At 49.9% G+C, this 172343-nt stretch carries 158 protein-coding genes, 3 tRNA genes and 1 pseudogene (1 of these 162 only partly in view); 89 read left to right on the forward strand and 73 right to left on the reverse strand.

The window, feature by feature from the left end:
- From FHS77_RS01910 to FHS77_RS01920, 3 genes are all read left to right on the forward strand, one after another.
- On the forward strand, positions 1 to 2 hold a 2-nt sliver of the coding sequence (locus tag FHS77_RS01910; RefSeq protein WP_246431201.1) for a DUF1134 domain-containing protein. The gene continues 529 nt to the left of window position 1, outside the view; just 2 of its 531 coding nucleotides fall inside the window; its start codon lies off the left edge, out of view; only part of the stop codon is in view: it crosses the left edge, with 2 bases visible at positions 1 to 2.
- A 137-nt stretch (positions 3 to 139) separates the two neighbouring features.
- Positions 140 to 1078 (forward strand): coiled-coil domain-containing protein, encoded by a 939-nt coding sequence (locus FHS77_RS01915; RefSeq protein WP_184219167.1) that lies wholly within the window; start codon positions 140 to 142, stop codon positions 1076 to 1078.
- 94 nt (positions 1079 to 1172) lie between these two features.
- The gene (locus FHS77_RS01920) at positions 1173 to 2255 is read left to right on the forward strand and encodes an AbrB family transcriptional regulator (protein WP_184219170.1); all 1083 of its coding nucleotides are present in this window, start codon (positions 1173 to 1175) and stop codon (positions 2253 to 2255) included.
- A gap of 49 nt (positions 2256 to 2304) precedes the next feature.
- Here the strand turns inward: FHS77_RS01920 and FHS77_RS01925 are convergent, their stop codons facing one another.
- A complete protein-coding gene (locus tag FHS77_RS01925) occupies positions 2305 to 3423 on the reverse strand; it encodes a DegT/DnrJ/EryC1/StrS family aminotransferase (protein WP_184219173.1) in 1119 nt (372 codons plus the stop codon).
- A gap of 221 nt (positions 3424 to 3644) precedes the next feature.
- Positions 3645 to 4601 (reverse strand): Gfo/Idh/MocA family protein, encoded by a 957-nt coding sequence (locus FHS77_RS01930; RefSeq protein ID WP_184219176.1) that lies wholly within the window; start codon positions 4599 to 4601, stop codon positions 3645 to 3647.
- Between the two features lie 191 nt (positions 4602 to 4792).
- Between FHS77_RS01930 and FHS77_RS01935 the strand changes: the two genes are divergently transcribed.
- Positions 4793 to 4869: transfer RNA gene (locus FHS77_RS01935), tRNA-Met, on the forward strand.
- Positions 4870 to 4917: 48 nt separating this feature from the next.
- A pseudogene (locus tag FHS77_RS01940) lies at positions 4918 to 5124 on the forward strand (ArsC/Spx/MgsR family protein); the annotation flags it as partial.
- Between the two features lie 136 nt (positions 5125 to 5260).
- On the opposite strand, the gene FHS77_RS01945 reads toward FHS77_RS01940, so the two are convergent.
- The 3 genes from FHS77_RS01945 to dnaG form a co-directional block, all read right to left on the reverse strand.
- On the reverse strand, positions 5261 to 5551 hold the full coding sequence (locus FHS77_RS01945) for an HlyU family transcriptional regulator (protein ID WP_184219178.1): 291 nt from the start codon (positions 5549 to 5551) through the stop codon (positions 5261 to 5263).
- 87 nt (positions 5552 to 5638) lie between these two features.
- Positions 5639 to 7654 (reverse strand): RNA polymerase sigma factor RpoD, encoded by a 2016-nt coding sequence (rpoD, locus tag FHS77_RS01950; RefSeq protein ID WP_184219180.1) that lies wholly within the window; start codon positions 7652 to 7654, stop codon positions 5639 to 5641.
- Positions 7655 to 8043: 389 nt separating this feature from the next.
- Entirely contained in the window at positions 8044 to 10065 is a 2022-nt protein-coding gene (gene dnaG, locus FHS77_RS01955) for a DNA primase (protein ID WP_374786186.1), read from the reverse strand.
- Positions 10066 to 10391: 326 nt separating this feature from the next.
- On the opposite strand from dnaG, the gene FHS77_RS01960 reads away from it, so the two are divergent.
- The gene (locus FHS77_RS01960) at positions 10392 to 12086 is read left to right on the forward strand and encodes a Na/Pi cotransporter family protein (protein WP_184219186.1); all 1695 of its coding nucleotides are present in this window, start codon (positions 10392 to 10394) and stop codon (positions 12084 to 12086) included.
- A gap of 64 nt (positions 12087 to 12150) precedes the next feature.
- Here FHS77_RS01960 and FHS77_RS01965 read toward each other — a convergent pair whose 3' ends face one another.
- Entirely contained in the window at positions 12151 to 12603 is a 453-nt protein-coding gene (locus FHS77_RS01965) for a GatB/YqeY domain-containing protein (protein ID WP_184219189.1), read from the reverse strand.
- Between the two features lie 300 nt (positions 12604 to 12903).
- On the opposite strand from FHS77_RS01965, the gene carA reads away from it, so the two are divergent.
- Entirely contained in the window at positions 12904 to 14124 is a 1221-nt protein-coding gene (carA, locus tag FHS77_RS01970) for a glutamine-hydrolyzing carbamoyl-phosphate synthase small subunit (RefSeq protein ID WP_184219191.1), read from the forward strand.
- Between the two features lie 99 nt (positions 14125 to 14223).
- Here carA and ypfJ read toward each other — a convergent pair whose 3' ends face one another.
- Positions 14224 to 15177, reverse strand: coding sequence for a KPN_02809 family neutral zinc metallopeptidase (ypfJ, locus tag FHS77_RS01975; protein WP_184219194.1), 954 nt, complete (start codon positions 15175 to 15177; stop codon positions 14224 to 14226).
- Positions 15178 to 15632: 455 nt separating this feature from the next.
- On the opposite strand from ypfJ, the gene carB reads away from it, so the two are divergent.
- From carB to FHS77_RS01990, 3 genes are all read left to right on the forward strand, one after another.
- The gene (gene carB, locus FHS77_RS01980; protein WP_184219197.1) at positions 15633 to 19121 is read left to right on the forward strand and encodes a carbamoyl-phosphate synthase large subunit; all 3489 of its coding nucleotides are present in this window, start codon (positions 15633 to 15635) and stop codon (positions 19119 to 19121) included.
- Between the two features lie 377 nt (positions 19122 to 19498).
- Positions 19499 to 19708, forward strand: coding sequence for a cold-shock protein (locus FHS77_RS01985; protein WP_004684049.1), 210 nt, complete (start codon positions 19499 to 19501; stop codon positions 19706 to 19708).
- A 336-nt stretch (positions 19709 to 20044) separates the two neighbouring features.
- Entirely contained in the window at positions 20045 to 21247 is a 1203-nt protein-coding gene (locus FHS77_RS01990) for a pyridoxal phosphate-dependent aminotransferase (RefSeq protein ID WP_184219199.1), read from the forward strand.
- Positions 21248 to 21655: 408 nt separating this feature from the next.
- Here the strand turns inward: FHS77_RS01990 and FHS77_RS01995 are convergent, their stop codons facing one another.
- Together FHS77_RS01995 and trxB are read right to left on the reverse strand one after the other, a co-directional pair.
- The gene (locus tag FHS77_RS01995) at positions 21656 to 22561 is read right to left on the reverse strand and encodes a LysR substrate-binding domain-containing protein (protein ID WP_184219202.1); all 906 of its coding nucleotides are present in this window, start codon (positions 22559 to 22561) and stop codon (positions 21656 to 21658) included.
- A gap of 19 nt (positions 22562 to 22580) precedes the next feature.
- Positions 22581 to 23555: a thioredoxin-disulfide reductase gene (gene trxB / locus FHS77_RS02000; protein WP_184219205.1), complete on the reverse strand. Its 975-nt coding sequence runs from the start codon at positions 23553 to 23555 to the stop codon at positions 22581 to 22583.
- Between the two features lie 334 nt (positions 23556 to 23889).
- Between trxB and FHS77_RS02005 the strand changes: the two genes are divergently transcribed.
- On the forward strand, positions 23890 to 25290 hold the full coding sequence (locus FHS77_RS02005) for a TrkH family potassium uptake protein (RefSeq protein ID WP_184219208.1): 1401 nt from the start codon (positions 23890 to 23892) through the stop codon (positions 25288 to 25290).
- Positions 25291 to 25467: 177 nt separating this feature from the next.
- Positions 25468 to 25938 carry an Lrp/AsnC family transcriptional regulator gene (locus FHS77_RS02010; RefSeq protein WP_184219211.1) on the forward strand — a complete coding sequence of 157 codons (471 nt, stop codon included), beginning with the start codon at positions 25468 to 25470 and terminating at the stop codon, positions 25936 to 25938.
- Between the two features lie 281 nt (positions 25939 to 26219).
- Here FHS77_RS02010 and FHS77_RS02015 read toward each other — a convergent pair whose 3' ends face one another.
- Both FHS77_RS02015 and FHS77_RS02020 read right to left on the reverse strand, forming a co-directional pair.
- A complete protein-coding gene (locus FHS77_RS02015) occupies positions 26220 to 26435 on the reverse strand; it encodes a cold-shock protein (protein ID WP_184219214.1) in 216 nt (71 codons plus the stop codon).
- 445 nt (positions 26436 to 26880) lie between these two features.
- Positions 26881 to 27786 (reverse strand): lytic transglycosylase domain-containing protein, encoded by a 906-nt coding sequence (locus FHS77_RS02020; protein ID WP_184219217.1) that lies wholly within the window; start codon positions 27784 to 27786, stop codon positions 26881 to 26883.
- Positions 27787 to 28109: 323 nt separating this feature from the next.
- Here FHS77_RS02020 and FHS77_RS02025 point away from each other — a divergent pair, with 323 nt between their 5' ends.
- Positions 28110 to 28571: a Kazal-type serine protease inhibitor domain-containing protein gene (locus FHS77_RS02025; RefSeq protein WP_184219220.1), complete on the forward strand. Its 462-nt coding sequence runs from the start codon at positions 28110 to 28112 to the stop codon at positions 28569 to 28571.
- A 197-nt stretch (positions 28572 to 28768) separates the two neighbouring features.
- Positions 28769 to 30319 carry a sulfatase-like hydrolase/transferase gene (locus FHS77_RS02030; RefSeq protein ID WP_184219223.1) on the forward strand — a complete coding sequence of 517 codons (1551 nt, stop codon included), beginning with the start codon at positions 28769 to 28771 and terminating at the stop codon, positions 30317 to 30319.
- 49 nt (positions 30320 to 30368) lie between these two features.
- On the opposite strand, the gene uvrB is transcribed toward FHS77_RS02030, so the two are convergent.
- Together uvrB and FHS77_RS02040 are read right to left on the reverse strand one after the other, a co-directional pair.
- Positions 30369 to 33230 (reverse strand): excinuclease ABC subunit UvrB, encoded by a 2862-nt coding sequence (gene uvrB, locus FHS77_RS02035; RefSeq protein ID WP_184219226.1) that lies wholly within the window; start codon positions 33228 to 33230, stop codon positions 30369 to 30371.
- A gap of 113 nt (positions 33231 to 33343) precedes the next feature.
- Positions 33344 to 33904, reverse strand: coding sequence for an SH3 domain-containing protein (locus FHS77_RS02040; RefSeq protein WP_184219229.1), 561 nt, complete (start codon positions 33902 to 33904; stop codon positions 33344 to 33346).
- Between the two features lie 162 nt (positions 33905 to 34066).
- Between FHS77_RS02040 and FHS77_RS02045 the strand changes: the two genes are divergently transcribed.
- Complete coding sequence (locus FHS77_RS02045) at positions 34067 to 34465, forward strand: acyl-CoA thioesterase (RefSeq protein ID WP_184219232.1); 399 nt, start codon at positions 34067 to 34069, stop codon at positions 34463 to 34465.
- Between the two features lie 25 nt (positions 34466 to 34490).
- Here FHS77_RS02045 and FHS77_RS02050 read toward each other — a convergent pair whose 3' ends face one another.
- Positions 34491 to 34736 carry a hypothetical protein gene (locus FHS77_RS02050; RefSeq protein WP_184219235.1) on the reverse strand — a complete coding sequence of 82 codons (246 nt, stop codon included), beginning with the start codon at positions 34734 to 34736 and terminating at the stop codon, positions 34491 to 34493.
- 28 nt (positions 34737 to 34764) lie between these two features.
- Here FHS77_RS02050 and FHS77_RS02055 point away from each other — a divergent pair, with 28 nt between their 5' ends.
- Positions 34765 to 35115 carry a DMT family protein gene (locus FHS77_RS02055; protein WP_184219238.1) on the forward strand — a complete coding sequence of 117 codons (351 nt, stop codon included), beginning with the start codon at positions 34765 to 34767 and terminating at the stop codon, positions 35113 to 35115.
- Here FHS77_RS02055 and FHS77_RS02060 read toward each other — a convergent pair.
- The 4 genes from FHS77_RS02060 to FHS77_RS02075 form a co-directional block, all read right to left on the reverse strand.
- On the reverse strand, positions 35105 to 36001 hold the full coding sequence (locus tag FHS77_RS02060; protein WP_184219241.1) for a DMT family transporter: 897 nt from the start codon (positions 35999 to 36001) through the stop codon (positions 35105 to 35107). The genes FHS77_RS02055 and FHS77_RS02060 overlap by 11 nt on opposite strands.
- Before the next feature lie 268 nt (positions 36002 to 36269).
- Positions 36270 to 36767 (reverse strand): RidA family protein, encoded by a 498-nt coding sequence (locus FHS77_RS02065; protein ID WP_184219243.1) that lies wholly within the window; start codon positions 36765 to 36767, stop codon positions 36270 to 36272.
- Between the two features lie 110 nt (positions 36768 to 36877).
- Positions 36878 to 37297: a c-type cytochrome gene (locus FHS77_RS02070; RefSeq protein WP_184219246.1), complete on the reverse strand. Its 420-nt coding sequence runs from the start codon at positions 37295 to 37297 to the stop codon at positions 36878 to 36880.
- A gap of 46 nt (positions 37298 to 37343) precedes the next feature.
- Positions 37344 to 38945: a flavin monoamine oxidase family protein gene (locus FHS77_RS02075; protein ID WP_184219249.1), complete on the reverse strand. Its 1602-nt coding sequence runs from the start codon at positions 38943 to 38945 to the stop codon at positions 37344 to 37346.
- Positions 38946 to 39781: 836 nt separating this feature from the next.
- Here FHS77_RS02075 and greA point away from each other — a divergent pair.
- The 3 genes from greA to FHS77_RS02090 all read left to right on the forward strand — a co-directional run bounded on the left by greA (position 39782) and on the right by FHS77_RS02090 (position 42053).
- A complete protein-coding gene (gene greA, locus FHS77_RS02080; protein WP_184219252.1) occupies positions 39782 to 40255 on the forward strand; it encodes a transcription elongation factor GreA in 474 nt (157 codons plus the stop codon).
- 40 nt (positions 40256 to 40295) lie between these two features.
- Positions 40296 to 41345, forward strand: coding sequence for a glycosyltransferase family 4 protein (locus tag FHS77_RS02085; RefSeq protein ID WP_374786188.1), 1050 nt, complete (start codon positions 40296 to 40298; stop codon positions 41343 to 41345).
- 210 nt (positions 41346 to 41555) lie between these two features.
- Complete coding sequence (locus FHS77_RS02090) at positions 41556 to 42053, forward strand: BA14K family protein (protein ID WP_184219258.1); 498 nt, start codon at positions 41556 to 41558, stop codon at positions 42051 to 42053.
- Between the two features lie 52 nt (positions 42054 to 42105).
- On the opposite strand, the gene FHS77_RS02095 is transcribed toward FHS77_RS02090, so the two are convergent.
- Together FHS77_RS02095 and FHS77_RS02100 are read right to left on the reverse strand one after the other, a co-directional pair.
- The gene (locus FHS77_RS02095; protein WP_184219261.1) at positions 42106 to 42747 is read right to left on the reverse strand and encodes an MBL fold metallo-hydrolase; all 642 of its coding nucleotides are present in this window, start codon (positions 42745 to 42747) and stop codon (positions 42106 to 42108) included.
- A gap of 291 nt (positions 42748 to 43038) precedes the next feature.
- Positions 43039 to 43320 (reverse strand): hypothetical protein, encoded by a 282-nt coding sequence (locus FHS77_RS02100; RefSeq protein WP_184219264.1) that lies wholly within the window; start codon positions 43318 to 43320, stop codon positions 43039 to 43041.
- 323 nt (positions 43321 to 43643) lie between these two features.
- Here FHS77_RS02100 and FHS77_RS02105 point away from each other — a divergent pair, with 323 nt between their 5' ends.
- The 3 genes from FHS77_RS02105 to FHS77_RS02115 all read left to right on the forward strand — a co-directional run bounded on the left by FHS77_RS02105 (position 43644) and on the right by FHS77_RS02115 (position 46349).
- On the forward strand, positions 43644 to 44198 hold the full coding sequence (locus tag FHS77_RS02105; protein WP_184219267.1) for a MarR family transcriptional regulator: 555 nt from the start codon (positions 43644 to 43646) through the stop codon (positions 44196 to 44198).
- A 36-nt stretch (positions 44199 to 44234) separates the two neighbouring features.
- Positions 44235 to 44939 (forward strand): response regulator, encoded by a 705-nt coding sequence (locus FHS77_RS02110; RefSeq protein WP_184219270.1) that lies wholly within the window; start codon positions 44235 to 44237, stop codon positions 44937 to 44939.
- Between the two features lie 69 nt (positions 44940 to 45008).
- On the forward strand, positions 45009 to 46349 hold the full coding sequence (locus FHS77_RS02115; RefSeq protein WP_184219272.1) for an ATP-binding protein: 1341 nt from the start codon (positions 45009 to 45011) through the stop codon (positions 46347 to 46349).
- 70 nt (positions 46350 to 46419) lie between these two features.
- On the opposite strand, the gene FHS77_RS02120 is transcribed toward FHS77_RS02115, so the two are convergent.
- The 3 genes from FHS77_RS02120 to FHS77_RS02130 all read right to left on the reverse strand — a co-directional run bounded on the left by FHS77_RS02120 (position 46420) and on the right by FHS77_RS02130 (position 48110).
- Positions 46420 to 46779, reverse strand: coding sequence for a tRNA-binding protein (locus tag FHS77_RS02120; RefSeq protein ID WP_184219275.1), 360 nt, complete (start codon positions 46777 to 46779; stop codon positions 46420 to 46422).
- Between the two features lie 49 nt (positions 46780 to 46828).
- A complete protein-coding gene (locus tag FHS77_RS02125; RefSeq protein WP_184219647.1) occupies positions 46829 to 47329 on the reverse strand; it encodes a type III secretion system chaperone family protein in 501 nt (166 codons plus the stop codon).
- A 514-nt stretch (positions 47330 to 47843) separates the two neighbouring features.
- Positions 47844 to 48110 carry an accessory factor UbiK family protein gene (locus FHS77_RS02130; protein ID WP_184219278.1) on the reverse strand — a complete coding sequence of 89 codons (267 nt, stop codon included), beginning with the start codon at positions 48108 to 48110 and terminating at the stop codon, positions 47844 to 47846.
- Positions 48111 to 48344: 234 nt separating this feature from the next.
- Between FHS77_RS02130 and lgt the strand changes: the two genes are divergently transcribed.
- From lgt to FHS77_RS02160, 6 genes are all read left to right on the forward strand, one after another.
- A complete protein-coding gene (gene lgt / locus FHS77_RS02135; RefSeq protein ID WP_184219281.1) occupies positions 48345 to 49196 on the forward strand; it encodes a prolipoprotein diacylglyceryl transferase in 852 nt (283 codons plus the stop codon).
- A 16-nt stretch (positions 49197 to 49212) separates the two neighbouring features.
- The gene (locus FHS77_RS02140) at positions 49213 to 50319 is read left to right on the forward strand and encodes a class I SAM-dependent methyltransferase (RefSeq protein WP_184219284.1); all 1107 of its coding nucleotides are present in this window, start codon (positions 49213 to 49215) and stop codon (positions 50317 to 50319) included.
- An 82-nt stretch (positions 50320 to 50401) separates the two neighbouring features.
- Positions 50402 to 51205 carry a peptidoglycan editing factor PgeF gene (gene pgeF / locus FHS77_RS02145; protein ID WP_184219287.1) on the forward strand — a complete coding sequence of 268 codons (804 nt, stop codon included), beginning with the start codon at positions 50402 to 50404 and terminating at the stop codon, positions 51203 to 51205.
- A 3-nt stretch (positions 51206 to 51208) separates the two neighbouring features.
- The gene (locus FHS77_RS02150) at positions 51209 to 52360 is read left to right on the forward strand and encodes a M24 family metallopeptidase (protein WP_184219289.1); all 1152 of its coding nucleotides are present in this window, start codon (positions 51209 to 51211) and stop codon (positions 52358 to 52360) included.
- Between the two features lie 84 nt (positions 52361 to 52444).
- The gene (locus FHS77_RS02155) at positions 52445 to 53071 is read left to right on the forward strand and encodes a hypothetical protein (RefSeq protein WP_184219292.1); all 627 of its coding nucleotides are present in this window, start codon (positions 52445 to 52447) and stop codon (positions 53069 to 53071) included.
- Between the two features lie 338 nt (positions 53072 to 53409).
- Positions 53410 to 54342 (forward strand): ribose-phosphate pyrophosphokinase, encoded by a 933-nt coding sequence (locus FHS77_RS02160; protein WP_184219295.1) that lies wholly within the window; start codon positions 53410 to 53412, stop codon positions 54340 to 54342.
- Positions 54343 to 54460: 118 nt separating this feature from the next.
- Here the strand turns inward: FHS77_RS02160 and FHS77_RS02165 are convergent, their stop codons facing one another.
- Positions 54461 to 56005: an ATP-binding protein gene (locus FHS77_RS02165; protein WP_184219298.1), complete on the reverse strand. Its 1545-nt coding sequence runs from the start codon at positions 56003 to 56005 to the stop codon at positions 54461 to 54463.
- Between the two features lie 397 nt (positions 56006 to 56402).
- Here FHS77_RS02165 and FHS77_RS02170 point away from each other — a divergent pair, with 397 nt between their 5' ends.
- The 5 genes from FHS77_RS02170 to FHS77_RS02190 all read left to right on the forward strand — a co-directional run bounded on the left by FHS77_RS02170 (position 56403) and on the right by FHS77_RS02190 (position 60016).
- Positions 56403 to 57011, forward strand: coding sequence for a 50S ribosomal protein L25/general stress protein Ctc (locus FHS77_RS02170; RefSeq protein ID WP_184219300.1), 609 nt, complete (start codon positions 56403 to 56405; stop codon positions 57009 to 57011).
- Positions 57012 to 57046: 35 nt separating this feature from the next.
- Positions 57047 to 57799 (forward strand): aminoacyl-tRNA hydrolase, encoded by a 753-nt coding sequence (gene pth, locus FHS77_RS02175; RefSeq protein WP_184219303.1) that lies wholly within the window; start codon positions 57047 to 57049, stop codon positions 57797 to 57799.
- Positions 57800 to 57900: 101 nt separating this feature from the next.
- Positions 57901 to 59004, forward strand: a complete 1104-nt coding sequence (gene ychF / locus FHS77_RS02180; protein WP_184219305.1) for a redox-regulated ATPase YchF — start codon at positions 57901 to 57903, stop codon at positions 59002 to 59004.
- Between the two features lie 62 nt (positions 59005 to 59066).
- Positions 59067 to 59552 carry a MaoC family dehydratase gene (locus tag FHS77_RS02185; protein ID WP_184219308.1) on the forward strand — a complete coding sequence of 162 codons (486 nt, stop codon included), beginning with the start codon at positions 59067 to 59069 and terminating at the stop codon, positions 59550 to 59552.
- Complete coding sequence (locus FHS77_RS02190) at positions 59549 to 60016, forward strand: MaoC family dehydratase (protein WP_184219310.1); 468 nt, start codon at positions 59549 to 59551, stop codon at positions 60014 to 60016. The genes FHS77_RS02185 and FHS77_RS02190 overlap by 4 nt, the downstream gene beginning before the upstream one ends.
- A gap of 77 nt (positions 60017 to 60093) precedes the next feature.
- Here FHS77_RS02190 and FHS77_RS02195 read toward each other — a convergent pair whose 3' ends face one another.
- The 6 genes from FHS77_RS02195 to FHS77_RS02220 form a co-directional block, all read right to left on the reverse strand.
- Positions 60094 to 60639, reverse strand: coding sequence for an adenine phosphoribosyltransferase (locus FHS77_RS02195; protein ID WP_184219313.1), 546 nt, complete (start codon positions 60637 to 60639; stop codon positions 60094 to 60096).
- Between the two features lie 241 nt (positions 60640 to 60880).
- Positions 60881 to 61753 carry a cytochrome c1 gene (locus FHS77_RS02200; RefSeq protein ID WP_184219316.1) on the reverse strand — a complete coding sequence of 291 codons (873 nt, stop codon included), beginning with the start codon at positions 61751 to 61753 and terminating at the stop codon, positions 60881 to 60883.
- Between the two features lie 31 nt (positions 61754 to 61784).
- Complete coding sequence (locus tag FHS77_RS02205) at positions 61785 to 63074, reverse strand: cytochrome b (RefSeq protein WP_184219319.1); 1290 nt, start codon at positions 63072 to 63074, stop codon at positions 61785 to 61787.
- Between the two features lie 20 nt (positions 63075 to 63094).
- Complete coding sequence (petA, locus tag FHS77_RS02210) at positions 63095 to 63658, reverse strand: ubiquinol-cytochrome c reductase iron-sulfur subunit (RefSeq protein ID WP_184219322.1); 564 nt, start codon at positions 63656 to 63658, stop codon at positions 63095 to 63097.
- A 236-nt stretch (positions 63659 to 63894) separates the two neighbouring features.
- Positions 63895 to 65763, reverse strand: coding sequence for an ABC transporter ATP-binding protein (locus FHS77_RS02215; RefSeq protein WP_184219325.1), 1869 nt, complete (start codon positions 65761 to 65763; stop codon positions 63895 to 63897).
- Positions 65764 to 65896: 133 nt separating this feature from the next.
- Positions 65897 to 67738 carry an ABC transporter ATP-binding protein gene (locus FHS77_RS02220; protein WP_184219328.1) on the reverse strand — a complete coding sequence of 614 codons (1842 nt, stop codon included), beginning with the start codon at positions 67736 to 67738 and terminating at the stop codon, positions 65897 to 65899.
- Positions 67739 to 67878: 140 nt separating this feature from the next.
- On the opposite strand from FHS77_RS02220, the gene FHS77_RS02225 reads away from it, so the two are divergent.
- Together FHS77_RS02225 and FHS77_RS02230 are read left to right on the forward strand one after the other, a co-directional pair.
- Complete coding sequence (locus tag FHS77_RS02225) at positions 67879 to 68334, forward strand: tRNA (cytidine(34)-2'-O)-methyltransferase (protein ID WP_184219330.1); 456 nt, start codon at positions 67879 to 67881, stop codon at positions 68332 to 68334.
- A 35-nt stretch (positions 68335 to 68369) separates the two neighbouring features.
- Positions 68370 to 69398, forward strand: a complete 1029-nt coding sequence (locus tag FHS77_RS02230) for a purine-nucleoside phosphorylase (RefSeq protein WP_184219333.1) — start codon at positions 68370 to 68372, stop codon at positions 69396 to 69398.
- A gap of 70 nt (positions 69399 to 69468) precedes the next feature.
- Here FHS77_RS02230 and FHS77_RS02235 read toward each other — a convergent pair whose 3' ends face one another.
- Complete coding sequence (locus FHS77_RS02235; RefSeq protein ID WP_184219336.1) at positions 69469 to 69729, reverse strand: hypothetical protein; 261 nt, start codon at positions 69727 to 69729, stop codon at positions 69469 to 69471.
- A 327-nt stretch (positions 69730 to 70056) separates the two neighbouring features.
- On the opposite strand from FHS77_RS02235, the gene hemF reads away from it, so the two are divergent.
- Positions 70057 to 70971, forward strand: coding sequence for an oxygen-dependent coproporphyrinogen oxidase (gene hemF, locus FHS77_RS02240; protein WP_184219339.1), 915 nt, complete (start codon positions 70057 to 70059; stop codon positions 70969 to 70971).
- A 56-nt stretch (positions 70972 to 71027) separates the two neighbouring features.
- On the opposite strand, the gene FHS77_RS02245 is transcribed toward hemF, so the two are convergent.
- Genes FHS77_RS02245 through FHS77_RS02255 form a run of 3 tightly spaced genes read right to left on the reverse strand, consistent with a single transcriptional unit; the run spans position 71028 to position 73545 of the window.
- Complete coding sequence (locus FHS77_RS02245; RefSeq protein ID WP_343060940.1) at positions 71028 to 72272, reverse strand: CCA tRNA nucleotidyltransferase; 1245 nt, start codon at positions 72270 to 72272, stop codon at positions 71028 to 71030.
- Positions 72273 to 72286: 14 nt separating this feature from the next.
- Complete coding sequence (locus FHS77_RS02250) at positions 72287 to 72934, reverse strand: CoA pyrophosphatase (RefSeq protein WP_184219653.1); 648 nt, start codon at positions 72932 to 72934, stop codon at positions 72287 to 72289.
- A gap of 35 nt (positions 72935 to 72969) precedes the next feature.
- A complete protein-coding gene (locus tag FHS77_RS02255) occupies positions 72970 to 73545 on the reverse strand; it encodes a DUF1285 domain-containing protein (protein ID WP_246431203.1) in 576 nt (191 codons plus the stop codon).
- 256 nt (positions 73546 to 73801) lie between these two features.
- On the opposite strand from FHS77_RS02255, the gene FHS77_RS02260 reads away from it, so the two are divergent.
- Genes FHS77_RS02260 through FHS77_RS02275 form a run of 4 tightly spaced genes read left to right on the forward strand, consistent with a single transcriptional unit; the run spans position 73802 to position 80674 of the window.
- Positions 73802 to 74809 carry an AAA family ATPase gene (locus tag FHS77_RS02260; RefSeq protein WP_184219344.1) on the forward strand — a complete coding sequence of 336 codons (1008 nt, stop codon included), beginning with the start codon at positions 73802 to 73804 and terminating at the stop codon, positions 74807 to 74809.
- The gene (locus FHS77_RS02265) at positions 74809 to 75726 is read left to right on the forward strand and encodes a DUF58 domain-containing protein (protein WP_184219347.1); all 918 of its coding nucleotides are present in this window, start codon (positions 74809 to 74811) and stop codon (positions 75724 to 75726) included. Before FHS77_RS02260 ends, FHS77_RS02265 begins: the two co-directional genes overlap by 1 nt.
- Positions 75726 to 78578: a DUF4159 domain-containing protein gene (locus FHS77_RS02270; protein ID WP_184219349.1), complete on the forward strand. Its 2853-nt coding sequence runs from the start codon at positions 75726 to 75728 to the stop codon at positions 78576 to 78578. The genes FHS77_RS02265 and FHS77_RS02270 overlap by 1 nt, the downstream gene beginning before the upstream one ends.
- Before the next feature lie 11 nt (positions 78579 to 78589).
- Entirely contained in the window at positions 78590 to 80674 is a 2085-nt protein-coding gene (locus FHS77_RS02275) for a hypothetical protein (RefSeq protein ID WP_184219352.1), read from the forward strand.
- Positions 80675 to 80741: 67 nt separating this feature from the next.
- On the opposite strand, the gene FHS77_RS02280 is transcribed toward FHS77_RS02275, so the two are convergent.
- Complete coding sequence (locus FHS77_RS02280; protein ID WP_184219355.1) at positions 80742 to 81278, reverse strand: GNAT family N-acetyltransferase; 537 nt, start codon at positions 81276 to 81278, stop codon at positions 80742 to 80744.
- A gap of 308 nt (positions 81279 to 81586) precedes the next feature.
- Here FHS77_RS02280 and FHS77_RS02285 point away from each other — a divergent pair, with 308 nt between their 5' ends.
- Both FHS77_RS02285 and FHS77_RS02290 read left to right on the forward strand, forming a co-directional pair.
- Positions 81587 to 82576 (forward strand): glutathione S-transferase family protein, encoded by a 990-nt coding sequence (locus FHS77_RS02285; protein WP_184219358.1) that lies wholly within the window; start codon positions 81587 to 81589, stop codon positions 82574 to 82576.
- A gap of 27 nt (positions 82577 to 82603) precedes the next feature.
- A complete protein-coding gene (locus tag FHS77_RS02290) occupies positions 82604 to 83020 on the forward strand; it encodes a group III truncated hemoglobin (RefSeq protein ID WP_184219360.1) in 417 nt (138 codons plus the stop codon).
- 79 nt (positions 83021 to 83099) lie between these two features.
- Here FHS77_RS02290 and FHS77_RS02295 read toward each other — a convergent pair whose 3' ends face one another.
- Both FHS77_RS02295 and rocF read right to left on the reverse strand, forming a co-directional pair.
- On the reverse strand, positions 83100 to 84143 hold the full coding sequence (locus FHS77_RS02295; RefSeq protein WP_184219363.1) for an ornithine cyclodeaminase: 1044 nt from the start codon (positions 84141 to 84143) through the stop codon (positions 83100 to 83102).
- A 7-nt stretch (positions 84144 to 84150) separates the two neighbouring features.
- On the reverse strand, positions 84151 to 85080 hold the full coding sequence (gene rocF, locus FHS77_RS02300) for an arginase (protein ID WP_184219366.1): 930 nt from the start codon (positions 85078 to 85080) through the stop codon (positions 84151 to 84153).
- A 125-nt stretch (positions 85081 to 85205) separates the two neighbouring features.
- Here rocF and FHS77_RS02305 point away from each other — a divergent pair, with 125 nt between their 5' ends.
- Both FHS77_RS02305 and FHS77_RS02310 read left to right on the forward strand, forming a co-directional pair.
- Positions 85206 to 85643 carry an Lrp/AsnC family transcriptional regulator gene (locus FHS77_RS02305; RefSeq protein ID WP_184219369.1) on the forward strand — a complete coding sequence of 146 codons (438 nt, stop codon included), beginning with the start codon at positions 85206 to 85208 and terminating at the stop codon, positions 85641 to 85643.
- A 119-nt stretch (positions 85644 to 85762) separates the two neighbouring features.
- Positions 85763 to 88084 carry a Tex family protein gene (locus FHS77_RS02310; protein ID WP_184219372.1) on the forward strand — a complete coding sequence of 774 codons (2322 nt, stop codon included), beginning with the start codon at positions 85763 to 85765 and terminating at the stop codon, positions 88082 to 88084.
- Between the two features lie 40 nt (positions 88085 to 88124).
- Here the strand turns inward: FHS77_RS02310 and FHS77_RS02315 are convergent, their stop codons facing one another.
- Complete coding sequence (locus tag FHS77_RS02315) at positions 88125 to 89024, reverse strand: LysR family transcriptional regulator (protein WP_184219374.1); 900 nt, start codon at positions 89022 to 89024, stop codon at positions 88125 to 88127.
- Positions 89025 to 89131: 107 nt separating this feature from the next.
- On the opposite strand from FHS77_RS02315, the gene amaB reads away from it, so the two are divergent.
- Positions 89132 to 90658, forward strand: coding sequence for an L-piperidine-6-carboxylate dehydrogenase (gene amaB, locus FHS77_RS02320; protein ID WP_184219377.1), 1527 nt, complete (start codon positions 89132 to 89134; stop codon positions 90656 to 90658).
- A 49-nt stretch (positions 90659 to 90707) separates the two neighbouring features.
- Here amaB and purU read toward each other — a convergent pair whose 3' ends face one another.
- From purU to FHS77_RS02340, 4 genes are all read right to left on the reverse strand, one after another.
- Positions 90708 to 91592: a formyltetrahydrofolate deformylase gene (gene purU, locus FHS77_RS02325; RefSeq protein WP_184219380.1), complete on the reverse strand. Its 885-nt coding sequence runs from the start codon at positions 91590 to 91592 to the stop codon at positions 90708 to 90710.
- A gap of 110 nt (positions 91593 to 91702) precedes the next feature.
- Complete coding sequence (locus tag FHS77_RS02330) at positions 91703 to 92482, reverse strand: GntR family transcriptional regulator (RefSeq protein ID WP_184219383.1); 780 nt, start codon at positions 92480 to 92482, stop codon at positions 91703 to 91705.
- A 60-nt stretch (positions 92483 to 92542) separates the two neighbouring features.
- Complete coding sequence (locus tag FHS77_RS02335) at positions 92543 to 92887, reverse strand: hypothetical protein (RefSeq protein ID WP_246431192.1); 345 nt, start codon at positions 92885 to 92887, stop codon at positions 92543 to 92545.
- The gene (locus FHS77_RS02340; protein WP_184219386.1) at positions 92884 to 95199 is read right to left on the reverse strand and encodes an FdhF/YdeP family oxidoreductase; all 2316 of its coding nucleotides are present in this window, start codon (positions 95197 to 95199) and stop codon (positions 92884 to 92886) included. Before FHS77_RS02340 ends, FHS77_RS02335 begins: the two co-directional genes overlap by 4 nt.
- A gap of 137 nt (positions 95200 to 95336) precedes the next feature.
- Here FHS77_RS02340 and FHS77_RS02345 point away from each other — a divergent pair, with 137 nt between their 5' ends.
- Positions 95337 to 96485: an alpha-hydroxy acid oxidase gene (locus FHS77_RS02345; RefSeq protein ID WP_184219389.1), complete on the forward strand. Its 1149-nt coding sequence runs from the start codon at positions 95337 to 95339 to the stop codon at positions 96483 to 96485.
- 11 nt (positions 96486 to 96496) lie between these two features.
- Here FHS77_RS02345 and FHS77_RS02350 read toward each other — a convergent pair whose 3' ends face one another.
- On the reverse strand, positions 96497 to 96967 hold the full coding sequence (locus FHS77_RS02350) for an Lrp/AsnC family transcriptional regulator (RefSeq protein WP_184219392.1): 471 nt from the start codon (positions 96965 to 96967) through the stop codon (positions 96497 to 96499).
- 148 nt (positions 96968 to 97115) lie between these two features.
- Here FHS77_RS02350 and alr point away from each other — a divergent pair, with 148 nt between their 5' ends.
- A complete protein-coding gene (gene alr, locus FHS77_RS02355) occupies positions 97116 to 98243 on the forward strand; it encodes an alanine racemase (protein WP_184219395.1) in 1128 nt (375 codons plus the stop codon).
- 56 nt (positions 98244 to 98299) lie between these two features.
- Positions 98300 to 99553, forward strand: coding sequence for a D-amino acid dehydrogenase (locus FHS77_RS02360; protein WP_184219398.1), 1254 nt, complete (start codon positions 98300 to 98302; stop codon positions 99551 to 99553).
- A 71-nt stretch (positions 99554 to 99624) separates the two neighbouring features.
- Here FHS77_RS02360 and FHS77_RS02365 read toward each other — a convergent pair whose 3' ends face one another.
- Entirely contained in the window at positions 99625 to 100173 is a 549-nt protein-coding gene (locus FHS77_RS02365; RefSeq protein ID WP_184219401.1) for a cupin domain-containing protein, read from the reverse strand.
- A 153-nt stretch (positions 100174 to 100326) separates the two neighbouring features.
- On the opposite strand from FHS77_RS02365, the gene aptA reads away from it, so the two are divergent.
- Positions 100327 to 101655 carry an omega-aminotransferase AptA gene (aptA, locus tag FHS77_RS02370; protein WP_184219404.1) on the forward strand — a complete coding sequence of 443 codons (1329 nt, stop codon included), beginning with the start codon at positions 100327 to 100329 and terminating at the stop codon, positions 101653 to 101655.
- A 132-nt stretch (positions 101656 to 101787) separates the two neighbouring features.
- On the opposite strand, the gene FHS77_RS02375 is transcribed toward aptA, so the two are convergent.
- Entirely contained in the window at positions 101788 to 103368 is a 1581-nt protein-coding gene (locus FHS77_RS02375) for a D-aminopeptidase (RefSeq protein WP_184219659.1), read from the reverse strand.
- A 203-nt stretch (positions 103369 to 103571) separates the two neighbouring features.
- On the opposite strand from FHS77_RS02375, the gene FHS77_RS02380 reads away from it, so the two are divergent.
- The 4 genes from FHS77_RS02380 (at position 103572) to FHS77_RS02395 (ending at position 108187) form a co-directional block, all read left to right on the forward strand.
- On the forward strand, positions 103572 to 105257 hold the full coding sequence (locus FHS77_RS02380) for a thiamine pyrophosphate-binding protein (protein WP_184219407.1): 1686 nt from the start codon (positions 103572 to 103574) through the stop codon (positions 105255 to 105257).
- A gap of 267 nt (positions 105258 to 105524) precedes the next feature.
- Positions 105525 to 106343, forward strand: coding sequence for a MetQ/NlpA family ABC transporter substrate-binding protein (locus FHS77_RS02385; protein WP_184219409.1), 819 nt, complete (start codon positions 105525 to 105527; stop codon positions 106341 to 106343).
- Positions 106344 to 106488: 145 nt separating this feature from the next.
- A complete protein-coding gene (locus tag FHS77_RS02390; RefSeq protein WP_184219412.1) occupies positions 106489 to 107541 on the forward strand; it encodes an ATP-binding cassette domain-containing protein in 1053 nt (350 codons plus the stop codon).
- Positions 107522 to 108187, forward strand: a complete 666-nt coding sequence (locus tag FHS77_RS02395; RefSeq protein WP_184219415.1) for a methionine ABC transporter permease — start codon at positions 107522 to 107524, stop codon at positions 108185 to 108187. The genes FHS77_RS02390 and FHS77_RS02395 overlap by 20 nt, the downstream gene beginning before the upstream one ends.
- Before the next feature lie 83 nt (positions 108188 to 108270).
- Here FHS77_RS02395 and FHS77_RS02400 read toward each other — a convergent pair whose 3' ends face one another.
- Together FHS77_RS02400 and rpsU are read right to left on the reverse strand one after the other, a co-directional pair.
- Entirely contained in the window at positions 108271 to 109134 is an 864-nt protein-coding gene (locus FHS77_RS02400; protein WP_374786189.1) for a tetratricopeptide repeat protein, read from the reverse strand.
- 410 nt (positions 109135 to 109544) lie between these two features.
- Complete coding sequence (gene rpsU / locus FHS77_RS02405) at positions 109545 to 109775, reverse strand: 30S ribosomal protein S21 (protein WP_022712514.1); 231 nt, start codon at positions 109773 to 109775, stop codon at positions 109545 to 109547.
- Positions 109776 to 110234: 459 nt separating this feature from the next.
- Between rpsU and FHS77_RS02410 the strand changes: the two genes are divergently transcribed.
- Entirely contained in the window at positions 110235 to 111413 is a 1179-nt protein-coding gene (locus tag FHS77_RS02410; RefSeq protein WP_184219417.1) for an alpha/beta hydrolase, read from the forward strand.
- A 12-nt stretch (positions 111414 to 111425) separates the two neighbouring features.
- Here FHS77_RS02410 and FHS77_RS02415 read toward each other — a convergent pair whose 3' ends face one another.
- The gene (locus FHS77_RS02415; RefSeq protein ID WP_184219420.1) at positions 111426 to 111899 is read right to left on the reverse strand and encodes a MaoC family dehydratase; all 474 of its coding nucleotides are present in this window, start codon (positions 111897 to 111899) and stop codon (positions 111426 to 111428) included.
- A 114-nt stretch (positions 111900 to 112013) separates the two neighbouring features.
- Here FHS77_RS02415 and FHS77_RS02420 point away from each other — a divergent pair, with 114 nt between their 5' ends.
- Entirely contained in the window at positions 112014 to 113330 is a 1317-nt protein-coding gene (locus FHS77_RS02420) for an NAD(P)H-dependent oxidoreductase (RefSeq protein WP_184219423.1), read from the forward strand.
- Between the two features lie 78 nt (positions 113331 to 113408).
- Here the strand turns inward: FHS77_RS02420 and FHS77_RS02425 are convergent, their stop codons facing one another.
- The 7 genes from FHS77_RS02425 to FHS77_RS02455 all read right to left on the reverse strand — a co-directional run bounded on the left by FHS77_RS02425 (position 113409) and on the right by FHS77_RS02455 (position 121577).
- The gene (locus tag FHS77_RS02425; protein ID WP_184219426.1) at positions 113409 to 114809 is read right to left on the reverse strand and encodes an NAD(P)(+) transhydrogenase (Re/Si-specific) subunit beta; all 1401 of its coding nucleotides are present in this window, start codon (positions 114807 to 114809) and stop codon (positions 113409 to 113411) included.
- A gap of 11 nt (positions 114810 to 114820) precedes the next feature.
- The gene (locus tag FHS77_RS02430) at positions 114821 to 115240 is read right to left on the reverse strand and encodes an NAD(P) transhydrogenase subunit alpha part 2 (protein ID WP_184219429.1); all 420 of its coding nucleotides are present in this window, start codon (positions 115238 to 115240) and stop codon (positions 114821 to 114823) included.
- Positions 115240 to 116616 (reverse strand): Re/Si-specific NAD(P)(+) transhydrogenase subunit alpha, encoded by a 1377-nt coding sequence (locus tag FHS77_RS02435; RefSeq protein WP_184219434.1) that lies wholly within the window; start codon positions 116614 to 116616, stop codon positions 115240 to 115242. The genes FHS77_RS02430 and FHS77_RS02435 overlap by 1 nt, the downstream gene beginning before the upstream one ends.
- A gap of 267 nt (positions 116617 to 116883) precedes the next feature.
- A complete protein-coding gene (locus tag FHS77_RS02440; protein ID WP_184219437.1) occupies positions 116884 to 117105 on the reverse strand; it encodes an aa3-type cytochrome c oxidase subunit IV in 222 nt (73 codons plus the stop codon).
- Positions 117106 to 117318: 213 nt separating this feature from the next.
- Entirely contained in the window at positions 117319 to 118059 is a 741-nt protein-coding gene (locus FHS77_RS02445) for an N-acyl amino acid synthase FeeM domain-containing protein (RefSeq protein WP_184219440.1), read from the reverse strand.
- 148 nt (positions 118060 to 118207) lie between these two features.
- A complete protein-coding gene (locus FHS77_RS02450; RefSeq protein WP_184219442.1) occupies positions 118208 to 120517 on the reverse strand; it encodes a putative bifunctional diguanylate cyclase/phosphodiesterase in 2310 nt (769 codons plus the stop codon).
- Between the two features lie 316 nt (positions 120518 to 120833).
- Positions 120834 to 121577: an SDR family NAD(P)-dependent oxidoreductase gene (locus FHS77_RS02455; protein ID WP_184219445.1), complete on the reverse strand. Its 744-nt coding sequence runs from the start codon at positions 121575 to 121577 to the stop codon at positions 120834 to 120836.
- Positions 121578 to 121884: 307 nt separating this feature from the next.
- On the opposite strand from FHS77_RS02455, the gene FHS77_RS02460 reads away from it, so the two are divergent.
- Positions 121885 to 122646, forward strand: a complete 762-nt coding sequence (locus tag FHS77_RS02460; protein WP_184219448.1) for a gamma-glutamyl-gamma-aminobutyrate hydrolase family protein — start codon at positions 121885 to 121887, stop codon at positions 122644 to 122646.
- Between the two features lie 60 nt (positions 122647 to 122706).
- On the opposite strand, the gene FHS77_RS02465 is transcribed toward FHS77_RS02460, so the two are convergent.
- Together FHS77_RS02465 and FHS77_RS02470 are read right to left on the reverse strand one after the other, a co-directional pair.
- Complete coding sequence (locus FHS77_RS02465) at positions 122707 to 123678, reverse strand: 2-hydroxyacid dehydrogenase (protein ID WP_184219450.1); 972 nt, start codon at positions 123676 to 123678, stop codon at positions 122707 to 122709.
- 27 nt (positions 123679 to 123705) lie between these two features.
- Positions 123706 to 124725, reverse strand: a complete 1020-nt coding sequence (locus FHS77_RS02470; RefSeq protein WP_184219453.1) for a substrate-binding domain-containing protein — start codon at positions 124723 to 124725, stop codon at positions 123706 to 123708.
- A gap of 215 nt (positions 124726 to 124940) precedes the next feature.
- On the opposite strand from FHS77_RS02470, the gene FHS77_RS02475 reads away from it, so the two are divergent.
- The 3 genes from FHS77_RS02475 to FHS77_RS02485 all read left to right on the forward strand — a co-directional run bounded on the left by FHS77_RS02475 (position 124941) and on the right by FHS77_RS02485 (position 127917).
- Positions 124941 to 125702: a creatininase family protein gene (locus FHS77_RS02475; RefSeq protein WP_343060934.1), complete on the forward strand. Its 762-nt coding sequence runs from the start codon at positions 124941 to 124943 to the stop codon at positions 125700 to 125702.
- Between the two features lie 109 nt (positions 125703 to 125811).
- Positions 125812 to 126939, forward strand: a complete 1128-nt coding sequence (locus FHS77_RS02480) for a CobW family GTP-binding protein (RefSeq protein WP_184219458.1) — start codon at positions 125812 to 125814, stop codon at positions 126937 to 126939.
- Between the two features lie 3 nt (positions 126940 to 126942).
- Positions 126943 to 127917 (forward strand): WD40 repeat domain-containing protein, encoded by a 975-nt coding sequence (locus FHS77_RS02485; RefSeq protein ID WP_184219461.1) that lies wholly within the window; start codon positions 126943 to 126945, stop codon positions 127915 to 127917.
- 48 nt (positions 127918 to 127965) lie between these two features.
- Here the strand turns inward: FHS77_RS02485 and FHS77_RS02490 are convergent, their stop codons facing one another.
- On the reverse strand, positions 127966 to 128862 hold the full coding sequence (locus FHS77_RS02490) for an alpha/beta hydrolase (RefSeq protein ID WP_374786194.1): 897 nt from the start codon (positions 128860 to 128862) through the stop codon (positions 127966 to 127968).
- Positions 128863 to 129125: 263 nt separating this feature from the next.
- On the opposite strand from FHS77_RS02490, the gene FHS77_RS02495 reads away from it, so the two are divergent.
- Positions 129126 to 130178: an Lnb N-terminal periplasmic domain-containing protein gene (locus FHS77_RS02495; protein WP_184219464.1), complete on the forward strand. Its 1053-nt coding sequence runs from the start codon at positions 129126 to 129128 to the stop codon at positions 130176 to 130178.
- Here FHS77_RS02495 and FHS77_RS02500 read toward each other — a convergent pair.
- Positions 130159 to 130506 carry a RidA family protein gene (locus FHS77_RS02500; RefSeq protein WP_184219467.1) on the reverse strand — a complete coding sequence of 116 codons (348 nt, stop codon included), beginning with the start codon at positions 130504 to 130506 and terminating at the stop codon, positions 130159 to 130161. The genes FHS77_RS02495 and FHS77_RS02500 overlap by 20 nt on opposite strands.
- 319 nt (positions 130507 to 130825) lie before the next feature.
- On the opposite strand from FHS77_RS02500, the gene rpmH reads away from it, so the two are divergent.
- The 6 genes from rpmH (at position 130826) to FHS77_RS02530 (ending at position 135954) form a co-directional block, all read left to right on the forward strand.
- Complete coding sequence (gene rpmH, locus FHS77_RS02505) at positions 130826 to 130960, forward strand: 50S ribosomal protein L34 (RefSeq protein ID WP_184219470.1); 135 nt, start codon at positions 130826 to 130828, stop codon at positions 130958 to 130960.
- 39 nt (positions 130961 to 130999) lie between these two features.
- Positions 131000 to 131434, forward strand: coding sequence for a ribonuclease P protein component (gene rnpA / locus FHS77_RS02510; protein ID WP_184219473.1), 435 nt, complete (start codon positions 131000 to 131002; stop codon positions 131432 to 131434).
- The gene (gene yidC / locus FHS77_RS02515; RefSeq protein ID WP_184219476.1) at positions 131424 to 133262 is read left to right on the forward strand and encodes a membrane protein insertase YidC; all 1839 of its coding nucleotides are present in this window, start codon (positions 131424 to 131426) and stop codon (positions 133260 to 133262) included. Before rnpA ends, yidC begins: the two co-directional genes overlap by 11 nt.
- Positions 133263 to 133517: 255 nt before the next feature.
- Complete coding sequence (gene yihA / locus FHS77_RS02520) at positions 133518 to 134195, forward strand: ribosome biogenesis GTP-binding protein YihA/YsxC (RefSeq protein ID WP_184219667.1); 678 nt, start codon at positions 133518 to 133520, stop codon at positions 134193 to 134195.
- 91 nt (positions 134196 to 134286) lie between these two features.
- On the forward strand, positions 134287 to 135183 hold the full coding sequence (gene argB / locus FHS77_RS02525) for an acetylglutamate kinase (protein ID WP_184219478.1): 897 nt from the start codon (positions 134287 to 134289) through the stop codon (positions 135181 to 135183).
- 75 nt (positions 135184 to 135258) lie between these two features.
- Positions 135259 to 135954 carry a pyrimidine 5'-nucleotidase gene (locus tag FHS77_RS02530; RefSeq protein ID WP_184219481.1) on the forward strand — a complete coding sequence of 232 codons (696 nt, stop codon included), beginning with the start codon at positions 135259 to 135261 and terminating at the stop codon, positions 135952 to 135954.
- Between the two features lie 54 nt (positions 135955 to 136008).
- Here the strand turns inward: FHS77_RS02530 and FHS77_RS02535 are convergent, their stop codons facing one another.
- The gene (locus tag FHS77_RS02535) at positions 136009 to 136848 is read right to left on the reverse strand and encodes an LOG family protein (protein ID WP_184219484.1); all 840 of its coding nucleotides are present in this window, start codon (positions 136846 to 136848) and stop codon (positions 136009 to 136011) included.
- A gap of 194 nt (positions 136849 to 137042) precedes the next feature.
- Here FHS77_RS02535 and dapD point away from each other — a divergent pair, with 194 nt between their 5' ends.
- Positions 137043 to 137897 carry a 2,3,4,5-tetrahydropyridine-2,6-dicarboxylate N-succinyltransferase gene (gene dapD / locus FHS77_RS02540; protein ID WP_184219487.1) on the forward strand — a complete coding sequence of 285 codons (855 nt, stop codon included), beginning with the start codon at positions 137043 to 137045 and terminating at the stop codon, positions 137895 to 137897.
- Between the two features lie 216 nt (positions 137898 to 138113).
- A complete protein-coding gene (locus FHS77_RS02545; RefSeq protein ID WP_184219490.1) occupies positions 138114 to 138722 on the forward strand; it encodes a hypothetical protein in 609 nt (202 codons plus the stop codon).
- On the opposite strand, the gene truA is transcribed toward FHS77_RS02545, so the two are convergent.
- Genes truA through def form a run of 3 tightly spaced genes read right to left on the reverse strand, consistent with a single transcriptional unit; the run spans position 138719 to position 140934 of the window.
- Positions 138719 to 139474 (reverse strand): tRNA pseudouridine(38-40) synthase TruA, encoded by a 756-nt coding sequence (gene truA, locus FHS77_RS02550; RefSeq protein ID WP_184219493.1) that lies wholly within the window; start codon positions 139472 to 139474, stop codon positions 138719 to 138721. The genes FHS77_RS02545 and truA overlap by 4 nt on opposite strands.
- A gap of 3 nt (positions 139475 to 139477) precedes the next feature.
- Complete coding sequence (gene fmt / locus FHS77_RS02555; protein WP_184219670.1) at positions 139478 to 140398, reverse strand: methionyl-tRNA formyltransferase; 921 nt, start codon at positions 140396 to 140398, stop codon at positions 139478 to 139480.
- Positions 140399 to 140403: 5 nt separating this feature from the next.
- Complete coding sequence (def, locus tag FHS77_RS02560; protein ID WP_184219496.1) at positions 140404 to 140934, reverse strand: peptide deformylase; 531 nt, start codon at positions 140932 to 140934, stop codon at positions 140404 to 140406.
- Positions 140935 to 141046: 112 nt separating this feature from the next.
- Between def and FHS77_RS02565 the strand changes: the two genes are divergently transcribed.
- Positions 141047 to 142276 (forward strand): DNA recombination protein RmuC, encoded by a 1230-nt coding sequence (locus tag FHS77_RS02565; protein WP_184219499.1) that lies wholly within the window; start codon positions 141047 to 141049, stop codon positions 142274 to 142276.
- 67 nt (positions 142277 to 142343) lie between these two features.
- On the opposite strand, the gene FHS77_RS02570 is transcribed toward FHS77_RS02565, so the two are convergent.
- Positions 142344 to 143150, reverse strand: coding sequence for an undecaprenyl-diphosphate phosphatase (locus FHS77_RS02570; RefSeq protein ID WP_184219502.1), 807 nt, complete (start codon positions 143148 to 143150; stop codon positions 142344 to 142346).
- 259 nt (positions 143151 to 143409) lie between these two features.
- On the opposite strand from FHS77_RS02570, the gene FHS77_RS02575 reads away from it, so the two are divergent.
- From FHS77_RS02575 to ggt, 13 genes are all read left to right on the forward strand, one after another.
- On the forward strand, positions 143410 to 144102 hold the full coding sequence (locus FHS77_RS02575) for a glutathione S-transferase family protein (RefSeq protein WP_184219673.1): 693 nt from the start codon (positions 143410 to 143412) through the stop codon (positions 144100 to 144102).
- Positions 144083 to 145237: a tRNA epoxyqueuosine(34) reductase QueG gene (gene queG / locus FHS77_RS02580; RefSeq protein WP_184219505.1), complete on the forward strand. Its 1155-nt coding sequence runs from the start codon at positions 144083 to 144085 to the stop codon at positions 145235 to 145237. Before FHS77_RS02575 ends, queG begins: the two co-directional genes overlap by 20 nt.
- 2 nt (positions 145238 to 145239) lie before the next feature.
- Positions 145240 to 146121 carry an SDR family oxidoreductase gene (locus FHS77_RS02585; RefSeq protein ID WP_184219509.1) on the forward strand — a complete coding sequence of 294 codons (882 nt, stop codon included), beginning with the start codon at positions 145240 to 145242 and terminating at the stop codon, positions 146119 to 146121.
- Between the two features lie 30 nt (positions 146122 to 146151).
- Positions 146152 to 147084, forward strand: coding sequence for a penicillin-insensitive murein endopeptidase (mepA, locus tag FHS77_RS02590; RefSeq protein ID WP_184219512.1), 933 nt, complete (start codon positions 146152 to 146154; stop codon positions 147082 to 147084).
- 198 nt (positions 147085 to 147282) lie between these two features.
- A complete protein-coding gene (locus FHS77_RS02595; protein ID WP_184219515.1) occupies positions 147283 to 147660 on the forward strand; it encodes a methylglyoxal synthase in 378 nt (125 codons plus the stop codon).
- A 55-nt stretch (positions 147661 to 147715) separates the two neighbouring features.
- Entirely contained in the window at positions 147716 to 148747 is a 1032-nt protein-coding gene (locus FHS77_RS02600; protein ID WP_184219518.1) for a glucokinase, read from the forward strand.
- A gap of 224 nt (positions 148748 to 148971) precedes the next feature.
- The gene (locus tag FHS77_RS02605) at positions 148972 to 150792 is read left to right on the forward strand and encodes an ABC transporter ATP-binding protein (RefSeq protein WP_210306997.1); all 1821 of its coding nucleotides are present in this window, start codon (positions 148972 to 148974) and stop codon (positions 150790 to 150792) included.
- Between the two features lie 2 nt (positions 150793 to 150794).
- Positions 150795 to 151631, forward strand: coding sequence for a 4-hydroxy-tetrahydrodipicolinate reductase (dapB, locus tag FHS77_RS02610; protein ID WP_184219521.1), 837 nt, complete (start codon positions 150795 to 150797; stop codon positions 151629 to 151631).
- A 34-nt stretch (positions 151632 to 151665) separates the two neighbouring features.
- The gene (locus FHS77_RS02615; RefSeq protein WP_184219524.1) at positions 151666 to 152286 is read left to right on the forward strand and encodes a 2,3-bisphosphoglycerate-dependent phosphoglycerate mutase; all 621 of its coding nucleotides are present in this window, start codon (positions 151666 to 151668) and stop codon (positions 152284 to 152286) included.
- Positions 152287 to 152459: 173 nt separating this feature from the next.
- Positions 152460 to 152546 (forward strand) — tRNA-Leu (locus tag FHS77_RS02620).
- Positions 152547 to 153073: 527 nt separating this feature from the next.
- Complete coding sequence (locus FHS77_RS02625; protein WP_184219527.1) at positions 153074 to 154705, forward strand: L-lactate permease; 1632 nt, start codon at positions 153074 to 153076, stop codon at positions 154703 to 154705.
- A gap of 12 nt (positions 154706 to 154717) precedes the next feature.
- The gene (locus FHS77_RS02630) at positions 154718 to 154912 is read left to right on the forward strand and encodes a hypothetical protein (RefSeq protein WP_184219530.1); all 195 of its coding nucleotides are present in this window, start codon (positions 154718 to 154720) and stop codon (positions 154910 to 154912) included.
- A gap of 49 nt (positions 154913 to 154961) precedes the next feature.
- A complete protein-coding gene (gene ggt, locus FHS77_RS02635; protein WP_184219533.1) occupies positions 154962 to 156617 on the forward strand; it encodes a gamma-glutamyltransferase in 1656 nt (551 codons plus the stop codon).
- A gap of 100 nt (positions 156618 to 156717) precedes the next feature.
- Here the strand turns inward: ggt and FHS77_RS02640 are convergent, their stop codons facing one another.
- A complete protein-coding gene (locus FHS77_RS02640; RefSeq protein WP_184219536.1) occupies positions 156718 to 157707 on the reverse strand; it encodes a complex I NDUFA9 subunit family protein in 990 nt (329 codons plus the stop codon).
- 198 nt (positions 157708 to 157905) lie between these two features.
- Between FHS77_RS02640 and lepA the strand changes: the two genes are divergently transcribed.
- The gene (gene lepA, locus FHS77_RS02645; RefSeq protein ID WP_184219539.1) at positions 157906 to 159714 is read left to right on the forward strand and encodes a translation elongation factor 4; all 1809 of its coding nucleotides are present in this window, start codon (positions 157906 to 157908) and stop codon (positions 159712 to 159714) included.
- A gap of 57 nt (positions 159715 to 159771) precedes the next feature.
- Here the strand turns inward: lepA and crcB are convergent, their stop codons facing one another.
- On the reverse strand, positions 159772 to 160161 hold the full coding sequence (gene crcB / locus FHS77_RS02650) for a fluoride efflux transporter CrcB (RefSeq protein ID WP_184219542.1): 390 nt from the start codon (positions 160159 to 160161) through the stop codon (positions 159772 to 159774).
- 128 nt (positions 160162 to 160289) lie between these two features.
- Between crcB and FHS77_RS02655 the strand changes: the two genes are divergently transcribed.
- Positions 160290 to 161141, forward strand: coding sequence for an endonuclease/exonuclease/phosphatase family protein (locus FHS77_RS02655; RefSeq protein WP_184219545.1), 852 nt, complete (start codon positions 160290 to 160292; stop codon positions 161139 to 161141).
- Here the strand turns inward: FHS77_RS02655 and FHS77_RS02660 are convergent.
- A complete protein-coding gene (locus tag FHS77_RS02660; RefSeq protein ID WP_184219679.1) occupies positions 161113 to 162573 on the reverse strand; it encodes a phospholipase D-like domain-containing protein in 1461 nt (486 codons plus the stop codon). The genes FHS77_RS02655 and FHS77_RS02660 overlap by 29 nt on opposite strands.
- Positions 162574 to 162724: 151 nt before the next feature.
- Here FHS77_RS02660 and FHS77_RS02665 point away from each other — a divergent pair, with 151 nt between their 5' ends.
- Entirely contained in the window at positions 162725 to 163279 is a 555-nt protein-coding gene (locus FHS77_RS02665) for an HdeD family acid-resistance protein (RefSeq protein WP_184219548.1), read from the forward strand.
- A gap of 236 nt (positions 163280 to 163515) precedes the next feature.
- On the forward strand, positions 163516 to 165102 hold the full coding sequence (locus FHS77_RS02670; RefSeq protein ID WP_184219551.1) for a peptide chain release factor 3: 1587 nt from the start codon (positions 163516 to 163518) through the stop codon (positions 165100 to 165102).
- Between the two features lie 86 nt (positions 165103 to 165188).
- Here FHS77_RS02670 and coaBC read toward each other — a convergent pair whose 3' ends face one another.
- The 3 genes from coaBC to ubiE are packed head-to-tail and all read right to left on the reverse strand — an operon-like array spanning position 165189 to position 168870.
- Complete coding sequence (gene coaBC, locus FHS77_RS02675) at positions 165189 to 166448, reverse strand: bifunctional phosphopantothenoylcysteine decarboxylase/phosphopantothenate--cysteine ligase CoaBC (RefSeq protein ID WP_184219554.1); 1260 nt, start codon at positions 166446 to 166448, stop codon at positions 165189 to 165191.
- Between the two features lie 35 nt (positions 166449 to 166483).
- Positions 166484 to 168064 (reverse strand): 2-polyprenylphenol 6-hydroxylase, encoded by a 1581-nt coding sequence (gene ubiB / locus FHS77_RS02680; protein WP_184219557.1) that lies wholly within the window; start codon positions 168062 to 168064, stop codon positions 166484 to 166486.
- A gap of 14 nt (positions 168065 to 168078) precedes the next feature.
- Positions 168079 to 168870, reverse strand: coding sequence for a bifunctional demethylmenaquinone methyltransferase/2-methoxy-6-polyprenyl-1,4-benzoquinol methylase UbiE (gene ubiE / locus FHS77_RS02685; RefSeq protein ID WP_184219560.1), 792 nt, complete (start codon positions 168868 to 168870; stop codon positions 168079 to 168081).
- Between the two features lie 248 nt (positions 168871 to 169118).
- On the opposite strand from ubiE, the gene upp reads away from it, so the two are divergent.
- Positions 169119 to 169745, forward strand: a complete 627-nt coding sequence (gene upp / locus FHS77_RS02690) for a uracil phosphoribosyltransferase (RefSeq protein ID WP_184219563.1) — start codon at positions 169119 to 169121, stop codon at positions 169743 to 169745.
- Between the two features lie 86 nt (positions 169746 to 169831).
- Positions 169832 to 170038, forward strand: a complete 207-nt coding sequence (locus FHS77_RS02695; RefSeq protein ID WP_184219566.1) for a SlyX family protein — start codon at positions 169832 to 169834, stop codon at positions 170036 to 170038.
- 30 nt (positions 170039 to 170068) lie between these two features.
- Here the strand turns inward: FHS77_RS02695 and msrA are convergent, their stop codons facing one another.
- Entirely contained in the window at positions 170069 to 170713 is a 645-nt protein-coding gene (msrA, locus tag FHS77_RS02700) for a peptide-methionine (S)-S-oxide reductase MsrA (RefSeq protein WP_184219569.1), read from the reverse strand.
- Positions 170714 to 170792: 79 nt separating this feature from the next.
- Positions 170793 to 171020: a hypothetical protein gene (locus tag FHS77_RS02705; RefSeq protein WP_184219572.1), complete on the reverse strand. Its 228-nt coding sequence runs from the start codon at positions 171018 to 171020 to the stop codon at positions 170793 to 170795.
- A 424-nt stretch (positions 171021 to 171444) separates the two neighbouring features.
- Between FHS77_RS02705 and FHS77_RS02710 the strand changes: the two genes are divergently transcribed.
- A tRNA-Ser gene (locus tag FHS77_RS02710) sits at positions 171445 to 171534 on the forward strand.
- A gap of 242 nt (positions 171535 to 171776) precedes the next feature.
- On the opposite strand, the gene FHS77_RS02715 is transcribed toward FHS77_RS02710, so the two are convergent.
- Complete coding sequence (locus FHS77_RS02715) at positions 171777 to 172001, reverse strand: hypothetical protein (protein WP_184219575.1); 225 nt, start codon at positions 171999 to 172001, stop codon at positions 171777 to 171779.
- Positions 172002 to 172343: the final 342 nt, after the last annotated feature.

Raw genomic sequence — 172343 nt, forward strand, 5'->3', positions numbered from 1 at the left:
AATACATCTCAATCAGGGCTTTTTCTCCCGTTAAAGCCCTGACAAGCCATCTTTATATGGCAATGCCACTTATATGAGTGCTCTGGTAAAATTTACAGCCAAGGCTTTGCACGATAAAATGTGTCATTGGCTTTGCTGATTGGAAAGTTCAGCTGTGATCGAAACTGCGCTGTTTTTCATCTTAGGGTTTTTATGCGCGGTTTTTATCGGCATTTTCATTGCCCCTGCTTTATTTAAGCTTTCCTATCAACGCTCTCGCAAAGATGTCGAAGCCTCTTTGCCGCTCACCCTTGATGAAATCAATGCCAAAACCGATGGTCTGCGCGCCCGTTATGCAGCCGAAATCGCCGGCCTCGAAATGCGCATCAAACGCACCGAAGAAGAGCGCGCCCTCCTTAAAATTACGCTTGGTAAAAACCATCAGGATTTAAAGCGCATTCCGGCGCTCGAACAAGCGCTCGCTTCACGCGAAGAAGAGCTGCAAAAGCATCAAGAAGCGCTTAAAGACAGCCAAAGTGCCGCGCAACAATTGCGTTCACACGCAGAAAAGCTCGCTGATGATTATGGCGAGCTGCAACAACATCATATAGAGCTGAAAGAACTTGGCGATGTTACCAGACTTGAACTGGCAGCGAATGAAACCAGCATCGATCATCTGCATCACCAAATCGCCGAGCTCAGACGGTCACACAAGGATTTTGATATGCGCGAAAACAAACTGAAGGCTGAAATATCGGCCACCCAGACAGCGCTTAACAATGAAAAACAAAAGAACGCCCGTCTTGAAGAACGCCTTGCGCGCCTGATCGGCCTCTTGTCGGATGCCGAAGAAAAATTAAGCCGCTCAGCGCATAGCCACCAAACAGAAGAAGCAATCCGCGAAGAATTGCAGGATATTGCTGCTGAAATGGTGGTGATATCGGCAGAACAAGAAGGCGATCAATCACCTGTTCACGCTATTTTGGCGAAAGAACCTGTGGCTTCCGCACTCACCAGCGCCAATCAAAGTCGCCAATCAAAATCACGCAAAAGAACCGGCCTTTCCAAGCGTATTGACTCGCTTTCGCGCAGCCGATAGTCCTGTTTTAAGAAGCCGTTATTTTTAATAATGGCTCACAAATTCGCATGCATCATTTATGCCTTGCTGTTTCACACAGCAGTCGGAGCAAGCAATGCACCTCTTATCGTTACGTGGAAAACCAATCATCGTGCAATGGCTGCTGATGATAGGCTTTTCTGTGCCGATCATCAGCATTCTGGAATATTTCCATCTCCCCGCAGGCTTTCTGCTTGGCTCCATGATTGCGGCTATCATCATTGCAACGCATGAAGGCTCACCAAAGGTGCCGCAGACACCATTTTACTGGGCGCAAGGGCTGATTGGCTGTTTGATCGCACTCAGCATCAATGAAGCTTTCTTACGCTCCATGCTGCTTAATCTGCCGCTCTTTATCTTCTCCGTGCTGTTTGTACTATTTGCCAGCACCTGCCTTGGCTATCTGCTTGGTAAACTTAATATCTTGAACCCGACAACCGCGATTTGGGGCTCCTCACCGGGCGCGGCTTCCGCGCTTATTCTGCTTTCAGCCAATTATGGTGCCGATCCGCGCATTGTTGCGCTGATGCAATATTTGCGCGTTGCGCTCGTTGCGGGTACCGCTTCGCTCGTCACGCATAGTTTTATGGATATTTCTGCTGAAGCAGTGGTGAGTGTTGATTGGTTTCCGCCTGTTGACTGGAAAAATTTAAGTGCAACGCTGTTATTTGTTTTTGTATCCGTCACGATCGGTAAATTTGTCAGAGCACCCTCTGCACCACTGATGCTGCCATTGTTTGGCGGCATTGCCTTGCAGGAACTGGGCTGGCTCACCATTGTGCTGCCGCCTTGGTTGCTGGTGATCGCTTATGTGCTTGTCGGCTGGCGTATTGGTTTAAGCTTCACCCGCGCCATTCTTAATTATGCGCTGAAGGTCTTCCCTTCCATCCTGCTGGCCATTGTATCACTGATCATCATTTGCGGCCTCTATGGAGCGTTTTTAAGCTATATGACCGGCATTGATATGCTGACCGCTTATCTTGCCACCAGCCCGGGCGGGGCCGATACAATTGCGATTATCGCCGCCTCCAGCAATGTCGACATTGCTTTCATCATGGCCATGCAAACATCGCGCTTCTTTATCGTGCTGCTGATTGGGCCATGGCTGGCTAAAGTCACCTCGCAGCTGATTAATAATCGCGCCGAAAAAACCACATAAAAAAAACCGGGCTTCAAGCCCGGTTTTTTTTCATTCTTATCAGATTGTCTTAGCGACCGTAGAAACCACGGATCGTGTTGATGATCTTGTCCTGATCTTCTTCTGACAAATAAGCGTGCATAGGCAGGCTCAGGATGCGTGAAGGCAGTTCTTCCGAAACTTTGAGGCCTGCTGGCGCAACAGGATTATGCTTGTAAGCATCCTGCAAATGCAAAGGCTTCACATAATAGATCACGGACGGAATGCCTTCTTCGCCAAGCTTGGCACGCAAATCATCACGCTTGTCAGCTTCGATCGAATATTGCGCCCAAGCTGAGCGGAAGCCGTTTGGCGTTACCGGAACCTTGACCACATCCTTCAAGCCTTCATTATAGCGCTTGGCAACGATTTGGCGTTTTTCCATTTCATCTTCGAGGATAGCCAGCTTTTCAAGCAAAACTGCTGCCTGAATTGTATCCAGACGTGAGTTCAGACCCACGCGAACATTGTCATACTGGGTTTCGCCCTTACCATGGAACAGGATCGAACGCAGGGTTTCAGCCAGTTCAGCATCATTGGTGAACATTGCACCGCCGTCACCATAGCAGCCCAAAGGCTTGGCCGGATAGAAGCTTGTTGCGCCCACATGACCGAATGCACCGCACATGACATTATTGGCTTTACCACCAATCGACTGCGCCGCATCCTCGATGATGAAGAGTTCTTCACGCTCAGCAATAGTCATCAAGCGAGAGTAATCAGCTGGCAGACCAAAAAGATCGACCGGAATAACAGCCTTTGGCTGCAAACGGCCTTCTTTGCGGATCATCGCAATGGCTTCTTCAAGGTGATCAAGATTGATATTGTATGAATCAGCATCAACATCGATGAATACCGGAGTTGCACCAACCAGTGCTACAACTTCAGCAGTAGCTGCGAAGGTGAAAGACGGACAGAAAACAGCATCACCAGGGCCGATGCCGCGCGCCATCAAAGGCATCTGCAATGCATCCGTACCGTTGGCGCAAGCAATAACATGTTCAACGCCCAAATATTCGCCAAGCTGCTTTTCAAATTCAGCAACTTCAGGCCCCAGAATATAGCGGCCTTCCTTAACGACTTTTAAGACTGCATTGTTTATCCGGTCTTCGATACGCGCGCGTTGCGCAGCAAGATCAATGAATTGCATAGTGGCTCCATAAAGACCGAGTTTTCAATTATTCGCCGATGATATCTGCGAATCATATTCCATATGTAGGAAGTCTGGCGCTTTGCTACCATGGCTTACCAGTTCAAACTTTCGTGCTTTTATGAAACAACCTTTAAACTTTATTAAATGGATGCAACATTTTGGCACAACACCGCCAGTTGGAAAACCTGACGGTGCTTTATTCATATTCGTTCTGTTGATTAACTGTCGTGCTTTACAGTGCCGGCAGTCAGAATACGCAGAACGCTGATGGCTTCTTCGCCGTCAGTGCGCGGGTTTTCCCGTGTTTCGATACAATGAATGAAATGCTCCAGCTCGCGCGTCAGAGGCATGCCTTCTTCGTATTTAACATGAGTGGCTTCGGCCATCGAGAATTCCCACGCATTATTATTGCGCCAGACCTTATGATTATAAAGGGCCAGTTTGCGTTCAAATGGCTCCATATCGTCAAAGACGGCCATGGCCTTGCTGCCAACCACTGACAAACGGCGCTCACGATAAGGGGTCAGACGCGAGGCAAACAAATGCCCGCGAATACCATTCGGGAATTTAAAGTGCAGATGGGCAAAGTCGCTCAAATGATCAAGCGTTGCGGTGCCTTCGCCATGCACTTCACTTGGCTCACATCCGGTCAGTGCCAGAATCATCGAAAGATCATGCGGTGCGAGATCCCACAATGCATCATTTTCATTGTGGAACTTGCCTAAGCCTACGCGATGCGAATGAATATAGCGTAATTCGCCCAGTTCACCGGATTTCACCAACTCCATCAGCTTTTCAAAAGCCGGATGGAAGCGCAACACATGCCCCACCATGAAGATGCGGCCATTGTCTTTAGCGGCCTTCACTTCTGCTTCGGCATCTTCCACGGTCAGGGCGATCGGTTTTTCAACCAGAACATCTTTACCGTTGGCGATAGCACGCATGGCCATTTGCGCATGCAGCTGCGCCGGAAGCGCCATAACGATACCGTCAATGTCTGAACGCGTGAACAAATCATCTACAGCCACGGCTTCTACGCCATGTTCTTTAGCGATTCGCTCTGCGCGTGCATGATCGGCATCAGAGACGGCCTGAAGCGCGCCCAAGCCCTTAAGTGTACGAATATGATTGCTGCCCCAATAGCCACAACCCAAAACTGCGATACGCGGTGCCATATTTTGCTGCCTTTAATCTGAATAATTACCGTGTATCGGTGCAAATTATGGAAAACAAGCCTTTGATGCAATAAGAGTGCTTGACAGCGAGGCATTCCCCACTTATTACCGCGCATATTCCTTGCAAGAACAACATCTTGGTAGGGTGCCTCACCAGATGGTGACCACTTTAAAGTTCTTGATTTAGGCATGGCGGAGTAGCTCAGTAGGTTAGAGCAGAGGAATCATAATCCTTGTGTCGGCGGTTCGAATCCGTCCTCCGCTACCAAATTCCCCAATAAAATCAATGATTTGTATGGTTGATGAATTTTCCGATCTGGCCAATCCGATATGGTCGGATGATCAGTTGCTGGATTTCATCGTAAAGCATCCGATCCTGATGAACAGACCGGTTGTGGCCACGCCTCGTGGCACAGTTCTTTGCCGCCCGTCAGAGCTTGTCCTTGACCTGCTGGAAAATCCGGTTGCCAGTTTCACCAAAGAAGATGGCGAGCAGATAAAATATGAACGGAAGGAAAGATAATCACGACACTGCCCAACCTTGATCTGCAGGCGTACCCGCTCTGAGCAGATGCACACGTCCCTAAAACAAGACAATAAAAAAGGCGGCATATAAGCCGCCTGATTAGTTATGAAGTGTTTGATGCGCACAGTCTGCATCAAGAAAACAGACGCTCGCCCTGCTCATCAATGATCTGACGGCCTTTATTCAGCGCGATATTCGCGGCATCTTCAATGGTCGGGCATTTATCGGCACGGATAAAACGGTTTTCCTTCATTTCATCGCCGATCTGTTTCGAGATCACGCCGCAGACCTGATATTGCCCGCCTTCTTTAAATGGCGTTGCGATAACCAGAAAACCTTTATGCTCCAAACGTCCGGCTTCCTGCACGCTTTCCGCTTCATCACTCTGCGATTTGCCGCCAAAAAGACGTTTCAAAAAAGACATTCTACCCTCACCCTTAATCATCGCTGCTTTGCACAGCTAAATAAAAAAGCCACCCGTCATAAACGGGTGGCCTGAACTTTAAGACACTTAGCTGTCCAGGAACGAACGCAGTTTCCGCGAACGGCTCGGATGTTTCAGCTTACGCAGTGCTTTCGCTTCAATCTGACGGATACGCTCGCGCGTTACCGAGAACTGCTGACCGACTTCTTCCAGCGTATGGTCTGTGTTCATACCAATACCAAAGCGCATACGAAGCACACGCTCTTCACGTGGTGTCAGCGATGCCAGCACGCGAGTTGTGGTATCACGCAGGTTTGCCTGAATAGCGGAATCAATCGGCAACATCGCGTTCTTATCTTCGATGAAGTCGCCAAGATGTGAATCTTCCTCATCACCAACCGGTGTTTCAAGGGAGATCGGCTCTTTAGCAATTTTAAGAACCTTGCGCACTTTTTCCAAAGGCATTGCAAGCTTCTCTGCCAATTCTTCCGGTGTCGGTTCACGGCCGATTTCATGCAGCATCTGGCGGGATGTACGAACAATCTTATTGATTGTTTCGATCATATGCACCGGAATACGAATGGTGCGTGCCTGATCCGCAATCGAACGGGTGATCGCCTGTCTGATCCACCATGTGGCATAAGTGGAGAACTTATAACCACGGCGATATTCAAACTTATCAACCGCCTTCATCAGACCGATATTGCCTTCCTGAATGAGATCAAGGAACTGCAAGCCGCGGTTGGTGTATTTCTTGGCAATCGAGATAACCAGACGCAGGTTCGCTTCAACCATTTCCTTCTTGGCAATGGCTGCTTCACGTTCACCTTTTTGCACCTGATTAACGATGCGGCGGAATTCACCAATCGAAATCGCGGTTTCGGTCGCCAGAATCTGAATTTCAGTGCGCAGATATTCAATTGTGCGCGCTTCTTTTTCAGCCAGTTCTTTCCAGCCACGGCTGGTCAGGGTTGCGATACGTTCTGTCCAGTTCGGGTCCAGTTCGCTGCCCTGATATTCTTTCAGGAAGTCTTCGCGGCGCACACCGAAAGATTCGGCCAGACGCAGCAACTTGCCTTCGTTTTGTACCAGGCGCTTGTTGATGTCATAAAGCTGCTCAACCAGCGCCTCAATACGGTTCTGGTTCAGCGACAAGGACTTAACAGCGGTAATCAGCTGATCTTTAAGCTCTTTGTAACGCTTTTCCTGACTATTGGACAATTCACCGGTTGCTGCCAGACGGCCTTCAACCTGCTGATCCTGAAGTTTGCGAAGCTTGGAATAAGTTTCCGCGATCAGATCAAGGGTTTCCATGACCTGAGGGCGAAGTTCTGCTTCCATTGCCGCAAGCGACAGGTTCACTTCGTCTTCATCGTCCTCATCATCTTCCTCGACCTGCGCTTCGCCGCCGACATTGGTAATGTCGTCATCGCGCACACGACGCTGAAAACGTTCTTCAGGACGCTTTGCTTCTTCTACACGCTCAATAGCTGGCGCCTGTTTTGCTTCAGGGCCGGCATAAGTTGTTTCAAGATCAATGATTTCACGCAGCAAAATCTGCTGGTCGTTCAAAGCTTCACGCCAGATGATGATCGCCTGGAAAGTCAAAGGACTTTCACAAAGTCCGGCAATCATGGTTTCGCGGCCGGCTTCAATACGCTTGGCAATCGCGATTTCACCTTCACGCGACAAAAGTTCAACCGTGCCCATTTCACGCAAATACATGCGCACCGGATCATCGGTACGGTCGGTTGGTTCTTTTTTGGTCGTCGTGGTGGCAACCGCAGTGCCGGAAGCTTCTACCAGCTCGCCGCCTTCTTCTGCTTCCTCTTCAGGCTCTTCGCGATCTGCGTCCTGCTCGTCGTCTTCCACCACATTGATGCCCATATCGGAAAGCATCGCCATCGTGTCTTCGATCTGCTCGGAGGTAACCTCTTCAGAGGGCAGCACAGCATTCAGCTCGTCCATCGTGACATAGCCACGTTTCTTGGCGAGCTTGATCATCTTCTTGACAGCGTCGTCAGAAAGGTCGAGAAGCGGGCCATCAGTGGCGCCATCGCGCTCGACTTCGGCCTCTTCGTTTTCTTTCACCTTCGTTGCCATATACTTGTCTCCAGGCGACCGGGTCGCTTCTCTAAAGAATTAGATAGGTCGACGAACTTGTAACCTAAGATACAATTCGTCTGTGTAATTCAGCCAGTATAAGATTGCCCTTAATAGGCAATTAACCCTATACCCTATGTACTGATATTAAGGCGATTTATGCTCATTTTAGCGAGTTTACGCTCAAGAAACGGCTTTTAAGCCCGTTTTTGCCACGTATTTCAGCTTTTGAAGCGCGTCTGTTTTCGTCAATTTCACTACATCTTCAGTGCGACTCACATGATTCGCGCACAAAAAGCGAATCATTTGTTGTCGCAACCTAAAAGCTGCACATAAAACAACGGCTTCAAGCACATAGCCGATAGCGTTCAAATTGCATTAAACCCGCATCAAAAACCTCCGGCAGGTCTGCCGGAAGATAAACCAAACCCTTCAATCAGTGCTTCAGTGGCATCAGCTTTGCGAATTTCATTTTGAATTTCGAGCAAACGTCCAAAGACTTCTCCGGTTTCGTCATTCGCCATTGCTGTTTCTAGGGCTGCCTCAACTGCACGCAGTTCTTTATGTAGTGTGCGTGCGCGCTGATGCAAGTGAAGCGCTTGTTTTAATGCTTCGCGGGCATCATCCTCAGCCGCTCTTGTGGTTGCAGGCCAAAGTCTTGCACGGCGCACGATCTGATCCATTTGCGCCAATTCTTCCCCATGTCCGGCCTTTGTCAGCGCCTGATGCATTGCAATGCCGTCCTCAACGCGTGAAAGCGCCAGCACATCGAGCATAGCCAGATGAAGCTGGCGCAATTGCTCATGCTCCAGATCAAGCGCGGCCATAGCTTCAAAATCTTCCTCCACCAGACGCGGATGATTGATAAGTGTCATCAAAATGGCTGTCTCACGCAAAGGCGGCGCAACCGAGCCGCTGCCAGTGCGCCCGCCCTTCACCAGCGTTGAACGCGCCAGACTGTCTGAAATGGTCAGCCGCCCTGTGCCGCCGCCGCGCTGGCCGAATTGGCCGAACTGGTTCCCCTTGCCATTGCCGCTGTTGTTTTTGTTCCAGCCACCTGTTTTGCGCCCACGGCCAAAGAATTGCTGCGCTCGATCACGCATTTCCTGTCCGTAATGGCGGCGAATATCCTCGTCGGCAATTTTCTGGGTAATTTCGCGCAGACGTGCTTCCAGCTCAGCCCGTCTTTCAGGCGTGTCAAAGGTGCCGCCCATTGTCTCACGCATCCAGAGCATATCGGCAAGCGGCCTGGCATCAGCCAACACAGCCCGAAAACCTTGCGCGCCTTGCGCTTTCACCAGATCATCAGGATCTTTGCCCTCTTCCAGCAAGGCAAAATGCAGCGACTGCCCTGGCTTCAACACTGGCAACGCCAGATCAACCACACGATTGGCGGCACGCAAACCAGCCTGATCGCCGTCAAAACATAAAACAGGCTCAGAGCTCATACGCCATAACAGATTGAGCTGATCGTCGGTCAAAGCCGTACCGAGCGGCGCAACCGCCTGCCCGATACCGGCCTGCGCCAAGGCAATCACGTCCATGTAGCCTTCTACGACCACAACCGGTTTGGCAGGTTGGCCGCCCTGCGGCTGCGAGGCCTTACGCGCGCGCAAACCATTATAAAGCACGCGGCCTTTATGGAACAGTTCGGTTTCCGGCGAGTTCAGATATTTGGCAGGCGCATCAGGCGACATAGCACGTCCGCCGAACGCAATAATGCGCCCACGCAAATCCTCAATCGGAAACATGATGCGATCACGGAAACGGTCATAGGAGACCGGAATATCCGGCCCTGCCACCACCATGCCGCAGGCTGCCATCTGCTCTTTCGATACACCTTTGGAGGCCAGATATTCTTTCAGCGCATTACGGCTGTCAGGGGCATAACCGATACGGAATGTCTGCTGTGTGGTGGCGGAAAGTCCGCGATCACGCAAATAGGCGCGCGCTTTGGCACCATTGGCTGCTTGCAGCTGCGCTTCAAAATAAGAAGCGGCCAAATTCATCACATCATAAAGTGTTGAACGCTGCGCTTCGCGCTGCTCCATTTCCGGATCGCGCGCCGGCATCGGCACACCAGCCATATCGGCAATACGCTCAACAGCTTCAGGAAATTTCAAGCCTTCCAGCTCGATCAAAAAGTTGAAGTGATCTCCGCTCACCCCGCAACCAAAACAATGGTAGCGGCCTTTGCGATCTTCACAGTGAAAACTTGGGGTATTTTCACCATGAAAAGGGCAGCAGCCCCAGAAATCACCGCGCGACGGATTGCTCTTTTTACGATCAAAGGGAACGCGCGTTCCAATCAATGTTGAGATCGGAACGCGGTCTCTGATCTCATCAAGGAAAGACGGCGGAAAACGCATATACAAAGACCACTTCTCGTAAATCCGTGCCCTAAGCTGCATGCAGCAAAAAAATGCGCACCGCAGCTTTGATGCCGGAAATTTAAACCTTCATCCGAAAAATCAGAATATCACATATATAGAGCGAAGCTCGCTTAAATCCAAAGCTCTGTCACACGACATTTATCATTTAGTGCTTAACCCTGTGCAAAACTTAACCTGGACGCATCTCCGGCGTTAAAGAGCATATGTATCAACTGTTGGTTTATCGACATTTTAATTCTATATTGCGAGTATTAAAGCGTGATAAAATTTAAGATAATCACTCTTACATCCTTATTTTCCGACCCATTCAAATTGTCGCAAGATCAACGGAGAGGTAAAATTCATTGAGCGGCTCCGTTGTCCTTTTAAACTTGGCTGGTGCAGTGGCGTTACTATTGTGGGCAACCCGCATGGTGCGCACCGGCGTTGAGGAAGCTTTTGGCGAACAATTGCGCCGCGGCTTGCGCAATCGCATGCAAAACCCGTTGCTGGCGGTCGCCTTCGGCACCGGACTTGCCATAGCATTGCAAAGCTCCACCGCTGTCACACTTCTGGTCGGCTCTTTTGTCGGCTCCGGTTTTGTGTCCGGCATTGCAGGACTTATGGCAGTGCGTGGCGGCGAACTTGGCTCGGCACTGGTTGTTAAAATCCTGACCTTTGACCTGGCCTTGATGGTGCCGCTGCTGCTCGTTGCAGGCACTGCCATTTCCATGACCACTGAACGCCATCAATGGCGCCAGATCGGCCGCATCTGCGTCGGCATCGCCTTGTTAATTCTGTCGCTGGAAATGACCTCGCACGCAACCGAACCCTTGCGCGACAGTCAGCTTTTGCCGGTCATCGTCAATTATTTGAAGGGTGACCCCATCACCGCCTATCTGCTGGCAGCATTGATGACATGGCTGTTTCATTCCAGCGTTGCCGCCATTATTTTGCTCGTCAGCTTCTCCTCACGCGGGCTGATCGACGCTAATCTGGCGGTCGTCATGGTGCTCGGCGTCAATCTCGGCTCATCTGTTATTGCTCCGATCCTCACCCGCAATGCTTCGCCGGAAAACCGCATCGTACCGCTCGGCAATCTGCTGATGCGCGGTGCAGGCTCACTGGTGATGTTGATTCTGGTTGAAAGCTTCCACCCTGATTTAAACCTGCTTGGCCAAGATCCGTCCTCACAAGTGATCAATGCCCATATTGTCTTCAACGTCATTATTCTGATTGCCGGCATTCCGCTTTCAGGTCTGGTGCTGCGCACTACCAAAGCACTGGTGCAAATCAATGCGCATAAATACGGCCCGCAGTCACCGGCTGAACTGGAGCAATATAGCGCGCTGGATAAAGGCGCTTTGAAACATCCGGCACAAGCACTGGCAAATGCCACACGTGAGGTTTTAAGTGTTTGTGAAACCGTTGAAGTGATGCTTCAGCGGGCAATAGATGTTTTTGAAACGCCCGACCAAACCAGCATTGATGAACTAGCCGCCCTTGATGACCGTGTTGATAAGCGGCATATGGCGATCAAGCTTTATCTGACACAGCTGGCTACGCAAAAGCTTAGCGAAACTGAAGCCGCTCGTATGCAGGAATTATTGGAAGCCTGCATCAAGCTGGAACAGGTCGGCGATATTATCGTGCGCAACATTCTGGTGCATGTGCAGAAAAAGCTCGATCAAAATCTGAATTTCACCGAAGAAGGCTGGAAGGAAATTGTTGGTTTTCACGATGTGGTTCTTTCCAATGCGCATCTCGCCTTCAACGTTCTGCTTTCACGTGACATCAAAACGGCACGCCAATTGGTGCAGCAAAAAGACCGCCTGCGTGAACTGGAACGGGAAACCACCCGCCAGCATTTTGCCCGCCTTCGTGCCGGCTCCCCGCGCAGTATCGAAACCAGCACTATTCATCTCGATACCATCCGCGACTTGAAACAAATCAATTCGCTACTGGCAGCCCTTGCCTATCCGGTGCTGGAAGAAGAAGGTCAGCTTGGCGGCACACGCTTGCGCAAACTTCCGAAACATCCGGCTTCAGATAAAGTATAATCATGAAAAAAGCCGCGCTTCATTTTTAAAGCGCGGCTTATGATATTCATGCAGGCCTTATGCTCTACGATAAAAGTTCTTTGACAAAGCCGGAGGCCAAAGCAAAATCCATCTGGCCGGTATAGCGCTCTTTCAGCACTGCCATGATCTTGCCCATATCGCGCAAACCCTGCGCATCAATTTCCTTGATCACATCGGCGCAAATTGTCTTCACTTCGTCAGCCGACAATTGCTGCGGCAGAAAATCACGAATGATCTCGATTTCATCCTGCTCGTTTTGCGCCAATTCAGGGCGATTCCCTTCAATATAAATTTTTGAAGAATCTTCACGCTGCTTGATCATTTTCGCCAAAATGGTCAAAAGCTCTTCATCCCCGACCGGATCTTTACCAGCTGAACGATTGGCTATATCGCGGTCCTGAACAGCCGCCATCACCAAACGCAGTGTCGAAACACGGCGTTTTTCCTGCGCTTTCAAAGCGTTGTTCAGTGCCTCAGTAATCTGCTGGCGCAACATCTACGTCTCTCCTGACGGTCATAAAACTCAATGGATATTTGTGCATTATTCATAAAAACCGACGGTCAGTACTATTAAAAGTGCCATCATTGCAAATTATTTTGCAAGAATTGCGTGACAGTCATTGACCGATGCGTCGTGTTTCTCTATTGCCCAAGGCTTAGCAGAGAACTTTGACTATGCACAACGGCGGGAGCATCACATCCCGACGTCTTTACGTGTGTCATATGGCGAGAAACCGGTTTTGTTTCAAGTCACGCTGTGCAACGCTATAACATCAGCCCGATCAGGAGTGCCCACATGACAAATACAACTCACACAACTGCACCCTGGTCAAAGACCAAGCCAACCGCTGTACTCGTTCTTGCCGATGGCACTGTCATCGAAGGTATGGGCGCGGGTGCAACCGGTGCTGTTGAAGCAGAAGTTTGCTTTAATACGGCCTTGACCGGATATCAGGAAATTTTGACTGACCCTTCTTATGCAGGTCAGATCATTACCTTCACATTCCCACACATCGGCAATGTTGGTGCCAATGATGAAGATATTGAAAACTTAACCCCCGCCAATCATACCGGTGCTGTGGGTGTCATTTTGAAGGCGCCGGTAACCGCCTCTTCCAATTACCGCGCCACCCAAGAACTGGCTCCTTGGTTGAAAAGCCGCGGCATCATCGGCATTTATGGCGTTGATACCCGTGCCCTCACCGCTTTGATCCGTGAAAAAGGCGCGCAGAATGCTGTGATTGCCCATGATCCTGAAGGCAATTTTGACCTTGAAGCGCTGAAAGCACGCGCCAAGAACTGGTCAGGCCTTGAAGGTCTTGATCTGGCCAAAGATGTCACCAGCGGTCAGTCCTCCGCATGGACGCAAGCACCTTGGGTCTGGAATGAAGGCTATGGCGAATTAGGCGAGCCAAAATACCATATTGTCGCGATCGATTACGGCGTGAAGCGCAACATCCTGCGCATTCTTGCCGGTCTTGGCGCAAAAATCACCATTGTTCCGGCCACCACTTCAGCTGAAGATATTTTGGCCTATCAGCCAGACGGTATTTTCCTGTCCAACGGCCCGGGTGATCCGGCTGCAACAGGTGAATATGCAGTTCCAACCATCGAAAAACTTATTGCAAGCGATATTCCGCTGTTTGGTATCTGCCTTGGTCACCAGATGCTGGCACGTGCACTGGGCGGCAACACCCAGAAAATGCATCAGGGCCATCACGGTGCCAACCATCCGGTGAAAGATTACACCACAAACAAGGTGGAAATCGTTTCGATGAACCACGGCTTTGCGGTGGATTCCGACAGCTTGCCTGAGAATGTTGAAGAAACGCATGTATCGCTGTTTGATGGCACGAATTGTGGTTTGCAGGTTATCGGCAAGCCGATTTTCTCGGTTCAGCACCATCCGGAAGCAGGCCCCGGCTCGGAAGATTCACATTACCTCTTCCGTCGCTTTATCAACCTGATCCGTGCTAAGCGCGGTGAAGCATTGCTTCCGGAACGCGAAGCGGCCTGAAACTAAAAAACTTGCGCGAAGCGGCATAGGCTGCAAAGTTCAAAACAATAAAAAAGCCGGACATCAAGTCCGGCTTTTTTTATATCAGTAGAAACGATTTTAAATCGCGCCGCTGAATGTATCGCAAGCATCAAGCTTACCGGTTTCAAATCCGCGCTTAAACCATTTTGCACGCTGCTCGGATGTGCCGTGGTTGAAACTATCAGGCACAACATAGCCCTGCGAGCGCTTCTGCAATGTATCATCACCAATCTGGTGAGCAGCATTCAGCGCATCTTCCAGATCACCTGTTTCCAGCAGACCTTTCTGCTCGGTGTAATAACCCCATATACCGGCAAAGCAATCAGCCTGAAGCTCGACGCGAACAGACATTTTATTGGCTTCAACTTCGCTCATATTCTGGCGCATCTGATTGAATTTCGGTAAAATACCGAGCAAGTTCTGCACATGATGGCCGACCTCATGCGCCAGAACATAGGCTTGCGCAAAATTACCCGATGCACGGAAGCGATTGGCCAGTTCATCATAGAAGGTCAGATCAATATAAACCTTCTTGTCGCCAGGACAATAAAACGGCCCCGAAGCAGAAGATGCCGTGCCACAGGCAGAGCTCACACGATCTTTAAACAAAACCAGTGAAGGTGCAGGATATTGCGCACCTTGTGACTGGAAAATACCGCTCCATGTATCTTCGGTTTCAGCCAGAATTGTGCGTACAAACTGAGTCATTTCGTCATTTTGCACCTGCCCGCCCTGAGCAACAGAACGACCGGATTGCTGTGACTGGGTTTGTGCCGGCATAGAGCCGTCATTGAACAGCACGGTCCACGGATCAATGCCTATAAATTTCAGTACGAAGAACATGATCACCAAAATGATGATGCCGCGGATACCGCCCCCACGCACGATGTTGAAAGCAGGGCCGCCCATTCCACGCCCCATGCCGCGACCCAGACCGCCGCCAAACCCGCCGCGACTGCCGCCCATGCCATTATCACCGTTCACACGACGGTCTTCCACATTGTCACTTTGCCTGCGGCCTTGCCAACGCATGTGCGAACTCCCTGTTCAGCTTAACTTTTAAATTCATAGCACAAAAAAGCTCAAACGATCATTTTGATCTGCAAGCCGCCTATTTTACCATCAACGATTGCATAGGCCATAGAGTTCCCGCATCTCAAATATGTGCGAACCAATTTTCTGTTTCCCGTTATTAATCACACAGAGATTCTTTATTCTATTCAGAAACAGATTTTCTATGAGAAAAAACGCCCCTTCTTTGTGCATATTTGCCACATTCACAGCCCGATCAGCACAGATAGGCACCGATATGCAAAAAAGATGGTGCTAACATGCAAAATAATGCCATAAAAATGAAATTAGAGGGTTCCGCTTAAAGCGATCATTGCCTATAAGGCACGCTTAGCCCAAGAATTTAAATTGCCGCCAACCCGCCGGATATCCGTGCGGGCTTTTCTGGCAGGCTAAGCAAACAATAGGATGTCACCATGCCGAAACGTACAGATATAAAATCTATCCTTATTATCGGTGCCGGACCTATTGTTATCGGACAGGCATGTGAGTTTGACTATTCAGGAACTCAGGCTTGTAAGGCACTGAAAGAGGAAGGCTACCGCATCATCCTCGTCAACTCCAATCCGGCCACCATCATGACCGATCCGGATCTGGCAGATGCGACCTATATTGAGCCGATCACCCCAGAAGTTGTGGCAAAAATCATTGCCAAAGAACGCCCTGATGCATTGCTGCCAACCATGGGTGGCCAGACAGCGCTTAACACCGCATTGTCACTGCGTCGCATGGGCGTTTTGGAACGCTACAATGTGGAAATGATCGGTGCGGATGCCCATGCCATTGATAAGGCAGAAGACCGCGCTCTCTTCCGCGAAGCAATGCACAAGATCGGTCTCGATACACCGACATCTTTCCTTGCTAACGCAACAGAAGTTAAAGAAGAAGACCGTAAGGCACACGACGCACGCCGTGCTGAACTGCGTGCAACCCTTTCCGGCGATGCGCTGGATCAGGCGCTCGACAAGCTCGAAACCGAATGGCAGCTCGGCGAAACCGATCGCAAGCAGCGCTATATGGGTCACGCTTTGTCAAAGGCTGCACAGGCGCTCGATATCGTTGGCTTGCCAGCCATTATCCGCCCAAGCTTTACCCTTGGCGGCACCGGCGGCGGTATTGCTTACAACCGTCAGGAATTCTTCGAAATCATCGAAGGGGGCCTTGATGCTTCGCCAACCACTGAAGTGCTGATCGAAGAATCCGTTCTCGGCTGGAAAGAATATGAAATGGAAGTTGTGCGCGATAAAGCGGACAACTGCATCATCATTTGCTCCATCGAAAACGTCGATCCGATGGGCGTTCACACCGGTGACAGTATCACTGTGGCACCTGCCATCACACTGACCGACAAAGAATACCAGATCATGCGTAATGCATCGATTGCGGTTCTTCGTGAAATCGGCGTTGAAACCGGTGGTTCTAACGTACAGTTCGCCATCAATCCGGCTAATGGCCGTATGATCGTTATTGAAATGAACCCGCGCGTGTCGCGTTCATCTGCACTGGCTTCCAAAGCAACCGGCTTCCCAATTGCAAAAGTGGCAGCAAAGCTTGCTGTCGGCTATACGCTGGACGAGCTGGACAACGACATTACCGGCGGTGCAACCCCTGCTTCGTTTGAACCAAGCATTGACTATGTTGTCACCAAAATCCCGCGTTTTGCATTCGAAAAATTCCCGGGCTCCTCGCCAATCCTCACCACTGCAATGAAGTCGGTTGGTGAAGTCATGGCTATTGGCCGTACCTTCCAGGAGAGTTTGCAGAAAGCGCTGCGTGGTCTCGAAACCGGCCTGACCGGCTTTGATGAAATTTCCATTCCGGGCATTGAAGACGGCGACGAAAAGAACGCAATCCGCGCAGCTATCGGCACACCGACACCGGATCGTCTGCGTATGGTTGCCCAGTCCATGCGTTTGGGTCTCACCAATGAGCAGATCCATGATGTCAGCAAGATCGATCCTTGGTTCCTCGATCAGATTTCTGAAATCGTGCAGATGGAACAGCGCGTGCGCGAGCACGGGCTGCCGCAGGATGCAGAAAACCTGCGTATGCTGAAAGCCATGGGCTTCTCTGATGCCCGTCTGGCCAGCATCACCGGTCAGGATGCCAGCGATGTGGCAAAACTTCGCGCTGAACTGAAAGTTCATCCGGTTTTCAAACGCATTGATACCTGCGCTGCCGAATTCGCTTCGCCAACCGCTTACATGTATTCTTCTTATGAAACCCCGTTTGCAGGCAGCACCGCTTCGGAAGCCGGCGTTTCAGATCGCAAGAAGGTTGTTATCCTCGGCGGCGGCCCTAACCGTATCGGTCAGGGTATCGAATTTGACTATTGCTGCTGCCATGCTGCCTTTGCACTCGGTGACGCTGATTTTGAAGCAATCATGGTCAACTGTAACCCTGAAACGGTTTCAACCGACTATGACACATCAGACCGCCTTTATTTCGAACCGCTGACTGCGGAAGATGTGCTTGAAATTCTGCGCGTTGAACAGCAGGCCGGCACATTGCACGGCGTTATCGTTCAGTTTGGTGGCCAGACCCCGCTGAAGCTCGCAGAAGCGCTTGAAAAAGCCGGCATTCCGATCCTTGGCACATCGCCTGATGCAATTGACCTTGCAGAAGACCGTGACCGCTTCCAGAAACTGCTGATCAAAAATGATCTCAACCAGCCTAAAAACGGCATTGCCTATTCGGTTGAACAGGCGCGCCTCATTGCTGGCGATCTCGGCTTCCCGCTGGTTGTGCGTCCTTCTTACGTGCTTGGTGGTCGTGCGATGCAGATCATTCAGGATGAACGTGGCTTGCAGTCTTACCTGCTCGACACCGTGCCTGAACTCGTACCGGAAGATATCAAGGCGAAATATCCAAACGATAAAACCGGCCAGATCAATACCTTGCTTGGCAAAAACCCGCTTCTGTTCGATACCTATCTGGTAGATGCAATCGAAGTAGACGTTGACTGCCTCTGCGATGGAACCAACACTTATGTTTCCGGCATTATGGAGCATATTGAAGAAGCTGGTATTCACTCCGGTGACAGTGCCTGCTCGCTTCCTGTTCACACTTTGACACCGGAAATCGTTGCAGAACTTAAGCGTCAGACCGCTGCTCTTGCCAAAGCGCTCAACGTTGTCGGCCTGATGAACGTGCAGTTTGCGATCCAGAAAGACCAAATCTTCGTTCTGGAAGTAAACCCGCGTGCATCGCGTACCGTTCCGTTCGTTGCGAAAGCAATCGGCACACCGATCGCCAAGGTTGCAGCCCGCATCATGGCTGGTGAAACCCTTGATGCAGCGCTGAACGCCTATGGCGGCGAACCGGATATGTCGAAGCGTCCGCATATTGCAGTGAAAGAAGCTGTGTTCCCGTTTGCCCGCTTCCCGGGCGTCGACACACTGCTCGGCCCTGAAATGCGTTCGACCGGTGAAGTTATGGGTCTGGATTACGACTTCGCTATCGCATTTGCGAAAGCACAGCTCGGTGCAGGCGTTGATCTGCCGCGTGAAGGCACCGTGTTTGTATCGGTGCGCGACGAAGACAAAGAACGCATCCTTCCAGCCGTTAAGAAACTGGCCGATCTCGGTTTCAGCGTTGTTGCCACCGGCGGCACCCAGCAATTCCTCGCCGGGCATGGCGTCAGCGCCACCAAGGTCAACAAGGTCATCGAAGGCCGTCCGCATATTGAAGATGCCATCCGCAACCGTCAGGTTCATCTGGTCTTCAATACCACGGACAGCGCCAGTGCCGTGTCGGACTCCAAGTCGATCCGCCGCGCAACCTTGATGCACAAGCTGCCTTACTACACCACTATCTCCGGTGCAGAATCAGCTACCGAAGCAATTGCAGCGCTGAAAGCCGGCTCACTGAAAGTGCGCCCGCTGCAAGATTACTTCACGGCCTGAGCCTGAAATTAAAAAAGCCGGTGATACCCTCACCGGCTTTTATTATGCACGCAATTTTATTAAAAGCTTCTCCGCAGCAGACCGGTTCATCGCTCTTATTTTAAAAGTTCCGTCGAAAAATGATTGAATTTACAAATAGCCTGCATCCTTATTCTACTGATTTATCTGTGTTTTTCTTCAATTTATTCGCCTTTGTGACCGCTTGTGCCTTCTAAAATAATAGCGTATAAGGCATTTATCGATTTTTCGGTCGAGTGACTTTGCGACCCGTGCGGCCTGTTCGCGCTTCCTGACGATCTCCAATCCATAATTTCGATCCACGGGACGTGTGCATACCATACGGACTTGAATTTATTCGTTACGCAAAGGAATTTCCCATGGCTACGGGAACTGTAAAGTGGTTTAACACGACCAAGGGTTTTGGCTTCATTCAACCTGATCAGGGCGGTACTGACGTTTTCGTTCATATCTCCGCTGTTCAGCGCGCTGGCCTCACCACTCTTGACGAAGGTCAGAAGGTTTCTTACGAAATCGTTCAGGACCGTCGTTCGGGCCGCTCTTCGGCTGATAATCTCGTTGCTGCTTAATAAGCAACATATGAGTTTCATGAAGAAGGCGGGTTTTTAACCCGCCTTTTTCTTTGCCGCCTTTTATACCATCTAGCGTTATCTTTGCACATATCCGGCACTTGCCCCCCCTGTTCAAGCTTCTTGAATAGTCGATGTGATGCTGCTGGCTTGATGGCTGGGCAGCAAATCGGCCAGCTTCACATTCCGCTGCCGTTCGAAATTAAAATGTGACGAAATATCCGTACTTAAACACAAAGCTTTTCTTGCGCTTTGTTACCCGATGCGACATAGCAGAGTGATTAAATCGCAGAACAGTGATTTCATAAGTTTCATCTGCCACTGAGGAGAATGATTATGGCATTTCTTGCCGACGCCCTTTCCCGTGTTAAGCCATCAGCAACGATCGCTGTCAGCCAAAAAGCCCGTGAGCTGAAGGCTAAAGGCAAAGATGTGATCGGTCTTGGTGCCGGTGAACCTGATTTTGATACGCCGGAGCATATCAAACAGGCCGCCATTGACGCGATCAATCGCGGTGAAACCAAATACACCGCTGTGGCAGGCATTATCGAACTGCGCAAAGCGATTGTTGGCAAGTTCAAACGTGAAAACGGTCTGGATTACACACCGGAACAGGTTATCGTCGGTACCGGCGGTAAGCAGATCCTGTTCAATGCTTTCATGGCAACGCTTAATCCGGGCGACGAAGTCATCGTCCCTGCTCCTTATTGGGTCAGCTATCCGGAAATGGCAGCGCTTAACGGCGGCACACCTGTTTTCATCAACACCCGTATGGAAGACAATTTCAAGCTCACCGCTGATGCACTTGAAAAAGCCATTACGCCAAAAACCAAATGGCTGGTTTTCAACTCACCGTCTAACCCGACCGGTGCCGCTTACACCGAAGCCGAGCTGAAAAGCCTGACTGAAGTTCTGGTTCGTCATCCGCATGTCTGGATCCTCACCGACGATATGTATGAGCATCTCGTTTATGGCGATTTCAAATTCACCACCCCTGCGCAGGTTGAGCCGTCACTCTATGACCGCACCCTGACCATGAATGGTGTGTCGAAAGCCTATGCGATGACCGGCTGGCGTATTGGTTATGCTGCAGGCCCGCTTGAGCTGATCAAAGCAATGGATATGGTACAGGGTCAGCAGACCTCTGGTGCCTGCTCTGTGGCACAGTGGGCAGCGGTTGAAGCACTCAATGGCCCGCAGGACTTCATCGCTCAGAACAAGGCCATCTTCCAGGGTCGCCGTGATCTGGTGGTTTCCATGCTCAATCAGGCCAAAGGCATCTCCTGCCCGACACCGGAAGGCGCGTTCTACGTTTACCCTTCCTGCGCTGAACTGATCGGCAAGAAAACCGAATCCGGCAAAGTGATCGAGACTGACGAAGATTTCGTCACCGAACTGCTTGAAGCAGAAGGTGTGGCCGTCGTGCATGGTTCGGCATTTGGTCTTGGACCAAACTTCCGTATTTCCTATGCTACTTCGGAAGATCTGCTTGAAGAAGCCTGCAAACGCATTCAGCGCTTCTGCGCTAGCCTGCGTTAAGCCTTCCAAGCTTAGCACAAAAAAATTAAGGAGCCGCAAGGCTCCTTTTTTTGTGGCTGCACGTCTAAGTAACCACACAAAACACCAGAAATTTGGACAAAAAAAAGCCGGACAAAACGTCCGGCTATAAAATTTTGAAGGAGCGTAAAAGCAATCCTTCAGAGGGGAACACTCATGATGCGCAAATGGGAGGAGAAACGCATCACTGAGATGGCCTTTATATGCACTTATTAGCCCCCAATAACAACAGACCTTATCGCAACCCAGCCATGCATAAATCACATAGCTTTAGTAGAATTATAAAACACAATAATTTCAATACGTTAAAACCATTGCGCCATAAAAAAAGGCTTAATCCGGCACACAGATTAAGCCTTTTGGATAACAAGAATTGCATGACTTATGCAATCAATAAGCCCAGTTACGCGCCTTTGAGAAAAGGAAATCACGGAACACATGCAGTTTGGCCGAGTTTTTAAGTGCTTCCGGATAACAGAAAAACGTATCAAAAGACGGCGTCTCTTCCAGCTCCGGCACCAATTGCACCAGACTTGCATCCTTATCGACCATATAATCCGGCAAAACACCAATACCGATGCCGCGTTCAACCGCACGGCTGATCGATTGCAAATTATTGACCTGAAGTGCCGGCACTCGCTGGCTTCCATCGGCACGCCCGGCACTCTCCAGCCAGTTCAAGCTGGTCAGGTAGCTCGGCGCCATTTCACCAAAGGTAATGATGCGGTGGTCGTCCAGCTGCTCCAGAGAAGTGATCTTGCCATATTTGGCTACATAAGCAGCAGAGGCATAAACATGCATATGCACCGTAAACAAACGGCGCTGGATCAGATCCGGTTGCTGTGGCTGGCGCAGTCGGATCGCACAATCCGCATGACGCATGGTCAGATCCAGCTCTTCATTGTCGAGGATAAGCTGCAATTGCACATCAGGATAAAGTTCGATGAACTCCTGAATACGCTCCATCAGCCAGCCGGTACCAAGTCCGACAGTGGTGGTAACGCGCAAACGCCCGCTTGGCTTTTCTTTACTGTCAGCCAGTTTCGAGCGTACATTTTCCAGCTTCATCAGCACATCATGCGCTGTGCGATACAAAATCTCACCCTGCTCGGTAAGAATAAGCCCGCGTGCATGCCGGTGAAATAACGGCACGCCGACATCTTGCTCCAAGGCACTAACCTGCCTTGAAATTGCTGATTGCGACAAATGCAGCGTCTGAGCAGCATGGGTAAAAGACCCCGCCTCAGCCGCCGCATGGAAAATGCGCAATTTATCCCAGTCGAGCGGAGCGACCACGTGTATCCCCTTTTATATTTTATTCGGCGGCTTGAGCGGCAGGTTCCTGAGCTGCCAGCCAACGTTCTGCTTCCAAAGCTGCCATACAACCAAGGCCTGCGGCTGTTACTGCCTGACGATAGACATCATCTGCCACGTCACCGGCTGCAAACACGCCTTCAACATCGGTTGCGGTTGAATCCGGTGCTGTCCACAAATAGCCGTTTGGCTTCTGTTTCAGCTTGCCGGCAAAAAGCTCCACTGCCGGCGCATGACCGATCGCAACAAACACACCATGCGTTTCAAGTTCGCTCAGTTCTCCCGTCTGAACATTCTTCAAGCGCACGCCTGTGACGGTTGCACCAACCGGAGGCTTTGCTTCATTTCCTGTAATTTCATCAACAACACTGTTCCAGATGACCTTCACATTGTCACGCTTCAACAAGCGGTCATGTAAAATTTTCTCGCCGCGCAAGAAATCACGACGGTGAACAAGGGTCACGGATTTAGCGATATGCGAGAGGTAAAGCGCTTCCTCAACGGCAGTATTACCTCCGCCGACAACCACCACATCACGGCCACGATAGAAGAAACCGTCACAGGTCGCACAGGCAGAGACGCCACCGCCCATAAATGTCTGCTCGCTTTCAAGGCCGAGCCATTTAGCCTGCGCACCCGTCGCAATAATCAGCGCATCACAGGTATAAACCGTACCTGAATCACCAATCAGCTGGAACGGACGCTGATCAATCTTCACTTCCGTGATGAGATCATAAGCAATTTCCGCACCGACATTTTCTGCCTGCTTTGCCATCTGCTCCATCATCCAGGGGCCTTGAACCGGATCGGCATAGCCTGGATAATTTTCCACTTCGGAGGTGATCATCAGCTGGCCGCCCTGCTGCATGCCGGTAATGATCAGCGGTTTCAACATGGCACGCGCTGCATAAATCGCCGCCGTATATCCGGCAGGACCAGAGCCAATAATGATAACTGGCGCATGACGCTGTGACATGAAAAAATTCCTCTCGGGCATAAATTTAAGGGCATTGATCGGCAGTTAAGCTAATCGGTTAGAATCACCTTGCCGTGCTTTAAACGATCACTGCACAGGCATTGTGTCCAACGTAGGTTCGCTCACAACACTTTGCAAGATAAGTGCTGGGAGATGGAATATTTAGCCACAGTTTGTGACATAAAAAACATGCACCTTATCACGATCCGTCGCATTGCAGGAAGGAACGGCAGAGGCTAAGAAAGACTGTTCATGCTTTTGTCTTATGTCCGGCCACGGAGAGAATGCCATTTTTCGTTCAGTCAGTAATATTTGTGCGCGCTTCGGCCTTCTTATGGCTGTAGCTATGCTGCTTCCGGCAGCGATTGACTTGCGCGATAATAATGATGACTGGCTGGTTTTTGTGCGCTCCTCAGCGGCTACCGCTGCTTTTTGCAGCATGGTGCTGATGGCCACCCAAGGACAACATATCCGCTTTACTCCGCGGCTTGGCTTTTTGCTCACCACCAGCATTTGGCTGACGGCCGCTTTTCTAGGCTCGGTTCCGCTTTATTTTTCTCATTTACCGATTTCTTACGCCACCGCATTTTTTGAAGCGATTTCCGGCGTAACATCAACAGGCGCGACAGCCCTCACCCAGCTTGATGACATGCAGCGCGGCATTTTGCTATGGCGCTCGCTGCTCTGCTGGATCGGGGGTATCGGGTTTATCGGTTTGGCACTTTTGATGCTGCCGTCTTTGCGCGTTGGCGGGCTGGCGCTTTTTCATATGGAAAATTCGGACAAGTCTGAAAAAGTATTGCCACGTATGAACCAGATCGCGCTTGGCATTGTGGTGGCTTACGGCACCATGACCACCGCTTGTATCATCGCTTATTTTGCCGTGGGCATGGATATGTTTGATGCCATCAATCATGGCCTCACCACCGTTGCAACGGCAGGTTTTTCCACACACGACAATTCGCTCGGCTTTTATGCCGGCAATCGTCCGCTTTTGGTCATTTCCACCATATTCATGGCATTGTCTGCATTACCGTTTATCTTCTACATCAAGGCCTTCACACCACGCAGCAAAAACACTTTGTTTGATCCGCAGGTAAAATTATTCATCGCTATTGTCATCAGCTTTAGTTTTGCGCTGGCAATTGTGCTGCGCGTCGGCCAGAATATTCCTTTTGGCGATGCACTGATTTCGGCATCATTCCATTTTGTTTCCGTTATCACCACCACCGGCTATGCCACGGAAGATTATTCACTCTGGGGGCCACCGGCTCTCGGCATATTCTTCCTTGCTTCATTCTTAGGCGGCTGTGCGGGCTCCACTTCGGGCGGCATTAAAATGAACCGTCTGATCGTATTGTTCAGCCTAACCCGCGCCAATCTTGCCCGCCTGATTATGCCGCACGCGGTTATTAAGATGCATTATGGCGATTCAGAAATTACCGGCGACATTGCTCAGGCAGTGCTGCTTTATCTGTTCCTGTATATTGCTTCACTCGTCATCGGTGCCGTTCTGCTTGCCAGTGTAGGCCTTGATTTTGTCACCGCCTTTACCGGCGCCCTCACCGCACTCTCCAATGTCGGTCCAGGCCTTGGAGAAACCATCGGACCGGTGGGCAACTATTCAACTGTTCGTGACAGTGCATTATGGATCTTAAGTTTCCTCATGCTGGCCGGACGATTGGAACTGGTGACCGTTTTTATCCTGTTCACAAAGGCCTTTTGGGTGCGATAAGACAGGATTACTGCCATATTTTAGGCCAAAAATGCAGGTTTTTAGCCTCAAAACACTAAGAATGGACGATTTACATCGGCATGATCTTTTTGCTAAGAGCAATAATGCATTACTGCTCTTGGGAATCACACATTATTATTACAATTTACCGCAACTTCATTGCGCACGGAGTTACTAATGCCGATTAAGGCTGACCTAGACGAAATTGACTGGAAGATCCTTAAAGAGCTGCAAGATAACGGGCGCATCACTAATGTGGAGCTGGCCGAACGGGTCGGAATTTCTGCTCCGCCTTGCTTGCGCCGCGTTCGCAAATTGGAAGAAAGTGGCGTCATCAACGGCTATCGCGCAATTTTAAATGGCGCGGCACTAGGTCAGGATCTGGTGGCATTTTGCTCCGTTGGCCTGCACCGCCAGTCCGATGCCGATTTGAGAGCCTTTGCAGAAAAAAGCAAAATATGGCCGCTCGTACGTCGTGCATGGATGGTTTCCGGTGAATCGGATTTCCTGCTACATTGCGTGGCACCTGATCTTAACACATTCCAGACATTTGTGATTGAAGAACTGACTTCAACCCCGAATGTGGATTCTGTGCGCACTGCACTGACCATCCGCTCCGTTAAAAACGAGCCTTTGCTGATCATCTAAAACAGCAGAGTATAAAAAACAAAAAACCCCGGCATTGACCGGGGTATTTTTATGCTCAGCGCCATTCAAAGCTATGCATGACCATGAAGCCATCACCGAACTTTGTATCTGTTAAATCCGCAATTTACGCAACGTCAGTTACATATCTGGCAAGATAACCTCGTCACCAGCGCTGATTTAAACTTTTGCATCGCCGCAGCCACATCAATGAAGCATCAGGCTGCGACAATACTTATAAACAATTGCGCGACCGAAGCCTTACGCAATCACTCATCAACCAATTATTCGGTAACTGTAATATTTACAGCTTTAGGGCCTTTGCCACGACGATCAGGTTCTGTTTCGTATGAAACTTTCTGATTGTCTGTCAGACCTGTCAAGCCGGATGCCTGTACAGCAGAGATATGTACGAAAATATCTGCGCCGCCATCATCAGGTTTGATAAAGCCAAAACCTTTTTCATTATTAAAAAACTTGACCAAGCCGGTCTGTGCCATTGGATCCGTTCCTTTTCCTGGCGCTGCATCCTCATTGGAGAAAGCAGAATTATCGACCGCCAAACGCACCACACGCCCGGCGGAGGGTCATGCAGGCAGTTCTCGAAATAAGGGAAGGAGCTGATCATTGCCGGTTGTCCGACTCGGAACTTAAGCGGTTCCGACACGCAATTCTTCCTGTCTTCCATCGTTCGCAAAATGCCCGAACCATGCAAGACTGCGCGAAGTAAGGCGATTTGGCAAGCAAATTTTTTGATTTTAATATAGAGAGCCCTATCATTTAGTATTACTGCATATAGTAGATGCAATATAATTACAAAACTGATGACTTAATCATGTATATTATTTCACAATATCAATATTGCTGAAAAGCTATTCTCTAAATGCATGCGCTTTCGAAAAACGCCAGATATTACAAGCCATTACTGTTGAAAGCCATATCACCTCAACGGTTGCGCGTAACGATACAAGCGCCACCGGAACTGCGCAACTTGTTGCAAATATTATCAGCTTCTGCACGGCTATTTGCACCTATGCGCACAGCATAAACACCACGTTTGCCCATCGCCGTACGTTGTCTGCTGATATGCGGTTCTTTATTTCCGATGATATTTTTATACTGTTTACGCAGACGTCCCCATTGGGCGACAGCCACATCACGCTTGAAGTTACCAGCCACCTGAATGCCCCATGGCTGCGGCTTTATCTTTGCCTGTGGAATCATACGTGTCGGGATAATCGGTAATCTTTTACAGGCGCTCAAAAAATCCAGCTCTTTATCCAGAGGCTGCATGTCTTTAAGCGGCGCACCAATGAAATCATCGGCATATGTACCGGTTATATCCAAGACATAACTCTCGGTTTCAAGCGGCAAAAAACCACCGCGATTAAGCCAGCCGCGCACCCGTCCTGAACCGGCATTATAGGCAGCAGCCGCCAAGCCCCAATTGCCAAACTCACGCCTCAAATCCGCCAGCAAGGCCGCAGAAGCCGGAATGGCCTGACTATAATCGAAAGGATCCGCCAAACCTCTCTCACGGGCTGTTGCCGGCATGAATTGTGCAATGCCCTGCGCACCGACAGGACTGACCGCCAGATGATCAAAGCGACTTTCTTTCCAGATCAGACGCGTAAAGAAACCTGACGGAACATCATGCTTTGTTGCAGCACTCTCCAGCAACTGGCACACTTGCTCAACACTAGGGGCTATTTTTTCCGGCACTGCCTTTCCCGGTTCAGCCTGTTGCAACGATGCGTCCGTTTCAGCATAGGCCGTAAATGACGAGGACAATAAAGCGGCACTTGTCAGCACTAATAACAACAATTTTTGTCGTCTCAAACCTTGCCGCATTCAGTGGTGACCCGCCCCGCTAAAAAGCATACTGAAAAGAATAGCTTCTGATAAGCATTATAATGCGAAAAAATAAAGAGTAACCCAATATACGAGGCCAGAACATCACTCACCTGCTTGGTTCTTGTTATACATCATGGAAAAATAAACCTCTTACAAGATTACATTTTCTAATATTTCAGTTGCCAAATTTTATAAGACACCACATGCTGTAAACATCAGCATTTTTTATTTCTAATGATGCGGAATACTAACCTTTCAGGCGAACCGGCACCAGCTTCAGTGCCGATACTGCTACAAACATGCACAGAACGGCTTTTCACATGGTTAGCTTTAAAAAACTTGGTCTCATATCTGCATTAGTCATGCTTTCTGGTTGCGTTGTCGAAAGCGGAACGACAACCTACCCATCAGTCAGGCCTCAGCCTTTACCGACAGCCTGCCCTTATAATTACGCACCTGTTTGCGGCCAGCGTAACGGCGTACAAAAAACAATGCCGAATGCTTGCACAGCCAATGCGCAGGGCTATCGAATCGTAGCACGCGGTGAATGCGGAAGCCGCCCTGGTCATGGCTGGGGTAACAATGATGGCAGACCAAACCAGTCACATCGTCCGCGTCCACCACGCCCGCCACATGTTAATCCGGGCAGGCCGTCCAATATCGCATGCACCCGTGAGTTTAATCCGGTATGTGCAATCAGTGGTCGCGACAAACGCAGCTTCCCTAATTCATGTGAAGCCCGGCGCGCAGGCTATCGCCCTGTCAGCGCAGGCCAGTGCTAAGTCCGTTCATTTTCTATAATTTTATCAGGGCGATCTGTTTTACAGGTCGCCTTTTTCTATTCGGCCATTTGATCGGAATTAATAGCTGAATAAGGGCCAAAGTCTATTGTGACGTTTTCATGACTATATTATGACTGCCTGACCATATTTTATATTGCGCCAAATATTTTGGTGTCTGCGTATAAACAGGCAAATGAATGATTGAAAAGAAACGTGTCGCCTCTTTCTTCCTAATACTCTCTCTGCTCTATTCGTTGAGAAAATATTTTGATCTGAATAATACAGAAACAGTGCTGTATTTTGTTGGCGCTATCATTATTTCCCGTTTGATACCGTTCAACAATGAACAGAATATCAATAAAAGATATTATCTGCTGTGGAGTTTAATTCCTCTCCTGCTGATGACTGCCTATATGGGCATTTTTCTGATTTTCGGTGACTTTGATTTTGGCGCCGTGCTTTATCATATGGAAATGGGAGTCGATGGTGGCCGACCGACGATTCAAGGCAACCGCGTGGTTTACCTTGTCCTGTCATTTCTTGGCTTTCTGATTCCGATGCTGTTTTTCAAACGGCACGATCGTCGATTCAAAGTCATTGATCCTTTGATTGCCGTCATCTTACTGGTCTGCAATCCGTTTTTCTGGAATGTTTATGATTTTTATTATGGTAAAAAAGACCTGACACTTTTTGAAAATTATGTCGAGCCACCACACCGATTGCCTATTGGAGCGGCTAAAAAAAATATCATTATCATTTATGCTGAAAGTACCGAGCGCACTTTTGCTGATATTAAAAAAGGCGATCAGATATTTTCCGAGTTTATGCAACTGGCATCAACCGGCTTAGAAGCTCAGGGTTTGCGCCAAGTTACCAATACCGGCTGGACAATGGCTGGCTTCATGACATCTCAATGTGGCGTACCGTTGCAGCCTCGCGGTCTTTACCGCGGCAACAATTTTTCCCGTCATGAAAATTTCTTCACCGGCATTTACTGCCTGCCAGATATTTTAAGCGCTAATGGCTATTACACCGAATTTATGAATGGCGGTGGTCGTAACTTTGCTGGGCTTGGCGCTTATCTCGACGGTCACAATTTCAATCGCACCACCCATTATGAAGATTATAAAGACCTTGTTGGCGATTATACCAGTTATTGGGGTCTCTATGATGACACACTGATGGAGCAGGCTGAAAAACGCATTGAAGAACTGCATCGTCAAAAACAGCCCTTTGCCTTCTTCATGGCCACGATCGGAGGACACGCCTCAACCGGTTTTCCAACCAGGACCTGCAATGCCAATCTGCAACGGGGTGATTTGAGCGGCATGCAGTTTGCTATCAAATGTTCGGGTTATCACATTCAAAAGACTGTCGAGACACTGCGGGAAAAGGGTTTGTTAGAAAACACCATTGTTGTTATCCATAACGACCATTTGATTATGGACAATCCACATTCTGATGAACTCAACTCTTTTTACCGTATGAATTATTTCACCGCTCTTGGCGACGGCATTGAACCTCAGGTCATCAAACGTGAAGCAGCCATGTTCGACCTCTTCCCCACCATTTTAGAACTTATGGGCATGCGCTTGCCAGAAGGTCGCGCAGGCGTTGGCCGCTCTTTAATGAACCATAATAAAAATATGATGGAAGAACTGGGACATGGCGGTCTGGACACCGCAATCACCAAGGATCGTTCATTGCGTGAGAAAATATGGAACGAAAAACGTCCAGAGCTGAAATAGAAAAAGGAGGGCATTTCCCTCCTTCTTTAATGCAATACACCAAACGCTCTTAACGACCCGGACGTCCGGTTTTTCCCGGACGGCGCTTTTTACGAGCCATTTCCCCCGGATCTTCGTATGAACCGATACCAATTCGACCGCGTTTGACAAATTCATCGCCATCAACAGGTATTTCCGTTCTTTTCACTGTCATTTCATCCAGCGTATTTTTACGGAAACGGCTTTCCGGCAATGCACCCTCATGGCGTGGTTTCGCCGTATCGGTTCCAGGCCCCATATCGTCAAGCGAAGGCTTTTGAAACAGGCTGCTCTCCGGCACATCATCAACCGTGCGGTGTAGTTTGCGTCCCGCATTATGGCGACCTTTGGTGCGTCCTGTAACCGGACTTTCCAATTCCACTTCACGCGCCATCGGATCGTCGGAAATCGCCAGCTCGGTTTCGCGCAGACGTTTCAACTCATCGCGCAAACGTGCAGCCGTTTCAAAGTCAAGATCGGATGCCGCCGCGCGCATTTCTTTCTCCAGATGCTCGATATGAGCAGCCAGATTGTTGCCAACCATAGCACCTTCTTCAGCAAAGCCGGAAAGATTGGCACGCACGTGATCCTGCTCATAAACAGAATTCAGAATATCATTGATATTCTTACGTACACTGGCCGGTGTGATACCGTTGGCTTCGTTATAAGCCACCTGCTTGGCACGACGACGGGTCGTCTCTTCCATCGCACGGCTCATCGAACCGGTGATCTTATCCGCATAAAGAATAACCTTACCGTCGACGTTACGCGCGGCACGACCGATTGTCTGAACAAGTGATGTTTCAGAACGCAGGAAACCTTCCTTATCGGCATCCAAGATAGCCACAAAGCCACATTCCGGAATGTCCAGACCTTCACGTAGCAAGTTAATACCGATCAGCACATCAAAAGCACCCAGACGCAAATCACGGATGATTTCAATTCGTTCCAGCGTATCAATATCGGAGTGCATATAGCGCACACGCACGCCCTGCTCATGCAGATATTCGGTCAGGTCTTCCGCCATACGCTTGGTGAGCACTGTCACCAATGTACGATATCCTTGCTGTGCCGTGGCCCGAATTTCACCCAGCACATCATCGACCTGACTTTTTGCCGGACGGACTTCCACCGGCGGATCAATCAGACCGGTCGGACGAATGACCTGCTCAGCAAAGACACCACCTGCCTCTTCCATTTCCCACTTACCGGGCGTTGCCGAAACAGCCACGGTTTGCGGGCGCATTGCGTCCCACTCTTCAAAGCGCAGCGGACGGTTATCAAGACAAGACGGCAAACGGAAACCATATTCGGCCAGTGTTGCTTTACGTCTGAAGTCACCGCGATACATGCCGCCGATCTGCGGAATGGTCACATGGCTTTCATCAAGGAAAACAAGCGCATTGTCAGGAATATATTCAAACAATGTCGGCGGCGGCTCGCCCGGCTTACGTCCTGTGAGATAACGCGAATAGTTTTCAATCCCTGCACAAGAGCCGGTCGCTTCCAACATTTCCACATCAAATGTTGTGCGTTGCTCAAGGCGTTGCGCTTCCAGCAAACGCCCTGCCCTTGTCAGCTCTTCCAAACGATCATGCAATTCTGCTTTAATCGACTTGATCGCCTGATTGAGCGTCGGACGTGGTGTCACATAGTGCGAATTCGCATAAATCTTGACCGATTGCAGATCGCCGGTTTTCTGCCCCGTCAGCGGGTCAAATTCGGTTATGGTTTCGATCTCATCGCCAAACATGGAAATGCGCCACGCGCTATCTTCCAAGTGAGCCGGAAAGAGTTCGATTGTGTCGCCACGCACTCTGAAAGAGCCACGGACAAAATTGATATCCTGCCGCTTATATTGTTGTGCGACCAGATCGGCGAGCAGCTGGCGCTGATCGAGCCTGTCACCAATCTTCATTTCAAAAGTCATCGCGGTATAGGTCTCAACCGAACCAATACCATAAATACAGGAAACCGATGCTACGATAATACAATCATCGCGCTCAAGCAGCGAACGGGTCGCCGCATGACGCATCCGGTCGATCTGCTCGTTGATTGATGATTCTTTCTCAATGAACGTATCAGAACGCGGCACATAGGCTTCCGGCTGATAATAATCATAATAAGAAACAAAATATTCGACCGCATTATTCGGAAAGAAACTTTTAAACTCACCGTAGAGCTGCGCAGCCAATGTTTTATTTGGCGCCAAAATCAGTGCCGGACGCTGAGTTTGCTGGATCACCTGCGCCATGGTGAAGGTTTTACCTGAACCGGTCACACCAAGCAAAACCTGTGTGCGCTCACCATCTTGCAAACCATCAACCAGATCTTTGATCGCAGTCGGCTGATCACCGGAAGGTGTAAACTCCGTTTCCAGTTTAATCGCCCGTCCGCCTTCGGATTTTTCCGGCCTGACAGGACGATGTGGCGTCCACAACTCACCATTTTTAAACAGCGGATTACCGGACTCAATCAGATCGGACAGGGCTTGCACAGTAGCTGTCGCGCCAGACGGCGAGATTTTATCAGCATCTTCAAGCGCCACATCAAGGCCGGAAACCGGATTAAGACCAGCAGCAGCTCGCTCTTTAGCCGTAGCAGCAGTACCAATAGAGGTGCCGCGCGATGTACGCGCCGCATTGACCTTAGCGCTATCGGCCTTTTTCACTGGTGTTTTAGCCGTTTTCTTTAAAGTTTTTGGGGCAGTTTTTGGGGCAGTTTTTGCAGCCGCATCCTGCTCGGCTGCATCGCTGATTTCCTTTGCCCAATCCGCAATCGACGCACTGAAAGGTGTTCGCGAAAGCGACGGTTGCGGGGCTTCGGCAAAACCAGAAATACTGCTTTCAGCATCGGCTTGTGAAAAAGGTGGCTTATCTTTTGAAGAGGTCATGATGCTAATATGGCGATCTCGCTGAGGAAAGAAAAGAGCATGCAACAAAATCGTCTCATGCTCTTAGCCGATATGGTACATTACCAGAACAAACAGATCAAACCAAGTACAAATCAGTTATAGCGATGCGGGCGCGGACGGCCATGATTGCCGTTCGGACGACCCGAATTATTCCAATACGGACGATTGGGTCTGTTCGGGCGATCCCAGTTCGGGCGTCCCGGACGATTATGATTCCAATGCGGGCGGTTTGGACGATGCGGGCGGTTCCAGTGCGGACGGCCATAATAATCATCGCGATAATAACGATCATTGCGACTGTTAATTGCTGATCCAATCACCACACCCGCAATCAGCGGAATACCGATGGCCGCGGCATTATTGGAAAAATTATTTGACTGATAATTGCCCGATGATCCGACACGCGTCGCCAGATAGCGTGATGATGCCCAGCCTTGCAGACCACCATAACGCACCTGACACCAGCCATAACCGCTGGTACACCCGCTAACATCAACCCGGGCACGATTAGGAATTGCACCAAGGGTACGATATTTCGTGCCGGGCCCTGCTCTTACATTCAAATCAGCGGTCACAATTGCATTGGCTGCCTGTGCAGCTCCGGCTGCAATTAAACCAACTGCAAGCAATGCAGTTCTTAAAAAAACTTTCATGGGTGCAGCTCCTATTTAAGCCTGTGACGGATAACGCATGAATATGCCTAAACGTTCCATCAGCCTCAGCACTTTATCATAGTGTATGCAATTTAAGAGTGGGAATTGCTTTGCTTAAGGCTTAAATCCATTATCAGAACATTTAATTTCCAGGAGTGCAAAATGTCAGAAACCACCTCACCAAAAGGCACATTGACCATCCGCACACAGGCCATGCCATGCGATGCCAATGCGGCCGGGGATATTTTCGGCGGCTGGGTTATGGCACAGATGGATTTATCCTGTGGCATCCGCGCGGCAGAACGTGCAGGCGGTCGTGTAGTGACCGCTGCGGTACGTGAAATGTCCTTTGCCAAACCGGTCAAGGTCGGTGACACCTTATGCATCTATACCGATATCACCAAAGTTGGCCGCACATCCATCACCTTGAAAGTTGAAACCTGGGCACAGCGTTATTTGTCCCAGCAGATGGATCTTGTCACTCATGGTGAATTTGTCATGGTTGCCCTTGATGCAGACGGCAAACCAACCCCGATCGCAGAAGAAATCATCAGCGCATAAGGCTTTTCTGCCCTGCGCCTTATGATTATTTACATGTCTTATTCGTCTGGCAGCGAGCGAGCCTCAGGCTTTCAATATCCTGCTCCTCTGCCAGACCAAGAATGGCAGGCTCCGCGGCCGCAACCACATGATGATTGGGCACAGCCTCATAAGCACGTACTGTTGCAGGCGGCAAAGGAGCCACCAAATCCGCCACTGCATTATGTTTCGTGCAGCCTGCAAGCATCAAGCCTGCCAGCATTCCACCATATATCAAAATCTGTCTTGTCAAATTTGGCGTTTCTTCGGGATCTACTGAAATGGCGTTTTTAATCTCTCCGGCAATTCTTCCCATTATTCTGCTCATCATGTCCAATGTATTTATGACCACCGCGTGGTACGGACATTTAAAATTTCCGCAAGCATCGCTGATTACCGTCATCTTCCTCAGCTGGGGCATTGCACTTGCCGAATATTGCCTGGCCGTGCCTGCCAACCGGATCGGTTCAGCCGTTTACACAACCGTCCAGCTGAAAACAATTCAGGAAGTGATCACTCTGATCATCTTTGCATTCTTTTCAGTTTTCTATCTGAAAGAAGCTTTTAGCTGGAATCACCTGATCGGCTTCGCTCTCATTGCCCTTGGCGCATCATTTATCTTTAAGGCGTAACCACAGCCTGAGGTTTCTTTGCGGTCAGTATCGGGATAATTTCAACGGCCAGCATAGAGACGAAAATCAAAGCACAGCCAATGAGCCCGACAAAAGACAAGCGTTCGCTTAAGAAAATCGCACCGAAAAATGCAGCAAACAATGCTTCCGAGGAGAGGAAAATAGCGGCCTGTGGCGGCGTGGTATAACGCTGCCCGATCGCTTGCAAGGTAAAGGCAACACCAGACGAAAACACGCCGGTAAACAATAGCTCTTTCCATGTAACAGCAACCGCCGACCAATCCACCTCACCAAGCGTAAAGGCAAAGATAAAACCGATTACTGCACACGTGGCAAACTGCACCACACTTAAGGTAATCGGGCGTCCGCTACGGTTTGCCTGCCCGATCAATAAGACCTGCAACGCCCAGAAAAATGCCCCGAACATCACCAGCCAGTCGCCTTGTTTCAAGGCACTGAGTTCGCCACCAGACAACAGAAAAATACCTGCCAGCGCTGCCAGCGAACATGGCCAGATAATTCCATGCGGCCACGCACGGAAAATAAGCACGCCTAAAACCGGCACCAAAATCAGATAAAGACCAGTTAAGAAACCGGCATTGGTAACAGATGTCGTTTGCAAACCAATTTGCTGCGCAGCAAGGCCGGTGAACAATACCAAACCAATGGCCGCAAAGAAAAGATAATCGCGCCTGTTCAGACTCTGCTTTGCCCGATTACCTTCCGCAATAGCCATCGGCAAAATACTGAAACTTGCAATAACAGAACGAACCGCAATAAACATAAACGGCCCGATACTTGCCATAGCGGTGGACTGGGCAACAAAACCCATCCCCCAAATCATACCAGCGAGCAGAAGAAGCAAATTAGCCTGAAGACGCGACATAGTGCAAAACCTGAAAACGACAGAAAATGATGAATGAATACGAGTTGTATTCCACCTAATCCTATAGCCACAGTTGCACTGCAACAGCAAGAGCTGCCCATTGAAGCTTCGTGTATGTCTGGTCAGATGATTAACAGCGCTAATTTTCTGACTACGTACATAGCAACAAAAAAAGCCGCTCCGAAGAGCGACTTCTTAAAGGCTGGTAACAATCTGTTCCCAATCCAAGCGTTAATCAGACCAAATCAATCTGACACATGCTTAAAGATTACGGGCGAACAGCCGTTACTTCAATTTCAACCAGCCATGCCGGGCTTGCAAGTGCTGCAACCTGCATGACGGAACGTGAAGGCAGGTTAGGCTGTGCTTCGGTGCCGAAGAACTGGGTGTAGCCTTCCATGAAGCCGGCAAAGTCCATCTTGCCACCCTTTTCAGGATCTCCAACGAGGAAAACCTGCATTTTAACAACGTCGCTCATTTTCAGATCGAGCGAAGCCAGTGATTTTTCAATCGACTTAAATACAGTTTCTGTCTGTGCCTTTGTATCACCATAAGCAGCAATCGTATTTTTTTCTGCTTTTTCATCGACTACAGTCGGAACTGCTCCGCTGAGGTAAACGGTTGTTTTTCCTGCCGGTACTTCTACTGCCTGAGCAATCGGGAAATCCGAGCCCGGTGTTTTATGACGAATAACATCTTGAGCAAAAGCCTGGCCAGAAAGCATAACGCCTAAAGCGCAAACTGCAGCAGCTGTCAAATTCTTCATGGATATTTCCTTATATCGATTTACACTTCGATAAGCATTGAAAAAGTGGGCGAGAAAAAGGCCGTCATAAACAGATGCCGTGTTTTACACACGGCATCTGCATTTTATGATTAACGGTTATCGGCTACGTCCTGAGCTGTTACAGGCTCTTTGTAGTCGTTACCGAAATTAGTGCGGATATATGTCACAACGGCAGCAATCTGCTCGTCATTCATCATCTGACCAACTGGTGGCATACCCTTCAAACCGTTCAACAGAACATAGATCGGGTAGCTGGCTTCAGCCAAAGTTTCATTTTTAGCCAATGCCGGATAATAACCAGCCCCAACTGCACCCTTACCTTCTGCCATATGGCAAGCCTGGCAAACAGTTTCGTACAGTTCCTGACCGGTCTGAGCTGCAAAAGTATTGCTGCTGCTCAAACCAGTTCCGGCAGAGTCTGCCAGAGCAGCAGGAGCGGCTACACCAAGAATGGTAGCTGCGGTTGCAGCCAACGCCAATGGGCGAACCAGAAGAGAAATATTTTTCATTTGAATGTTCCTTTCATCGAGCCGAAGAAAGCTAAGGGGAAAACCCTTAGCCTTTGATCACGCGCTCATGAAGTCTGGTGATTGCATCAAGTGACGAAAGGATCGCACCTTCCTGCCAGCCAGGGATGTAAGAGCAATGCTCACCTGCAAGCACAACGCGGCCGTCGATTTTGCAGAGGTTCTGGTAATGCTCTTCACGCATTTCATCAGTCCAGTCACCGGCACAACCCAATGTGTACGGGCTGCGATGCCATGCCCAGCTCACACCGTTTTCAAATTCGTCCTTGTACTGAGGATGAATTTCTGCACCATATTCAACAGCCTTGGCCACGCGATCAGCAGGTGACAAAGAGGTAAACTCATATGAGTTTGGTCCATTCCATGTATAACCGCCGAGCAGAACGCCCTTGCCGCCCATGTTGTAATTGGTGCTTGGGTAGGAAATCTGGCCGATAGGCAGGTTGGTGAAGCTGATGCCACCGAAGATGTGCTCGTCTTCTTCCCAGAAGCGGCGCTTGAACTGCAGACCGAACTTCACAGAAGAAACGTAAGGAACCGCAGCGATTGCACCCTTCATTTCTGAGCTGAGATTGGTTTCAATCTGGGCAAGAATCGGCAGAGGAATGGTGCAGATACACCAGTCAGCGCTTTCTTCTTTCATTGTGCCTGGATTTTCAACATCTTCATAAGTGACGGTTACGCCCTTATCGCTCTGCTGGATTTTGGTGACTTTACACTTGTAAGTGATGAGGTCGCCGACTTCCTTAGCAAAAGCCTGACCGATAACACCCATACCGCCAACAGGCTGGAACATGGTGGTCTGGAATTCATACAGGTTGAAGTTTGACAGATATTGCCACAGATTCGAGCGCAGCAAATCTTCAAACTTGTAAGGATCGCTAGGAACCGGCTTGGCACCAACGCCGCCGCCTGGATCTTTTTCATAACCGCGGAATTCGGCAGTGTGAATGCTCTTCACATAATCGAAATTCTCGTCAAGAACGCCCCATGAGCGCATGGCTTCAAGCAGAATTTCCTGATCTTCCTTGGTTACCAGCTCATCCAGACCGCCCTTTTTGGTTGCTTTTGCAAGCAGACCGGCAGAATGGCTCTGGAAATCAACCTTCACATCACGGATGCGCTGTGGCTTGCCGCCAAAAGCTTCGGTTGAATGCAGGAATGCATTGTAGTTCAGCTGCTGGAATGGCTCCAGTTTAACGCCGAGACGCTTACAATAATCCAGCACCGCATGGTGATGGTAAGGAATACGCCAAGGACCCAGATTGATGTACTGGTCTTTGTCAAATTCACAAGTCTGTGTTGTGCCGTCAATTTCAGTAAACTTGTCACCGCCGTGCACTGTCCAGTTACGGCCACCCGGACGATCATTATATTCGAGGATCTTAACTTTATAGCCAGCCTGACGCATTTCGAGTGCTGCGGTCATACCTGCAAGACCAGCACCCAGAATCAGAACTGTGGCACCTTTAGGATCGCCTTCCAGCTTAACTGGACCTTTGTAACCGGATTCTGCAGCATGACCAAGGCTGGTCATTGCCTGATACATCACCGCACCACCGGCTGTAGCACCGATCAGCGAGAGTAAATCCCGGCGAGTAAAATTCGAAAACGCTTTTGTGCGATTCATTGTTAAAGTTCCTCTTCACTATCCGATAACCATTTCAGCATCGACATCGGGGAGGCTTTAAAGCCCCCACAGAAAGTTCATAACTAATTCCAGCCAAGTTTCAGTCAATTAAAAATAATTCATACTTATAATCAATTTTAGTAATATATTATGCCAAAGAGCCGCCAATAAGTAAATTCAACTCCGATTTAAAGCACAGCAAAACGCTCTACCTAAGCCAGAATCACCAAGCAGTATGATATTCTTAAATTATTTCAAACAAATGCGTTGACAGGACGGTTAAATTCCTGCCCTCATTTCATGAGAGCTTTACACTACTATTTCAATGCAGCCTGCTCATTCCATTATGCCTCAAAACGCACCATTTGACAATTGCCCGCTATAAATCAGCTTTGCGCCCTTTATCAATTTCGTGTGAATGTGCAAGCCCAGATGCAAAATTAGTCGTCAAAACCGCGTGATCCGGCTGTTAGCATCAACAGCTACACAATGCAGAATTCTGTCCCTATATAATAAAGTCAGTAAAGCTCGTGCAGACCTGCATTGCACCGCGACATTCTTTGTCTCACTAGCCGTTCCTCGAAGTTAAAAACGGCTTTTAGCGAGAATGTTTCGGGAAAAGTTTATTTTCCACGTGAAAAGCCTGCAACAAATGCTATACTGAGGCAAAGATGACTAAGAGACGGTACCGGAGTTCGACCTTCGGTCACCGTTTTCTTTTTGTCTGCCGTCATGATGTTTAACCGTTTGGCGCATGAATGGCTGACACGCAAAGGCGTTCAGCACATGGGCCTCTCGCATAATTTTAGCCTGCTAGGCTCACGAAAGGACAGGGTATGGACAAATTTCCGATGACACCCGGCGGTTTCGAAAACCTGAAAGAAGAATTACGCAACCGTCAACAGGTGGAACGTCCGAATATTATTCTGGCCATTTCAGAAGCAAGAGCACATGGCGACCTTTCGGAAAATGCTGAATATCATGCTGCTAAAGAAGCGCAGAGCCTCAATGAAGGCCGCATTTCCGAACTGGAAGACCTGATTGCACGCGCTGAAGTCATTGATGTTACCAAATTGAGCGGCGATCGCATTAAATTTGGTGCAACCATCACTTTGATTGATGAAGAAACCGAAGCGGAAAAGATTTATCAGATTGTTGGCGATCAGGAAGCTGACGTCAAACAGGGTCGTATTTCCATCTCCTCCCCGATTGCGCGCGCGCTGATCGGTAAAGGCGAAGGCGATACAATTGAAGTAAACGCACCGGGCGGCTCACGTTCATATGAAATCCTGAGCTTCAAATTCGTCTAAGAGATAAAAGCAAATGCAGGTTCCCGTCCGGCAAACTGAGGTGTCCGTCCACAAGACAGAGGTCATTGCGCCCAATTTTAAAAAGCGCTTATCCGGTGTCACCTCGACGATTGTTCAGCTTATCCCGTTGCAAAGACGTGAAGGCCTGAACATTGCCACGATGGGGCCTGGCCTGCCTGCCGATCTGCCCCATCTCAAATGGACGGCCATTTTCTCTTTCTGGAGCAAGCCCGAAAAGCGCAACTTTCGCATCTGGCATGCAAGACGTAATGTCGAGATGATTGCGGGCATCCTCATGCGCGATGTATTGCGGATGAAATTGCGTCTTGTATTTACCTCTGCGGCTCAGCGCGATCACAAGCCATTCACCAAATGGCTGATCCGCCGCATGAATGCCGTGATTGCTACCAGCAGCCGTTCAGGCAGCTTTTTGAAAGTGCCTCATACCGTCATCATGCATGGCGTTGATCTGGAACGCTTTCATCCGCCTGTCGATCAGGATGATGAATTTGCATCTTCCGGTCTGGCCGGTAAATATGCCATTGGCTGTTTTGGCCGCGTGCGCCATCAAAAAGGCACCGACCTGTTTGTCGACGCGATGATCAAATTGCTGCCGGATTATCCGGAATGGACAGCCGTCATTACCGGCCGCACCACCGCAGAGCATCAAAGTTTTGAAAACGACCTGAAAACCCGTATTGCTAAAGCAGGCTTACAGGATCGCATTCTGATTTTAGGTGAAGTACCGGACATTCGTGTTTGGTATCGCCGCCTCACACTTTATGTTGCGCCATCACGTAATGAAGGCTTTGGCCTCACACCACTGGAAGCGATGGCGTCGAAAACCGCAGTGGTGGCAAGTAATGCCGGCGCTTATGCGGAAATGATTATTGAAGGCAAAACCGGCTCGGTTGTCCCTGCCGGCGACGGCAATCGTTTGCGGGAAGCCATTCGCCCTTATCTGGCCTCGCCTGAAGTGGCACAGAAACATGCCGAAGCAGCATTGTTAAACACTCAGAAATACTTCCCGCTACAGCGTGAAGCCACATCCATCCGCGAAGTTTATGAGCAGGTTTTCGCACAAAAATAAGTTAGATCCGACAGTTCATAATATCCGCCCGCCCATCTGCTGATCGGCGGGCGAAACATTTTTTGCACAAAATTCAGCGTTTAAATTTCGTTCAGCTTCCATTCATGCAGCATTGTTTATCAATGCATCATGAGCTGCAAATGCAGCAACCAAATTCAGTCTCTTCCGCCTGAATTCAATCAGAGAGTTTACTCCCGAAGGAGAAGCAGAATGAACAAGTTTTTGAAAACCGCAATATTAGGTTTTGCCGCTATGGCAGCCGTTGCAGCGCCTATCAGCACTGCATCCGCAGATTCATGGCGTGGCAATGGCGGTTGGAACAATGGCCGTCACGGCGGCTGGCACGGCGGTCGCAATGACTGGAACAGACCACGCCCGAACTATGACCGTCCGCGCAAACGCGACAGAAGCGATGCGATTGCCGCCGGTGTTATTGGTTTGGCCGCAGGTGCAATCATTGCCGGTGCGCTGTCTCAGCCAAGCCCCCCAACCTATGCGCCTCCTCCGCCACCACGCGTTTATTACCCGCCGCAGCCAGCTTACAACGCCTATCCGCCAGCACCTGCAAGCGTGAAATATCGCGGTGGCGCGCAGCCTTGGTCGCAGGCATGGTATAATTACTGCTCACAGAAGTTCCGTTCTTTCAATCCGAAAACCGGTACTTATCGCGGTTATGACGGTGCTGACCATTTCTGCGTCGCCAACTAATCAAAAAGCCCCCGCGCAGCCATGTTCGGGGGCTTCTTTATAATTGCTTTAATCATACAAGAAATGGATTACCGCGGCGCTCATCACCAAAACGGCTGCCCGGCCCATGGCCGCACAAGAAGCCGACTTCATCGCCGAGCGGCAATAATTTATCTTTAATCGAGCTGATCAAGGCATCATGATCGCCACCCGGCAGATCAGTGCGCCCGACTGAACCGTTGAACAACACATCGCCCACCAGCGCAAAAGATGCAGCTTTATTATAGAAAACCACATGCCCCGGCGAATGCCCCGGGCAGTGAAACACTTCAAAATCATGACCGGAAAACGAAACATGCTCGCCTTCGTTCAGCCATTGATCTGAAGCAAGATTACGCATTTTATCCGGCAGATTATAGCGTGCGGCAGAGCTCTCCACATTGGCCATCAGCTCTTTATCATCAATATGCGGGCCGATAATGTTTACATTCAGCGCATCTTTCAGATCAAGCGCCCCGCCAACATGATCCAGATGCCCATGGGTCAGCCAAATGGCTTCCACATCCACATTATGGGCTTTTACCGCTTCTACGATACGATCAGCATTACCACCCGGATCAATCACGACCCCTTTTTTGGTTTCACTGTCAAACAGCAAAGTACAGTTTTGCTGAAATGCCGTCACCGGTATGATAATCGCCTGTAGCTGCCCCACAATGCACTCCATATATTAAAAAGACTGATCATCAAATATGCCGCCCCGTGCATACAAACAAGGCTTTAGAGCCCCGTGTGTCTGACTTGGCACACAAAAGTCGCTCTAACACTTTAAAATCAGAGCGTAATTTAACCATACACTGATGCAGGCTTAAGGAATTATGCTCCGGCGACACAGAACGATGATTAAAATATAAAAAAACCGATCAGTTTCATGACCGGTTTCCTGTCGCTCTTACCAAAACAAAATATAAGGCAGCCGAAACTTCAGGACTGCCTTATAGTTTTTTTAAGCTTTATTGGCGGCTGCGTTTTTGATCATGCCAATAATAGCAGTCAGAACGATACCACCGATACCACCGCCAGCCAGCTGGCCGATCGCGCCATTCAGCAGGGAATCAAGGCTGCCATTATTCAAAAGCGGCAGTAATTGCCCCAAAATAACACCACCGATACCACCGGCAACAGTATTACCGGTTGTTCCGAGGCTCAAATTCTTAACAGCTCCGGCAATATTGCCGCCAACTGCACCAGAGATCAATTGCAAAACAATAGGCAGAAGAGCATCCATGACTTATCCTTCCCATCAAGGTTGTGCATGAGATTAAAGAATCCAGTTACTTGATGATCATCAGAAAGCCAATAATGTCAAATAAATTGCGATTCATTTACTCATAAAAATAGAATTGACCACAGTCTTCGCATAGAAATACATGGATTAAAGCGTAATATCACTTTATAAAAATGCATAATCAATAATCAGGTAACGTAATAATAAAGCTGCATGCATAACGTTTTGACCATTCACAGGAATAGCCGTGGCTTTGCGGCCTGCGTCATTGAAATCGGTTGCGCATACTGACATATTCATAACCAGATGACCGGAGCTATGATGTGAATTCTGAAAATATAACTGCCTCAGTTGAGACCCCGCTTTCTGCACGCGAGGCAGACAATCTCGATATTATCGAACTCTTGTTCTTCTCTTATCGTGATTTTACCGCTGATCCGGATTTGATCCTTGAAAAAATCGGTTTTGGCCGTGCGCATCACCGCGTGCTCTACTTTATCAATCGTAAGCCCGGCATGACGGTTGCGGAACTTTTAGATTTGTTGCGCATTACCAAACAAAGCCTGTCTCGCGTGCTGAAGCAGCTGATCGACACCGGTCATGTGCTGCAAATCACTGCCGCGCACGACAGACGCCACAGAAAACTATATCCAACCGAGACTGGCCGCACCCTGACATTGTCGCTGGCAACGCCGCAGTCACACCGCATTGCCAGTGCTCTCGACAATTGCTCTGAAGAAGAACGTCATATTATTGAGCGTTTTCTTTATAAAATGGTCAATCCTGATCGCCGGATTCAAATCGACAGTTTTGATCCGGCAGATTATGGTAGTGCAACAGAACGTCCTTTTGTAAAAACCAGTCTTCCATCAACTTAATGCCTGTGACTAACACCTTAGAAAACGGAGTGCGCTATGCTCGTTGAAGATCAACTTATCTCAGATGATGCACCGCACCTGCTGGTTGTTGATGACGATACACGCATCCGCAGTCTGCTTTCGCAATTTCTCACCACCAGCGGCTTTCGCGTCACCATTGCCGCAAGCGCTGCCGAAGCACGGCGTAAGCTGGAAGGCATTGATTTCGACCTGCTCATTCTTGATGTTATGATGCCGGGTGAAACAGGCGTATCCCTCACGCGCTCTTTGCGCGAGAAAAAGACCGTTCCTATTTTGATGCTCACTGCCCTGTCAGAAACCGACAGCCGCATTGATGGCCTGGAAGCAGGTGCAGATGATTATCTGCCAAAACCTTTTGATCCGCGCGAATTGCTGTTGCGCATCAATAATATTCTGCGTCGCGGCGCACCCGCCACTCAGCCAAAAATTGAGCAAATTGTTTTTGGCCCTTACACATTCTTTATTCCGCGCCGCGAATTGAAAAAGGGCAGCGAAGTTATCAAGCTCACCGACCGCGAACGCGATATTATGGCCATATTTGCGGAGCGCGCCGGTGATACCGTCCCGCGTCACGAGCTGACCGGTGCGGAAGGAGAAGTGGGCGAACGCACCATCGACGTGCAGATCAACCGTCTGCGCCGTAAAATCGAGCAGGATCCGGCCACTCCGATCTGGCTGCAAACAGTACGCGGCATTGGTTACAAGCTGAGTATTGAATAGAAACCGCTTTCACAGTTTAAAAGATCAGAACGAAAAGGGACAGAATTTGGCGACTGAGGATCTCAGACCATGACACACCCTTGGACGGCTCTGAAATACTGGTTCAGCACATGGATTCCGAAAGGTCTCTATGCGCGCTCGCTGATTATTATCATCGCGCCGATGGTGCTTTTGCAGTCAGTGGTGGCTTTTGTCTTTATGGAACGCCACTGGCAAATGGTCACCGAGCGCCTTTCAACGGCTGTGGTGCGCGATATTTCCGCTATCATTGATCTGCTGGAAACCTATCCGCAAGAAGCTGATTATGAAAATGTCATCCGCATCGCGCAGCAGCGATTAGCACTCAATATTTCCATTCTGCCGCCTGATCCGCTGCCAGCTCCCAGTCCGAAACCATTCTTTTCTATTCTTGATTATTTCTTGAGCGAGGAAATCACCCGCCAGATCAATCGCCCGTTCTGGATTGATACGGTCGGCGATTCCGATCTCGTTGAAATCCGCGTTAAACTTGAAAATAATGTGCTGCGTGTTTTTGCCAGACGCTCACAGGCCTATGCCTCCAATACCGGCATTTTCCTGACATGGATGGTCGGCACGGCACTTGTATTGCTGACAATTGCGATCTTCTTCCTGCGTAATCAGATCAAGCCGATCCAGCAATTGGCGGATGCTGCCGAAAGCTTTGGTAAAGGGCGCGCAATGCCTGAGGGCTTTAAGCCGCAAGGCGCCGAGGAAGTGCGCAAAGCCGGCATTGCCTTTATCCAGATGCGTGAGCGTATTGAGCGCCAGATCGAGCAGCGCACCGCAATGCTGAGCGGGGTCAGTCATGATCTGCGCACCATTCTGACCCGCTTTAAATTACAATTGGCGCTGGCCGGAAACTCTCTTGATACAGAACCGCTCAATCAGGACATCACCGATATGCAGACCATGCTGGAAGGCTATCTGGCCTTTGCGCGTGGCGAGGGTTCAGAGGAAACTTCTGTGCTTGATCTGCAAATCCTGTTCGACCGGCTGAAACATGACAGCACCTTACGCGGTAAGGATTTAACCGCATCCATTGACGGTTCACCGGATGTGAATGTGCGCCCGAATGATTTTTCCCGACTGGTGTCCAATCTTGTTTCCAATGCGCTGCGCTATGCCGATAAGGTTGATCTGCATGCACGCCATCAGGATGGTTTTCTGGAAATCACCGTAGATGATAACGGCTCCGGTATTCCGGAAGAAAGCCGCGAAGATGTATTCAAGCCGTTTGTGCGTCTTGATGCAGCGCGCAATCAGGATGCAGGCGGAACCGGCCTTGGCCTTGCCATTGCACGCGACATTGCCCGCAGCCACGGCGGCGACATCACCTTGCACGACAGTCCGCTTGGCGGCTTACGCGCAGTCATTCAAATTCCGGCATAATGAGCGACATAAAAAAACCGGCCTCAGCACCTGCTAAGACCGGTTCTAAAATTTCAATCAATAATAAAGATTAAAACAATCTGCCGCCGTTCGGAATGGTTTTGTCTGTTGTCACCAACACCACATCACCAGCTTCATCCGGCATACCGAGTGTCAGCACTTCCGACATGAAAGGGCCGATCTGACGCGGTGGAAAATTCACCACTGCCATCACCTGTTTGCCGACCAGATCTTCCGGCTGATAATGTTTGGTAATCTGCGCCGAAGTTTTCTTCACGCCAATATCGGCACCGAAATCAATCTTCAGTTTGAAAGCAGGCTTGCGTGCTTCAGGAAAAGGCTGCGCTTCAATAATGGTGCCGGCACGAATATCGACCTTTTCAAAGTCGCCCCATGTAATCGTATCGGCAATCACGCTTGTCTCACTCATATCCGTTCCCAGTTTTTATATGTTTCCTGTCGCTTGCTGGCTTGAAAAATCAAGCCTGACCAACAGTTTCAAACAATACACTCTCCATCGCTTCACGCGCTGTAACGCCAGACCAGACAACAAACTGGAAGGCCTGAAAATAGGTTTCGCATGCTTCAATCGCGCTGGAAAGCAACACTTCCACCTGACGGCTGGTTGGCTCTGCACCACCGGCCAGCAAAAGGGATTGGCGATACATAATCGCCCCTTCCTGTCGCCACAGATCAAAATGCCCCATTAAAAGCTGCTCATTGATCAATGATAACAGGCGCAACACCTCGTTAACACGCGGTTCTGCCACTTTAATATCAAAGGCGCAGGCCAGATGCAGCGCCTCATAGTCTTCCATCCATGAAAAAGAAATATGATAGTCCGTCCAGCTTCCCGCGACAGAAATAGCAATTTCGTCGTCTCCGGTGCGCTCAAAAGACCATTCATTTGAATTGGCAACATGCTCGATCACATCAACGGGATGTAATTCACGTGCGAATTCAAGCTCCACAAGGCTCATATCTGTTTCCTGTCCTGCACGCATCAGCGTATTCTTAGTCCGGCGAACATGATGCTCACCTGGTTCGCTCTGCTTGCAGCGCAAAACACTCGCGCAAACAAAGAAACCGGATTGATAGGTTGAACCATAAATCACCGGTCGGGTGATCTACCGTTCAAGGGCACACGCACATACGCAACGATACTGGCCAAAGATATTGGCTTACTGACTCGGAAAGCAGTCTGAAAAACGCCCAGACCTACATATAGCCCCACAAGTAGCCCCCACCACTTGAACTCCATGACCCCGATTTCGAATCATGTAGTGTTTTCAGTCTATTGATGCAGACTCTGAGCGCTAGTCCCTTTTATAAAAACAGGCGAGAAAGGATGTGGAAACATGAAAACGGGCACTGTCGTGCCCGTCGTTAAAGGATTCAATCACAAGGGATTTTCGCCCTTTTTGCCTGTTGATAAATTTCTTGTTAAAAACTTTATGCACAAGCGTAAAAAACAGCGTTTAGCAGAAATTCTGCTTAAGAATCAGACTCTAGCTTGGTTAACCGTGCTTCGAGCGCTTCGATTTTCTGCAACAGAGCTGCATTTTCAGCGCGTGCCTTGATCGCCAGATCACGCACAATCTCAAACTCCTCACGCTGCACCACATCCAGCGCATTGAGGACGCGTTCGCCCTGCGAGCGCAATGCGGTTTCAACTTCGCCGCGCACACCCTGTGCAGCGCCAGCCGCATCGGTCACGAGTTTGGCCAGTTCATCCAGAATTCTGTTCGATCCGCTGGTCATGACTATCATCCTTGTCATTTGCACAAAGGGCATCACGCCCGTTTGATTTCAGTAATTGCTGACTTATTTTCAGATTTAAGACCCGCAAGCTTCCTATGCAAGCACGAGAATTAAAATCTGCTACTGGAAAAACCCATCCAAGATCGTTTATATAGCGGTACGCGTGACTTAAATATCCGTTATTTAGTCCGATTTTATTTATAGCAAGGCTTGCACGATTTCCGGAGAATTTGAATGTCGACCCAACTCCTGCCTCTCTCGAGCCTTGCTTTTCCTGATATTGATCCGGTGATTTTCTCAGTCGGGCCGCTTGCCATCCACTGGTATGGCTTGGGCTATATTATTGGCATTTTATTTGCATGGTGGTACGGCAAAAAGCTTTTGCAAAACCATCGTCTCTGGGCGCACAACCAAGCACCGATGCAGCCGATCATGCTTGATGATTTTGTCGTCTGGGCAGCGCTCGGTGTCGTCATCGGTGGCCGTCTCGGTTATGTGCTGTTTTATAATTTCAGCTTCTACATTTCCAATCCGCTTGCCATTCCCGCAGTCTGGGACGGCGGCATGTCCTTTCATGGCGGCATTCTCGGCACCACCATTGCAATGATCCTTTTTGCACGCTCGCGCAAAATTGCAGTCTGGAGCATGTTTGATGTGATTGCTGCCGGTGTGCCAATCGGCCTTGGCGTTGTGCGTATCGCCAATTTCATCAATTCCGAACTCTGGGGACGTGTCAGTGATGTGCCTTGGGCATTTTACTTCCCCAATGGCGGAGAGCTGCCGCGCCATCCAAGCCAGCTTTATGAAGCAGCGCTTGAAGGTTTTGTGCTTTTCATCATCCTCGCCATTCTCGTCTGGGGTTTCAAAAAACTCAAAAAACCGGGCTTTATCGCTGGCGCATTTGTCACCGGCTATGGCGTCTCGCGCATTATTGTCGAGTTCTTCCGTGAACCGGATGCCCAGCTTGGCTATCTGGCCGGCGACTGGCTCACCATGGGCATGGTTTTATCAGTACCGATGGTCTTGCTCGGCCTTTGGGCGATGATCCGTGCGCAAATGGCAGCACCTGAAGCTGCCAGACCTTAAGTTTAAGACAAGCACCATGTCCTCATCCAGTCTCGCACAGCGCCTCAAGCGCCGCATTGAAGCCCAGGGGCCGATCACGGTCAGCGAATATATGCTGGCCTGCCTTGGTGATCGTGAAGCTGGTTATTACATGGTGCAGGAGCCTTTCGGCGCGAAGGGTGATTTTATCACAGCACCTGAAGTCAGCCAGATGTTTGGCGAGCTGATTGGCGTCTGGTGTGTGTCGCAATGGCTGGCCATGGGCAAACCAGCCACGTTCACCCTTTGTGAAATGGGACCGGGCCGCGGCACATTGATGAAAGACTTGCTGCGCACAGCGCAACAATTAAGCCCTGAATTCATCGCAGCCGCCCATATTACCATGGTGGAAACCAGCCCGCGCCTAACCGACATTCAGCGCCAGACTTTAGCACCCTTTAAGCTACCGGTTACATGGACGGACGACTTCCAAAAGCTAGAAAAACAACCGCTTATCATGGTTGCCAATGAGCTTTTCGATGCTTTGCCGATGCGCCAATATGTGAAAAAACAAGGACGTTTTCACGAGCGTGTCATCGCATTGGATGAAAATGGCGCTTTTATTTTTACTGCCAGCAACTATTCAGTTGATGCAAGTCTCCTGCCCGCAGATCACCAGTCTGCGCCGGAAGGTGCAATTTTTGAAGTCGCACCGGCGCGTTCCGGCCTGATGCAACAAATCAGCGACCATATTGCGCAATTTGAAGGCAGCGCCCTGCTAATCGATTACGGCCACCTCACCCAAGGCTACGGCGATACGCTGCAAGCTATGCTCAAACACAATTTTGATGATGTTTTTGCCAATCCCGGTGCAGCTGACATCACCAGCCATGTGGATTTTTTTGCACTTAAAAACATCGCATCACAAGCCGGAGTAAACAGCGCCACGCAAACACAAGGCGCGTTTTTATTAAATATGGGTTTGCTTGACCGCGCCGGACAATTGGGCCGCGGCAAATCTTTAGCTGAGCAACAGCAATTGCAAGCTGATGTCGAACGGTTGGCCGCTCCCGATCAGATGGGAAACCTCTTTAAGGTTCTGAGTGTCAGTTCCTCTTCCATTGCCCCTTTGCCTTATGACATGCCATCTTCAGCTGTCAGTTAATGCACTGCCATTAGCCATTCTTTGCATTGACAAGCGTGCAATGCTCCACAACAATCGCGTTTTTTGACGAAAGCTTTTTAAAATGCCAACCGACGTGACAAAGCCGCAACCACTGCGTTCAACGCAACTTGAAAAATCGGATGCCTCATCCGGCAGCACAATCGTGCATGGTTTTTTCAATCGTGTCGGCGGCATATCCGAAGGCATTTATGCAGGGCTTAATGTCGGCACCGGCTCTCATGACAATCAGGATCATGTGACGGAAAACCGCCGTTTGGTGGCAGAATTTTTAGGCGTGAAGCCTGAAAACCTCACCACCGTGCATCAGGTGCATTCGCCCAATGTGGTTAAGGTCACTGAGCCGCTCAGCTCGCCAAAACCGCAAGCCGATGCGATGGTCACCAATGTTCCGGGCATTGCACTTGGTGCGCTCACGGCTGATTGCGGCCCTGTGCTTTTTGCCGATCATCAGGCAGGCATTATTGGTGCAGCACATGCGGGTTGGCGCGGCGCATTAGGCGGCGTATTAGAAAACACCATCACGGCCATGATTGAACTGGGTGCCGCCCGCGAAAATATCATCGCTGTTCTCGGCCCCGCCATCGGCCCTGAAAATTATGAAGTCGGCGCAGAATTTTATCAGCAATTTTTGCGCGAAAACAATGACTCTGCCCAATATTTCGCGCCTTCTGTGAAACCAGAGCATTATATGTTCAATCTCTGGCGCTTTATCACCGACCGCTTGGAAAAAGCAGGGGTGCAGGCCACAGCGCTGGAAGAATGTACCTATGGAGATGAGGAAAGGTTCTTTTCCTATCGCCGCACAACACATCGAGCTGAGCCGGATTACGGCCGCCAGATCGCAGCAATTGCGATAAGGGAGTAAGAGATGGCACTTCATTTTGAACCGGAAGAATACGCCGCACGACGCGATCGTCTGAAACTGAAAATGGACGAAGAAAAGCTTGATGCCATTCTGCTCTTTGCGCAGGAAAGCATGTATTGGCTAACCGGCTATGACAGTTTCGGCTTTGGTTTTTTCCAATGTCTGATTGTAAAATCCGACGGTTCGATGGTGCTTTTAACCCGCGCCGCTGATTTACGTCAGGCACGCCATACATCCAATATTGATAATATCATCCAATGGACAGACCGTGACAATGCCAATCCGGCAGTAGATCTGCGTAATTTGTTGAGCGAATTGGACTTGCTCGGCAGCCGTATTGGTATTGAATATCAGACCCATGGCTTGACCGGTTCCAACGCGCGCAAACTTGACGACCAGTTGCAAAGCTTTGCCAAAATCATTGATGCCTCATCCTTTGTTGATCAGCTGCGTTTGTTGAAAAGTCCGGCTGAAATCGGCTTTATCAAAAAAGCTGCCGAATTGAGCGATGAGGTGCTGGATAGAGCGCTGGAACTTATTCAGGCCGGTGCCAGCGAAGCTGACATTCTGGCCGCCATGATCAGCGCCAATATTGCCGCCAACGGCGATTTTCCGGCCAATGATTATAGTATCGGCTCTGGCAAAGATGCACTGCTGTGCCGCTATAAAGCGGGTCGGCGCAAATTAAACAAAAACGATCAGCTGACTTTGGAATGGTCGGGAGTTTACCGCCATTACCATGCGCCGATGATGCGCACAGTGCTGACCGGCAAACCATCCAAGCGCCATTTGGAGCTTTATGAAGCAGCCAGCGAAGCCTTGGCTGTTGTTGAAAAATCGCTCAATGCCACATCCAGTTTCGGTGATGTGTTTGAGTCTTATGCAAAAGTGATGGAAGCGCATGATCTGACGCGCCATCGCATGAATGTTTGCGGCTATTCGGTAGGCGCACGTTTTGCTCCGACATGGATGGAGCCACAAATGTTTAATGCTGGCAATCCGGAGCGCATCCAGCCGGACATGACCCTTTGTGCCAATATCATCATCATGGATTCCGATACTGAAACCGCGATGACTTTGGGGCAGACCTATTTGACGACCAATGCAGAGGCAGTGTCGCTCACCCGCCACTCCACCGAGCTGATTGTTAAATGAACGAAAATATGATTATTTATTAACGGGTGTTTCATGCGGTAGCTCAAATGGGAGCAGGCGCATTTCAGGAGCATAAAGCCGGACATGAATAAATATCAGTTTTGGAGTGTTCTCCTTTTCGGCGCTGTTTTGACCGGCTGTAACAACACGCAGTCTGCACTGGATATTGGCAATAATAATGTGGTGAGCAGTGCACCGACAACGCCTGTCAGCGCCAGCACATTGCCCGCTCCGGCAGGCAGCACATCCATGACATCCGCCAACAGTGTAAACAGCACAAGTGGCACAGCCACCGCGACCGCCACCCAAAATACATCCGTTACTGCCGCACGTCCGGCTGCAACAGCACAAAGCCTTTATATCGCTCCCATCATCGGCGCACCGCTTAATGTGGTCACACCAATGACCCAGCGCCTCACCCAAACAGCACAGGCGCGCGGCATCACGCTGACAGGCAATGAAAATAGTCCCTCTTCCCACGTCATGAAAGGCTATTTTTCAGCCCTTGCCGATAACGGGCAAACGACAGTGCTTTATGTATGGGATGTGCTTGATCCGGCGGGCAATCGTCTGCACCGCATCCAGGGCGAGCAAAAAGTGCAAGGTACAACCACTGATTCCTGGGGTGCGGTAACACCAAATGCGATGGAAGCCATCGCCGATCAAACGATTCAGCAATATCTTAATTGGAAAAACAGCTCCCGTTCATGATAAAAATCTTGCAAAAGAATATATTTTTGTGACAAAAAAGCCGAAATCACCTGTTTTTTGGGAAAATAACCCACAGAGCCTGTGGGAAACTGACTTTATATCACAATATTAACAGAGTGTGACCAATCGACCCTTTGCAATTTCTACGAGTCTTTGTAAAAGGCCGCTAATCCGAGATATCGCATCCAACCGCCTTGCGCCCTAAAATATAGCAATTAGGGAAGCTGGCAGTATTGGCATATCTGCGGGGTGTTTGGAATCCGCGCATGAGCGTAACCGGAATGGTTCAGGTTTCACGATCGTGCGTCATCGCTTGAGAGCAGCGTCAGAGGCAAAATATGAAACTTTTCGCGGGCAACTCCAATCAGGTTCTTGCCGAATCTGTTGCTAATTATCTCAATATTCCTATGGGCAAAGCCACTGTAAAGCGCTTTGCGGATCAGGAAATCTTTGTTGAGATTCAGGAAAATGTTCGTGGTGAAGACGTTTTCGTCATGCAGTCCACGTCCTACCCGACCAATGATCACCTGATGGAACTGCTGATCATGATCGACGCTTTCCGTCGTTCATCAGCACGTCGTATCACAGCCGTTATTCCTTATTACGGCTATGCCCGTCAGGACAGAAAGCCGGGTCCGCGTACCCCTATTTCTGCTAAGCTTGTTGCTAACCTCATCACTGAAGCCGGTGCAAACCGCGTTCTGACCCTTGACCTTCATGCAGGTCAGATTCAGGGCTTCTTCGATATCCCGACCGACAATCTCTATGCGGTTCCGGTTATTGCCCGTGATGTGAAAGCCAATTACGAAACATCCAACTGCATGGTGGTTTCACCGGATGTTGGCGGCGTTGTTCGTGCCCGTTCATTGGCTAAACGTATTGGCGCTAATCTGGCGATCGTGGATAAACGCCGCGAACGCGCCGGTGAATCCGAAGTGATGAACGTCATCGGTGAAGTGGCTGGCAAAGATTGCTTGCTGTTTGATGATATCGTCGATTCCGGCGGTACATTGTGTAATGCGGCTGAAGCTCTGCTTGAAAAAGGCGCTTCAAGCGTTACCGCTTACATCACCCACGGCGTTCTGTCTGGCGCTGCGGTCAATCGCATCACCTCTTCAAAGCTTAAGGAACTGGTGATCACCGATTCCATTCAGCCATCCGAAGAAATTCTTGCAGCTTCCAATATTCGCGTTCTCTCAATTGCTCCACTGATTGGCGAAGCAATTGCCCGTACCGCTGCAGAAGAATCTGTATCCAGCCTGTTCGACTAATATTTTTAATTAAATGCAGAATAGCTACTGCAGCTATTCTGCATTTAAGACCCACATAAAAAAGCCGCCGGATTAATCAAAATCCGGCGGCTTTTTTATGTTTTAAAAGAGTTCGTAATTATTCAGCGGCAGTATTTTCTTCTGCCATATCATCGGGTGCATTCGGATCACCGGCGGCGGTTTCGCAATCCAGATCAGGAAAAGCGACAATGCGCTTGCCGGTAAAATCATTGCGCACCACCAACAAGCCGCGCTCTTCAAAATAAGTCAGCAAACGACGCGCGCGGCTGGTGGAGTGACTGCCATAGGCTCGCGCCAAAGCCGCATCAGACGGGCACGGGGCTTGCGTGACCGCAGCTTGTGCCACAATCAAGAATACGCCCTGCACATCATCAGTCAGGCTTTCTGATAAGGCCAAAGCCTTCTGCCATGTTTCAGTCGATGCCGTGTCACCGTCAATACTTGCCTGCGCCAAAGCCAGACGACGGCGGAAAGCAGGCAAAGCCAGCGGTTCACCCGGTACACGGTGAATACGACAACGCACCAGAAAATCCTGATAAAGCACCGCAACAGAGCGGAATGAGGCTTCCGGATCATCAATAATCTGGCGCATCACCTTATCAATCAACTCTTCACGCTCGGCTTCAATAAGGCCTGGGAAAACCGGTTCCGGCGGCTGCTCTGCTTCCGGCTTCGGCTTGGTGACCTGCGCCAGAATTTCAGCTGTCGAAGGGGCTGGTGGCGGCGGTGCAGGACGGCGAACCAATGGCCGCACTTCATCCGGTGACGGCGTGAAAATCAAATCCATTGCATCAACAGGTGCATCCGGCAGCGGCATCAGTTTCGGGCTGGAAGAACGCGCCGAGGTTTGCACCACACCAATTTTAATCGGCAATGGACGACGCGACAAAGCAGGCCCCAGGGCAATGAAATGGCCACGCTGCAAATCACGGAACATTTCTGCCTGACGGCGTTCCATACCTAAAAGGTCGGATGCACGCGCCATATCAATATCAAGAAATGTACGCCCCATCAAAAAGTTGGAAGCTTCTGCGGCCACGTTTTTGGCCAATTTTGCCAGACGCTGGGTGGCAATCACCCCCGCAAGCCCGCGTTTACGGCCACGGCACATCAGGTTGGTCATAGCACCCAAAGACACTTTACGCGCTTCGTCGGACACTTCACCGCCAACAGCAGGTGCAAAAAGCTGCGCTTCATCAACCACCACCAGCATCGGATACCAATAGTCGCGCTCGGCATCAAAAAGACCGCCCAAAAAGGCCGCCGCCGCGCGCATTTGCTGCTCAGCGTCCAGACCTTCCAGATTAAGCACCACAGAAACGCGATGCTGACGGATACGTCCGGCAATACGGGTGAGTTCTGCTTCGGTACGCGCAGCATCCACAACCACATGGCCATATTCATCGGCAAGGGTCACAAAGTCCCCTTCCGGATCAATGATGCATTGCTGCACCCATTGCGCGCTTTGTTCTAACAGTCGGCGTAAAAGATGGGACTTACCCGAACCCGAGTTTCCCTGAACCAACAGGCGGGTTGCTAGCAATTCCTCCAGATCAAGCATGGCATTTTTGCCGCCGGCGCCAAGTGCTGCCGTCGATCCTGCATTACCCGACACAGAACCCATGTCGATGCCGACCTTCATCTCGCCTCCTAAAATCTTATCCAGAAAATATGGTCGCGATAATGATCGCAGACTCAATGTGCTAAAAGCTGTCCCCGTCCCTAACATTTTTACGGCGCAAAATGCCAGCCTCTAACGCCCAACACACAAAACACCCCACAGAATGCATCGCCACGACGGTGAAAAACCAGTATTTATGCCGTCTCACAGATAAAATATGCCTGCAAAACTTGCACATTTTCAGCTTATCCTTTATAGACCCCGCATCCGCGTAGACACCCTTGGAGGCAACGCGGGATGGAGCATCGTCTATCTGCAAAGTGGCAAGCCACTTCATGCAGGTTTATTTGTGTTTCATGTTGTTTGTTTTCAATGAGATAACAAACAACACTCCAATACACATTCGAAAGGAAATGCCATGAGCGAAACTAAAGTGCTCAAGGCCGAGGCGCGCACACGGGTTGGTAAGGGGTCCTCCCGCGAACTTCGCCGCAACGGTTTGATTCCAGCTGTTATTTATGGTGACAAGCAGGCTCCCCTGTCTATTGCTGTCTCTTATAAAGACATTTACTACAGCATTCATGGTGGTGGCTTCAAAACCACTGTGATCACCGTAGAACTCGACGGCAAGAAAATCCAGGTTCTCCCTAAGGATTACCAGCTGGATCCAGTACGTGACTTCCCTCAGCACGTTGACTTCCTGCGCGTTTCCGCCAAGTCAATTGTTGAAGTGAACGTACCTGTTCAGTTCATCAACGAAGAAAAAGCTCCGGGTCTGAAGCGCGGCGGCCTGCTCAACGTCGTTCGTCACGAAGTTGAACTCGTTGCACCTGCGAACGCAATTCCGGATGCAATCGTTGTTGACCTTGAAGGTCTCGACATCGGCGCAACCGTTCATATTTCATCTGTTAAACTGCCTAAGGGCGTGACCCCTGTTATTCAGGATCGCGACTTTACAGTTGCAACCATTGCTGCTCCTGGCGGCGGTGTAAAAGATGAAGCTGAAGGCGAAGCTGAAGCAGAATAATGTCTGTTAAAGCGCATTTCGAAGGTTAGAAATCCATGCTCCTCATCGCAGGTCTTGGCAATCCCGGCCCCCGTTATGCGCAAAACCGACATAATATCGGGTTCATGGCGGTGGATGAAATATTCCGCCGCCATAGCTTTTCCAAATGGCAGAAAAAATTTCAGGCAGAAATTGCCGACGGCACCATTGATGGTGAAAAAGTTCTGCTCATTAAGCCGCAAACCTTCATGAACCTGTCCGGCCAATCCATTGGCGAGGCTATGCGCTTTTACAAGCTGCAACTTGCCGATCTGGTTGTGATCTATGATGAGCTGGATTTACCGGCAGGCAAACTCCGCATCAAAACCGGCGGCGGCTCAGGCGGTCATAACGGAATCAAATCCACTGATGCGCATCTGCAAGGCTTGCTCGGCTCTAAAGATTATCGCCGTATCCGTTTAGGTATCGGCCATCCGGGCGCCAAAGAGCTCGTGCATAATCATGTGCTTGGTGATTTTGCCAAGGCAGATCAAAAATGGCTTGATCCGTTGCTTGGCACTATTAGCGACAATGCTGCATTACTGGCCAAAGGTCAGGATAATTCTTTCATGAACAAAATTGCGCTGGCAATGGGCGAAGGTAATAACCGCCCGAATGCAGGCGGCAAACTAGCGGATGCAGCACCAAAAGCTGCACCCAAAGCACAAAGTCATATCCGGCAGGCACGCCCGACATCGGGCAAGCCGAATATACCGGAATCAGGGCCTATGGCTGATATGCTGAAAAAACTGTTTGGTAAGAAAGACTAAAACAGCACTTTTTCTGAACGGGACATTGAGCACTCTTGACCTTGCCCCCTTCCATATCCCATAGCCATTTTAACTTAAAACTTATTGAGACAGGTATAGTCATGGGTTTCAAATGCGGCATCGTCGGCCTGCCCAATGTCGGCAAATCAACACTCTTTAACGCGTTGACACGCACCGCTGCGGCACAAGCTGCCAACTACCCGTTCTGCACCATTGAGCCGAACACTGGTGAAGTGGCTGTGCCTGATCCGCGCATGTATGAAGTTGCCAAAATCGGTGGCTCTAAGGAAATCATCCCTACCCGTATTTCCTTTGTTGATATTGCCGGCCTTGTACGTGGCGCTTCTAAGGGGGAAGGACTGGGCAACCAGTTTCTGGCCAATATCCGCGAAGTAGATGCTATCGTTCATGTGCTGCGCTGTTTTGAAGATGACGACATCACCCATGTTGAAGGCCGCATTGATCCGGTATCCGACGCGCAGACCGTTGAAACCGAGCTGATGCTTTCTGATCTGGAAAGTCTGGAGCGCCGCATCGTCCAAATCCGCAAGCGCGCGACCGGCAAGGACAAAGAAGCCCTCACTGTTCTGCCGATGATGGAAGAATCGTTGAAACTTTTGCAAAACGGTCAGCCTGTTCGCATGCTGCTGAAAGACATTGCCGCTGAAGATCTGGCAATCTTGCAAGGTCTCAATCTGTTGACCTCCAAGCCTGTACTTTATGTTTGCAACGTTGCTGAAGACCAGTCTTCAACCGGCAATGAGCACACCAAGGCTGTTGAAGCCATGGCTACCTCGCAGGGCGCGGAAAGCGTTATCATCTCAGCCGCGATTGAAGCAGAAGTAGCCCAGCTTGCTGATGAAGAAGCCAAAGAATATCTGGATGCCATGGGACTGGAAGAACCAGGTCTCGATCGCCTGATCCGCTCCGGCTACAAGCTGCTCGATCTGATTACTTATTTTACCGTCGGCCCTAAAGAAACACGCGCATGGACCATCCAGCGTGGCACCAAGGCACCGCAAGCAGCCGGCGTCATTCACACCGATTTCGAGCGCGGCTTCATTCGTGCCCAGACAATCGCTTATAATGACTATGTCACTTTGGGTGGTGAAGTCGCCGCTAAAGAGGCGGGCAAGGCACGCGATGAAGGTAAAGAATATGTCGTCCAAGACGGTGACATCTTGCTTTTCCGCTTCAATACATGATCAATTAAGGCCAGCCTCGCTGGCCTTTTTTCTTATGTGCTTTATATCGAAAGGTATCTGTTTTGAACGCAAAATATGCTTATGAAGATTTCCATGAAGGCCGCGTTTTTAATCTTGGGCCCAAAACGGTAAGCGCCGGGGAAATCATCGCTTTTGCTAAGGAATATGATCCGCAGCCATTTCATCTGGATGAAGAAGCTGGCAAGAAAAGCATTCTGGGCGGTTTGGCAGCCTCCGGTTGGCACACATGCTCGATGCTGATGCAAATGATGTGTGATGCCTATATGCTCGACACGACCTCCCAAGGCGCGCCGGGCGTTGATTTTACCAATTGGAAGCGTCCTGTTTTGGCAGGCGACACTTTGACAGGCACCACAACCATCACCAAAGGGCGTTTGCTCAGCTCACGTCCGGGTCTCGGCATAGTCACCCTCTTACATGAGTTGAAAAACCAAGAGGGCGTGACGGTTTGCGAGGTGCAGCATAAGCTGATTTTGAAACAACGTGCCACAGCTCAAATGGACGCTCAACAAGGAGCTGCATCATGAGCATCATCGACGATATGCTGAACAAAGAAGTCATTCTCGGCAGCTTCACCTTCACGCAGGAAAACATCATCGAATTTGCCCGTCAGTTCGATCCGCAATATTTTCATGTCGATCCGGACGCCGCCAAAGACAGCCTGTTTGGTAATCTATGCGCATCCGGCTGGCATTCAGCTTCAGTCTGGATGAAGCTCAATATTAAGTCATTGGAACGCGAAGTCGGCGAGATGCTGGCCAAAGGTGAAACGCCGCCGGTTTTTGGCCCCTCACCCGGCTTTACCAATCTGGTATGGACACGCCCTGTTTTTGCCGGAGACACTCTGACTTACACCCGCACAGTCACCTCTGTTCGGGCACTGGAATCCAAACCAGGCTGGTCAATGATCACCATGCTGTGCACTGCGCGCGATGAGAAAAATGAAGAAATCCTGCGCTTTGAAAACGCAGCGATGATCAAGCTGCCTTAAATCAAAATTAGATAGCATAAATAAGAAAAAAGCCCTGTCAGTTATGACAGGGCTTTTTATTCAGTCTTTTAAAAAACTTAGTCGCCTTCAAAAGCCACCAATGTGTGGACATGGACGCCCAAAGCTTCCAGCTTCTTACGGCCACCCAAATCCGGCAAATCAATCACGAAACAGGCCGCGACAATTTCTGCGCCCATTTGCTGCAACAATTTACACGCGGCTTCTGCCGTGCCGCCGGTCGCAATCAGATCATCCACCAGAATAACTTTTTCACCTGGCTTAATCGCATCGCGGTGCATTTCCATTTCGTCAATGCCATATTCGAGACTATAGGCAATGCGTACGGTTTCATAAGGCAGTTTACCTTTTTTGCGGATCGGTACAAAACCCACTGATAGCTGGTGCGCCATAGCACCGCCCAGAATAAAGCCGCGCGCTTCAACACCCGCAACCTTATCCGCCTTGCCACCTGCATATGGATAAACCAGCTCATCCACCGCACGGCGGAAAGCCTGTGTATTACCCATCAAGGTGGTCACATCACGGAACTGAACACCCGGCTTCGGGTAGTCCTTAATCGTTCTGATTGCCTCTCTGAGCGTCGACTGTGTTTCTTTGTCCATTGAGACAATCCTTTAACATCTAAAAGTCATAATCGGTTAACCACCATGATTTCAAACCGGAAATGCATGATTTGTGTCCGATCACGGAATCGCAAACCACTGGATAATAATAACAGTGATCCCCGATCACAAATTGATTCAGAACAATCCGCACAGGCTTTATCCAGCCTGTTAGGTTACCCTTAAACACACGAAAAAGGGCGCAGATGCGCCCTTAATCATAAAATTCCAGCTTTAAAGCTTAGTCTTTCAGCTGTGCAAAAATCTGACGCTTTGCGATGTAAACCAGACCTGCAAACAGGGCAAGGAATACCATCACACGGAAGCCGACTTTTTTACGCTGTTCCAGATGCGGCTCTGCTGCCCACATCAGGAATGCCGAAACGTCATGCGCATATTGCTGCACAGTCTGCGGGCTGCCATCATCATAAGTCACAACATCGTCACTCAGAGGGCTGGCCATTGCCAAAGACTTTGCCGACAGGAAGTACGGGTTGTAGTGTGTGCCCTCAGGAATTTCCATTCCTGCTGGCGGCTTTGCACTATAACCGGTCAGCAATGAGTAAATGTAGTCCGGACCTGCTTCGGCATATTGTGTGAAAATGTCGAAGATAAAGGTCGGAAAACCGCGCTCTGCTGCACGTGCTTTGGCAATCAGAGACAGATCCGGCGGGGCTGCACCATTGTTGGCTGCTGCGGCTGCCTGTGCATTTGGAAATGGCGACGGGAAGTAATCTGTTGCAACCGCTTTACGGTCAAACATTTCACCATCCGCATTTGGCCCGTCCTGAACTTCATATTCAGCGGCAAATGACTTCACCTGATCTTCCGAATAGCCCAGATCCGATAGCGTACGGAATGAGACAAATTCCAGCGAGTGACAAGCTGCACAAACCTCTTTGTACACCTTTAATCCGCGCTGTAACTGGCCCTTATCATAGGTTCCGAACGGCCCTGAGAAGCTCCAGCTTTCCTGCTTTGGCTTGAAGATCGGGTAATGATCCGGCTCAGCCGGAACAGTACCTGTTTCTGCAAAAGCACCGCCCATTGTCAGGCCGAGTGCCACCATTGGAGCAATTCCGAAGGCAGCGAAACCGGTGAGGAACTTTTTCATATTTCTAGTCCTTCATTAACTTTCGCTGCACTCAACCAGGGATCTTCTCTGGCGCTAAATGCGCAGACTTACCCTGATTCTTTTCCAGCACCGCTTCGGTGATCGAGTTCGGCAACCGTTTTGGTTTTTCAATCAGACCAAGTACCGGCATGATCACGAGGAAAAACGCAAAGTAATACACGGTGCCGACCTGTGCCAAGGCTGTATAGATACCTTCAGCAGGACGTGAACCGAGCCAGCCAAGGAAGATGGCGTTGAACACGAAGAGCCAGAAGAACATCTTGAACCAAGGACGGTAAACCGCCGAGCGCACTTTTGATGTGTCCAGCCAAGGCAATACGAAAAGCACTGCAATGGAGCCGAACATCGCCAACACGCCGCCGAGCTTGGAATCGATCGGGCCGATATTAAACGTAATAGCACGCAGGATCGCATAGAACGGCAGGAAGTACCATTCAGGCACGATATGTGCCGGTGTTTTCAGCGAGTCCGCAGGGATATAGTTGTCCGGATGACCAAGGAAGTTCGGCATATAGAAAACGAAATATGCGAAGAACAGGAAGAAGATCAGCGCGCCGAATGCATCCTTAATGGTTGCATATGGCGTAAACGGCAATGTGTCCGTTTTCGACTTTACTTCAATGCCTGTCGGGTTGGTCTGACCGGTCACATGCAGCGCCCAAACGTGCAGGATCACCACGCCGACAATCATGAACGGCAGGAGATAATGCAGTGAGAAGAAGCGGTTCAGTGTCGGATTATCAACCGCAAAACCACCCAGCAACAGTTGCTGGATCGGCTCACCGATAATCGGGAAAGCGGTAAAGAAGCCGGTGATCACCGTTGCACCCCAGAAGGACATCTGTCCCCAAGGCAGCACATAGCCCATGAAAGCGGTTGCCATCATCAGGAGGAAAATGATCACGCCGAGAATCCACAACAGTTCGCGCGGGGCTTTATAAGAACCATAATAAAGGCCGCGGGCGATGTGCAGATAAACAGCAACAAAGAAGAATGATGCACCATTGGCATGCATATAACGCAACAACCAGCCGGAGTTGACGTCACGCATGATTTTTTCAACGGATTCAAAGGCAATACCGGTCGATGCAGCATAGTGCATGGCCAGAACAATACCTGTCAGCAACTGCGCAATCAGCATGAACGACAAGATGCCACCGAAGGTGTACATATAGTTCAGGTTGCGCGGTGTTGGATAAGCAACAAATGAATCATAGACCAGACGCGGCAATGGCAGTCTGTCATCGAACCATTTTTCAATGCCGGTATTCGGCGTATATGTGGAGTGTCCGCCACTCATGTCTTCTCTCCCCGGAACCACTAGCCGATTTTGACGACAGTATCGGATACAAACGAAAACTGTGGCACAGCCATGTTTTCAGGTGCAGGGCCGCTGCGAATACGACCAGCAGTATCATAATGAGAACCGTGGCACGGACAGAACCAGCCGCCAAAGATGCCTGCTTCACCGAGCGGCACGCAGCCAAGATGCGTACACACGCCGATCATGACCATCCAGTTTTCCTTGCCCTCACCTGCAGAGCGGGCGAGATCGGTTGCCGGAGTGTCAGCTGCCAGATTGGCATTACGTGCTAACGGATCTTTCAGGTCGGCCATATTGGTCGACTTGGCTTCTTCAATTTCTTTAGCGGTGCGGTTGCGGATAAAGACCGGCTTACCACGCCACTTCACTGTCAGCGATCCACCTTCCTGAACGGAAGAGACATCTACTTCAATGGAAGCGGCAGCCAAAGTCGATGCGTCAGGACGCATCTGATCAATAAATGGCCATGCCAGTCCGCCGGCGCCAACTACACCAGCCATCCCTGTCGCAATGTACAGAAAATCACGCCGTGTCGGCTCAGCCGTGTCGTGTGCGCTCACGTGCCAATTCCTTTCCAACCTGCATATTCAAACTAATCCTCTCCCCTTGCCGTTTTTTGGATAAACAAAATCCAATGAGAATCTCATTTTTGCTTAAACAACGGCCGCGAAATTTACATTTCTATTTCGGTTTAGGTGCACTGTAAAAGCTTGTCCAGTCAGTATGCGATCATGACGGCACGATGTCGCAGGTAAAACCATGGGTTTTTTTGCCGCTGTTTCGTGCCCGAACTGCTTTACTGCTCAGGCTGAGTGCCGCCTAAGAAACCGCCGGACTGGCGTGCCCAAAGACCGGCATAGATGCCACCAAGGGCTAATAATTGCTGATGTGTTCCCTCCTCCACGATCCGACCTTTATCCATCACTACCAGTCTGTCCAGTTGTGCAATAGTCGACAAGCGATGCGCAATAGCGATCACTGTCTTGCCTTCCATCAACTCCATCAGATTCTCCTGAATGGAAGCCTCCACTTCCGAATCCAGTGCCGATGTTGCCTCATCCAAAATCAGAATAGGCGCTTGTTTTAAAATTGCACGCGCAATCGCAATGCGCTGGCGCTGACCACCCGAAAGTTTAACACCGCGTTCGCCCACATAGGCATCAAAGGCTTTGCGCCCCTGAAAATCTTCCAACACCTCTATAAAACGATCAGCTTCAGCCTGACGTGTAGCTTTTAGCAAATCTGCTTCTGATGCATCATTGCGCGCCAGCATGATATTGTCGCGCAGTGAGCGATGCAGCAAAGCCGTTTCCTGACTGACAACCGCAAAAGCCTGACGCAGTGAATTTTGCGTGACATCGCGCACATCCTGCCCGTCCACCAGAATGGCGCCTTTTTCGACATCATAAAGGCGCAACAGCAAATTGATCAGCGTGGTTTTACCAGCACCCGAATGCCCGACCAGTCCAACCCGCTCACCGCCTTCAATTGTCAGATTGATACGGTCAAGCACCCCGGCATCTTTGCCATAATGAAACGTAACATCGCGGATTTCAATTTTGGCTTTGGTAATTTGTAACGGCTTGGCATTGATGCGGTCTTCAAGCCCTAAAGGCTCAGACACCAAACGCATAGAATTTTCAATCAGGCCTAATTGGCGCAACATACCATTAAGCTGCATCATCAAGCGCCCAAGCAACATATTGAGACGCAAAACAAGACCAAGCGTAAAAGCCACTTCACCGACACTGATTAGATTTTTTGTCCATAAATCAATAGCAATCGCCGCGACAGTCACAATCATCAGGCCCGAAAGACCGGTGAGCAAAATACGCACACTGGAAAGCGCCCGCATAAACGGCCAGAGTGATGCTAAATACTGCTCAAAACCTTTTTTGAGGTAGCGCTCGTCATCGTCAATCGTATTGAGTTTAATGGTCTGAATATTGGAATAACTGTCGACAATACGGCCATTAATCATGGAGCCGGCTTCTGCCGAGCCTTCAGCATATTTGCGCACCCGCGGCAGATAGGTTCTGGCAATAAAACCAAAAGCCACAATCCAGATGATAACGGCTGCCGCTAAACGCCAATCCAGCCGCCCGACCAAAAACAAGGTTGTGGCGCTATAGATCGCCATAAACCAAACCACCTGAATGAAGCTTTCGATCAGGTCGCCAGCCGCCTGCCCTGCCTGCCAAACCTTGGTGGCGATACGTCCGGCAAAATCATTTTGGAAAAATGCATAGGATTGGCGCAGCACATAGGAATTGGCCTGCCAGCGGATCATATTGTAAAAGCCGGGCGACATGGTCTGGCCTTCCAGCATGGTATTGATCGCTGTCACCAGCAACCGGATCAACACCACTGTAACCAGCATGAATAAAATCTCGGCGCCAGCCATTTGCCAGAGTGCCGCCCAGCTGCGCTCGCCGCCCGTTTGTCCGGCCTGATCCAGAATATCGACCAGCCGTCCGGTAAAATAAAACAGTCCTGCTTCAACAAGCGGCAACAGCCCGCCAAATATCAGGGAAACAAGCAGCGGCCATTTAGCCTGCACCGCATAGTGCCACAGAAATGCCAGTGTCGTGGATGGCGGGCGCAATCGATCCGGCTCACGGAACGGATCCACCCAGCGCTCAAACCACCGATACACTGCATTCATCTATTGTCTGTTCCCTTAATGATTTGTCTTCGCTTCTATCCAAGCAGAATGACGGGTCATGTAAAGATGTTTCTTCTAAATCGCGCACAAAAGAAAAAGGCACCTGAGAATAAATCCTCAGATGCCTGTTGTTTTATGCGTCGAACCCTAAGAAGCCGCCCGATTGTCGTGCCCAGAGGCTGGCATAAATACCGCCCTTGGCAATCAGTTCTTCATGAGTGCCATCTTCGACAATCCGCCCCTGATCCATCACGACCAGACGATCAAGCTCGGCAATCGTCGAGAGACGATGGGCGATGGCAATCACCGTTTTACCTTCCATCAGCGTGTAAAGACTATCCTGAATGGCTGCCTCCACTTCGGAATCAAGCGCTGATGTTGCTTCGTCCAAAATAAGGATCGGCGCATCTTTAAGCATCACCCGCGCAATTGCGATACGCTGACGCTGACCACCGGAAAGCTTCACGCCGCGCTCACCCACATGGGCATCCAGCCCTTTACGGCCTTCGGCATCACTTAAATTCGGGATGAACTGATCGGCCTGTGCTTTGACCAAAACATCACGCAAAGCCGCTTCACCCGCATCAGGGCGGCCATAAAGAATATTGTCACGCACCGAACGGTGTAAGAGCGACGTATCCTGCGTCACCATACCGATATTACCGCGCAGACTATCCTGATTGACCAGTGCAATATCCTGACCATCAATCAGAATACGGCCGCTTTCCAGATCATAAAAGCGCAACAGAAGATTGACCAAAGTGGACTTACCGGCACCGGAACGCCCGACCAAACCGACCTTTTCACCAGGACGGATTTTAAGCGACAGACCTTCAATAATGCCTGAGCCTTTGCCGTAGTGGAAACCAATTTGATCAAATTCCAGCGCACCGGATTTAACCTCCAGCTGCGGTGCATTCGGTACATCCACCACATCATGCGGACGGGCAAGGGTTGAAATACCGTCTTGAACCGTGCCGATATTTTCAAACAATGCGGTCATTTCCCACATGATCCACTGTGCCATACCGTTCAGACGCAGCACCAGACCAATGCCAACAGCAACTGCGCCAACGCTGACCAACGAGCCCAGCCACAACCAGATGCCAATTGCACCAACGGCCAGCAGCAGCAGACAATTGCTCAGATAAAGCAGGAACTGCAACACAGTAATCAGACGCATCTGCTTGTTAACGGTCACCTGAAACGCATCGAGGCTTTCCCGCACATAGCTTTCTTCACGGCTGGAATGCGAGAAAAGTTTGACGGTTGCAATATTGGTGTAGCTATCAACAATACGGCCGGTCATCAATGAGCGCGCATCTGCCTGACTTTGCGAAATCGCCCGCAAACGCGGAATGAAATAATAAAGCAGCAGAATATAAACCGCCAGCCAGACGGCAAACGGCATCATCATCCGCCAATCGGCAGAGGCTGCGATAATCAGTGTGCCGGTAAAGTAGATGATGACATAGTTGAGCACATCCAGCAGTTTCATCACCGATTCACGCACCGCCAAAGCTGTCTGCATCAGCTTGGTCGAGATACGTCCGGCAAATTCATCCTGAAAGAAGGTCATCGACTGGCGGATCAGATAACGATGCATCATCCAGCGGATACGCATCGGGAAGTTTCCGATCAAAGCCTGATGGAACAACAGCGAGTGCACCAGCACAACTGCTGGCAATGCCACCACGACAACGCCGCCGATCAGACCTAAACGCCAGCCTTCATTGCTTAAAAAAGTCTCGCGTGACTGCTCGGAAAGCCAGTCAACGATACTCCCTAAAAAAGCAAAAAGCGACACTTCGATGATCGCCAGCAATGCGGTGAAGAAGGCCATCAGCAGCAGCCAAGGCCATGCGCCTCTTGAATAAAAAAGGCAAAAAGCGATCAATCCGCGCGGCGGTTGCTGCACCAAGCCGTCGGGAGAATCGGGATAAGGATTGAGTCTGTTTTCGAACCATTTAAACATGGTGTTTCCTACAATAAATAGAAATTTATTCCAAGCGAAATAAAGAACAAAGCACGAATCCTTATAGTTTTGAAAATATCCCTGCGGACAGTATCAGAATGTGAATTGCCTCATGTTCAAATTTGCGATACCGGCTTGATATGAATTTACGCATTGCACTTTACCAACCCGATATTCCTGGCAATACCGGCACCATTTTGAGAATGGCGGCCTGTTTCGGCCTTGTTGTGGACGTGATTGAGCCTGCAGGTTTTGACCTGTCTGATCGCTCACTGAAACGCTCCGGCATGGATTATCTGGCTAAAGTTGCACTCAAGCGTCATCTCGACTGGGCACATTTTGAGGACTGGCGCAAAGCTGAAAATAAGCGCACCATCCTGCTTTCGACCAAAGCCAGCATAGCCTATACGGATTTTCAGTTTCAGGATAATGATATCCTGCTTTTTGGCCGTGAATCTTCCGGCGTGCCGGACGATGTGCATGAAAGTGCCGATGCGCGGCTGACTATCCCGATGTATGGCGACGCCCGTTCGCTCAATTTAGCTTTATCGGTGGCTATGACTACCGGCGAAGCGATGCGGCAATTGAAATTATAATTCCACTCTCCTCCCTCCCAAAGAATGAGAACAACATGAAAACCACCCTCAAAACCTCCATTGCACTTGGTGCTTTGCTGGCGGGCGTAAGCTTTGCACAAGCAGAAGAAAAGATTGCACCAAAAGTGATGATCATCACCATGTTTGGTCAGGAAGCAAAGCCTTGGCTCGATGGTGAAAAATTCACCAAACATATCGCATTACCGGGCTTAAGCGCAGAATATCCGAATGTGGACTGCACCGACGAAGGCCTGTGCCACGTCACCACATCAATGGGCCTTGCCAATGCTGCCAGCACCATTTCTGCTGTGACATTGAGCGATAAATTTGACCTGACCAAAACTTACTTTCTGATTGCCGGTATTGCCGGTGTTGATCCGGCACAGGGCACACTGGGCTCAGCACTTTGGGCAAAATATTCGGTCAGCTCCGGCCTCAACCACCGCATTGATCTGCGTGAAGCACCAGAAGGCTGGTCAACAGACAGCTTCCCGCTGGGTGCCAATTCACCGGAAGAAAAAGCTAAATGGTCGGCAGGTTCCGAAGTTTATGCGCTGAACCCGGCTTTGGCCGATTATGCTTTTGAAACCACCAAAAATGTCGAACTTATCGACGGTGACGGTGCAAAAGAATATCGCAAACATTACACCCAGAAAGCAGCGCTTGGCACACCGCATGTCGGCCAGTGCGATACGCTTTCCAGCGACACTTACTGGCACGGCACCAAGCTTGCTGAAGCCATGGCCAAATGGGTAAGCCTCTTCACCGACGGCAAGGCCAATTACTGCACATCGCAGATGGAAGATAACGCAACCCTGACCGCCCTGAAGCGCGGCGCAGATGCCAAGCTTCTTGATTTTGACCGTATTGCTTTGCTGCGCACGGCTTCAAACTTTGACCGTCAGGGACAAGACCAGACCCCGCTTGAATCGCTCAAAGACAATTCCGGTGGCTTTGCGCTTGCCACCACCAATGCTTACCGCGTTGGCAAGGCCTATGCCTCATCCATCATGAAGGACTGGAACAAGTGGGCAGAAGCTCCGCAGGTTAAAGCGGCTCAATAAGCGCCACTCAATAAAAATGCCGGTGTAATTTTTTACACCGGCATTTTTTATAATTCTGATGAAGCGGCTGTCAATCCGCAGTCGGCAAACGGCGGATGGTAAACTGGATGACATCATCCGGCATCTCACACCAGCTTTCAATTTCTGTCCAATAAGCGGATTTTGGAAAAGCCTTGAACCATTCCTGTGCTTTTTCACGCGCTTCCGCACGTGGCAAAGCGAAGGTCTGGCGCACAAACCCGTCTTTCGGCATACGCTTAGGTTGACCGCGATTCTCACGCAATTGCCGCCTTAAACCATGCAGTGGCGGACGAGCTGGAATATGTTTCATATGCGCACCTCCCCCAAAAGCTGACCCTAAGAATGGAGAGTAATTTTGTGTAGAATAAGGCTGCTCGGTAAAAATAACGAGTCTTTTCTTGGGGAGCATGGGTCAGCCGGTCCTTAAGTTTGACGATTTCGTTGGCCTTAGAACCATAATTTGCTTAGAAATTGATGAAGATAAAGCATTTCCAGCGAAATTGAATACCGGTTTTGCGTTGGATAATGCGTAATAACAAAAAGCACCAGCGGTTCTGCGATTTCGTTTTAACGCAAACCGCTCTAAAGATTAAATTGAATTCTTATTCAATATCACGCGTTCCTTGAAGGAAAATACATGCAAAGCTCCCATGATCCTGCAAACCTTCCCTTGGATCTCGAAGAAAAAAAGCGTCTGGCACATGAATGGTTCAGTGAACTTCGTGACCGGATTTGTGCAAGCTATGAACAGCTGGAAGATGAGCTGACAGGCCCATTGTCCGACCGTGAGCCGGGACGCTTTGTGCGCACCCCGTGGCAAAAGGATGAAGGTCGCGGCGGCGGCGGTATCATGTCGATTATGCATGGCCGCGTGTTTGAAAAAGTCGGCGTGCATGTGTCGGAAGTCTATGGTGAATTTTCACCGGAATTTCGCGCACAAATCCCGGGCGCTGAAGAAGACCCGCGCTATTGGGCAAGCGGCATTTCGCTGATCGCGCATCCGCAAAACCCGCATGTGCCAACCGTGCACATGAACACCCGCATGATCGTCACCACGAAACAATGGTTTGGCGGCGGTGCGGATCTCACACCAATGCTGAATAATCGCCGCACGCAGGAAGATCCTGACACACAGGCTTTCCATAAAGCGTTTAAATTCATTTGCGACAAGCATAGCGCGACCGTTGATTACGACCATTATAAAAAATGGTGTGATGACTATTTCTTCCTGCCGCACCGCAATGAACATCGCGGCATTGGCGGCATTTTCTACGACAAACTGGGTTCACCGGAAGAATTGGGCGGCTGGCAGGCCGACTTCAACTTCACCCGTGATGTGGGACGTGGTTTCTCGGTTGTCTATCCGCATATTGTACGCCAGAACTTCAATAAAGACTGGTCGTTTGAAGAGCGCGATGAACAGCTTGTGCGCCGTGGCCGCTATGTCGAGTTCAACTTGCTTTATGATCGAGGCACCACATTCGGCCTGAAAACCGGCGGCAATGTCGACTCGATCCTCTCGTCGATGCCACCAGCGGTAAAGTGGCCTTAAAATATTTGATATGAAAAAAGCCGGACTTCACTATAAAGTCCGGCTTTTTTTATTGCTTATAATTGGGTCAGTAATTTTTCACGATCTTCCTGAAAACCAGACTCGACCCAAAGCTTTTCCAGCTTTTTAAGTGCAGCACCCAATTGCGGGCCTTTTTCAAAACCGCGTTGCAGCAAATCGCTGCCCGTAACCGGAAAGACCGGTAATTCAAAACTCTGCGCGATTTCAAGCAAGCGCGCATAGCTACCCGCTTTAATCATCGCTTCATCACTATTCACCGCTTCAAAACGAGCCCGCGCATAAGCCAGATGAATATGGTCGCACACCGCCTGTCGGCTGCTGTGATAAAGCAATTTGCGCAACTGCATATCACTCATTTCCGGCTTAACCGGCTCAAGCCGTGCCCATGCTTCCAAACGTGCACGCTCCGCATTGGACATTTTCATCCGTTTGCCCATCTCACTCATGCGCGCAGCATCAGGAGGCACCAGACTTTCCAAACGCAGCAAAGCATCCGCCTGCCAGCCTAAGTCTTTTTCTGCCTGCACTAGACCATGCACGGCATCAATGCCCCATTTTTCACTTTCCGGCAAAATAAGCGACAACACACCAGCCTGTCGCATCCATAATAAAGCGCGTGACGGGTCTTGTGCCGATAATAGCTTTTTCAATTCCGCCCAAATACGCTCGGCAGACAATTGATGAATGCCGTCTTTCAAACGCGCTGCCGCCTTCAAGCCATCCGTATCGGGGCGCCCAGCCCCATACCAGGCAAAGAAACGGAAAAAACGCATGATGCGCAAATAATCTTCACGGATTCGCTCTTGCGGCTCACCGATAAAACGAAGCACCCGTTTTTCAATATCGGCAAGCCCGCCGACATGATCAATCACCTTGCCCTCAGCGGTGGCGTAAAGCGCATTAATGGTAAAGTCACGACGCAATGCATCCACTTTCCAGTCTTTACCAAACACCACGGTTGCATGACGGCCATCGGTTTCAATATCAGCGCGCAGGCTTGTGACTTCAAAAGCAGAGCCATTAATAACCACCGTCACAGTGCCATGCTCAATGCCGGTCGGGATTGCTTTATAGCCAGCATCTCGAGCTTGATTCACCACCTCTTGCGGGCTCCAGCTGGTTGCCACATCAATATCGCCAACCGAAACCCCAAGCAGGCTATTGCGCACTGCACCACCGACAACGCGCGCTTCTTCGCCGCTGTGATTGAGCAATTGAAACAGGTTTTGCAGATCGGCATTTTTGAGCCACTCAGCCCCGCTTACAGATGTTTGGGCTATTGGTGCAGGTTCGCTCAACGGTAAAGCCTTTCATAAATGCCACGAATAATACCGGCAGTAATGCCCCAGATAAATCGTTTCTGATAGGGCATTGTATAATAAAATCTTTCGCGCCCGTTCATCATCCGGCTTTCCTTGTTATGGTTGGCGGGGTTCATCAGAAAAGCCAGCGGCACTTCAAATATATCTGCCACCTCATCAGGATTGGCCTGTAAAGGCGCATCAGGATCAATGATCGCCAAAACCGGCGTGATGGAAAAACCGCTGCCGGATAAATAACGCGGCATCTGGGTCAGTGTTTCGGCAAAATGCGGCTTTAGTCCGATTTCCTCATCCGCCTCGCGCAGAGCCGCAGCGGTGATACTGGCATCCTCTCTATCCACCGTACCGCCTGGAAAAGCGATCTGTCCGGAATGTTTTCTCAAGGCCGAATTGCGCAATGTGAGAATAACATTGGTGCTATTGCCACGCTCCACCACCGGCACCAGCACGGCCGCATCACGCAATTTTACGCCACTGATCACAGACGCAATATCGGGATTGAGCACATGGTCGCCGGATAGCACTTCATTTTCGGGTAAAAAGCCACGCGCCCGCTCGGCAAAACCGGCAGCACTATAATCAGGCAATTTAAATTCTTGTTTTCCGCTCAAATCATTCATGCTCAAACATTCAATCCGCTTATAATCCTGCCCGCTTATAATTCTGCTGACAGACGCTCCAGGTCACGCATTGTCATCACGGGAAAAACAGCCATCCCAGAGCGGATAACAAACATGGCTTCTCCATCCACTTGTCCCTCTTCGCCCAAAGCCATCAGATCATAGGTCAATGCGCGGGTCAGGCGCGCTTCCAACCGTCCGCGCACATTTATATAGGGTTTCACACCGCCGGTTGCAGCATCAATTTCAAAACGAAGCGGATGTTTTACATCTGCCTCAACATAATCATCCAGTTGCGTGCGAAAACATAAGGTCTGATCAGGCAAAACGCGCATTTCAACGGCAAGAAAATGCGCGTCCTCCACAGTGATGCCAACCCTTTCAACCGGCGTTACCAGATAGGTTTTGCCATCCTCGTCTTTGCGTAAAATAGCGGCAAAGAGCCTGACCATTTCCTTGCGGTTGATCGGTGAACCTTCATGAAACCAGCTGCCGTCGGCACGAATCTCCATATCAATATCGCCGCAAAAATCAGGCGACCATTGCTCCACGGGCGGCAATGCTTTTGTTTTTTCGCCGCCAAAACCCGTATTTTGCAAGATTTCCGCCATTTCAGCGATATTTTTACCGCTAAAATCCGGCCTTTTCGGGGACACTGTCTGCTGGGGGCTGCTTTTTACCATCCGACTCGGTTAATCCTGTTCTAATCTTCGGGCATGTCATGAAATGGTCACCGTTTCACGGCTTGCTCACAACGCTTCAGCATAGCATAAGTTTCATGCTCACGCTGATGAGTGCGCTTATTCAGTTATCTGTTTATGTGTACTTATTTAAACCATTGGCAAAGTACCGCAAACGAGGTCATTCATGCATGTTTCCGCCCCAACTCTCAATCAGGATCCACAGGACATGATCGCTGAGGCGGAAAAGGCGCTGCACGATATTGCGCAAATCCGGGAGCAGATTGCCACCACAATTTTCGGGCAGGAAGATGTTATCGAGCGCACACTGCTTGCCGTTCTGGCCGGTGGACATGCTTTGCTTGTCGGTGTGCCGGGTCTTGCTAAAACCAAGCTGGTTGAAACCTTAGGCACGGTTTTGGGGCTTGATGGCCAGCGCATCCAGTTTACCCCCGATCTGATGCCGTCCGATATTATCGGCTCTGAGGTGATGGATCAGGACGAAAGCGGCAAGCGCTCTTTTCGCTATATCAAAGGCCCAGTTTTTACCCAGCTTTTGATGGCCGATGAAATCAACCGTGCCAGCCCCCGCACTCAGTCTGCCCTTTTGCAGGCGATGCAGGAATATCATGTCACCGTTGCCGGTCAGCGTCATGATCTGCCAGCCCCTTTCCATGTGCTGGCCACCCAAAACCCGCTGGAGCAAGAAGGCACCTATCCATTGCCGGAAGCCCAGCTTGACCGCTTTCTGATGCAGATCGACATTCTCTATCCTGAGCTTGATGCCGAACGCCGCATTTTGCTGGAAACAACCGGCACCAGTAATGCCAAGGCCGAAGCCGTCATCACCGCACAACGCTTACAGGAAATGCAGGCGCTTATTCGTCGCATGCCGGTTACCGACAGTGTGGTGGATGCAATTCTGACGCTGGTGCGCTCTGCCCGCCCGGATAGCGATAATGACCATGCCCGCAAAAACATTGCATGGGGGCCAGGCCCGCGCGCCAGTCAGGCATTGATGCTGTGTGCCCGTGCGCGTGCGCTTTATCATGGCCGTTTTGCCCCGTCGATTGATGATGTCAAAGCTTTGGCCGAGCCGGTGCTGCAACATCGTATGGCGCTTAATTTTGCTGCGCGTGCCGATGGTCTTCATGTGCGCGATGTCATTGCGGATTTGGTAAAGGCCGCAGTTTAATGGCAGCAATCGGAACACGGTCAGAGGTTCAGGATCGCGGGCTGGCGCTAAGAGATGCCAAGGTTTTTGCCGCGCAAATTCCTGAGCTTCTCGTGCAGGCACAGCAAATTGCCCACACGGTGATGAATGGTTGGCACGGACGGCGCAAACGCGGTGCGGGCGAAAACTTCTGGCAGTTCCGCCCCTATAGCCAAGGCGACACCATCAACCATATTGACTGGCGCCGCTCTGCCCGTGACGATCATACTTATATCCGCGAAAAAGAATGGGAAGCCGCCCACACTGTCTGGCTGTGGAGCGATTTTTCGCCTTCGATGCTTTATGCCTCTAAGCTGGCGCTATGCTCCAAAGAAAGCCGTGCGCTCGTGCTGACCCTTGGCTTTGCCGATATTTTATCGCGCTCCGGCGAGCGTATTGCATGGCCGCAACTGCTTAAGCCTTTCAGCAGCCGTCACGGTGCGGAAAAGCTCGGAACAGCCCTGATGAACAGGCCGGAGCAACCTGCCCTGCCGCAATTTGACGGCCTCAAACGCTTCAATGAAATCATACTGTGCAGTGATTTTCTGCAACCGATTGAAGAGCTTGATCAGATATTGCAATCTCTCAGTAAACAAGGCGTTCGTGCGCATCTCGTTGAAGTGGCTGACCCTGCCGAAGAACTTTTTCCCTACTCAGGACGCACGGAATTTACCGACCCTGAAACTGGTGAAATATTGGTTATAGGGCGCGCAGAAACCTATGCAGACGACTATCAGCGCCTTTATCAGGCGCGACGCGCAGAACTCAGCGATTTTTGCAAGCGCCGTGGCTGGAGCTATACCGTCAGCCGCACGGATAGACCTGCAAGTCAGGCGCTGACGCATATTCATAATGCTTTGTCATTTACCTCTAATAATTCCATGAGCGGAGGGCGATGATGAGTGGTTTTCCGTTAAGTTTTACCGCGCCTTATCTGCTGATCGGCTTGGCTGCTCTGCCTGTCATCTGGTGGTTGTTGCGTATCACTCCGCCACGGCCGGTGCGTGAGGTTTTTGCACCGCTTGCTATTTTGGCGCGTCTTTCAAGCCCTGAAAACACACCAAGCAAAAGCCCTTGGTGGCTGACCTTATTGCGTCTTATCATTGCAGGTCTTGTTATTTTAGGCTTAGCCAATCCGGTGTGGAACCCGCCTGCACAATCAGCTATTGTCGAAAAACCACTGGCGCTCATCATTGATAATGGCTGGGGCTCGGCCAGCGACTGGCCATTGCGTGTTGATACCGCAGAAAGTCTGATCGCAGAGGCCGAAGAAGCAGAACAGCCAATTTATCTGTTTGCCACGGCGGAAAATGCCGAACAGGCTTTTGGGCCCTTTGACGGAGAAGCAGCGCGCAAAGCACTGGCGCTCATCAAACCCCGCGCTGTTAGTGTCGAGCGTGATTTTGCTTTCGCGCGTGTAGAAGCTGCCCTTGAAAAGGCTGATCACCCGCATATTGCTTATCTCACCGACGGCATCAAAACCGCAGATGATACCCAAGCTCTGGCAAGCCTTAATAAGATCGCTGGCAGTGTAGATTGGTATCCATCCGATATTGCTTCATTGGTTATTTTAAACCATGCCGAAAACACCAATGATGCTTTAAGAATAACAGCCAATCGTGCCAGCGGTAACCGCCAGGCTGAGCAATTGGCACTCATAGCCTATGATCAGAAAAACCGCTCGCTTGGCCGTTCCGATTTGCAGTTTGCGCCCAATGAAACAACGGCCACGGCTGATTTTTATGCACCTGTTGAAATGCGCAATGACGTCACCATGCTGCATATTGAAGATGCATCCCATGCCGGAGCTACTTATCTGCTGGATGCTGCCAATCAGCGCCGCCGTGTGGCGCTGTTATCGGGCGGCTCAACCGATATGTCACAACCGCTTTTGTCGCCGCTTTATTATATCAATAAAGCGCTGGAGCCTTATGCCGATCTGCTTAACCCAAATGCTGCTGATCTTTTGGAAGCTGTGCCGGAACTGATCGCACAAAAACCTGCCGTCATCATCATGGCGGATATTGGCAAATTGCCTGCCTCCGCAGAAGAACAAATCAGCGAATGGGTGGAAAACGGCGGCACATTGCTGCGCTTTGCCGGTTCAAAACTGGCGAATGCTGAAACAGATGATACGCTGCTGCCGGTGCTTTTACGTCGCGGCGAGCGCTCACTGGGCGGCGCTTTGTCATGGACAGAACCGCAGCATTTACAAGATTTTCCTAAAAACAGCCCGTTTGCCGGATTGAAGCCTTTAGGTGATGTGACCGTTAAACGACAAGTGATTGCTGAGCCTTCCCCCGATCTCTTCGACAAGACCTATGCCAGTCTTTCCGATGGCACACCCCTTGTAACCGGCGAACAACGCGGCAGCGGCAATTTGATCTTTTTCCATATTGCACCGGATACCAGCTGGTCTAACCTCTCAATTTCCGGCACATTTGTCGACATGCTGCGCCGCACATTGGCGCTTTCACGGCAAACCGGAGCACCAAATGGTTCAAGTGATACAACCTCATGGCCGCCTTTTTTAAGCCTTGCTGCTGATGGCACGCTCATGCCAGCTGCCAAGCAGGCATTGCCATTGCAGATCACAGCCGGTGAAACACCCAGAGCCACTTATCAGACACCTGCCGGTTTTTACGGCACACAAGATAATCTTTTCGCGCTCAACCTCTTTGACAAAGACATGAAGCTCGAAGCCCTTGAAAAGCCGGAACTGACAGTGCCTGTTACCGTGAAAGATTATCTCAAACGCACAAGCCTGCCTTTGCGTGGCTTTATGCTGTCAGCCGCAGCACTTTTATTGGCGCTCGACAGTGCGCTCTTGTTATATCTCAGCGGTGTTTTCAATAAACGTCGCCGCCACTTGCTAAAAGCACTGATCCTTATAGGAGTGCTGATGAATGTGGCACATTTTACCCCTGTTTCAGAAGCGCTCGCTCAGGAACAAGAAGCACAGCAAGAACCAAAACCCCACGATGACAGCAAGCCCGAAGATGCTGCAATCATCGCTTCCGTGTCACAAACCCGCCTTGCCTATATTGTCACCGGCAAACCGGAAACTGACGACATCAGCAAAGCAGGTTTGCGCGGGCTGACTTTCGCCCTTGCCGACCGCACCACGATGGAACCGGATGACGCCATCGGGCTTGATCCGGAAAAAGACATTATGGCTTTTTACCCGCTGATTTATTGGCCGGTGGAAGCCGATGCGCCTATGCCGAGCGAAGAAGCCATTGCGCGCGTCAGTGCTTATATGCAGCAAGGCGGCACGGTTTTGTTTGATACCCGCGATCAGCTAACCGCCTCATCGCAATTCGACAATGCGGCTTCAGCCAATAATTTGCGCCTGCGTGCCATTCTCAATCAAATGAATGTACCGGCACTGGAGCCAGTGCCGGAAAACCACGTTATCAGCAAAACTTTCTACATTATGCCGGAATTTCCTGGGCGCTTTTCCGGCAGCCCTTTATGGGTTGAGGCTGGAAAAGCTGGCAATGAAGACAGTAACCGTCCGGTCAATGCAGGTGATGGCGTCAGTTCCATTCTCATCACCGCCAATGATTTTGCCGGTGCATGGGCGGTTAACGAGCAGGGAGAACCGCTTTTTCCAACCATTCCCAATGATCCGATGCAGCGCATTTATGCCCTTCGCGGCGGCATCAATATTGTAATGTATATGCTGACCGGAAATTATAAATCCGATCAGGTGCATGTTCCGGCTCTCCTCGAACGGTTGGGCAATTAAGCGGTGAACTTATGACCACGATAAATTTTGAACCGCTGTTTGATTATACCAGTCTGGCACTCATTTTAGCGCCGCTGACTGTGATGGTGCTTATCGGATTTTATGTCCGCAAGAGAGGCAGTTTGCTGCGGCTGACAGCCCTTGTTGCATTAGGTTTGGCACTTACCAATCCGGTGGTGGTCGATGAAACACGCGAGCCTTTAAAAAGCACGGTTGCCGTTATTGTCGACCGTAGCCAAAGTCAGGAATTAGGCAGCCGCAAACAAGACACCGACGAAGCACTTGCAGCCCTCACCAAACGCTTAGAAGCACTGCCGCAATTTGATGTGCGTGTGGTGCAGGCAGGCGCACCGGACGAACAAAATGACGGCAATGAAACCAAATTATTTTCAAGCCTGAGCAATAGTTTGCGCGATGTGCCGCCGTCACGCATTGGCGGCGCCATTTTGCTCAGCGATGGACAGGTGCATGATATTCCGGCCGATCTGGAAGCACTTGGCTTCAACGCACCGGTCAATGCGCTTATTAGCGGCCAGCCGGACGAATTTGACCGCCGTATTGCTTTCAACAAAGCCCCCCGTTTCGGCATCAGCGGCAAACCGCTGCAAATGTCTTTCACGGTGATTGATCAGGGCGAAGCATCTGGTCAAAACAATATTGCTAATGTCAAAATCCGCATCAATGGTGAAGAAGTCAGCGAGCAACAGGCTCGTATCGGCGAAGAAACTTCGCTGACACTGGAACTGCCACATAAAGGCACCAATATCATTGAGCTCAGCACCGATGTGCTGGACGGCGAAGTCACCCCTGTCAATAATCAGGCGGTTGCGGTGGTGGATGCCATCCGTGAAAATCTGCGAGTACTGCTCGTTTCCGGCGAACCGCATAATGGCGAACGGACATGGCGCAACTTGCTGAAGTCCGACACGGCTGTCGATCTGGTGCATTTTACCATTTTGCGCCCGCCGGAAAAACAGGACGGCACACCGATTGAAGAATTGTCGCTCATTGCTTTTCCGACGCGCGAGCTTTTTGTCGATAAGGTCAATGATTTTGATCTGATCATCTTTGACCGCTATCAGCATCTCGATGTGCTGCCGCTGCTCTATTATGATTTCATCGCGCAATATGTCGAAAATGGCGGTGCTTTGCTGGTGGCAGCAGGGCCTGAATATGCCGGTTATTCATCCATTGCCCGCACACCGCTTTATAGTGTTTTGCCAGCCTTGCCGACCGGTGAAGTGACTGAAAAAGCCTTTTATCCGCGTCTGACCGATGCCGGAAAACGCCATCCTGTCACCCGTGGCCTTGAAGGCAGCGATCAGGAACCACCACAATGGAGCCGTTGGTTCCGCACCATTGATATTTCCACGCCGCAAGGCGAAGTGGTGATGAGCGGTGCCGATAATAAACCGCTTCTGGTGCTTAGCCGTGTGGGCGAAGGGCGTGTCGGCACATTGCTTTCCGATCAGGGCTGGTTGTGGGCACGTGGTTTTGAAGGCGGCGGCCCTTATGCGCCGCTCTATCGCCGCATAGCACATTGGCTGATGCAGGAACCGGATCTGGCCGAAGAAGCCCTCACCGCCAAAGGTGATGCGCGCTCGTTAAAAATCACCCGCCAGACCATGAGTGACAAAACCGACAAAGCCGTGGTCACCACACCATCAGGCAAAGAGGTTGAGCTGGACTTAAAAGAAACACAGCCCGGCCTGTTTGAAACTGTGCTGAACACAAAAGAAGTCGGTCTTTATCAAATCAAAAACGGAAATTATGATACGCTTGCCCATGTAGGGCCGGTGGATGCGCCGGAATTTACCGACATTATTTCCACCACGGATAAGCTTACGCCTTTGGCGCAATTGACCGGTGGCGGTGTCCTTCGTCTGCACAGTCAGGCGCAAAGCGCTGTCACTGTTCCGGAAATCACAATTGCCAAAGCAGGCCAAATCTTCACCAGCAACAACACGATAACACTGCGTGAAACCGCTGATACGCAATTGAAAAGCATCAATCGTCTGCCGCTGTTTTCAGGCTTTTTAAGTCTGGCGGCATTGCTGATGATTTTTGCAAGCCTTTGGTATCGTGAAGGCCGATAAGATAAAAAATCAGGCATCTTTTTTAACGGGATGCCTGATGATCAGTTCTGAATTTTAAAAGCTATATTTACGAGGCTTTTTTCAAGAGCGCAGCCGTGTGGTGATGACCGGCATAACGCATAACGCCGGAAACATGCTCCATCGCGCCCTCGCGCAATTCACAAGCCAACAGACGACGCGGATCAACCGGTGCCGGCATAGTGACAGAACCAGGCTTAATCATCTTAAAGCCAAAAGGCCCGTAATAAGGCTCGTCCCCTACCAGCACAATCAGCTTGTCGCCAACCGCTTTGGACGCATCCATTGACATTTGCATCAAATGCCGACCAATGCCGCGATTTTTAAACTCTGGTCTGACTGCCAAAGGCCCAAGCATCACCGCAGGCGTGCCGCCGATTGTAATGCGGGTCAAACGTACCGAAGCAATCACAGTGTCACCATCCAGCGCCACGAAAGACAGCCTCAAGTCATGCGGGCCGCCTTCACGAATGAAATGCGCAGCTCTGGTAAAACGACCCGGCCCGAAAGCCTCAGCATTGATGTCTTCAATCTGCTGGTTATGCGCAGCATTTTCCTGCACGTAGGTCAGTTCTGTTTGCTTCATGGCAATATTCGCATTCTTAGAGATAAAAGGGGCCGTTGGCCTTCAGGCATGCAAGTTCGACGCTGTAAAAGCGCTCACCAGTCTCATCGTCGGATGAAAAGCATACCTGTCAAAACACGTCTCCAAAGGGGCACTGATTGCCCGCGAACGTTTCCCACCTAGCACCAATAAATCTTCACGTAAAGTGGTGTTACACTGTGTTCACTCATATCATGGCTGTAAATATGCCGTTTGATCGCTATTTATATAAAAAGACAAGATCAAAACAGGCGTTGAAACGCCCCGTTGCAGATTAAGGAAATTAACCCATGGGATTACTTGTAGACGGTAAATGGCACGATGTCTGGTATGACACCGATAAAACCCAAGGCCGGTTTGAGCGCTCCAAATCGCAATTTCGTAATTGGGTGACCAAAGACGGCTCCGCCGGCATTACCGGTCGCGACGGTTTCAAAGCAGAAGCCGGACGTTATCATCTTTATGTTTCTTATGCTTGTCCCTGGGCACACCGCACATTGATTTTCCGTGCGCTTAAAGGTTTGAGCGATATTATCTCCGTCTCGGTGGTTGACTATTACATGGGCAAAGACGGCTGGACATTTAAAGGCGAACATGGCGCCACCGGCGACACGCTTTATGGTTCAGAATTTTTGCACCAGATTTATACCCGCGCCGATCCGCAATATTCCGGCCGTGTGACGGTTCCGGTTTTATGGGACAAAAAACTGCAAACCATTGTCTCCAATGAATCGGCAGAAATCATCCGTATGCTCAATGCAGCCTTTGATGAATTCGGCAATAGTGATTTGGATTTTTATCCGGAAGCTTTGCGCAGCGACATTGATGCGCTCAATGATTTTATCTATCCGAGCATCAATAATGGTGTTTACCGCGCCGGTTTTGCCACATCTCAGGAAGCCTATGAAGAGGCCTATAAGGATGTTTTTGCAGCCCTTGATGCGTTGGAAATCCGTTTGCAGAATAACCGTTATTTAACAGGTTCGGCCTTAACTGAAGCTGATTGGCGTTTGTTCACCACATTGATCCGTTTTGATCCGGTCTATGTCGGGCACTTCAAATGTAATTTGCGCCGGATTGAAGATTATCCGGCTCTTTCAAATTACACCCGCGAGCTTTATCAAATGGCGGGAATTGCCGAGACGGTCAATATGGAGCATATAAAAGGTCACTATTACACCAGCCATAAAAACATCAACCCGACCGGGGTGGTGCCTTTAGGCCCAAAAATTGATTTTGATGCCCCACATGATCGGGCGCGTTTGAACGCCGACAGATAATATTAAAAGCCAAAGGTTAGCGCGGATATGAATCAACCTATCAACGAAGTTCATCATGCCATTGATGAGGCTAGTATTTCTCGTTTGGTACGAGAGTTTTATAACCGCGCGCGCCAGGATGAAGAGATCGGTGAGATCTTCAACAGCAATGTAGCAGACTGGGAGCATCACCTTCAAACGATTACTGATTTCTGGTCATCGATCATTATGAAGACAGGGCGCTATGACGGGCGCCCGCTTCCGCCGCATCTGCGACTTGGCTTACAGGAAAAGCACTTCGACCGCTGGCTGCAATTGTTTGAAAAAACAGCGCTGGAAATCTGGCCGGAAGAAGCGGCAAATGTCTTTATCTATCGTGCCAAGCGCATTGCCGACAGTTTTGAAATGGCAATTTCGACACAAGCCGGTGAATATAAAAGCCCGCGCCATAGCCGTCGGGTGTAGAATATTGGCCTGAACAGGCACCATAATAATAAAATCCCTTTGCCATCAATGTGGCAAAGGGATTTTCTGAATCAATTCATTAGTTCTGTTTGGCACGCATCAACATGCCATAAAGATCGCGCGGCTCATCCGGATCGGCCAGCATATCCAGCTGCACAAAATACTCCGTCCCTTCCAGCTTATCGCGCACATAGCGAAGTGCTGAAAAATCTTCCGTCGCAAAACCAACCGAGTCAAACAGAGTAATCTGCTGCTTGCTTGTGCGCCCTTGTTTTTTACCCGTTATCACTTCCCACATTTCAGTAACAGGATGATCTTGCGGCAATTGCTGAATTTCACCTTCAATGCGGGTTTGTGGTGTATATTCGACAAAAATATCCGAGCGCAGCAAAATGTCGGCATGCAGTTCGGTCTTGCCCGGACAGTCGCCGCCAACACCATTAATATGCACACCAGCGCCCACCATATTGTCGGTGAGGATCGTGGCATTTTGCTTGTCAGCCGTCACTGTGGTGATGATCTGTGCGCCCTCAACTGCCGCCTCAACAGACGAACAAATTTGAATATCAAAGCCCGCATTTTGCAAATTGCGCGCGACCTTTTCACTGGCCGAGCGATCAATATCATAAAGGCGCAAATGATCGACACCCAGCAAAGCTTTGAAAGCAAGCGCCTGAAACTCACATTGCGCACCATTGCCGATCATCGCCATGGTGCGGGAGTTTTCCGGTGCCAGATATTTAGCCACCACCGCGGAGGTCGCAGCTGTGCGTAGCGCCGTTAATATAGTCATTTCGGTCAGTAAAATCGGATAGCCGCTGGCAACATCAGCCAGCACACCAAAAGCAGTGACAGTCTGCAAACCTTCATGCGTGTTCTTCGGGTGGCCGTTCACATATTTAAAGCCGTAAAGTGTGCCGTCACTGGTCGGCATCAACTCAATCACGCCTACATCGGAATGTGCCGCTACACGCGGTGTTTTATCAAACAGCTCCCAACGGCGAAAATCGTCCTCCACATAGGCGGCCAGTTCTTTCAAAAAGACATCAACGCCAATATTGAGCACCAGTTTCATCATGTGATCAACACTGACAAATGGCACATTATTCAACTGTAAAGACATGCTAACCTCATTCCCCCGTATAACTCACCGTCGGACGATCCATTACGCGGCGCCCGAACAGACTGGCGGTTAAATCCACCATCACATGCGCAGTACGTCCGCGCTCATCCAGAAACGGATTAAGCTCCACCAGATCGAGGCTGGTCACCAGACCGCTGTCATGCAGCATTTCCATGATCAGATGCGCTTCACGGAAGGTCGCACCACCCGGCACAGTGGTGCCAACGGCTGGCGCTATCTGCGGATCAAGAAAATCCACATCAAGGCTTACATGCAGCATGCCATCTTCACGTTCCACACGCGCCAGAAAATCACGCAGCAAAACGCCCACGCCATGTTCATCAATCACGCGCATATCATGCACAGTAATGCCGGTTTTACTGATCATACGGCGCTCCGCCGGATCAACGCTGCGAATGCCCATCATGCAAATATTATTCGGATCAACCGGCGCTAGCAGCTCAGGATAATACCCTTCAAACCCCGCCTGACCGGTGTAATAAGCAACCGGTGTACCATGCAGATTGCCGCTGTCGGTGGTGTTGAGATTATGAAAATCCGTATGCGCATCCAGCCACAGCACAAAAAGCTTTTTGCCTTTTTCGCTTGCATAGCGCTGCACGCCGGAAACAGAACCGGCAGCCACCAAATGATCGCCGCCCAAAAAGATCGGAAAGCCTTCGCCTGCAAGCTGATAGGCTTTTTCGCTGGTAGCTTTAATCCAGGCAATGGTCTCGTTGAGATTTTTAATCGCCGCATTAGGATGGCTAAGCCGCCCTTTTTGAGCAGGCACAAGATCACCCAGATCTTCTACAGTGTGCCCCAGTTCGGTGATCGCCTGAACAAGTCCGGCTGCACGAAAACCGTTTGGCCCCATATTGCAGCCCATACGACCAGTACCTTCTTGCACCGGCACGCCGATAATTTTGCATTCCATCCGCAAACCCTCATTTTTCAGCTGTTAGTTGAACATGAAGCACTGGCAAAACGAACAGTACGAATTGGCAAATACGCTATTTTAACTTATCATAACGGCAGATTAATTTATCATTTTGGTAATCCATGGATTCGATTGACGAAAAACTCATCACTTTGCTGCGCCATAACGGACGCCGCAGCATCTCTGATCTGGCACTGGAAACCGATCTTTCCCGTGCAACAGTGCGCGCCCGCATGGAGCGCTTGGAAAAATCAGGCGATATTCTCGGCTATACGGTGATTTTGCGTGCTGATGCCGTCGATCTGCCGGTACGTGGTATTATGATGATTGAAATTGAAGGCCATGTGACTGACCGCATTGTGCGCTCACTTGGCGGCTTTGCCGAAGTTTCGGCCATTCACACCACCAATGGCCGCTGGGATCTGATCGTGGAACTGGGTGCTGCCACGCTTTCTGATTTTGATGCGATTTTGCGGCGTATCCGTCTGCTGCCCGGTATTACAGCGAGTGAAACCAATTTGCTTCTGGCCACCCCGCGCAGCACCCGCGCGCGTTTGTAAATAACGCCATTCAGGCACGCTCATTTCCTGTGGATGTGCCACATAGATGATGCAGTTTGATTGCATAAGGCGCGCAGCCAACTATCATTCTGCAATGAATAAACAAGGTTGAATTACATATGGCAGACGACATCAAGCGTATCGCTCCCCTGATTGCAGCTGAAATCAATGCTCGGCCGGAACAAGCCGCCGCAGCCATTCAGTTGCTTGATGAAGGGTCCACTGTTCCTTTCGTGGCACGTTACCGTAAGGAAGTAACCGGTGGGCTGGACGATACGCAATTGCGTATCCTCTCTGAACGCCTGACTTACTTGCGCGAGCTGGAAGCACGCCGCAACACCATTCTTGAAACGATCAATTCGCAAGGCAAGCTGACACCTGATCTACAATTGAAAATCGCCGGTGTTGCCACCAAAGCCGAGCTTGAAGACATTTATCTGCCCTATAAGCCTAAACGCCGGACACGCGCTGAAATTGCCCGCGAGCGCGGCCTTGCACCACTGGCCGAGGCTATTATGGCTGATCGCACTGTTGTGCCTGCAAAATTAGCTGAAACCTATGTGCAAGGTGACGTCACGGATGTTAAAGCCGCCCTTGAAGGTGCGCGCGATATTATCGCCGAAGGTTTTACCGAAAACGCCGACCTGCTTGGCCGCCTGCGTCAGCATATGCGTAACAGCGCACATCTGCGCTCCAAAGTAGTGGATGGCAAACAGGAAGCGGGCGCTAAATTCTCCGACTATTTCGACCATTCGGAACGCTGGAGCAATATTGCCGGACACCGCGCACTCGCTATGCTGCGTGGCCGCAACGAAGATTTTCTCTCGCTCGACATTGAAGTCGATGAAGATGATACATCCCCGCTCAAGCCTGTCATTCGTATGATTGCCGCCAGCTACCAGATCGGCAACACATTGCCTGCCGATCAATGGCTGATGGAAGTGGTCAACTGGACATGGCGCGTTAAACTTTCCCTGTCGCTGTCGCTCGATTTGATGCGAGAACTGCGTGAGCGCGCTGAAGAAGAAGCCATTCAGGTTTTTGCCCGCAACCTGAAAGACCTGTTGCTCGCCGCCCCTGCCGGATCGCGCGCCACTATGGGTCTTGATCCGGGCATCCGCACCGGCGTTAAAGTCGCGATTGTTGACGGCACCGGAAAACTGCTTGATCACTCAACCGTTTATCCGTTTCCGCCAAAAAACGATCTGCGTGGCACACAGGCAGAACTTGCCTCATTGGTGCGCAAACATAAAATCGAACTGATCGCCATTGGTAATGGCACCGGCAGCCGCGAGACTGAGCGTCTGGTAGTCGATATGTTAAACGACATGCCCAATGATTTATCGGCTCCCAAACCTTTAAAAGTCATTGTCTCTGAGGCTGGTGCATCGGTTTATTCAGCTTCCGAAACTGCGGCAGCAGAATTTCCTGATCTGGATGTTTCCATCCGTGGTGCTGTTTCCATTGCCCGCCGCCTGCAAGACCCGCTGGCGGAACTCGTAAAAATCGAACCAAAATCCATTGGTGTTGGCCAGTATCAGCACGATGTTGACCAGTCACGCCTCGCACGCTCGCTTGATGCGGTGGTGGAAGATGCAGTGAATGCGGTTGGCGTTGATCTCAATACCGCTTCCGCCTCCCTGCTGGCTCGCGTTTCCGGCCTTGGTCAATCCTTAGCTGAGGCGATTATCGCGCATCGCAATGAAACAGGCCCGTTCAAAACCCGCAAAGAGCTGTTGAAAGTTCCCCGTCTTGGCAACCGCACCTTTGAGCAGGCGGCAGGTTTCTTACGCATTCCTGATGGTAAAGAACCGCTCGATGCTTCATCGGTGCACCCTGAAGCCTATGGCGTCGCCAAGAAAATCGTTGCAGCCTGTGGGCGTGATGTGCGCGCGCTGATGGGCGACAGCTCCATGCTAAAAGCGCTTGATCCAAAACTCTTTGTCGATGAGCGCTTTGGCCTGCCAACCGTTAAAGACATTATCGCAGAACTGGAAAAACCAGGCCGCGACCCGCGTCCGGGCTTTAAAACCGCCACTTTTGCCGATGGTATTGATGACATTAAAGACCTCAAACCCGGCATGCAGCTGGAAGGCACAGTCACCAATGTGGCAGCCTTTGGTGCCTTTGTGGATATTGGCGTGCATCAGGACGGCCTCGTCCATGTCTCGCAACTGGCCGACCGTTTCGTCAAAGATCCGCATGAAGTGGTAAAAGCCGGTGATGTAGTGAAGGTGCGTGTGACGGAAGTGGATGTGCCACGCAAACGCATCGGCCTGACCATGCGCAAAGATGGTGCTACTGAGACCGCCCCTGCACCACGCACAGCCCAAAAACCTGCGCCACAATTTAAAAACAAGCCGCAAGCAAGCGCCAAGAGCAATGAAAGCTCCCAAGGGGCTTTCGGCGCGGCATTGCTGGAAGCAATGCGTAAAAAGTAAAAACCAGAACGGGCTTGTCATCAACTGACAAGCCCGTTTTTTATTTCTTCTGCACCTGCCCCAAAATCCATTGGCAGAATATCTGCGTCAGCGGATTATCAAGTTTTCCTTCCGGCACCACCAGATAATAATCATTATCCGTCTGCATTGGGCGGTCAAACAGCACCTGCAATTGCCCGTCACGCAATTCCTGCTCAATCAGATAAAGCGGCAGAAGTGCCACGCCCATGCCAGCAATGGCCGCACCAATCACCATCGAAAACTGATCAAAACGATGCCCATGATAGGCGGATTGTACTTCGCAATCACACATTTCAAACCACTGCGCCCATAATTTCGGCCGTGTTTCCAAATGCAGCAGCGCTTGCGCCTGTAAATCTTGCGGCGCATCAAAGCTGCGTCCTGCCAGAAACGCGGGTGATGCCACCGGCACAATCATTTCGCTGCACAAATAAGTACAACTCGCATGCGCCCAAACCGGTTTGCCATAATGAATAGCCAGATCAAAAGGCTGCTCGTCAAAATCAAAAATCGTCGAGCGCGAGGCAATATGCAGCGCAATGCCTTCGTGATTTTTGGTAAAATCAGGCAGTCTTGGCATCAGCCAGCGATTACCGAATGTGGGCAAAGTGGCGATGCTCAAACCGGATGTTGACTGTGCCGACGCCATCGCCCGCAGCATTGTATCTTCCGTTTGGCTTAGTAAGCGACGCACTTCGGGTAAAAATTTCTGCCCTGCATCGGACAATAAAATGCGTTGGCGTACCCGCTCAAATAACAGCACGCCCAGCTGGTTTTCCAGCTCTTTGATCTGGCGGCTTACAGCGCTTTGTGTCAGATTAAGTTCCAAGCCCGCTTGCGTGAAACTGCCGTGACGCGCCGCACACTCAAAAGCTTGTAAATTGCCGATATCCGGTATCAGCCGACGGTTCAGCTTCATTCCTATCTCGCATCAACATAGTTATTTTCATTGCAATCTTAGGCTAAAAATCGCTGATATAATACTATAAATTCATGAAGACCGATTGTGACTAAAGGAAAGCACCCATGAGCAGCGTGACAAGTGATGTAAAAACAGAAACCGCAGAGATTCTGACACGGTTGGGTGTACATAGCTCTCTTTATAGCAGCGGAAATCTCAACGCTTACACGCCTGTTACCGGCGAAAAAATCGCAACCATCCCGGCACACACAGCCGACCATGCCGCACAAATTATTGATGCAGCTCATATTGCCTTTAAAGAATGGCGCATGGTGCCTGCACCGCGTCGTGGAGAATTGATCCGGCTTTTTGGCGAAGAACTGCGCGCCGCCAAAGACGATCTCGGCCGTCTCGTTTCTATTGAAGCCGGTAAGATCACGTCTGAAGGCCTGGGCGAAGTGCAGGAAATGATCGACATTTGCGACTTCGCAGTTGGCCTTTCCCGTCAGCTTTACGGCCTCACCATCGCAACCGAACGCGCCGGCCACCGCATGATGGAAACATGGCATCCGCTGGGTGTTGTCGGTGTTATTTCCGCATTCAACTTCCCTGTTGCCGTATGGGCATGGAACACCGCTTTAGCGCTTGTCTGCGGCAATAGTGTTGTGTGGAAGCCATCCGAAAAAAGCCTGCTCACAGCGCTTGCCTGTGATGCGCTTTTAGCGCGCGCGCTCAAACGCTTTGGTGATGCGCCGAAAAATCTTTCCTCTGTACTGCTTGGTGACCGAGTGATGGGGGAAGCCCTTGTCGACAACGCAAAAGTAGCGCTTGTTTCCGCCACCGGCTCCACCCGTATGGGGCGCGAAGTGGGCCCGCGTCTGGCCAAACGCTTTGCCCGTTCCATTCTGGAACTTGGCGGCAATAATGCCGGTATTGTCTGCCCGTCAGCCGATCAGGATATGGCCTTGCGCGCCATTGCCTTTGGTGCGATGGGCACTGCCGGTCAGCGTTGCACCACCATGCGCCGCCTGTTCGTACATGAAAGCATCTATGATCAGTTTGTACCGCGCTTGCAAAAAGCCTATCAATCGGTGTCCGTCGGCAACCCGCTCACCAGTTCTGCGCTTGTTGGCCCGCTGATCGACAAACAATCCTTTGATGCCATGCAGGAAAGCCTTAAAAAGGCTGAAGCACAAGGCGGGAAAATCACCGGCGGCAACCGCGTCGATCTTGGGCTTGAAAATGCCTATTATGCCAAGCCAGCTTTGGTCGAGATGCCAAAGCAAACCTCGCCCGTAACAGAAGAAACCTTCGCACCGATTCTCTATGTGATGAAATATAGCGATTTTGATGATGTGCTGGAAAAGCACAATGCTGTTGGTGCTGGTCTTTCATCTTCCATCTTCACGCTGAATTTGCAGGAAGCGGAACGCTTTCTCTCAGCAGAAGGCTCTGATTGCGGCATTGCCAATGTTAATATCGGTACATCGGGCGCAGAAATCGGCGGTGCATTCGGCGGTGAAAAAGAAACCGGCGGCGGACGAGAATCCGGTTCTGACGCATGGAAGGGCTATATGCGCCGCGCCACTAATACGATCAATTATTCAAAAGCCCTGCCATTGGCGCAAGGCGTATCCTTCGACATTGAATAATCACATGCATAAAAAAGCCCCGCAAATGCGGGGCTTTTTTTTAATAGGTTTAACCCATACGCTCGGAAGCATAAGAATCAGGACTTGCCGGAAACACCACCGTGCGATCACCATTTAAAAATGTGCGATTATGGATATGGGCATGGACGGCGCGTGCCAGCACCTGCGCTTCCACATCACGGCCAATCGACACATAATCAGCAGCACTTTGCGCATGGGTCACACGCGCCACATCCTGCTCAATAATCGGGCCTTCATCGAGATCAGCCGTGACATAATGTGCAGTTGCACCAATCAGTTTAACGCCACGCTCATAAGCCTGTTTATAAGGATTAGCACCCTTAAACGATGGCAAGAAAGAGTGATGGATGTTGATGATGCGGCCGGACATTTTCTGGCACAGATCATCCGATAAAATCTGCATATAACGTGCTAAAACCACCAGCTCGGTGCCGGTTTCCTCAACAATAGCCATCATGCGGGCTTCAGCTTCAACCTTATTGTCTTTCGTCACCACAATATGGTGGAACGGAATATCATGATTAACCACCACTTTTTGATAATCAAAATGGTTGGAAATCACCCCGACAATATCAATCGGCAGCGCGCCGATTTTCCAGCGATATAGCAGATCGTTCAGGCAGTGACCAAAGCGCGATACCATCAGCAGCACTTTCATGCGCTCATTGGTATCATGAAATTCAAAATGCATATCAAAAGGCGCGCCGACTTCGGCAAAGCCACTGCGCAGCTCCTCCAGCCCTGCCCCTTCCTCGGAAATAAAACTAATACGCATGAAAAAACGACCATGTTTCAGATCATCAAACTGCGCACTATCAATGATGTTGCAACCCTTAGCCGTCAGATAGCCCGAAATCGCAGCAACAATACCGCGGGACGCACGACAGCTTACCGTTAGAACATAATTATGCATTGTATTTCCTCAATAAAACCCCACACTCCTCCACCCGGAGCGCACTTCGAAATTGCATCGCAGCTGTAATGCACTGCCCACATTGCACCCGCAAGAGTAATCTTGGAAATTTATCGGTCGTGATGCTCGCCGATGCTAAGTTCCGCGACAAAATCATAGGCATCGCCGCGATACATTGTGCGTGTAAGCTCCACCACTTCACCTGTGGCCAGATATGACACCCGCTCAATCAACAAGGCCGGTGCATTAGGTGGCGTTTTTAACAGCCGGGCATTTTTCGTGTCCAGCGCCACCGCCTGAAAGCGCTGTTGCGCGCGCACCGGTTCATAGCCCTGCGCCATAAAAGCCTTATAAAGTGAACGAATATTATCAAGCTCATCGCCTAAATAATGGCGTGGCACAACGGCCCATTCCAGCGCCAATGGCATTTGATCCACCAGCCGCAAACGATGTAAACGCACTATCTGGGCGCTGCGCTCAATTTGTAAAATCTGTGCTTCATCCGCGCTCGGATAATCAATTTTAATATCCAGCGTTTTAGCTTCAGGCTGTTTGCCACGCGCCAGAATAGCTTGCGAAAAAGATGTCAGTTTCCATAAAGGCTGGCTGATACGCGCCGGACGCTCAGCTATATATCGGCCACTGCCGTGCCGCGTTTCAATCAATCGCTGATCGGCCAAAATCTTATAAGCGCTGCGCACAGTGACACGCCCGATATCGAGCATTTCCGCCAATTCACGCTCCGGCGGCAGGGCACTGCCGGCAGGCAAAACATCTTGCTGGATAAGCTTTTTGAGAACAGATGCCAGATGCTTATAAAGCGGCCCGCTGCGTTCCTGCTCGCGCAAGCCCGTCAACTCAATCGCTTCTTTTAAACTGACCTGTTCCATGACAGACAAATAGAACCTGTATGGAACCATTTAGCAAGAGCAGTTTTCATTTTTAACAAGTCAGATAATCAATTGCGCTTTTAGTGCCTCACCTTTTTCGCTCAAACTATAAAAACTGCGTTGGGTGCGCTCATCCCGGCGGCTAATTGTCAAAAAACCGTCTTCCGCTGCCAGATTGGCAAGCTCCCGCAGCACCAGCGCATGTTCTATTTCAAAAAGCCGCGCAAATGTGCGGCTGTCATGCGCAGCATCCAGCAGCAATGCCGCCACGATACCCGCGCCCAGACGCGTTAAAGGCAGGCCTTTTGCCTCGATTGATTCAACCAGCTCAACAAAATACCGAGTTAAATCAGATAGTTGAATCGTGTCAAAAATTTCTGTCGGGATTGCCTCGTGCTCGCTCATGCGGCAAGCTTTGTTTTTTTACGGAATGTCACGATCACCGATTTAGATGTCGGCGTATAACTTTCATCACCAAAACTCACCAATGGCACCAGCACGTTCATTTCCGGATAATAACCAGCCACACAGCCGCGCGGAATATCATAAGGCACGAAGCGGAAATTTTCAGCCACCCGTTCAATGCCATCATCAAACTGGCCGATAATATCGGCTCTGTCACCGGCTTCCACGCCTATTTCTGCCATATCAGCCGGATTGACAAACACCACCTGACGCTCGCCATAAACGCCGCGATAGCGATCATCCATACCGTAAATGGTGGTATTATACTGGTCATGGCTGCGGAAGGTTTGCAACACGGAGTGGCCTGCAACACCACGCGCCTGCTGGTGTTCCACTGCCTCCGGCATCGCACCCGTCCAGAAAGTGGCTTTGCCGCTTGGCGTCTTCCATTCGCGCTCCGCTGCACTGTTGCGCAAATGGAAGCCACGCGGCACCCGCACCCGTTTATTAAAATCATAAAAATCGGGCAGAACCCGCTCGATATGATCGCGGATCAGATCATAATCATCGGCCAATTCCAGCCAATTGACCGGTTTGGCTCCCAAAGTGGCATTGGCAATACCGGCAACAATGGCGATTTCCGAGCGCAGTAATTTTGACGCCGGTTGATTGATACCACCGGAGCCATGCACCATGCTCATGGAATCCTCGACCGTTACAATCTGAGCCACACCCTTGGAGTTCATATCAATTTCGGTGCGCCCCAGACATGGCAGAATATAAGATTTTTTGCCCGGCAAAAGATGCGAATGATTAAGCTTGGTGGCCACATGTACGGTCAGATCCAGACCGCTCAATGCTTTGGCAATCACCGGACTATCCGGCGTGGCGCGGGCGAAATTACCACCCAGACCAATGAAAACTTTAGCGCTGCCATCCAGCATGGCGCCAATCGCGCCCAGCACATTATGACCTTCCACGCGCGGCACTTCAAAATCAAATTCACGCTCCAAGGCATCAAGAAACGCTTGCGACGGTTTTTCATTAATACCGACAGTGCGATCTCCCTGCACATTGGAATGGCCGCGCACCGGACAAAGACCGGCACCCTCCCGCCCGATATGCCCGCGCAACATCATGAAATTGGTAATCTCACGGATGGTAATCACCGAATGGCGATGCTGGGTAATTCCCATTGCCCATGTCGTAATGACATTACGGGAACGGAGATAAATCTGAGCGGCATTTTCAAGCTGCGCCCTCATCAGGCCGGACTGATCTTCAATCGCCTCCCAACTGGTCGCCTCTACTGCTGCACGATAAGCTGCAAATTCAACCGTATGCTTGCTCAAAAACGCATGATCCAGCACGGATTTTTCACCCCGCGCCAATGCAGCATCATCGACAGCAAAAACCGCTTTTGACATGCCGCGAAATGCGGCCAGATCGCCACCTAAGCGCGGTTGCAGATAATCGCTGGCAATCGCTTCACTGCCACCGGTAATCATTTCCAGCTTGTTTTGCGGATCGGCAAATCTCTCAAGCCCGCGTTCGCGCACCGGATTAAGCACCACAATATGCGCCCCTCGTTCAGCAGCACGGCGCAAATCAGCAAGCATACGCGGATGATTGGTGCCCGGATTTTGGCCGACCACAAAAATAGCATCCGCCTTTTCAAAATCCTCCAGCAAGACCGTGCCTTTGCCCACACCGATCGATTGTTTCAGCGCAACGCCGCTGGCCTCATGGCACATATTAGAGCAATCAGGAAAATTATTAGTGCCATAGGCACGCACAAATAATTGATAAAGAAAAGCCGCCTCATTGGAGGCACGGCCAGATGTGTAAAACTCGGCGCGATGCGCGCTATCAAGCGCCGCTAAAGTCGCGCCGATTTCGGCAAAAGCCTCATCCCAGTCAATCGCTTCATATTGATCCGTCTGCGTATTATAACGCATCGGATGGGTCAAGCGGCCGGTATGTTCCAGATCATAATCCGTCCAGCCCCGCAATTCGCTGACTGTATGGGTTGCAAAAAACTTTGGTGTGGTGCGTCGTCCCGTGGCTTCCCACGCAACCGCCTTCACGCCATTTTCGCAAAATTCAAATGAAGAGCCATGTTCCGGATCGCCCCAAGCACAGCCCGGACAGTCAAAGCCATTGGGCTGATTGGCTTTCAGCATGGTACGGACATTGGTAAGAGCAGCACCACTTTGCAAGATTTGCTTGCCTGAGCTTTTAAGCGCACCCCATCCGCCAGCCGCTTTGGAAGCCTTGCCGATAAAGTCGGTTTTGCCGTTGCATTTGCTCATGCTCTTCCCTCTTTATACGTCCCGCCCGGCTATTACTCTGCCAATTATTATCTTCATTGAATAGTAGTTTATCCACCTTGGCAATTAATGCTATCCATGTTTCTCTAAAGACTATTTTAGAAAAAGGGATAGATACTATGGGGCAAATACTGGAAATCGCAGACCTGAAAGAACTTGCCCGCCGGCGGGTTCCGAAAATGTTTTTTGATTATGCGGATTCCGGCGCTTTTACCCAATCGACCTATCAGGCCAATGAAGACGACTTCAAAAAGATAAAGCTGCGCCAGCGCGTGCTGGTCGATATGACCAACCGCTCACTTGAAACCACCATGATTGGCGAAAAAGTGGCAATGCCGGTGGCACTTGCGCCAACCGGCCTCACCGGCATGCAACATGCCGATGGTGAAATGCTGGCAGCCCAGGCAGCAGAGGCTTTTGGTGTGCCGTTTACCCTTTCCACCATGAGCGTTTGCTCGATTGAGGACGTGGCATCGGTTACCACCAAGCCATTTTGGTTTCAGCTTTATGTGATGCGTGACCGCGACTTTGTTAAAAGTCTGATTGAACGCGCTAAAGCGGCGAAATGCTCGGCGCTTGTGCTAACGCTTGATTTGCAGATTTTAGGCCAGCGCCACAAAGATTTGCGTAACGGCCTTTCCACTCCACCTAAATTTACCCCGCATCACATCTGGCAAATGGCAACACGCCCTGGTTGGTGTGTTAAAATGCTCGGCACTAAGCGCCGCACCTTCCGCAATATTGCCGGACATGCCAAAAACGTCACCGACCTTTCCTCACTGGCAGTCTGGACAGCCGAACAGTTTGACCCGCAGCTCAATTGGAATGATGTTGAGTGGATCAAAGAGCAATGGGGCGGCAAGCTAATCCTCAAAGGCATTTTGGATGCGGAAGATGCCCGTATGGCCGCTAAAACCGGTGCTGATGCGATTGTTGTTTCCAATCACGGCGGCAGACAATTGGATGGTGCCTGCTCATCCATTTCCATGCTGCCGAAAATTGTTGATGCCGTTGGCCACCAGATTGAAATTCACATGGATGGCGGTATTCGTTCCGGTCAGGATGTGCTGAAAGCACGCGCACTTGGTGCCCGCAGCACTTTTATCGGCCGGCCTTTTCTGTATGGCCTTGGTGCCATGGGCAAAGAAGGCGTGACCAAAGCGCTTGAGATTATCCGCAATGAGCTGGATATCAGCATGGCACTTTGCGGCAAGCGCGATATTGAAACCATTGATCGCTCAATTTTGCAGGTTAACCCGTGGGAGTAAGCGGCTTTTCATCACGTACGCTGCTGGCTCGGCGCTTTCGACAGCAAAACAGTGCGGATGGAAAAACTGGAATGAATACGCGCCACACCCGGTAAGCGTGACAAGATTTCCTTATGGATGATTTCATAGGCGGCGGCATTTTCTGCCTCCGCCCGCAAAATATAATCAGCATCGCCCGTCATCAAATAACATTCCTGAATTTCAGGATGACGGCGCACCGCTTCTTCAAAACGATTGAGATATTCCTCCGTTTGCCGGTCAAGCGTAATACGCACAATCGCCACCAGACGCTCATCACCATCAGTGGAACCGACAATCGCCGTATAGCCGCGAATGACGCCTGATTGCTCTAAAATCTGAACACGGCGCAAACAGGCCGATTGCGACAATCCCACCTCAGCCGCCAGCTGGCTATTGGTCATGCGCCCGTCACGGCGCAGGCTGCGAATGATATTACGGTCGATACTATCCAGAGACGGCATGTATAATCTTCCATTAAAAGATGAAAAACACCTGAATTCGAACTATAAATCGCACAATATTCGAAAGATAGCAAAGATATTCGAACGATCTTCGACTAGCATAATGTTACAAGTAAAATTTACTGCTGTTCTGTCAGGGTCATGATTGATGTCACTTTCTAAAATGCAGCTTACCACTACTGAACATGATCTGGCTGCAGGCGGTATCCTGACAATCAGCCTGAAGGCATTGCGCCATAATTATCAGGCTGTTGCCAAGCAAATTGCACCGACACGCGCAGCTGCTGTGGTGAAGGCCGATTCTTATGGCTTGGGTGCTGATAAAGTCGCACCTGCCTTTTATCAGGCCGGTTGCCGCGACTTTTTCGTGGCGCATCTGGGCGAAGCCCTTAAGCTGCGCCCATTGCTTGCAGATGATGCCACACTCTATGTGCTCAACGGTTTGCAGCCACAGACCGAAGAAACTTGCGCCGATGCGCAAATTATTCCGGTGCTCAATTCGCTGGAACAGCTAACCAACTGGCAAAAACTTGCCATCAAGCGCGGCGTCACATTGCCTGCTTTGTTGCAGGTTGATACCGGCATGGCGCGTCTGGGGCTCTCGCATGAAGAGCTTGACCATTTAGCTGATCATCTTGATCTGCTGGATCACCTCGACATCAAGTTCATCATCAGCCATCTGGCTGTCGGTGACGAATTTAATAATGCTTTTAACACCAAGCAGCTTGAAACCATGCAGGCAGCCATTGCCCGCCTGCCAAAAATGCCGGTGGCTTTTGCCAATTCCGGCGGTTGCTTTCAGGATAAAAGCTTCCACTACAATCTGGCGCGTCCGGGTGTGGTTTTATATGGTGTCGGCCCTGATCTGCCCAACCATCCGATTTTGCCGGTTGCGGAGCTTTCCGCCCGTGTCATTCAGGTGCGCAATGTGCCTCAGGGCACTCCGGTTGGCTATGGCTGCACCTATGTGACACCAAAACCAATGCGCATTGCCACGATTGCCGTTGGTTATGCCGATGGCTGGTTCCGTAGTTTAAGCAATAAAGGTTCGGCCTTTTATGGTGACACACGCTTACCAATCGTCGGCCGTGTGTCGATGGACAGCATAACACTCGATGTGACCGATCTGCCCGAAGGCACTTTGAAACTCGGCAGTCTGGTCGAGCTGATCGGCCCGCATCAATCATTACAAGATGTCGCGCGTGATTGTGATACGATCCCTTATGAAATTCTGACAGCTCTGGGGCGCCGCTATCAACGTATCTATGTCGATTAAGCGCCCGATAACCGCATTTAAACAGTTAAAATTATAAGCAATAAAGGGGTCATCCCATGAAAGTTACTATTTTAGGCAGCGGCGTTGTTGGTGTTTCCACCGCCTATTATCTTGCTAAAGCCGGTCATGAAGTGACTGTAATTGACCGCGAAACCGGCCCTGCTTTGGAAACCAGTTTTGCCAATGCCGGTCAGATTTCACCGGGCTATGCATCCCCGTGGGCTGCACCGGGCATTCCGTTCAAAGCTGCCAAATGGCTGTTTATGAAACATGCGCCGCTGATCATCCGCCCGACAGCTGATCCGTTCCAGTACACATGGCTGTTGTCGATGCTCGCCAACTGCACAGGCGGCCGTTATGCGGTTAACAAAACCCGCATGGTGCGCATTGCTGAATATAGCCGTGACTGCCTCATTCAGCTGCGCGCTGATACCGGCATTGAATATGATCACCGCACACAGGGCACATTGCAGCTTTTCCGTGAACAGTCCCAGCTTGATGCCATCGGCAAAGATGTGGAAGTTTTGCGCAAAGACGGCGTACCGTTTGAAGTGCTTGACCGTGAAGGCTGTGCACAGGCTGAGCCAAGTCTGGCACGCGTTAAAGACAAATATGTCGGCGGTTTGCGTTTGCCAAATGACGAAACCGGTGACTGCTTCAAATTCACCAATGAGCTGGCTAAAATCTGCGAAAGCTTGGGCGTCAAATTCCAATATGGCGTCAATATCAAGTCCTTCCTGAAGTCCGGCGACCGCGTCACTGCTGTTGAAACCGATCAGGGCAACATCACCAGCGACCGTTTTGTCGTGGCACTGGGCAGCTATACCCGTGCAATGGTTAAAAGCCTCGGCCTCAATGCTCCGATCTATCCGGTAAAAGGCTATTCGCTGACCCTGCCGATTATCAATGAAGACAATGCACCGGTTTCTACCATTCTGGATGAAAGCTATAAGATCGCGATCACCCGCCTTGGTGACCGCATCCGCGTTGGCGGCATGGCAGAATTGTCCGGCTTCAGCAAAGACCTGCCAGCCAATCGTCGTGCAACCTTGGAATTGTCCGTCACCGACCTCTTCCCGGGCGGCGGCGATGTGCAGGCAGCCACCTATTGGTCTGGCCTTCGCCCGATGACACCGGATTCAACCCCGATTATCGGCGCCACACGCTATGACAATGTCTATATCAACTCCGGCCATGGTACACTGGGCTGGACAATGGGTGCAGGTTCCGGCCGCGCGCTGGCCGACATGATCTCCGGCGTTAAACCGGAAATCGACATGAGTGATATCGGTATTTCTCGTTACGGCTGATTTTACAAAAGCCCGTGATGAATCACTTTATGAACATCACGGGCTTAAATTATTGATTACTAAAATAAAGATCAGAAACTTGGTGGTGTGCAAGCGCTCACCACTTCGCAGGGCACCGGCCCCACACAGCGAAAACGATGCGGTAGCTTACTGTCAAAATAATAAGCATCCCCGGGCCCCAGAATGCGCCGCTCATCGCCAACTGTCACTTCAATGCGGCCAGAGATCACAATCCCCCCCTCTTCGCCCTCATGCACCAGCATGACCTTGCCCGTATCAGCCCCCGGCTCATAGCGCTCTTTGAGCAGTTGCAGCGCACGGTTAAAGAGATTTTCTCCCACCTGCCGATAGGAAATAGGCCCGCGCCCGATTTCCACCAGCTCATTGGCCTGGTAGAAAACTGTCTGCGGCACATCCGGTTCAAGGGCAAAAAATTCCGCCATACCGATGGGAATACCATCGAGAATTCTTTTCAGCGCCCCAACTGACGGATTACTCTGATTGGCCTCAATCAGCGAGATGGTGGAATTGGTGACACCGGCACGTTTTGCCAGCTCTCTTTGCGAGAGATTCTGTCGCATTCTGAGGGTGCGCAAACGCCCGCCAATATCCATATTCACAGCACTTCTCCTCCGATTACTGTTACTGATGTTGAATATATCAAACATTCATGAATTTGCACATGTTTTTTCAATGACTTAGCCTTTTGCAGAAAAGGACTTGTTGCGGCTCAGAAAGCATGAATATGATAGTGCCTGAAAGAGGAGATCGCTATGCAGACCAAAAACAATGCCCCAAGCCTTGATAATTTCTGGATGCCGTTTACGGCCAACCGCCAGTTTAAGGCATCCCCGCGTATTCTCGCAGGCGCTTCGGGTGTTTATTATACCGATATTGACGGCAATCAGGTTCTCGACGGAACCGCCGGTCTGTGGTGCTGTAATGCCGGCCACGGCCGTAAGCGCATTACTGAAGCCGTTGAGCGCCAGCTGTCCACCATGGACTTCGCGCCAACCTTCCAGATGGGTCATAATATTGCTTTCGACTTTGCTGAAAAACTGGCAGCGATTGCACCGGGCAAAGGCAACAAGAAGCTTGACCGCGTTTTCTTCACCGGTTCCGGTTCTGAATCCGTTGATACCGCACTGAAAATCGCTATCGCTTACCAGCGCGCTATTGGTCAGGGCACCCGTACCCGCATCATCGGCCGCGAAAAAGGCTATCATGGTGTAGGCTTCGGCGGTATTTCCGTTGGTGGTCTCGTCAACAACCGTCGCGTATTCCCGCAGATCCCTGCCGATCATATGCGCCACACCCTCGACATTGAGCGCAACGCTTTTTCCAAAGGCTTGCCGGCTCATGGTATCGAACTGGCGGAAGATCTGGAACGTCTGGTTCAGCTGCATGGTGCAGAAACCATTGCTGCCGTTATCGTTGAGCCTATGTCCGGTTCTGCCGGTGTTATTCTCCCTCCCAAGGGCTATCTGGAACGTCTGCGCGCAATTGCCGATAAATACGGCATCCTGCTGATCTTTGATGAAGTCATCACCGGCTTCGGACGTCTCGGAACGCCTTTTGCTGTTGATTATTTTGGCGTTGAGCCTGATCTGATCACCACTGCAAAAGGTCTGACCAACGGCGCCATCCCTATGGGTGCTGTCTTTGCAACCCGTCAGGTTTATGATGGTCTGATGACCGGCCCGGAAAACGCCATTGAGCTCTTCCACGGCTACACCTATTCCGGCCATCCGGTTGCCTCCGCTGCCGGTATTGCAACGCTGGAAATCTATGCTGAAGAAGGCCTGCTCACCCGCGCAGCTTCACTGGCCGATCATTGGCAGGAAGCATTGCATTCCCTTAAAGATCTGCCGCATGTCATCGATATCCGCAATATCGGTCTTGTTGGTGCAATTGAGCTTTCATCGCGTCCCGATGCTGTCGGCAGCCGCGCTTATGATGTCTTTGTTGATTGCTTCCACAAGGGCCTGCTCATCCGCGTCACCGGTGACACCATTGCATTGTCACCGCCACTGACCATCGAAAAAGAGCAGATCGACACCATCGTTTCGACCATTGCTGACGCATTGAAGCGCGTTGCATAAGCCAAACTAAACAAACAAAAAGCCGCGGAAAATATCTTCCGCGGCTTTTTTATTCCATTCAGCAAAAATCAGATTTTGCGATAACGCACATGACGCAAACTTAAATTTTGCGATAATTCAAATTATGCACATTTAAATTTTGCGATAATTCAAATTATGCGCCAGCCAGCAACCAACACGGATACCGGCAATATTGCCTTGCGTGTCGCGCTGAAATACAAGCGTCCAATCCCCCGGTGCAGGCGCATCCATTGATCGTTGGCATGGCAGCAGCCATACATCACCACCCGCATAATAAACCGGTTGCATGTTGCTTTTGCCCAAGAAGCCTTCAAACCCTGCGTAAAAAGCAGTACCGACTTTTTCGACCACCACGGCTGCATCCAGCTCACCGCAATAATAACGGCCGCAAATATTCGGTGTTTCCGCTTTCACAAGCTTCTGACAGCTCAGCACCAATTTCTCGGCATCACGGCGCAGATGCACAATGTCACCATCGCGCTTCAGACTGGTCAGACCATTGGTCGCTTCCGTATCGCTCACCACACGCACTATTTCCGCTGATGTACCAAGACGGCATTTCATCTGACCTTCGGAAGCTTTCGACAGCGTGATCGACAGGCCGGTGCGCTCATCCAGATAATCACCATACCATGCTGCATCAACATCAACTGGTGCAGTATCATTTGCGGCCTTCACCTCACCCAATGCCACGCGCATCAGATCAAGGCAGGCGCCATAAGCACTGCTTTCATGATTGAAGAGAATGATGGCCGACAGACGCGCGTCCTGACTATGAAAACGCTGGCAACGCCAACCATTCAACGCACCGCCATGCCCGCTCAGTCGATATTGGCCTGCATCAGCATATTTCAAACCCATCGTATAAGGGCTGGCACTGCCATCGGCAAAAGACTGCGGACGTGACAAGCGGCGATAAATGCCGTTTTCATCATCGCGGGTTTTATCAATGAAAACTTCCCACGCGATCATGTCTTCAAGTGAAGCCACCATACCGGCATCCCCGCTCCAATGAATGCGGTTATTAGCCGGTTTGAAACCAGTGACAATATCACCAACATAGCCAACACAATCGGTAAAAGTGCCGGTATTCGGGCGTAATTCTGCGCTTGGCATTTTTGCCGGTTCAAAAATCCGTTCCCGCATCAGATCAATCAGCGAGCGGCCGGTATGTTGCTCGATCAGTTCGTCAACAATACGGAAATTGCCGTTATTATAGGAATATTCAGTACCGTGCAAAAACTGCACATGCTGCATGCGCTTTAACAATTTGCGCGCATCATCCGGCAAAAACTCACCTTCAGGGTCAGCTCCGCACAATACTGTCAGCGCCCAATAATCACGCAAACCGGACTGGTTGTTGCACAGCTCACGCACTGTCGGCAGTTCGTCTTTAAAATCATGGAAGAATTTGGCAAAAGCGGCATCCAGCACTTCCGGCTCACCAATAGCATCCAGCAAGGTGGCGCAGGTAAACTGTTTTGTCACCGAGCAGATAGCAAAGCGTGTATCCGGCTTGATTTCACGGCGCGATGCCAGATCCGCATAGCCCCAGCATTGCTTCAAAACAACTTCGCCATCCTGAATAACCGCAACCGCACCGCCCGGTCCTTTATAAAGATCCGGCAACGAGTTGACGTATTTTTCGATTTCAACAAGATGTTTCAAAGCAGGTGATTGGTGGCGGGACATAATGTTCACTTCTTCTGGTTCGTCAGACATCGGCATAATTTCAAAACAATCACTAATTCGGCTTACGCATAGCATCATGACACTTGGTCATAAATTTCAAGCTATGCGGCGGCGCTCAGCTGTGCTGAAATCATGATAATCAAATCAGACCTTTGGTAGCCTAAATCCAAAGCAGTTACGAGTTAAAAACGGGAACAAACATCATGACAGATCAGGCACATCAACGCACCGGTGGGCAATTGCTGGTGGACGCCCTCACCCATCAGGGTGTGGAGCGCATTTTCTGCGTTCCGGGTGAAAGTTATCTGGCTGTTTTAGATGCGCTGCATGATAAACAAGACGAAATAGACCTCATTGTCTGCCGTCAGGAAGGAGGCGCTGCCTATATGGCGGAAGCCTATGGCAAAATGACCGGAAAACCGGGCATCTGCTTTGTCACCCGTGGCCCCGGTGCCACCAATGCTTCCATCGGCGTGCATACGGCCTTTCAAGATTCCACCCCGATGATTCTCTTTATCGGGCAGGTTGCCAGCGATCAGGTCGAGCGCGAAGCCTTTCAGGAAATTGATTATCGCCGCATGTTCGGTCAAATGGCCAAATGGGTGGTGCAAATTGATGATCCGGCACGCATTCCTGAACTTGTAAGCCAAGCCTTTCATCGCGCACTCAATGGTCGTCCGGGCCCTGTCGTCGTTGCATTGCCGGAAGATATGCTGACCTCACTTGCTGTAGCTCAAGATGTGCCAGCCGCGCGACAAGTGGAAATTCATGCAGCCCCCTCGCAATTGCAGGAAATGCTTGACCATTTAAACCAAGCCAAGCGGCCAATGCTGATTGCCGGCGGTGGTGGTTGGAATGCAGAAGCTGTCGCCCATTTGCAGCAATTTACCGAACATATGCATATACCCGTGGCAGCCTCTTTCCGCTGTCAGGATTTATTCAATAATTTGCATCCGCTTTATGCCGGTGATCTTGGCACGGCTGTCGCCCCCCAACTGGCGGAAAGCATCCGGCAAGCCGATCTTTTGCTGGTGGTTGGTGCGCGGCTTGGTGAAATGACCACCCAAGGCTATGCTTTGGTGGAAGCCCCAGTGCCAAATCAAAAACTGATCCATATCCATGCCGGTGCCGAAGAGCTTGGCCGCGTTTATTATCCGACACTAGGCATCAATGCCAGCATGCCGGCCTTTTGTCGCGAAGCAGCAAAACTTGGCCCCGTTCACAATCCGCCATGGCAGGACTGGACACAAAAACTGCGTCAGGATTTCCTCAGTCACATCCAGACACCCACCATTCCCGGTGGTGTGCAGATGGGCGAAATTATGGACTGGCTGAAAACCCATGTGAAAGCCGATACGATCATCACCAATGGTGCGGGAAATTATTCCTCATGGGTGCATCGTTTTTATCAATATAGCCAGTTCCGCACCCAGCTTGCCCCCACCAACGGCTCAATGGGCTATGGCGTTCCGGCGGCAATAGCTGCCAAGTTACAATATCCTGAACGCATGGTTTTAGGTTTTGCCGGTGACGGCTGTTTTCTGATGAATGGTCAGGAACTGGCAACGGCTGCACAATATGGTGCCAATGTTATTTTCATCGTCATCAATAATGGCATGTATGGCACCATCCGCATGCATCAGGAGCGCACCTATCCCGCACGAATTTCGGGCACTGGCTTGCAAAATCCGGATTTTGCCGCTCTTGCCCGCGCTTATCACTGCCATGCAGAGCTGGTTGAGCACACTGAAGATTTCGCACCTGCTTTCGAGCGTTGCGAAAAAGCAGGCAAACCATCGCTGATTGAAATCCGTATTGATCCCGAAGCCCTCTCCCCTAAAATGACTTTAAGCCAGATGCGGGAACAGGGTTTTGCCAAACAAAAATAACGGCAAATGACCGCTCAAAGCCCTGATCAACATCAGGGCTTTTTTGTCTGATTCACTGCTTAAAAAATGCATCACACAATAAATGACAAACTAATCCTGAAATCCCGATTTTCCGGTGAAACAATCACTGCGCCCTTAGTCTTAGTAGAATATTTTTCCTTGTTTAACGACAAATTACAGTGAATTATCAAATATAATTCAAAGTGAGGGGAAGTTTAAACCCTTTGCAGAGATCGTTAGAAATTAATACTCGTCAAAGGGCAAAAAATGACACAAAACATCTCGCGCAGAAACAGCCTCAAAGCAATTTTGTTTGCAGCCACCGCATTCAGCATTGGTCTTGCTCCCCTCGCAGTGCAGGCACAAGATGCCGTAAAAGTCGGCATCATGGGCGGTGAAGATGAATCCGTCTGGAAAGTTGTTGTCGAAGAAGCTGCGAAAAAAGGCCTCAAAGTTGAGACCGTTATTTTCAACGATTACAACCAGCCAAACGAAGCGCTGGATCGGAAAGAAATCGACGCGAACTCCTTCCAGCACACCCCGTTTCTGGATGCACAAATCCAGCAGCACGGCTATAAAATCAGCGTTGCTGGCTACACCGCCGTTTGGCCGATAGGTATTTATTCTCACAAGCTGAAATCGCTTGATGAAGTTAAAGAAGGCGCAGTTATCGGCGTGCCGAATGACCCGTCCAATGAAGGCCGTGCGCTGCGCGTTCTTGAAGCACACGGTATCATCAAGCTGAAGCCGGATGCAGGCGTGCTTGCCACCCCGATCGACATCATTGAAAATCCTAAAAATGTCGACATCAAAGAGCTTGATGCCGGTGTTGTCGGCCGCGCTATTGATGATCTTGATATCGCCATCGTTAACAATGACTGGGCCGCTAAAGCCGGTCTTGAGCCAAAAGATGCGATTGGCTGGGAAAGCCGCGAGAACAACCCTTACAATAACTTCATCGCTGTGCGCACCGATGATCTGGAAAAAGATTGGGTGAAGACACTTGTCAGCTCGTTCCAGAATGACGCTGTAAAGGCCGAGCTTGACCGCGCCTATAAAGGCACCGGTATTCCTGCCTGGGAATAAGCCTTTTAAAGCCGTAAACAGACCGCGCCATCCTTTTGGCGCGGTTGCTTTTTGAGCATATTTCTATAATCAGAAAAGATTGCAAACTATCTGATACCGCCCAGACATCTGCTAAAGATGCCATTATTAAGAGAGACATCAGACCGTGCCCACTGAGCCAGACGCTGCTAATATTGTCGAATTAGAAAACGTATCACGGTTTTTTGGCACGACACCTGCAATTAACGGCATATCGTTAAATGTTAAGCGGGGTGAAATTTTAGGCATTATCGGCCGCAGTGGCGCCGGTAAATCAACGCTTATCCGCTGCATCAACGGCTTGGAAAAGCCCAATAGCGGCTCCATCCGCATTGAAGGCCGCGAGATTTCCAATTTAACCGAGAGCCAGTTGCAGCCGGTGCGCCGCCGTGTCGGCATGGTGTTTCAGCATTTCAATCTGCTTTCGGCAAAAACCATTGAAGACAATATTGCCTTACCGCTCAAAATTGCCGGTCAAAAGCCGGAGCAGCGCAAAAAGCGCGTGGCGGAATTGCTTGATCTTGTCGATTTAGCTGACAAAGCAAAACATTATCCTTCGCAATTATCCGGTGGCCAAAAGCAGCGCATCGGCATTGCCCGCGCGCTGGCCGCAGAGCCTGCCCTGCTTCTCTCCGATGAGGCCACATCCGCGCTTGATCCGGAAACCACTCAGTCCATTCTGGAATTGTTGAAGAATATCAACAAACAGCTTGGCCTGACCATTTTACTGATTACCCACGAGATGGATGTCATCCGCCGCATTGCTGACCGCGTTATTGTGCTTGATAAAGGCGAAATCGCCGAGCAAGGGTCGGTTTGGCAGGTTTTTGCCCGTCCTTCCGCGCCAACCACACAAAGCCTGTTGCAAGTGCTGACACCGCAATTGCCGGAAGCAATCGCCAACCGCCTGTCTTCCCATGTGCAAGATGATGCCGTGGTTCGGGTGAAAATTTCCGGTGAAGCTGCTAAGCGGCCGCTTTTCAATGATCTGACCTATGCCACCGGTGTGACCGCGCATTTGCTGCATGGCAGCATGGATACGATCCAAAACCAGCCAATCGGCACATTATTCTTACAAATTTCAGCCAAAGACCAAAGCCGCCTGAAAGCTGCAATTGATTATCTGACCCAAAATTCAGACGCAACGGAGGTGCTTGGTTATGTCTCAGGCGATGCTTAATCTTCTCTGGCGCTCCTTCTGGGAAACCATCCTGATGACCGGCATGTCAAGCCTGATATCACTGGTCATCGGCCTGCCGCTTGCCATCATCATGGTGATGACCGAGCGCGGCGGACTGGCACCCAACCGCACCATTAATATGATACTCGGTGCCTTCATCAACGGCTTCCGCTCTGTGCCTTTCATCATTTTGCTGGTAGCGCTCATTCCGCTCACCCGCATGATCGTCGGCACCGCTATCGGCACATGGGCATCTATTGTGCCGCTTTCTATCGCCGCCATTCCTTATTATGCACGTATTGCAGAAGTATCTTTGCGTGAGGTAGATAACGGCCTGATTGAAGCTGCCCGCTCAATGGGTGCCAATCGCTGGACGATTATCCGCGATGTGCTGGTGCCGGAAGCCCTGCCAAGTATTGTCTCCGGCTTTACCGTTACCATCATCACGCTGATCGGCGCTTCCGCAATGGCGGGTGCGATTGGAGCCGGTGGCTTGGGTGATCTTGCCATCCGCTATGGTTATCAACGCTTTGAAACCACTGTCATGATTGCCGTTGTGGCTATTCTCATCGTGCTTGTCTGCGGCATTCAATGGATTGGCGACCGCATCACTGCCCATGTGGACAAACGCAATATGAAAGCCTGACCGGCTTAAAATTCAAGACAATAAAAAAGCCGCGGAAAATAGTTTCCGCGGCTTTTTTATATTCAATTATTTTAACCAGCCCGTTAACGGGTGCGCGCCAGACCATCTTTGGCAGGCTTATAATTCGGATCAAGCTGTACGGCACGCATATAGGACTTCGACGCCTTATCGCGCTCACCACGCTGCTCATAAACCAGCGCCTGATTAGCCCAGCTTTCCGCCAGTCGATTATCAAGATTAATGGCTGCGTTAAAATCATCAAATGCATTGTCATAATCGCCAAGGGCGACATAAGAAATGCCACGGCCATTATAAGGTTCAGGCGCGGTTGATTGCAGTGACAACGCGGTTGAGAAATCTTCAATTGCCTGCTTATGCTGACCACGCGCCTGATAAATCAAACCGCGATTGTGATAGGCACGGCCATTGGTGGTGTCTTGTTCAATCGCACGGTTGAAATCCGCCATCGCCTGATCCAGACGACCTGCCAAGCGATAAACATTACCGCGCCCGATATAGGCTGCGTCATATTGCGGATTAATCTGCAAGGCACGGCTATAATCCGCAATCGCCTTGGCATTATCGCCCATATAGCGATAGATCAGCGCGCGATTGGAATAGGCCTGATAAAAATTCGGATTAAGCTGCAAAGCCGTGTCAAAATCCTTCAAAGCATCCTTGTATCGCCCTGCCTTACCATAGGCAGAACCACGCACATTATAGCCTTGCGGATCACGCGGATTGGCCTGAATAACAGCCGTCAGCGAGCCGATATTCTGCGATGAAGCCTGTGCCAGATCCACAGTGGTCAAACCACTATTGCCAGTGCCCTGACAACCAGCCAACAGCATCGACATGAGCCCGAGTGCCGTCAGAGTTTGAAACGAATATGAACGGACAGCATGGCGCAAGCCAGCCTGATAAGGTGCTTCAGATCGCTGTCCCAATTCGGCATGTCCTTTCAATTCAAGACGTATAAAGCGGTCGTGTTTTAAACAAAACCACCACCACACGGCCATTAAAATCCGGTCAATCACCGCCAATATGCTCCCGCTATATTGCCCGTGATTTTTACTAAGCTTAGGTTAGTTTAACTTGAGCGCTCTGACAATGCAGAAGCGACAAGAAAGCATGTCAGGACATCTGATGCTGGCTTATATGCAACTATAAAAGCTGAGCAAATAAACAGCAGACATGCAAAAAGGTGGCAGCGATTAACATCACTCCACCTTTTACAAAGTCTTTAAGCTTTTCACATCAACCATCATTAAAGTCGGTTCATGTTTATCTTTAAAGCGGCAAATTTAAACAAATCTGCCAAACCACATGCTAACGAGGCATATGAATTATAAAGATATTAGCGGGCAGCTACGCGGCCGCCGCCTACAAGACCTTCACGCTGTGCGCGCTTACGAGCCAGCTTACGAGCGCGGCGAACGGCTTCTGCCTTTTCGCGAGCACGCTTTTCTGAAGGTTTTTCATAATGACCGCGCATTTTCATTTCGCGGAAAATACCTTCGCGCTGCATCTTTTTCTTGAGAGCGCGGAGAGCCTGATCAACATTGTTATCGCGGACGAGTACCTGCACGTGTAATCCCGTTTCGGTTAGAATTTCGTTATAGCCTGAGCCTCAGGGGTCTTTAAAACATTCACTGATAATGAAATTATCAAAACGCCCAAAGGCACCCAAGCTTCGCAACGGTCTACCGCTGCAAATTGGTGTTGGCTAATAACAGAATGGCGCAGCCCTGTCCACATCCCACAAGAGATTTCCTGCATTTGGGCGTATTTTCTTCAAAAATCAGCGATTAAACCCATTTTTAACAAACAGATTCAGCCTGTCATTAGCGTATTGTTCACCGAAATCTACGATAAGCCACTGTCATATCAGTTTCAAGAATCATCCTAAAAAGCGCGGCGATTCTTAAAAACACTCGTTTATCATGATCGGGTCGGCACAGTTTCTTCACAATCACACTTTATCCGGCAGTGCTTCAACTGCTGTTTCATCCTTATCTCTTGGCCTCTAGGTTCAATTCACCTCACCATGAACATTCAAAAACGTTTGGTCGTCCAGTTCACAGGCTATGAAGGCCTCCATGCAAAAGCCATTCGCGGGCGCCATATTCAGGCTGTGAATGACTTCGATAAACTTTGGCAAGTCAAATCAACCATTGGCCCGATTAGTCGTGCAAGTGATTTTACCTCTGCCATGCATGTGACTTGCAAGGCGAAGAACTGGCAGACGGAAACTGAATTTTGCCAATTCAGTTCAGCCGAAATTTACGATCATTATGCAGAGCGCAATACCCTCACCCGCATTGTCACCGGCTTTCGTGCTTTTGCCAATATTGTGCTGACCGGCACACTCTATCGCTATGCCTGTAATAGCTGGCGCTTTGTGCTGTTTTTCCTGTGGCCGTTTTTACTCTCTGCTGCTCTCATTGCCATCACCGGCCTGATTGCTGCCGCACCATTGATTACCGGATTTTCAAGTTTACATCTTTTATGGTCGGTGCCGCTGAGCCTGATAATCGCAAGCGTTCTCATTCGCCACCCTGGCGAAAAGGTTTTCTTTTCTTATTTGCTGGATGATTGGGCTGCTGCCTATGACCGCATCAAATCCAAGAGCCCGCTAATGCAAGCGCAGCGCAAAGATTTTGCTGATACACTGACCAGCAAGCTTGATCAAACTGACGCGCAGGAAGTGATTATCTTTGCGCACAGCCTTGGCTCTGTGCAAGCCATAGAAGCACTGGCAGATGTTTGGCGTGAGCGCCCTGACTTATTACGTAAAACACCCGTATCGCTGCTGATAACCGGCTCCTGCCTGCTAATGATCGCTCTTCATCCGCGTGCAAAAAAATTGCGCGAAGATGTTCGCCTCATCATGGAAGAAAGTCCGGTTATATGGACTGAAATTCAGGTACTGACCGATATTATTCATTTTTACGGATCAAATCCGGCGAAAGCACTTAAAATCAATCCGCGCCAAAAAACGCTTATTCACAAGATGCGGTTTAAACATATGCATAGCGAAAAACGCTATCAGCGCGCGAAGGGTAATTTCTTTCGCATGCACCTGCTCTACTTAAAAGGCGCGCAGATCAAAAACTTCTATGATCCGGGCATGATGCTGCACGGGCCATTCTCATTGCAATATCTGGTCTCAGAACAGTGGGGGCAACCTGCCCCCATCGAACTTATTGCAGCAAGTGAGGCTTAATCCTCAGCCTCATCAATCCTCAGGAGGTGTGACAACCGCAATGGTCAGCCATGTGGCGGTGAGCGCCGGTTTAATCGAGCCTTCCACTTCCAAAGTCACTTCATAGTGATTAACCACGCGACCGGACGGGCGAATATCAGCATCAGCCAGTTTGAAACGAGCACGCACCCGCGCGCCGGATTTAACCGGTGTCATGAAGCGCACTTTATCAAAACCGTAATTGATACCCATGGTAGCGCCTTCGATCATCGGCAGCGCTTCATAAGCGAGGGTCGAAAGAAGCGACAAGGTCAAAAAGCCATGGGCAATTGTACCGCCAAACGGGGTTTCTGCTGCCTTAACCGGATCGACATGGATAAACTGGTGATCATCAGTTGCATCGGCAAACTGGTTGATCATTTCCTGCGTCACGACGCGCCATTCGGAACAACCAATTTCAGTACCGATAGCCTCACGTACCTGATCCAGCGTAATTGCGTCTTTCATAGAACTATCTATCCAACTTAACTGATGATGAATCGACTTTTAATCATTTGCCGATTATTGAACACTAGACTTAATCAGCAAGACAACCACAATCAATCCATGTGGAGGATATAAATGGCAACCAATGTGGAACTGATCGGCCTTGCACGCGATATGCAGGCACGCGCCGACACCGGTAGACCTGTTCGCATCGGCCTGATCGGCTGCGGCGAAATGGGCACCGACATTGTCACTGCTGTTGCCCGTATGCCCGGCCTGAAAGTGGGTGCAATTTCCACTCTGACACTCTCCAACGCCTTGCGCGCTGTTGACATCGCCTATCAGGAACCCGGCCATGCCCGCGAGGTCACCACACTTGATGATCTTAATGCGACAATGGAAGCAGGTAAAATTGCTGTTACCGGTAATGTCGATCATATTCTTAATAGCGGTCTGATTGATGTGATTGTCGATGCAACCGGCATTCCGGCAGTGGGGGCGGAAATCGGCCTGCGCGCGATGGAGCACGGCAAGCATCTGGTGATGATGAATGTTGAAGCAGATGTTACCATCGGCGCGTATCTGAAAACGCAAGCCGAGCGCCTCGGTGTTACTTATTCGCTTGGCGCAGGCGACGAACCATCTTCCTGCATGGAGCTGATCGAGTTTGTATCCGCTATGGGTTATCCGATTGTTTCAGCCGGTAAAGGCAAAAATAATCCGCTCAATATTGATGCCATACCTGATGATTACATGGAAGAAGCTACACGTCGTAACATGAATGTGCGCTTGCTGGTGGAGTTTGTCGACGGCTCCAAAACCATGGTGGAAATGGCAGCCATTGCCAATGCCACCGGCCTTGTGCCGGATAAAGCCGGTATGCACGGCCCTGCCGCATCCGTTGACGAGCTGGCAAGCGTGCTCATTCCAGAAAAAGACGGCGGCGTTCTTTCACGCAAAGGCGTGGTGGATTTCAGCATCGGCAAAGGTGTTGCTCCGGGCGTGTTTGTTGTGGCCGAGATGTCGCATCCGCGCATCATCGAACGCATGGAAGACCTGAAGCTTGGCAAAGGCCCTTACTTTACCTTCCATCGCCCTTACCACCTCACCTCGCTGGAAGTGCCGCTTACCTGTGCCCGTGTCGCGCTTTATGGCAAAGCAGATATGGTGCCGCTTTCCAAACCAGTCGCAGAAGTCTGTGCTTTGGCTAAAAAAGATATGCAGGCTGGCGAAAAACTCGATGCAATCGGCGAATATTGCTACCGTTCATGGATTATGACGGCGCAAGAAGCCCGCTCCGTCAAAGCTATCCCGTGCGGCATGCTGACCGGCGCCAAGGTTATCAAGCCGATTAAAAAGGGTGAGCTGATCACCTATGACAATGTGGAAATTCCGGCTGGTTCAAAACTGGCAGAATTGCGCGCGCTTCAGGACAAAATGATTTACGGCTAAGCCTGCCATCAATAGGATATAAATAAGGGGCGGTTTCTGATGAAACCGCCCCTTATTTTATTTAATCAATATCAAAGCTTAATGATCGAGCGCCTTGACGATGTTTTCAACCATCTTCTTCGCATCAGCAAAAAGCATCATGGTATTGTCGCGGAAGAACAATTCGTTTTCCACGCCGGCATAACCGGAACCCATGCCGCGCTTGATGAACAGAACCGTACCGGCCTTATCAACATCCAGAATAGGCATGCCGAAGATCGGGGATTTAGGGTCTGTTTTCGCCGAAGGGTTGGTCACGTCATTCGCACCAATAACGAAGGCAACATCAGCAGTGGCGAACTCAGAATTGATGTCTTCCAGCTCAAACACTTCATCATAAGGCACATTGGCCTCCGCCAGAAGCACGTTCATGTGACCAGGCATACGACCCGCAACCGGATGAATTGCATATTTAACTTCAACGCCTTCAGCCTTGAGCTTATCTGCCATTTCACGCAGCGCATGCTGTGCCTGTGCAACCGCCATACCATAACCTGGTACGATGATAACCTTGGCTGCATTTTTCATGATGAAAGCCGCATCATCTGCCGAGCCCTGCTTGACCGGACGCTGCTCAACCGCACCACCGACAGCCGCAGATGTATCAGCACCAAAGCCACCAAGGATTACGGAAATGAACGAACGGTTCATACCTTTACACATGATATAGCTGAGGATCGCACCCGACGAGCCCACTAAAGCACCGGTAATAATCAACGCCAGATTGCCCAATGTGAAGCCGATACCAGCCGCAGCCCAGCCCGAATAGGAGTTGAGCATCGACACAACCACCGGCATGTCCGCGCCACCGATCGGGATAATGATCAGCACGCCGAACAGCAGTGAAAGCGCAACAATCAGCCAGAACACAGTGTGGCTTTCAGTCATCACCAGCATCACCACCAGCACAACAATGGCAATCGCCAGCGCTGCATTGATGAAATGACGACCAGGCAGCGTGATTGGCTGGCCGGACATACGTCCGTCAAGCTTCAAAAACGCAATAACCGAACCGGTGAAGGTGATCGCACCAATGGCAACACCGATAGAAATTTCCACCAGTGCCTGTCCGTGGATAGAACCCAGCTCACCAATACCAAAGGAATGTGGTGAATAAACCGCTGCCGCTGCCACCAGCACTGCTGCCATACCGATCAGCGAGTGAAAAGCTGCAACGAGCTGTGGCATCGCTGTCATGGCGATACGACGTGCAATGACCGCACCAATACCACCACCGATGGCAATACCGGCAACAATCAGCATCAGGCCGCTAACGCTTGGACGTGCCAGCGCCAGAGTGGTCAGGATGGAAATTGCCATACCGACCATACCATACATATTGCCCTGACGGCTGGTGGTCGGATGTGACAGACCGCGCAATGCCATAATAAACAGCACGCCGGAAACCAGATATAGAAAGGCCGCTAAATTAACACTCATTGTTCAGCCTCTCACTTATCTTTTTTCTTATACATGGCAAGCATGCGCTGGGTGACCAGAAAGCCGCCAAAAATATTTACACTGGCAAGGATAAGGGCAACAAAGCCAAATCCGGTTGCCCAACCGCTCAACGAGAGGCCAACGGCCAGCAAAGCGCCAACAACGATAACAGAAGAAATCGCGTTGGTAACCGCCATCAAAGGCGTATGAAGTGCCGGCGTTACCGACCAGACCACATAATAACCGACGAAGATCGACAGAACAAAAATCGCTAAGCGGAAGACGAACGGATCAACCACGCCGCCTGAAGCCTGATGCACAACTGCTGCGGCAGCATCGCCCAGACCGGTCGTACCTTCAGCGGCCTGACGCACTGCTTCCATCGCATCGCTCAAGCCATTCAGAGCTTTTTCAAGTGCAGAATTTTCCATTATGCTTCTCCTCCGCCTTTCGTTGTTTTAGGCGCAGTTTTACGCTTTTGCGGCGCTGGCTTTACAACAGCCTCTGTTGTTTTTGCCGTTGCAGCTTTTGCTTTTGCCGGAGCTTTGGCCTGAACTTTGGCCTGAACTTTGGCAGCTGCCTTTGGCTTAGCCGCAGTGTCTTTAACTGCTGCTGGTGCTTTCACAGCTGCTTTTGCGTCAGCAGGCTTTTCTGCCATTGCTGCCGCCTGAACCGGAACATTTTCAAACGCCGGATGAACAATCTTGCCTTCATGGGTCAACAAAGTTGCCTTGACCAGTTCATCTTCCGGATCAATCGCAAAGGCTTTGCTGTCTTTGTTCACCAATGTTTCAAGGAAGGCATAAAGGTTGCGTGCATAAAGCTGCGAAGCTGTTGCCGCAATACGGCCTGCCACATTGTGGTGACCAACGATTTTAACACCGTTTGCTTCCACAACTTCACCAGCCTTGGCACCTTCAACATTGCCACCGCGCTCAACGGCCAGATCCACCAGAACCGAACCCGGACGCATGCTGGCAACCATCTGTGCTGAAACCAGCTTTGGTGCCGGACGACCCGGAATAAGCGCAGTCGTGATCACAATGTCCTGCTTGGCAATATGATCTGCCACCAAAGCTGCCTGTTTAGCCTGATAGTCTTTCGACATTTCTTTGGCGTAACCACCAGCTGTTTCAGCAGCTTTAAACTCTTCGTCTTCAACCGCAATAAACTTGGCACCAAGAGATGCCACCTGCTCTTTGGCCGCAGGGCGCACGTCAGTTGCAGTCACAACCGCACCCAGACGACGCGCGGTTGCAATAGCCTGCAAGCCTGCAACGCCGGCCCCCATGACAAACACACGTGCAGCAGGAACCGTACCGGCAGCTGTCATCATCATCGGCAGAGCGCGGTCATATTCAGCCGCTGCATCAATCACTGCCTGATAACCGGCAAGGTTTGCCTGTGAGGACAAAACGTCCATCACCTGCGCGCGGGTAATGCGCGGCATAAATTCCATAGTGAAAGCAGAGATACCGGCCTGTGCCAGTGCTGCCACTTCTGCCTCTGCCCCATATGGATCAAGCATGGCAAAAAGCGCGGCACCGCGTTTATAGGTTTTTAGCTCGCTCGCAGAAGGACGACGCAGTTTTAAAATAATATCTGCTTTTGCTGCGTCAGCAGCAGAAACGATACGTGCACCCGCGCCTTCGTATTCTTTATCGGTAATGCGGGATTTTTCCCCCGCTCCCTTCTCGACGATAATATCAAATCCGAGGGCGGCGAATTTTTTCACCGTCTCTGCTGAAGCCGCTACGCGACTTTCAGACGAATCTGATTCTTTGGCTATAAATAGTGTTTGGGCCAAGCTTATCTCCCTCTTATCAAGGCCTGAACACTACAAAGCAGCCTTCAGACCTCACACATCTTCTACAAACAATACCAATTCAAAAAACCAGCCATCACTTGATCAGCTGCTTAATGATAAGCAACTGATTGGAAGCCCAGAACTGGAGCGGAGTAACAGCATATTTTTCGTCAATAAGACATCGCTCACGCTGATAGAGAGCGCTAAATCATTGATTTAAAATATTTTTGCCACTCTTCCAAGTGGAAAAACTAAACTCTGATTAATTCAAAGAATAAACCAGGCAGCAATCATCACTAAAAAGAAAACAACTGCGCCGGAGATGAAACCGCCGACAAAAAAGCCGAATGCCATCGCAATCAGCAAAGAAACCAAAGTGATTGTGCCCCATTTTACCAAGCTGACAAAACCGTTATAGGTCTGCTCATGCTCCGGATAATCCATAGAAGCGCCAAGTTCCAATGCGGTATTATTTGCTGTATTTGCCATTTTTTTGTTCACCCATTCTGATCGTTGGTAATTTTCATATCGAAAATACTACAAAAGTTCAATCTGCCGACCAGAATTCTAGAGCTTTCAGATCATAAAAAGTGCAAAAATATTTTACTGCCGCAATTTTACCATGATGTTTGCGGCCAAATCACGCCGCAAATTTGATCATGTGCGGACAATTTATATTTATTTAATAGAAGCAGGCTTCCATTACACCGCTTCAAAAACATATTTCGCTGTTGGCAAAATCGTCAGTGGCACAGGCCCAGCCATTGGATCAGCAAACATTGCCCTCCGCTCATGCGGCTGTGAATTAAAAAACGGAAATCGCTCCATCACATTGTCTCGGATTGCTTTAATCGGCGCACCGCTCAAGCCTACCAAAATACCATAACCCTGATGCGAACGTGGCTCTGCCAAAATAACCGACTTAAAAATCCGGCGATAAAAAGCCATATGTTCCGGCTTCACCGCCGACAAACATTGATCGGCTTCAAAAAACTCCGATGCCATCGTGGCAATGCGTAAAGTCATATAGGGAATAGCCGGATATTCACTTAAAACGGAAGGCTCGGCGGCAAAACGTGTTGGATCAACAAAGCTTTCGCCCCTGTCCAGCATCGGGTCAAGAATATCAGGAAAAAGCGCGTAGCTCGTGCCTTTGCGATGTTCAGGTGTAATATGATGCACGCGCAGCGTGCTGACCAGCTGCCCGTCAATATAAACCCCATAGACATAAGCATGGCTGTCAAGATCAATATCATCAATGATGGAAGGCACACTACCGGCATCCATGACATTGCGCGTCATGTAAGAACGATAACGCAAGCGGCCAATCTCTTCCAGATCTTCACCACTGATCACCCGGCGATATTCGACCCGATCCAAAAACTGTAACAGCTGTCTGGCAAAATTAGAAACAGGTGGCTGTGCCACCGTTGTGTCCGTCATTCAAAGAGCCCCGCCACCCAAGACATTGAATCAATCGCGGAGCTTTGGAAAAGCACGCCCCCCGATTTTCAAACTTTATTACAACTCAAGTGAATCATCGCAGCGGAACTGTCAATAACAAATATAATATTCGGTGTTTTGCACGAATTTATGTTGATGAATGATGCGGTAACACAGAACCACTGCTACTGATAATCGGTCGCCCGATGTAATCACGCACAGATGCCACCGGCATTGGCTTACCCATCAGGTAGCCTTGAATAAGATCAGCTCCCGCAGCAATGCGCACCAGCGCCAATTGCTCTTCAGTTTCAACACCTTCAACAGTCACACCCAAGCCCAGTTCATGGGACAAATGCGTCACCCCGCGCAACAACATCAGCGAGCGGCGATCTTCCACAATATTGCGCACAAAAGAACGATCAACTTTCACTTTGGTCAGCGGTAGCGAGTTCAGATAGCTCAAGCTGGAATAGCCGGTACCAAAATCATCCAGTGCAATATTGATGCCTTCGTTTTTCAAAGATTGCAGCACCAATGCAGTATTATAACCATCATTGATGATCGCACTTTCCGTTACTTCAACTTCAAGAAGATGGGGCGGAAGTTTCGCATTGCTCAAAGCATCGGCGATCATCAGTGTGATATTGGTATTGGCCAGATCAATCGCAGACAGATTGACTGAAACACCCACTTCACCGCCCCATTGCGCACAATCCAAACAAGCCTGCCGCAACATAAAACGGGTGATCTCGGAGATAATCCCCATCTCCTCAGCCAGAGGAATATATTCAGCAGGAGAAATAGCGCCAAGTTCGGGATGCTCCCAACGTGACAATGCCTCGCATGCAACCACTCGTAATGAATGGGCACTGACAATCGGCTGATAAACGACAGTCAAAGCGCAATCCGTAATCGCTTTGCGAAGCTCACCCTTCAAACGCTGGCGATTACGATATTTAACATCCATCGCCTCTTCAAAAATCGCCCATTTTTTATGTTCATTGGACTTAGCTTCATATAATGCCAGATCGGCACGAATATGCATATCACTGACGTTGCATTTGCCTGCCTCACAAATCGCAACCCCCATATTAACATGAACGAGAATTTGCGCTGCTTCCAGCTTATAAATGCCGGTAACCGTATCCAGAATATGCAGAACTATAGCTTCGATATCATCATGATGATCAAGCTTGGCGACATAAACAACAAATTCGTCTCCGCCGAAGCGCGAGACAACAAAACACTTGGAATCCAGTTCACCCAACCGCACGGCAAAAAGCCTGAGCAGCTCATCACCGGCATGATGACCGAGTGTATCATTGACATGTTTGAAATGATTAATGTCGATAACGATAAGGCCGGAATAAGGAACTTTCGGGTTTTGCGCTTTCAATGAGCGCACCATCGTATCAAAATAACTGCGGTTCGGTAGTCCGGTCAGGCTGTCATAACGTGCCATATGCTGAATTTGCGCTTCCGCTTCAACACGCTGTGTCACGTCATCCAGAATGAGAACCGGCCCGCCGTCTTCACGCTGGTTGCCGATACATTCCACATAGCGATTATTGGCAAACTGAAAAATATCACGTTTGCGCAAGCCGCTTAAGATTTCATCCATCCGCGCGCTGACATTGCGGAAATCATTATGCGGGAAAACGCCTTGTAAACTGCAATAGCGCAAAACCGTTTCGATCGAGCGGCCTTGTATTCTGGTGCCCTCCGCTATGCGCAGCATTTCAATGGCACGATCATTAATGACAGAGATTTTCTTATCGCCGTCAAACATAATCAGCCCTTGCGGCATATTATTCAGTGCCGCATCAAAACGGCCAGCGACTATAGAGAGACTGTGCTTACCCATAATCGCTTCAAATAAGAAGCGGCGCAAACCATTAGCCATCTGAATATTGGTTAGAAAATATGGAACCAATAACAGTCCGGCAACCATCTGAAAGCGTGTGCCGCCAAGAAAAAACCCAAGCAGGACCGGCACGATTGCCGAGATCGACATTAATAGCACTGCCGCGGCAGAAGGATAATTACGCCCGACAATTGAGGCAACAGACCCCATTAAAACCGCAAGACTGGTTAGTTCGGCAAATGAATCGCGGGCAACATAAGTGCTGTAGAAACAAACAAGACCGAGCAGTAAGCACACAAAAGAGGCGCCAATCAGATAGCGCCCTTCCCAATGGTTTAATTGCTCATGGGTCATTGCTTCTGTTCTGGCGCGGTCAAAACGTGACATGTCAAACAAGCGTCCACTTGTGACAACGCAAAAACCAACACAAAACCAAAGATAAGCCACATCACGGGTTTTAAGGAAAATGACACCGCACCCAACCAGATGCGCGATCAGGCCGAACCAAAGGGTTGTCCGGTGCCCGTAGAGCGACCGCATAAAAGATAGCCGAACATCTTCTGGTATGTCGGTGCGCCGGCCTATTGCCATTTTTTACCCAATTCTCCTTAATTGGTGTTTTATAGCGTTAATCAATTAAAAAATGATTTCCAATAACAAACCAATTAGTTGTATTTACAGCAATATTTACAACCGACTTTCGAGGGCAAAATATATTTAAAGTAATAAATAATATTACGCGCACCCCAACTGCAAGAGTCAATAACTTTAAACTCATGCATAATTTTTAGAACAACTATTACAAGTAGACGGAAAATGAGGCATTTCTCTTGCACATATATCCATACAAAAAGCTGACCCCAATTTTTGACACATCGATATAAAACTGCAACCTGTCAGTTATCACTTACAAATTATGGCCGCCATCAATCGTGATTATTGCACCGGTCATGTAAGCACTCGCATCCGAAGCCAGCATCAAAACCGCACCATCCAGATCGCATAATTCGCCCAGACGGCGCATCGGATTTTGTGCTTTTAAAAAGCCTGCCGCAGGTCCGTTCAGCAAGTCAGAATTAATACCAGTTGGAAACCAGCCTGGCGCAAGTGCATTGACACGAATGGAATTAGACGCCCATTCAACAGCCAAGGCACGGGTCATCTGTGAAATAGCTGCCTTAGACATTGAATAAGCAGCCGCACCTTTTTGCACCCGCTCAGCCAAAATACTGGTTGTGTTGATAATAACACCGGCTTTTTTCGCAGCAATCATCCTTTTTGCAGCTGTTTGTGCCACCATAAATGCACCAGCCACATTCACGTTAAAGATATGCGTAAGCATGTCATAACTTGTATCAATCGCACGCGCCTGATGTGCCACACCAGCATTATTGAAAACAACATCCACCACACCAAACTCGGCTTCAGCCTCGTCAAAAATACGTGTCACATCCTCTTGCCTGGTCACATCGGCGGTGACGTAATATACACGGTCCGAACAGAACTCCGGCTCATCTTGTGTAAAACCCACACACACAACATATGCACCATGTTCTGCCAGAAGTGTAACGATCCGCTGCCCGATACCAGACGACCCGCCTGTCACCACAATGACTTTATCCTTGACAGAAAATAGCTCGCTGCCCGCCATACTTCCCCACAGTGTTAAATTTTCTTCTTACCAATTGGTCATAATATAGTTTTAAAACAACCCACAAGGCTATTAGACAAAAACTTTTGCCCGATCTGGGAGATAATCCGTATTCCTTTGATATAAACGGCACTTACACACAATCTGCCCTCATCAATCCGATATTGCTTCCCGATTATCGCCAGTTAATCCAACAAAAAGAATTTTCATCCGGCCATTGCATATTGTTGGATTTTTGAGAAAACTCCGCATCAGTTTACTATTCAGGCACAACAACAATAATTACAATTTATTACAGGGTTATTATATGTCCCACACAAAGCGTCCGCTTGTTGCCATTCCCTCAGACCTCAAAACAATCAATAATGTCAGCTGGCATGCCGTATCCGAACAGTATCTCATCGCCGCCGCTGAAATTGCAGGGCTTACCCCGATCATAATTCCGGCAATGGGTGATGCAATCAGCATTGACACTGTTCTGGATGCCGTGGACGGCGTACTGCTTTCCGGTGCTGTGTCAAATATCTATCCCGATCATTATGGCGTTGAAGCTGACAGTACTTATGAGCCTTTTGATCAGGCGCGTGATGCCACCACGCTGCCGCTTATTCGTAAAGCAATTGAAAAAGGTGTGCCTCTTTTGGCAATCTGCCGCGGGCTACAAGAGCTCAATGTGGCATTGGGTGGCTCATTGGCAACTGAAATTCATGAGATTGATGGTCGTAATGACCATCGGTCACCCACAAGCGATATTCGTGATGAGTGCTATCGCCTTTCCCATCCGGTTACGATAGAGCCGGATTCATGCCTTGCAACCATCATCAATGCACAAACAATTACCGTTAACTCTCTGCATCGTCAGGCGATCGACAATTTAGCACCAGGCCTGAGCGTCGAAGCTATGGCCGAGGATGGCACCATTGAAGCAGTATCGGTGAAAGATGCCAAAACTTTTGCCCTTGGCACACAATGGCACCCGGAATATTGGGCAAAAACTGATGCGCCATCACGCCGGATTTTCGAAGCATTTGGTGATGCCGTGCGCGCTCACCATCAAAATCGTGACTGAATGCACGTTATATTTCCAAAAAAGCCCCGCGCCGGACAACCAGTGCGTGGCTTTTTTCAATTAATATTTGCGTGTTACTGTTTGAGTTTCAAAGACGGGTGTCACCACCTCACCTGAGCCAAACCAGCCGAGCAGATTATCAATCACCAGATTGCTCATATTCAGTCTGGTCAGTTCCGAAGCCGATGCAATATGCGGCAGCAACACGACATTCTCCATTTGCATCAGTTCTTCCGGCACATGCGGTTCTTTTTCAAACACATCAAGACCGGCAGCAGCAATCACACCATCTTGCAGCGCTTTGATGAGGGCTTTTTCATCCACCAGCGAGCCACGGCCGACATTAATCAAAACGCCGTTTTTGCCTAAAGCTGCCAGCACATCTTTATTCACCGCATGATTGGTTTCCGCACTTGCCGGTGCCACCAAAATCAAGGTGTCGACAGCTTCCGCAAGCTCAATCAAGCTTGGATAATAAGTATAAGAAACATCAGCCGCTTTGCTGCGATTATGATAAGAAACCGGCAGATTGAAAGCTTCCACGCGTCGCGCGATCGCCTTACCGATGCGACCAAGACCAAAAATGCCGACTTTACGTTCACGCAATGATAATTTGGAGAGCGGATAGCCGCCTTGTTGCCATTTACCTTGCAACAGATGGTTCTGCGCGCGTGGCAATTCACGCACTGTATTAATCAGCAAGCCAAGCGCGGTGTCGGCCACTTCTTCGGTCAGCACATCCGGCGTATTGGTGACCATGATATTTTTTTGCGCCGCATATCGCGCATCAATACCATCATAACCAACGCCAAAATTGCTGATGATTTCCAAATTCGGCAGCTGATCCATCAGACTGTTCGGAAGTCTGACCCCGATACTGTTAATGACAGCTTTAATCGCCGGCTTTGCATCCGCGTCAAGCTTGCTGCTATCACCATCAACCAAATGGATCAGATCAAATTCAGGCTTTAACCGTTCCAGCACTGTTGTGTTAAACTTGCCCAAAACCAGTATTGTCTGTTTCTGACCCATTCCGGCATCCTTTGAATTATAATATTGTCAGCTTTTCTTCGGCTTTGTTGTCGATTGACGAATATGCAACTCCGGGTGGATCAATTCCTGCGGCACCGGCACCGGCACACCGTTGAGCTGATCAAGCAAGGCACGCGCTGCACGGCGTCCTACTTCGCGCTGGCCGTTCCAGACAGTTGTCAATGCCGGTGTGGCAATAGCGGCCTCTTCAAGATCATCGTAACCGGTAACCGAAATATCTTCACCCGGTATCAGCCCTGCACGGGCAATACCATTCATCAAACCAATAGCGGTCAGATCATTCCAGCAGACTGCCGCGGTCGGTTTGTCTTTAAGAGCCAAAAATTGCGGCGCGACTTCAAAGCCGCCCTGCTTGGTACGCGGCCCCTGAATGCGCCATTCAGGTTTAACTTCGAGACCCGCTTTTTCCATCGCCGTCATATAACCGCGATAACGGTCGCGACCAGTGGAGGTCTGATCGGTTCCCCCGACCATCGCGATCTTCTTGTGACCAAGCGAAATCAGATGATTGGTGGCAAGGCTCATGCCATAAGCATCATCACCACGGAAAACCGGCGCATCGACACCTTCAACGCTACGTGCAATCAGCACGATCGGCAGGCCGTTATCCTCGGCAAGCTGAATGTCTTCTGCAGGCGTGCCAATCGCCGGCGACATAATAACGCCATCCGCACCAAGCTGTAATAAAGTGTCGATAAATGTACGCTGCTTTTCCAACTGGTCATAATGATTGGAAAGAATGAATGTCTGGCGCGAGCGATCAAGCTCGGTTTCAATCGAGCGCAAAATCTCAGCAAAAAACGGGTTCATGATGTCATGCACCACCACGCCGACAATGCCGGAACGCGATGTGCGCAGACTGGCCGCACGGCGATTATAAATATAACCGATCTCGCGGGCATGTTCTTTAATCTTGTCGCGGGTCTGATCAGCCACCAAAGGGCTGTCACGCAATGCCAGTGAAACGGTCGCAGTGGAAACACCCAATGCATCAGCAATGGTGGATAGCTTAATTTTTTGAGCCACGACGCCTCCTGTTCAACCCCCGTTAACCTGATATTTTTCAGGTCGCTTCCCGCTTTTGCAGGTCACTGCTGCATATTTTTACATCAGCATGCACATAAATATGCCTTATATAATAAGGTTTAGTAAATTGCTCTGGTAATGAGATCAATAAGGAATGACATGAATTCTGTCATTGCAGCGATAAATTGAAGCTTACATCAAACGGAATGGTAAAAGTGACCTCTGAAACCGTCGAAAAGCCCGAAAAACAAAAAATTGCCGTTCTGCCGCTTGGTGCGCATGAACAGCACGGCAATCACCTGCCGTTTGAAACTGATACAATCATTGCGCAAGGCATTGCTGACCGCCTGCAAAAATCCATCTCAGGCAAGCTCGATGTCATCTTTTTACCTGCTCAGGCAGTGGGTTATTCCATTGAACATATGGATGTTGCAGGCAGCAAAACCCTTGCCTTTGATGAAGCCGTCAATCAATGGATTGCGGTTGGCGCTTATTTACATGCACAAGGCGTCCATAAATTAATGCTGCTCAATGCGCATGGCGGCAATTCTCCCCTCCTCACCATTGTTGCGACCGAATTACGTGTCCGTTTCAACATGCTGGTGGTTGCCACCAGCTGGACACGTTTTGGTGTGCCTGAAGGCTTAATCACTCCGCAAGACAAATCCCTCGACATCCACGGCGGCTTTATTGAAACCTCAGTCATGCTGGCTTTGCGACCTGACCTTGTTGTGATGAGTAAGGCTGAGGATTTCGGCAACCGTCAGTCGGAATTCATTCAAAACTTCAAACATCTTCGCGCCTATGGCCCCCATGCCTTCGGCTGGAAAATGAGCGATTTGAACGAAAAAGGTGTGGCCGGCAATGCACAAGCTGCCAATGCGCAAGCCGGTGAAAAGCTGATTGCCCATGCAGTCAAAGGTTTAAGCGAATTACTGGATGATATCAGCCGCTTTGATTGTGCGGACTTAAAATAAGCACATCATAATGTGCATAAGTGTCTATGTAATAGTATAGCATTTCACGGATCGATTCCCTATATCCGTCTTCTGATTAAATCCGCATCCAAATTGAGAGGCGATCATTATGAGCCAAGAGCAAACTGAAGCCGCAACCACGCCGAACCGTATTCCCGTTACCGTTCTTACCGGATATTTAGGCTCAGGAAAAACCACGCTCCTCAACCGTATCCTCACCGAAGCCCACGGCAAACGCTATGCCGTTGTGGTCAATGAATTTGGTGAAATCGGCATTGATAATGATCTGATCGTCGAATCTGACGAAGAGATTTACGAAATGAACAATGGCTGCATTTGCTGCACCGTGCGTGGTGATCTTATCCGCGTGGTGGAAGGCTTGATGCGCCGTCCGGGTCGTTTTGATGCCATTATCGTTGAAACCACCGGCCTTGCCGATCCGGTGCCGGTTGCACAAACATTCTTGATGGATGACGATGTGCGCGCCAAAACCAGTCTTGATGCCGTTGTGGCTCTGGTAGATGCCAAGCATCTGCCGCTTCGCCTGAAAGACAGCCGCGAAGCAGAAGATCAGATCGCATTTGCTGATGTGGTACTGCTTAACAAAACCGATCTCGTCAGCGAAGATGAACTGGCCAAGATTGAAGCAACCGTGCGCGCCATCAACCCGCATGCCACCATCCACCGCACAGAGCGCGCCAATATCGCACTTGACCGCGTGCTGAACCGTGGCGCTTTTGATTTGCAGCGCGCGCTGGATAATGATCCGCATTTCCTTGATCACGACCATCCGGACCATGTTTGCGGGCCTGATTGTGACCATGATCACGGACATGACCATCACCACCACCATCATGATCACGACCACAGCTGTGGCCCAGATTGCAACCATGACCATGGGCATGACCACGATCATGAACACGGCAAAGCATCCGACATTCATGATGTGACAGTGACATCAATTTCACTGCGTACCGGTGAATTGGATCCGGAGAAATTCTTCAGCTGGATTCAGGATATCACCCAAACCCAAGGCCCGAACATTCTGCGCCTTAAAGGTATTATGGCCTTTAAAAATGACAATGACCGCTATGTCATTCAGGGCGTACATATGATTATCGAAGGCGATCACCAGCGCCCTTGGAAGGATGATGAAAAACGCGAAAGCCGTCTTGTTTTCATCGGACGTAATCTTGACAAGGAAGCTCTGAAAGCCGGTTTCGAGGGCTGTAAATAAGCCATGCCAACACTTGCTCCTTTTGATCTGGAAGGCCACTGCCTTCTCACCTGCTTCGTCAACGACATTCCGTTTTTTGTCATGGCAGACGGCACTGTGCATTGGCAGGATAACGGCCACCAGCAGGTGACCGCACATGATGGTATTCTATGCGCCACATTAAGTTTTGACGGCAAAAACATCCTCACCGGTGGTGAAGATGGCCGCATCTGCCGCATTGATGCATCCGGTAAAGTCACTGAAATTGCCCATCAGCCACGCAAATGGATCACCACGATTGCCAGCGGCCCGCACGGGATGGTGGCATTTGGCTCAGGCCGTATTGCATGGGTGCTGGGTTCTGACGGCAAATTACAGGAATTTGCGCAGGAACGCAGTGTTGAAGGCATCGCTTGCGCGCCTAAAGGCCAGCGTATTGCCATTGCCCGTTATAATGGTGCCGATCTGATCTGGACGGGAACGGCTGCCAAACCTGTCGATCTGGATTGGAAAGGCGCACATATTGATGCAACTTTCTCGCCCGATGGCCGCTTTCTGGTTACGTCCATGCAGGAAAATGCGCTGCATGGCTGGCGCTTGGAAGATAACCGCCACATGCGCATGACCGGTTATCCGGCCAAGATCAAAAGCTGGTCGTGGAGCGTCAAAGGCAAATGGCTTGCCACTTCCGGCGCTTCTGCTGCCATTGTCTGGCCTTTTGCCAGCAAAGACGGCCCGATGGGCAAAGCACCATTAGAACTTGGTATGCGTGGCGACACGATGGTCACGTCAGTCTGCTGTCATCCAAGCGAGGACATTGTCGCGATAGGCTATCAGGACGGCATGATTATGGTGGTACGTTTTGCTGACAGCAAAGAAGTGCTGCTACGCCGCCCCGGTAAAAGCGCCATTTCCAGCATGGGCTGGGACAAAGCTGGTCATCGCCTAAGCTTCGGCTCTGAAAATGGTGATTGCGGCCTGATCGATATCACCACATAAGACATATATCAGAGCGCCCGTTAATGTTGCTAAAGCTTACGCGGCGCTCTAATCTTTCTTCGGCTTCACTTTCACATCCGTCAGCGCTGCGCCATCAAGCGAAGCTAACCATTGGCGGATCATCTGGCGGTCTTTCAAGCCCAGCATATGGCCGGAATCCACCATTTCGGCATCCAGTTTTGCCCCGCTGCGGCGCAAGGCATCCGACAAAGCAGGCGCAAAAGGCGAATATAATTTATCCTGCTCACCGGTAATCGTCAGCACCTGCACTTTGCTCAAATCAGCTTTTGGCATTTGTGCCAGCACCGGCATTGAGCGCATCAGTACCGCACGGCGCACCAGATCGGAATGCATAAACATCGTCGCTGCCAGCAAATTGGCACCATTGGAATAACCGACGAATGTCGCGTTCGGCAGATCAAGATTTTCCTTCTCAGCCAGCTTGCTTAAAAAGACAACAAAAGCATCGGCTTCAAGTTGAACATCTTTTTCATCAAACTTAACGGCAGTAATTTTACGATACCAACGCGTACCGCCATCCTGCAAAACGCGCCCGCGCACACCAAGCAGCACAGCTCGTGGCCAGACACGGCGCGCCAATGGCACAAGGCTTGCCTCATTACCGCCTGAACCATGCAAAAGCACCACCAGTTCACGCGAAGGGCTGCCGCCTTCCATCTCGTCAGGATGGTAAAACTGATAAATAAAAGTTGGATTACGAACCAGATTTTCTTTGGGCGTTACTGCCTTATCATCAGGCTTTTTACTCGGATCAATCATGATAAGCCCCTCTCCGGTCGGGCTGACTTGCACAGGCTTTGCCGTTATCGGCGTTTGGGTGTCGCCGGACGAAGCCGTCTGCTTATTACCGGACACAGAAGCCAAAGAAAGCCTGTCTGCAAATGCCGCAGAGCTCAAAAGAGCAAAACCGGATAAAGTTCCGATAGCCAGAAGTGATTTTAAGAAAACATTTACCATAACTAAGTTTTTGCCACCTAAATATTAGGCATTGGTTAAAAATGCGGATCCCACATAATTAAACACCGAGTTTGACAAAAATAATACAAAATCGGGTTCACCGGAACCGAATTGCGCTGGATTTTTTAAACTTTATTACCTAGCCTTCTGTCAGATGCAGATAAGCACCCTCATGCGCGAAAGCTCATCATGTTGAAAACAAATAAACAGGCGAGGATCGTTTAAGCGTAATGAATAATTACGACTGGCTCAATATCACCATCAAGCTCATCCTCTGCCCTGTCGCGGTTGCCTTTTTCATCTGGGCAAGCTGCGCCATCTGGTTTCAAGCCCCTTTTGGCACTTTAATGCGGATCGCAATCATCGCCTTATGGCTTGGTGTGCTGATCTGGTATTTATGGGGTGAACGTCATCCTGCCCCATGGCCGCGCCGCGCCGTTTTCTTATGTCTGTGCCTTGCTATTTTAGGCTGGTGGGTCACCATCAAACCCTCGCTTAACCGCATCTGGGCAGCAGAAGTTGCCCATACTGTCACCGGCACAGTGAATGGCAATATGGTAACACTCAACAATATCCGTGATTTTGAGTGGGAAAGTGAAAGCAAATATCAGATCCGCTGGAAAAGCGAGACCTATGATCTGAGCACCATCACCTCAACCGATGCCTTTCTTTCATATTGGACTGGCCCTGCCATCGCGCATACATTGGTTTCTTTCGGTTTTGCCGATGGCCGCCATATCGTCTTTTCTGCTGAAATTCGCAAAGAGCATCACGAGAAATTCTCTACCATTGGCGGCTTTTTCCGCAATTTTGAACTGGCAATGATTGCAGCCGAAGAAAGCGATATTATCTTCACCCGCACCAATATTCGCGGTGAACAAGTCTATCGCTACCCGATCGATATTCAGCCGGAAACCGCCAAAACATTGTTTTTAAGCTATGTGGAAAATGCCAACCGTCTGGCGAAAGAACCGGAGTTTTACAATACGCTTTTAACCAACTGCACCACTGTCATTTATGAAATGGCCAAGCTGATGGATCCGGGTATTGTCTTTGATTACCGCATTCTGTTGTCTGGCTATGCGCCTTATTATCTTTATGACCACGAGCTGATCTCCACGTCTGATACAGCTGAACATACAGTGGCCAAGGCACATATTAACGAGCTGGCGAAAGGTGACGCAAAAGATTATTCACGGCGTATCCGCCAGCCTGTCTCGCTCGGGCAACTGGATAAAATGCCAGCGCCGAGTTTTAAAATCATTAGTCCAGCGCTGCCGTAATAATGATTTCTACTTTATATTCAGGGCTGGCGAGCTTTGCCTCGCCGGTCGCACGTGCAGGTGTATTCGCCGGATCAACCCAGGCTTCCCATGCCTTGTTCATTTCGCCAAAATCGGCCATATCATCCAGCCAGATGATAGCTTGAAGGATTTTGGACTTGTTGGAGCCGGCCTTTGCCAAAGCTGCATCAATTTCTGCACAAACATCCTGAGTTTGTTGAAAAACGCTAGCGCCTGGTGTGCCAACCTGACCGGACAGATAAACTGTATTGCCGTGAATCACAGCTTCACTCATACGAGGGCCAACTTCGATACGACGAATGCTCATGCTCAACTCCTGCTTTGCACGGTTATAATTTCAAGCCTTACCGCTTGAATATCATCCATTTATGCAGAGCATATTTATTTTCACCACAGCAATCATTTTTTTATCATCAAACACATTTTAAACGGCTTTAATCCCTGTGTGTGAATGATAAGCAGCCCCTTTTACTTATGATTGACTCAAAAGGCGGCATTCTCTATAAGCCGCAACATATTCGTGAACATTTCACATCCGGCCAAAAGCCGGAAGGTTGTCGTTATACGAATTCGCTCCTGTTCAAGATACAGAACCAAGAAGGGCCGCACACCGCGGTATTAAATAAATGAAGCGTACATACCAACCATCTAAGCTCGTCCGTAAGCGTCGCCACGGATTCCGCTCACGCATGGCCACCACTGGCGGTCGTAAAGTTATTGCCGCTCGCCGCTCCCGCGGTCGTAAGCGGTTGTCCGCATAATTCGCAACCGCGCTTTGTAAGCGCGGCTGATTGTGCGAAATGGACAAAATAACGAACAAACAAACACTCCGCCTTCGCAAGAGAGCGGAGTTTTTGACTGTAAGGAATGGCGAAAAACGCCGTGGCCCCTTGTTTCTGATGGAAGTACGGGGCCGCACGCCAGAAGAATCGGCTACTGCTAAAATTGGCAACGCAACGCGGGTTGGTTTTACGGTTACAAAGAAAAACGGCAATGCCGTTATTCGCAATCGTATCCGCCGCAGGCTTCGAGAAGCCGTGCGCTGTCATGCAGCAGATGACATGCAGCCTTCAACCGACTATGTGATTGTTGCACGAAGAGAGGCACTCACTGCGCCCTTTCTGACCATTGCACAGGAAATTGCCAAGCGCGCCAAGCGCAGCAATGATCGTGACAGATCAGACAAGAAGCGCCGAAGCGAACGACCGGAATCAGGACCCGTCAATGGAAAATAATCGAAATTTCTTCATCACCATTGCCCTGTCCATCCTCATACTGACACTCTGGCAGGTCTTTTACATGGGCCCCAAGTCGGAAGCCCAGCGTGAACAGGCACGCATTGAGGAGCAGCAGCGTCAGGCACAAACCGCCACGCAGCAGGGCAATGCAGCCAATACTGGCTCTGGTGACACCCCCCAAATGCAGCAATCCGCTGGCACTATTCCGGGTCAGGTTCCGGGATCTGACAATGTCGCATCCGGCTCATTGAGCCGCGAAGCAGCTCTTGGTCAGTCCAAGCGTATTGCCATTGAAACACCGGCACTTCGTGGTTCAATCAATCTGACCGGCGCACGTCTCGATGATCTGTTTTTGAACAATTATCACGAAACCGTTGATGACAAATCGCCGAATATCGAACTCTTTGCACCTTCTGCACTGCGTCAGGGCTATTTTGTTGAACTGGGCTTTGCCGGCAATGACACAACCGGTGCTGTTCCGGGCCCAAGCACTGTCTGGACTGTTGAAGGCAATGACAAGCTGACACCGTCATCCCCTGTCACTTTGTCCTTCACCAACGACAAGAACATCACTTTCAAACGCACCATCTCGGTGGATGACGCTTATCTCTTCACATTTGAAGACAGCATCATCAATGAAGCAGGCGTGCCTGTATCGCTGGCCTCTTACGGCCGCGTCACCCGCTTCAACCAGCCGGACCATGCAAGCGCCACTTACGTGCTGCATGAAGGCCTCATTGGTGTGATGGGTGAAGACGGTCTTCAGGAAATCAAATATTCCAAGATCGAAGACAACAAAGACATGCCGTTTAAGGATGTTTCCGGCGGCTGGCTTGGCATCACCGATAAATACTGGGCGGCAACCCTTATTCCGCCGCAGACCGAAAAATACACTGCCCGTTTCTCCCACTTCACCAATGACCGTCCACGCTATCAGGCTGATTTCCTGAGCGAGCCGATCACTGTTGCTGCCGGAGCAACCGAGACACTGACCAATCATGTTTTTGCCGGTGCCAAAGTTGTTTCCGACATCAAAAAATATGAAGAAAAGCTCAGCATCAAAAACTTCGAACTGCTGATCGACTGGGGCTGGTTCTACTTCATCACCAAGCCGATGTTCTACCTGATTGACTGGATCTATAAATTCTCAGGCAATTTCGGTGTCGCAATTCTGGTGGTGACCGTTATCCTCAAGGGCCTGTTCTTCCCGCTTGCCAACAAGTCTTATGCTTCGATGGCACGTATGAAGATGATGCAGCCTGCCATGCTTGAAATCCGTGAAAAATATGCGGATGACAAGGTCAAGCAGCAGCAGGAAATGATGCAGCTCTATAAGCGTGAAAAGATCAACCCGCTGGCCGGTTGCTGGCCTGTGCTGGTGCAGATCCCTGTATTCTTCGCGCTTTATAAGGTTCTTTATGTCACCATCGAAATGCGTCATGCGCCTTTCTTTGGCTGGATTCACGACCTTGCTGCGCCGGATCCGACCTCGCTGTTCAACCTGTTCGGTCTGCTGCCATATGATGTGCCGCAGTTCCTGATGGTTGGTGTCTGGCCTCTGATCATGGGTATCACCATGTTCTTGCAGATGCGTATGAACCCGACCCCTCCGGATCCGACACAGGCGATGATCTTCACATGGATGCCGATCATCTTCACCTTCATGCTTGCAGCTTTCCCTGCCGGTCTCGTTATCTACTGGGCATGGAACAATACGCTCTCCATCACCCAGCAAGCGATCATCATGAAGCGTCAGGGTGCTAAGATCGAATTGCTCGATAATCTGAAGGCGCTTTTCAAGAAAAAGCCCAAACCGGCTAAATAATCCGGTATAAGAATAAAAGCCCCTGTCTTCACAGGGGCTTTTTTTACATCATTTTTAATTGCATAGTTGACAAGCGAGCTATTAAGCTTGATGCCAACATGTAAGATAAAACCCCTTCTGAACTGGACATCTAAGTTGAGCAAACAAGATAAACCTACCTCCAAAAACTTGAGCTCTGCTTCTCCGGCTTCAGCTAAAGCATCCACACCTGCAAAAGCACCAGTGGTCAATATTACCTCTTCCAATGTCGGCGAACTGCTTGCCCGCGAAGAAGCAGCCCGTCAGGCTTTGATTAATGAAGGCCGCCTGCTTTTTGCCAAAAGCTGGATTTTCATCCGCGGCGTACCTTCAATGAAGTTTCTGCCTGCTGAAGGTCCTGTTGAGATTGCATTTGCCGGACGCTCCAATGTCGGCAAATCTTCGCTCATCAATGCACTGGTGACGAAAAAAGGCTTAGCCCGTACATCCAACACGCCGGGTCGTACACAAGAGCTCAACTATTTTGTACCGGATGGTTATTCCGGTGAAGATGGTGACCTGCCGCCGCTCGCCCTCGTCGATATGCCGGGGTACGGCTTTGCCGAAGCGCCGAAATCACAGGTCGATGCATGGACACGACTCGTATTTGATTATTTGCGCGGCCGCACCACTTTGAAGCGCGTTTATGTGCTGATTGATTCGCGCCACGGCATCAAAAAGAACGATGCCGAAGTGCTCGACCTCCTCGATAAAGCTGCGGTTTCCTACCAGATTGTGCTGACTAAAATCGACAAGATCAAACCGGCCGGTATTCCGCGCCTGATGGAAGAGACCAAAAAACTCACCATCAAACGCGCTGCCTGCTTCCCCGGCATCATTGCCACTTCTTCAGAAAAAGGCATTGGTTTTGAAGAATTGCGCGCTGCCATCGCACTTGTTGCAAAAGAAGCCTGATTGATCCAAAAAGACCAGTTGAAGCATTCCGTCAGGAATGCTTTTCTGTAATGAATCACTCTTATGTCCGTTTGCTGCTATGGATAATGTAATGACCAATACACCTGAACAGAATGCCGAAGTACAAGCTCAACTTTTATCCGCAGCACTGCCATATATGCAGCGTTACGAGAATAAAAATGTCGTGGTGAAGTATGGCGGTCACGCCATGGGCAATCCGGAACTCGGTAAAGCCTTTGCCCGCGACATCGCGCTGCTCAAACAATCCGGCATCAATCCGATCGTCGTTCATGGCGGCGGCCCGCAGATTCAAGCCATGCTCACCAAGCTCGGTATTGAATCACGCTTTGAAGGCGGCTTGCGCGTCACCGACGAAAAGACAGTCGAGATCGTTGAAATGGTACTGGCCGGTTCCATCAACAAAGAAATCGTTGCGCTCATCAATGCTGAAGGCGAATGGGCGATCGGTCTTTGCGGTAAAGACGGCAATATGGTTTTTGCTGAAAAAGCACGTAAAACTGTGGTTGATCCGGATTCAAACATTGAACGCGTCCTCGACCTTGGTTTTGTAGGTGAGCCGATTGAAGTTGATCGCACCTTGCTTGATCTGCTTGCCCGCTCAGAAATGATCCCAGTCATCGCGCCGGTTGCACCGGGTCGTGACGGCCACACTTACAATATCAATGCCGATACATTTGCCGGTGCGATTGCCGGTGCTTGTAAGGCGACACGTCTTTTGTTCCTCACCGATGTTCCGGGTGTTTTGGACAAAGACAAAAACCTGATCAAAGAATTGTCGATTGCTGACGCAAAAGCTTTGATTAAAGATGGCACAATTTCCGGTGGCATGATCCCTAAAGTGGAAACCTGCATTGATGCCATCAATCGTGGTGTTGAAGGCGTGGTTATCCTGAATGGTAAAACCCCGCATTCCATCTTGCTTGAGCTCTTCACCGAGCGCGGTGCCGGCACTCTGATCGTACGCTAAAATTTTCAAGCGTTTCTTGTCTGTGGCAGCCGGTATTTTAACAATGCCGGCTGCTTGAGTTTTATTGAGGATACGATGACCAACAAGCCGGATGCTCAAGCTTTTTCCCACATTACTGATTGGGTGTTTGATCTCGACAACACGCTCTATCCGCATGAAACCAATTTGTTTTCGCAAATTGATGTGCGGATGACAGCCTATATTCGGGAGCTTTTGCAGCTCGACCATGATGATGCGCGCAAGCTGCAAAAGCAGTTCTACCGTGATTACGGCACCACGCTAAAAGGCTTGATGGAAGTCCACAATATCGATCCCGATGACTTTCTGATGAAAGTGCATGATATTGATTATACATGGCTGAAGCCTGATCCGGATTTGGCGGTTACACTCAAACAATTGCCCGGCCGCCGTTTTATCTTCACCAATGGTGACCGCACCCATGCGGAACGTGCAGCCAGCCAGCTTGGTATCCTTGATTGTTTTGACGATATTTTTGACATTGTCGCAGCTGATCTGACACCTAAACCGGCACAAGCCACTTATGATGGTTTCTTACAGAAATTCTCCGTCGATCCGACAAAATCAGTGATGTTTGAAGATCTCGCGCGTAATCTTACAGTGCCGAAAAGTCTTGGCATGAAAACAGTGCTGATTGTTCCTAATAATTTTGAACCGACTTTTTCAGAAATCTGGGAAAGCGACAAAGGCTTCACCGATGAAGTGGACTATGTCACCGATGATATCGGTACATTCCTGAAATCAGTCCTCTGATAAAACATATGAAAAAGGCGGCAGATTAAAAATCAGCCGCCATTTTGATTGTGCTTAAAGCGAATAGAAGCGCTTCACTTCATCCCATGCTTCGTCTGCCGTATCAACAAAGGTCAGAAGATCGACATCGGATGGTGAAATTGTCCCCTGCTCGGCCAGATAATCAATATTGATTGCCTTGCTCCAGAACTCCTTGCCAAACAGCAGCAAAGGCACCGGTTCCATGCGGTTGGTCTGGATAAGCGTCATGGTTTCAAACAGCTCATCCATCGTGCCGAAGCCGCCGGGGAAAACAGCAAATGCCTTGGCGCGCATCAAAAAGTGCATTTTACGGATCGCAAAATAATGGAAGTTGAAGCACAGTTCAGGCGTCACATAAAGATTGGGCGCCTGCTCATGCGGCAACACAATATTTAAACCTATGCTTGGCGCACCAACATCCTGCGCGCCGCGGTTGCCCGCTTCCATCACACCGGGGCCACCACCTGTGACCACAACAAATTCACGATAATAAGTGGTAGCCGAATATTCAGAACATATGCGCGCGAATTGGCGCGCTTCTTCATAATATTTGGCATTGGCTTCCAGATTTTTCTTTTGCACTTCATTTTTGGCTGCCCATGCTTCGCCGCCAGGCTCCGGAATACGCGCACCACCAAACAGCACAACAGTTGATTTTACGCCGCGGTCTTCCAGCACCATTTCAGGCTTGAGTAATTCCAATTGCAAACGAACCGGACGCAATTCACGTCGTGTCAAAAAATCATTATCGTCAAAAGCCAAACGATAAGCGTCTGATGTGGTTTGTGGAGTTACAGGCACTTCAGCGGCCTGTTTCACAGCTTCCTGTGAGTTCGGAAATGGCGTCCAACCGTTTTTTTCAATCGGATTCATATGTTACCCTGTCTCATTCCAGTTATTTCACATCATCACTCAACGATGCATAGCATTAGATGAGCGAATAAAAAAATCATTCTGAGTTTTTAGATCAAGATTGCGTGTGCTTTGTGTTTCCATTATCCATAAATCATAAGTCTTATTTTAATTACGGTCGCAGTGTTTAGCTGCTCACAAAAAAGTCTCAAACAATGAAACATCCTGATTTGAATTCACTGCAAAACATCATTGAAAATGCATTTATGCAAGCAGAAGCTATTACGCCTGACACCAAAGGTGAAATCCGCGATGCCGTAGAACATGCCCTGCAATTACTGGGTGAAGGCAGACTGCGTGTCGCAGAAAAACAAGCAGACGGTAACTGGCATACTCATCAATGGCTGAAAAAAGCCGTGCTTCTCTCTTTCCGTCTCAAGCCAATGGCATTGATCAGCGGCTCGCCAGACCAATCATCATGGTGGGATAAAGTTCCATCCAAATTTGATGGCTGGGGTGAACAAGAGTTTCAGCAGTCCGGCTTCCGTGCTGTGCCTAATTGTGTGGTCAGACATTCGGCCTATATCGCACCAAAGGTCGTGCTGATGCCGTCCTTCGTTAATGTCGGCGCCTATGTGGGCGAAGGCAGCATGGTGGATGCCTGGGCAACCGTTGGCTCATGCGCACAGATCGGCAAACATGTGCATCTTTCCGGCGGTGTGGGCATTGGCGGCGTTTTAGAGCCATTACAGGCAGGCCCGACCATCATTGAAGACCATTGCTTTATCGGTGCACGCTCCGAAGTGGTGGAAGGCTGCATTATCCGTGAAGGTGCCGTGCTTGGCATGGGTGTTTTCATCAGCCAGTCCACCAAGATCGTTGACCGCGAAACCGGCAGCATCACTTATGGCGAAGTGCCGCCCTATTCGGTGGTGGTTGCTGGTTCATTACCAGGCAAAATGATGCCAAATGGTCAGCCGGGTCCAAGCCTTTATTGTGCGGTTATTGTCAAACGTGTTGATGAGCGCACCCGTTCCAAAACATCAATCAACGATCTTTTGCGCGATTAAAACCAGCGTTCATGCTTACAAAAAAGACGAGGACAAAGTCCTCGTCTTATGGGGGATGTAAACCGATATTGAAACTTTTACATCGACTGGAGACTTATTGAATAGCAACAAAAAATGCCGTCAATAAGGCAAGAGCTTCCCGTTGTATTTTTGCTTTTGTTTTCCTAAACTTACAGCCAATTACACCCCTCCCGCGCCAGTTAAGGTTTGTGAATTTTGCCAACATTCGACACAATTTGCCGCTATTTTTACGGTGTCTGGCGCCTGATGACAGGCAAACCAGATGGTTTTGCCTATCTCGATATTTCAGCCGATGGTTTCTGGCGCTCTTTTTACGCCATCCCTGTCAGCCTGCCGCCACTGCTTGCGGGGTGGGTTGCCTATGCCGCAGAACTCACCGGCGGGCGTGAAGAAACCGCGATGCGCTTATCCATCGTTATCAAAGCGGCCATTGTCGATGTTACGGCATGGATTTTGCCAATCTTTCTGCTGGGTCTCGTTGTCAGCAAAATCGGCATTGCCAAACGCTTTGCCCCTTATGTCATCGCCAGCAATTGGGGCACGGCTTTGCTGGCATGGGCTTTTGCTCCCATCAGCCTGTGGCAATTATTCATGCAACAGCGCAGCGACACTTTAACCTTTGTCTCGCTTGGCTTTATGATTGTCATTATTGCGATGAGCTATCGCTTAACGCGGGTTGCGCTGCAAAAACCAACAGGTTTTGCGCTACCTTTTTATATCGCCATGTTCATGCTGTCGTTTTTCATCACGCTCGCATTACAGGAGCTTTTCGGCATCAACTACGATTTTAACGCCGGCTATTAAACCGGATCGTCGTAATCCACACCGATCAGATAAAGCCCGTAAGGCGGTGCAACAGTGCCGCAACGCGAACGCTCGCGCGCTTCCAGTGCAGCGACCAGATCATCTTTTGTCCAGCGGCCGGAACCGACTTCCATCAGACTGCCAGCAAGTGAGCGCACCTGATTATGCAGGAAAGAGCGCGCGGAAGCACGAATTTCAATGATCTCGCCATTGCGTGTCACATCCAGCCGATCAAGTGTCTTGATCGGGCTTTTGGCCTGACACTGGGTGGCACGAAAGGTCGTGAAATCATGCTCGCCGAGAAGCAGTTGTGCAGCCTCGTGCATTTTTTCGTGATCAAGCGGCTTCGACACCCACCATGCACGGTTAAGATCAATGCTTAAAGGCGGACGGCGATTATGAATACGATAGAGATAATGACGGCCACGGGCAGAAAAGCGCGCATCAAAATGATCGACCGTTTTCTGCACATTGATAATGCTGACCGTTTCCTGCCATTGCGCCAGATGAGCGTTCAGGGCTTCACGGATTTTCCCCGCCGACCAGTCACGTTCCAGATCCACATGCACAGTCTGTGCCAGAGCATGCACCCCTGCATCAGTGCGTCCGGCAGCACCAAGCGTTAAATCCTGACCGGTAAAGCGCTTAAATGCCTGCTCAATAGCAGCCTGAATGGTGTGACCATTTTCCTGCCGCTGCCAGCCGACATAAGCTGTGCCGTCATATTCGACCGTTAACCGATAGCGTGGCATGCTTTAAAGCACCCGCAAATCGGCAGCACCGCGCAAAAATTCGGATGCCTGCAAGGCTTTGCCACCAGCGCGCTGCAAGGTCAGCAATTGCACAGCCCCCTCGCCGCAAGCAATGGTCAGCTTATCATCAAGAATTGTACCGGCTGCGCCAGAACCCTCTGCCAAATGGGAACGCAAAATTTTAACGCGTTCCACTTTGCCGCCAATTTCCATCTCGCACCAACTGCCCGGAAAAGGCGACAAACCACGAATGGTATTATGAACGGTTACCGCAGGCTTAGACCAATCAATGCGCGCTTCAGCCTTGTCGATTTTGGCAGCATAAAGCACACCGTCTTCTTCCTGCTCTCGCAGCGTAAGGCTTTCACGTTCCAAAGCACCCAGCGCACGGATCATCAGATCAGCGCCGGTCATGCTCAGTTTGTCGTGCAGTTCACCGGTGGTCATATTTTCGGTGATCGCTACTTTTTCAACCATGGCGACAGGACCGGTATCCAGCCCTTCGTCCATCTTCATAATCATCATGCCGGTTTCTTTATCACCGGCCATAATCGCCCGCTGGATCGGTGCAGCACCGCGCCAACGCGGCAAAAGGGAAGCATGGCCATTATAACAGCCAAGGCGCGTGCCTTCCAAAATCGGCAACGGCAGCAGCAAACCATAAGCCACAACAATGGCGACATCAGCTTCCAGCTCGCGGAATTTTTGCTGCTCTTCCTCAGAGCGCAGGCTTTTAGGCGTAAAGACAGGAATGCCGAATTCTTCCGCTTTTTGATGGACCGGTGTTTTGGTCAATTCCAGACCACGACGCCCTGCGGCACGCGGCGGCTGCGAATAAACCGCAACCACTTCATAACCATGTCCGATAATGGCGGTGAGAACAGGTACGGAAAAATCCGGTGTTCCCATGAAAACGACACGCAGTGACATTACAAAACCTGACTATTTTGCTGGCGTTCTTTGGCGATTTTTTTAAATTTCTTGATCACCATATCGCGTTTCAACTTGGAAATGTGATCAATAAACAAGACGCCGTCCAGATGGTCAATCTCGTGCTGAATGCAAGTTGCCATCAGCTCGTCAACTTCCATTTCCTGTGGCTTGCCCTGTACATCCTGATATTCCACACGCACACGCGCCGGACGCTCTACTTCGGCATAATAATCCGGAATAGACAGACAGCCTTCTTCGTAAATGCTGCGCTCATCAGATGAGTGCACGATCTTCGGATTAACAAAGATATGCGGTGCTTTTTCTTCGCCCTCACGTGCCAGATCAATCACCACCAAACGGATCGGCTCGCCGACCTGAATAGCAGCAAGCCCGATACCAGGTGCATCATACATGGTATCAAACATATCATTGGCAAAAGCCTGCAACTGGCCATCAAAACGCTCAATCGGTTTTGACACCAAACGTAATACAGGATCGGGTAAAATAATCAGTGGTTTTATCGACATGGGTTTCACCTAATTGTTACAAGTTACCACGTCAATGCTCGTGAACGGCCGAATGATAAAATGTTCTCGTTTTGATCTCTTAATTCATGCGCGAATCGGTTAAAGCATATGTATGGAAAACACAAATAACCTGACACAGCCAGTTTTTCAGCTTGGCCAATATCAATTTTCAGCGGGATTTTTGCTTGGCGCAATTTTTCTGACCGTCATTATTATGGCTATCCTGTTTATATGGATGGGCAGCCGCAATGCTAAAAACGCGCTGATCGCCGAAATGATGGCCGAAGAACGCGCCCGTGACGCAGAAATGCGCATGGCTGAAATTTTGAAAAGTCAGGCGGAAATGCAAGGCCGGATGCAAACCATGGCGGAAGTGTTCGGTTCGCGCCAGTCCGAGCTTAATCAATCGATCCGTGAAAGGCTCGACGGCATGACCAACCGTCTCGGCCACACGATGAACGAACAAACCAAATCAACGCATGAAAATCTCGCCAAGTTGCAAGAGCGGCTGGCGGTGATTGATACGGCACAAAACAACATCCAGTCGCTCGCCGGACAGGTGGTGCAGTTACAAGCAATTTTAGCCAATAAACAAAGCCGCGGCGCTTATGGGCAGGCGCGCATGGAAGCGATCATAAGTGATGCTCTGCCACAAGGGCTTTATGAATTTCAATCAACGCTTTCCAATGCCACCCGCCCCGATTGCCTCATCCGCATGCCCAATAATGCGCCCTCACTGGTGATTGATGCCAAATTTCCGATGGAAGCATGGACAGCGGTGCGTGAGGCCAAAAGTGCCGACGCGCAAAAGCAAGCCGCTCAACAATTCCGCCGCGATATTGAAGTTCATATTAAAGATATCTCGGACAAATATCTCATTGCCGGCGAAACGCAGGATACGGCCTTTTTATTCGTGCCGTCAGAATCGGTCTTTGCTGATATTCACGAGCATTTCTCATCACTCATTCAAAAAGCCCATCGTGCCCGCGTGGTGATTGTTTCACCGTCACTGCTGATGCTTTCAATCCAGGTGATCCAATCGGTGTTGAAAGATACCCGCATGCGGGAACAAGCGCATCTTATCCAGGCCGAAGTCATGCGCCTGATGGAAGATGTTGCACGCCTTGATGAGCGCGTGCGCAAATTACAAACACATTTCCAGCAAGCCAATAAAGATATTGATGATATTCTGATCTCATCATCCAAAATCAGCCGCCGCGGCGAAAAAATTGAAACATTGGAACTTGGTAGTCCGGCAGCGTCCACCGCCTCTGCCAATGCCCCAACCGAACAAAACCCATCCGCATCACAGTGGCATTTACGCCTTGTTGATGATGAGTAAATCCGGTTTTCGGGATATAAAACCAAATAAAATGCCGGTTAAGTGACTTAACCGGCATTTTTATTTTTCAGCCCCAGACCATCAGTGCGGCCATACCAGCAGCACCGACAATCAAGCGCCACCAGGCAAAAAGCTTGAAGCCGTGACGCGAAACATAATCAAGCAAATAGCGCACAACAAAAACGCCGGAAATAAAGGCCATGACAAAACCAACCGTAATCAGCGCACCATCATTAAAGGAGAGCTGATTATGGGTTTTATAAAGGTCATAGGCAAAAGCGCCCGCCATTGTCGGCATGGCCAAAAAGAATGAAAATTCTGCCGCAGAACGCTTATCTGCTCCGAGCAACAAAGCGCCAACGATGGTGGAACCTGAACGGGATACACCCGGCACCATTGCCAGACATTGTACAAAACCAATCATCAGACACATCGGCAGCGAGAAATCCATCGCATTATGATAGCGCGGTTTCAGATCAAGTCCGTCTACCCACAGCAGAATAAACCCGCCCAAAATCAACATAATGCAAACCAGCATCGGTGTTTCAAACAGCACGGTTTTGATAAATCCATGCGCCAATGCGCCAATCAAAGCTGCCGGCAAAAAAGCCACCAATACACCCAGCACGAAGCGGCGCGTTTTTGCATCACTGGTAAAATCACGCAACAACGTCATGATTTTGGCAGCATACACGCTCAAAATTGCAAGAATTGCACCAAGCTGCACCAGCACTTCAAAGGATTTTCCGGCTGATTCAAAGCCCAAGAAATGTCCGACCAGCAGTAAATGCCCGGTCGAGGACACAGGTATAAACTCGGTCATACCTTCCACGAGGCCTAAAAAACCCGCTTCGAGAAAATTATAGATGTTCATAAACTGCTGCCTTTTGTCACTTGAGCGTATAAAAATGCTCGTTGACCACATTTTAAACATGAAAGCTTAACAATAATTTCAGCTTAAATGTCTATCAGGTTATTTTACGGAAAAACATTTCCTTCTTTTTTCGCACCCTAATCCTTGTCGACGGGTTCCGGCAGCTCAATATAACGGAAACGCCTCATGCTGTTTCTGTTATGAAAATCATATTGAGTTTAGACGGAATCCATATTTGAAAGTGTTGTTGCCTGCGGTCATGCTTACGCTTTTTCATCATCCAATGTCGTCCGGTTCACGCTATACCCGTCTTATTCTCAATGAATATGACGTTGATGCCGAGCTGATCGAAGAACGCCCATGGGCGCGCCGTAAAGAGTTTCTGGCAATTAACCCTGCGGCCACATTACCGGTTTTGCTGGCCGAAAATGACCTTCCGGTCATTGGTGCATCGGTCATTGCCGAATATCTTGATGAAACGCGTGGCGCCTTGAAGCGTAACCGCCGCCTGTTACCGGAAAGTCCGATGGAACGCGCCGAAGTACGCCGCCTTGTGGACTGGTTTCTGGTAAAATTTGAAAACGAAGTGACCCGTCATCTTGTGCGCGAGCGTGTCTATAAATTGCAGATGTCGGCAGAGGTTGGTGGCAGTGCGCCTGATTCGACTGCGATACGCGCCGCACGTACGAATATTCGACAGCATATGAAATATCTGGACTGGCTGGCAGCAACCCGCGACTGGCTGGCTGGCGGTCATGCTACTTATTCTGATATGGCAGCAGCAAGCGCTATTTCCATTTTGGACTATTTGGGCGAAATTGACTGGGCTGAAACACCAGCGGCACGGGATTGGTATGCGCGGATGAAATCGCGCCCTTCTTTCCGGCCCCTGTTAAACGACAGGATTCGCGGACTGGCACCGGTGGCACATTATGGTGACCTTGACTTCTGACGACAAAGAAACGGCCAAAAAGCTGAAACTCAAGAACCTGCTCGCGGAGGAAGCCCGCGCGGCAGGTTTTGATGTCGTGGCTTTTACCCATCCCGGCTCCATCCCGCAGGCACCTGTACGCTTGCGCGAATTTATCGACAATGGCTATCACGCCGATATGGACTGGATGGAGGAAACAGAAGAGCGTCGCGCCAATCCGCAAACCTTATGGTCGGAAGTTCGCACCATTGTCATGCTCGGCATGAATTACGGCCCCGAGCACGACCCGATGGAAGTGCTGAAACACAAAGACCGCGGCGCAATTTCTGTTTATGCGCAAAATCGTGATTATCACGACATCATCAAAGGCAAGCTTAAACATGTTGCCAGTCGCTTCATTGCACGGGCAAGCGGCGCAGTTAAAGTATTTGTCGACACAGCACCGGTGATGGAAAAGCCCTTGGCCGCAGCAGCAGGCATGGGCTGGCAGGGAAAACATACCAATCTGGTAAGCCGCGACTACGGCTCGTGGTTGTTTTTAGGCTCTATTTTCATCACGCTGGATTTGCCGCCTGATGAACCAAACCGCAGTAATTGCGGCTCATGTCGTGCCTGTCTTGATGTCTGTCCGACCAATGCTTTTCCTGAGCCTTTCAAAATTGATGCAAGGCGCTGCATTTCTTATCTGACGATTGAGAATAAAGGCCCGATCCCGCACGAGTTTCGTGAGAAAATCGGCAATCATATTTATGGCTGCGATGATTGTTTATCGGCTTGTCCGTGGAATAAATTTGCCGTCAGCGCACAAGAAATCAAACTTCGGGCGCGCGAGGACTTACGCAGTCCCTCGTTGCAATTTTTGCTGAGCCTGGATGATGCCGAATTTCGTACATTTTTCTCTGGTTCCCCGATCAAGCGCATCGGCCGCAATCGTTTCCTGCGCAATGTTTTAATCGCTGCGGGTAATTCCGGTGACCAGCAATTTGTCAAACCGTTGGAAGAACATCTCAATGATCCCGAACCTTTGGTGCGCGGCACATCGGTCTGGGCTTTACGGCAATTATTAAGCGCAGATAAAATTACCCAATTACAGCAGCGCTATGCTAAAGATGAAACCGACCCATATGTTTTAGATGAATGGAACAGGTGCCAGTAATTATGCGGATTTTTCTTATCGGTGCAGGTTATTCAGCCCAATATTTTGCACAAAAAATGCAACCCCATGCACAAGCAATCTATGGCACCACTCGTTCACAAGAAAAATTCGACGACCTGAAGCAATGTGGTATCGAGCCTTTATTATTTGCACCTGATGCGCCCGACCCGCATTTTGCTGAGCATTTAAAAAACGCTACCCATATTGTTATCTCAGCCGCCCCTTCTAAAGACGGCGACCCTGCGATCAAACATGCTAAACAAGCACTTGCAACGCCTGACAATAATATTGAATGGATCGGCTATCTTTCCACTGTCGGCGTTTATGGCGACCATCAAGGCGCACTCATTGATGAAACCGCACCCTGCAATCCGTCCTCGCAGCGCTCCTCGGAGCGGATAGAAGCAGAAAAACAATGGCTCGCCTTAGGTAAGGAGCAACAAATACCGGTGGCGATTTTGCGCCTTTCCGGCATTTATGGCCCCGACCGCAATGCTTTTGTTAATCTCGCGCGCGGCACTGCACGCCGTATCATTAAGAAAGACCAGATTTTCAACCGCATTCATGTGGAAGATATTGCCGGTGTGCTTGAACATTTAAGCACACAGAAAATTTCAGGTGTTTTCAACATTACCGACAATGAACCTGCGCCGCCACAGGATGTGGTCACTTTTGCTGCCACCTTGATGGGTGTGACACCGCCGGAAGAAATTGCGTTTGAAACGGTGGAAATGACCCCGATGGCGCGCTCTTTTTATGGCGACAACAAGCGCGTTTCTAATCAAAAAATAACCGAAGCCGGCTATCAATTTATCTATCCTGACTATCGCACTGCTTTTACGACCATGTGGGAACAGTCAAACTGGCGCTCACAACAGAATTAAAGTTTTTTCATCCCTGTTTGGAAAATCCATATGTCTGAAAAATATACATTTTTAAAAATCGCTGTCGGTTTGCTGACCTTTTTAAGCTTCAGCGCCACTGCGACGGCAAATGCCCAAACCAAAGACCAGCCTGCAAAACAGGCCTTTGGTGCGATGAAACTACCCAATTTAAATGCAAACCCGCAGGCAATCGGCTTTTATTCCAAAGGCTGTGTATCCGGCGCAGTGGCCATGCCGCTTGATGGTCCCGACTGGCAGGTGATGCGCCTGTCTCGCAACCGTAATTGGGGGCATCCAAACCTGATTGCCATGTTGCAACAGCTTTCGCGTGATGCCAAAAAAGATGGCTGGAACGGGCTGTTGGTCGGCGATCTTTCACAACCACGCGGCGGTCCGATGCTGACCGGTCACGCATCCCATCAGGTCGGTCTTGATGCTGATATCTGGCTCAGCCCGATGCCGAAGCAGCGCTACAACAACCAGCAGCGCGAAGATGTATCTGCCATCTCAATGCTAAAAAACAACAGCCTTTATGTTGACCCGAAAAAATGGACAGACAGCCGCACCGCATTGCTGAAGCACGCTGCCTCCAATCCGCAGGTCGAGCGTCTATTTGTGCATCCGGGCATCAAAAAACAACTTTGCGACACGGTCACCGGTGACCGTTCATGGCTTGGTAAAGTGCGCCCATATTGGGGGCATCATTACCATTTCCACATTCGCATGAGCTGTCAGCCCGGTTCACCTAATTGTAAGCCGCAAGATAAAGTCGCGAAGGGTGATGGCTGCGACAAGTCACTGGCATGGTGGTTTACTGACGAGCCTTGGAAACCAGCCAAGCCTTCGGATAAGCCTGCGCCAAAACCACAGCCGATGATGGTTTCAGCATTGCCAAAAGCGTGTGCAGCTCTGCTTAGTGAACCCTCACCCGCATCCGCCGCAGAAGTGACTTTAAACCCGTAAAACAATTGCAATGACGTTAAAGGGCTGGTCTTTGGCCAGCCCTTTCTTTTGGAATATATCTAAGCTATAGATTTCAAACGATTTAAGCGTTGTTTTCTATGACATAAAAGATGACAATTTTTATGCTAGCAATTAATGCGGATTGCATCTTGCCGTTCATGTCCGGCAAGACAAATTTTTGATAAAGGGTCGATAAAATTGGTCAAAACAACACGTATAGCTCTGATTGCCCATGATCAGAAAAAGAATGATATGGTTGATTTTGTTAAAACCCATCAGGCGCAATTAGCTGCTTATGAAATTGTCGCCACCGGCACCACCGGCAGTTTGATTAAAGATGCCTGTCCGGCATTGAACATTGAGCGCGTTAAAAGCGGTCCATTGGGCGGTGACCAGCAAATTGGCGCAATGATTGCCGAAAACACTGTACAAATGATGATTTTCTTTATCGATCCTCTCTCACCATTACCGCATGATGTGGATGTGAAGGCCCTCACCCGCCTTGGCAGCGTTTATAATTTGCCAATGGCTTTAAACCGTGCCACCGCTGAAATGCTGATTAAAGCGCTTGCCTGAGCCAAGCATAGAGTTTGAACCACTTATTCCTTTTATAAAGCTGACGGGAAATCTGATGCCTGATAATTTTGATAGTGAACCCTTTTTTAAATTTCCTGTTCTTGTCGGCGATATTGGCGGAACCCATGCCCGCTTTGCCATCTTGGTTGATGCTCATGCCGAGCCGCGCGAATTTCCAGTGGTCAATACCGCCGATTATGCCAGCATTGACGAAGCCATCCAAAGTGCTGTTTTAAACCACACTTCCTTGCAGCCGCGCTCCGCGGTTTTAGCTGTTGCAGGGCCTGTTGACGGCGATGAAATTGAACTGACCAATTGTCCGTGGGTTGTACGTCCGAAACAGCTCATTGCGACAATGACCTTTGAGGATGTAACCATTCTCAATGATTTTGAGGCACAGGCTCTTGCTGCTGTTTCTCTCGATAGTGATCATCTGGAGCAAATTGGCGGCAAGCCCGGAGAGATCAAAGCCACCCGCGTTGTGCTTGGCCCCGGCACCGGCCTTGGGGTTGCAGGACTATTGCGTTCACATCGCGCATGGATTCCGGTTCCCGGTGAAGGGGGACACATTGATTTAGGCCCACGCACCAAGCGCGATTATGAAATTTTCCCACATGTGGAAACCATCGAAGGCCGTATCGCGGCGGAGCAAATTCTTTGCGGTCGCGGCCTATGCAATCTTTATAAGGCTGTTTGCACTGCCGATAATATCCAGCCGGTTTTAAACACACCGGCAGATATTACTGCCGCAGCGCTCAATGAAAGCAATGTACAAGCTGTGGAAACACTGGAACTGTTTTCAGCCTATCTGGGACGGATCGCCGGTGATCTGGCGCTTATTTTTATGGCGCATGGCGGTGTATATCTCTCAGGCGGAATTTCTCATAAAATTGCTGCAATCTTGAAAAAAGGTGCATTCCGCGCCAATTTTGAAGATAAAGCCCCTCACACGCACATTATGCGCGATATTCCGGTGCATGTAATTACCTATCCACTGGCAGCGCTCAATGGTCTTTCAGCTTTTGCCCGCAGTCCGGCACGTTTTCAGGTTGCCACTGAAGGCCGTCGCTGGATCAGCACTGAATAAAATTTAATTGCACAAAATAAATGGCCACGCTTTTGGCATGGTCAACAGGCTCTGATAAGGTTATAGGAAATGCTGTCGCAGGCGGAAGTTAAATTCTGCCTGCGACCGGCCGCCGGAACCTCTTGCTTTCAGCCTTAAATGCCGCAAGCATAGGTGACAGCATTTTCAACCGCAAACAGCCTTGGGCGTGCCAAAGCTTTTGCCTCACGAAAAGTGCCTTTAGCTTGATTAAACGGAAGAAAAAAAAGAAGATCGATCCTGCCGAAGCCAGCAGTATTATTCGCCGCGTTTTATCGGAAAATGCACGCGATTATAAAGGCACCTATGTGGTGACCATTATTGCTTTGCTTCTGGTAGCGCTGAGCAGTGGCTTTCTGGCGTTCCAGATGGAACCTGTCATAAATAAAATTTTCTATGAACAGCGCCTTGATCTCATCCCGATCATCTGCGGCACCCTTTTGCTGGCCTTTATCGTACGCGGTCTCGCCAGCTATGTGCAGTCTGTTCAACTCGCCAAGATCGGTAATAATCTGGTCGCGCGTTATCAAAAACGCATGTTCGACCACCTGCTGAAGCTCGGCCTTGATTTTTATAGCGATGCCCGTTCGGGTCACCTGGCAGCTCAGATCAATCAGAACGTCAACGGCATCCGCGATGTGATGAGCATTACCATCACTTCAATTACACGCGATGTGATCGGACTTGTCGGACTTGTTGCAGTGATGTTTTACAAAGATCCGGTACTCTCGCTTGTGGTTTTCCTCATCGGCCCGCCACTAATTTATGCCGTTTCTTATATTTCACGCCGTATTCGCTCCGTCACGCGTGAGCTGGTTGACCTCAACTCGCATTTGCTGGGTGCAATGCAGGAAACGGTACAAGGAATTGCCATCGTCAAGGCCTTTACGATGGAAGATCAGCTGCGCGGCAAGCTTTACCACCTTATTGATCGTTCTGAAGAACGCTCCAATAAAATCGCACGCGTTTCTGAACGCACCACGCCGATTTCTGAAATTCTGGCAGGTTTTGCTGTAGCAGGCGTACTAGCATATGGCGGTTACCGCGCCATCGTCAACCAAGAACCACCAGGCGCAATGTTCGCCTTCATTACCGCATTGCTTCTGGCCTATGATCCGGCACGCCGCCTTGCACGCTTGCAGGTGGGGCTTGAACGGGCGCTCGTCAATGCGCGGATGATTTATGAAATCCTCGATATTGAGCCACAGCAAGCCGATGCGCCTGATGCCCGCACTTTAGAAGTCGGCAAAGGTGACATTCGTTTTGAAGATGTGCGTTTCTCTTATGGTGATGCGGAAGTGCTGCACGGCATCAGCTTTGCGGCACAATCCGGCAAAGTTACCGCTGTTGTTGGCGCATCCGGTGCCGGTAAATCAACATTGATTGCCCTCACCCAACGCTTTTATGATATCGACAGCGGTAAAATCCTCATTGATGATCAGGACATTGCAAAAGTCACCAAGGATTCTCTGCGTCATCAGATCGCCTATGTTTCGCAACAGCCATATTTGTTTGAAGGCACTATCGCCGATAATATTCGTTATGGTCGTCCTGATGCGACAGATGCCGAAATTCTGGAAGCAGCCAAGCTTGCCCATGCCGATGAATTTATCGTGCAGCAGCCGATGGGCTACGACACGCCGGTCGGTGAAAATGGCGTGACACTTTCCGGTGGCCAGCGTCAGCGTCTTTCCATTGCCCGAGCAATTATCCGCAATGCACCGATTCTGCTTCTTGATGAAGCAACATCAGCACTCGATAATGAATCGGAAAAACGTGTTCAGCAGGCGCTCGAACATGTGATGCAAGGCCGCACAACCATCGTGATTGCTCATCGCCTTTCAACAATTGTCAATGCCGATCACATCGTGGTTATGGAAAACGGCTATGTGGTTGAAGAAGGCATTCACAATAAGCTCATCACCATCGAAAACGGCATTTATGCCCGCTTCTACCAGCTGCAAAGCGGCAGATCCGATGATGAAGACACAGACGAACACATCAATGAAAAGACTTCAGGAGAATAACTATGAGCGGGGCGAGTGAACAAACCACCGATATGGGGCTGGTGATTGTAGGAGCCGGTGGCCGTATGGGTCAGGCTCTCATCCGCATCATTGCCGAAGTTGATGGTGTGCGTGTTGCTGCTGCTATCGAGCGTAAAGGCTCGCCGCTCATCGGCCGCGATGCCGGTGAACTCGCGGGTCTGGGGCCAATCGGCGTGGCTATCACTGATGATCCGCTGGCCGCTTTCTCCAAGGCTGATGGCGTGCTGGATTTCACCCGTCCGGAAGCAACCGTTGAATATGCCGGTTATGCCGCACAAGCCCGCATTGTTCATATTATCGGCACCACTGGCTTAAGCGCTGAAGATGAAGAAAAAATCACTGCTGCCGCACGTCATGCGACTATCGTCAAATCCGGCAATATGAGTCTGGGACTTAATCTTCTCGCTGGTCTGGTGAAAAAAGCCGCCGCTGCGCTTGATCCGAAAGATTTCGATATCGAAGTCCTCGAAATGCACCACAAGCATAAGGTTGATGCACCTTCCGGCACCGCATTGATGCTGGGTCAGGCTGCTGCGGATGGCCGCCAGGTCAATCTGGATGAAGTGAGCCAGCGCGGTCGTGATGGTATTACCGGCGCCCGTGAAACCGGCACTATCGGCTTTGCCAGCTTGCGAGGCGGCTCTGTTATCGGTGAACATTCTGTCATTCTGGCAGGCCCGTCCGAGCGCATCACCTTAGGCCATAGCGCAGAAGATCGTGGCGTTTTCTCCCGTGGTGCGATTAAAGCTGCATTGTGGGCAAAGGGTAAAAAACCAGGCCTTTATTCCATGTCCGATGTTCTCGGTCTTAACGACTGATCATCATCTTTAACTTTCAAGGAGCGCATAAGACATGTCCCGCACTCTCGTTCTCGTCCGTCACGGCCAAAGTGAATGGAACCTCAAGAACCTTTTCACCGGTTGGCGTGATCCGGGTCTCACAGAACAAGGCCATGCCGAAGCGAAAGCCGCTGGCGAACGCCTCAAGGCAGCAGGTCTGAAGTTTGACATTGCTTACACCTCTGAATTGTCGCGTGCGCAAGTAACCTGCCAGCATATTCTCGACCAGCTCGGCCAGTCGGATTTGCAAACCATCCGCGATCAGGCACTCAATGAGCGTGATTATGGCGACCTTTCCGGCCTCAACAAAGATGATGCACGCGCCAAGTGGGGCGAGGAACAAGTACTTATCTGGCGCCGTTCTTATGACGTGCCACCTCCGGGCGGTGAAAGCCTGAAAGATACCGGTGCACGCGTATGGCCTTATTACCTGCACAAAATCCAGCCACATGTATTACGTGGTGAAACCGTGCTGGTTGCCGCTCACGGTAACTCCCTGCGCGCGCTCATCATGGCGCTTGATGGCCTGACCAGCGAAGAAATTCTTGAGCAGGAACTCAATACCGGTGTGCCGATCATTTACAAGCTCAATGCCGATTCGACTGTCGCATCCAAAGAAGTGCTCTCGGCCTGATTAAGTGCTTCAAATATAATGCCATTCAAGAAATTTCCGATGTTCAAAAAGCATCGAAAAACGGTTGGATGGCATTATTTTTATCTTTTTACACAAGACTGACTAAAAAATATCATAAGTTTGCAAAAAGCCGATTGACAGCGGGCGTTTAGCCCCTTAAACGGATGACCAACGCCCAGATGGCGGAATTGGTAGACGCACCAGCTTCAGGTGCTGGCGCTCGCAAGGGCGTGGAGGTTCGAGTCCTCTTCTGGGCACCATTCCTAAGTCTTCAGACCACTACCAAGGTCCAGAAGCACCTCAAAAAGCCCGCGCAAGCGGGCTTTTTTGTTGTCCGATTTTCTCCACATCGACCACCTCAGAAGACAGCAATCACCGTGGCTTCACCCACCGGATTGACTGCAAGTCGCGCATGCTCATCAGGCATAAAATTATTTTCATAAATATAATTAATGTTAAATTTATAATTATTACAGATTAGAAAAAAATATATTAAAATTATACATATACAAAAGTCACCTTCATATAATAAAAAAAGACGCGATTTAACAAATTAAAATAAAGATAGTATTTTAACTGAATTACATATCGATTGTCACGAATTTTTGATAATCTATATATTACCCATCTGCGATAACATTAATTTCATATAATAATATCAATGTTTTTAATAAGATTGATTACGATCAATGAATGCTTTTTATTATATGAAATGAATATCTGAGTGCATAAAAACCATGCCATCCCCCATTCTCCTCACCGAGATTAGCAAAATAGTGGTATATAGATGTCATTAGATTTAAACTTACTACACTGGCTGTTGGCTGCTGCCCCCATAGTAGCCCTGATTGTCCTCATGGTCGGCATGAACTGGACAGCACAGCAAGCCGGTACGACAGGCATTTTTATTGCGGCAGGTGTCGCGGTATTTGCCTTTGAAGCTTCAACACGTGCCCTTGCCGTGGCCTCTGCCCGCGGCATCTGGGATGCTGTGCCTATTCTCTATGTCATCTGGCCTGCACTGCTGTTGTATCAGATCATGAATCAGTCCGGCGGTTATGATGCTTTGCGGCGCGGTATTTCGCGCATGTCCCGCAATGAGCTTTTTATCATTGTTGCCCTTGGTTGGGTTTTCACCTCCTTCCTGCAAGGGATTGATGGTTTCGGCACACCGATTGCCGTTGTTGCCCCTCTGCTGGTGGCTTTTGGTATGCGCCCTGTTTATGCGGTTGCTATTCCGATCATCGCGCATATTTGGGCAAAATTTTACGGAACGCTCGGTGTTGGCTGGCTTGCAACTTTGCAGGTTGTCGAAATGGATGCCGCCACCTCCCTCTCCATGGGCTTGCAGGCAGCTATACTGATTGCCATTCAGTCAGTGCTTGGCGGCTTTATGGTTGTGTGGATGTATGGCCGCGCACCTGCGGTTCGCGCTGGCTGGCCACTCGTTCTCATCATCGCAGCCATTCACAGTATCGGCCAGTTTCTGGTGGTCTTTATTGATCCGATTTTGGCCGCTTTCCTGCCTGCCGCCCTTGCCATGCTCGCTCTTTATCCGTTGTCACAATGGTCACGCTACAAAGAAGCGGATGACAGCATTGTGGAACGTCCTGCCATGCGTGAAGAAGCGCATCTGGAAGAAAACAGCGCCGAGCCACCAATGGATATTGTTGCTGCCTTCTCGCCTTATGCTCTTTTGACCATTCTGGCACTGGCCACATCGCTGATCGATCGTCTGCATGCATGGCTTTATATTCCAAGCTTCGGCCTGCCTTTCCCTGCGATTACGACAGGTATGGGCGTTGAAACAGCAGGCACTGCCAGCTATTCGCCGCTGCATATGTTTGCCCATCCGGGTGCAACCATCACAGTGACAGCACTTGTCACCTGGTTCTGCTTCACCAAGCTTGGCTATTTCAAGCAATGGGCCAAAGCCACCGGCAAAGAAATGCCGGGCGTTGTTAAAGGCCTGTTTGCAAGTGCTGTTCCGGCTTCTGTTCCGATCATTGCCTTCCTCGTTATGGCCTCGATCATGAAGCTGTCCGGCCAGAACACCATGCTCGCCCTTGGTATTGCAGCCATTGCTCCGGCCTATGTGTTTGCTTTCCTCGCCAATGGTATTGGAATCTTAGGTGCCTTTATCACCTCCAGTTCGACCTCTTCGCAGGTTCTGTTCTCAGAATTGCAGGTCAATCTGGCTGAAGCAAAAGGCCTGCCGCCATCAACCATTCTGGCAGCTCAAAGTGCCGGTGGCGCCATTGGTAATGCGATTGCCCCTGCCAATGTGGTGATGGGTGCAAGTACAACCGGCATCAATGGTCAGGAGGGTGCGATCTTACGCAAAACAATGCCTTGGACAATCGCGGCATTCGTTCTGACAGGTATTGCCACCGTCATCCTGACTTTGATCGTACAATAAAGGAGACAGATTATGATTAAGCGTATTCTGCAAAATCGTTTGTCTTACCTGAGCGTTTCATTCGTGCTGTTCATCGTGGCGCTGCCATTGGTCAGCCTTGGCACCACGAATGATTGGCGCCTGATGTCGACAATCGGCATGGTGGCATTAAGCATTGCCGCCATCATCCCCCCGCTACAGCGTGTGCTGTTTCCTCCCAAAGCTTAAGTAAGCGACTAAACAGTCATCTACTTTTAAAATGAATGAAGGATTTGATATGATTAACGCTGATGGACCAAGAACCGGCAGACCGGCAGTTTTTGCCAAGCGCGGCATGGTCAGCTCACCCCATTATCTGGCTTCCGCTTCCGGTCAGGAGGCGCTTCGTCGCGGCGGTAGCGCTGTCGATGCTGCCATTGCTATCAATGCTACCCTTTGCGTGGTCTACCCTCATATGGCCGGCCTTGGCGGCGATGCTTTTCTGCTGATCGCCGGCGGTAAAGCCAGCGAAGTCGAAGCCATTGAAGCAACAGGCCCTGCTGCTAAACTTGCCACCCGCGAGTTTTATAAAAAACACGGCTATACTGACCAGATCCCGATGCGCGGCGCACTGGCAGCGCTCACCGCACCGGGTGTTGTTGACGGCTGGCGGCTGGCGCATGAGCGCTATGGCAAGCTGCCTTGGGCAGATCTTTTTGCCGATGCTATCCACTATGCCCGTCATGGCATGGCTGTCACCCGTTCGCTCGCCGATTGGCTGGTAACGGATGAAAGCATCCTCAATGCCAATGCCGATATGGCGCGTATCTTCCTGCCTAATGGCAAGCCACAGCGCGACGGTGAGTTTATGGCTCAGCCGGAACTGGCAAGGACCTTTGAATATCTGGCCGAACATGGCGCACGCAAAGGCTTTTATGAAGGCCCGATCGCTCAAGAAATGGCTAAATCGCTCGAAGCACAGGGTTCGCCGCTGCGCTATGAAGATTTTGCCAATTACCACGCCAATTGGGCAAAGCCAATCACCTCAACCTATCGTGGCTATGATGTGTTCCAGCTCCCACCGGCAACACAAGGCTTTGCAGCCCTGCAAATCCTCAATCTGCTGGAGCAATATGATGTCAAATCATGGGGCTACAACACCGCTGCTTATTACCATCATGTGGTAGAAGCGGTTAAAGTGGCTTTTGCTGACCGTGACGAATGGCTGACTGATCCGAAACACGTCAATATTCCGCTCGATACATTCCTTTCCAAGGACTATGCAGCACAACGCAAACAGCTGATCAATGATGATACGGTACGCGGTTTTGACGATATCGAACCAGGTGTAAAATTTGACGGCAAGTTTGAACATCGTGCGCCGGACGGCGATACAGTTTACTTCTGTACCGCTGACGCAGACGGCATGATGGTTTCCAACATCCAGTCAATCTATCACGATTTCGGCGCCGCTGTGATTGCCGGCAACACCGGTATCATCATGCAAAACCGTGGTTCGTTCTTCTCGCTGGATGCCAACCATCCAAACACGCTGGAACCAGGCAAAAACACCTTCCACACCATCATTCCGGCTATGCTGATGAAAGATGGCAAGCCGGTGATGGCCTATGGCACCATGGGTGGCGAAGGCCAGCCGCAGACACAGGCCGCAATGATCACCCGTATGATCGACTTCGGCTTTAACGTGCAGCAGGCAATCGAAGCACCACGCTGGCTGATGGGACGCACATGGGGCACAGTATCGCGTGATCTGGTGCTGGAATCACGCACGCCTGAAGAGGTTATCCGTGAACTGCGTCTGCGCGGTCATCCGGTTAAAATGGCCAGCGGCTGGGAAGGCACTCTCGGCCATGCGCAAGCTATCCGTAAACATGCTGACGGCTATGAAGGCGGTGCTGACCCGCGCGGTGATGGCATGGCGCTTGGCTTCTAAACAAATAAAAAGACCGGCTGCCCATTGGACAGCCGGTTTGATCCAATTATAAAAAAACCGCCGGAGATGATCTCCGGCGGTTTTTTTGTATATCGTGAAATCAGTGAGCTTCGCGCATCTTTGTATATTGTCCGGCTACGCGGTAGCGCCACAAATAGGCTGGCAAAATAGCATCTGCGCCCTGCGGGGTAATCCCCATGCCCTGCAAGGTGCGCGCTTCAGAAGTCGCTGCATCCGACACAACATTATCCGACTTCAGGAATGTGACCTGATCAGCCGTGATAAGCGGATTTGGCAGCAGGCCAATGATGCGGGCGTTGAATTTTGCCGCCCACCAAGGCATCGAAACGATGCAACGCTTACGGTCAATCACCTTCAGCATATCGCCCATCCAGTCTTTAAACGACTGCACATCAGCACCGCCCAGTTCATAGGTTGTGCCGCGATTCAGCTTACCTTCAACCGACAGGGCAACAGCTTCAGCCACATCGCCGACATAAACGAGCTGCATCTTGGTTTTGCCGCCACCGATCACCGGCAAAACAGGTGTAAAGCGTGCCAGATTGGCAAAACGATTAAAGAACTTGTCTTCCATGCCGAAAATCGCCGACGGACGCATGATGACGGCAGCCGGTGCTGCTTTCAGCACAGCCTGTTCGCCTTCAGCTTTGGTGCGGGCATAAACGGAAGCTGATTTCAAATCAGCGCCGAGTGCAGACATATGAGTCAGCGGAATATTCTGAGCGCTTGCGGCTTCCGCCACATTTTTTGCACCAAACACATGCACTGCATTGAAGCGGTTACGGCCGCTTTCAGCCTGCACACCCACCAGATTGACGACATAATCTGAACCGGCAATGGCGCGGTCAATCGACCAGCGATAACGCACATTGGCCTGCACCAGCTGGATTTGGCCAACATTGCCCAATGGCTGCATGTAATAAGCAATTTCAGGTTTGCGCACAGCAACGCGTACCATATAGCCACGCTTGGCAAGTGCGGCCACCACGGCGCGTCCGACAAAACCCGAACCGCCGATCACAGTAACCAGTTTTGGTCTGTTGTGGACTTCATTTGGTTCGGTATTCATGCCTGAGCTCCTAAGTGTATAACGGCTATCAACCTTAACCTGTATCAAGGTTTCTCATGAGAATTATGAGGCTGATTTAATCCCTTTTGCACGTTTGGCAAAGAACTATTGTCAAATAGTGTGTCCAATGAGCGCTTTTGCCACTGTGTCGCTGCAATACCACTTTGAATTTCGCTATAAAACTGCTAAATCGCGCCCATGAGCACACCACTTGACCATATTCGCAATTTTTCCATCGTCGCACACATCGACCACGGTAAATCGACTCTCGCTGACCGCCTGATCCAATCGACAGGCGGACTGGAAACGCGCGAGATGAAGGATCAGATCCTTGATTCGATGGATATCGAGCGTGAACGCGGCATTACCATCAAGGCACAGACTGTCCGTTTGCACTATAAAGCGCAAAATGGCGAAGATTATGTGCTGAACCTGATCGACACTCCCGGCCACGTCGACTTTGCTTATGAAGTCTCGCGTTCGCTGGCTGCGTGCGAAGGTTCTCTTTTGGTGGTGGACGCCTCTCAAGGCGTTGAAGCGCAAACCTTGGCCAATGTTTATCAGGCCATGGACAACAACCACGAACTTGTCGTGGTTCTCAATAAAGTTGATCTGCCAGCCGCAGAACCTGACCGCGTCAAGGAGCAGGTTGAAGATGTTATCGGTCTCGATGCATCCGATGCAGTGATGATTTCGGCTAAAACCGGCCTTGGTATTCCTGACGTTCTGGAAGCGATTGTCAATCGCCTGCCGCCTCCGAAAGCCGGCGACCGTTCTGCACCGCTCAAAGCCATGCTGGTTGATAGCTGGTATGACACATATTTAGGCGTTATCGTTCTGGTGCGCATCATTGATGGCGTGCTGAAAAAAGGCCAGACCATCCGTATGATGGGTACAGGTGCAAAATATCCGGTGGAGCGCACCGGTGTTTTCACCCCTAAAATGGTGGCCGTTGATGAATTAGGCCCTGGTGAACTTGGTTTCATCACCGCCTCGATCAAGGAAGTCGCCGATACGCGCGTTGGTGATACCATCACCGAAGACCGCCGCCCGACAGCAGAAATGCTGCCAGGCTTTAAGCCGGCGCAGCCCGTTGTGTTCTGTGGCCTCTTCCCTGTTGATGCAGCAGACTTTGAAGATCTGCGCTCGGCTATGGGCAAACTGCGCCTCAATGATGCGAGCTTCTCTTTTGAGATGGAAACATCTGCGGCACTTGGCTTTGGTTTCCGTTGCGGCTTTTTGGGTCTCTTGCATCTGGAAATCATTCAGGAACGCTTGGAGCGTGAGTTCAATCTTGATCTCATCGCCACAGCGCCATCGGTTGTCTACCGCATGAACATGCTCGACGGCTCAGTTGCAGAATTGCACAATCCGGCCGACATGCCAGACGTAGTTAAGATCACGTCGATTGAAGAGCCTTGGATTCGCGCAACCATCATGACACCGGATGATTATCTGGGTTCGATTTTGAAGCTTTGTCAGGATCGTCGCGGCATTCAGGTCGATCTGTCTTATGTCGGCCCGCGTGCGATGATCACCTATGACCTGCCGCTTAATGAAGTGGTATTTGATTTCTACGACCGCCTGAAATCGATCTCCAAGGGTTACGCATCTTTCGACTATAATATCTCAGAATACCGTGAAGGTGATCTGGTTAAAATGTCGATCCTCGTCAACGAGGAGCCGGTTGATGCGCTTTCCATGCTGGTTCACCGCAGCGCTGCCGAAAAACGCGGTCGTGTGCTTTGTGAAAAGCTGAAAGACCTGATTCCGCAGCATATGTTTAAAATTCCGATTCAGGCAGCCATCGGCGGACGTATCGTTGCGCGTGAAACCATTTCGGCGCTGCGTAAAGACGTGACGGCAAAATGTTACGGTGGTGACGTTTCCCGTAAGCGCAAACTTCTGGAAAAGCAGAAGGAAGGTAAAAAGCGCATGCGTCAGTTCGGCCGTGTGGAAATTCCGCAGGAAGCCTTTATTCAAGCGCTCAAAATGGGCGACGAATAATAAAGCGCTCTATCCAATCAAAAGCCCCGCTGATTTTTTCAGCGGGGCTTTTTCATTTCAAGCGGAGGTATTGAGCCGCATCGCCAGCCAATAGCCGACAGCCGCAGCCAGCACACAGAAAATCACTGAGATTACAATATTCAAGGCAGCGCGCCCCAGCGCCCCTGCCCGCAGCATTTCAAAAACCTGCAAACTGAACGTGGAAAATGTGGTGAACCCACCACAAACACCCACCATAAATGCAAGCCGCCACACTTCCGGCAGATGATAGCGCCCTTGCAACATGGTCAGCGTGCCCAAAAAAGCAATCGCAAACGAACCGGCAATATTGATGCTGATTGTGCCCCAAGGCATTGAGCGGCTCAGCGGCAACATCCAGATACCAATCCAATAACGCGCCACAGAGCCGAGCGCCCCGCCTAATGCAACAGCCAATGTTTCTCTCATGGTCGCAATATCTCAAAAATTATTGTTAAACTAAAGCCTGATTTGGTTTTTATATGATGCATCATTACTATTTATATCTGTGTAACGATCAAGACGAATATACGTGCATTCACTTAAGGACATGAAGCTTGCGAAAGATACTCAACCCTAACAATCTCTCCGGCAGTATTCTTTCGGCCATCCGTAAGCGCTCGTTCTATGAACCGTTAGAGCCGCGCAATGCACCCACAGACACGGTGATTGCCTCTTATAATGTTCATAAATGTGTTGGCACCGATAAGCAATTTGCACCTGAGCGCATTGCCGATGTGATTGGTGAAATCAATGCCGATGTGATTGCTTTGCAGGAGGCAGACAAACGCTTTGGTGAGCGTACCGGCTTGCTGGACCTCAGCCGGCTTTATCAAAACTCCGGTCTTGTACCGGTGCCGATTACCTCTTTTTCTGAAGGCGGTCACGGCTGGCACGGCAATCTTTTGCTTTTCCGCGAAGGTTTAGTGCGTGAAGTGCGCCAGCTTTCACTGCCCGGTGTTGAGCCGCGCGGCGCTTTGATGGTTGATCTGGAGCTTGCCAACGGGCCTTTGCGTATTATTGCTGCTCATCTGGGGCTTTTGAAAAAATCCCGCGCGCAACAGGCCGAAACGATTTTAAGCACCATGGCCAATTCCGAGTTTCTGCCGACCCTGATGATCGGCGATCTCAATGAATGGCGGGTGGGAAAGACATCTTCACTCAATGCCCTTAATCCGGTTTTCAACCCGAATGCAGGCGTGGTGCCGAGCTTCCCTTCACGTTTTCCGGTACTGGCACTCGACCGGATTATGGGTGCGCCTCATAATCTGATTACCAATATCGAAGTGCATGACAGCCCGCTCGCCCGTATTGCCTCTGATCACCTGCCGATCAAGGCGCATATTGATCTGCAAGCCACGATGGAGCGCCTGAGCCTGATTAAAGATAAGGTGAACCCAACCAAATAATCCGGTCTGTCAAGCGACGCAGAAATGGCTGATTTCGCAAGTCGCCCAAGAGGACAGGCACGCTGTTTTTTTTGATTACACGGATACGTTCTTCCAACTGTCCGGCAAATTCAAAATCCAGAACTTCCATGTCGATTTCAAAGTTCAGCCGCAGCGAGCGCGGGTCAATATTGGATGAACCGACATAAGACCAAACGCCATCAATGGTCATCAGTTTGGAGTGATTGAAAGCACCGGTGGCACGCCAGATTTTACATCCATCCTTCAACAACTGGTCAAATTGTGCGCGCATAGCGCGATCAACCAATTTCAGATTATTCACACCTGGCACAATAATATCCACACTGACACCACGCCGAGCAGCCGTTACCAGCGCACTGATCAATTCCCGATCGGGCAACAAATAAGGCGACATAATCAAAATATGATCCTGTGCCACCGAAAAAGCCCCCATCATCATACGATGATTGGTTTCAAGGTTTTTATCAGGGCCAGTTGCCACCACACGCACCAGTGTTTCTTCGCCAGCTGGTTTTTGCGGCGGTGCAATCTTCCATTTTTCTCCTTGCAGCAATTCATCTGAGGCAAAACGCCAATCTTCCGAAGCAATATGGAAAATGTCGGCAACAGCCGGGCCTTCCACGCGAAAATGCGTATCATGCGCAGCATTATCACCGGAATATTCACTCATAAAACCAGCGCGGATATTCATCCCGCCGGTAAAAGCAACAGCACCATCGACCACCAATATTTTTCTGTGCGTGCGCAAATTGGCATAAGGCAGTTTCAAGCCAATAATAATATTACCGTTAAAAACTTCTGCCGGAACATTATGCTCTTTCAACAGGCTGACAATGCTTGGCATCGAATAACGTGCACCAACGGCATCCACCAGCACGCGCACTTCAACCCCGCGCTTTACCGCAGCAGCAAGGCTTGCAACAAAGCGAATACCGATCGGGTCACGGTCAAAAATATAGGTCTCAAGCAACACACTATGCTTAGCCTCATCAATGGCAGCAAGCATGGCAGAATATGCTGCATCACCGCTTTCCAGCATGGTAATATCATTACTGCTGGTAAAATCATATTTACTGACTGCGTCACCTAAAATTTTCATGGCGGCAAACGGCTTGCCGAAATTTTCCCGCACAATCTCATTGGTCGTGTCGAAATGGGTCAGGTGATAAAGCGCAATATGAGCACCGCGGTCGCGCTGTAAAGACAAACTAGTACGTCTGATGCGATTAACACCGGCAACAGCATAAACCACCGCACCAATAATAGGTGAAAGCAAGATCACGCCAACCCAGCCAATGGCGGTGCGCACCTCCTGCTTAGTCATTGTTGCATGAATAGCGGCCCCTGCACCAAGAACGATTGAAACCGCGGCAAGAATATGAGGCCAATATTCATGGAACAAAGTAATCATAGTCACGAGAACAATCCTGTCAAACAGTTGTTATTACATATAAATAGAGTTACTGTAAAAGTTACATGCCTGCAATTTATTAAACGCATGCATTCATATCTGCTCTCAACGTCTATAAAATGCCTTTTCACATTCATAGGAGCTGCGCATTATGGCATCAAGCGATACAAGTATGCACCAACCTGAAATTTCAAGAAAATGGGGCTGGTTTGTGGCCCTCGGCATTGCCCTGCTCATTTTGGGCGGAATTGCGTTCGGCAATCTTTTTCTTGCAACAGTCGTGTCGGTTTATTACGTCGGCATGTTGATGCTCATTGCAGGTATTGTCGAAATTATCCATGCTTTCAATGTAAAGACATGGAAAAGCTTCTTCTTCTGGTTTTTGAGTGGCTTGCTTTATGCAGGCGCCGGTATTGTCACCTTCAGCAATCCTGTCCTTGCGGCCGGTATTCTTACCGTGCTTCTTGCAGCCGCGCTGATTGGTTCCGGTCTTTTCCGTATCTGGATGGGCTTTCAGACAAAGCCTGCCCGCGGCTGGGGCTGGCTCGTTTTTGCCGGTATCATCACCGCACTGACAGGTGTGCTGATTGCAGCGCAATGGCCGGTCAACAGCCTGTTCATTTTGGGCCTGTTCCTTGCCATTGACCTGATTTTCCAGGGCTGGGCATTTATTGCTTTTGGCCTCGGCATCAAAAGCCTTAAATAATACATAAAATATTACTGCCGCCCTGAAACACTTTTAACAAAGCGCTTTCAGGGCGGCTTTTTTATGCCTCGACGAATAAAGCCACAACTGATAAAGCAGAGCTCAAATTTATCTTCATCCGAGCCATCAGCCGTTTTCTGTGTTCGCCATATTTCGATTTTACTTTATGGCAAAACGCCTTATTGCACGCTGATCCTTATATGCGGGATTGCCCGCCTTAGTTTAACGAGCCTTTTATGCCTATTGCTGATCATCCTGCTTCAAAGCGCCGTACTTTCGCAATCATTGCGCACCCGGACGCCGGTAAAACCACGCTGACAGAAAAACTGTTGCTTTTCGGTGGCGCTATTCAGCTTGCCGGTGAAGTAAAGGCGAAGAAGGATCGTATTCAGACCCGTTCCGACTGGATGAATATCGAGCGCGACCGCGGCATTTCCGTAGTTACTTCGGTAATGACCTTTGAATATAAAGATTGCATTTTTAATCTTCTCGACACCCCTGGTCACGAAGACTTTGCCGATGACACCTATCGCACCCTGACCGCCGTTGACAGTGCTGTCATGGTGATTGACGCAGCGCGCGGTATTGAGCCACGCACACTCAAACTCTTTGAAGTGTGCCGCATGCGCAATATTCCGATTGTCACCTTCATCAATAAGATGGACCGTGAAGCGCGTGATCCGCTGGAAATTCTCGACGAAATCGAAGAAAAACTGGCACTCGATACAGCACCGATTACATGGCCGATCGGCTCCGGCAAAAGCTTTGCCGGAACTTTTGACCTGCACAACAACACCATCCGCCGTGAAGATACACAGGAGCAGCCATTGCAAGTGGATGGCCCTGAAGATGCACGCGCTGCCGGCCTGTTGCCGGAAAACCAGCGTGCAGAATGGATTGAAAGCGTTGAAATGGCGCGCGGCGTCTGCCGTGAGTTTGACCTGCAATCCTTCCGCGAAGGGCATATGACACCGGTATATTTTGGCTCGGCGCTGAAAAAATTTGGCGTGCGTGATCTGATCGAAGCTTTCTGTGACTACGGGCCATCTCCGCGTGACCAGCAGGCTGACACCCGCATGGTCAGCTCCACAGAAGAAAAAATGACCGGCTTTGTCTTCAAGATTCAGGCCAATATGGACCCGAACCACCGCGACCGTATTGCTTTCTTACGCGTTTGCTCCGGCACTTTGTCGCGTGGCATGAAGGCAAAACTGATCCGTACCGGCAAGCCGATGAGTTTGTCTGCGCCACAGTTTTTCTTTGCCCGCTCCCGCCAGATTGCCGATGAGGCTTTTGCCGGTGATGTTGTCGGTATTCCCAACCATGGAACGCTACGCATCGGTGATACGCTGACCGAAGGCGAAGAATTGTTGTTCCGTGGTGTGCCAAACTTTGCGCCGGAAATCCTGCGCCGTGTACGTCTCGACGATGCGATGAAAGCGAAAAAACTGCGTGAAGCCTTACAGCAAATGGCTGAAGAAGGTGTTGTGCAGCTTTTCACTCCTGATGACGGCTCGCCGGCGATTGTTGGTGTGGTTGGTGCGCTGCAAATCGACGTACTGACGGAACGCTTGAAAATTGAATATTCATTGCCTGTTGGCTTTGAAATGTCACGCTTCTCCATCTGTCGTTGGATTACTGCTGATGATCCGGCAGAAGTGGATCGCTTTATTGCAGCACACCGCGCAGATATTGCTCATGATCTGGATAATGATCCGGTCTATATGGCGCAAAATACGTTCTCGCTCAATTATGAAGCCGAGCGCTGGAAAGCCATACGTTTTGAAGAAGTAAAAGACTATCAGGTGCGTTCCAACGCCTGATAGCGCACCTATTTAAAGCACATGAAAAAAGCGCGGCTACCCATGAGGCAACCGCGCTTTTTTTTAAATCTAACTCTTGGTAATAGTCACTTGCCTTTTAAGGCTTCGACAATTTTCTGCGCCAGTTTTTCAGCAACATCTTGCTTGCTCATCTGCGGCCATTCTTCAATGCCGTCACGGGTCACAATGCGCGGCAGATTATGATCACCGCCCATGACGCTGATGCCGTTTTCTTCCGTCACATCATTGGCGACAATCCAGTCCGCACCTTTTTTATCAAGCTTTTTAAGGGCGTTCTCGAGCAAATCCTGCGTTTCCGCCGCAAAGCCAACCACCAATTGAGGACGCCTCGGATGATGACCAATGCTTGCTAAAATGTCAGGATTCTCCGTCATTTTTAATGTCGGGGCGGTTTCGCCTGCCTGTTTTTTAATCTTTTGATGCGCTTCATTTTCTGTGCGCCAATCGGCAACAGCTGCGACCATCACTGCGGCATCAGCTGGCAGCAAGCTTTCCACAGCCGCCTGCATTTCTCGTGCAGTTTCCACATGGACAACTTGAACACCCGCAGGATCAGCAATGGTAACCGGCCCTGAAACAAGCTGCACTTCAGCACCAAGACGCGCCAATTCACGCGCAATCGCATGCCCTTGCTTGCCGGATGAACGGTTTGCAATATAGCGTACCGGATCAATCGGCTCATGGGTTGGCCCAGAGGTCATAATGATTTTTTTGCCCTTGAGCGGCAGATCACGCGGCGCAAACAGTTCTTCAATCGCCTCCACAATCGCCAATGGCTCGCTCATACGACCAAGACCGGCCTCGCCGCCTTCCGCCATTTCACCGCGTTCGGGGCCGATGAAATGCACACCATCCTGGACTAAAAACGTGCGGTTGCGTTGACTTGCCGGATTATCCCACATGGCAGGATTCATAGCAGGTGCAACAAGCACCGGAATTTTGCGTGCCAGCAACACAGCACTTGCCAGATCATCAGCCAAGCCATGCGCCATTTTAGCCATCAAATCAGCGGTGGCTGGTGCAACTACAATCAGATCAGCATCACGTGCCAAGCGGATATGGCCAACATCCTGCTCGTCTTCTCGCGAAAAAAGATCCGTATAAACGTGATCGGCGGAAACAGCGCCAATGGTGAGTGGGGTGACAAATTCCTGCGCCGCGCGCGTCATCAATGGGCGTACATGCGCACCACGCTCACGCAAACGACGGATCAAATCCGGCGTTTTATAAGCCGCGATACCACCACTGATAATCAGCAAAATGCGCTTGCCTTGCAAAGAGGCGGCGATTGGGGAAGTCGTCTTCGTCACACCAGACTTACTCATTAAAGCACACCCCTTTGCATCGAAGCTTTGATATTTTAATCAATGAAAAGTTTAACCGCGATGGCCACAAAGGCAATGGCGATCACCACCAGCGCCCGTCTGCCCCAGCGATTATGGTAAGCTTCCGCGCGGCCGATTGCTTCGGCAGTCGCTGCATCAAAGCGCAAACCATTCGACACCATATCGTCAAGCGCAATGCTGGCGCGTTCTGATCGCTGGATCAATTCAGGCGCTTCACGCATAAAATGTAGCAATGCCTGACCGGTTTCCTTGGCATCGCCCAAAATGCCTTGAGGGCCTAAATTCTTACGAATCCAGCCGCCAACAACCGGCTCAGCCGATTTCCACATGTTGAAATGCGGATCAAGCGTACGCGATACACCCTCAACCACCACCATGGTTTTTTGCAGCATCAGCAATTCAGGCCGCGTTTCCATGTCGAATAATTCGGTCACCTCAAACAGCAGCGTCAGCAATTTTGCCATCGAAATCGTTTCGGCTGGCTGGCCATGAATAGGCTCGCCGATAGCGCGAATGGCTTGCGCAAAACTGGCCATATCATGCGTATGCGGTACATAGCCGGCTTCAAAATGCACAGCCGCGACACGCATATAATCGCGGGTGATAAAACCATAAAGGATTTCAGCCAGAAACCGGCGCTGCTTTTTATTCAACCGTCCGGTAATGCCAAAATCGACCGCAACAATCGTTCCCTTCGGGTCAACAAACAAATTGCCCGGATGCATGTCAGCGTGGAAAAAACCATCACGCAATGTATGACGCAAGAAAGACTGGATCAGCACTTCCGCCAGTTTTTTAAGATCAAAACCGGACGCACGCAGCGCATCGACATCCGACACTTTAATGCCGTCAATCCACTCCAGCGTTAAGACGTCACGGCCTGTGCGTTCCCAATCGACTGTTGGCACACGAAAGCCCGCATCATCTTTGATGTTTTCAGCAATTTCGGAAAGGGCAGCGGCTTCAAGGCGCAAATCCATCTCAATGCGGGTGGTCTGCGCCAAGGTTTCGGCAATCTCAACCGGACGCAAACGTCGTGTTGCAGGCACATAATGTTCCTGCATCCGTGCCACCATAAAGAAACTGGCTAAATCCCGCGCAAAACGCTGGCGCACACCAGGGCGGATAACTTTAACCGCTACCTTCTGAGACTGACCGTTTTTGGAAATATATGCCGGATGCACCTGCGCCATAGAAGCCGCAGCAATCGGCGCATCAAAACGCTCATAAAGATTGCTGACCGAACGCCCCAGCGAATTTTCAATGGCTTTTTCTGCTTCGCTTTGCGGGAAAAAATCGAGCTTATCCTGCAAGAGCTCCAGATCAGCCGCGATATCGCGCCCGACAATATCAGGGCGTGTGGCCAAAAACTGGCCAAGCTTGACATAAGACGGCCCAAGCTTGTTCATCGCGCGCGAAATACGCTCCGAACGCTCCATATTTCGTGCACGCGGGCGCGCTAAAGCTTTGGCAAGCTTGTGCCCGAATTTCGGCAAACCTTGCAGATCATCAACAGGCAACGCACCGATCACACCCTCACGGGTTAAAATCCAGCCTGCACGCATCAGCCGCAAAGCGGCAGAAATATTCTTCATATCCGCCTACTATTTTACAATTTCCAACCGGAATGAAGGGCAGCAATACCTCCGGTGAAATTGCGCCAGCTGACGCGCTCAAAACCAGCCTGCTCAATCATCGTGCCGAAATCTTTTTGTGCCGGAAATTTACGAATTGATTCGACCAGATAGCTGTAAGAATCCGCGTCCCCTGTGATCATCTGACCAATTTTAGGAATCGCATGAAATGACCACTGGTCATAAACCTTATCCAAAATCGGCATTTCCACTTCGGAAAATTCAAGACACATGAAACGGCCGCCCGGCTTGAGGACGCGATATGCTTCTGAAAGTGCTTTATCAATATGCGGGACGTTACGAATGCCGAAAGCAATCGTATAAGCATCAAAAGAATTATCCTCAAACGGCAATTCTTCTGCATTGGCTTCAACAAAATCTACATTGTCGATCAGGCCTTTTTTAATGGCGCGTTCACGCCCGACACCCAGCATCGAGCCGTTAATATCAAGCACAGTGACATGGGCTTGTTTGCGTGAAGCTTCGACAATGCGGAAAGCAATATCGCCAGTGCCGCCAGCCACATCCAGCGAGCGCCAGCCGGCACGTTTTGACGGTGCAAGCCACGCAATCATCGCATCTTTCCAGACACGATGCATACCGGCCGACATCAGATCGTTCATCACATCGTAGCGCTTGGCAACTTTATGGAAAACATCATTAACGAGTGCCTGTTTCGAGTCTTCGTCAACCTGACGAAACCCGAAGGAACTTTCCATGCCGCCTGTTGCGCCTACCCGATCCATATTGCCGTCATGCTGGCTCATAGCTTGTCCTGTCTGCTCAATTCACGGGAAACACCATAGTGCATTCTACCGCTGTCCTGAAGTGACATTTGTCCGCTTTCGCGTCAAAGCCGTACTTATCATACGCATATAAAGCTTGCACAGGATGTTACAAGCGTAGAAACTGCTCATAAATCTGTGAGTGTGCTTTTTAAAATGTTTTCACATAGCATATAGGGCGATAATGTCCTATTCATTAAGCATCAGATTATAGAAACAGCGGAACGATCATGGGCGTTACAGTTATCAGCCACCCGCTTGTCCAGCACAAGCTTACCATCATGCGCAAGCGTGAAACCTCCACAGCAAGCTTTCGCCGCCTGCTGAAAGAAACATCATTGTTGCTTTGCTATGAAGTGACCCGTGATCTTGAAATGACCACGATGCCAATCGAAACGCCGTTGGCACCGATGGAAGCGCCTATTCTGGAAGGCAAGAAACTTGTTTTCGCTTCCATCCTGCGCGCCGGCAACGGTCTGCTTGAAGGTATGCTTGATCTGGTGCCTGCTGCACGCGTGGCCCATATCGGTCTTTACCGCGATCACGAAACCCTTCAGCCGGTTGAATATTATTTCAAAGCCCCGGAAGATATCGTCAATCGTCTGATCATCGTGGTGGACCCGATGCTGGCAACCGCCAATTCAGCGATTATGGCCATCGACAAACTGAAAGAACGCGGCGCAACCAATATCCGCTTCCTCTGCCTGATTGCAGCACCGGAAGGTATTGAGCGTTTCACTCAAGCACATCCGGATGTACAGGTTTTCACCGCATCCATTGATGAACGCCTTGATGAACAAGGTTACATCGTTCCAGGCGTCGGTGACGCAGGTGACCGTATGTACGGTACCAAGTAAACGATATTGTTTATCTCAATCAAAATCACCGGCTCATCAGGCCGGTGATTCTTTTATGACCACTCACTCAAAAGAACTGCAAACCGATGTCTCATGAAACACGCCTGACCGAACTTGAAATCCGGATCACCGAACAGGATAAAATCATCGAGGATCTTTCCGGTGAGATTGCAGAACAATGGAAAGTCATTGACCATCTGCGCACCAAGCTCAATGCGCTGACCACACGCTTTCTGGAACTCGAAGAGCAAACCCAGCCGGATATTCCGGTCACCAGACCACCCCATTGGTGAAACGGGGCAATCACCTGACTTCTTTTCAGTTTAAATAAAACAAGACACGCCGGTGCCGCGCAAACCGCAATAACCGCCCGGATTTTTCGCCAGATATTGCTGATGATAATCTTCAGCATAGTAAAAGACCGGCGCATCGAGAATTTCAGTTGTAATCTGTCCCAGACCCTTAGCTGTCAAAGCATGCTGATATTCATCCCGTGTCTTTTCTGCCAGCGCCTTATCTTCTTCAGAAAAAGTATAAATACCTGAACGATAAGTCGTGCCAATATCATTTCCCTGCCGCATGCCTTGCGTCGGATCATGTTCTTCCCAGAACATTTTCAGCAATGTATCAAGGCTGACAATTGCCGGATCATAAACCACCATCACCACTTCATTATGGCCGGTCAGCCCTGTGCAGGTTTCTTCGTAAGTTGGATTAGGCGTCAAACCACCTGTATATCCGGCAGCGGTGACATAAACACCCGGAACCTGCCAGAACAGTCGCTCAACGCCCCAGAAGCACCCCATACCGAACATGATCTTTTTCATGTTTTTCGGCCAGCCACCATGTAATGAGTGCCCTGACACATAATGCGTATCGGCCGTTGCAATCGGCTCCGCACGTCCCTTGAGAGCTGTCTCCGCAGTCGGAAATTCTGTTTTCAGTCGGTAGCGATCAAACAATGTCATTGGTTACTCCTGACAGGCTGGCTGGTTGTCACCTTATATAAGACACCTGCCCCTTTGTTGTAAGCAGCACAAAACCAATTCAAGCTTTTTTGAAAATATAAGACAGTAAATAGAAAAACAGCGCCAACACCATCAAAACGGCAACAGCAGGCAGATTGAACAAATATTCAATAACCCCACCCGCAAAGCGATCGGCTTGCACACTTTCTTCCAGCCCGTTTTGAAGGCCAAAATCCAGCATCATATCTGACAAGGAAGTGAGCGTGACGACCGAACCGCCGATGGAGCGCGCGGCATCAATAATCACAGCGGCAACGCCACCGATTAAAAAAAGCAAAGCGCACAATAGCAATAGCCGATTTAAGATAAATCCAATCACCTTCATCCGGCACGCTCGTTTAAAAAGTTCATTACAGGCACTCGATCATTAAAGTCATTGGCGATGAATGATTATCCCTCACCCGCATAAAATTTTCAAAGATAGCTTATCCACATACTGATAAAGGCCTGAAAACCCATTAAAAACAACATATTTGGCGTTTTTTCGCTATGTTTTCTGCCATTTCGAGACTTCTGAAAATATTCTTTCACATTCCTGAAATTAACGGTTGATTACTGTCGTATTCTAGCTATATTCCGCGCCGAACCAGTGATTTGACAGTTAACCAATGTCAAGTGAATTACAGGTTTTGATTCTTCATGAACTTGATGTCATGAACGGAATATTCTGCGGAGAGGTGGCCGAGTGGTTGAAGGCGCACGCCTGGAAAGTGTGTAGGCGGGGAACCGTCTCGCGGGTTCGAATCCCGCTCTCTCCGCCATTTTATTTTTTAAGCCATTGTTTATATTGCCATTTTTGACTGTGGTAAATTTTTGATCCCACAATAAATCCCACATTTCGTTCTGTCATAAACCAAATTCTAAAAGCACTTGCTGGACTACAAAGATGTAGCGGGCAATTTCGCGTGGCAGCGTCGGCAAGATCGAGTGGCAACAGATTTAAACTGACAACCAGTCATTTTTAAAGTCATATTGAAGGGCCATTAAGACCCTTCCAAAATTATCAATCACTGCTGTGATTTTCTTGCAAAGCATTTCCAGTATTCGGACCAATATCGCTAATAGCCTGCGTTGACGTTGTCGGGATGGGTGATGCAAAAAAGGCGAAGGCACAAAATAGAGCAATGATCACCGCACCTATGCCGTAGAATAAATCTATTTTGCCGTTTGATCTCAACTCCCTCTTCCCGGTGTTCGCGGCAAAACCACAGCTGGCCGTAACGCCCATGGAAACCAAAGCTACCCCACTTTAAGGTGATACTGATAATTTATCTTTTCCATATTGTTTCATTTAATGATTGATGCACTAAAACCAAATTTAATGGGGTGGGGCTTTTAAAAGCACACGTACAATATTTAATTTTTTCAAGAATTAATTATCTGATAGAGTGGACTGTCGGGTATTGCTTTTTCAATTTTTAATGCAGAGTTATAAAGATGAACGCCAAGCGATCGCGGTGTTGTAAGATCGGAAACTGTAGTTGCCCCCGAAAGATCGGTCATTTTTACTGGTTAATTTGCTCCGCGATAAACTCACGGGGTGAACGATATCCTAAAGCTTTATGTGGGT

This window comes from Paenochrobactrum gallinarii, from assembly GCF_014205685.1.
Classification (GTDB): domain Bacteria; phylum Pseudomonadota; class Alphaproteobacteria; order Rhizobiales; family Rhizobiaceae; genus Paenochrobactrum; species Paenochrobactrum gallinarii.

What these genes read in the sequence shown, in the direction of transcription:
- FHS77_RS01920 (WP_184219170.1), top strand. Translation starts at nt 1,173, where the DNA reads ATGCACCTCTTATCGTTACGTGGAAAACCAATCATCGTGCAATGGCTG.
- FHS77_RS01925 (WP_184219173.1), bottom strand. Translation starts at nt 3,423, where the DNA reads ATGCAATTCATTGATCTTGCTGCGCAACGCGCGCGTATCGAAGACCGG.
- FHS77_RS01930 (WP_184219176.1), bottom strand. Translation starts at nt 4,601, where the DNA reads ATGGCACCGCGTATCGCAGTTTTGGGTTGTGGCTATTGGGGCAGCAAT.
- FHS77_RS01945 (WP_184219178.1), bottom strand. Translation starts at nt 5,551, where the DNA reads ATGTCTTTTTTGAAACGTCTTTTTGGCGGCAAATCGCAGAGTGATGAA.
- rpoD (WP_184219180.1), bottom strand. Translation starts at nt 7,654, where the DNA reads ATGGCAACGAAGGTGAAAGAAAACGAAGAGGCCGAAGTCGAGCGCGAT.
- dnaG (WP_374786186.1), bottom strand. Translation starts at nt 10,065, where the DNA reads ATGCAGCTTAGGGCACGGATTTACGAGAAGTGGTCTTTGTATATGCGT.
- FHS77_RS01965 (WP_184219189.1), bottom strand. Translation starts at nt 12,603, where the DNA reads ATGTTGCGCCAGCAGATTACTGAGGCACTGAACAACGCTTTGAAAGCG.
- carA (WP_184219191.1), top strand. Translation starts at nt 12,904, where the DNA reads ATGACAAATACAACTCACACAACTGCACCCTGGTCAAAGACCAAGCCA.
- ypfJ (WP_184219194.1), bottom strand. Translation starts at nt 15,177, where the DNA reads ATGCGTTGGCAAGGCCGCAGGCAAAGTGACAATGTGGAAGACCGTCGT.
- carB (WP_184219197.1), top strand. Translation starts at nt 15,633, where the DNA reads ATGCCGAAACGTACAGATATAAAATCTATCCTTATTATCGGTGCCGGA.
- FHS77_RS01985 (WP_004684049.1), top strand. Translation starts at nt 19,499, where the DNA reads ATGGCTACGGGAACTGTAAAGTGGTTTAACACGACCAAGGGTTTTGGC.
- FHS77_RS01990 (WP_184219199.1), top strand. Translation starts at nt 20,045, where the DNA reads ATGGCATTTCTTGCCGACGCCCTTTCCCGTGTTAAGCCATCAGCAACG.
- trxB (WP_184219205.1), bottom strand. Translation starts at nt 23,555, where the DNA reads ATGTCACAGCGTCATGCGCCAGTTATCATTATTGGCTCTGGTCCTGCC.
- FHS77_RS02005 (WP_184219208.1), top strand. Translation starts at nt 23,890, where the DNA reads ATGGCTGTAGCTATGCTGCTTCCGGCAGCGATTGACTTGCGCGATAAT.
- FHS77_RS02010 (WP_184219211.1), top strand. Translation starts at nt 25,468, where the DNA reads ATGCCGATTAAGGCTGACCTAGACGAAATTGACTGGAAGATCCTTAAA.
- FHS77_RS02015 (WP_184219214.1), bottom strand. Translation starts at nt 26,435, where the DNA reads ATGGCACAGACCGGCTTGGTCAAGTTTTTTAATAATGAAAAAGGTTTT.
- FHS77_RS02020 (WP_184219217.1), bottom strand. Translation starts at nt 27,786, where the DNA reads ATGCGGCAAGGTTTGAGACGACAAAAATTGTTGTTATTAGTGCTGACA.
- FHS77_RS02025 (WP_184219220.1), top strand. Translation starts at nt 28,110, where the DNA reads ATGGTTAGCTTTAAAAAACTTGGTCTCATATCTGCATTAGTCATGCTT.
- FHS77_RS02030 (WP_184219223.1), top strand. Translation starts at nt 28,769, where the DNA reads ATGATTGAAAAGAAACGTGTCGCCTCTTTCTTCCTAATACTCTCTCTG.
- uvrB (WP_184219226.1), bottom strand. Translation starts at nt 33,230, where the DNA reads ATGACCTCTTCAAAAGATAAGCCACCTTTTTCACAAGCCGATGCTGAA.
- FHS77_RS02040 (WP_184219229.1), bottom strand. Translation starts at nt 33,904, where the DNA reads ATGAAAGTTTTTTTAAGAACTGCATTGCTTGCAGTTGGTTTAATTGCA.
- FHS77_RS02045 (WP_184219232.1), top strand. Translation starts at nt 34,067, where the DNA reads ATGTCAGAAACCACCTCACCAAAAGGCACATTGACCATCCGCACACAG.
- FHS77_RS02055 (WP_184219238.1), top strand. Translation starts at nt 34,765, where the DNA reads ATGGCGTTTTTAATCTCTCCGGCAATTCTTCCCATTATTCTGCTCATC.
- FHS77_RS02060 (WP_184219241.1), bottom strand. Translation starts at nt 36,001, where the DNA reads ATGTCGCGTCTTCAGGCTAATTTGCTTCTTCTGCTCGCTGGTATGATT.
- FHS77_RS02065 (WP_184219243.1), bottom strand. Translation starts at nt 36,767, where the DNA reads ATGAAGAATTTGACAGCTGCTGCAGTTTGCGCTTTAGGCGTTATGCTT.
- FHS77_RS02070 (WP_184219246.1), bottom strand. Translation starts at nt 37,297, where the DNA reads ATGAAAAATATTTCTCTTCTGGTTCGCCCATTGGCGTTGGCTGCAACC.
- FHS77_RS02075 (WP_184219249.1), bottom strand. Translation starts at nt 38,945, where the DNA reads ATGAATCGCACAAAAGCGTTTTCGAATTTTACTCGCCGGGATTTACTC.
- greA (WP_184219252.1), top strand. Translation starts at nt 39,782, where the DNA reads ATGGACAAATTTCCGATGACACCCGGCGGTTTCGAAAACCTGAAAGAA.
- FHS77_RS02090 (WP_184219258.1), top strand. Translation starts at nt 41,556, where the DNA reads ATGAACAAGTTTTTGAAAACCGCAATATTAGGTTTTGCCGCTATGGCA.
- FHS77_RS02100 (WP_184219264.1), bottom strand. Translation starts at nt 43,320, where the DNA reads ATGGATGCTCTTCTGCCTATTGTTTTGCAATTGATCTCTGGTGCAGTT.
- FHS77_RS02110 (WP_184219270.1), top strand. Translation starts at nt 44,235, where the DNA reads ATGCTCGTTGAAGATCAACTTATCTCAGATGATGCACCGCACCTGCTG.
- FHS77_RS02115 (WP_184219272.1), top strand. Translation starts at nt 45,009, where the DNA reads ATGACACACCCTTGGACGGCTCTGAAATACTGGTTCAGCACATGGATT.
- FHS77_RS02120 (WP_184219275.1), bottom strand. Translation starts at nt 46,779, where the DNA reads ATGAGTGAGACAAGCGTGATTGCCGATACGATTACATGGGGCGACTTT.
- FHS77_RS02125 (WP_184219647.1), bottom strand. Translation starts at nt 47,329, where the DNA reads ATGAGCCTTGTGGAGCTTGAATTCGCACGTGAATTACATCCCGTTGAT.
- FHS77_RS02130 (WP_184219278.1), bottom strand. Translation starts at nt 48,110, where the DNA reads ATGACCAGCGGATCGAACAGAATTCTGGATGAACTGGCCAAACTCGTG.
- lgt (WP_184219281.1), top strand. Translation starts at nt 48,345, where the DNA reads ATGTCGACCCAACTCCTGCCTCTCTCGAGCCTTGCTTTTCCTGATATT.
- FHS77_RS02140 (WP_184219284.1), top strand. Translation starts at nt 49,213, where the DNA reads ATGTCCTCATCCAGTCTCGCACAGCGCCTCAAGCGCCGCATTGAAGCC.
- pgeF (WP_184219287.1), top strand. Translation starts at nt 50,402, where the DNA reads ATGCCAACCGACGTGACAAAGCCGCAACCACTGCGTTCAACGCAACTT.
- FHS77_RS02150 (WP_184219289.1), top strand. Translation starts at nt 51,209, where the DNA reads ATGGCACTTCATTTTGAACCGGAAGAATACGCCGCACGACGCGATCGT.
- FHS77_RS02155 (WP_184219292.1), top strand. Translation starts at nt 52,445, where the DNA reads ATGAATAAATATCAGTTTTGGAGTGTTCTCCTTTTCGGCGCTGTTTTG.
- FHS77_RS02160 (WP_184219295.1), top strand. Translation starts at nt 53,410, where the DNA reads ATGAAACTTTTCGCGGGCAACTCCAATCAGGTTCTTGCCGAATCTGTT.
- FHS77_RS02165 (WP_184219298.1), bottom strand. Translation starts at nt 56,005, where the DNA reads ATGAAGGTCGGCATCGACATGGGTTCTGTGTCGGGTAATGCAGGATCG.
- FHS77_RS02170 (WP_184219300.1), top strand. Translation starts at nt 56,403, where the DNA reads ATGAGCGAAACTAAAGTGCTCAAGGCCGAGGCGCGCACACGGGTTGGT.
- pth (WP_184219303.1), top strand. Translation starts at nt 57,047, where the DNA reads ATGCTCCTCATCGCAGGTCTTGGCAATCCCGGCCCCCGTTATGCGCAA.
- ychF (WP_184219305.1), top strand. Translation starts at nt 57,901, where the DNA reads ATGGGTTTCAAATGCGGCATCGTCGGCCTGCCCAATGTCGGCAAATCA.
- FHS77_RS02190 (WP_184219310.1), top strand. Translation starts at nt 59,549, where the DNA reads ATGAGCATCATCGACGATATGCTGAACAAAGAAGTCATTCTCGGCAGC.
- FHS77_RS02195 (WP_184219313.1), bottom strand. Translation starts at nt 60,639, where the DNA reads ATGGACAAAGAAACACAGTCGACGCTCAGAGAGGCAATCAGAACGATT.
- FHS77_RS02200 (WP_184219316.1), bottom strand. Translation starts at nt 61,753, where the DNA reads ATGAAAAAGTTCCTCACCGGTTTCGCTGCCTTCGGAATTGCTCCAATG.
- FHS77_RS02205 (WP_184219319.1), bottom strand. Translation starts at nt 63,074, where the DNA reads ATGAGTGGCGGACACTCCACATATACGCCGAATACCGGCATTGAAAAA.
- FHS77_RS02215 (WP_184219325.1), bottom strand. Translation starts at nt 65,763, where the DNA reads ATGAATGCAGTGTATCGGTGGTTTGAGCGCTGGGTGGATCCGTTCCGT.
- FHS77_RS02220 (WP_184219328.1), bottom strand. Translation starts at nt 67,738, where the DNA reads ATGTTTAAATGGTTCGAAAACAGACTCAATCCTTATCCCGATTCTCCC.
- FHS77_RS02225 (WP_184219330.1), top strand. Translation starts at nt 67,879, where the DNA reads ATGAATTTACGCATTGCACTTTACCAACCCGATATTCCTGGCAATACC.
- FHS77_RS02230 (WP_184219333.1), top strand. Translation starts at nt 68,370, where the DNA reads ATGAAAACCACCCTCAAAACCTCCATTGCACTTGGTGCTTTGCTGGCG.
- FHS77_RS02235 (WP_184219336.1), bottom strand. Translation starts at nt 69,729, where the DNA reads ATGAAACATATTCCAGCTCGTCCGCCACTGCATGGTTTAAGGCGGCAA.
- hemF (WP_184219339.1), top strand. Translation starts at nt 70,057, where the DNA reads ATGCAAAGCTCCCATGATCCTGCAAACCTTCCCTTGGATCTCGAAGAA.
- FHS77_RS02250 (WP_184219653.1), bottom strand. Translation starts at nt 72,934, where the DNA reads ATGAATGATTTGAGCGGAAAACAAGAATTTAAATTGCCTGATTATAGT.
- FHS77_RS02255 (WP_246431203.1), bottom strand. Translation starts at nt 73,545, where the DNA reads ATGGCGGAAATCTTGCAAAATACGGGTTTTGGCGGCGAAAAAACAAAA.
- FHS77_RS02260 (WP_184219344.1), top strand. Translation starts at nt 73,802, where the DNA reads ATGCATGTTTCCGCCCCAACTCTCAATCAGGATCCACAGGACATGATC.
- FHS77_RS02265 (WP_184219347.1), top strand. Translation starts at nt 74,809, where the DNA reads ATGGCAGCAATCGGAACACGGTCAGAGGTTCAGGATCGCGGGCTGGCG.
- FHS77_RS02270 (WP_184219349.1), top strand. Translation starts at nt 75,726, where the DNA reads ATGAGTGGTTTTCCGTTAAGTTTTACCGCGCCTTATCTGCTGATCGGC.
- FHS77_RS02275 (WP_184219352.1), top strand. Translation starts at nt 78,590, where the DNA reads ATGACCACGATAAATTTTGAACCGCTGTTTGATTATACCAGTCTGGCA.
- FHS77_RS02280 (WP_184219355.1), bottom strand. Translation starts at nt 81,278, where the DNA reads ATGAAGCAAACAGAACTGACCTACGTGCAGGAAAATGCTGCGCATAAC.
- FHS77_RS02285 (WP_184219358.1), top strand. Translation starts at nt 81,587, where the DNA reads ATGGGATTACTTGTAGACGGTAAATGGCACGATGTCTGGTATGACACC.
- FHS77_RS02290 (WP_184219360.1), top strand. Translation starts at nt 82,604, where the DNA reads ATGAATCAACCTATCAACGAAGTTCATCATGCCATTGATGAGGCTAGT.
- FHS77_RS02295 (WP_184219363.1), bottom strand. Translation starts at nt 84,143, where the DNA reads ATGTCTTTACAGTTGAATAATGTGCCATTTGTCAGTGTTGATCACATG.
- rocF (WP_184219366.1), bottom strand. Translation starts at nt 85,080, where the DNA reads ATGGAATGCAAAATTATCGGCGTGCCGGTGCAAGAAGGTACTGGTCGT.
- FHS77_RS02305 (WP_184219369.1), top strand. Translation starts at nt 85,206, where the DNA reads ATGGATTCGATTGACGAAAAACTCATCACTTTGCTGCGCCATAACGGA.
- FHS77_RS02310 (WP_184219372.1), top strand. Translation starts at nt 85,763, where the DNA reads ATGGCAGACGACATCAAGCGTATCGCTCCCCTGATTGCAGCTGAAATC.
- FHS77_RS02315 (WP_184219374.1), bottom strand. Translation starts at nt 89,024, where the DNA reads ATGAAGCTGAACCGTCGGCTGATACCGGATATCGGCAATTTACAAGCT.
- amaB (WP_184219377.1), top strand. Translation starts at nt 89,132, where the DNA reads ATGAGCAGCGTGACAAGTGATGTAAAAACAGAAACCGCAGAGATTCTG.
- purU (WP_184219380.1), bottom strand. Translation starts at nt 91,592, where the DNA reads ATGCATAATTATGTTCTAACGGTAAGCTGTCGTGCGTCCCGCGGTATT.
- FHS77_RS02330 (WP_184219383.1), bottom strand. Translation starts at nt 92,482, where the DNA reads ATGGAACAGGTCAGTTTAAAAGAAGCGATTGAGTTGACGGGCTTGCGC.
- FHS77_RS02335 (WP_246431192.1), bottom strand. Translation starts at nt 92,887, where the DNA reads ATGAGCGAGCACGAGGCAATCCCGACAGAAATTTTTGACACGATTCAA.
- FHS77_RS02340 (WP_184219386.1), bottom strand. Translation starts at nt 95,199, where the DNA reads ATGAGCAAATGCAACGGCAAAACCGACTTTATCGGCAAGGCTTCCAAA.
- FHS77_RS02345 (WP_184219389.1), top strand. Translation starts at nt 95,337, where the DNA reads ATGGGGCAAATACTGGAAATCGCAGACCTGAAAGAACTTGCCCGCCGG.
- FHS77_RS02350 (WP_184219392.1), bottom strand. Translation starts at nt 96,967, where the DNA reads ATGCCGTCTCTGGATAGTATCGACCGTAATATCATTCGCAGCCTGCGC.
- alr (WP_184219395.1), top strand. Translation starts at nt 97,116, where the DNA reads ATGTCACTTTCTAAAATGCAGCTTACCACTACTGAACATGATCTGGCT.
- FHS77_RS02360 (WP_184219398.1), top strand. Translation starts at nt 98,300, where the DNA reads ATGAAAGTTACTATTTTAGGCAGCGGCGTTGTTGGTGTTTCCACCGCC.
- aptA (WP_184219404.1), top strand. Translation starts at nt 100,327, where the DNA reads ATGCAGACCAAAAACAATGCCCCAAGCCTTGATAATTTCTGGATGCCG.
- FHS77_RS02375 (WP_184219659.1), bottom strand. Translation starts at nt 103,368, where the DNA reads ATGTCCCGCCACCAATCACCTGCTTTGAAACATCTTGTTGAAATCGAA.
- FHS77_RS02380 (WP_184219407.1), top strand. Translation starts at nt 103,572, where the DNA reads ATGACAGATCAGGCACATCAACGCACCGGTGGGCAATTGCTGGTGGAC.
- FHS77_RS02385 (WP_184219409.1), top strand. Translation starts at nt 105,525, where the DNA reads ATGACACAAAACATCTCGCGCAGAAACAGCCTCAAAGCAATTTTGTTT.
- FHS77_RS02395 (WP_184219415.1), top strand. Translation starts at nt 107,522, where the DNA reads ATGTCTCAGGCGATGCTTAATCTTCTCTGGCGCTCCTTCTGGGAAACC.
- FHS77_RS02410 (WP_184219417.1), top strand. Translation starts at nt 110,235, where the DNA reads ATGAACATTCAAAAACGTTTGGTCGTCCAGTTCACAGGCTATGAAGGC.
- FHS77_RS02415 (WP_184219420.1), bottom strand. Translation starts at nt 111,899, where the DNA reads ATGAAAGACGCAATTACGCTGGATCAGGTACGTGAGGCTATCGGTACT.
- FHS77_RS02420 (WP_184219423.1), top strand. Translation starts at nt 112,014, where the DNA reads ATGGCAACCAATGTGGAACTGATCGGCCTTGCACGCGATATGCAGGCA.
- FHS77_RS02425 (WP_184219426.1), bottom strand. Translation starts at nt 114,809, where the DNA reads ATGAGTGTTAATTTAGCGGCCTTTCTATATCTGGTTTCCGGCGTGCTG.
- FHS77_RS02430 (WP_184219429.1), bottom strand. Translation starts at nt 115,240, where the DNA reads ATGGAAAATTCTGCACTTGAAAAAGCTCTGAATGGCTTGAGCGATGCG.
- FHS77_RS02440 (WP_184219437.1), bottom strand. Translation starts at nt 117,105, where the DNA reads ATGGCAAATACAGCAAATAATACCGCATTGGAACTTGGCGCTTCTATG.
- FHS77_RS02445 (WP_184219440.1), bottom strand. Translation starts at nt 118,059, where the DNA reads ATGACGGACACAACGGTGGCACAGCCACCTGTTTCTAATTTTGCCAGA.
- FHS77_RS02450 (WP_184219442.1), bottom strand. Translation starts at nt 120,517, where the DNA reads ATGGCAATAGGCCGGCGCACCGACATACCAGAAGATGTTCGGCTATCT.
- FHS77_RS02455 (WP_184219445.1), bottom strand. Translation starts at nt 121,577, where the DNA reads ATGGCGGGCAGCGAGCTATTTTCTGTCAAGGATAAAGTCATTGTGGTG.
- FHS77_RS02460 (WP_184219448.1), top strand. Translation starts at nt 121,885, where the DNA reads ATGTCCCACACAAAGCGTCCGCTTGTTGCCATTCCCTCAGACCTCAAA.
- FHS77_RS02465 (WP_184219450.1), bottom strand. Translation starts at nt 123,678, where the DNA reads ATGGGTCAGAAACAGACAATACTGGTTTTGGGCAAGTTTAACACAACA.
- FHS77_RS02480 (WP_184219458.1), top strand. Translation starts at nt 125,812, where the DNA reads ATGAGCCAAGAGCAAACTGAAGCCGCAACCACGCCGAACCGTATTCCC.
- FHS77_RS02485 (WP_184219461.1), top strand. Translation starts at nt 126,943, where the DNA reads ATGCCAACACTTGCTCCTTTTGATCTGGAAGGCCACTGCCTTCTCACC.
- FHS77_RS02495 (WP_184219464.1), top strand. Translation starts at nt 129,126, where the DNA reads ATGAATAATTACGACTGGCTCAATATCACCATCAAGCTCATCCTCTGC.
- FHS77_RS02500 (WP_184219467.1), bottom strand. Translation starts at nt 130,506, where the DNA reads ATGAGCATTCGTCGTATCGAAGTTGGCCCTCGTATGAGTGAAGCTGTG.
- rpmH (WP_184219470.1), top strand. Translation starts at nt 130,826, where the DNA reads ATGAAGCGTACATACCAACCATCTAAGCTCGTCCGTAAGCGTCGCCAC.
- rnpA (WP_184219473.1), top strand. Translation starts at nt 131,000, where the DNA reads ATGGACAAAATAACGAACAAACAAACACTCCGCCTTCGCAAGAGAGCG.
- yidC (WP_184219476.1), top strand. Translation starts at nt 131,424, where the DNA reads ATGGAAAATAATCGAAATTTCTTCATCACCATTGCCCTGTCCATCCTC.
- argB (WP_184219478.1), top strand. Translation starts at nt 134,287, where the DNA reads ATGACCAATACACCTGAACAGAATGCCGAAGTACAAGCTCAACTTTTA.
- FHS77_RS02530 (WP_184219481.1), top strand. Translation starts at nt 135,259, where the DNA reads ATGACCAACAAGCCGGATGCTCAAGCTTTTTCCCACATTACTGATTGG.
- FHS77_RS02535 (WP_184219484.1), bottom strand. Translation starts at nt 136,848, where the DNA reads ATGAATCCGATTGAAAAAAACGGTTGGACGCCATTTCCGAACTCACAG.
- dapD (WP_184219487.1), top strand. Translation starts at nt 137,043, where the DNA reads ATGAAACATCCTGATTTGAATTCACTGCAAAACATCATTGAAAATGCA.
- truA (WP_184219493.1), bottom strand. Translation starts at nt 139,474, where the DNA reads ATGCCACGCTATCGGTTAACGGTCGAATATGACGGCACAGCTTATGTC.
- def (WP_184219496.1), bottom strand. Translation starts at nt 140,934, where the DNA reads ATGTCGATAAAACCACTGATTATTTTACCCGATCCTGTATTACGTTTG.
- FHS77_RS02565 (WP_184219499.1), top strand. Translation starts at nt 141,047, where the DNA reads ATGGAAAACACAAATAACCTGACACAGCCAGTTTTTCAGCTTGGCCAA.
- FHS77_RS02570 (WP_184219502.1), bottom strand. Translation starts at nt 143,150, where the DNA reads ATGAACATCTATAATTTTCTCGAAGCGGGTTTTTTAGGCCTCGTGGAA.
- FHS77_RS02575 (WP_184219673.1), top strand. Translation starts at nt 143,410, where the DNA reads ATGCTTACGCTTTTTCATCATCCAATGTCGTCCGGTTCACGCTATACC.
- queG (WP_184219505.1), top strand. Translation starts at nt 144,083, where the DNA reads ATGGTGACCTTGACTTCTGACGACAAAGAAACGGCCAAAAAGCTGAAA.
- FHS77_RS02585 (WP_184219509.1), top strand. Translation starts at nt 145,240, where the DNA reads ATGCGGATTTTTCTTATCGGTGCAGGTTATTCAGCCCAATATTTTGCA.
- mepA (WP_184219512.1), top strand. Translation starts at nt 146,152, where the DNA reads ATGTCTGAAAAATATACATTTTTAAAAATCGCTGTCGGTTTGCTGACC.
- FHS77_RS02600 (WP_184219518.1), top strand. Translation starts at nt 147,716, where the DNA reads ATGCCTGATAATTTTGATAGTGAACCCTTTTTTAAATTTCCTGTTCTT.
- dapB (WP_184219521.1), top strand. Translation starts at nt 150,795, where the DNA reads ATGAGCGGGGCGAGTGAACAAACCACCGATATGGGGCTGGTGATTGTA.
- FHS77_RS02615 (WP_184219524.1), top strand. Translation starts at nt 151,666, where the DNA reads ATGTCCCGCACTCTCGTTCTCGTCCGTCACGGCCAAAGTGAATGGAAC.
- FHS77_RS02625 (WP_184219527.1), top strand. Translation starts at nt 153,074, where the DNA reads ATGTCATTAGATTTAAACTTACTACACTGGCTGTTGGCTGCTGCCCCC.
- FHS77_RS02630 (WP_184219530.1), top strand. Translation starts at nt 154,718, where the DNA reads ATGATTAAGCGTATTCTGCAAAATCGTTTGTCTTACCTGAGCGTTTCA.
- ggt (WP_184219533.1), top strand. Translation starts at nt 154,962, where the DNA reads ATGATTAACGCTGATGGACCAAGAACCGGCAGACCGGCAGTTTTTGCC.
- FHS77_RS02640 (WP_184219536.1), bottom strand. Translation starts at nt 157,707, where the DNA reads ATGAATACCGAACCAAATGAAGTCCACAACAGACCAAAACTGGTTACT.
- lepA (WP_184219539.1), top strand. Translation starts at nt 157,906, where the DNA reads ATGAGCACACCACTTGACCATATTCGCAATTTTTCCATCGTCGCACAC.
- crcB (WP_184219542.1), bottom strand. Translation starts at nt 160,161, where the DNA reads ATGAGAGAAACATTGGCTGTTGCATTAGGCGGGGCGCTCGGCTCTGTG.
- FHS77_RS02660 (WP_184219679.1), bottom strand. Translation starts at nt 162,573, where the DNA reads ATGATTACTTTGTTCCATGAATATTGGCCTCATATTCTTGCCGCGGTT.
- FHS77_RS02665 (WP_184219548.1), top strand. Translation starts at nt 162,725, where the DNA reads ATGGCATCAAGCGATACAAGTATGCACCAACCTGAAATTTCAAGAAAA.
- FHS77_RS02670 (WP_184219551.1), top strand. Translation starts at nt 163,516, where the DNA reads ATGCCTATTGCTGATCATCCTGCTTCAAAGCGCCGTACTTTCGCAATC.
- coaBC (WP_184219554.1), bottom strand. Translation starts at nt 166,448, where the DNA reads ATGAGTAAGTCTGGTGTGACGAAGACGACTTCCCCAATCGCCGCCTCT.
- ubiB (WP_184219557.1), bottom strand. Translation starts at nt 168,064, where the DNA reads ATGAAGAATATTTCTGCCGCTTTGCGGCTGATGCGTGCAGGCTGGATT.
- ubiE (WP_184219560.1), bottom strand. Translation starts at nt 168,870, where the DNA reads ATGAGCCAGCATGACGGCAATATGGATCGGGTAGGCGCAACAGGCGGC.
- upp (WP_184219563.1), top strand. Translation starts at nt 169,119, where the DNA reads ATGGGCGTTACAGTTATCAGCCACCCGCTTGTCCAGCACAAGCTTACC.
- FHS77_RS02695 (WP_184219566.1), top strand. Translation starts at nt 169,832, where the DNA reads ATGTCTCATGAAACACGCCTGACCGAACTTGAAATCCGGATCACCGAA.
- msrA (WP_184219569.1), bottom strand. Translation starts at nt 170,713, where the DNA reads ATGACATTGTTTGATCGCTACCGACTGAAAACAGAATTTCCGACTGCG.
- FHS77_RS02715 (WP_184219575.1), bottom strand. Translation starts at nt 172,001, where the DNA reads ATGGGCGTTACGGCCAGCTGTGGTTTTGCCGCGAACACCGGGAAGAGG.